Annotated in this window: 207 protein-coding genes and 1 pseudogene (2 of these 208 running past the window's edge); 124 read left to right on the top strand and 84 right to left on the bottom strand. The window is 60.1% G+C overall.

From position 1 onward, the window contains the following. Positions 1–14, bottom strand: partial view of a hypothetical protein gene (locus tag ACIN8IBEIGE_RS17245; protein WP_372239996.1) — the start only. 295 nt of this gene lie to the left of the window's left edge; only the first 14 of its 309 coding nucleotides appear in the window; the start codon lies at positions 12–14; its stop codon lies off the left edge, out of view. Between the two features lie 446 nt (positions 15–460). Here ACIN8IBEIGE_RS17245 and ACIN8IBEIGE_RS17240 point away from each other — a divergent pair, with 446 nt between their 5' ends. From ACIN8IBEIGE_RS17240 to ACIN8IBEIGE_RS17225, 4 genes are all read left to right on the top strand, one after another. Next, the gene (locus tag ACIN8IBEIGE_RS17240) at positions 461–1,702 is read left to right on the top strand and encodes a glutamine synthetase family protein (protein WP_178124400.1); all 1,242 of its coding nucleotides are present in this window, start codon (positions 461–463) and stop codon (positions 1,700–1,702) included. Between the two features lie 221 nt (positions 1,703–1,923). After that, complete coding sequence (locus ACIN8IBEIGE_RS17235) at positions 1,924–3,252, top strand: MFS transporter (RefSeq protein WP_160015733.1); 1,329 nt, start codon at positions 1,924–1,926, stop codon at positions 3,250–3,252. Next, positions 3,249–3,941 (top strand): TIGR04283 family arsenosugar biosynthesis glycosyltransferase, encoded by a 693-nt coding sequence (locus tag ACIN8IBEIGE_RS17230; protein ID WP_160015732.1) that lies wholly within the window; start codon positions 3,249–3,251, stop codon positions 3,939–3,941. Before ACIN8IBEIGE_RS17235 ends, ACIN8IBEIGE_RS17230 begins: the two co-directional genes overlap by 4 nt. After that, complete coding sequence (locus tag ACIN8IBEIGE_RS17225) at positions 3,938–4,549, top strand: TIGR04282 family arsenosugar biosynthesis glycosyltransferase (RefSeq protein ID WP_160015731.1); 612 nt, start codon at positions 3,938–3,940, stop codon at positions 4,547–4,549. The genes ACIN8IBEIGE_RS17230 and ACIN8IBEIGE_RS17225 overlap by 4 nt, the downstream gene beginning before the upstream one ends. On the opposite strand, the gene ACIN8IBEIGE_RS17220 is transcribed toward ACIN8IBEIGE_RS17225, so the two are convergent. From ACIN8IBEIGE_RS17220 to flgA, 4 genes are all read right to left on the bottom strand, one after another. Continuing rightward, positions 4,546–5,295, bottom strand: a complete 750-nt coding sequence (locus ACIN8IBEIGE_RS17220) for a flagellar brake protein (protein ID WP_160015730.1) — start codon at positions 5,293–5,295, stop codon at positions 4,546–4,548. The two genes, ACIN8IBEIGE_RS17225 and ACIN8IBEIGE_RS17220, sit on opposite strands and share 4 nt — an antisense overlap. Before the next feature lie 81 nt (positions 5,296–5,376). After that, complete coding sequence (locus ACIN8IBEIGE_RS17215; protein WP_160015729.1) at positions 5,377–5,844, bottom strand: flagella synthesis protein FlgN; 468 nt, start codon at positions 5,842–5,844, stop codon at positions 5,377–5,379. Positions 5,845–5,928: 84 nt separating this feature from the next. Further along, complete coding sequence (flgM, locus tag ACIN8IBEIGE_RS17210; RefSeq protein WP_090387969.1) at positions 5,929–6,273, bottom strand: flagellar biosynthesis anti-sigma factor FlgM; 345 nt, start codon at positions 6,271–6,273, stop codon at positions 5,929–5,931. Positions 6,274–6,430: 157 nt separating this feature from the next. After that, a complete protein-coding gene (gene flgA / locus ACIN8IBEIGE_RS17205) occupies positions 6,431–7,189 on the bottom strand; it encodes a flagellar basal body P-ring formation chaperone FlgA (RefSeq protein ID WP_160015728.1) in 759 nt (252 codons plus the stop codon). A 73-nt stretch (positions 7,190–7,262) separates the two neighbouring features. Here flgA and ACIN8IBEIGE_RS17200 point away from each other — a divergent pair, with 73 nt between their 5' ends. Together ACIN8IBEIGE_RS17200 and cheR are read left to right on the top strand one after the other, a co-directional pair. After that, a complete protein-coding gene (locus ACIN8IBEIGE_RS17200) occupies positions 7,263–8,195 on the top strand; it encodes a chemotaxis protein CheV (protein ID WP_160015727.1) in 933 nt (310 codons plus the stop codon). A gap of 44 nt (positions 8,196–8,239) precedes the next feature. Beyond that, positions 8,240–9,067 carry a protein-glutamate O-methyltransferase CheR gene (gene cheR, locus ACIN8IBEIGE_RS17195; RefSeq protein WP_160015726.1) on the top strand — a complete coding sequence of 276 codons (828 nt, stop codon included), beginning with the start codon at positions 8,240–8,242 and terminating at the stop codon, positions 9,065–9,067. A 56-nt stretch (positions 9,068–9,123) separates the two neighbouring features. Here cheR and ACIN8IBEIGE_RS17190 read toward each other — a convergent pair whose 3' ends face one another. Next, positions 9,124–12,207: a transglycosylase domain-containing protein gene (locus ACIN8IBEIGE_RS17190; RefSeq protein ID WP_160015725.1), complete on the bottom strand. Its 3,084-nt coding sequence runs from the start codon at positions 12,205–12,207 to the stop codon at positions 9,124–9,126. A 301-nt stretch (positions 12,208–12,508) separates the two neighbouring features. On the opposite strand from ACIN8IBEIGE_RS17190, the gene ACIN8IBEIGE_RS17185 reads away from it, so the two are divergent. Next, positions 12,509–13,195, top strand: coding sequence for a bifunctional 2-polyprenyl-6-hydroxyphenol methylase/3-demethylubiquinol 3-O-methyltransferase UbiG (locus tag ACIN8IBEIGE_RS17185; RefSeq protein ID WP_160015724.1), 687 nt, complete (start codon positions 12,509–12,511; stop codon positions 13,193–13,195). Positions 13,196–13,212: 17 nt separating this feature from the next. On the opposite strand, the gene ACIN8IBEIGE_RS17180 is transcribed toward ACIN8IBEIGE_RS17185, so the two are convergent. The 7 genes from ACIN8IBEIGE_RS17180 to metR form a co-directional block, all read right to left on the bottom strand. Continuing rightward, entirely contained in the window at positions 13,213–13,542 is a 330-nt protein-coding gene (locus tag ACIN8IBEIGE_RS17180) for a DHCW motif cupin fold protein (RefSeq protein ID WP_160015723.1), read from the bottom strand. Positions 13,543–13,565: 23 nt separating this feature from the next. Beyond that, a complete protein-coding gene (locus tag ACIN8IBEIGE_RS17175; protein WP_160015722.1) occupies positions 13,566–14,306 on the bottom strand; it encodes a glutathione S-transferase family protein in 741 nt (246 codons plus the stop codon). Positions 14,307–14,434: 128 nt separating this feature from the next. Then, entirely contained in the window at positions 14,435–17,581 is a 3,147-nt protein-coding gene (locus ACIN8IBEIGE_RS17170) for an efflux RND transporter permease subunit (RefSeq protein WP_160015721.1), read from the bottom strand. A gap of 1 nt (position 17,582) precedes the next feature. After that, complete coding sequence (locus ACIN8IBEIGE_RS17165) at positions 17,583–18,665, bottom strand: efflux RND transporter periplasmic adaptor subunit (protein WP_160015720.1); 1,083 nt, start codon at positions 18,663–18,665, stop codon at positions 17,583–17,585. A gap of 5 nt (positions 18,666–18,670) precedes the next feature. After that, entirely contained in the window at positions 18,671–19,327 is a 657-nt protein-coding gene (locus ACIN8IBEIGE_RS17160; protein WP_160015719.1) for a TetR/AcrR family transcriptional regulator, read from the bottom strand. A 108-nt stretch (positions 19,328–19,435) separates the two neighbouring features. Further along, on the bottom strand, positions 19,436–20,191 hold the full coding sequence (locus tag ACIN8IBEIGE_RS17155; RefSeq protein ID WP_160015718.1) for an ABC transporter substrate-binding protein: 756 nt from the start codon (positions 20,189–20,191) through the stop codon (positions 19,436–19,438). A gap of 36 nt (positions 20,192–20,227) precedes the next feature. After that, on the bottom strand, positions 20,228–21,148 hold the full coding sequence (gene metR / locus ACIN8IBEIGE_RS17150) for a transcriptional regulator MetR (protein ID WP_160015717.1): 921 nt from the start codon (positions 21,146–21,148) through the stop codon (positions 20,228–20,230). 199 nt (positions 21,149–21,347) lie between these two features. Here metR and metE point away from each other — a divergent pair, with 199 nt between their 5' ends. Continuing rightward, on the top strand, positions 21,348–23,651 hold the full coding sequence (gene metE / locus ACIN8IBEIGE_RS17145; RefSeq protein WP_160015716.1) for a 5-methyltetrahydropteroyltriglutamate--homocysteine S-methyltransferase: 2,304 nt from the start codon (positions 21,348–21,350) through the stop codon (positions 23,649–23,651). Positions 23,652–23,851: 200 nt separating this feature from the next. After that, positions 23,852–24,841, top strand: coding sequence for an alpha/beta fold hydrolase (locus tag ACIN8IBEIGE_RS17140; protein ID WP_160015715.1), 990 nt, complete (start codon positions 23,852–23,854; stop codon positions 24,839–24,841). Between the two features lie 15 nt (positions 24,842–24,856). Here the strand turns inward: ACIN8IBEIGE_RS17140 and ACIN8IBEIGE_RS17135 are convergent, their stop codons facing one another. The 8 genes from ACIN8IBEIGE_RS17135 to ACIN8IBEIGE_RS17100 all read right to left on the bottom strand — a co-directional run bounded on the left by ACIN8IBEIGE_RS17135 (position 24,857) and on the right by ACIN8IBEIGE_RS17100 (position 31,529). Continuing rightward, complete coding sequence (locus ACIN8IBEIGE_RS17135) at positions 24,857–25,942, bottom strand: ABC transporter permease (RefSeq protein WP_160015714.1); 1,086 nt, start codon at positions 25,940–25,942, stop codon at positions 24,857–24,859. Then, positions 25,939–26,904, bottom strand: coding sequence for an ABC transporter ATP-binding protein (locus tag ACIN8IBEIGE_RS17130; RefSeq protein ID WP_218579708.1), 966 nt, complete (start codon positions 26,902–26,904; stop codon positions 25,939–25,941). Before ACIN8IBEIGE_RS17130 ends, ACIN8IBEIGE_RS17135 begins: the two co-directional genes overlap by 4 nt. Then, positions 26,891–27,853 (bottom strand): HlyD family secretion protein, encoded by a 963-nt coding sequence (locus ACIN8IBEIGE_RS17125; protein ID WP_160015713.1) that lies wholly within the window; start codon positions 27,851–27,853, stop codon positions 26,891–26,893. Before ACIN8IBEIGE_RS17125 ends, ACIN8IBEIGE_RS17130 begins: the two co-directional genes overlap by 14 nt. Next, positions 27,843–28,514 carry a TetR/AcrR family transcriptional regulator gene (locus tag ACIN8IBEIGE_RS17120; protein ID WP_160015712.1) on the bottom strand — a complete coding sequence of 224 codons (672 nt, stop codon included), beginning with the start codon at positions 28,512–28,514 and terminating at the stop codon, positions 27,843–27,845. Before ACIN8IBEIGE_RS17120 ends, ACIN8IBEIGE_RS17125 begins: the two co-directional genes overlap by 11 nt. 121 nt (positions 28,515–28,635) lie before the next feature. Beyond that, positions 28,636–29,142: a DUF1993 family protein gene (locus ACIN8IBEIGE_RS17115; RefSeq protein ID WP_160015711.1), complete on the bottom strand. Its 507-nt coding sequence runs from the start codon at positions 29,140–29,142 to the stop codon at positions 28,636–28,638. Between the two features lie 156 nt (positions 29,143–29,298). Beyond that, positions 29,299–29,769 (bottom strand): MaoC family dehydratase, encoded by a 471-nt coding sequence (locus ACIN8IBEIGE_RS17110; protein ID WP_090248421.1) that lies wholly within the window; start codon positions 29,767–29,769, stop codon positions 29,299–29,301. Then, a complete protein-coding gene (locus ACIN8IBEIGE_RS17105) occupies positions 29,766–30,728 on the bottom strand; it encodes an alpha/beta hydrolase (protein WP_160015710.1) in 963 nt (320 codons plus the stop codon). Before ACIN8IBEIGE_RS17105 ends, ACIN8IBEIGE_RS17110 begins: the two co-directional genes overlap by 4 nt. A gap of 72 nt (positions 30,729–30,800) precedes the next feature. Next, complete coding sequence (locus tag ACIN8IBEIGE_RS17100; RefSeq protein WP_160015709.1) at positions 30,801–31,529, bottom strand: ABC transporter substrate-binding protein; 729 nt, start codon at positions 31,527–31,529, stop codon at positions 30,801–30,803. Positions 31,530–31,714: 185 nt separating this feature from the next. On the opposite strand from ACIN8IBEIGE_RS17100, the gene fadD2 reads away from it, so the two are divergent. Then, a complete protein-coding gene (fadD2, locus tag ACIN8IBEIGE_RS17095; protein ID WP_160015708.1) occupies positions 31,715–33,403 on the top strand; it encodes a long-chain-fatty-acid--CoA ligase FadD2 in 1,689 nt (562 codons plus the stop codon). Positions 33,404–33,786: 383 nt separating this feature from the next. Further along, the gene (gene fadD1, locus ACIN8IBEIGE_RS17090) at positions 33,787–35,475 is read left to right on the top strand and encodes a long-chain-fatty-acid--CoA ligase FadD1 (RefSeq protein WP_160015707.1); all 1,689 of its coding nucleotides are present in this window, start codon (positions 33,787–33,789) and stop codon (positions 35,473–35,475) included. Positions 35,476–35,538: 63 nt separating this feature from the next. Here the strand turns inward: fadD1 and ACIN8IBEIGE_RS17085 are convergent, their stop codons facing one another. From ACIN8IBEIGE_RS17085 to ACIN8IBEIGE_RS17070, 4 genes are all read right to left on the bottom strand, one after another. Then, on the bottom strand, positions 35,539–35,910 hold the full coding sequence (locus tag ACIN8IBEIGE_RS17085; RefSeq protein WP_160016414.1) for a hypothetical protein: 372 nt from the start codon (positions 35,908–35,910) through the stop codon (positions 35,539–35,541). Between the two features lie 2 nt (positions 35,911–35,912). Then, a complete protein-coding gene (locus ACIN8IBEIGE_RS17080; protein WP_160015706.1) occupies positions 35,913–36,719 on the bottom strand; it encodes a putative RNA methyltransferase in 807 nt (268 codons plus the stop codon). Next, positions 36,716–37,870, bottom strand: coding sequence for a succinyl-diaminopimelate desuccinylase (gene dapE, locus ACIN8IBEIGE_RS17075; RefSeq protein ID WP_160015705.1), 1,155 nt, complete (start codon positions 37,868–37,870; stop codon positions 36,716–36,718). Before dapE ends, ACIN8IBEIGE_RS17080 begins: the two co-directional genes overlap by 4 nt. A gap of 93 nt (positions 37,871–37,963) precedes the next feature. Then, on the bottom strand, positions 37,964–40,558 hold the full coding sequence (locus tag ACIN8IBEIGE_RS17070; protein WP_160015704.1) for a glycosyltransferase: 2,595 nt from the start codon (positions 40,556–40,558) through the stop codon (positions 37,964–37,966). 250 nt (positions 40,559–40,808) lie between these two features. Here ACIN8IBEIGE_RS17070 and tcdA point away from each other — a divergent pair, with 250 nt between their 5' ends. Together tcdA and ACIN8IBEIGE_RS17060 are read left to right on the top strand one after the other, a co-directional pair. After that, on the top strand, positions 40,809–41,630 hold the full coding sequence (gene tcdA / locus ACIN8IBEIGE_RS17065) for a tRNA cyclic N6-threonylcarbamoyladenosine(37) synthase TcdA (RefSeq protein WP_160015703.1): 822 nt from the start codon (positions 40,809–40,811) through the stop codon (positions 41,628–41,630). A gap of 74 nt (positions 41,631–41,704) precedes the next feature. Beyond that, positions 41,705–42,508, top strand: a complete 804-nt coding sequence (locus ACIN8IBEIGE_RS17060; protein WP_372239995.1) for a substrate-binding periplasmic protein — start codon at positions 41,705–41,707, stop codon at positions 42,506–42,508. Here the strand turns inward: ACIN8IBEIGE_RS17060 and ACIN8IBEIGE_RS17055 are convergent. The 5 genes from ACIN8IBEIGE_RS17055 to dapC form a co-directional block, all read right to left on the bottom strand. Then, positions 42,487–42,918, bottom strand: coding sequence for a SufE family protein (locus ACIN8IBEIGE_RS17055; RefSeq protein WP_160015702.1), 432 nt, complete (start codon positions 42,916–42,918; stop codon positions 42,487–42,489). The two genes, ACIN8IBEIGE_RS17060 and ACIN8IBEIGE_RS17055, sit on opposite strands and share 22 nt — an antisense overlap. Continuing rightward, positions 42,915–44,120, bottom strand: coding sequence for an aminotransferase class V-fold PLP-dependent enzyme (locus ACIN8IBEIGE_RS17050; RefSeq protein WP_160015701.1), 1,206 nt, complete (start codon positions 44,118–44,120; stop codon positions 42,915–42,917). The genes ACIN8IBEIGE_RS17055 and ACIN8IBEIGE_RS17050 overlap by 4 nt, the downstream gene beginning before the upstream one ends. Positions 44,121–44,286: 166 nt before the next feature. Further along, positions 44,287–45,321, bottom strand: a complete 1,035-nt coding sequence (gene dapD / locus ACIN8IBEIGE_RS17045; protein ID WP_160015700.1) for a 2,3,4,5-tetrahydropyridine-2,6-dicarboxylate N-succinyltransferase — start codon at positions 45,319–45,321, stop codon at positions 44,287–44,289. Positions 45,322–45,360: 39 nt separating this feature from the next. Then, positions 45,361–45,708 (bottom strand): ArsC family reductase, encoded by a 348-nt coding sequence (locus ACIN8IBEIGE_RS17040; RefSeq protein WP_160015699.1) that lies wholly within the window; start codon positions 45,706–45,708, stop codon positions 45,361–45,363. Then, positions 45,708–46,904, bottom strand: a complete 1,197-nt coding sequence (dapC, locus tag ACIN8IBEIGE_RS17035; protein ID WP_160015698.1) for a succinyldiaminopimelate transaminase — start codon at positions 46,902–46,904, stop codon at positions 45,708–45,710. Before dapC ends, ACIN8IBEIGE_RS17040 begins: the two co-directional genes overlap by 1 nt. Before the next feature lie 277 nt (positions 46,905–47,181). Here dapC and ACIN8IBEIGE_RS21260 point away from each other — a divergent pair. Next, positions 47,182–48,219, top strand: a pseudogene (locus ACIN8IBEIGE_RS21260) (cache domain-containing protein); the annotation flags it as partial. Between the two features lie 90 nt (positions 48,220–48,309). Next, the gene (locus tag ACIN8IBEIGE_RS21255; RefSeq protein WP_372240023.1) at positions 48,310–49,074 is read left to right on the top strand and encodes a methyl-accepting chemotaxis protein; all 765 of its coding nucleotides are present in this window, start codon (positions 48,310–48,312) and stop codon (positions 49,072–49,074) included. A gap of 51 nt (positions 49,075–49,125) precedes the next feature. Here the strand turns inward: ACIN8IBEIGE_RS21255 and ACIN8IBEIGE_RS17025 are convergent, their stop codons facing one another. Next, complete coding sequence (locus ACIN8IBEIGE_RS17025) at positions 49,126–51,828, bottom strand: [protein-PII] uridylyltransferase (protein WP_160015696.1); 2,703 nt, start codon at positions 51,826–51,828, stop codon at positions 49,126–49,128. A 42-nt stretch (positions 51,829–51,870) separates the two neighbouring features. Next, positions 51,871–52,653, bottom strand: a complete 783-nt coding sequence (map, locus tag ACIN8IBEIGE_RS17020; RefSeq protein WP_090383218.1) for a type I methionyl aminopeptidase — start codon at positions 52,651–52,653, stop codon at positions 51,871–51,873. Positions 52,654–52,937: 284 nt separating this feature from the next. On the opposite strand from map, the gene rpsB reads away from it, so the two are divergent. From rpsB to ispD, 23 genes are all read left to right on the top strand, one after another. After that, positions 52,938–53,681, top strand: coding sequence for a 30S ribosomal protein S2 (rpsB, locus tag ACIN8IBEIGE_RS17015; RefSeq protein WP_160015695.1), 744 nt, complete (start codon positions 52,938–52,940; stop codon positions 53,679–53,681). 182 nt (positions 53,682–53,863) lie between these two features. Further along, complete coding sequence (gene tsf, locus ACIN8IBEIGE_RS17010; RefSeq protein ID WP_160015694.1) at positions 53,864–54,730, top strand: translation elongation factor Ts; 867 nt, start codon at positions 53,864–53,866, stop codon at positions 54,728–54,730. A 190-nt stretch (positions 54,731–54,920) separates the two neighbouring features. After that, positions 54,921–55,670, top strand: coding sequence for a UMP kinase (gene pyrH / locus ACIN8IBEIGE_RS17005; protein ID WP_160015693.1), 750 nt, complete (start codon positions 54,921–54,923; stop codon positions 55,668–55,670). Further along, positions 55,660–56,217, top strand: a complete 558-nt coding sequence (gene frr, locus ACIN8IBEIGE_RS17000) for a ribosome recycling factor (protein WP_090383231.1) — start codon at positions 55,660–55,662, stop codon at positions 56,215–56,217. Before pyrH ends, frr begins: the two co-directional genes overlap by 11 nt. A gap of 16 nt (positions 56,218–56,233) precedes the next feature. Beyond that, complete coding sequence (gene uppS, locus ACIN8IBEIGE_RS16995; RefSeq protein WP_160015692.1) at positions 56,234–56,989, top strand: polyprenyl diphosphate synthase; 756 nt, start codon at positions 56,234–56,236, stop codon at positions 56,987–56,989. After that, positions 56,989–57,804 (top strand): phosphatidate cytidylyltransferase, encoded by an 816-nt coding sequence (locus ACIN8IBEIGE_RS16990; RefSeq protein WP_160015691.1) that lies wholly within the window; start codon positions 56,989–56,991, stop codon positions 57,802–57,804. The genes uppS and ACIN8IBEIGE_RS16990 overlap by 1 nt, the downstream gene beginning before the upstream one ends. Continuing rightward, on the top strand, positions 57,801–58,985 hold the full coding sequence (gene ispC, locus ACIN8IBEIGE_RS16985; protein WP_160015690.1) for a 1-deoxy-D-xylulose-5-phosphate reductoisomerase: 1,185 nt from the start codon (positions 57,801–57,803) through the stop codon (positions 58,983–58,985). The genes ACIN8IBEIGE_RS16990 and ispC overlap by 4 nt, the downstream gene beginning before the upstream one ends. Before the next feature lie 21 nt (positions 58,986–59,006). After that, positions 59,007–60,359, top strand: coding sequence for a sigma E protease regulator RseP (gene rseP / locus ACIN8IBEIGE_RS16980; RefSeq protein ID WP_160015689.1), 1,353 nt, complete (start codon positions 59,007–59,009; stop codon positions 60,357–60,359). Positions 60,360–60,448: 89 nt separating this feature from the next. Beyond that, on the top strand, positions 60,449–62,797 hold the full coding sequence (gene bamA, locus ACIN8IBEIGE_RS16975) for an outer membrane protein assembly factor BamA (protein WP_160015688.1): 2,349 nt from the start codon (positions 60,449–60,451) through the stop codon (positions 62,795–62,797). 43 nt (positions 62,798–62,840) lie between these two features. Then, complete coding sequence (locus ACIN8IBEIGE_RS16970) at positions 62,841–63,344, top strand: OmpH family outer membrane protein (RefSeq protein WP_090248384.1); 504 nt, start codon at positions 62,841–62,843, stop codon at positions 63,342–63,344. Next, positions 63,344–64,405: a UDP-3-O-(3-hydroxymyristoyl)glucosamine N-acyltransferase gene (gene lpxD / locus ACIN8IBEIGE_RS16965; RefSeq protein WP_160016412.1), complete on the top strand. Its 1,062-nt coding sequence runs from the start codon at positions 63,344–63,346 to the stop codon at positions 64,403–64,405. Before ACIN8IBEIGE_RS16970 ends, lpxD begins: the two co-directional genes overlap by 1 nt. 48 nt (positions 64,406–64,453) lie before the next feature. Beyond that, positions 64,454–64,894 (top strand): 3-hydroxyacyl-ACP dehydratase FabZ, encoded by a 441-nt coding sequence (gene fabZ, locus ACIN8IBEIGE_RS16960; protein WP_160015687.1) that lies wholly within the window; start codon positions 64,454–64,456, stop codon positions 64,892–64,894. Further along, positions 64,891–65,667 (top strand): acyl-ACP--UDP-N-acetylglucosamine O-acyltransferase, encoded by a 777-nt coding sequence (gene lpxA / locus ACIN8IBEIGE_RS16955; protein WP_160015686.1) that lies wholly within the window; start codon positions 64,891–64,893, stop codon positions 65,665–65,667. Before fabZ ends, lpxA begins: the two co-directional genes overlap by 4 nt. A 3-nt stretch (positions 65,668–65,670) precedes the next feature. Beyond that, positions 65,671–66,804, top strand: coding sequence for a lipid-A-disaccharide synthase (gene lpxB / locus ACIN8IBEIGE_RS16950; RefSeq protein WP_160015685.1), 1,134 nt, complete (start codon positions 65,671–65,673; stop codon positions 66,802–66,804). Further along, a complete protein-coding gene (rnhB, locus tag ACIN8IBEIGE_RS16945) occupies positions 66,804–67,400 on the top strand; it encodes a ribonuclease HII (RefSeq protein ID WP_160015684.1) in 597 nt (198 codons plus the stop codon). Before lpxB ends, rnhB begins: the two co-directional genes overlap by 1 nt. Before the next feature lie 111 nt (positions 67,401–67,511). Beyond that, entirely contained in the window at positions 67,512–71,042 is a 3,531-nt protein-coding gene (gene dnaE, locus ACIN8IBEIGE_RS16940; protein ID WP_160015683.1) for a DNA polymerase III subunit alpha, read from the top strand. 168 nt (positions 71,043–71,210) lie between these two features. Beyond that, positions 71,211–72,161, top strand: coding sequence for an acetyl-CoA carboxylase carboxyltransferase subunit alpha (locus ACIN8IBEIGE_RS16935; RefSeq protein ID WP_160015682.1), 951 nt, complete (start codon positions 71,211–71,213; stop codon positions 72,159–72,161). Between the two features lie 60 nt (positions 72,162–72,221). Then, complete coding sequence (tilS, locus tag ACIN8IBEIGE_RS16930; protein WP_160015681.1) at positions 72,222–73,538, top strand: tRNA lysidine(34) synthetase TilS; 1,317 nt, start codon at positions 72,222–72,224, stop codon at positions 73,536–73,538. A 168-nt stretch (positions 73,539–73,706) separates the two neighbouring features. Further along, entirely contained in the window at positions 73,707–75,338 is a 1,632-nt protein-coding gene (locus ACIN8IBEIGE_RS16925; protein WP_160015680.1) for a CTP synthase, read from the top strand. 4 nt (positions 75,339–75,342) lie between these two features. After that, entirely contained in the window at positions 75,343–76,188 is an 846-nt protein-coding gene (kdsA, locus tag ACIN8IBEIGE_RS16920; protein ID WP_160015679.1) for a 3-deoxy-8-phosphooctulonate synthase, read from the top strand. Between the two features lie 145 nt (positions 76,189–76,333). After that, on the top strand, positions 76,334–77,623 hold the full coding sequence (gene eno, locus ACIN8IBEIGE_RS16915; RefSeq protein WP_160015678.1) for a phosphopyruvate hydratase: 1,290 nt from the start codon (positions 76,334–76,336) through the stop codon (positions 77,621–77,623). Between the two features lie 190 nt (positions 77,624–77,813). Continuing rightward, the gene (gene ftsB, locus ACIN8IBEIGE_RS16910; RefSeq protein ID WP_090248365.1) at positions 77,814–78,095 is read left to right on the top strand and encodes a cell division protein FtsB; all 282 of its coding nucleotides are present in this window, start codon (positions 77,814–77,816) and stop codon (positions 78,093–78,095) included. Then, positions 78,092–78,802 (top strand): 2-C-methyl-D-erythritol 4-phosphate cytidylyltransferase, encoded by a 711-nt coding sequence (ispD, locus tag ACIN8IBEIGE_RS16905; RefSeq protein ID WP_160015677.1) that lies wholly within the window; start codon positions 78,092–78,094, stop codon positions 78,800–78,802. The genes ftsB and ispD overlap by 4 nt, the downstream gene beginning before the upstream one ends. A 52-nt stretch (positions 78,803–78,854) precedes the next feature. Here ispD and ACIN8IBEIGE_RS16900 read toward each other — a convergent pair whose 3' ends face one another. Then, entirely contained in the window at positions 78,855–79,742 is an 888-nt protein-coding gene (locus ACIN8IBEIGE_RS16900) for a LysR family transcriptional regulator (RefSeq protein ID WP_160015676.1), read from the bottom strand. Between the two features lie 123 nt (positions 79,743–79,865). Between ACIN8IBEIGE_RS16900 and ACIN8IBEIGE_RS16895 the strand changes: the two genes are divergently transcribed. From ACIN8IBEIGE_RS16895 to rpoS, 9 genes are all read left to right on the top strand, one after another. Beyond that, on the top strand, positions 79,866–80,978 hold the full coding sequence (locus ACIN8IBEIGE_RS16895) for an S-(hydroxymethyl)glutathione dehydrogenase/class III alcohol dehydrogenase (RefSeq protein ID WP_160015675.1): 1,113 nt from the start codon (positions 79,866–79,868) through the stop codon (positions 80,976–80,978). Positions 80,979–81,018: 40 nt separating this feature from the next. Further along, positions 81,019–81,864 carry an S-formylglutathione hydrolase gene (fghA, locus tag ACIN8IBEIGE_RS16890; RefSeq protein ID WP_160015674.1) on the top strand — a complete coding sequence of 282 codons (846 nt, stop codon included), beginning with the start codon at positions 81,019–81,021 and terminating at the stop codon, positions 81,862–81,864. A gap of 89 nt (positions 81,865–81,953) precedes the next feature. After that, positions 81,954–82,427 carry a 2-C-methyl-D-erythritol 2,4-cyclodiphosphate synthase gene (gene ispF, locus ACIN8IBEIGE_RS16885; protein WP_160015673.1) on the top strand — a complete coding sequence of 158 codons (474 nt, stop codon included), beginning with the start codon at positions 81,954–81,956 and terminating at the stop codon, positions 82,425–82,427. Next, positions 82,424–83,482, top strand: coding sequence for a tRNA pseudouridine(13) synthase TruD (truD, locus tag ACIN8IBEIGE_RS16880; RefSeq protein ID WP_160015672.1), 1,059 nt, complete (start codon positions 82,424–82,426; stop codon positions 83,480–83,482). Before ispF ends, truD begins: the two co-directional genes overlap by 4 nt. Next, positions 83,470–84,219, top strand: coding sequence for a 5'/3'-nucleotidase SurE (gene surE, locus ACIN8IBEIGE_RS16875; protein ID WP_090383334.1), 750 nt, complete (start codon positions 83,470–83,472; stop codon positions 84,217–84,219). The genes truD and surE overlap by 13 nt, the downstream gene beginning before the upstream one ends. A gap of 41 nt (positions 84,220–84,260) precedes the next feature. After that, positions 84,261–84,896, top strand: a complete 636-nt coding sequence (locus tag ACIN8IBEIGE_RS16870; RefSeq protein ID WP_177480005.1) for a protein-L-isoaspartate(D-aspartate) O-methyltransferase — start codon at positions 84,261–84,263, stop codon at positions 84,894–84,896. Between the two features lie 23 nt (positions 84,897–84,919). Continuing rightward, positions 84,920–85,858 (top strand): DUF368 domain-containing protein, encoded by a 939-nt coding sequence (locus tag ACIN8IBEIGE_RS16865; protein ID WP_160015671.1) that lies wholly within the window; start codon positions 84,920–84,922, stop codon positions 85,856–85,858. A gap of 56 nt (positions 85,859–85,914) precedes the next feature. After that, positions 85,915–86,772, top strand: coding sequence for a peptidoglycan DD-metalloendopeptidase family protein (locus ACIN8IBEIGE_RS16860; RefSeq protein ID WP_256665209.1), 858 nt, complete (start codon positions 85,915–85,917; stop codon positions 86,770–86,772). Between the two features lie 105 nt (positions 86,773–86,877). After that, positions 86,878–87,888 carry an RNA polymerase sigma factor RpoS gene (gene rpoS, locus ACIN8IBEIGE_RS16855; RefSeq protein WP_090383351.1) on the top strand — a complete coding sequence of 337 codons (1,011 nt, stop codon included), beginning with the start codon at positions 86,878–86,880 and terminating at the stop codon, positions 87,886–87,888. Between the two features lie 569 nt (positions 87,889–88,457). Here rpoS and fdxA read toward each other — a convergent pair. Together fdxA and mutS are read right to left on the bottom strand one after the other, a co-directional pair. Continuing rightward, positions 88,458–88,781, bottom strand: a complete 324-nt coding sequence (fdxA, locus tag ACIN8IBEIGE_RS16850; protein ID WP_090248347.1) for a ferredoxin FdxA — start codon at positions 88,779–88,781, stop codon at positions 88,458–88,460. A 138-nt stretch (positions 88,782–88,919) separates the two neighbouring features. Beyond that, positions 88,920–91,493 carry a DNA mismatch repair protein MutS gene (gene mutS, locus ACIN8IBEIGE_RS16845; RefSeq protein WP_160015669.1) on the bottom strand — a complete coding sequence of 858 codons (2,574 nt, stop codon included), beginning with the start codon at positions 91,491–91,493 and terminating at the stop codon, positions 88,920–88,922. 78 nt (positions 91,494–91,571) lie between these two features. Here mutS and ACIN8IBEIGE_RS16840 point away from each other — a divergent pair, with 78 nt between their 5' ends. From ACIN8IBEIGE_RS16840 to recX, 3 genes are all read left to right on the top strand, one after another. Next, positions 91,572–92,084, top strand: coding sequence for a CinA family protein (locus ACIN8IBEIGE_RS16840; protein ID WP_160015668.1), 513 nt, complete (start codon positions 91,572–91,574; stop codon positions 92,082–92,084). Positions 92,085–92,174: 90 nt separating this feature from the next. Further along, positions 92,175–93,218: a recombinase RecA gene (gene recA, locus ACIN8IBEIGE_RS16835; RefSeq protein WP_160015667.1), complete on the top strand. Its 1,044-nt coding sequence runs from the start codon at positions 92,175–92,177 to the stop codon at positions 93,216–93,218. 11 nt (positions 93,219–93,229) lie between these two features. Next, positions 93,230–93,694, top strand: coding sequence for a recombination regulator RecX (gene recX / locus ACIN8IBEIGE_RS16830; RefSeq protein ID WP_160015666.1), 465 nt, complete (start codon positions 93,230–93,232; stop codon positions 93,692–93,694). Positions 93,695–93,893: 199 nt separating this feature from the next. Here the strand turns inward: recX and ACIN8IBEIGE_RS16825 are convergent, their stop codons facing one another. Both ACIN8IBEIGE_RS16825 and ACIN8IBEIGE_RS16820 read right to left on the bottom strand, forming a co-directional pair. Beyond that, on the bottom strand, positions 93,894–94,973 hold the full coding sequence (locus ACIN8IBEIGE_RS16825) for an LOG family protein (RefSeq protein ID WP_160015665.1): 1,080 nt from the start codon (positions 94,971–94,973) through the stop codon (positions 93,894–93,896). Positions 94,974–95,105: 132 nt separating this feature from the next. After that, the gene (locus ACIN8IBEIGE_RS16820) at positions 95,106–96,509 is read right to left on the bottom strand and encodes an MBL fold metallo-hydrolase RNA specificity domain-containing protein (protein ID WP_160015664.1); all 1,404 of its coding nucleotides are present in this window, start codon (positions 96,507–96,509) and stop codon (positions 95,106–95,108) included. A 129-nt stretch (positions 96,510–96,638) separates the two neighbouring features. On the opposite strand from ACIN8IBEIGE_RS16820, the gene ACIN8IBEIGE_RS16815 reads away from it, so the two are divergent. Together ACIN8IBEIGE_RS16815 and ACIN8IBEIGE_RS16810 are read left to right on the top strand one after the other, a co-directional pair. Next, positions 96,639–99,041, top strand: a complete 2,403-nt coding sequence (locus tag ACIN8IBEIGE_RS16815) for a xylulose 5-phosphate 3-epimerase (protein WP_160015663.1) — start codon at positions 96,639–96,641, stop codon at positions 99,039–99,041. Positions 99,042–99,077: 36 nt separating this feature from the next. After that, on the top strand, positions 99,078–99,278 hold the full coding sequence (locus ACIN8IBEIGE_RS16810; RefSeq protein WP_160015662.1) for a hypothetical protein: 201 nt from the start codon (positions 99,078–99,080) through the stop codon (positions 99,276–99,278). A gap of 3 nt (positions 99,279–99,281) precedes the next feature. Here ACIN8IBEIGE_RS16810 and ACIN8IBEIGE_RS16805 read toward each other — a convergent pair whose 3' ends face one another. After that, the gene (locus ACIN8IBEIGE_RS16805; protein WP_160015661.1) at positions 99,282–99,680 is read right to left on the bottom strand and encodes a quorum-sensing-regulated virulence factor family protein; all 399 of its coding nucleotides are present in this window, start codon (positions 99,678–99,680) and stop codon (positions 99,282–99,284) included. Positions 99,681–99,898: 218 nt separating this feature from the next. On the opposite strand from ACIN8IBEIGE_RS16805, the gene ACIN8IBEIGE_RS16800 reads away from it, so the two are divergent. Continuing rightward, positions 99,899–100,609, top strand: a complete 711-nt coding sequence (locus ACIN8IBEIGE_RS16800) for a tRNA-uridine aminocarboxypropyltransferase (RefSeq protein WP_160015660.1) — start codon at positions 99,899–99,901, stop codon at positions 100,607–100,609. A 154-nt stretch (positions 100,610–100,763) separates the two neighbouring features. On the opposite strand, the gene ACIN8IBEIGE_RS16795 is transcribed toward ACIN8IBEIGE_RS16800, so the two are convergent. Further along, complete coding sequence (locus ACIN8IBEIGE_RS16795) at positions 100,764–101,663, bottom strand: DMT family transporter (protein ID WP_160015659.1); 900 nt, start codon at positions 101,661–101,663, stop codon at positions 100,764–100,766. A 198-nt stretch (positions 101,664–101,861) separates the two neighbouring features. On the opposite strand from ACIN8IBEIGE_RS16795, the gene erdR reads away from it, so the two are divergent. Further along, positions 101,862–102,512, top strand: a complete 651-nt coding sequence (gene erdR, locus ACIN8IBEIGE_RS16790; protein ID WP_160015658.1) for a response regulator transcription factor ErdR — start codon at positions 101,862–101,864, stop codon at positions 102,510–102,512. A 52-nt stretch (positions 102,513–102,564) separates the two neighbouring features. Next, entirely contained in the window at positions 102,565–102,936 is a 372-nt protein-coding gene (locus ACIN8IBEIGE_RS16785; protein ID WP_178124372.1) for a diacylglycerol kinase, read from the top strand. 11 nt (positions 102,937–102,947) lie between these two features. On the opposite strand, the gene ACIN8IBEIGE_RS16780 is transcribed toward ACIN8IBEIGE_RS16785, so the two are convergent. Continuing rightward, positions 102,948–103,874 carry a LysR family transcriptional regulator gene (locus ACIN8IBEIGE_RS16780; protein WP_160015657.1) on the bottom strand — a complete coding sequence of 309 codons (927 nt, stop codon included), beginning with the start codon at positions 103,872–103,874 and terminating at the stop codon, positions 102,948–102,950. 123 nt (positions 103,875–103,997) lie between these two features. Here ACIN8IBEIGE_RS16780 and fpr point away from each other — a divergent pair, with 123 nt between their 5' ends. Next, on the top strand, positions 103,998–104,777 hold the full coding sequence (fpr, locus tag ACIN8IBEIGE_RS16775; protein ID WP_160015656.1) for a ferredoxin-NADP reductase: 780 nt from the start codon (positions 103,998–104,000) through the stop codon (positions 104,775–104,777). 48 nt (positions 104,778–104,825) lie between these two features. Here the strand turns inward: fpr and ACIN8IBEIGE_RS16770 are convergent, their stop codons facing one another. From ACIN8IBEIGE_RS16770 to ACIN8IBEIGE_RS16720, 11 genes are all read right to left on the bottom strand, one after another. Then, positions 104,826–106,160, bottom strand: coding sequence for a GGDEF domain-containing protein (locus ACIN8IBEIGE_RS16770; RefSeq protein WP_160015655.1), 1,335 nt, complete (start codon positions 106,158–106,160; stop codon positions 104,826–104,828). 212 nt (positions 106,161–106,372) lie between these two features. Beyond that, on the bottom strand, positions 106,373–106,786 hold the full coding sequence (locus ACIN8IBEIGE_RS16765; protein ID WP_160015654.1) for a VOC family protein: 414 nt from the start codon (positions 106,784–106,786) through the stop codon (positions 106,373–106,375). An 83-nt stretch (positions 106,787–106,869) separates the two neighbouring features. Continuing rightward, the gene (tsaA, locus tag ACIN8IBEIGE_RS16760; protein ID WP_160015653.1) at positions 106,870–107,574 is read right to left on the bottom strand and encodes a tRNA (N6-threonylcarbamoyladenosine(37)-N6)-methyltransferase TrmO; all 705 of its coding nucleotides are present in this window, start codon (positions 107,572–107,574) and stop codon (positions 106,870–106,872) included. 39 nt (positions 107,575–107,613) lie between these two features. Then, positions 107,614–108,384 (bottom strand): SDR family oxidoreductase, encoded by a 771-nt coding sequence (locus ACIN8IBEIGE_RS16755; protein WP_160015652.1) that lies wholly within the window; start codon positions 108,382–108,384, stop codon positions 107,614–107,616. 120 nt (positions 108,385–108,504) lie between these two features. Then, positions 108,505–108,966 (bottom strand): DUF1456 family protein, encoded by a 462-nt coding sequence (locus ACIN8IBEIGE_RS16750; protein WP_160015651.1) that lies wholly within the window; start codon positions 108,964–108,966, stop codon positions 108,505–108,507. A gap of 51 nt (positions 108,967–109,017) precedes the next feature. After that, on the bottom strand, positions 109,018–109,728 hold the full coding sequence (locus tag ACIN8IBEIGE_RS16745) for an rRNA pseudouridine synthase (protein ID WP_160015650.1): 711 nt from the start codon (positions 109,726–109,728) through the stop codon (positions 109,018–109,020). 186 nt (positions 109,729–109,914) lie between these two features. Further along, positions 109,915–110,616, bottom strand: coding sequence for an ABC transporter ATP-binding protein (locus ACIN8IBEIGE_RS16740; protein ID WP_090375237.1), 702 nt, complete (start codon positions 110,614–110,616; stop codon positions 109,915–109,917). Next, positions 110,616–111,383, bottom strand: a complete 768-nt coding sequence (livG, locus tag ACIN8IBEIGE_RS16735; protein ID WP_160015649.1) for a high-affinity branched-chain amino acid ABC transporter ATP-binding protein LivG — start codon at positions 111,381–111,383, stop codon at positions 110,616–110,618. The genes ACIN8IBEIGE_RS16740 and livG overlap by 1 nt, the downstream gene beginning before the upstream one ends. Then, positions 111,380–112,648, bottom strand: a complete 1,269-nt coding sequence (locus tag ACIN8IBEIGE_RS16730) for a high-affinity branched-chain amino acid ABC transporter permease LivM (RefSeq protein WP_372239994.1) — start codon at positions 112,646–112,648, stop codon at positions 111,380–111,382. The genes livG and ACIN8IBEIGE_RS16730 overlap by 4 nt, the downstream gene beginning before the upstream one ends. After that, complete coding sequence (livH, locus tag ACIN8IBEIGE_RS16725; protein WP_090375233.1) at positions 112,645–113,568, bottom strand: high-affinity branched-chain amino acid ABC transporter permease LivH; 924 nt, start codon at positions 113,566–113,568, stop codon at positions 112,645–112,647. The genes ACIN8IBEIGE_RS16730 and livH overlap by 4 nt, the downstream gene beginning before the upstream one ends. Before the next feature lie 117 nt (positions 113,569–113,685). Continuing rightward, positions 113,686–114,807, bottom strand: a complete 1,122-nt coding sequence (locus ACIN8IBEIGE_RS16720) for a branched-chain amino acid ABC transporter substrate-binding protein (protein WP_160015648.1) — start codon at positions 114,805–114,807, stop codon at positions 113,686–113,688. Between the two features lie 309 nt (positions 114,808–115,116). Here ACIN8IBEIGE_RS16720 and ACIN8IBEIGE_RS16715 point away from each other — a divergent pair, with 309 nt between their 5' ends. The 4 genes from ACIN8IBEIGE_RS16715 to ACIN8IBEIGE_RS16700 all read left to right on the top strand — a co-directional run bounded on the left by ACIN8IBEIGE_RS16715 (position 115,117) and on the right by ACIN8IBEIGE_RS16700 (position 117,652). Further along, a complete protein-coding gene (locus ACIN8IBEIGE_RS16715; protein ID WP_160015647.1) occupies positions 115,117–115,434 on the top strand; it encodes a DUF2288 domain-containing protein in 318 nt (105 codons plus the stop codon). Positions 115,435–115,508: 74 nt separating this feature from the next. Beyond that, on the top strand, positions 115,509–115,877 hold the full coding sequence (locus ACIN8IBEIGE_RS16710; RefSeq protein ID WP_160015646.1) for a DUF5064 family protein: 369 nt from the start codon (positions 115,509–115,511) through the stop codon (positions 115,875–115,877). An 84-nt stretch (positions 115,878–115,961) separates the two neighbouring features. Then, complete coding sequence (locus ACIN8IBEIGE_RS16705) at positions 115,962–116,867, top strand: NAD(P)-dependent oxidoreductase (protein ID WP_160015645.1); 906 nt, start codon at positions 115,962–115,964, stop codon at positions 116,865–116,867. Beyond that, positions 116,864–117,652, top strand: coding sequence for a hydroxypyruvate isomerase family protein (locus tag ACIN8IBEIGE_RS16700; protein ID WP_160015644.1), 789 nt, complete (start codon positions 116,864–116,866; stop codon positions 117,650–117,652). Before ACIN8IBEIGE_RS16705 ends, ACIN8IBEIGE_RS16700 begins: the two co-directional genes overlap by 4 nt. Before the next feature lie 52 nt (positions 117,653–117,704). On the opposite strand, the gene ACIN8IBEIGE_RS16695 is transcribed toward ACIN8IBEIGE_RS16700, so the two are convergent. Further along, positions 117,705–119,882, bottom strand: a complete 2,178-nt coding sequence (locus tag ACIN8IBEIGE_RS16695; protein ID WP_372240022.1) for a hypothetical protein — start codon at positions 119,880–119,882, stop codon at positions 117,705–117,707. 331 nt (positions 119,883–120,213) lie between these two features. Between ACIN8IBEIGE_RS16695 and ACIN8IBEIGE_RS16690 the strand changes: the two genes are divergently transcribed. Both ACIN8IBEIGE_RS16690 and ACIN8IBEIGE_RS16685 read left to right on the top strand, forming a co-directional pair. After that, positions 120,214–121,542 carry an MFS transporter gene (locus ACIN8IBEIGE_RS16690; protein WP_160015642.1) on the top strand — a complete coding sequence of 443 codons (1,329 nt, stop codon included), beginning with the start codon at positions 120,214–120,216 and terminating at the stop codon, positions 121,540–121,542. 108 nt (positions 121,543–121,650) lie between these two features. Next, complete coding sequence (locus ACIN8IBEIGE_RS16685; RefSeq protein ID WP_160015641.1) at positions 121,651–123,609, top strand: HD domain-containing phosphohydrolase; 1,959 nt, start codon at positions 121,651–121,653, stop codon at positions 123,607–123,609. A 260-nt stretch (positions 123,610–123,869) separates the two neighbouring features. Here ACIN8IBEIGE_RS16685 and ACIN8IBEIGE_RS16680 read toward each other — a convergent pair whose 3' ends face one another. From ACIN8IBEIGE_RS16680 to rapA, 4 genes are all read right to left on the bottom strand, one after another. After that, complete coding sequence (locus tag ACIN8IBEIGE_RS16680) at positions 123,870–124,754, bottom strand: M48 family metalloprotease (protein ID WP_160015640.1); 885 nt, start codon at positions 124,752–124,754, stop codon at positions 123,870–123,872. A gap of 20 nt (positions 124,755–124,774) precedes the next feature. Next, positions 124,775–125,278 (bottom strand): SH3 domain-containing protein, encoded by a 504-nt coding sequence (locus tag ACIN8IBEIGE_RS16675; protein WP_160015639.1) that lies wholly within the window; start codon positions 125,276–125,278, stop codon positions 124,775–124,777. Continuing rightward, positions 125,271–127,118: an adenylate/guanylate cyclase domain-containing protein gene (locus tag ACIN8IBEIGE_RS16670; protein WP_160015638.1), complete on the bottom strand. Its 1,848-nt coding sequence runs from the start codon at positions 127,116–127,118 to the stop codon at positions 125,271–125,273. The genes ACIN8IBEIGE_RS16675 and ACIN8IBEIGE_RS16670 overlap by 8 nt, the downstream gene beginning before the upstream one ends. Before the next feature lie 211 nt (positions 127,119–127,329). Continuing rightward, entirely contained in the window at positions 127,330–130,173 is a 2,844-nt protein-coding gene (gene rapA / locus ACIN8IBEIGE_RS16665; RefSeq protein WP_160015637.1) for an RNA polymerase-associated protein RapA, read from the bottom strand. A gap of 174 nt (positions 130,174–130,347) precedes the next feature. Between rapA and ACIN8IBEIGE_RS16660 the strand changes: the two genes are divergently transcribed. The 4 genes from ACIN8IBEIGE_RS16660 to ccoM all read left to right on the top strand — a co-directional run bounded on the left by ACIN8IBEIGE_RS16660 (position 130,348) and on the right by ccoM (position 131,722). Next, the gene (locus tag ACIN8IBEIGE_RS16660; protein WP_090387573.1) at positions 130,348–130,647 is read left to right on the top strand and encodes an aspartate-semialdehyde dehydrogenase; all 300 of its coding nucleotides are present in this window, start codon (positions 130,348–130,350) and stop codon (positions 130,645–130,647) included. A 41-nt stretch (positions 130,648–130,688) separates the two neighbouring features. Next, a complete protein-coding gene (locus ACIN8IBEIGE_RS16655; RefSeq protein ID WP_160015636.1) occupies positions 130,689–131,291 on the top strand; it encodes an alpha-ketoglutarate-dependent dioxygenase AlkB in 603 nt (200 codons plus the stop codon). Further along, on the top strand, positions 131,288–131,449 hold the full coding sequence (locus ACIN8IBEIGE_RS16650) for a hypothetical protein (RefSeq protein ID WP_090248299.1): 162 nt from the start codon (positions 131,288–131,290) through the stop codon (positions 131,447–131,449). The genes ACIN8IBEIGE_RS16655 and ACIN8IBEIGE_RS16650 overlap by 4 nt, the downstream gene beginning before the upstream one ends. Positions 131,450–131,605: 156 nt before the next feature. Next, entirely contained in the window at positions 131,606–131,722 is a 117-nt protein-coding gene (gene ccoM, locus ACIN8IBEIGE_RS21070) for a cytochrome c oxidase subunit CcoM (RefSeq protein WP_275941110.1), read from the top strand. Positions 131,723–131,918: 196 nt separating this feature from the next. Here the strand turns inward: ccoM and glpD are convergent, their stop codons facing one another. Both glpD and ACIN8IBEIGE_RS16640 read right to left on the bottom strand, forming a co-directional pair. Next, positions 131,919–133,460 (bottom strand): glycerol-3-phosphate dehydrogenase, encoded by a 1,542-nt coding sequence (gene glpD, locus ACIN8IBEIGE_RS16645; protein WP_160015635.1) that lies wholly within the window; start codon positions 133,458–133,460, stop codon positions 131,919–131,921. A 165-nt stretch (positions 133,461–133,625) separates the two neighbouring features. Then, the gene (locus ACIN8IBEIGE_RS16640) at positions 133,626–134,384 is read right to left on the bottom strand and encodes a DeoR family transcriptional regulator (RefSeq protein ID WP_160015634.1); all 759 of its coding nucleotides are present in this window, start codon (positions 134,382–134,384) and stop codon (positions 133,626–133,628) included. A gap of 172 nt (positions 134,385–134,556) precedes the next feature. Between ACIN8IBEIGE_RS16640 and ybaK the strand changes: the two genes are divergently transcribed. Genes ybaK through ACIN8IBEIGE_RS16625 form a run of 3 tightly spaced genes read left to right on the top strand, consistent with a single transcriptional unit; the run spans position 134,557 to position 137,375 of the window. After that, a complete protein-coding gene (ybaK, locus tag ACIN8IBEIGE_RS16635; protein WP_160015633.1) occupies positions 134,557–135,027 on the top strand; it encodes a Cys-tRNA(Pro) deacylase in 471 nt (156 codons plus the stop codon). Positions 135,028–135,064: 37 nt separating this feature from the next. Then, the gene (glpK, locus tag ACIN8IBEIGE_RS16630) at positions 135,065–136,552 is read left to right on the top strand and encodes a glycerol kinase GlpK (protein WP_160015632.1); all 1,488 of its coding nucleotides are present in this window, start codon (positions 135,065–135,067) and stop codon (positions 136,550–136,552) included. 46 nt (positions 136,553–136,598) lie between these two features. Then, positions 136,599–137,375 (top strand): ABC transporter substrate-binding protein, encoded by a 777-nt coding sequence (locus tag ACIN8IBEIGE_RS16625; protein WP_160015631.1) that lies wholly within the window; start codon positions 136,599–136,601, stop codon positions 137,373–137,375. A gap of 34 nt (positions 137,376–137,409) precedes the next feature. On the opposite strand, the gene ACIN8IBEIGE_RS16620 is transcribed toward ACIN8IBEIGE_RS16625, so the two are convergent. Further along, positions 137,410–138,639 carry a hypothetical protein gene (locus ACIN8IBEIGE_RS16620; protein ID WP_160015630.1) on the bottom strand — a complete coding sequence of 410 codons (1,230 nt, stop codon included), beginning with the start codon at positions 138,637–138,639 and terminating at the stop codon, positions 137,410–137,412. Between the two features lie 341 nt (positions 138,640–138,980). Here ACIN8IBEIGE_RS16620 and ACIN8IBEIGE_RS16615 point away from each other — a divergent pair, with 341 nt between their 5' ends. After that, a complete protein-coding gene (locus tag ACIN8IBEIGE_RS16615; protein WP_160015629.1) occupies positions 138,981–139,781 on the top strand; it encodes a PhzF family phenazine biosynthesis protein in 801 nt (266 codons plus the stop codon). Between the two features lies 1 nt (position 139,782). On the opposite strand, the gene ACIN8IBEIGE_RS16610 is transcribed toward ACIN8IBEIGE_RS16615, so the two are convergent. Beyond that, complete coding sequence (locus ACIN8IBEIGE_RS16610) at positions 139,783–140,889, bottom strand: ABC transporter ATP-binding protein (protein WP_160015628.1); 1,107 nt, start codon at positions 140,887–140,889, stop codon at positions 139,783–139,785. Continuing rightward, positions 140,886–141,806, bottom strand: a complete 921-nt coding sequence (argF, locus tag ACIN8IBEIGE_RS16605; protein WP_160015627.1) for an ornithine carbamoyltransferase — start codon at positions 141,804–141,806, stop codon at positions 140,886–140,888. The genes ACIN8IBEIGE_RS16610 and argF overlap by 4 nt, the downstream gene beginning before the upstream one ends. A 308-nt stretch (positions 141,807–142,114) precedes the next feature. On the opposite strand from argF, the gene ACIN8IBEIGE_RS16600 reads away from it, so the two are divergent. After that, positions 142,115–144,223 carry a molybdopterin oxidoreductase family protein gene (locus ACIN8IBEIGE_RS16600; protein WP_160015626.1) on the top strand — a complete coding sequence of 703 codons (2,109 nt, stop codon included), beginning with the start codon at positions 142,115–142,117 and terminating at the stop codon, positions 144,221–144,223. Positions 144,224–144,343: 120 nt separating this feature from the next. Continuing rightward, on the top strand, positions 144,344–144,670 hold the full coding sequence (gene grxD, locus ACIN8IBEIGE_RS16595) for a Grx4 family monothiol glutaredoxin (RefSeq protein ID WP_160015625.1): 327 nt from the start codon (positions 144,344–144,346) through the stop codon (positions 144,668–144,670). A gap of 71 nt (positions 144,671–144,741) precedes the next feature. On the opposite strand, the gene bfr is transcribed toward grxD, so the two are convergent. Both bfr and ACIN8IBEIGE_RS16585 read right to left on the bottom strand, forming a co-directional pair. Then, positions 144,742–145,212 (bottom strand): bacterioferritin, encoded by a 471-nt coding sequence (bfr, locus tag ACIN8IBEIGE_RS16590; protein WP_090248283.1) that lies wholly within the window; start codon positions 145,210–145,212, stop codon positions 144,742–144,744. 197 nt (positions 145,213–145,409) lie between these two features. Next, positions 145,410–145,628 carry a bacterioferritin-associated ferredoxin gene (locus ACIN8IBEIGE_RS16585; RefSeq protein WP_090387562.1) on the bottom strand — a complete coding sequence of 73 codons (219 nt, stop codon included), beginning with the start codon at positions 145,626–145,628 and terminating at the stop codon, positions 145,410–145,412. 353 nt (positions 145,629–145,981) lie between these two features. Here ACIN8IBEIGE_RS16585 and flgB point away from each other — a divergent pair, with 353 nt between their 5' ends. The 28 genes from flgB (at position 145,982) to ACIN8IBEIGE_RS16445 (ending at position 176,153) form a co-directional block, all read left to right on the top strand. Next, positions 145,982–146,389, top strand: coding sequence for a flagellar basal body rod protein FlgB (flgB, locus tag ACIN8IBEIGE_RS16580; RefSeq protein WP_160015624.1), 408 nt, complete (start codon positions 145,982–145,984; stop codon positions 146,387–146,389). Between the two features lie 15 nt (positions 146,390–146,404). After that, entirely contained in the window at positions 146,405–146,848 is a 444-nt protein-coding gene (flgC, locus tag ACIN8IBEIGE_RS16575) for a flagellar basal body rod protein FlgC (RefSeq protein ID WP_160015623.1), read from the top strand. A gap of 25 nt (positions 146,849–146,873) precedes the next feature. Further along, positions 146,874–147,542 (top strand): flagellar hook assembly protein FlgD, encoded by a 669-nt coding sequence (gene flgD / locus ACIN8IBEIGE_RS16570; RefSeq protein WP_160015622.1) that lies wholly within the window; start codon positions 146,874–146,876, stop codon positions 147,540–147,542. Between the two features lie 43 nt (positions 147,543–147,585). Next, positions 147,586–148,962: a flagellar hook protein FlgE gene (gene flgE, locus ACIN8IBEIGE_RS16565; protein WP_160015621.1), complete on the top strand. Its 1,377-nt coding sequence runs from the start codon at positions 147,586–147,588 to the stop codon at positions 148,960–148,962. A gap of 208 nt (positions 148,963–149,170) precedes the next feature. After that, the gene (locus ACIN8IBEIGE_RS16560) at positions 149,171–149,911 is read left to right on the top strand and encodes a flagellar basal body rod protein FlgF (protein ID WP_160015620.1); all 741 of its coding nucleotides are present in this window, start codon (positions 149,171–149,173) and stop codon (positions 149,909–149,911) included. A 46-nt stretch (positions 149,912–149,957) separates the two neighbouring features. Beyond that, a complete protein-coding gene (gene flgG / locus ACIN8IBEIGE_RS16555) occupies positions 149,958–150,743 on the top strand; it encodes a flagellar basal-body rod protein FlgG (protein ID WP_090387555.1) in 786 nt (261 codons plus the stop codon). Between the two features lie 121 nt (positions 150,744–150,864). Next, positions 150,865–151,605: a flagellar basal body L-ring protein FlgH gene (gene flgH, locus ACIN8IBEIGE_RS16550; protein WP_160015619.1), complete on the top strand. Its 741-nt coding sequence runs from the start codon at positions 150,865–150,867 to the stop codon at positions 151,603–151,605. Positions 151,606–151,616: 11 nt separating this feature from the next. Beyond that, positions 151,617–152,720, top strand: coding sequence for a flagellar basal body P-ring protein FlgI (locus ACIN8IBEIGE_RS16545; RefSeq protein ID WP_160015618.1), 1,104 nt, complete (start codon positions 151,617–151,619; stop codon positions 152,718–152,720). Positions 152,721–152,733: 13 nt separating this feature from the next. Beyond that, positions 152,734–153,906 carry a flagellar assembly peptidoglycan hydrolase FlgJ gene (gene flgJ, locus ACIN8IBEIGE_RS16540; RefSeq protein WP_160015617.1) on the top strand — a complete coding sequence of 391 codons (1,173 nt, stop codon included), beginning with the start codon at positions 152,734–152,736 and terminating at the stop codon, positions 153,904–153,906. Between the two features lie 6 nt (positions 153,907–153,912). Beyond that, a complete protein-coding gene (gene flgK, locus ACIN8IBEIGE_RS16535) occupies positions 153,913–155,952 on the top strand; it encodes a flagellar hook-associated protein FlgK (protein ID WP_160015616.1) in 2,040 nt (679 codons plus the stop codon). A 30-nt stretch (positions 155,953–155,982) separates the two neighbouring features. Next, positions 155,983–157,662, top strand: coding sequence for a flagellar hook-associated protein 3 (locus tag ACIN8IBEIGE_RS16530; protein WP_160015615.1), 1,680 nt, complete (start codon positions 155,983–155,985; stop codon positions 157,660–157,662). A gap of 99 nt (positions 157,663–157,761) precedes the next feature. Beyond that, on the top strand, positions 157,762–160,623 hold the full coding sequence (locus tag ACIN8IBEIGE_RS16525; protein WP_160015614.1) for a tetratricopeptide repeat protein: 2,862 nt from the start codon (positions 157,762–157,764) through the stop codon (positions 160,621–160,623). Beyond that, a complete protein-coding gene (gene rfbF, locus ACIN8IBEIGE_RS16520) occupies positions 160,620–161,393 on the top strand; it encodes a glucose-1-phosphate cytidylyltransferase (protein ID WP_160015613.1) in 774 nt (257 codons plus the stop codon). The genes ACIN8IBEIGE_RS16525 and rfbF overlap by 4 nt, the downstream gene beginning before the upstream one ends. After that, positions 161,384–162,460, top strand: coding sequence for a CDP-glucose 4,6-dehydratase (gene rfbG / locus ACIN8IBEIGE_RS16515; RefSeq protein ID WP_372240021.1), 1,077 nt, complete (start codon positions 161,384–161,386; stop codon positions 162,458–162,460). Before rfbF ends, rfbG begins: the two co-directional genes overlap by 10 nt. Further along, positions 162,453–163,013 carry a dTDP-4-dehydrorhamnose 3,5-epimerase family protein gene (locus ACIN8IBEIGE_RS16510; protein WP_160015611.1) on the top strand — a complete coding sequence of 187 codons (561 nt, stop codon included), beginning with the start codon at positions 162,453–162,455 and terminating at the stop codon, positions 163,011–163,013. Before rfbG ends, ACIN8IBEIGE_RS16510 begins: the two co-directional genes overlap by 8 nt. Beyond that, entirely contained in the window at positions 163,010–164,233 is a 1,224-nt protein-coding gene (locus ACIN8IBEIGE_RS16505) for a class I SAM-dependent methyltransferase (RefSeq protein ID WP_160015610.1), read from the top strand. The genes ACIN8IBEIGE_RS16510 and ACIN8IBEIGE_RS16505 overlap by 4 nt, the downstream gene beginning before the upstream one ends. Before the next feature lies 1 nt (position 164,234). After that, positions 164,235–165,134, top strand: a complete 900-nt coding sequence (locus tag ACIN8IBEIGE_RS16500; protein ID WP_160015609.1) for an NAD(P)-dependent oxidoreductase — start codon at positions 164,235–164,237, stop codon at positions 165,132–165,134. A 20-nt stretch (positions 165,135–165,154) separates the two neighbouring features. Further along, positions 165,155–165,922, top strand: a complete 768-nt coding sequence (locus tag ACIN8IBEIGE_RS16495; protein ID WP_160015608.1) for a cephalosporin hydroxylase family protein — start codon at positions 165,155–165,157, stop codon at positions 165,920–165,922. Positions 165,923–165,935: 13 nt separating this feature from the next. After that, positions 165,936–166,685, top strand: a complete 750-nt coding sequence (locus ACIN8IBEIGE_RS16490; protein WP_160015607.1) for a TylF/MycF/NovP-related O-methyltransferase — start codon at positions 165,936–165,938, stop codon at positions 166,683–166,685. Between the two features lie 203 nt (positions 166,686–166,888). Further along, positions 166,889–168,457 (top strand): flagellin, encoded by a 1,569-nt coding sequence (locus ACIN8IBEIGE_RS21065; protein WP_160015606.1) that lies wholly within the window; start codon positions 166,889–166,891, stop codon positions 168,455–168,457. A 72-nt stretch (positions 168,458–168,529) separates the two neighbouring features. Further along, complete coding sequence (locus ACIN8IBEIGE_RS16480; protein WP_160015605.1) at positions 168,530–168,922, top strand: flagellar protein FlaG; 393 nt, start codon at positions 168,530–168,532, stop codon at positions 168,920–168,922. 76 nt (positions 168,923–168,998) lie between these two features. Beyond that, the gene (fliD, locus tag ACIN8IBEIGE_RS16475; RefSeq protein WP_160015604.1) at positions 168,999–170,462 is read left to right on the top strand and encodes a flagellar filament capping protein FliD; all 1,464 of its coding nucleotides are present in this window, start codon (positions 168,999–169,001) and stop codon (positions 170,460–170,462) included. After that, complete coding sequence (gene fliS / locus ACIN8IBEIGE_RS16470) at positions 170,462–170,854, top strand: flagellar export chaperone FliS (protein WP_160015603.1); 393 nt, start codon at positions 170,462–170,464, stop codon at positions 170,852–170,854. The genes fliD and fliS (ACIN8IBEIGE_RS16470) overlap by 1 nt, the downstream gene beginning before the upstream one ends. A 72-nt stretch (positions 170,855–170,926) precedes the next feature. Further along, positions 170,927–171,307 carry a flagellar export chaperone FliS gene (fliS, locus tag ACIN8IBEIGE_RS16465; RefSeq protein ID WP_160015602.1) on the top strand — a complete coding sequence of 127 codons (381 nt, stop codon included), beginning with the start codon at positions 170,927–170,929 and terminating at the stop codon, positions 171,305–171,307. Positions 171,308–171,334: 27 nt separating this feature from the next. Then, positions 171,335–171,631, top strand: coding sequence for a flagellar protein FliT (locus tag ACIN8IBEIGE_RS16460; protein WP_160015601.1), 297 nt, complete (start codon positions 171,335–171,337; stop codon positions 171,629–171,631). A gap of 242 nt (positions 171,632–171,873) precedes the next feature. Beyond that, on the top strand, positions 171,874–173,346 hold the full coding sequence (locus ACIN8IBEIGE_RS16455) for a sigma-54 dependent transcriptional regulator (protein WP_160015600.1): 1,473 nt from the start codon (positions 171,874–171,876) through the stop codon (positions 173,344–173,346). 185 nt (positions 173,347–173,531) lie between these two features. Further along, positions 173,532–174,740, top strand: coding sequence for a PAS domain-containing sensor histidine kinase (locus tag ACIN8IBEIGE_RS16450; protein WP_160015599.1), 1,209 nt, complete (start codon positions 173,532–173,534; stop codon positions 174,738–174,740). A gap of 6 nt (positions 174,741–174,746) precedes the next feature. Beyond that, positions 174,747–176,153: a sigma-54 dependent transcriptional regulator gene (locus ACIN8IBEIGE_RS16445; RefSeq protein WP_160015598.1), complete on the top strand. Its 1,407-nt coding sequence runs from the start codon at positions 174,747–174,749 to the stop codon at positions 176,151–176,153. Between the two features lie 79 nt (positions 176,154–176,232). On the opposite strand, the gene lapD is transcribed toward ACIN8IBEIGE_RS16445, so the two are convergent. The 4 genes from lapD to ACIN8IBEIGE_RS16425 form a co-directional block, all read right to left on the bottom strand. Next, the gene (gene lapD, locus ACIN8IBEIGE_RS16440) at positions 176,233–178,182 is read right to left on the bottom strand and encodes a cyclic di-GMP receptor LapD (RefSeq protein WP_160015597.1); all 1,950 of its coding nucleotides are present in this window, start codon (positions 178,180–178,182) and stop codon (positions 176,233–176,235) included. Between the two features lie 9 nt (positions 178,183–178,191). Further along, positions 178,192–178,884 (bottom strand): cysteine protease LapG, encoded by a 693-nt coding sequence (lapG, locus tag ACIN8IBEIGE_RS16435; RefSeq protein ID WP_160015596.1) that lies wholly within the window; start codon positions 178,882–178,884, stop codon positions 178,192–178,194. A gap of 91 nt (positions 178,885–178,975) precedes the next feature. Continuing rightward, on the bottom strand, positions 178,976–179,374 hold the full coding sequence (locus ACIN8IBEIGE_RS16430) for a YbaN family protein (RefSeq protein WP_160015595.1): 399 nt from the start codon (positions 179,372–179,374) through the stop codon (positions 178,976–178,978). A 9-nt stretch (positions 179,375–179,383) separates the two neighbouring features. Further along, positions 179,384–179,971, bottom strand: a complete 588-nt coding sequence (locus tag ACIN8IBEIGE_RS16425) for a YecA family protein (protein WP_160015594.1) — start codon at positions 179,969–179,971, stop codon at positions 179,384–179,386. 166 nt (positions 179,972–180,137) lie between these two features. Between ACIN8IBEIGE_RS16425 and recQ the strand changes: the two genes are divergently transcribed. The 7 genes from recQ (at position 180,138) to ACIN8IBEIGE_RS16390 (ending at position 189,368) form a co-directional block, all read left to right on the top strand. Continuing rightward, positions 180,138–182,264: a DNA helicase RecQ gene (recQ, locus tag ACIN8IBEIGE_RS16420; protein WP_160015593.1), complete on the top strand. Its 2,127-nt coding sequence runs from the start codon at positions 180,138–180,140 to the stop codon at positions 182,262–182,264. Between the two features lie 87 nt (positions 182,265–182,351). Then, entirely contained in the window at positions 182,352–183,515 is a 1,164-nt protein-coding gene (locus tag ACIN8IBEIGE_RS16415; protein ID WP_160015592.1) for a diguanylate cyclase, read from the top strand. Between the two features lie 211 nt (positions 183,516–183,726). Then, a complete protein-coding gene (locus ACIN8IBEIGE_RS16410) occupies positions 183,727–184,743 on the top strand; it encodes a DUF2804 domain-containing protein (protein ID WP_090387528.1) in 1,017 nt (338 codons plus the stop codon). Positions 184,744–184,835: 92 nt separating this feature from the next. Further along, positions 184,836–185,270 carry a MarR family transcriptional regulator gene (locus tag ACIN8IBEIGE_RS16405; protein WP_090248226.1) on the top strand — a complete coding sequence of 145 codons (435 nt, stop codon included), beginning with the start codon at positions 184,836–184,838 and terminating at the stop codon, positions 185,268–185,270. Then, positions 185,270–186,673 (top strand): DHA2 family efflux MFS transporter permease subunit, encoded by a 1,404-nt coding sequence (locus ACIN8IBEIGE_RS16400; RefSeq protein WP_160015591.1) that lies wholly within the window; start codon positions 185,270–185,272, stop codon positions 186,671–186,673. The genes ACIN8IBEIGE_RS16405 and ACIN8IBEIGE_RS16400 overlap by 1 nt, the downstream gene beginning before the upstream one ends. 260 nt (positions 186,674–186,933) lie before the next feature. Further along, positions 186,934–188,967, top strand: a complete 2,034-nt coding sequence (locus ACIN8IBEIGE_RS16395) for a FimV/HubP family polar landmark protein (protein ID WP_160015590.1) — start codon at positions 186,934–186,936, stop codon at positions 188,965–188,967. Between the two features lie 113 nt (positions 188,968–189,080). Then, entirely contained in the window at positions 189,081–189,368 is a 288-nt protein-coding gene (locus ACIN8IBEIGE_RS16390) for a SelT/SelW/SelH family protein (RefSeq protein WP_160015589.1), read from the top strand. On the opposite strand, the gene ACIN8IBEIGE_RS16385 is transcribed toward ACIN8IBEIGE_RS16390, so the two are convergent. The 3 genes from ACIN8IBEIGE_RS16385 to ACIN8IBEIGE_RS16375 form a co-directional block, all read right to left on the bottom strand. Further along, positions 189,369–190,220: a DMT family transporter gene (locus tag ACIN8IBEIGE_RS16385; protein ID WP_160015588.1), complete on the bottom strand. Its 852-nt coding sequence runs from the start codon at positions 190,218–190,220 to the stop codon at positions 189,369–189,371. Further along, positions 190,217–190,552: a tRNA-binding protein gene (locus tag ACIN8IBEIGE_RS16380; RefSeq protein ID WP_160015587.1), complete on the bottom strand. Its 336-nt coding sequence runs from the start codon at positions 190,550–190,552 to the stop codon at positions 190,217–190,219. Before ACIN8IBEIGE_RS16380 ends, ACIN8IBEIGE_RS16385 begins: the two co-directional genes overlap by 4 nt. Positions 190,553–190,650: 98 nt before the next feature. Next, complete coding sequence (locus tag ACIN8IBEIGE_RS16375; RefSeq protein ID WP_160015586.1) at positions 190,651–191,400, bottom strand: AraC family transcriptional regulator; 750 nt, start codon at positions 191,398–191,400, stop codon at positions 190,651–190,653. Positions 191,401–191,525: 125 nt separating this feature from the next. Here ACIN8IBEIGE_RS16375 and ACIN8IBEIGE_RS16370 point away from each other — a divergent pair, with 125 nt between their 5' ends. After that, entirely contained in the window at positions 191,526–192,344 is an 819-nt protein-coding gene (locus ACIN8IBEIGE_RS16370; protein ID WP_160015585.1) for a UDP-2,3-diacylglucosamine diphosphatase, read from the top strand. Beyond that, positions 192,341–193,399: a glycosyltransferase family 1 protein gene (locus ACIN8IBEIGE_RS16365; RefSeq protein ID WP_160015584.1), complete on the top strand. Its 1,059-nt coding sequence runs from the start codon at positions 192,341–192,343 to the stop codon at positions 193,397–193,399. Before ACIN8IBEIGE_RS16370 ends, ACIN8IBEIGE_RS16365 begins: the two co-directional genes overlap by 4 nt. Here ACIN8IBEIGE_RS16365 and ACIN8IBEIGE_RS16360 read toward each other — a convergent pair. Next, positions 193,392–194,780: an adenylate/guanylate cyclase domain-containing protein gene (locus ACIN8IBEIGE_RS16360; RefSeq protein ID WP_160015583.1), complete on the bottom strand. Its 1,389-nt coding sequence runs from the start codon at positions 194,778–194,780 to the stop codon at positions 193,392–193,394. The genes ACIN8IBEIGE_RS16365 and ACIN8IBEIGE_RS16360 overlap by 8 nt on opposite strands. Before the next feature lie 170 nt (positions 194,781–194,950). Beyond that, positions 194,951–195,268, bottom strand: a complete 318-nt coding sequence (locus tag ACIN8IBEIGE_RS16355) for an Mpo1-like protein (protein ID WP_160015582.1) — start codon at positions 195,266–195,268, stop codon at positions 194,951–194,953. A 157-nt stretch (positions 195,269–195,425) separates the two neighbouring features. Here ACIN8IBEIGE_RS16355 and ACIN8IBEIGE_RS16350 point away from each other — a divergent pair, with 157 nt between their 5' ends. Next, a complete protein-coding gene (locus ACIN8IBEIGE_RS16350; protein ID WP_160015581.1) occupies positions 195,426–196,427 on the top strand; it encodes an AraC family transcriptional regulator in 1,002 nt (333 codons plus the stop codon). Between the two features lie 8 nt (positions 196,428–196,435). Here ACIN8IBEIGE_RS16350 and ACIN8IBEIGE_RS16345 read toward each other — a convergent pair whose 3' ends face one another. Then, positions 196,436–197,890 carry a TrkH family potassium uptake protein gene (locus ACIN8IBEIGE_RS16345; protein WP_160015580.1) on the bottom strand — a complete coding sequence of 485 codons (1,455 nt, stop codon included), beginning with the start codon at positions 197,888–197,890 and terminating at the stop codon, positions 196,436–196,438. A gap of 82 nt (positions 197,891–197,972) precedes the next feature. After that, positions 197,973–199,427, bottom strand: a complete 1,455-nt coding sequence (locus tag ACIN8IBEIGE_RS16340) for a TrkH family potassium uptake protein (protein ID WP_090387515.1) — start codon at positions 199,425–199,427, stop codon at positions 197,973–197,975. 152 nt (positions 199,428–199,579) lie between these two features. Between ACIN8IBEIGE_RS16340 and ACIN8IBEIGE_RS16335 the strand changes: the two genes are divergently transcribed. Together ACIN8IBEIGE_RS16335 and ACIN8IBEIGE_RS16330 are read left to right on the top strand one after the other, a co-directional pair. Continuing rightward, positions 199,580–199,951: a YkgJ family cysteine cluster protein gene (locus ACIN8IBEIGE_RS16335; protein ID WP_160015579.1), complete on the top strand. Its 372-nt coding sequence runs from the start codon at positions 199,580–199,582 to the stop codon at positions 199,949–199,951. Between the two features lie 74 nt (positions 199,952–200,025). After that, positions 200,026–200,592 (top strand): nitroreductase family protein, encoded by a 567-nt coding sequence (locus ACIN8IBEIGE_RS16330; RefSeq protein WP_160015578.1) that lies wholly within the window; start codon positions 200,026–200,028, stop codon positions 200,590–200,592. Here the strand turns inward: ACIN8IBEIGE_RS16330 and ACIN8IBEIGE_RS16325 are convergent. The 5 genes from ACIN8IBEIGE_RS16325 to ACIN8IBEIGE_RS16305 form a co-directional block, all read right to left on the bottom strand. Further along, complete coding sequence (locus ACIN8IBEIGE_RS16325) at positions 200,558–201,901, bottom strand: HAMP domain-containing sensor histidine kinase (protein ID WP_160015577.1); 1,344 nt, start codon at positions 201,899–201,901, stop codon at positions 200,558–200,560. The genes ACIN8IBEIGE_RS16330 and ACIN8IBEIGE_RS16325 overlap by 35 nt on opposite strands. 84 nt (positions 201,902–201,985) lie before the next feature. Beyond that, the gene (locus ACIN8IBEIGE_RS16320) at positions 201,986–202,396 is read right to left on the bottom strand and encodes a Spy/CpxP family protein refolding chaperone (protein WP_090387512.1); all 411 of its coding nucleotides are present in this window, start codon (positions 202,394–202,396) and stop codon (positions 201,986–201,988) included. Between the two features lie 130 nt (positions 202,397–202,526). Continuing rightward, positions 202,527–203,204, bottom strand: coding sequence for a response regulator transcription factor (locus ACIN8IBEIGE_RS16315; protein ID WP_160015576.1), 678 nt, complete (start codon positions 203,202–203,204; stop codon positions 202,527–202,529). A 3-nt stretch (positions 203,205–203,207) separates the two neighbouring features. Next, entirely contained in the window at positions 203,208–203,609 is a 402-nt protein-coding gene (locus ACIN8IBEIGE_RS16310) for a translation initiation factor 2 (RefSeq protein ID WP_160015575.1), read from the bottom strand. A 54-nt stretch (positions 203,610–203,663) separates the two neighbouring features. Next, complete coding sequence (locus ACIN8IBEIGE_RS16305; protein WP_160015574.1) at positions 203,664–203,963, bottom strand: YciI family protein; 300 nt, start codon at positions 203,961–203,963, stop codon at positions 203,664–203,666. 151 nt (positions 203,964–204,114) lie between these two features. Between ACIN8IBEIGE_RS16305 and ACIN8IBEIGE_RS16300 the strand changes: the two genes are divergently transcribed. The 7 genes from ACIN8IBEIGE_RS16300 (at position 204,115) to rluB (ending at position 210,079) form a co-directional block, all read left to right on the top strand. Next, positions 204,115–204,978: a PHP domain-containing protein gene (locus ACIN8IBEIGE_RS16300; protein WP_160015573.1), complete on the top strand. Its 864-nt coding sequence runs from the start codon at positions 204,115–204,117 to the stop codon at positions 204,976–204,978. 13 nt (positions 204,979–204,991) lie between these two features. Next, positions 204,992–205,621 carry an L-threonylcarbamoyladenylate synthase gene (locus ACIN8IBEIGE_RS16295; RefSeq protein ID WP_160015572.1) on the top strand — a complete coding sequence of 210 codons (630 nt, stop codon included), beginning with the start codon at positions 204,992–204,994 and terminating at the stop codon, positions 205,619–205,621. Positions 205,622–205,669: 48 nt separating this feature from the next. Next, complete coding sequence (locus ACIN8IBEIGE_RS16290; RefSeq protein WP_090387507.1) at positions 205,670–206,884, top strand: tryptophan--tRNA ligase; 1,215 nt, start codon at positions 205,670–205,672, stop codon at positions 206,882–206,884. Positions 206,885–207,057: 173 nt separating this feature from the next. After that, entirely contained in the window at positions 207,058–207,756 is a 699-nt protein-coding gene (locus ACIN8IBEIGE_RS16285) for a ScpA family protein (RefSeq protein ID WP_178124398.1), read from the top strand. Positions 207,757–207,758: 2 nt separating this feature from the next. Next, positions 207,759–208,550 carry an SMC-Scp complex subunit ScpB gene (gene scpB / locus ACIN8IBEIGE_RS16280; protein ID WP_160015570.1) on the top strand — a complete coding sequence of 264 codons (792 nt, stop codon included), beginning with the start codon at positions 207,759–207,761 and terminating at the stop codon, positions 208,548–208,550. Positions 208,551–208,583: 33 nt separating this feature from the next. Next, positions 208,584–208,763: a DUF1289 domain-containing protein gene (locus ACIN8IBEIGE_RS16275; protein ID WP_160015569.1), complete on the top strand. Its 180-nt coding sequence runs from the start codon at positions 208,584–208,586 to the stop codon at positions 208,761–208,763. Between the two features lie 131 nt (positions 208,764–208,894). Next, positions 208,895–210,079, top strand: a complete 1,185-nt coding sequence (gene rluB / locus ACIN8IBEIGE_RS16270; protein ID WP_160015568.1) for a 23S rRNA pseudouridine(2605) synthase RluB — start codon at positions 208,895–208,897, stop codon at positions 210,077–210,079. A gap of 62 nt (positions 210,080–210,141) precedes the next feature. On the opposite strand, the gene ACIN8IBEIGE_RS16265 is transcribed toward rluB, so the two are convergent. From ACIN8IBEIGE_RS16265 to ACIN8IBEIGE_RS16245, 5 genes are all read right to left on the bottom strand, one after another. Continuing rightward, entirely contained in the window at positions 210,142–211,068 is a 927-nt protein-coding gene (locus tag ACIN8IBEIGE_RS16265) for a GGDEF domain-containing protein (RefSeq protein ID WP_160015567.1), read from the bottom strand. 216 nt (positions 211,069–211,284) lie between these two features. After that, positions 211,285–212,025 (bottom strand): YciK family oxidoreductase, encoded by a 741-nt coding sequence (locus ACIN8IBEIGE_RS16260; protein ID WP_160015566.1) that lies wholly within the window; start codon positions 212,023–212,025, stop codon positions 211,285–211,287. A gap of 59 nt (positions 212,026–212,084) precedes the next feature. After that, positions 212,085–212,756: an N-acetylmuramic acid 6-phosphate phosphatase MupP gene (mupP, locus tag ACIN8IBEIGE_RS16255; RefSeq protein ID WP_160015565.1), complete on the bottom strand. Its 672-nt coding sequence runs from the start codon at positions 212,754–212,756 to the stop codon at positions 212,085–212,087. Then, positions 212,756–213,454 (bottom strand): bifunctional 2-polyprenyl-6-hydroxyphenol methylase/3-demethylubiquinol 3-O-methyltransferase UbiG, encoded by a 699-nt coding sequence (ubiG, locus tag ACIN8IBEIGE_RS16250; RefSeq protein ID WP_160015564.1) that lies wholly within the window; start codon positions 213,452–213,454, stop codon positions 212,756–212,758. The genes mupP and ubiG overlap by 1 nt, the downstream gene beginning before the upstream one ends. A 125-nt stretch (positions 213,455–213,579) precedes the next feature. Continuing rightward, positions 213,580–214,899 (bottom strand): TRZ/ATZ family hydrolase, encoded by a 1,320-nt coding sequence (locus ACIN8IBEIGE_RS16245; protein ID WP_160015563.1) that lies wholly within the window; start codon positions 214,897–214,899, stop codon positions 213,580–213,582. Between the two features lie 145 nt (positions 214,900–215,044). Here ACIN8IBEIGE_RS16245 and mtnA point away from each other — a divergent pair, with 145 nt between their 5' ends. The 5 genes from mtnA to hisC all read left to right on the top strand — a co-directional run. After that, complete coding sequence (gene mtnA, locus ACIN8IBEIGE_RS16240) at positions 215,045–216,121, top strand: S-methyl-5-thioribose-1-phosphate isomerase (RefSeq protein WP_160015562.1); 1,077 nt, start codon at positions 215,045–215,047, stop codon at positions 216,119–216,121. A 244-nt stretch (positions 216,122–216,365) separates the two neighbouring features. Further along, positions 216,366–219,131 (top strand): DNA gyrase subunit A, encoded by a 2,766-nt coding sequence (gene gyrA / locus ACIN8IBEIGE_RS16235; RefSeq protein WP_160015561.1) that lies wholly within the window; start codon positions 216,366–216,368, stop codon positions 219,129–219,131. 93 nt (positions 219,132–219,224) lie between these two features. Continuing rightward, positions 219,225–220,310 carry a 3-phosphoserine/phosphohydroxythreonine transaminase gene (gene serC / locus ACIN8IBEIGE_RS16230; RefSeq protein WP_160015560.1) on the top strand — a complete coding sequence of 362 codons (1,086 nt, stop codon included), beginning with the start codon at positions 219,225–219,227 and terminating at the stop codon, positions 220,308–220,310. Further along, positions 220,310–221,416: a prephenate dehydratase gene (gene pheA / locus ACIN8IBEIGE_RS16225; RefSeq protein ID WP_178124371.1), complete on the top strand. Its 1,107-nt coding sequence runs from the start codon at positions 220,310–220,312 to the stop codon at positions 221,414–221,416. Before serC ends, pheA begins: the two co-directional genes overlap by 1 nt. Before the next feature lie 91 nt (positions 221,417–221,507). Further along, positions 221,508–222,577, top strand: partial view of a histidinol-phosphate transaminase gene (gene hisC / locus ACIN8IBEIGE_RS16220; RefSeq protein WP_160015559.1) — the 5' portion only. The gene runs 37 nt beyond the window's last position; only the first 1,070 of its 1,107 coding nucleotides appear in the window; the start codon lies at positions 221,508–221,510; its stop codon lies beyond the right edge, outside the window.

The following is a 222,577-nucleotide window of genomic DNA, read 5'->3' as shown; positions in this document are numbered from 1 at the left end:
ATTTGCTTTTTCATGTTCAGGCTCCTCGTAAGGGCGGGTGTAAGTGAGTACGGAGCCAATGATACGGATGAAAATTTGATGAAGAAGTGCAGGCTGGGCATGGTAATCATTGATGGTGTCGATAGTTGGTTTAATGCTTTATTTATCAATAATTTATGTTCATTTTTTGGCGTCTTAAGGATAATTGCTGGCGCGATTGTGCATGATCATTAGTATCTAATTAATCGATGTATTGTGTTTTCTAGTCTGCGCTTCAGGTGGCAGGCATGGCTTTGCTTGAAATATCGAACGGCTGGTGCGTATTTTGTACGCTTCGCCGTTCGACTACGGCCTCTTGCATCAATAAGGACAACAGCAAATGAGTACCCTCGACCGCACCGCCCTGGCTGAGTTGTTGCGTGGTGTTGATGAAGTTGAATGTGTGACGCCAGACCTCAATGGCGTGCCGCGTGGCAAGGTGATGACGGCTGAGGGTTTTCTGCAGGGGCGGCGCTTGCAGTTGGCGCGCGGGGTGTTGCTGCAATGCATCATGGGTGGCTACCCGGCGCCGTGTTATTACGGCAGTGATGATGGGGACCTGGCCTTGAATGCCGAGCCGACACAGATTTATCGGCTGCCCTGGAGCGATACACCACGGGCACTGACGATCTGCGATGCCGATGAACTGGATGGACGCAGTTCAGGGTTGTCGACCCGTGGGCTGCTCAAACAGGTCGTGGCGCGCTATGCCAGCCATGGCTGGCAGCCAGTTGTGGCGACCGAGCTGGAGTTTTTTGTATTTGCCCGCAATGTCGATCCGCTGCAGTCGTTTCAGCCGCCGCTGGGGCTCGATGGCCGGCGTGAAGACGGCGGCTCGGCCTTCAGCGTGAGCTCCAACAATGGCTTGCGCCCGTTCTTCCAGGAGGTCTACCAGTGCATGGCGGCTCTGGGCCTGCCGCGCGATACCTTTATGCATGAGATGGGCGTCAGCCAGTTCGAGATCAACCTGCTGCACGGCGATCCGCTGCTGCTTGCCGACCAGACTTTCCTGTTCAAACACTTGCTCAAGGAAGTCGCGCTCAAGCACGGGCTCACAGTGGTATGCATGGCCAAGCCGCTGGCGCACACGCCCGGCAGTTCCATGCATATTCATCAAAGCGTGGTGGAGCAGGGCAGTGGGCAGAATATCTTCAGTGCGGCCGATGGCCAGGCAACGCCGGCGTTTTACCAATTTATCGCCGGGCAGCAGGCGGCCATGGCCGATTTCACCCTGCTATTTGCCCCGCATGTGAATTCCTATCAGCGCCTTTGCCATCCTTATGCTTCGCCGAACAACGCCTGCTGGTCGGAGGATAATCGCGCCGCTGGCCTGCGCATTCCCGCTAGTGCACCTGTGGCGCGGCGGGTGGAGAACCGCTTGCCGGGCGCCGATGCCAATCCTTATCTGGCGCTGGCAGCGAGCCTTGCAGCGGGTCTGTATGGGGTTGAGCAGAAGCTGCAGCCCAGTGCGCCGATTCAGGGTGAGTTCGAAGTGCCGGACGAATTGGCGCTACCCTGTACCATGCATGCTGCGATTGAACGTCTCAAGCGCAGTGCGTTAGCGCTGGAACTGTTCGGCAAAGAGTTCATCGAAGGCTACATTGCCAGCAAGACATTGGAGCTCACCAGCTTCTTTGACGAAATTACCCCGTGGGAGCGCCGCGTACTGGCGGCCCACGCCTAAGAACCTGTCTACGATCTGTTGCGCGTCGGCCCTGCTGCGTTAAAAACCGGCTCGGATGTTTATGTACAACTCGTACACTCCGCTTCCTCGCCTGTTTTGATCAGCCGGAGGCTGTTCCTAACGTAGCGCCGTAGGGCTCTTGCTCGCGAGATCGTAGGCAGGCTCTAAAATCTGACCGCCGAGCATGATTTCGGCGGCCCTTCGGAGCCATGCGCCGCCCCATGTCTGTGATCCTCAAATCATTTAGTTCGCTGTATTTCGCCACCCTGTTGATGCTGTTGGGCTCGGGTTTGTTGAGTACTTACCTGGCGCTGCGATTGGCGGAAACGGCCGATGGTTTGTGGGTTGGTGCGCTGATGGCGGCCAACTATGTGGGCTTGGTGCTGGGCGGCAAGATTGGTCATCGGCTGATTGCCCGGGTTGGCCATATTCGCGCTTATGTCGCCTGCGCCGGCGTGGTCACCGCAGCAGTGCTTGGCCATGGCTTGAGCGACTGGCTACCCAGCTGGCTGCTGCTGCGCATGCTGGTCGGTCTGGGCATGATGTGCCAGTACATGGTGATCGAGAGCTGGCTCAATGAGCAGGCGGAAACCAGCCAGCGTGGCCAGGTGTTTGCCGGCTATATGGGGGCCTCTTACCTCGGACTGATCCTCGGTCAGTTGGTGCTGGTGGTGCATCCGACGCTGGGTCTTGAGCTGCTGATGCTGGTGGCGCTGTGTTTTGCCCTGTGCCTGGTGCCGGTGGCATTGACTCGTAAACTGCACCCGGCGCCCTTGCATCCAGCGCCGCTGGAAATGCGCTTCTTTATTGATCGTGTGCCGTTGTCGCTGACCACCATTGTGGTCTCGGGCCTGCTGATCGGCTCGTTCTACGGCCTGGCGCCGCTTTACGGCACGCGCATGGGCTTATCTACCGAGCAGATCGGCCTGTTTATGGGCTGCTGCATCATCGCTGGTCTGGTGGTGCAGTGGCCGTTGGGCTGGTTGTCTGATCGAAATGACCGCGTGCAACTGATTCGCGGCTGTGCCGCGTTGCTGGCGCTGGCTGCGTTGCCACTGGCGATTCTGCCGCAGGCCAGCTTGCTGCTGTTGTTTGCCGGCGGCTTTGCGGTGTGCGCCTTGCAATTCAGTCTCTATCCGCTGGCAGTGGCGTTGGCCAATGACCATGTCGAGGCCGAGCGACGGGTATCGCTAACGGCCATGCTGTTGGTGACCTTCGGTGTTGGCGCGAGTATCGGGCCGCTACTGGCGGGCGTGCTGATGCGCTTTCTTGGCGCCAACATGCTGTACGCCTTCGTCTGTGGCTGCGCCTTGATTCTGGTGCTGCGTATCCGGCCAGAGCGCGTCACTCACCTGCATCAGGTCGACGACGCACCGTTGCATCACATTCCCATGCCGGACAGCACCACCAGCTCGCCGCTGACGGCGGCACTCGACCCGCGTGTCGATGAGCAGGTGGTGCATGAACAGATGCACGACAACAACGCCGTGCAAGAATCGGACGCCGAACCAGCAGGGGAGTCGCCCACTCAGGCAGAGGCGCGCGGATGACGCCGCTGCTTAGCGTGGTGATCCCGGTGCGCAATGAGGCTCAGACGTTGCCGGCCCTGTTGGATGATCTGGCTGATCTGCGCGCTGGCGGTGTCGAGTTGATCCTGGTCGATGGCGGCAGCACTGATGGCACCTGCGAGCTGGCGCTGGGGCGGGTTGATCAGTTGCTCAGAACAGCACCGGGCCGCGCCTTGCAGATGAATGCTGGCTCGGCCCTGGCTCGCGGTGAGTACTTGTGGTTCGTACATGCCGATACGCGGGTCAGTGCTGAATCGCTGGACAGTCTGCAGCGCGCGCTCAGCGAGCGGCCGCTGTGGGGGCGTTTCGATGTGCGCTTGTCCGGCCCGGGCCTGGCGTTGCAACTGATTGGCGCGATGATCAGCCTGCGTTCGCGCTTTAGCGGGATTGCCTCGGGTGATCAGGGCATATTCGTTGCCCGGCAGCGCTTTGAGGCTTTGGGTGGTTATGCGCAGATTCCGCTGATGGAAGATTTGCAGCTATGCCGCCGTTTGAAGGCGTTTGCTCGCCCGCGTTGTCTGCGTCCACCGTTGTCGACCTCCAGTCGGCGCTGGGAGCAGAACGGAATCTGGCGTACCGTGATGCTGATGTGGTGTCTGCGGTTGGCCTATTACTGTGGCGCCAGCCCGGACAAACTGGCTCGTCAGTACCGTCGAGGGTCGCTGCTATGAACCTGTCGATCTCATTGCATATGCTCGCGCGAGCACCTGTTGCTGGGCGGGTAAAAACGCGCCTGATCCCAGCCTTGGGAGCTCAGGGCGCCTGCGATTTGCAGCAGTTGCTGTTGGAGCGTGCGTTGCAGTTACCGGCCCATGGTTTTAGTGAGCGTTTTCTGTGGTTGGACGATTTGCCAGGCGCGGATTTGCAGGCGTTTGCGCAACGTCTTGGCTGGACGCTGGTCGAGCAGCCGGCAGGCGATCTGGGTGAGCGCATGCGTCGTATCGCCACTCTGGGGCTGGCGGAAAGCGATGGGGTGATCCTGATTGGCAATGACTGTCCGGCACTTGACGGCGATTATCTGCAGGCGGCTTGCGGCGCGTTGCAGGAGCAGCCCGTGGTTATCGGTCCGGCAGAAGACGGCGGTTATGTGCTGCTGGGGCTGCGCCGCATAAACGCTGCCTTGTTCAGTGATATGCCATGGGGAACGGAGCGGATCTTCGACATGACGCTGCAGCGGCTGCAGCAGCTTGACTGGTGTCCGGCGCTGCTGCCTGCGTTGTGGGATGTGGATCGACCTGAGGATTTATCGCGCCTGGCGGCACTGAATATCTTGATCTAGAACAGTCCATCACTCTCGAAGCGCCGCGCTTCACGCTGCAGCTGGTAGACGAAGCGTTCGACCAGGCGCTGCTCCTGACCATTGATGCGGTGGAAGCGTGCGCCAACAAAAGTGGTGTCGATCTTCTCTTCATACTGCACATGACGCATTTCAATGGCGGTGGTCATGGCGCCGAAAGGAAAACGGGCGGTAAACCGCTCGTATACCTGGCCTGCTTGCAGGCTGCTGCTGATATTGCCGGGAAAGCGCAATTTGCAGCCGGTAGCAGAGATATCCAGCAAATGTCCGGGTATGGCTGTGCGTAGCTTGTCGCCGGCCAGCTCGATTTTGATCAGTTCGCTTTGCTTGAGCGGGGCACGGAAGGCGCTGCGCCGTTGGTGGTAGGTCACCTCAAGCGGCATCGGGCTGAAATAGCAGCGCGCACCTTCATGCTCGGTGATGCGCACGCTCTGTTCGCATTTCCAGGCTACGCGCACTCCTTCATGGAAGGCTTCGACATTGAACGCCTCGCCATTGGCCAGGTAGCGCTCGCCGTCATTTGGAACCAACTCATCGAGAATCAACAGATTTTTGTCGCGATCTACATTGATCACGTAGCTCTGGAAGCGTTGATTGCGTTCGTGGAAGGTGATGATCAGTGGGTCATGGTTTTGTTGCAGTTGGCGCAGGTTGGCAACTATTTCCACTGGTGCCTTGAGCACCTTGGGTGGCTGCGGGCCATCTTCCTGGCTAAAAGGACTGGACACGGTCCATAACTCTCCGAGCAAATGCTATGGCACTAGCATACTGGCAATGTGACAGTATGTCCCCTGTGCCTTTTATAGGTTTCAGGCCTGGCTGAGCGGGCGCTGCTGGCCGATTCTAGCGGCACTGCCGCGGCTGTCATAGAGGCTGGGCGTCTCGTTGCCACGCAGAATGCCGAGCATGCTGTGAGCCGAGGCCTGACTGGAGCGAATCAGTCGGCCATTGCGCAGGTTGGCCGCTTGGCAGCGCTCGAGCAGGGCGTTGAGTTGATCGCCACGCTCAAGCAACAGTTCGCCTTGGCTGGACTGTGTGGCAAGCGTTTGCAAGCCCGTGCGGTCGGGGCTGAGGTTGAGGCTGGCGAGTAGTTGACTGCGTTCCTTGCCGTGCTGGTCAAGCAGGCTCAGCAGCGGCAGCTTGTCAGCCAGAATGCTCTGCAGGCGGGGGAGGTCGCGGTCAGTGAGGGCTTGGAATTCGGTGTCGATCAATTCAAGCAACTGCTCGGCGGTGCCGATATCGTTGGTGAACAGTTCAAGCAGGCTGGTGTCGTGCATTGCGGGCTCTTCGGGGTAACAGACGCTGCAGGAGCTGCGTGCAGTGTCTATTGGGCGGCCAATTACCCCAGCGTAGCCCGGTGACTAGCGCTGGGATTCGAAATTAAGCAGTTTGCTGGCGACGCGCTGGCTATCGACTTGGTAGCTGCCATCTTCGATCGCCTGCTTGAGCTGAGCGACGCGTTCTTTATTGACGGTCGGCTGATCGCGCAGTTTTTCGCTGACTTTTTGCAACTGTTGGGCCTCGCGGCTCAGCTGTACCGACTCGCCGCTCTTGCCGGCTTGCTGCGCCTGCTCGACGGGGCTGGGTACGTTGCCGGGTTGTTTACCGCCGATGGCTTCGTTCTGGCCACCTGCCTGCGCACTGCCGGTCCGCCCCGAGTTGGCTGGCGATGCGGCATTGTTGAGCCGGTTGATGTCAATGACCATGATGCAAAACCTCGAACAGTGTTTGGACGCTTGCCTAGCTTGTCGGCATTGCCCTGAAAAACTTTAGGGCAAAAAAGTGTGCGTCAGGTAACAGTCTAAACACAGTGTGGATAATCGTCAGCTCACCGAGTGCACAAAGTTAAAACAAGAAGCATGCCTACATCGCGACTTCAACCTGTCCAGGCCCAACTACACGGGCTCTGATCACTCGATTGGAACGTTGATTGCGCACGCTGATCTGTTTGCCAATCGTGCCGTCCGACAAGGCTTCGCCGGGCATGCGTACGCTGATGCCAGCGCTGCGGGCGCTGATCACGACCTGATCACCTTTGCGTATGGCCTCGGCCGCTTGCACATGAATCGGCGCAAGCACCTGATCGGGCAACAATGGCCGCGTCAATTTTTTGCCGATTGCTTGCTTGAGAGCGGTCAGATAACCCTGGTTGAGCAGCCCGACATCTCGTTCGGCTAACACCACATCCATATCCGTCAGCAGATTGTTGCGTTTCAGCGGGCGACTGGCGATCACTACTTCGCGGAACAAGCGCACTTGTCCAGGTACAAACACTGTCCAGGGGGCCGCACCGTCACAGCGTACGCGTAAGGTCACGCGGCCAATAGGCTCAGCAGGGCTTTCCAGGGTAGTGGCCAATGGCTGTGGGCACAGCGGCAGGCGCAGGCGGGGGTCGAGTCGGCTGATTTGAATCTCATGGCGGCCAGCGATGTTGCTACGCTGTAAATAATCACTCACCGCTTGCTCAAGAAAAACTTCGCCAGCGCCGATAAGTTGTTCAGGTCGCGTGGCGTTGGCTGTTGCCAAGGCGCTATAGCCGAGTGCCAGCAAAGCGGGTACAACTGCCAGCCAGTAGCGGCATTTTGCCAGTGAGTGTCGGTTAGTTGTCGTTTCAGTGTTCATGTGGGTTGGATAGCAAGGCGCGTGCCGCCTGCTACGCTGACAGCAATCTGTTACTCAAATAAGGAGTTTGGGTATGGCCGGTGTGATGGATTCGGTTAACCAGCGAACTCAGTTGGTTGGACAGAATCGTTTGGAGTTGTTGCTGTTTCGTTTGAACAGCAACCAGCTGTATGGGATCAACGTGTTCAAGGTGAAAGAGGTGCTGCAATGCCCCAAACTCACCATCATGCCGAAATCCAGTCCAGTTGTTCGCGGCGTGGCCAATATTCGTGGCGGTACCATTCCGATTCTTGATTTGTCCATGGCCACGGGCAATACACCGTTGGCGAACATCGACAACAGTTTTGTGATCATTACCGAATACAACACCAAGGTTCAGGGCTTTCTGGTGCACTCGGTCGAGCGCATCGTCAACATGAACTGGGAGTCGATTCATCCGCCACCCAAGGGCACCGGGCGTGACCATTACCTGACTGCGGTCACTCACCTGGACGACAAGATGGTCGAGATCATCGATGTCGAGAAAATTCTGGCCGAGGTGGCGCCAACATCGGAAGTTATTTCTGAAGGCGTGTTGAATGCCGAGACCCAGGCGCGTGCGGTAAGCAAACGTGTGCTGACCTGCGACGACTCATCGGTGGCGCGTAAACAGGTAACCCGTTGCCTGGAGACTGTTGGCGTGGAGGTGGTGGCGCTGAATGACGGGCGTCAGGCGCTGGATTATCTGAAGGCGATGGTCGAAGAAGGCAAAAATCCAGCAGAGGAATTTTTGATGCTGATTTCCGACATCGAAATGCCTGAAATGGATGGTTATACGTTGACCGCCGAGATCCGCGCCGATCCGCGCATGCAAAAACTGCACATCATCCTGCATACTTCGTTATCTGGCGTGTTCAACCAGGCCATGGTGAAGAAGGTGGGCGCAGATGATTTTCTCGCCAAGTTTCGCCCGGATGACCTGGCGGCACGGGTAGCTGACCGCATCAATATCGCGGCAGGGGACTGAGGGCTTGGCCCTCAGTGAATCATATGTTTGTCGAGGCCTCGCGAGTGTCTACAGGTAATTTGGATTTCGAGCAGTTCCGGACTTTCCTGGAAAAAGCCTGCGGCATCCTGCTTGGCACCAACAAGCAGTATCTGGTTTCCAGTCGGCTCAACAAGTTGATGGAGCAGAACAGCATCAAGACCCTGGGTGAGCTGGTGCAGCGCATGCAGAGTCAGCCACGCAGCGGTTTGCGCGAACAGGTGGTTGATGCCATGACCACCAACGAAACCCTGTGGTTTCGCGATACCTATCCGTTCGAGGTGCTGAAGAACCGCGTGCTGCCGGAGATGATCAAGGCCAGCCCCGGTCAGCGCCTGCGCATCTGGTCGGCGGCTTGCTCCTCCGGTCAGGAACCTTATTCGCTGTCGATGACTATCGATGAGTTCGAGAAGACCAATATTGGTCAACTCAAGGGCGGCTTGCAGATTGTAGCCACCGACCTCTCGCCGACCATGTTGATCAACTGTAAATCCGGCGAGTACGACAGCCTGGCGATGGGGCGTGGGCTTTCTCAGGAGCGACTGCAGCGCTATTTCGACCCCAAGGGGCCGGGGCGTTGGGTGGTCAAGCCGGCGATTCGTAGCCGTATCGAGTTTCGTCCGCTGAACCTGCTGGACAGTTACGCCAGCCTGGGCAAGTTCGATGTGGTGTTCTGCCGTAACGTGCTGATCTATTTTTCGGCCGAGGTGAAGAAGGACATCCTCACGCGCATTCATGCCATGTTGAAACCCGGCGGTTATCTGTTCCTGGGGGCGTCTGAAGCGCTCAATGGTTTACCTAACCACTACCAGATGGTGCAATGCAGTCCTGGGATTATCTACAAAGCGAAGTAGTTATCGCAGGGTTCAAAAAACGGGAGGCCAGTGGCCTCCCGTTTTTTATTCCGACCTTACAAGCTGCTGGCCTTAACCGCAGGCGTAAATGGCAGGCATTTGCTGTGGGTATCCGGCTCAAGATAAGGCTGCAGAATCGGCGCCATGCCTTTGAGCACCTGTACCGGTAGTGCTGAGGTGAAGCGGAAGCTTTCTGCGGCGCGGCCAGGGACGAAGGCAGTAAGGGTGCCGTAGTGACGTGGGCCGAGGTAGAAGACAAAGGTTGCGGTGCGGTTCATCGCGCGTGAGCTGAGTACCCGGCCACCGGCGCCGACGGTTTCGATGCGGTTATCACCGGTGCCGGTTTTGCCGCCGACTTTCAGCGGTTGGCCGTCAGCCTGAGTAAAGCTGCCCAGCAAGCGTCGCGCAGTGCCTGCCTCAACCACATCGGCGAGGGCGCTGCGCAGCGCGGCCGCGACCTCAGAGGCCATGACTCGCTTGCCTTCGGTCTGGTCGCGTACCACCAGGGTGTCATAGGGTGTATCAGCGGCGAAGTGCAGGCTGTCGATGCGGGCAGTGGGTTGCCGAATGCCGTCGTTCTGAATAATCCCGACCAATTCGGCCAGCGCCGCCGGGCGATCACCGGAGCTGCCAATGGCGGTGGCCAGCGATGGCACCAGATGGGCGAAAGGGTAGCCGAGGTTTTGCCAGCGCCGGTGAATATCGAGGAAGGCCTCCACCTCGAGCATGATGCGGATGCGGCTATCGCGGGCGCTCTTGTGTCGGCTGCGGAACAGCCAGCCGTAGACCTCCTGGCGTTCGTCCTGGCTGGCGGCCACCGCATTGCTGAAAGTGGCTTGCGGTTGTTCGATCAGGTAGCCCAAGAGCCATAGTTCAAGTGGGTGGACGCGAGCGATATAGCCCTGATCCGGCAGGCTGTAGGTGCCAGGACCGTATCTCTTGTAGAGATCTGCGATGCGCTTATCGCTGAGCTTTTCCTGGGGGAGGTACTTGCGCAGGAAGGCGGCGAAGCCGGCTTCATCGCTATGTGGAATCAGGTAGCGGTGCACGGCGGCGAGGCGTACCGAGGTGTGGCGCAGGCCGTTGAGAAAGGTGTCCAGGCGCTGTTGTTCCGGCTGGCCCTGGTATTTACGCCAGAAACGCAGCAGGAAGGTGGTGCCCTCACGGTCGGCGAAGTCCTCTAGATAGGCCTGGCGGCGCGGATCCTTGTCGTCCTTGAGCAGCTCGGCGCTGTTGTTCGGGCCCTGATAGGTGCTGTAGCGCACCAGGTCGCGCATCAGGCGGATAAATGGCAGGTTCAGCGACTCGCGCAGGGCTTCACGCATGCTGGCGATGCGCTGGTTATCCTCACGGCGGAAGTTGGCGAAGGTGTGAATCCCGCCGCCAGTAAAGAAACGTTCTCCGGGGCTGGCCGAGTATTTGCGTTCCAGTGCCGCATCCAGCATGACTGGCAGGCTGGCGTTGGGAGTGCTTTGCAGATAACCGATGGCCCAGCGGGTGAGGTTGTCCTGGGCGTTGACTGCGCGCAACTCGCTGACGCTCTGGCCGGCATGGCGCTGGTGCAGCTCGGCGATGATTTCCAGGTAGGTAGCCAGCACCCTGAGTTTGGCGGTGGAGCCCAGTTCCAGCTTGCTGCCTTCGTTGATATCAAACGGCTGGTCTGTGCTGTCGGTCTGCACCCGTACCACGCTGCCGTTACTGGTGCGCTCGAACAGGGTGAAGCTGTAGCGCACGTCGGCGGTCTTTTCCGGGGATAGCAGGCGCTCGCCAAACAGACCGATCTGCCCGGCAAACTCTGGGTCGGCCAATTGCTGCAGGTAGTGGCTGGCGGCTTGCTGCAACTCGTTGTTCAGCGTGCTGCTGGCACTCAGGTCGAGGCGATCCAGGTCATACAGTGGCATGTTGAGCATGGCTGACAGCCGCGCTCGCGAGACGCTGATGCCCTTGTTGCTGTCCACAGGCTGCAGGTTGGGCTCCAGTGCCCAGTCACGGTAGGTGAGTGGCTGGTTCAGCGCCGCATCGCGTAGCGCTGCGTCGATCAGGCCGCCACCGGCCAGCAGGCGGATATGGCTGTCAGTCAGTTCGGCCAAGTCATTGCGCCCCTGCGCCAGGTAATAGGACGGGCGGCGCTGGGCAATCATCAGGGCCAGCACCTGGCGCAGGGCCAGACCGCGCTCAGCCAGGCTCGCATCTGGCGAGCGTGTGGGGTCGAGCAGCCGGTTGACCTGGGCGAAGTCCGCGCCGAACCAGATGCGCAGACCATCAGCCAGGCCATGCACCTCGCCATGCCCAGGGGCAGCAGACAACGGCACGCTGTTGAGGTAGTCGCGCACAATATTTTCTCGCGCAGCCAGTGTCTGCGGGCCGCTCTGGTAGGCACGCACGCTGGCGGAAAGCATCTGCCGCAGTTTTTCCGTGGCCGACAAGGTCAGGCCATCCGGGGAGTGGCGATATTTCTCCAGCTGGGTGGCCAGGGTGCTACCGCCTGCAGACTGGTCCTGCATATCCAGCAGTTTGCCGACCTGGGAGATGGCCGCCATGACGAAGCGTGGCCAGTCCACTGCCGGGTTGGCCAGCGGCTGCTCGGGGTCGAGCAGCTTGCGGTTCTCAATAAACAGCAGGCTGCCGGCTACCAGCGGCGGGATGGTGTTGAAGCTTGGGTAGCGTTGCTGCGGGTAGCGGAATTCATAGAAGGGCGTACCGCTGCAGTCACTGATGCGCAGGCCGCTCTGGATCTTCTCCGGGTAGGGTACAAACAGGCCGCGCTGGGCATAGTCGAGCAAGGCGGGGGAGAACTGCGCCTGTTGCTGCACGATAAAACTGCGCTGACCAAGCCGCTCCAGCATCAAGGGCAGGTAGGTGTAGCCCTGGCGCTTATCGAAAGGGCCTTCCTTGGGGTAGATGATCGATGGGCTGGGCCCCGGTTTGACCCGATAACTGAGGGTTTGCGCATAGCGGCTGAGTTCCTGAGCCTGAAAGCGCGAGGTGCGGGCTTCCTCGACAAGCAAAAAACCGCTAGCGATGCACAGCAGCAGAACAAGCAGCCAGAAGGTGACTTTCAGCTTGCTGGTGCGCTTGCGCCGGTTGGGTTGCTCGCTGGCCGGTAGGGTGGTGATGTCGAGTTGCCAAGGTGCGCCCATATTCATTTAGCCTGATGTACTCATCCATAGGTTTGACAGGTTGCTGAATAACATCAGCGGGCTTGAACACTGAGTTCCTCTCAGCGGGCCATTGCTTGCAGTTTAGTCGCTGGTGCAGCGGGCAGGCCGGGATGAGCTTGGCAGGCGGAGGGTTTTTCACTGTTTTTTATCTGCCGATAGGTGGATTAAGTGATCAGCGGCAACACAGATGCCCCGCAACTGGCGCAGGATTGCCCCTGGCGCTGCGTGAGCCCGCAGATTGCTAGAATTTTGCCGTGACGCAACAGGCGACGAGTGAGCTATGCAACGCGACCATCGGGAGCAACTCAACCTCAGTTGGCAGGCCAATGCCGATGCCTGGACGGCGGCCGTGCGCGAGCAGCGTATTGAAAGCCGCCGACTGGTGACTGATGCAGCCATCGTTCAGGCGATTCTCGCCCTGGCGCCCACGCGTGTGCTGGATCTGGGCTGCGGCGAGGGCTGGTTGTGCCGTGGGCTGGTCGAGCATGGTATTGAGGCGGTTGGCGTGGATGCTTCCGCCCCACTGATCGCCGTGGCTCAGCAGGCGGCGACAGGTGCGTCGCAGTACCGCGTATGTGGTTATGCCGAGCTGGAAAGCCAGGCAGGGCTGCTGGGCCGTTTCGATGTGCTGGTGGGCAACTTTGCCCTGCTGGAAGAGCCGCTGGCGCCGACCTTGAATGCTCTGCATGGCTTGCTGGCAGCAGATGGCAGGCTGCTGATTCAGACCCTGCATCCCTGGCGTGCCTGCAACGATGCGAGCTATCGCGACGGTTGGCGGGTGGAAACCTTTGCCGGCTTCGGTGAGGGCTTTGCCCAACCGATGCCCTGGTTCTTCCGCACACTTGAGTCCTGGTTGGCGTTGTTCAGCGATACCGGCTGGCGCCTGCAATGGTTGCAGGAGCCGTTGCACCCGGAGAGCGAACAGCCGGTTTCACTGTTGATGTTGCTGAGTTCCGAGCGCAACTGAACCTGCTGTGCCGCCTATCAGTCGACGATAAACAGCCGCGCTCCGTCGGTCGTGGATGAGCGGTGCGCTTCAGCCTGATCAGCCACCTGATAGCTCATGCCCGCCGTCATTACAAAGCGCCGGCCATCCTCCAGCTCGGTGTGCAGCTCGCCTTCCAGACACAGCAGAATATGGCCCTTCTGGCACCAGTGGTCGGCCAGGTAGCCGGCGCTGTACTCGACCATGCGTACGCGGATGCTGCCGAAAACCTGGGTGCGCCAGTAGGCCATACCGGTCTCGCCGGTATGTTCGCTACGCTCAATCTGGCTCCAGTCGGTAACCCCGAATGGGATATCGCTGATGTTCATGTGCTCATCCTTAATCGGGTCAATCAGTTGCGGCGCTGACGGTCTTCGGCATAGCGGCGCATCACCCACTGGCCGGCCGGATGGGCGTGCAGCTCATCGAGGAAAGCCTGTGTCTTGGCATCGTGCCCGGCGATGCCTTCCCATGGTGTACCGGCTGGCGTGAACAGCGGGGCGAACAGCGCTGCGGCGCTGATGTCGGCCAGGGTCAGTTGCTCACCGACCAGATAGCGTGATGGATCGCCGTGGATGCGCGACTCGATCAGTGCCAGGCCTTCAAGCAGTTCAGCCTGGGATTTCGCCACACGCGGCGGCGTTACCCCATACAGGCGCTGCACACCGTTGATCAGCACCGGTTTCATCAGGTCGCGTATGCCCAGCAGCGGGCGGTAGACCTTGAGCATGGCGTGCATCACCGAGTCCCACTGCTTGATCTGGCCATACAGCCAGCGGCGTACATGCACGCCCAGGCGGTCGAACTGTTCTTCCAGTTCCAGTACCTCGGCGCGTTGTGCTACGTCGGTCGGCAGCAGTGGGCGCTGCGGGTAGCGCTGTTCCAGATACAGGGCGATTTGCGTTGAGTCGCCGATCACCTGCTCGCCATCCTTGAGGATCGGCAGGGTGACGATATTGGCCAGGCGCTTGCTCTTCAGCCGATGCAGGCCGGGAAAGAGGTTGTCGACCTGAAAGTCGAGGCCCTTGTGATCCAGGTGCCAGCGGGTTTTCTCGCAGTAGTGGGAAATCGGGAATTGGTAAAGCGTGCGCATGGTCGGCCCTCGGCAATGGTGCGCCGAGTGTAAGGGCTGTTGTGCCGACTACCCAGTCGTAACCGGTAGTCCAGGCTTTCGTTGGGGGCGCGCGTGCGCCCAGGCCATTGCTGACCTGGGCGAACAGCTTAGGGCGTGCGTTGCAGCTCGCTCTTGCCGGTGGCACTGGCCAGTAGATGTTCCGGTAAATCGAGCAGGTCGTCGTCGAAGGTTTCCAGTGGCGGCGGACGGCGCTCGAAACGCGAACCGAGCACCAGCAGGCAGGGGGTTAGTAGCAGGGTCAACACGGTGGCGAAGGTCAGGCCGCCGGCAATCGCGCTGGACAGCTGGGTCCACCATTGGGTCGACGGCGCACCAACGCCCAGGCTCGGGGTGAGCAGGTCGACGTTGACCCCGATCACCATCGGCACTAGGCCGAGCACCGTGGTCACGGCGGTCAGCAGTACCGGACGCAGACGCAGGCTGCCGGTTTCCAGCGCCGCTTCACGCGGCTCCAGACCCTGGCGGCGCAGCTGGTTGTAAGTGTCGATGAGGATGATGTTGTTGTTCACCACGATGCCCGCCAGGGCGATCAGGCCCATACCGACCATGACGATGCCGAACGACTGGCCGTTGACCAGCAGGCCCATCAGCACTCCGGCGGTGGACAGGACGATGGCCGAGAGCACCAGCAGCGACTGATAGATGCTGTTGAACTGGGTCACCAGGATGATAAACATCAGGAAGATCGCCACCGCAAAGGCTGTGCTGAGGAAGGTCGCGGCTTCACGCTGGTCGGCGTCCTCACCGACGAACTTCACCTGTACATCGCTGGGTATCTCGCCCATGGCCTTGCGCAAGGCTTGCAGGCGTTCGTCCAGACGCGCGCCTTCGGCGATGTCGGCCTGCAGAGTGATGGTGCGGTTGCCGTCGACCCGACGCAGGGTACCGACCTTCGGCGCCTGTTGCAGCGAGACGAAGTTGCTCAGCGGAATCTGCCCGGCCTGGGTATTCAGGGTCAGCCGGCCGAGCTGGTCGAGGGAGCGCCAGTTGGCCGGCAGGCGCACGCGGATATCCACCTCGTCGGTGGCGTCTTCCGGGCGGTAGGTGGCCAGTTTCAGGCCGTTGGTGACCATCTGCACGGCATTGCCCACGCTCAGCACGTCCGCACCGAAACGCGCGGCCGCCTCGCGGTCGACCTTGACCCGCCATTCGATGCCCGGCAGGGCGCGGTCATCCTCGATGTCCTTGAAGCCGCCTAGGCGCTGCATATTGGCGCGCACCTGTTCGATCAGCTGATCGGACTTGGCCTGGTCCAGCGAACTGACCTGCAATTTCACCGGTTTGCCGCTGCTCGGGCCTTCCTCCTGCTTGCGAAACTCCAGAACGATGCCCGGGATGTCGGCAGTACGGCTGCTCATGTCGGCGAGGATCTTGCCAGCCGAACGCCGTTCATGCCATTCGACGAACTGGAACTGCAGGGTGCCGATCACGTCCGCACCGAGCTGACCGTCCGGTTGCGCCAGGGAGCGGGCGTACAGCGCCTTGACCTCGCTCATGCCGAGCAGACGCTTCTCCACCTGCTGCAGCAGGGCGTCTTTCTCCTGCACCGATAGATCGCCACGGGCGCGCAGCCAGATCTGCGCGTTCTCCGGTTCCACTTCGGGGAAGAACTCCACGCCATGGTTGAAGCGGCCATAAGCGGTGTAGATCAGCGCAATCAGCGCGAGCATGCCCAGCAAGGTCAGGCCAGGGCGTTTCAGCAAGGTGCCGAGCAGGCGGCGATAACCGACGGCGCCACGGCCAGGCTGAGTGGCCTGTGGCAGGGGTTGGCCGCCAGTGACGGCGCCGAGCACCGGCAGAAACACCAGGGCCATGGCCAGCGAAGCGAGCAGGCAGACGATCACCGTGGCCGGCAGGTACTTCATAAACTGGCCGACTACACCGGGCCAGAACAGCAGCGGCAGAAACACCACCAGGGTGGTGGCGGTGGAGGCAATTACCGGCCAGGCCATCCGCGTGGCGGCATTGGCCCAGGCCTGGCGTGGTGTTTGTCCTTGATGCAGATAACGGTCGGCCAGCTCAGACACTACGATGGCGCCGTCCACCAGCATGCCGGCCACCAGAATCAGGCTGAACAGTACGACGATATTCAGGGTGAAGCCGAGCATCCAGATCAGCAGGATGCCGGTGAGAAACGCCCCTGGAATGGTCAGTCCGACTAATAGCGCCGAGCGCATGCCCATGCTCGCCACCACCAGAATCAACACCAGGACGATGGCGGTCATCACGTTGTTGAGCAGGTCGCTGAGCATGCTCTGCACCTGCTGCGACTGATCCATGATGTAGCTGACCTTGAGGCCTTCGGGCAGCAGCGGCTGGGCCTGGACCATCAGCGCCTTGACCTGCTCAATGGTGTCGATGATGTTGGCGCCGCTGCGTTTGGACACCTCCAGCACCACCGCTGGCTGGCCATTGATCCGTGCGTAACCGGTGGGATCTTTGAAGGTGCGGTGAATGGTGGCAACGTCGCCAAAGGTCACCACGCTGTCGCCGACCACCTTGATCGGCATGGACAGCACGTCTTCGAGGTTTTCGATCACCCCAGGCACTTTCATGCTCATGCGCCCGGCACCAGTGTCCAGGCTGCCAGCGGCGACCAGGCGGTTGTTGCGGCTGACCAGGTTGAACAGCTCGTTGTAATCGATGCCGTAGCTGTCGAGTACTTGCGGATCGACGACGATTTCCAGCAGGTCTTCGCGGTCGCCGCCGATTTCCACTGAAAGCACTTCGGCGATGCCTTCGAGGTTTTCCTTCAGGCGGCGGGCGATGTACACCAATTCGGTTTCGGCAATCGGCCCGGACAGGCCAATCGACAGCACCGGAAACAGCGCCACGTTGACTTCATTGACCGTGGGTTCCTCGGCCTCCTCCGGCAGCTTGCTGCGGGCGGTATCGACCTTCTCGCGCACATCGGCGAGGGCCAGTTTGGCGTTGAAGCCGGCATCGAACTCCAGGGTTACCGAGGCATGGCCTTCGCTGGCCATGGAGCTCATTTCCTTGACCCCTTCCAGGCTGCGCAGCTCCTGCTCCAGCGGGCGCACCAGCAGGCGTTCGGCGTCTTCCGGGCTGATGCCCTCGAGGGTTACCGAAACATAGATGATCGGGATGCTGACATCCGGGTTGGCTTCCTTGGGGATGGCGAAATACGCCGTCAGGCCACCGAGCATCAGAAACAGCAGCAACAACAGGCTGGTGCGGCTGCGATCCAGCGCCGCAGCGATCAGGCCATGCATATCAGCTCCCCCCTTTGGCCAGCTGGCTGATCACCTGCTGGCCTGGTTCGACAAAGCCCTGGCCGAGGGTGATCAAGGCGACCTTGTTGGGCAGGCCGCTGACCCAGGCGCCCTGGTTGTCGACGCTGATCAGCTGCACCGGAGTGAACTCCACCTGCTGCTGCCCGTTGACCCACTTGACGCCATGCCGACCGGCTTTATCCAGGCTCAGCAGGGCAGGCGACAGGCGATGGGCCAGGGCTTCGCCGGTCTGTACATGCAGGGTCGCGCTAGCACCCGCCAGGCGCAGGGCCTGCGGGTTATCGACCTTGACCTCGATACGGAAACTACGTGAACCCGGGTCGGCGGCAGCGGCGATAAAGTGCAGCTCCCCCTGCAGTTCGCGGCCGTCGAGCAATTCGACCTTAACCGGCTGACCGAGCTTGAGCTGGGTGACTTCCTGTTGGGCGATCTGCGCGCTGACCTTGAGCTGGCTGATGTCCACCAGGGTCAGCAGGCTTTGCCCGGGCTGAACGAAATCACCTAGTTCGACCATGCGTTGGTCATACACCCCGGCAAACGGCGCACTGATCCGTGTGTTGCGCAGCTGCAGGCGAGCGCTGTCGAGCTCAGCGCGCGCCTTGGCCAGCTCGCTTTCCAGGCGCAGCAACTCGTTGGCCGAGATCAGGCTGCGTTCGCGCAGACGTTTGGCTGCACTCACGTCGCTTTCGCGCTGACGCACGTCGGCCTCGCTGCGCGCCACCTGGGCTGGGCGATCATCGGCTGACAGGCTCAGCAGCAGTTGCTCGGCGTCGACGCGGTTGCCCTTGTCCTGATCCAGACGCGTCACCGTGCCGCTGATCTGCGAACGCAATTCGACCCGGCGCCAGGCCTCAATCTGCCCCTGTACCACATGCTGGCGCTGCATCGGGCTGGCTTCCAGCCACTGCACTTCAACCTTGGTCAGACCCTTTTCCTCGGCAGGCGCATCGGCGGTGGCGGTTTCCTGGGCCTTGAACAGCGAGCCGCTGAACAGCCAGAGCACGAGCAGCAGACTGATGGCGACGGCGATCAACCAGGGGCGTTTGGACAACTGACTGAACATGGTGGTTACTCGTGGCGATAGGGTTGAGCAAGCAAGTCGGCTGCCTGGGTGCGCAGGCCGGCAATGATGAAATCGGTGACGCGGGCGAAATACTCCTCCAGGGCTATCGGCTCGGCCCAGTGGGCAAAACCACCGGAGGCGATACGCGCCATCACCCCGTTGACGCAGGCTTCAACGCCCCACAACAGGTTCTGGCAGTCGCTCTGGCTCAGCGCCTGGTTGTTCAGGGCCACGCCGAGCATGTCGCCGAAGAACAGCTGGTACTCGTGCTCCATATCGAGGAACTGCTGGCGGTACGGGGCTTCCAGGCGCTCCTGAAACTCCGGGCGGTCGCAGTGCAAGCACAGCTGCGCCTGAATCGGGTTGTTCAGCATCTGCTCGAAGGCGCGACGAATGACCCTGCGCATGGCGTCCTGTGCCGGGCTGGCGGCATGCAGTTCGCGCAGCTCCAGCAGGTTGGCGCGGCTGAGGTCGAGTACCAGGCGCGCATACAGCGCTTCCTTGCTGGGGAAATGCTTGTACACCGTGCCTTTGCCGATGCCAGCGGCGAGCGCCACTTCGGCAATGGTCACGCGGTCCCAGGGCTGCTCGGCAAATAGCTGGCGGGCGGCGTCGAGGAGGGCATTCTCGCGTTGTTCGAACAGCTGATCTTGGTAGCGCATGGGCAGTTATCGGAGGTTGTGACCAGTGGTCATGTTATGACTGTTGGTCACGATCAGGCAAGCCGGCAGTTGTAACAGGCTTTGCCGTGGCTTGATGCGAAAGGGCGATCAGGGGGCGTTGAACTGCTGCCAGAGTTGCGCGTAACGGCCGCTGTCCTTGAGTTCTTGCAGGCCCTGATCGAAGAGTTGCTGCAGGCGTTCGCTCTCAGGCAATTGGCGGGAGAAGATCAGGTGGTAGTCCCAGGTTTCATAGATTTGCGTAGTGGTCAGGCGCGCCCGCTCCTTGGCGCTGAGCTGGCTGAGCACATGGCTGCCCGAGCCTTTGACGATGTCCACCGCATCGATGCGCCCGGCGGCCAGCTTGCGCAGGTTGATCAGTTCATCACCGCTGGCTTCGTACTGCACCCAGCCGCGCTGTTCGGCTTGTTCCAGCACTGGCATCTTCGCCGAACCGAGCGGAATGCCAATGCGCAGGCCGTTGAGCTGCTCGGCCCCGGTCAGACTGCCGTCCCAGTTGATGGGGTTGTCGCGGCGGTAGAACAGCACCACTTCATCGCGATACACCACGGCGGAAAACAGGCAGTCGGCCTCGCGTTCTGGCGTGCGGCCCCAGATGGCTGAGGTTTGCCAGCGACCCTGCTTGACCTCGGTGTAGGCGCGCTTCCAAGGGAAGAAACCGTATTCCACGCTGACGCCCTGGGTGGCAAAGGCTTCATTGATCAGCTGCGGCACCACACCATAGTGCGGCAGCGCCTCACCGATAAAGGGCGGCCATTCGCCGATGGCGATGCGAATCTGTTCCTGGCTCTGTGCCGGCTGGCAGAGGCCGGCACAGAGCAGCAGAGCGGTGAGCCAACGGCGCATGCAGTGCTCGATATTCAGGCGGCGGATTACCCAAGCTTAGCTGCGTGCCACGCTAACGCCTTCCAGATTGGCGAAAGAGGTGTCCTTGGCGGTCAGCAGGAAGTCGCGCATAAACGGCGCGTCGAGCATATCGGTGCGGATGCCGGCATACAGGGTGGCGAACAGGCCTTTCTCGCCCAGGCGTTTGGCAGTCACGTAGCCGCGCGAGCTGTACTCATGCAGCGCCCAGTTGGGCAGGCCGCAGACGCCACGGCCGCTGGCCACCAGTTGCATCATCATTACCGTCAGCTCGGAGGTGCGCACCTGGGCGGGTTCGACATCAGCCGGTTCGAGAAAACGGGTGAAGATATCCAGTCGGTCGCGTTCCACCGGGTAGGTGATCAGGGTTTCCGTGGCCAGATCCTGCGGCTTGATGCACGGTTTGCTCGCCAGCGGATGCTGGTTGGCCACGGCGAGCATGGCTTCGTAGGTAAACAACGGCACATAGGTGATACCGGCCAGCTCCAATGGGTCGCTGGTCACCACCAGGTCCAGATCACCGCGCGCCAGCGCCGGCAGCGGGGCGAAGGAGAAGCCCGAGGCCAGGTCCAGTTCCACTTCCGGCCAGGCATCGCGGAATTGGTCGATGGTCGGCATCAGCCACTGGAAGCAGCTGTGGCACTCGATGGCCATGTGCAGGCGTCCAGCCGTGCCGCCGGCCAGGCGCGCCAGGTCGCGTTCGGCGCTGCGCAGCAGCGGCAATACCGTGTCGGACAGCTGCAGCAGGCGCAGACCGGCGCTGGTAAAGCGCACCGGCTTGGTTTTGCGCACGAACAGCGGCATGCCCAGGCGCTCCTCCAGCTCCTTGAACTGATGCGACAGCGCCGATTGCGTCAGGTGCAGGCGCTCGGCGGCATCCACCAGGCTTTCACTTTCGCGCAGGGCGTGCAGGGTTTTCAGGTGGCGCAATTCGAGCATGGCGGGCCTCGGCGGGAGGGTAGGGTGGATGACGCTGTTTTCATCCACCATTGGCAAGCACCGGTGGTGGTAGATGGATGAAGCGTCATCCACCCTACATGAATAAAATTATAGATCAAGACGAATAAATTGAGTTTGTCTCACGTAGGAGGCTTGTCGAGAATGGCGTCATCTTATTGATCTGCTGGAGCGTTTTGACATGGCCTTGTCTCATTCCCTGGGTTTTCCCCGTATCGGTCGCGACCGTGAACTGAAAAAAGCCCTGGAGGCCTACTGGAAAGGCGAGCTGGACGAGGCTGGCCTGCAAGCGGTGGGGCGCGAGTTGCGTGCGGCCCACTGGCAACTGCAGAAAGACGCAGGTATCGACCTGCTGCCGGTCGGCGACTTCGCCTGGTACGACCAGGTGCTCAGCCACTCGCTGACGTTCGGCGTGATCCCTGAGCGTTTCCGCCCGCATACCGGCAAGCCGACCCTGGATACCCTGTTTGCCATGGCGCGTGGTGCCGTTGCAGACAAGAGCAGCAACAGCTGTTGTGGCGGTGCTCACGCCCAAGAGATGACCAAGTGGTTCGACACCAACTACCACTACCTGGTCCCCGAATTTACCGCCGATCAGCAGTTCCAGCTGAGCTGGGAACAACTGTTCGAGGAAGTCGAAGAAGCCCACGCCCTGGGCCACCGGGTCAAACCGGTGCTGATCGGCCCGCTGACCTACTTGTGGCTGGGCAAATCCAAGGGCAGCGAGTTTGATCGTCTCGACTTGCTGGAGCGGCTGCTGCCGGTCTACGGTGAAATCCTCCAGCGCCTGGTTGCTCAAGGCGTGGAATGGGTGCAGATCGACGAGCCGATTCTGGTGCTGGATCTGCCGCAAGCCTGGAAGAATGCCTTCGAGCGTGCCTACAACCTGCTGCAGCGCGAGCCAGGCAAGAAGCTGATCGCCACCTATTTTGCCGGCCTGGAGGACAACCTCGGTCTGGCCGCCAGCCTGCCGGTGGATGGCCTGCATATCGACCTGGTGCGTGCGCCCGAGCAGTTCCCCACCATCCTCGACCGCCTGCCGGCCTATAAGGTGTTGTCGCTGGGTGTGGTCAACGGCCGCAACGTCTGGCGCACCGATCTGCAGCAGGCCCTGACGGTTCTGCAGCAGGCTCAGGAACGTTTGGGCGAACGTCTGTGGGTCGCGCCAAGCTGCTCGCTGCTGCACAGCCCGGTCGACCTGAACCGTGAGGACAAGCTGGATGATGAGCTGAAAAGCTGGCTGGCCTTTGCCGTACAGAAGTGTGAAGAAGTGGCGCTGCTGACCACGGCCCTGAATGCCCCGCAGGAGGCTCAGGTGCAGGCCGCGCTGGCGGTAAGCCGAGCCGTGCAGGCCAGCCGAGCGCAGTCACCACGTATCCACAAACCAGCGGTGCAGGCCCGTTTGGCGGCCATTACCGCTGCCGACAGCCAGCGCCAGTCGCCATTTGCCACGCGCATTGAGCAGCAGCGTGCACGGCTGCAGTTACCGGCCTTGCCGACCACGACCATCGGCTCGTTCCCGCAGACTGCGTCGATCCGCCTGGCGCGTCAGGCGTTCAAGGCTGGCAAGCTGTCGGCGGGGGAGTACACCGAGGTCATGCACAGCGAAATCCGTCATGCCGTAGAGGTGCAGGAAAACCTCGGTCTGGATGTGCTGGTGCACGGCGAGGCCGAGCGCAACGACATGGTCGAGTACTTCGCCGAGCAACTCGACGGCTATGCCTTCACCCGTTTCGGTTGGGTACAGAGCTATGGCTCACGTTGCGTCAAACCGGCGGTGATCTACGGCGACCTGAGTCGGCCCAAGGCCATGAGCGTGAGCTGGATCGGTTATGCGCAAACCCTCACCCGTAAGGTGATGAAGGGCATGCTGACCGGCCCGGTGACCATGCTGATGTGGTCCTTCCCGCGTGATGATATTCCCCGCGAGCAGCAGGCACGCCAGCTGGCGCTGGCCATTCGTGACGAGGTGGTGGATCTGGAAACAGCCGGGATCAAGATCATCCAGATCGACGAAGCTGCCTTCCGTGAAGGCCTGCCGCTGCGTCAGGCGCAGTGGCAGGGCTACCTGGACTGGGCCACCGAAGCGTTCCGCCTGTGCGCCTCGGGCGTGCGTGATGAAACGCAGATCCACACCCATATGTGCTACAGCGAGTTCAACGATGTGATCGAGTCCATCGCCGCCATGGATGCCGACGTGATCACCATCGAAACCTCGCGTTCGGGCATGGAACTGCTGGAAGCCTTCGAGCGCTTCGACTACCCCAACGACATCGGCCCCGGCGTGTATGACATCCACTCGCCACGGGTGCCGGGCAGCAGCGAGATGGTCAAGTTGCTGCGCAAGGCCGCGCAGCGTATTCCCGCCGAGCGGCTGTGGGTCAACCCGGACTGCGGCCTGAAAACCCGCGCCTGGCCGGAGACCGAAGCGGCGTTGATCAATATGGTGGCGGCGGCTCGTCAGCTGCGTAGCGAACTGGCCTGATCCGCGGCCAGTTGCGGCTAAAGCCCCTGCCATGGCCCTGATCGGCTGTGGTGGGGGCTTGGTTTTGCTGGCAGCAAAAATACCGCTCGTCCTCCTTCATCAAATTGTCACGCTTGTGTGGCAGCGCGCTCGTACAAACATCATCACACTCGCGTCTTAATGGGGGGCTGCGTTCTGCTGTCCCATGGCTGGGTGACGCCATGCGTAATTTGATTGTTCTCGTCGCACTGCTGTGCGGCCTGCCGGCTTTTGCCGCACAACCTTGCAGTGTTCAGGTGCCAACGCTTACCGCGGAGGTCGGCGATGTGCGCCTGGCTTACCAGAGTATCGGGCGTGACACGGACCCGGCGTTGCTGCTGGTGATGGGCCTGGGTGGCCAGTTGATCCACTGGCCGGATGAGGTGGTCGAGCGCCTGTGCCAGCAGGGTTTTCGGGTGATCCGCTTCGATAACCGCGATGTCGGCTTGAGCAATTGGGTCGCTACGGCACCGGCAATCAACCTGACCTATGAAGCGCTGCGCTATCGCCTGGGACTGTCGGTAGCGGCGCCTTACGGCCTGCGCGGCATGGCTCGCGATGCTCTGGGGTTGCTGGATAGCCTAAAGATCGAGCGCGCGCATGTGCTGGGCGCCAGCATGGGCGGAATGATTGCCCAGCATATGGCCGACCTTGCACCTGAACGGGTGCAGAGTCTGACTTTGATCATGACCAGCTCCGGTGCCCAGGGGCTGCCGGCCCCGAGCAGCGAACTGCTGAGCCTGCTGGCCAAACGTGAAGCGCCCAACCGCGCGATAGCCCTGGAGCAGCAGGCCGACCTGCTGGCCGCGTTGGGCAGCCCGACGGTCAGTGATGACCGGCAGCTACTGCTGCAACAGGCGCAGGTTGCCTACGACCGGGCGTTCAACCCGGAAGGCGTGCAGCGTCAGTTGCTGGCCATTCTCGCCGAACCGAGCCGGGTCGAACTGCTCAACCGCTTGCAGGTGCCGACGCTGGTGGTGCACGGCACGGCGGACCCATTGCTGCCGGTGATGCACGGTGTGCATGTGGCGGCGCATATCAAAGGCAGTGAGCTGCGCCTGATTCCGGGGCTGGCCCATCGCTTTCAGGATGCGTTCAAGGAACCGTTGCTAGCCGCAGTGCTGCCGCACCTGCAGGCCCATCGTGCGGATGGGCAGTGGGCGCGTCTGTAGTGATACGGCAGGTATTCAGTCAAGGCGTTTGCGCACGCGGGTCACGGCGAGACTGAGGGTCAGCAGGGTAAACAACAGCAACGCTGCCAGCGCCGGCCACAGCTCGTTCAGACTGGCACCGCGCAGCATGATGCCGCGCACCAGACGCAGAAAGTGCGTCAACGGCAATAGCTCCGCCAGCCATTGAGCGAGCTTCGGCATGCCGGCAAACGGGAACATAAAACCGGACAGCAATATCTGCGGCAGAAACGTGAAGAAGGCCATCTGCATGGCCTGAAACTGACTGCGGGCCAGGGTCGATACCAGCACGCCGAGCGCCAGGCTGGCGCAGATAAACACCAGTATCGCCATATACAACTCACCCAGTGAACCGCGCAGGGGAACGGCAAACAGCAGTTTTCCCAGAAGCAGCACCAGGCTGGCCTGCAGCAAGCCGATAGCGACAAATGGCAATACCTTGCCCAGGGTCAGCTCCCAGGGCGACATGGGCGTGGTGATGAGCATTTCCATGTTGCCACGCTCACGCTCGCGTACCAGAGCAATGGCCGTGAACATCACCATGGTCATGGTCAGAATCACGCCGATCAGCCCCGGCACCGTATTGATTGGTGCAAGGCGTTGCGGGTTATACAGGTTGAGCACTTCGATGCTGTTCACGTCATTACGTACGCGGCCGGGAAGCGGGAAGGCTGCCAGCTGGCGCGCCGCTGATTGCACCACCTGATCGGAACCATCCACCACGATCTGCAGGGCCGGGCGATCGGCCTGCTCCAGACGCCTCTCGAAATCCCTCGGCAGCACCAGCGCGAGGTTGATCTTGCCTTGGCGCAGCAGTTCTTGCAGCTGCGCTGGGGAGCTTAATGAATAACGCAGGTTGAGCACCTGGCTGGCGCCCATTGCGGCCACCAGTTCGCGCGAGCGGGCGGTGTTCGACTGATCCAGAACTGCGGCATCGAGGTTGCGCACATCCATGTTGATGGCATAACCGAAGAGCACCAACTGCAGGGTGGGGATGCCGATAATCATGGCAAAGGTCAGGCGGTCGCGACGCAGCTGACGCAGTTCCTTGAGGACGATGGCGGCCAGGCGGCGCAGGTTCATACTGGGTGGTCTGCTGTAGGTTGAATGGCGTGAAGAGGGCGCTGAGTGACACTGACAAACACGTCCTCAAGGTTCGCCGCTGCCGCTGCGATCCTGGCCGGGATACCGGCAGTCTTGAGGTGGGCAGCTATCTGTTCGGCGGGTTCGCCGGCAGTGCTGGCCATCAGCACGCGCAGGGTGTTGCCAACCTGAGTCAGGGCCAGCACCCCAGATAGGCTGTGCAGGGCTTGCTGTGCCAGGCGTGGCTGAGGGCATTCAACCAACAGGGGATGGCCGGGCAGGTTGGCCATCAGCTCACTGGGGCTGCCGTCGGCAACCAGGCGACCGCGATCGAGAATACCCAGGCGGGTGCAGCGCTCGGCCTCGTCCATGTAGTGAGTGGACACCAGCAGGGTGGTGCCAGCATCGGCCAGCTCGAACAGCGAGTCCCAGAACTCGCGGCGTGACTGCGGGTCGACCGCACTGGTCGGTTCATCCAACAACAGCAAGTCGGGTTTGTGCAGCACCGCCCCTGCCAGCGCCAAACGCTGTTTCTGCCCGCCACTCAGGGTGCCGGCGAGTTGCTTGCGCCGGTCGCCGAGCCAGTAGCGCTGCAACAGTTCGTCGATCCGCTGGCGGGCCTGACGCCGGTTAAGGCCCTGAATAGCGGCAAGGAACTCCAGGTTTTCGCTGATGCTCAGGTCTTCATACAGTGAGAACTTCTGCGTCATATAGCCAATACGTCGTTTCAGCGCTTCGGCATCACGGGGAATCTGGCTGCCCAGTACCTCGATACGGCCCGCGCTGGGCAGCAGCAGGCCACAGAGCATGCGAATGGTGGTGGATTTGCCGCAGCCATTCGGGCCGAGAAAACCGAAGACTTCGGCACGACGCACGCTGAGGTTGAGCTGATCGACGGCCAGCAGCTCACCGAAGCGTTTGCTCAGGCCTTCGGCGCGAATGACCAGATCATTCCCCTGCATGGTCAATACGCTCGGCGTGCAGTGGCAGTCCGGCGGGCAGCTGCCGCGCCGCATCGCCTTCGAGGACGGCCTCGGCGCGGTAGCTGAGGCGACTGGCATCATCACCGACCAGGGCATAGTAGGGGGTGAAGCTGGCCTCACTGGCAATGCTGCGGATGCGCGCGACGAAGGGGTCGGCGATGCCTTCGACCTGCACCCGCAGCCGATCACCAATGGCCAGCCCGGCCCGTTGTGACGCCGGTATAAACAAGCGCGCATAGGGCGCTTGACCGCCCAGCAGGCTGACCAATGTGGCGCCGACCGGCGGCTGGTCACCCGGTTTGAAGGGCAGAGCATCGACGCGACCGGCATGCGGAGCATGCAGGCTCAGGCGTTCAAGGTTGAGCTGCTGCTGTTGCAGTACCGCGCGGGCGGCGGCCAGTGCGGCGCTGGCCTGTTCCAGTTGTTCCACACGGGCACCGGCAGTCAGTTCATCCAATTGTGCGCGGGCGTTGTTCAGTTCGGCTCGGGCACTATCCCGGTTGGCGCGGGCCTGATCCAGCTCGGCATTGGCGGCCATGCCACGCCTTTGCAGGGCGGCGATGCGCTGAAAGCTGCGTTCGCTCTCGATCAGTTGTGCTTGGTTACGCGCCATCACGGCCTGCGCGGCTTCGATGTTTTCCAGGCGAGCACCGTTGCTTAGTTCACGCCAGCGTGCGTTGGCCTGTTCGACCTCTGCCTGCGCCTGCGCCACACGGGCCTGTTGCCGGTGTGGGTCGAGCTCGAGCAGCAGATCCCCTGTTGCGACCTGATCCCCTTCAGCCACTGCCCAGCGCAGAACCGGTTCTGAGGCTTCGGCCGGCAAGGCAATGCGATCCCATTCCAGGGTACCTGGCAGGCTGTCGAGCGTTTGCGGGCCGCAACCTGAGCACAGCAGGGCAACTGCCAGTAGCAGGTGTCTAGCGTTCATAGGGGTTCTCCAGGCCGTGTTCGAGCAGGGCGATGGTGTGACGGGCCAAGGCGTCATCATCCAGCTCGGCAGCGGGGAAAAAGCCGCGCCAGATCGGTGCGGCTGCATAGGGGAATAGGGTCAGGCCGATCAGCGAAACCACCAGCAAACGCGGATCGAGGTCAGGGTTGAGGGCCCCACGTTGCTGGGCCGCCGTGAAGCGCGCGGCAAGCATGTGCGGGAGCATGGGGGCAAGGCGGCTCATCAGCAAATCACGTAAACCGCCGCCTTCGCACAGCACCTCGCGCACCCACAGGGGAGGGAGCCAGGGGTGCTGCGCGACGATTCCGCGCATGCCCTGGATAAATCCGCGGACAAGTTCGATGGGCTCATCGCCGGTCTGCCGCAGGTTTTGTCCCAACCCCATCAGTAATGGCAACAGCCGTTCTTCAACCACCGCTACGAGCAGTTTCTCCTTGTTACCGAAGTAGTAATTCACCAGTGCTGGGGTTACGCCGGCGGCACTGGCAATGGCCCGCAGGCTGCTGTTGGCGATGCCCTGGTGGGAAAACGCGTGGAGTGCAGCATCCAGCAGGCATTCGCGCTGGGCGATGGACTCGCCGGCTGGGCGGCCGGGGGCGCGGGGTGTGGTCTGTGAGAGAGAGCGGTCTGAGTTCGTCATAAATTGAATTTAAATTTAAATTTAATTAAATGACAAAAGCGATTTTGTAACGGCCTTCGGTGTGTGTGGAGGGGGGATAGCAAGCCCAGCGGACAATTCATGTGTCCGCTGGGCTAACGGGCTAGCGCGTGCCGAGGAAGTCGCGCTTGCCGAGGTTGACACCGTTGTGGCGCAGGATGGCGTAGGCGGTGGTGTAGTGGAAATAGAAGTTCGGCATGACGTGGTCGAGCAGGAAGGCCTGGCCCTGGAACTGGGTCTCCTTGTCGCGACGCTTGAGGACTACGGTGCGCGCTTCGCTGCCGTCGATCTGCGCAGCGTCGAGGCTGTGCAGGAATTCCAGGGTCTTGCTGATACGTGCCTGCAGCTCGGCAAAGCTGGTTTCATCGTCGGCATGGCTCGGTGCGTCGACACCCGCCAGCAGAGCCGCGCCGGCCTTGGCGCCGTCACAGGCGATCTGCACCTGGCGGCTCAGTGGGAACATATCGGGGGCCAGGCGCGCGTTGAGAAATACGCTCTGCTCGATCTTCTTCTCTTCGGCGTGGGTGGCGGCGAGGCCGAGGATGGTCGAGAGGTTGTTCAGCTGGCGGGTGAAGACCGGGATGGATGCTTGGTACATGGACAGGGACATGGATATCTCCAGAAACGCCGATGCAGAGTGCCTTGGGCGCGGATAAGTAGAAGGGCTGAGCACCGTCTCAGCTGTGGCGGTGCTCGTGGGCTTACAGCTTAGAAGCGGATCAGGTTGTTGCTGCGCCGTCTCGCGCAGCCGATCCGCAGCAGGTTGTTAGCCGATGGTGATAGGCGGCAGCTGAGTCAGCTCAACAGTCTGCGCCTTGCGTGGGGCGAGAATTTCCGCTTCGCCATCGACCACCAGCTCATCGTTCTGGTTGAACACGCGGGTGGCTACACGCACGCGGAATTTTGGCAGTTTCTCCAGGATTTCCAGGCGCACGGTGAGGGTGTCACCGAGTTTCACCGGCGCGGTGAAGCGCATGCTCTGGCCGATGTAGATGGTGCCTGGGCCAGGCAGTTCGCAGGCCACGGCGGCGCTGATCAATGCACCGCTGAACATGCCGTGGGCGATACGCTCCTTGAACATGGTGGTGGCGGCGTATTCGGCATCCAGGTGCACCGGGTTGTGGTCGCCGGAGACTTCGGCAAACAGCTGGATATCGCGTTCGCTGACGGTCTTGCTGTAGCTGGCGGTCTGGCCGACTTCGAGGGCGTCGTAGGGCGTGTTGCTGCTCTGGGTCATGGGTGACTCTCTTGGCTCTGTTGGTGGCACTGGCGCGGTTGGCTGAGGGCCTGTTGCAACCAGTCGATGATGTAGGCGGTGACTTCGTCGCGGTTGCTCTCGTTGAGCAGCTCATGACGCGCGTCGGGATAGAGTTTGACCTGTACGTGCTGGTTGCCGGCGGCGCTCAGAGCATTGCCCAGGTCCTGCTGACGACGGCCGTCGCTGACCGGGTCACAGGCGCCGCCAATCACCAGCAGCGGCAGGCTGCTGTCGATCTGTGCAAGATTTTCCAGCGGGGTGATCTGTTGCAGCCCGCCGAGCAGGTCGACCCACAGCTGATTGCTGCAGCGGAAGCCGCACAGTGGATCGTTGATGTACTTGTCGACTTCCTGTGGGTCGCGGCTCAGCCAGTCGAAAGCGGTGCGGTTGGGCTTGAAGGCTTTGTTAAATGAGCCGAATGAAGCGAATTCGAGCAGGGCGCTGTAAGCCTGCGGGCCTTGCCGCCAGCGTTCGAAACGCGCTAGCAACTGGCCGGCGCGGTACAGCGCCACGGGCTGATAGTTGGAACCGGAAAGAATTGCGCCCTGCAGACTGCAGCTGTGTTGCATCAGGTAGGCCTGGCCGATGTAGCTGCCCATGCTGTGGCCGAGCAGGAAAATCGGCGTTTGCGGGTGAGTCTGGCGCATATGGTGGTTGAGGTTGGCCAGGTCATTGACCACCAGCTCCCAGCCCTTGCTGTCGGCATAGTGGCCGAGCAGGCCGTGCTCGGCGGTTTTGCCATGCCCGCGTTGGTCGTGCGCGTAGACCTCGAAACCCTCCGCCACCAGTGCTTCGGCCAGGCGTGCATAACGCCCGCTGTGTTCGGCCATACCGTGGGCGACCATCAGCAGCGCTTTTGGCGGCTGCTCGGCATACCAGCGGTTGACAAATAGGGGCGCTGCATCGGTGCTGTTAAGCCAGAACGCTTGGTGGAGCATGGCGAATCCCTTAAGCCTGCAGAAGCTGCGCATTGTGCACCCCGCGCGGCGCGGCGCAAAGTCCGTGCGAGGTCAAGGGTTATGGCTGCGCAATATCTGCATATATTCGCCGCTGCTGTGCAGATCGCGCAGGCCCTGTTCAAACACGACACTCCAGTCCAGCTCGCCGGGCTTTGCGGGAACAAAGCCAACCAGCAGCGGGATGCGCTCCAGCACATTGCCGTGCCAGCTGAGCTTGCCGCGCAGCTGCTCATCGTTGGCGATCAGGTGATTACCGACGATACGCTCCAGTAGCACCATGTCGAAACGCCGGGCATTGAGCTTGCGCAGGTTGCTGATGTCGTCCACGGCGTCTTCGAGGGTCAGCCCGGCATCGAGAATATGCTGCGGGTAGCCGTAGCCACGCACGATGCCCAGAGTGCGCCCGCGTAACTCCTGCAGCTGGCTGAACTGCAGCGGATAGCCGTTGCGAATAAACAGGCCCAGTTCGCTATAAAACAGCGGGCGCGAGGGCTGCAGGCCTTCTTCTTTCACTTCCTTGGGCCACAGCGCCAGGGCGCCCTGGTAGTTGCCATTACTCAGCTCCATGCGTACCCGCGCCCAGGGCAGAAAATCAATCTGCACCGGGTAGCCGCGCACGGCAAAGGCGCGGCGGGTCAGGGCGACGATGCTGCCGCCATTGGGCAGCTGTTCAGAGCTGTAAGGAGGGTATTCCAGGGTGGCCATACGCAGTTGCGGCTGGGCCTGCGCGAATTGCGCAAAGAGAAACAGCAGGATTACAGCGAACAGAATGATAGGCATGGTGAGTCGCAAGTGCAGGGGGCAGATTGGTTATAGGTGGCGCGGCAGGATAGTTCCACACGGAGCAGCAAGATTCAGTGCGTCAATGACGCTGCCCGGCTATTTGCCTGTATGGCGTTAGCTGTTAACGTCCAGCCAACTCCGCAGCGCGGATCAGACCATCTCAGGGCAAGAGGATAAAAATAATGCAGCCTGATTTCTGGAGCGACAAACGCCCGGCCGGCGTACCCACTGACATCGACCTGGGGGCTTACAAGTCGGTTATCGAGGTGTTCGAGCGCTCGTGCAAGAAGTTCGCAGACCGGCCCGCTTTCAGTAACCTGGGTGTAACCCTGACCTATGCCGAGCTTGATCGGCTCTCGGCGGCCTTTGCCGCCTACCTGCAAAAGCACACCGATCTACAGCCGGGCGAGCGCATCGCCGTGCAGATGCCCAACGTGCTGCAGTACCCGATTGCCGTGTTCGGCGCGATGCGTGCCGGGCTGATTGTGGTCAACACCAACCCGTTGTACACCGCCCGCGAGATGCGTCACCAGTTCAAGGATGCCGGCGTGCGTGCGCTGGTGTACCTGAACATGTTCGGCAAGCTGGTGCAGGATGTACTGCCGGATACCGAGATCGATTATCTGATCGAGGCCAAGATGGGTGACCTGCTGCCAAGCCTCAAGGGCTGGTTGGTCAACACTGTGGTGAAGAAGGTCAAGAAGATGGTTCCTGACTACCACCTGCCGCAGGCGGTGGGCTTCAAGGATGCACTCAAGCAGGGCCAGGGCCATGCGCTGAAGCCGGTCAAGGTCGGCCAGGAAGACATCGCCGTGCTGCAATACACCGGCGGCACCACCGGTGTGGCCAAGGGCGCGATGCTTACCCACGGCAACCTGGTGGCCAATATGCTGCAAGTCGATGCCTGTCTGTCGCAGCTGGGCAACGATGGCACCCCGCTGATGAAGCAGGGCCAGGAAATCATGATTGCGCCGCTGCCGCTCTACCATATCTATGCCTTCACCGCGAACTGCATGTGCATGATGGTTAACGGCAACCACAACGTGCTGATCACCAACCCGCGTGACATCCCAGGCTTCGTCAAGGAGCTGGGCAAGTGGCAGTTCTCTGCCTTGCTGGGCCTCAATACCCTGTTCGTCGCGCTGATGGATAACCCCGAGTTCAAAAACCTCGACTTCTCCAAACTCAAGGTCACCAACTCCGGCGGCACCGCTTTGGTCAAGGCCACCGCCGAGCGCTGGCAGGCGATGACCGGTTGCACCGTAGTCGAAGGTTATGGCCTGACCGAAACCTCGCCAGTGGCCAGTACCAACCCTTATGGCGATAAAGCGCGTCTGGGCACGGTGGGCATTCCGGTGCCGGGTACGGCGTTCAAGGTCATTGATGATGATGGTGTTGAACAACCGCTGGGCGAGCGTGGCGAGCTGTGCATCAAGGGCCCGCAGGTAATGAAGGGCTATTGGAACCGTGAAGAGGCTACCGCCGAGGTGCTGGACGCCGAGGGCTGGTTCAAGAGTGGTGATGTGGCGGTGATCGATCCGGATGGCTTCGTGCGCATCGTCGATCGCAAGAAGGACATGATCATCGTCTCGGGCTTCAACGTGTACCCCAACGAAATCGAAGATGTGGTCATGGCTCACCCGAAAGTCGCCAGTTGCGCGGCCATCGGTGTGCCGGACGAGAAGTCTGGGGAAGTGGTCAAACTGTTTGTGGTGGCTCGCGACAGCAGCCTCAATGCCGATGAACTGAAGGCCTACTGCAAGGAAAACTTCACCGGCTACAAGGTGCCCAAGCAGATCGTTTTCCGTGATTCGCTGCCGATGACCCCGGTCGGCAAGATTCTCCGTCGCGAGCTGCGCGATATCGCTTGATCGTTTCAAGGCCGTGACTGTTTCAGCGCATACCGCAGTGGCAATGGCGGGTGCGCTGAAATCCCTTCCGTCACTGCGCAACGGCTATAGTCCGCCGGTTTCAGCGAAATTATGAAAGTGACTGATTGTTAAGTCGTGGTCACTTTTGTGACTGCTGAGGCGCTTATTGGTGCTAGTCGCTGTTTGGCAAAGCTGCTACTCTCGGGCGGCTTTTTTGTGATCCACCATCCATAGTGATCCGCCTTTTGGGCCGTCGCTGTATGACGTCAAAAATTGCTCACGGCAATTTTTTTGCCGTTCAAGTCGCAGAAAACACGTAAATCTACAATAAACAACCGTCTACGCGCGGTGAAGATCAAGCTGTTGCTGAGGAGTGGGCTTCCATGACCGAAAACTTTTGGAAGGATAAGTATCCCGTTGGGATTGCTGCCGAAATCAATCCTGACCAGTACCCGAACATCCAGGCGGTACTGAAAGAGTCCTGCCAACGCTTCGCCGACAAGCCAGCTTTCAGCAATATGGGTAAAACCATTACCTACGGTGAGCTGTACGAGTTGTCCGGCATCTTTGCCGCCTACTTGCAGCAGAACACCGATCTGCAGCCCGGCGACCGTATCGCCGTGCAACTGCCCAACGTGCTGCAGTACCCGATTGTGGTCTTCGGTGCTCTGCGCGCCGGTCTGGTGGTGGTAAACACCAACCCGCTGTATACCGCGCGGGAAATGGAACACCAATTCAACGATTCCGGTGCCAAGGCCCTGGTCAGCCTGGCCAACATGGCCCATCTGGCCGAGCAGGTACTGCCGAAAACCGGGATCAAGACGGTCATCATCACCGAAGTCGGTGACATGCTTTCGCCGCTCAAGCGCCTGCTGGTCAACAGCGTGGTCAAGCATGTGAAGAAGATGGTGCCGGCTTACAACTTGCCGCAAGCCGTTAAATTCACTGCGGCCATGGCCAAAGGCCGTGGCCAGGCACCCAAGGATGCCGCGCCGAGCAATGGCGATATCGCCGTGCTGCAATACACCGGCGGCACCACCGGCGTGGCCAAGGGCGCGATGCTCACCCATCGCAACCTGATCGCCAACATGCTGCAGGTCAAGGCACTGATGGGCTCGGAAATGAGCGAAGGCAGCGAAGTGCTGATCGCGCCATTGCCGCTGTACCACATCTACGCCTTCACCTTTCATTGCATGGCGATGATGCTGATTGGTGGGCACAACGTGCTGATCACCAATCCGCGTGATCTGCCAGCTATGACCAAGGACCTGGCCAAGTACAAGTTCACTGGTTTTGTCGGCCTCAACACCCTGTTCGTTGCCCTGTGCAACAACGAAGATTTCCGCAAGCTGGACTTCTCCACCCTGAAGGCCACCTTCTCCGGCGGCATGGCGCTGCAACTGGCGACCGCCGAGCGTTGGAAGCAGGTGACTGGTTGCTCGATCTGCGAAGGCTTCGGCATGACCGAAACCAGCCCGGTGGCTTCGGTCAACCCGTTCAGCAATATCCAGATCGGCACCATCGGTATTCCGGTGCCGTCGACCGTTTGTAAGGTAATCGACGACGAAGGCGTCGAGCAGCCACTGGGTTCGATTGGCGAGCTGTGCGTAAAAGGCCCGCAGGTGATGAAGGGCTACTGGCAGCGCCAGGAAGCCACCGACGAAATCCTCGACGCCGAGGGCTGGTTGAAGACCGGCGATATCGCGGTGATTCAGGAAGACGGTTACATGCGTATCGTCGACCGCAAGAAGGACATGATTCTGGTGTCCGGTTTCAACGTCTACCCGAACGAGCTGGAAGATGTGCTGGCCACGCTGCCAGGCGTGCTGCAGTGCGCGGCCATCGGTGTGCCGGACGAGAAATCGGGCGAAGCGATCAAGATCTTCGTGGTGGTCAAACCGGGTGAAACCCTGACCAAAGAGCAGGTCATGGAGCACATGCGCGCCAACGTCACCGGTTACAAGGTGCCGAAAGCCGTAGAGTTCCGCGATGTACTGCCGACCACCAACGTCGGCAAGATCCTGCGCCGCGAACTGCGTGACGAAGAGCTGAAGAAACTGGGCAAGAAGTAAACGTCCGGTTAAACAAAACCCCGCCTAGGCGGGGTTTTTTGTGCTTGTTTGAAAACCGCTCGGTCAGCCGGTGCGCCAGGTGATTTCTTCGACGCCATCGGCGCTGATGCGCATCCAACGGTCGGCTTGTTCGTCGCTTTCTTCTTCCTGCCAGCCGCCCGGCGCGCAGCGCACTTCGACATTCAGTGCGGCGAAGGCGGCCTGGGCGCAGGCCATGTCGTCGGCCCAGGGCGTGGCGTCACTTTCCAGGAACAGGCTGTGCCATTTGCCGACTGCCTTGGGCAGCCAGGTGACGGGCACATCACCGGCCATGCACTTGAAGGTCTGGCCTTTCTGCTGCCAGGGCGTGCAGCTGCCCAGCGCGTTGCTCAGCCACTCGCCGATGGCGGCGTGGTCGGCATCTTTCAGGTAAATCTCGATATCCGGTTGGCGCATGGTCATAGTCTCTCGATCCAGTCGTAGCGGATGGCGACAGTCACGTCGCAGGGTTCGACGATCACCGCCGCGCGGCGTTCGGCACTGGCACGCCAGCCGTGTGGGGTCATGGCCAGCAGGTCGGCACGGGCTTCGCTGCTGGACAGATGCAGATTGAACGTGAGGGTTTCGCTGTGGGCCAGGCGCATGCCCTCGGGGATCAGCTCCAGATGCTTCTGATCATCGTAGTCACGCACTTCGTCATACAGCTTCTGCCGTAACTCCATTAGATGCTCACGGGTCGGGCCCATGCGCAGCAGGCCGCCACCGGGGGCGAGCAGGCGCTTGGCTTCCTGCCAGTCGAGTGGGCTGAAGACGCTGGCCAGCAGTTGGCAGCTGGCGTCACTCAGCGGCACGCGAGCCATGCTCGCCACCAGCCAGTTGAGCTGGGGCGCACGTTTGCAGGCGCGTTTGACTGCTTCACGTGAGATGTCCAGGGCGTAGCCGTCGGCCTGCGGCAGGGCGTCGGCGATCTGCGCAGTGTAGTAACCCTCACCGCAACCAATATCCAGCCAGCGCGCCGGGCTATAACCGGCTGCCAGTTCGGCCAGGCGTTTGGCCAGCGGCGCGTAATGGCCGCCTTCGAGAAAGCGTCGCCGGGCTTCGACCATGGCGGCGTTGTCGCCCGGGTCGCGGCTGTTCTTGTGTTGCACCGGCAACAGGTTCAGGTAACCCTGGCGCGCACGGTCGAAGCGGTGGTTGGCCGGGCAGGCGACGCCGTTGTCGAGCGTCTGCAGTGGCGCCTGGCAGATCGGGCAGATCAGACTCATGCGAGCAGATTGACCAGGGTTTGATAGTAGATCTCAGTCAACACATCTAGATCACTGGCCAGTACACGCTCGTCGACCTGGTGGATGGTGGCGTTGACCGGGCCGAGTTCGACCACCTGGGTGCCAAGAGTGGCGATAAAGCGCCCGTCGGAGGTGCCGCCGCTGGTCGATGGCTTGGTGTCGCGGCCGGTGACCGCCTTGATGCTGGCCGCTACGGCGTCGAGCAATGCACCCGGCTCGGTGAGGAAGGGCAGGCCGGAGAGCGCCCAGTCCAGCTCGAAATCCAGGCCGTGCTTGTTGAGGATGGCCTCAACACGCTGCTGCAGCCCCTCGACCGTCGATTCGGTAGAGAAGCGGAAGTTGAAGATGGCCTTCAGTTCACCCGGAATCACGTTGGTCGCGCCGGTGCCGGCGTTGAGGTTAGAGATCTGGAAGCTGGTGGGCGGGAAGAAGGCGTTGCCGTCATCCCAGTGCTCGGCGGCCAGTTCGGCCAGGGCCGGTGCGGCCAGGTGAATCGGGTTGCGAGCCAGGTGCGGGTAGGCCACGTGGCCTTGCTTGCCGCGTACGGTGAGGGTGCAGCCAAGCGAGCCGCGGCGGCCGTTTTTCACCACGTCGCCGACCAGGGTGGTGCTCGATGGTTCGCCGACGATGCACCAGTCCAGGCGCTCGTTACGTTCGCGCAGGCGTTCAACCACAGCCTTGGTACCGTGGTGCGCCGGGCCTTCTTCATCACTGGTGATCAGAAAGGCGATACGGCCTTTGTGGTCCGGGTATTCGGCGACAAAGCGTTCAACGGCGATGATCATCGACGCCAAGCTGCCTTTCATGTCCGCCGCGCCACGGCCACAGAGCATGCCGTTTTCATCAATCAGTGCATCGAACGGTTGGTGCTGCCAGTTCTGCACTGGGCCGGTGGGCACCACATCGGTGTGCCCGGCAAAGCACAGTACGGGGCCCTCTTGGCTGCCGTGGCTGGCCCAGAAGTTGTCCACTTCCTCGATCCGCATCGGCTCGATGGTGAAACCGCAGGCGGCAAGGCGGCGCGTCATCTGTTCCTGGCAGCCTTCATCGAGCGGCGTAACGGACGGGCGACGAATCAGCTCGCAGGCAAGCTCCAGCGTCGGAGAGAGGGGCGTGGCGTTGGCGGTCATTGCGGCTCCAAGGCGGGATCAAGCGGAAAGGCCGCCATCTTAAAGCAAAACGGCGGCCATTGGCCGCCGTCTGGCATTCAAGCCCGCCTCTAATCAGCCGGCAGCGACAGTTTCCTGCGGGCTTGCCTGCGGCGCCGGCAACGACGACAGCAGAGCCATGATCAGCGCTGCCAGGTAGGGCAACGACTGCACCAGGAGCATGGCCACCCAGAACTTTACGTCGGCGCTGGGCAGGCCCTGAACGACGCTGATGCCGATGGCCGAACCCCACAGCAGCAGCATGATAAAGACTTCTTCACGCGCCTCTGCCAGGGCCACCAAGATGCCGTGGTTGCTGGCCATCTTCGGTGTGCGGAAGAACGGAATGGTCTTGGTAAAGGTGCCGTAGAGCACCGCCTTGGCAATCGTGTGCGACAGCGCAAGGCCTGCCAGAGCCGCTTGGAATGAACGCACCAGATCGACGCCCATGGCCTTGCGGTAGAGGAACAGGATCTTGCCCAGCTTGAAGAAGAACAGCGCCAGTGGCGGGATGGCGAAGATCATCAGTGGCGGGTCGACCCGTTGCGGTACGATGATCATCGCCGCCGACCAGAGCAGCGCGCCGACGGTGAAGAAGATATTCAGGCCATCGGCGATCCATGGCAGCCAACCTGCGACGAAGTGGTAGCGCTGGCCGGTTTTTAGTTCGGAGTTCTTGCCGAGGAACAGGCTGCGCGCGTGGCCCTTCATGATCTGAATGGCGCCGTAGGCCCAGCGGAAGCGCTGCTTCTTGTAGTCGATAAAGGTGTCCGGCATCAGCCCCTGGCCGAAGCTCTGGTTGGCATAGGCGGCGGAGTAGCCTTTCTCGAACACCCGCAGGCCCAGCTCGGCATCTTCACAGATGGTCCAGTCGGCCCACTTTAACTCGTCCATCACGGTGCGGCGGATCATGGTCATGGTGCCATGCTGGATGATCGCGTTGCGGTCGTTGCGGGTGACCATGCCGATATGGAAGAAACCTTTATATTCGGCGTAGCAGAGCTTCTTGAAGATGTTTTCGTTGCCGTCGCGGTAATCCTGCGGCGACTGCACCACAGCGATCTGCGGGTCACTGAAGTGCGGCACCATGTACTTGAGCCAGTTCTTGTCGACGCAGTAGTCGGCGTCGATTACCGCTACCACTTCGGCGTCTGGCGCGGTGTGCGGCAGGATGTAGTTCAGCGCGCCGCCCTTGAAGCCGGCAATCGGCGAAACGTGGAAGAAGCGGAAGCGTGGGCCGAGAACCTTGCAGTAGGCTTCTACCGGCTCCCACACGGCCGGGTCCTTGGTGTTGTTGTCGATGATCAGGACTTCGTAGTCCGGGTAGTCCAGCGCTGCGAGGGCATCGAGGGTCTGCTTGACCATTTCTGGCGGCTCGTTGTAGCAGGGCACGTGGACTGACACCTTGGGCCGGTAGGCCGTATCGGCGACGACGGGTTGGAATGGTCGGCGGCGCGCGCGGGTCCAGGCGGTTTCGGCCAGTTCGTGGGCTTCGGTGAGCAGCACGATAAATACGCCGAAAGCGCCGATACCCAGTAACAGACCGACCAGGGTGCTGAACCAGGTGCTGTATTGCTGGCTGTAGTCGTAACCGATCCACACCAGGGCCGAGCCGCCGGCGAACGCGACAATGGTCAGGAAGGTGCGGCCGCGCTGGCGCAGGGCGCTGCCGTCGATCAGCATCAGCGCCAGGCTGAGCAGAGCCAGCACCACCGAGCCGATGGCCAGCAAACGCCACTGGGGAATCGCAACCACAGGGCCTTCGAAAGCGAACTTGGCCTGGCGCTCGAGGTTGTACACGCCCCAATAGGCGCCCACTGAGCCTTCATCGCTGGCCTTCCACGGCTGGTCGAAGGCTTCGATGACGAAGTAGTTGTAGCCCTTGGCGTTCAGCGCATTGACCAGGGTGCGCAGGTAGATGGCCTGGTCCGCCTGGGAGGCATCGGCGCCGCCGCGCATGCGCCCGTTGCTCGGCCAGCCGACTTCGGAGAGCAGCAGGGGTTTTTTCGGGAAGAGTCTTTTCAGGTCCTTGGCGCGCTCGAGGACGAACTTGGTGGCGTCCTCCATCGGCACGAACTCCCAGTACGGCAGCACGTGGGCGGCGATCAGGTCGGTGTGCTGCGCCAGCTCTGGATGATCCTGCCAGATGTGCCACTGTTCGGAGGTGGTTACAGGCACCTTGACCGCCGCGCGTACACGATCGATGTAGGCAATCAGGTTCTCTGGCGTCACTTCAGTGCGGAACAGGGCTTCGTTACCAACCACCACGCGCACCACGCTGCGAGAGTTGTTGGCAATTTCGATGGCCTTGGCGATTTCCCGCTCGTTGCGCGCAAGGTCCGGACTGATCCAGATGCCCAGGGTCACGCGCAGGCCGAACTCTTCAGCCAGCTCGGGGATATTGCCCAGTGGGCCGTCTACCGAGTAGGTGCGAATGTTGTCGGTCTGGGTGCTCAGCAGTTCCAGGTCGGCGCGCATCTGTTCATCGCTGGGGTAGCTGTCCTGCTGCGGGTTTTGCCCGGCGCGGAAGGGCGAAAATGAATACCCGGAGATCTGTTCAGGCCAATCTGGTGCGGTTATCGGGCGGTTATACAGTGCCCAGATACCGGTAAACACAGCGGCAATTGCCAGGAACATGACCAGGTTCAGTCCAAACTTACGCGAAGGCATAGTGTGCAGGTCCAGCGAAGGGGCAATAAAGAGCGACGAGCGTCGGGTGGCGCATGCTACGCCGCCGCCATTGGGCTGTATAGCTGGCTGGCCGGCATATTGATGGGACGATTGTCGGCCTTGAAGGTTCCGCTGATGGCGATGTGCTATGACTGTTCATCGGTTAGGTAGGGCTAGACCAAGACAATGCTTGGGTGCAGCTCGTCGGCTACCTATAATGCGCGCCGCTTGTGGCTTGCGAGAGAGAAGAATGCCTGTGGATGAACAACGTTTTGCCGGGATCGCTCGTCTGTATGGTCGCCAGGGAGCCGAGCGGCTGGCGGCTGCGCATGTGGCGGTGGTCGGTATTGGCGGAGTGGGTTCCTGGGCAGCCGAAGCACTGGCGCGCTCCGGTGTGGGCGAGATTTCCTTGTTTGATCTGGATGATGTCTGCGTCAGCAACAGCAACCGCCAACTGCATGCGCTCGACAGCACGGTCGGTCAGCCCAAGGTCGAGGTGATGGCGGCGCGTATTCGGGCGATCAACCCGGCCTGTGTGGTGCATGCGGTGGCGGATTTCGTGACGCGTGAGACCATGGCCGAGTACATCACTGAGCACCTGGATGCAGTGATCGACTGCATCGACAGCGTCAATGCCAAGGCTGCGCTGATTTCCTGGTGCAAGCGGCGCAAGATCCAGGTGATTACTACCGGCGGCGCCGGCGGGCAGATCGACCCGACGCAGATCCAGGTCGGCGACCTGAACAAGACCTGGAACGATCCACTGGCTTCCAAGGTGCGTTCCACCCTGCGTCGCGATTACGGCTTCTCACGCACACCAGGGCGCAACTACAGCGTGCCGTGCGTCTACTCCAGCGAGCAGCTGCGCTACCCAAAACCCGATGGCACGGTATGTCAGTACAAGGGTTTTGTCGGTGATGGGGTCAAGCTCGACTGCGCCGGTGGTTTTGGCGCAGTGATGATGGTGACTGCGACTTTTGGCATGGTCGCCGCTGCGCGCATCGTCGATAAATTGGTCGCCGGTACGCGGCGGCCGGCAGAGCGACGGCCCGCAGATGATGATGTTGGCTAATATGTAAAGAATGACCGGTTGCGGTCGAGGTTCAGCAGGGATGTGCTGGTAGTTCTCTTTTGAGGTGTGCTGTGTTGTCCCTGCTGCGTCATGTATTACGTCATGTACCGCGATCTGCGCTGTTGTTTGCTGCGCTTTCTGCTTTCCTGAGTGCCCATGCCCAACCGGTTGTGCGAGTCGGTACCGGTGATTGGGTGCCCTATGTCGATCAGCAGCGCGAAGATGGCGGCGCCTTGTCGCGGCTGGTGCGCGATATTTTCAAGGTGGCCGGTTATCAGGTCGAATTCGTTTATTACCCCTGGGACCGCAACCTGCTGATGCTCGAACAGGGCGGTCTGGATGCGGTGATGCCGTACTCTTGCTCAGCCCCGCGGCGGCGCATCAGTGAGTGCAGTGATCCCGTGGTGCAAGGCGAAATTGTGTTGTTCCAGCGCACCGGTCAACAGCTGAACTGGAGGGGTATCGAAGACCTAAAGGCTTTCAGCATTGCCACCACTCTGGGCTATTCCTATGGCCCGCAGTTTGATGCGGCGGTGCAGAGTGGGGCGTTAAAGGTTCAGCAAAGCGGCAAGGAAGACACCGGTTTTCGCCTGCTTGAGCTGGGGCGGGTGGATTTTCATCCGCAGGACCGGGCGGTGGGCTACGCCATGCTGCGGCGGATGTTTAACCCTGAAGCGCGAGCGCTTATCACCCACCATCCACGCGTATTGAATACCGAACCGCTGCACCTGCTGTTTCGCAAAGGCGATGCCAAGGCCGATCAGTTGCGCGAGACATTCAATGCCGGCCTGCGCCGCCTGGCGCAGAGTGGTGAGTTGCAGCGTTTGCAAAAGGCCCTGTATTCCGGCAATGCCGATCAGTGGCGCGCCGCGCCCTGATCATTGGCATCAAGCAAGTGCTGCATTCGCGCCAGTACGGCCTGCAGGCCATTGCTGCGTGAAGGTGACAGGTGGCGGGCGAGGCCAAGCTGGCTAAACCAGTCCGGCAGATCCAGCTGCGCCAGTTCGGATGCCGGCAGGCCATTTACTCTGGCCAGCAGCAGCGCGAGCAGGCCACGCAACAGTCGAGCATCACTGCTGGCGCGAAATTGCCAGTGCACGCCGTCGTGCTCGGCCAGCAGCCATACCTGACTTTCACAGCCGTGCACCTGGTTGGCTTCACAGCGTTCGGCATCGCTGAGCGGAGTGAGCTGGTCGCCCCATTGCATCAGCAGCCGTGCGCGCTGCTCCCAGCCTGGGCAGGTGCTAAAGGCTTGCAGCGCAGTCTGAGCGCTGGCGGGCAGGTTCATTGCAATAACTCCAGGGCCTGATCCAGGGCGTCGAAAAAGCGCTGCAGGTCGTTGCCGTCGTTATACAAACCCAGCGACACACGAATCGCCCCGCTTAGGCCGAGGCCTTGCAACAGCGGCATGGCGCAGTGATGGCCGGCGCGTACGGCGATGCCCTGTTCGGTCAGCAGGTGGGCCAGGTCGGCATGGTGCACGCCGTCGACCACAAAGCTGGCCAAGGCGACGGTGGGCGTACCAAGCAGGCGCACGCCTTGACGCTGTTGCAGTCCGGCGATCAGCTCGGCATGCAGGGCCGCCTCGTGGGCGCTGACGGCACTGACATCGAGACTGCTCAGGTAATCCAGGCTGGCGCCCAGGGCGATTACCGAGGCAATCGGTGGCGTACCGGCCTCAAAGCCCAGTGGCGTGGGGCGAAAGCTGGCGCTGTGGTAATCGGTGTGCAGCAGCATCTCGCCGCCAAGCTGCCAATGCGTCAGTTGCGCTAGTGCCTGCGGGCGACCATAGAGCAGGCCGACGCCGTCCGGGCCGTAGAGTTTGTGGCTGGAGCAGACATAGAAATCGCAACCCAGCGCTTGAACGTCCTGGCGGCCATGTACTACGCCCTGAGTGCCATCGACCAAGGTCAGCGCGCCTTGCGCCTGTGCCAGCGCGAGCAGTGGCTCAAGCGGCTGCCAGCAACCGAGCACGTTGGACAGCTGGCTGACCGCCAACAAGCGGGTGCGCGGCCCGATCAGCTGCGCCGCTTGGGTTAGATCGATCAACCCATGCTGATCCAGCGGCAGTACCACCAGCTTGAGCTGACGGCGCAGCGCCAGTTGTTGCCAGGGCAGCAGGTTGGCGTGGTGTTCCAGTGCGCTGATAACGATCTCATCACCTGGTTCAAAGCGTTGTTCCAAGCCATAGGCCAGCAGGTTGAACGCTTCGGTGGCACTACGGGTAAAGACGATCTGCTGCGCGTTGGGCGCATTTAGCCAGCGTGCAGACTTTTCCCGGGAGGTTTCGAAGAGGCGGGTGGCGCGCTCGCCCGGCAGGTGCTGGGCGCGATGCACATTGGCTGCGCCGCCGGTGTAATAGCCAAGCAAGGCATCGAGCATGGCCTTGGGCTTTTGCGCGGTGGCGGCGCTGTCCAGATAGCTCTGGCCTTCGGCCGCAAGGGCCAGAATGCCGGGGAAGTCAGTACGCCAGGGGGAGATCAGTGACATGGTTTTCCAGCGTCTATCTGGCGACTAAAAGTTGGGTTTAACGCGTTGCGAGCGAAGCCCAGACAAGGCGCACTAAGGCGAGGACGCGGAGTTTACTGGTGTAAATGAGCGTCCGAGCCTTAGTGCAACGCAGTATGGGCGAGCGCAGCCGCGCTAAACCAACTTTTTAGTTGTGCGCGTGCAGGGCTTCGTTCAGTTCAATGGCCGACTTGTGGGTTTTGCACTCCACGGCGCCGGTTTGCGAGTTGCGGCGGAACAGCAGGTCTGGCTGGCCAGCCAAATCGCGGGCCTTGAGTACCTTGACCAGCTGGTTGTCAGCATCAAGCAGCGCCACCTTGGTACCGGCGGTGATGTACAGGCCGGACTCCACAGTGTTGCGGTCGCCCAGCGGAATGCCGATACCGGCGTTGGCGCCGATCAGGCAGCCTTCGCCGACCGAGATCACGATATTGCCGCCACCGGACAGGGTGCCCATGGTCGAGCAGCCGCCGCCCAGGTCCGAGCCCTTGCCGACGAATACGCCCGCCGACACGCGGCCTTCGATCATGCCTGGGCCAGCGGTGCCGGCGTTGAAGTTGACGAAGCCTTCGTGCATCACGGTGGTGCCTTCGCCCACGTAGGCGCCCAGGCGGATACGTGCGCTATCAGCGATACGCACGCCAGCCGGCACCACGTAGTCGGTCATTTTCGGGAACTTGTCCACCGAGAAGACTTCCAGCAGGTCGCCTTTGAGGCGCGCTTCCAGCTGACGCTCAGCCAGTTCGCCAAGGTCGACGGCGCCCTGGCTGGTCCAGGCCACGTTCGGCAGCAGTGGGAAGATCCCGGTGAGGTTCAGACCGTGCGGCTTGACCAGACGGTGCGACAGCAGGTGCAGCTTGAGGTAGGCCTCAGGCGTGCTGGTCAGCGCGGCGTCTTCGGCGAGTAGAGTGACCACCAGCGGCTTCTGGCTTTCGGCCAGGCGGGTGAGCAGGGCCGATTGCGCGGCATCGACATTTTTCAGCGCTTCGGCCAGGTCACCGGCCTGGTTGTTGCTGATGGCGATGGCCTGGTTACCACCCTGGTAGCCGAGTTTTTCCACCACTTTGGCGACCAGCTCGCTGCTCGGGTTGAGCAGTGGCTGGGCGTAGAAAACTTCCAGCCAGGTGCCCTGACGGTTCTGGGTGCCTACGCCGAAAGCCAGGCTGAAGAGAGTTGTGCTCATGCTGTTTTCCTTACCGCAAATTCGTGTGAGCCGACTGGTTCAAACCAGTTCGGCGGTATAACGGTCGGCTTTGAAGCCAACCAGGGTCTTGTTGCCGAGATCCAGCACCGGGCGTTTGATCATCGACGGTTGGGCGAGCATCAGTTCGATCGCCTTGTGCTGGTCGAGGTCGTTTTTCTGCGCCTCGTCCAGCTTGCGGAAGGTGGTGCCTACACGGTTCAGGATGGTTTCCCAGCCATGCTCATTGCACCACTTCTCCAGGTTGCCACGGTCTATGCCGCAGGCTTTGTAATCATGAAAGGCGTAGCTTACCCCGTGCTCGTCGAGCCAGGTGCGGGCTTTTTTCATGGTGTCACAGGCTTTTATGCCAAACAGGGTCTTGCTCATCAGAGGCTCTTCACAAAGTCGCGGATACGTTCGGCAGCGGTCACGCATTCAGCCAGTGGCGCGACCAGGGCCATGCGCACACGGCCGGCACCGGGGTTGTCGCCGTCCACTGCGCGCGACAGGTAGGAACCGGGCACTACGGTGACATGCTCGCGGGCAAACAGCTCGCGGGTAAATGTTTCATCGTCTATCGGGGTTTTCGCCCACAGGTAGAAACCGCCATCCGGGCGCTGTACATCCAGTACGCCATCCAGAATCGCCAGGACCGCATCGAACTTCTCGCGATACAGGTCGCGATTGGCCTTGACGTGGACTTCGTCGTTCCAGGCAGCGACGCTGGCCAGCTGGGTTTGCACCGGCATGGCGCAGCCGTGGTAGGTACGGTACAGCAGGAAAGATTTCAGAATGTCGGCGTCGCCGGCGACGAAGCCCGAGCGCAGGCCTGGCAGGTTGGAGCGCTTGGACAGGCTGTGGAACACCACGCAGCGTTTGAAATCATGCCGACCCAGTTCGGCGCAGGCGGTCAGCAGGCCGGCCGGCGGGGTGGTTTCATCGAAATACAACTCGCTGTAGCACTCGTCGGCGGCGATGACGAAGTCGAACTTGTCGGCCAGGGCGATCAGCTTCTTCAGCGTTGGCAGCGGAATCAGCGCGCCGGTGGGGTTGCCGGGCGAGCAGAGGAAGAGGATCTGGCAGCGTTGCCAGATCTCGTCACTGACCGCGTCGAAATCCGGGTTGAAACCATGCTCTTCCAGACACGGCAGATAGTGCGGCTGCGCGCCGGCAAGAAAAGCGGCGCCTTCATAGATCTGATAGAAGGGGTTGGGGCTGACCACCAAACCGTTCGCGTCACGCTTGACGACGGCCTGGGTAAAGGCGAATAGCGCCTCACGGGTACCGTTGACCGGCAGCACATGGCGCGCCGGTTCAAGTACACCGGCCGGCAGGCCGAAACGGCGACCACACCAGTTGGCGATCGCTTCACGCAGCGCCGGAATGCCCAGGGTGGTCGGGTAGACCGCAAGCTGGTCGAGATTGGTGCGCAATGCCTCAGCGACAAACTCCGGCGAGCGGTGTTTCGGCTCGCCGATCGACAGGGCAATCGGGCTCTTGTCGGTTGGAGCCTGCACGCTGCCCAGCAGGGCGCGCAACTTCTCAAAGGGGTAGGGTTGGAGGTGGGCGAGGGCGTGGTTCATGACGGACCGCTACTGGAATGCTTAAAAGGTCGCGACACTAGCACGTTAAGGCGCATTTAGAGAATTCTGTGGGGTTGATTTCCGGCCTAATCTCCCGCCGCATGGGGCCAGCTGAGGCTCCTGCCTAATCGAACCAATGGCCTGGCGCTTTGCCATACCTTGTCTGGGGCAAGTGGTGCCTGCTTTTTTAACTAAAGCCCCTGTGGTTTGGGCCGATAGTCGGCTTGCCGGACAAAGAACCGGACGCCTGTTGCTGACCTGCTAAACGAGAGTATTAATGCGCAACCTAAAATTCAGCCACAAGATCATGCTGGCTGCGTCGTTGGTGGTGATTGCGGCCTTTGCCTCATTCGCCTTGTACAACGACTACATGCAACGTAACGCCATCCGCGAAAACCTTGAGAACTACCTGCGTGACATGGGCAATGTCTCGGCAGGCAATATTCAGCACTGGCTCAATGGCCGCGTCCTGCTGCTCGACTCGCTTGGCGAGGCGGTGGAGGACAGCGGCGATGCTATCGCGCTCAACAAGAGTCTTCAGCATCGCAGCATTGCTTCATCCTTTTTATATGCCTATCTCGGTGAAGCAGACGGCACCTATACCCAATACCCAGCCAGTGACTTGCCCGCCGATTATGATCCACGTCAGCGCCCTTGGTACAAAATGGCCCAGGCAGGTTCTGGCGTCGGCCTTACCGCGCCTTATCTGGCGGCTGATCCGCGTGATGGCTTGTTGATTACCATTACCCGTGCAGTACGCCGGAATGGTGCGCTGGCGGGGGTGGTGGGTGGCGACCTGAAGCTGGAAACCATCGACAATATTCTCAACTCACTGGATCTCGGCGGGCTGGGCTATGCTTTCCTGGTCGATGACAGCGGCACTGTGCTGGTTCACTCGGACCGCGAGCAGGTGCTTAAAGGCTTAGGCGACCTCTTTCCTGGCGGCAGGCCCATGCTCAGCACTGCCCTGCAAGACGTGCAGGCGGCCGATGGTGCGGCGCGTATGGTCACCTTTATTCCTGTGCAGGGCCTGCAAGGGGTGCGCTGGTATGTCGGCCTATCGGTCGACAAGAGCAAGGCCTACGCGGCGTTGCAGGAGTTCCGTTTATCTGCATTGATGGTGATGGTGATTGGCGTCGCGGCGATTTTGCTGCTGCTTGGGCTGTTGATTCGCTTTCTGTTGCAGCCACTGCATCTGATGAGTCGCGCCATGGGCGACATCGCGCAAGGTGAAGGCGATTTGACCCAACGTTTGCAGGTTAATTCGCTGGATGAATTCGGAGAGCTGGCGGTGGCATTCAACCGTTTTGTTGAGCGGATTCACGAGTCGATCCGCGAAGTGGCGTCCACTACCAGCGCTGTGCATGAGCGTGTGCGCACCGTGGTGGCGGCCTCCAATGCTTCGATGAGTAACTCCAGCGAGCAGGCTGTGCGTACCGACAGTGTGGCGGCGGCGATCAACGAACTGGGCGCTGCCGCGCAGGAGATCGCGCGCAACGCTGCCGATGCCTCCACTCAGGCCAGCGGTGCACGCCAAGGTGCCGAGAATAGTCAGCAAATGGTCGAGAAAACCCTGGGCGCGATGAGTGATCTGTCGAGAAAGATTGAGGTGGCCGGTTCGCACATCGAAACCCTGAGCCAGAAGAGCAATGACATCGGCCAGATCCTTGATGTGATCAAGGGTATTTCCGAGCAGACCAACCTGTTGGCCCTTAACGCCGCCATTGAAGCCGCTCGTGCCGGTGAGGCTGGGCGTGGCTTTGCGGTGGTGGCGGACGAGGTGCGTAACTTGGCGCAGCGCACTCAGAGTTCGGCGCAGGAAATCCAGCAGATGATCGAACAGCTGCAAGCGGGTGCTCAGGAGGCAGTCAATACCATGCTCGAAAGTCGCCGTTTCAGTGATGACAGCGTGCGCATTGGCAAGCAAGCTGGGGAAAACCTGCAAAGCGTGACACGGCGTATCGGTGAAATTGACGGCATGAACCAGTCGGTGGCCACTGCTACCGAGGAGCAAACTTCGGTGGTCGAAAACCTTAATATGGACATCACCGAAATCAACGTGCTGAACCAAGACGGCGTGCGCAATCTGGAGGCCAGTCTGCGGGCGTGTACTGAGCTGGATCAGCAGGCCGGTCGACTCAAGCAACTGGTGGACAGCTTCCGCATCTAAGCGGTTGGGTGCGTGAGGCGGAGCAGCTCTCAGCCTCGCGCGCTTGGTGTGTCAGATGGTGTGCTGTGCCGGCTGGCTTTCGCTGGCACTGGGTGCCGATAACTTGCGCACGATAGTGGCTTGTAGGTTGGCGCACAGCTCGGGGTCGGACAACGGCTGGTTGTGCGCATCGGTGACGAAGAACACGTCTTCCACTCGCTCGCCCAGGGTGGCGATCTTGGCGTTCTGCAGTGATAGGTCGAAATCGAGGAAGATTCGCCCGATCCGCGCCAGCAGGCCTGGGCGATCCGGTGCGGTGACTTCGAGGATGGTCACCGGTCGGTGTGCATCGTTGTGAATGGTCACCTGCGGCGCGAAGGCAAAGTGCTTGAGTTGGCGCGGCACGCGGCGCTGGATGATGTTCGGGTAATCGTCCGGGTTCTTCAGCGCGTCGATCAGGCCCTGGCGAATTTCCTTGATTCGCGCTGGATTTTCGCCAATCGAGCCGCCTTCACCTTCGAGCACGATATAGGTGTCGAGAGTGAACTGGCTGGTGGAGGTGAGAATCCGTGCGTCATGGATGTTCAGGTTGAGCTGGGCCATGGCCGCCACCGTCACGGCGAAGAAGTCGTGTTGGTCCTGGGCGTAGATAAAGATCTGCGTGCCGCCTTCGAACTCGCGCTGGGTGGTTTCCTTGATCAGCACCAGTGGGTTGCCATCGTTGGGGTGTTGGAGAATCGCTTCGGTATGCCAAGCCACATCGTTGGCGGTATGGCGCAGGAAGTAGTCGTCACCCAGTTGCGACCAGAGCTGCTCGGCGTCGTCCGGGTCGGTGCCGCCGTGCACCAGGATGTCCAAGGCGGCGATCTGCGTCAGGCGAATCTGTTCTTCGCGGTCCAGCGGATTTTCCAGGCCGCGGCGCAAGGCGCGCTTGGTCTCGGTGTAGAGCTGGCGCAGCAGGCTGGCACGCCAGGAGTTCCAGAGGCTGGGGTTGGTGGCGTTGATGTCGGCCACGGTCAGTACGTAGAGGTAATCCAGGCGGGTCTGGTCGCCAACTAGGCGGGCGAAGTCGAAGATCACCTGCGGGTCGGAGAGGTCCTTGCGCTGCGCGGTGGTGGACATCACCAGGTGGTGTTGGACCAGCCAGACAATCAGTTTGGAGTCCCAGTTCGGCAGCTGGTGGCGCACACAGAAGGCCTCGGCATCCACTGCGCCGAGCTCCGAATGGTCGCCGCCACGACCTTTGCCGATGTCGTGGTAAAGCCCGGCCATGTAGATCAGTTCGGGCTTGGGTAGTTTGTCGATCAGCTTGCTGGCCAGCGGGAATTTTTCCGCCAGCTCGGTCCACTTGAATTTACGCAGGTGCTTGATCAGGTTCAGCGTGTGCGCATCGACCGTATAGATGTGGAACAGGTCGTGCTGCATCTGCCCGACGATATGGCCGAACTCCGGCAGGTACAGGCCGAGGATGCCGTAACGGTTCATTCGCCGCAGGTTGCGGTGAATGCCTTGCGGGCTTTTGAACAGTTCAACGAACAGACTGGTGTTGCGGATATCACGGCGGAAATCATCGTCGATCAGATGACGGTGCTCGCGCAGCAGGCGGATGCTGTTGGCGCACACGCCTTTGATGTCGGGGTGCTGGGCCATCAGCACGAAGATTTCCATGATGGCAAACGGCGTACGCTTGAACACATTGGGGTGCGCGACTTCGATATAGCCATCACGCAGCAGGAAGCGGCTGTTAAGCGGCGTGGCCTGGCCAATTTCGCCAGCGTGCAGAATCTGCTCTTCGAAGTGCTGGACAATCAGGTCGCTCAGTTCGGCGATCGCCATCACCACGCGGTAGTACTTCTGCATAAAGCGCTCGATAGCGCGCTTGCTGTCGCTGTCTTCATAGCCCAGTAGGGCCGCCACCTTGCTCTGATGGTCAAACAGCAGGCGGTCTTCGGCGCGGCCGGCAAGCATGTGCAGGGCATAGCGCACCTTCCAGAGGAACTCCTGGCTGGAGGCGAGCAGGGCATATTCGCTTTCCAGCAAAAAGCCCTGGCCGACCATGGCGTGCAGGTTCAGCGTGCCGAAATGCCGGCGCGCGACCCAGAGGATGGTCTGGATATCGCGCAGGCCGCCGGGCGAGCCTTTGACGTTGGGCTCCAGGTTGTACTCGGTGTCGTTGTATTTGCCGTGACGGGCGCGCTGCTCTTTATGCTTGGCCAGGAAGAACTGCTTGCTCGGCCACATCTGCTCGGTGCTGGCAACTGCTTGCATGCGCTGGCGCAGGCGTTCGGGGCCAGCGATGGTGCGGCTTTCCATCAGGTTGGTGATCACCGTCAGGTCGGCGCGGGCTTCCTCGGCGCATTCGTCCACGCTGCGCACGCTTTGTCCAACTTCCAGGCCGATGTCCCACAGTAGGGTGAGGAAGCGCTCGATGGGCTCGCGGAAGGTTTCGTGGTCGGCGTTGTCGAGCAGAATCAGCAGGTCGATATCGGAGAAGGGGTGCAGCTCGCCACGGCCATAGCCGCCGACGGCCAGCAGGGCGATATCGGCATCTTCACTCCAGGACAGGCGGTCCCAGGCTTCGCGCAGGATCTGGTCGACAAACCAGGCACGGTCCTCGACTAGGCGGCGTACATCACGGCCGCTGGTGAAGCGCCCGTCGAGCACTTCGCGGGCGTGGCGGATAGCCTTCTTGAACGCCGCAATAGGGCTGGCCTTGAGGGCCAGTTCCGCCTGGAACTGGCCGCGGTCGAACAGCTCGGGATCTACCTGCGGCATTGCGGCCTTCCTTCTATCTATACAGCAGACTCAGCGATAGGCTCAGGCCGATGTGCGGGCGATGGTATCGTCACTGCGCAGGGTGAAGATCTCGTAACCATCAGCGGTCACCAGAATGGTGTGTTCCCACTGGGCCGAAAGCTTGCGGTCCTTGGTGATTGCGGTCCAGCCATCACCCAGCATGCGGGTCTCCGGGCGGCCCTGGTTGATCATTGGCTCAATGGTGAAGGTCATGCCTTCCTTCAGCTCCATGCCGGTGCCGGCGCGGCCGTAGTGCAGTACTTGCGGCTCTTCATGGAACACCGCGCCAATGCCGTGTCCGCAGTATTCGCGTACCACGGAGAAGCCATTCTTCTCGGCATGCTTCTGGATCACTTCGCCGATATCGCCCAGGCGCGTGCCGGGTTTGACCAGCTCGATACCTTTATACATGCATTCCTGGGTGATCTTGGCCAGGCGCTCGGCCCACTCCGGCACCTTGCCGACCATGAACATCTTGCTAGTATCGCCGTGGTAGCCATCCTTGATCACGGTGATGTCGATGTTGATCACATCGCCTTCTTTCAGTGGCTTGTCATTCGGGATGCCATGGCAGACCACATGGTTGACCGAGGTGCAGATCGACTTGGGGAAACCTTTGTAATTGAGCGGCGCGGGGATGGCCTGCTGCACGTTGACAATATAATCATGGCAGATGCGATCAAGCTCTTCGGTGGTGACGCCGGGCTTGACGTGTTCGCCAATCATTTCCAGAACTTCGGCAGCCAAGCGACCGGCTACGCGCATTTTCTCGATTTCGTCGGGCGTTTTGATGGTGACGGTCATGTGCGGCTCTCGAACGCGAACAGAAAGGTCGCATCTTAACAGCTACAAGCCGCCAGCCATAAGCGCCACGTTAAACCTGCCGCTAACTTGGCTGCATATGTTGCTGTCTGCGAGTAGCTTGCCCCTGACTTTTATGATATAAAACGCGCCGCTTTACGGGCTGTGTGCCCGAAAGCTTAAACCCACACACGTATCGACACGGTTTCCTGGGTGCCTTGCGACAAGTTCGCCGGGTTGGAGATCGGGATACGTGGAGGCCTAACCCGACTTATCAAGGAACTATCATGTCCCAAGTCAATATGCGCGATATGCTGAAGGCCGGTGTGCACTTCGGCCACCAGACCCGTTACTGGAACCCGAAAATGGGTAAGTACATTTTCGGCGCGCGCAACAAGATTCACATCATCAACCTTGAAAAAACCCTGCCAATGTTCAACGAAGCGCTGTCTTTCGTTGAGAAGCTGGCTTCGGGCAAAAATAAGATTCTGTTCGTAGGCACCAAGCGTTCCGCTGGCAAGATCGTTGCTGAAGAAGCAGCACGTTGCGGTTCGCCGTACGTCGATCATCGCTGGTTGGGCGGCATGCTGACCAACTACAAAACCATCCGCGCCTCGATCAAGCGTCTGCGTGATCTGGAAGTTCAGTCCCAGGACGGTACTTTCGCCAAGCTGACCAAGAAAGAAGCCCTGATGCGCACCCGTGATCTGGAGAAACTGGATCGCAGCCTGGGTGGTATCAAGGACATGGGCGGTCTGCCAGACGCTCTGTTTGTGATCGACGTTGATCACGAGCGCATTGCTATCACCGAAGCCAACAAGCTGGGCATCCCAGTTATCGGCGTCGTTGATACCAACAGCAGCCCGGAAGGCGTTGACTACATCATCCCAGGTAACGATGACGCCATTCGCGCCATCCAGCTGTACATGGGTGCTATGGCTGACTCGGTAATCCGTGGTCGCACCAACGCTAACGGCGGCGCCGACGAGTTCGTTGAGCAAGCCCCGGCTGCAGAAGCTGCTGAAGGCTAAGTAAAACGCGCTTAGCGTTTGCTTAGTTCGCAAAAAGGGGGCTTTGCCCCCTTTTTGCCACCTTGAAAACCATCGTCGACGTGCAGTTGCAATCGTTTCTGGTCATTGTCGGCAATGCGTTACGAATTGAGCGCCCGTTTTCGCGGGTGGAATGGTTAACAACCTATCCAGAGGATTTTGAAATGGCAGAAATTACTGCAGCGTTGGTTAAAGAACTGCGTGAGCGTACTGGCGAAGGCATGATGGATTGCAAGAAGGCCTTGACCAAGGCTGGCGGCGACATCGAAAAAGCCATCGACGACATGCGTGCTTCCGGCGCGATCAAGGCTGCCAAGAAAGCTGGCAACGTGGCTGCTGAAGGCGCCATCAGCATCAAGGAAGATGGCAAGACTGCCGTCATTCTCGAAGTCAACTCGCAGACCGACTTCCTGGCTCTGCAGGACGACTTCAAGAACTTCGTGGCTGCCAGTGTCGAGAAAGCCTTTGCTGACAAACTGACCGAAGTTGAGCCGCTGATCGCTGCTCAGGAAGAAGCCCGTCTGGCCCTGGTTGCCAAAACTGGCGAGAACGTCAATATCCGTCGTCTGGCGCGTATTGAAGGTGACGTTCTGGGCTCTTACCTGCACGGCAACAAGATCGGTGTTGTGGTTGTGCTCAAGGGTGGCAACGTCGAGCTGGCTAAAGACATCGCCATGCACGTAGCAGCCAGCAACCCTGAATTCCTGCTGCCTTCGGAAGTGTCCGCTGAAGCCATCGAGCGCGAGAAAGCCGTGTTCGTCAGCCTCAACGAAGACAAGATCAAGGGCAAGCCAGCCGAAATCGTCGAGAAGATGGTTGCTGGTCGTATCCAGAAGTTCCTGGCTGAAGCCAGCCTGGTTGAGCAAGCCTTCGTTAAGGATCCGGAAGTCAAGGTCGGTGCTCTGGCCAAGAAAGCCGGTGCTGAAATCGTTTCCTTCACCTACTTCAAGGTTGGCGAAGGCATCGAGAAACCGGTCGACAACTTTGCTGAAGAAGTTGCTGCTCAGGTAGCTGCTGCCAGCAAGCAGTAAGACGGCTAACCGCTGTTGCCCCGAAGAGGCTGCCCGCTAACGCGCGCGGCCTCTTTGTCAAATTGAGGGCGCAGCTAAGCTGTGGAGTGGTTGGGGCCTTGGCACCAATGGCTCGGGGTGCTGTCGAAGCGCTCGATAAAAGCGAACCTAAGGTTTGCACAGAATTCAAACGCCGCAGGAGAGACTCGCAATGGCTCAGCAGATGAGTGGTCGTCAACCGCGTTACAAGCGCATTCTGCTCAAACTTAGCGGCGAGGCCCTGATGGGGTCGGAAGATTTTGGCATCGATCCAAAGGTGCTTGATCGCATGGCGCTGGAAGTCGGCCAGTTGGTCGGTATCGGTGTGCAGGTGGGTCTGGTCATCGGTGGTGGCAACCTGTTCCGTGGCGCGGCGCTGAGTGCAGCGGGCATGGATCGGGTCACTGGCGATCATATGGGCATGCTGGCTACGGTGATGAATGCTCTGGCCATGCGCGACGCGCTGGAGCGTTCGAATATCCCGGCCATCGTCATGTCGGCGATCTCCATGGTGGGCGTCACCGATCACTACGACCGACGCAAGGCCATGCGTCATCTGAAAACCGGTGAGGTGGTGATTTTCGCCGCTGGCACTGGTAATCCGTTCTTTACAACCGACTCGGCTGCCTGCCTGCGCGCCATCGAAATCGATGCCGACGTGGTGCTCAAGGCGACCAAGGTGGATGGTGTGTACACTGCCGATCCATTCAAAGACCCGCATGCTGAGAAGTTTGATCGCCTGACCTACGATGAGGTGCTCGACCGCAAGCTGGGTGTAATGGACCTGACGGCCATCTGCCTGTGCCGCGACCATAATATGCCGCTGCGTGTTTTCAATATGAACAAGCCTGGTGCTCTGCTGAACGTTGTAGTTGGTGGCGCTGAAGGCACTCTGATTGAGGAAGATAAACATGATCAATGAGATCAAAAAAGACGCCCAGGTACGCATGCAGAAGAGCCTGGAATCGCTGGTTCACGCCTTCAGCCGAATCCGTACTGGTCAGGCTCACCCAAGTATCCTCGGTGGCGTGATGGTGCCTTACTACGGCTCCGACACCCCGTTGAATCAGGTGGCCAACGTCACCGTCAAGGACGCCCGTACCCTGCAGGTCGTAGCCTTCGAGCGCAACATGCTGTCTGCTGTCGACAAGGCGATCCAGAGCTCCGGTCTGGGCTTCAACCCGACCAACCTGGGTGAGCTGCTGCTGATCTCCATGCCAGCGCTGACCGAGGAAACCCGTAAGGGCTTCACCAAGCAGGCCCGTGATGCGGCTGAAGATGGTCGTGTAGCGGTGCGCAATATTCGTCGTGATGCTCTGAGCCAGTTGAAAGACCTGGTCAAGGAGAAGGAAATCAGTGAAGACGAAGAGCGCCGTGCGGCCGACGAAATCCAGAAGCTGACCGATAAGTTTGTCGCGGAAATCGAAGTGGCAGTGAAGCAGAAAGAAGCGGATCTGATGGCCGTTTAGCGGTCAGTATATCGTCATGGAAAAGACCAAAGACGGTAGTCCGTTCGCCGTGCCACGGCATGTGGCGATCATCATGGACGGTAACAATCGCTGGGCGAAGAAGCGTCTGCTGCCCGGCGTGGCCGGTCATAAAGCCGGTGTCGATGCGGTGCGTGCGGTGATTGAGGTGTGCGCAGAGGCTGGGGTCGAGGTGTTGACGCTGTTCGCCTTCTCCAGTGAAAACTGGCAGCGCCCGGCCGAGGAGGTCAGTGCGCTGATGGAGTTGTTCCTCGGTGCATTGCGCCGCGAGGCGAAGAAGCTCGATGCCAATGACATCAGCCTGCGCATTATCGGTGATCGTTCGCGCTTTCACCCTGAGCTGCAGGCTGCGATGCGTGAGGCTGAGGCGCAGACTGCAGGTGACAAACGCTTTGTCCTGCAGGTTGCAGCCAACTACGGTGGCCAATGGGATATCGCTCAGGCAGCGCAGCGTTTGGCTCGTGAAGTTCAAGGTGGTCATTTACGCGCCGAGGACATTACCCCTGAGTTGCTGCAGAGTTGCCTGGTAACCGGTGATTTGCCGTTGCCGGATCTGTGTATCCGCACGGGTGGGGAGCATCGCATCAGTAATTTCCTGCTCTGGCAGCTGGCTTACACCGAGCTGTATTTCTCCGACCTGTTTTGGCCGGATTTCAAACACGACGCCATGCGCAAAGCCTTGGCCGATTTTGCTAGCCGCCAGCGCCGCTTTGGGAAAACCAGCGATCAGGTGGCAGCTGAGGCTCGTAGCTGATGCTCAAACAACGAATTATCACGGCGCTGGTGCTGTTGCCATTCGCCCTGGGTGGCTTCTTTCTGCTCAATGGCGCGCTCTTTGCGCTGTTTATCGGCGCAGTGGTCGGTCTGGGCGCCTGGGAGTGGGCGCGTCTGGCAGGATTTACTGCCCAGCTCCAGCGCGTGGCCTACGCCGCGCTGGTGGTTGTATTGTTGTTTGGCTTGTATCTGTTGCCCGCCTTGGCGCCTTGGGTTCTGTTGCTTGGGGTTGTCTGGTGGGGGGTTGCGACCTTTCTGGTCTTGGGTTACCCCGCCAGCAGTCGTTACTGGGCGCAGGCTCCGGTCAGATTGCTGATCGGCTTGCTGATTCTGCTGCCTGCCTGGCAGGGCCTGGTACTGTTCAAGCAGTGGCCTGAAGCAAACTGGCTGATTCTCGCGGTGATGGTGTTGGTGTGGGGCGCGGATATCGGCGCCTATTTCGCCGGCCGCCGCTTCGGCAAGCGCAAGCTGGCGCCGCAGGTCAGTCCCGGTAAGAGTTGGGAAGGGGTGTTTGGTGGCCTGCTGGCGACCCTGCTGATCTGTGTGGGCGTGGCGATTTACCGTGACTGGTCGTTTGCCTGTCTGTTGCTGGGCTTGATCGGCACCGCCGTGGTGGTGTTGATCTCGGTTGTCGGCGACCTGACCGAAAGCATGTTCAAGCGCCAATCGGGGGTCAAGGACAGCAGCAATCTGCTGCCTGGCCATGGCGGTGTGCTGGATCGTATCGACAGTCTGACGGCGGCGATCCCGGTGTTTGCTGCGTTGCTGTGGTTGGCGGGCTGGGGCGCGCTGTGAGTCATCCTCAGCAGATTACCGTGCTGGGGGCGACCGGTTCGATCGGTCTGAGTACCCTCGATGTCATTGCGCGCCATCCAGAGCGCTATCAAGTGTTTGCGCTATCCGGTTTCAGTCGTCTGGCTGAGCTGGAAGCGTTGTGCATGATCTACCGCCCACGCTTTGCTGTGGTGCCGCAGGCTCTGGATGCTCGCCGCCTGCAGGAAGGTCTGCGTGTAGCTGGTCTGGCTACTCAGGTGCTGCATGGTCCCGAGGGCTTGTGTGAGGTGGCCGCGCATCCTGAAGTGGATACGGTGATGGCTGCTATCGTTGGTGCGGCAGGCTTGCCGCCGACCCTGGCAGCAGTTGAGGCTGGCAAGAAGGTGCTGCTGGCCAATAAAGAAGCCCTGGTGATGTCGGGTGCGCTATTTATGCAGGCAGTGCGTAAAAGTGGCGCTGTGCTGTTGCCGATCGACAGTGAGCATAATGCGATTTTCCAGTGCCTGCCGGGCGACTACGCCCGCGGCCTGCAGCAGGTCGGCGTGCGGCGTATTTTGCTCACCGCCTCGGGTGGGCCATTTCGCGAAATGCCGCTGGAACAGTTGCATGCTGTCACGCCTGAGCAGGCGTGCGCACACCCGAACTGGTCGATGGGGCGCAAGATCTCGGTCGATTCGGCGAGCATGATGAACAAGGGGCTGGAGCTGATTGAGGCTTGCTGGTTGTTTGATGCCAGCCCTGATCAGGTTGAGGTGGTGGTGCATCCGCAGAGCGTGATCCACTCGCTGGTCGATTATGTCGACGGTTCGGTACTGGCCCAGTTGGGTAATCCGGATATGCGCACGCCCATCAGCCATGCCCTGGCCTGGCCGGAGAGAATCGACTCCGGCGTCGCGCCGCTGGATCTGTTTGCCATTGCGCGGTTGGACTTCCAGGCTCCGGACCAGCAGCGTTTTCCTTGTCTGCGTCTGGCGCGTGAGGCGGCGCAGGCTGGCGGTACCGTGCCGGCTATGCTCAATGCGGCCAATGAAGTGGCCGTTGCGGCGTTTCTTGAGCGACGCATCCGCTTTCCCGAGATCGCGAGTATCATCGAAGACGTTCTGCATGCTGAGCCCGCCCTGGCGGTTGAGAGCCTGGATACAGTACTGGCCGCTGATGGCCGAGCCCGTCATCTGGCTGAACAATGGCTGAGTCGGCGCTGATCGCCGACGCGGAGAAGTCTGATGAGTGCGCTTTATATGCTGGTTGGCACCCTGGTCGCTTTGGGTGTGCTGGTAACCATTCACGAATATGGGCACTTCTGGGTCGCCCGTCGCTGTGGCGTCAAGGTGCTGCGGTTCTCTGTCGGTTTTGGTAGCCCGTTGCTGCGTTGGCATGACCGCCAAGGTACTGAATTTGTTGTGGCCGCCATCCCTCTGGGTGGCTATGTGAAAATGCTCGATGAGCGCGAAGGTGATGTGCCGCCGGAGCTGCTCAATCAGTCGTTCAATCGCAAGTCGGTCCAGCAGCGTATTGCCATTGTCGCGGCCGGTCCGGTGGCGAATTTCCTCCTCGCTCTTCTATTTTTCTGGGTTGTCGCGATGCTGGGCAGTCAGCAGGTGCGCCCGGTTATTGGTGCGGTCGAGGCGGGCAGTCTGGCTGAGATTGCGGGTTTGCAGGCTGGGCAGGAGATTGTCGCGATTGATGGCGAGCCCACCACCGGCTGGGCTGCAGTGAATCTGCAGCTGGTCAGCCGGTTGGGTGAAAGTGGTCGGCTGGATCTCGCGGTGCGCGAGCCGGGTTCCTCGGTCGACAGTCCTCGGCAGGTCGTGCTGGATAACTGGCTGCGCGGTGCCGATGAGCCGGACCCTATCGCCTCATTAGGAATTCGTCCTTGGCGCCCTGCACTGCCGCCGATCCTGGCGCAGCTAGATCCTGAAGGCCCGGCGTTTGCTGCGGGGTTACAAGTCGGCGATCGTCTGCTTGCGCTTGATGGTCAGCCTCTGGCTGATTGGCAGCAGTTGGTGGATCAGATCCGTGGCTTGCCGGGTAAAAAGATCAGCTTGCAAGTGGAGCGCCAAGGTCAGCAGCTGGGTGTGCCGCTGACCCTCGCAGCGCGTGGTGAGGGCAAGACCCTTAGCGGTTATCTAGGTGCTGGCGTGGCGGGCGGCGAATGGCCGCCTGAGATGCTGCGTGAAGTCAGCTATGGCCCGTTAGAAGCCATTGCAGAAGGTGCCAAAAACACCTGGACAATGAGCGTTCTGACCCTTAATTCCCTGAAGAAAATGCTGTTTGGTGAGCTCTCGGTAAAAAACTTGAGCGGGCCGATAACCATTGCTAAAGTGGCGGGCGCTTCTGCTGAGTCAGGTTTGAGTGATTTTCTTAAATTTCTCGCCTACTTGAGCATTAGTCTGGGGGTTCTTAATTTGTTGCCTATCCCCGTGCTGGATGGGGGGCATCTGCTTTTTTATCTGGTCGAGTGGGTGCGTGGTCGCCCGCTGTCGGAACGGATACAGGGTTGGGGGATGCAGATCGGCATCAGTTTGGTCATCGGGGTGATGTTGCTGGCCCTGGTAAACGACTTGGGTCGCCTGTAGCCACTGTTGAATTACGCTCTCGGTACGAACAAGACGTGTCGCGCTAAGCGGCAGATTTTTTATTGTCAGTTGGAATAAGAAAGGACTTCATGAAACGTCTGCTGCTACCTGCGGTGCTTGCCGCACTGATGATCACCGAAGTTCACGCCGAGTCCTTCACCATCTCCGATATCCGGGTCACCGGTCTGCAGCGTGTTTCCGCTGGCAGTGTATTCGGTGCCTTGCCCCTTAATGTGGGGGCGCAAGCCGATGACCGGTCACTGGTTGAGGCTACTCGCGAATTGTTCAAAACCGGTTTCTTTCAGGATATCCAGCTCGGTCGCGATGGCGATGTGCTGGTTGTTACTGTGGTTGAACGTCCTTCGATTTCCAGTATCGAGATTGAGGGTAACAAGGCCATCAGCAGCGAAGATCTGCTAAAGGGCCTGAATCAATCCGGTCTGGCCGAAGGCGAGATATTCCAGCGCGCCACCCTTGAAGGTGTGCGTAACGAGTTGCAGCGCCAGTACGTTGCCCAAGGGCGTTACTCCGCCGAAATCGAAGCCGAAGTGATCCCGCAGCCACGTAACCGTGTGGCGCTGAAAATCAATATCAACGAGGGCTCGGTAGCAGCGATTCAGCACATCAACGTGGTAGGTAACTCGGTCTTTGCTGATGAGGACCTGATTGACCTGTTTGAGCTGAAGACCACTAATTGGCTGTCCTTCTTCAAGAATGATGACAAGTACGCTCGTGAAAAGCTCTCCGGTGACTTGGAACGTCTGCGTTCTTATTACCTTGATCGCGGCTATATCAATATGGATATCAGCTCCACTCAGGTATCCATTACCCCGGACAAGAAGCACGTCTATGTCACGGTCAACGTCGACGAAGGCGAGAAGTACACCGTGCGTGAGGTCAAACTCAGCGGTGAGCTGAAGGTGCCGGAAGAAGAAGTCCGTGCCCTGCTGCTGGTTCAGGAAGGTCAGGTGTTCTCGCGTAAGGTGATGACCACCACGTCCGAGCTGATCACCCGTCGTCTGGGTAACGAAGGTTATACCTTCGCCAACGTCAACGGCGTGCCAGAAGCCCATGATGACGGCACCGTGTCGATTACCTTTGTAATCGATCCAGGCAAGCGTGCATACGTTAATCGCATCAACTTCCGTGGCAACACCAAGTCGGAAGACGAAGTGCTGCGCCGTGAAATGCGACAGATGGAAGGTGGCTGGGCTTCGACTTACCTGATTGACCAGTCCAAGACCCGTCTGGAGCGTCTGGGCTACTTCAAGGAAGTCAACGTCGAAACCCCGCAGGTGCCGGGCACCGATGACCAGGTTGACGTCAACTACAGCGTTGAAGAGCAGGCTTCCGGTTCCATCACAGCCAGCGTCGGTTTTGCCCAGAATGCCGGCCTGATTCTCGGTGGCTCGATTACCCAGAATAACTTCCTCGGTACCGGTAACAAGGTCAGCGTCGGCTTGACCCGTAGTGAGTACCAGAGCAACTACAACTTCGGTTTTGTTGACCCCTACTGGACGCCAGACGGCGTCAGCCTGGGCTACAACGCCTTCTTCCGTGAAACCGATTACGACGAACTGAATACCGATGTGTCCAGCTATTCGGTGGACAGCTACGGTGCAGGTGCCAGCATTGGTTATCCAATTAGTGATACTTCGCGTCTGACTTATGGCCTGACCATCCAGAACGACAGCATCGGCACTGGCGTGTATACCGTTGACGAGATTTTTAACTTTATCGAGGAAGAGGGTGACAGCTACCTGAACCTCAAAGCATCCATTGGCTGGTCTGAGTCGACTCTAAACCGTGGCGTGCTGGCTAATCGCGGTCACTCGCAAAGCCTGGTATTCGAAACCACAGTGCCGGGTAGTGATCTGTCGTTCTTCAAGGTGGATTACCGTGGTCAGGTCTTCAAGCCACTGAGTGACACCTATACCCTGCGTTTGCACACCCAGCTGGGTTACGGCGAGAGCTATGGCTCTACTTCCGACCTGCCGTTCTACGAGCACTACTACGCGGGTGGTTTCAATTCGGTACGTGGTTTCAAAGACAGCAGCCTCGGGCCGCGTAGTACGCCGAGCCGTGGCACTAACCCAGGCACAGCCTTCGATCCGGATCAAGACCCGCTGCCATTTGGCGGTAACGTCCTGATTCAAGGTGGCGCTGAGTTGCTGTTCCCCATGCCGTTCGTCAAGGATCAGCGTTCCCTGCGTACTGCGCTGTTCTGGGATGTGGGTAATGTATTCGACACCAATTGCGGCAAGTCGCAGGAAGAGTGCGGCAGTATCGATCCAGGCAACTTGGCCAGCTCCGTGGGTGTCGGCCTGACCTGGATTACTGCTCTGGGTCCGTTGAGCTTCAGCTTGGCCATGCCAATCCTCAAACCGGATGATGCCGATACGCAGATTTTCCAGTTCTCTCTCGGTCAGACGTTCTAAGCGTCGGATTTTTGAATACCAACAGTTTTGCAGGAGTTGCATCGTGCGTAAGTTGACTCAACTGGTTTTGTTAAGCGTTGCCTTGCTGGCGACCCCGGCTTTTGCCGAGATGAAAGTAGCGGTACTGAACTACCAAATGGCGCTGCTGGAATCTGACGCTGCCAAGCGTTACGCCGTGGATGCCGAGAAGAAATTCGGCCCGCAGCTGAACAAGCTGAAAACCTTGGAAAGCGACGCCAAACGCATTCAGGACCGCCTGGTCAAGGACGGTGAGAAAATGCAGACCGCTGAGCGTGAGCGCCTGGAGCTTGAATTCAAGCAAAAGGCCCGTGATTTCCAGTTCCAGTCCAAGGAGCTGAATGAGTCCAAGGCTGTAGCGGATCGTGAAATGCTGAAGAAGCTCAAGCCCAATCTGGACAAGGCCGTGGAAGAGGTAATCAAGACCGGTAACTTCGACCTGGTGCTGGAGCGCGGCGCGGTGATTGATGTCAAACCTCAGTTCGACATCACCCGCCAGGTTATCGAGCGCATGAATCAGCTGCGCTGATCATGAGTGCAACGGTTTATACCCTTGGCCAGTTGGCCGAGCGTCTGGGCGCCACCTTGCGTGGTGCCTCGGATAAGCCGATCAGCGGCTTGGCTACCTTGCAGGAAGCCGGCGCTGATCAGCTGAGCTTTCTCGCCAATGCGCAGTACCGCAAGTTTCTCTCGGGCTGCCAGGCTGGCGCGGTGCTGTTGACCGCTGCTGATGCCGAAGGTTATGCCGGCAATGCCTTGGTCGTTGCTAATCCTTACCTGGCGTATGCCGAACTCTCCCATCTGTTTGACCGCAAACCCCGGGCACTGCCTGGTGTGCACCCTACTGCTGTGGTGGCTGCGGATGCTCACGTTGATGCGAGTGCCAGTATCGGCGCCTATGCGGTGATCGAAAGTGGCGCACAAATCGCTGCTGGTGTAACCGTCGGCGCACAGTGTGTTGTCGGTGCGCGTTCGGTGATTGGTGAGGGCGGTTGGTTGGCTCCGCGCGTGACGCTGTATCACGACGTGCGGATCGGCAAGCGCGTAGTGATTCAGTCTGGCGCGGTGATCGGTGGTGAGGGCTTCGGCTTTGCCAACGAGAAAGGCGTCTGGCAGAAGATCGCGCAGATCGGTGGGGTGACTATCGGTGATGACGTCGAGATCGGCGCCAATACCACTGTCGACCGTGGTGCGCTGTCGGACACGTTGATTGGCAATGGGGTCAAGCTGGATAACCAGATCATGATCGCGCACAACGTGCAGATCGGCGACAACACGGCCATGGCCGGTTGTGCAGGTATTTCCGGTAGCACCAAGATTGGCAAGAACTGCATGATCGCCGGTGGTGTGGGCATGGTTGGGCACATCGAGGTGTGCGACAACGTGTTCGTCACCGGTATGACCATGGTTACTCGCTCGATTACTGAGCCGGGCTCCTATTCTTCGGGCACCGCCATGCAGCCAGCGGCTGAGTGGCGCAAGAGCGCGGCACGGATTCGTCAGTTGGATGACATGGCGCGCCGCCTGCAACAGTTGGAAAAGCTGCTGGCCACCGTGACCCCAGCTGCCGACACTTCATCTGATGCCTGAGCCGGTGTTTGCCGGCTTCTCTTTTTTCTCTTACAGGCTTCTCTGCACATGATGGACATCAACCAGATTCGCGAATACTTGCCGCACCGCTATCCGTTCCTTTTGGTGGACCGGGTGGCTGAGCTGGATATTGAAGGCAAGCGAATTCGCGCCTACAAGAATGTCAGCATCAATGAGCCGTTCTTCAACGGGCATTTTCCTGAGCACCCGATCATGCCGGGCGTGCTGATCATCGAGGCCATGGCTCAGGCCGCCGGCATTCTTGGCTTCAAGATGATGGATCTGAAGCCCTCCGATGGCACCCTGTATTACTTTGTCGGCTCCGACAAGCTACGCTTTCGCCAACCAGTGGTGCCGGGTGATCAACTGATCCTCGAAGCCCGCTACCTGAGCAGCAAGCGCAGCATCTGGAAGTTCGAGTGCAAGGCCAGCGTCGACGGCAAGGAAGTCTGCTCGGCAGAAATCATCTGTGCGGAACGCAAACTATGAGTTTGATTGACCCTCGCGCCATCATTGATCCCAGTGCCAAGTTGGCTGACGACGTCGTCGTCGGCCCTTGGTCGATAGTTGGGGCCGATGTCGAAATTGGCGAGGGTACAGTGATCGGCCCCCATGTGATTCTCAAAGGGCCGACGCGGATCGGTAAACACAACCGCATCTATCAGTTTTCCTCGGTGGGTGAAGACACCCCTGATCTCAAGTACCAGGGCGAGGCGACTCGGCTGGTCATTGGCGATCACAACGTGATCCGCGAGGGCGTCACCATCCACCGCGGCACCGTGCAGGATCGCAGTGAAACCACCCTGGGTGATCACAACCTGATCATGGCCTATGCCCACATCGGCCATGACAGCGTGATCGGCAACCATTGCATCTTGGTCAACAACACCGCGTTGGCCGGACATGTGTGGGTCGATGACTGGGCGATTCTCTCTGGTTACACCCTGGTCCATCAGTTCTGCCGTATCGGTGCGCACAGTTTCTCCGGCATGGGCACGGCGATTGGCAAAGATGTACCTGCGTTCGTCACCGTGTTCGGCAACCCGGCCGAAGCGCGCAGCATGAACTTTGAAGGCATGCGCCGTCGTGGTTTCAGTGCTGAGGCGATCGCCGCCTTGCGTCGTGCCTACAAGGTTGTCTATCGCCAGGGCCTTACGGTTGAGCAGGCGATGGCTGAGCTGGCTGAGTCGTCCGCAGAGTTCCCCGAAGTCGCGATCTTCCGCGATTCCATTCAGGCTTCAAGCCGCGGCATTACCCGATAATTTATGACTGACCTGATGCGTGTCGCGCTGGTCGCTGGCGAGGCGTCTGGCGATATTCTTGGTGCGGGCCTGATGCAGGCCCTCAAAGCCCAATACCCACAGATCGAATTTATCGGTATCGGTGGCCCGCTGATGCAGGCCCAGGGGCTGAATTCCTATTTTCCGATGGAGCGTCTGTCGGTAATGGGGCTGGTCGAGGTGCTTGGCCGTCTGCCTGAGTTGCTGTCACGGCGCAAGCGACTGATCAATACCCTGATAGCGGCCAAACCGGACGTGTTTATCGGTATCGATGCGCCGGATTTCAACCTTACCCTGGAGCTCAAGCTGCGTCAGGCTGGGATCAAGACTGTGCATTACGTCAGCCCTTCGGTTTGGGCCTGGCGGCAGAAGCGCGTGCTGAAGATTCGCGAAGCCTGCGACCTGATGTTGACCCTGTTCCCGTTCGAGGCGCAGTTTTATCAGGATCATCAAGTGCCGGTGCGTTTTGTCGGCCATCCGTTGGCCGATACCATTCCGCAGCAGGCGGATCGTGCTGCGGCCCGTGATGCGCTGCACTTATCGCATGATCAGTCGGTAGTGGCCCTGTTGCCGGGCAGTCGTGGTGGCGAGGTCTCGCGCCTGGGCAGCTTGTTTCTCGATGCGGCGGTGCGCTTGCGTACTTTGCGCCCCGGTATCCAGTTTGTTCTGCCGTGCTCCAGCCCGGAGCGTCGTGCGCAGATTGAGCAGATGCTGGTGGGTCGCGATCTGCCGCTGACCTTGCTCAATGGCCGCTCCCATGAGGCGCTGGCAGCGTGCGATGCCGTCTTGATTGCATCCGGCACGGCGACCCTTGAGGCCCTGTTGTACAAGCGGCCGATGGTGGTGGCCTACAAGGTTGCGCCATTGACCTATCGCATTCTCAAGCGCCTGGTCACCAGTGCTTATATTTCCCTGCCGAATCTGCTGGCCGAGCGTTTGCTGGTGCCGGAAATGATTCAGGATGCCGCCACACCGGATGCCTTGGCCCAATTGCTGGCACCATTGCTGGACGGCGGCGAGGTGCAGACCGAGGGCTTTGATGTGATTCACCGCGCACTGCGCCGTGACGCGTCGGCGCAGGCTGCCAAGGCCGTGCTGCAACTGACAGGGCGCGGCTGATGCAGTTAGGGCTGGATTTCACCCTGGTGCAGGAGTTGGTGGCTGGCGTTGATGAAGTCGGCCGTGGCCCGCTCTGCGGCGCCGTTGTTACGGCGGCGGTGATTCTCGATCCGGCACGGCCGATTCTCGGTCTAAACGATTCGAAAAAACTGACCGAAACGCGTCGTGAAAAACTCTTCGACGAAATTCGCGAAAAAGCCCTGGCCTGGTGCATTGCTCGCGCCGAGGTCGAGGAAATCGACCAGCTGAATATTCTCCAGGCCACCATGTTGGCCATGCAGCGCGCGGTCGAGGGCTTGAGCGTCACGCCCAAGCTGGCGCTGATTGATGGCAATCGCTGCCCGAAACTGCAGGTGCCCAGCGCAGCTGTGGTCAAGGGTGACAGTCAGGTGCCGGCGATTGCTGCGGCGTCGATCCTGGCCAAGGTCAGTCGTGATCGCGAAATGCAGCTACTGGATCAGCAATACCCCGGTTACGGCATCGCCGGCCATAAAGGCTATCCGACGCCGGTACACCTTGAAGCGCTGCGGCGACTGGGGCCGACCCCTATTCACCGGCGCTCGTTTGGCCCGGTACGTGCGTTGTTGGACGACTGATACAACGCTTCTGGAGTTCCCTCGTTATCCTGTGCCCGGTAGCGCTTGTCGCGCGCTGCTGCGGTTGTACAATCCCTGCCTTGTCGTTTTTGCGTTTTGTATAGGACTGCCATGACCGCTTCGTTCGTCCACCTGCGTTTGCACACCGAGTTTTCCCTGGTCGACGGGCTGGTGCGGGTCAAGCCACTGATCAAGTCGGTGGCGGCAGCCGGAATGCCGGCGGTAGCGGTTACCGATATGAGCAATATGTGCTCGCTGGTGAAGTTCTATAAGGCGGCCATGGGCGGCGGCATCAAGCCGATTTGCGGTGCCGACATCTGGCTGGCCAGTGCCGATGAAGATGGCCCGCTGAGCCGCATGACTTTGCTGGCAATGAACGCCAAGGGCTACCGCAATCTCACTGAACTGGTTTCGCGCGGCTGGAGCGAAGGGCAGAGTAATGACCTGGTGATCATCCAGCGTGATTGGGTCAAGGAAGCGTCCGAGGGCCTGATTGCGCTCTCTGGTGCAAAGGAAGGTGAAGTCGGCCATGCCTTGCTCGATGGCGAGCCTGAGGCGGCCGAAGTTGTATTGCGCGAGTGGATGGCGGTGTTCCCCGAGCGTTTCTACCTGGAAGTGCAGCGTACCAACCGGGTTAACGATGAAGAGTATCTGCACGCTGCGGTGGCCTTGGCTGACAAGGTTGGCGCGCCACTGGTAGCAACCAACGATGTGCGCTTTATCAAGCAGGACGATTTCGCCGCACACGAAACCCGCGTGTGTATCGGCGAAGGCCGCAGTCTGGATGACCCGCGCCGCCTGCGCACTTATTCCGATCAGCAGTACCTGAAGACGCCGGAGGAAATGGCCGAGCTGTTCAGTGATCTGCCGGAAGCGCTGGAAAACACCATCGAGATTGCCAAACGCTGCAATATCGAAGTGCAGCTGGGCAAATACTTCCTGCCGGACTTCCCCGTGCCGGCGGGCATGACCATGGACGAATACTTTCGGCAGGTCTCCTTCGAGGGGCTGGAGGAGCGCCTGGCAGTGCTCTGGCCGAAGGAGACCACACCGAATTACGAAGAGAAGCGCCAGGTCTATATCGATCGGCTGAATTTCGAGCTGGATATCATCATCCAGATGGGCTTCCCCGGTTATTTCCTGATCGTAATGGACTTTATCAAGTGGGCGAAGAACAACGGCGTGCCGGTAGGTCCTGGTCGTGGGTCGGGCGCCGGTTCGCTGGTGGCCTACGTGCAGAAGATTACCGACCTCGATCCGCTGGCCTATGACCTACTGTTCGAACGCTTCCTCAACCCGGAGCGGGTCTCCATGCCCGACTTCGACGTCGACTTCTGCATGGACGGCCGTGACCGGGTGATCGATTACGTGGCCGAGAAATACGGCCGCAATGCGGTGAGTCAGATCATCACCTTCGGCACCATGGCGGCCAAGGCGGTGGTGCGCGACGTGGCGCGGGCCCAGGGCAAGTCCTACGGCCTGGCCGACCGGCTGTCGAAGATGATTCCCTTCGAAGTCGGCATGACCCTGGAAAAAGCCTACGAGATGGAGGAGCCGCTGCGCGATTTCCTCAAGGTCGACGAGGATGCCCGGGAAATCTGGGAAATGTCGCTCAAGCTCGAAGGCATCTGCCGCGGTACCGGCAAGCATGCCGGTGGCGTGGTGATCGCGCCGACCAAGCTCACCGATTTCTCGCCAATTGCCTGCGATGACGAGGGCGGCGGTCTGGTCACCCAGTTCGACAAGGACGATGTGGAGCAGGCCGGTCTGGTCAAGTTCGACTTCCTCGGTCTGCGTACCCTGACCATCATCAAGTGGGCGATGGAAACCATCCACCGCGATCAGCGGCGTCAGGGGGTGGCCGAGCAGGATCTGGTCAATATCGACTTTATCCCGCTGGACGATAAACCGACCTACGCCATGCTGCAGAAGGCCGAAACCACCGCGGTGTTCCAGCTCGAATCGCGTGGCATGAAGGAGCTGATCAAGAAGCTCAAGCCGGACTGCCTGGAAGACATGATCGCTCTGGTGGCGCTGTTCCGGCCGGGGCCGTTGCAGTCGGGCATGGTGGACGACTTTATCAACCGTAAGCACGGTCGCGAGCCGATTTCCTATCCGCATCAGGACTATCAGTACGCGGGTCTGGAACCGGTGCTCAAACCCACCTACGGCATCATCCTGTATCAGGAGCAGGTGATGCAGATCGCCCAGGTGATGGCCGGCTACACCCTCGGTGGTGCGGACATGCTGCGTCGCGCCATGGGTAAGAAAAAGCCCGAGGAGATGGCCAAGCAGCGCGGCGGCTTTATCGAAGGGTGCGCCAATAACGGTATCGATGCCGATCTCGCGGGTAACATCTTTGACCTGGTGGAGAAGTTCGCCGGTTACGGCTTCAACAAATCGCACTCCGCCGCCTACGGCCTGGTTTCCTACCAGACCGCCTGGCTCAAGGCCCACTATCCGGCGCCCTTTATGGCCGCGGTGCTCTCGGCGGATATGCACAACACCGACAAGGTTGTGACCCTGATCGAGGAGTGCCGCAGCATGAAGCTGCGCCTCGATGCGCCTGATGTGAATATCTCCGAATTCAAGTTCACGGTTAACCACGAAGGCTGGATCGTCTACGGCCTGGGCGCGATCAAAGGCGTCGGTGAGGGGCCGGTGGAGGCTATCGTCGAAGCGCGTCAAGAAGGAGCGTTCAAAGATCTGTTCGACTTCTGCTCGCGCGTCGACCTCAAACGCATCAACAAGCGAACTTTGGAAGCGCTGATACGCAGCGGTGCACTGGATCGTCTCGGGCCGCATTTCCATGAAGAGCTGAAAGCCTATAAAGCCAATATCGACCGCAACCGCGCGGTGCTGCTGGCTGCCATGGAAGAGGCGGTGCAAGCGGCTGAACAGACTGCACGTAGCCATGACAGTGGCCATATGGACCTGTTCGGTGGGGTGTTTGCCGATGCTGAGGCAGATGTCTACCTCAATCACCTGCGTGCTCGCGAACTGACGCTGAAAGAGCGCCTCAAGGGTGAAAAAGACACCCTGGGTCTGTACCTGACCGGTCACCCTATTGATGAGTACGAAGGCGAAGTGCGGCGCTTTGCCCGTCAGCGCATCGTCGACCTGAAAGCCGCACGCGGCGATCAGACGATTGCCGGCCTGGTGGTCAATCTGCGGGTGATGAAGAACAAGAAGGGCGACAAGATGGGCTTTATCACCCTGGACGACCGTTCCGGGCGGATCGAGGCCTCCTTGTTCGCCGAGGCGTTCAACAGTGCTCAAGCTCTGCTGCAGACCGACGCCCTGGTGGTGGTCGAAGGCGAGGTGAGCAATGACGATTTCTCCGGTGGCCTGCGTTTGCGTGCCAAGCGGGTGATGAGCCTGGAAGAGGCGCGTACCGGCCTGGCTGATAGCCTGCGTTTGAAAGTTGCCAGCAGTGCCCTGCAGGGCGACCGTCTGCGCTGGTTGGCCGAGCTGTGTGGCCGCCATCGTGGCGCTTGCCCGATCACCGTCGACTACAGCGGCAGCGATGCCAAGGCGCAATTGCAGTTTGGCGAGGGCTGGCGCATTGAGCCGGCCGATAGCCTGATTCAGGCATTGCGTGACCAGTTCGGCCGCGACAACGTCTTTTTGCACTACCGCTGATTTGCGAGGCTCAGGCTTCGCCGGTTGGTTGTGATACCCAGCGGGTTCTGTATTGAAGGCTTTCGTACAGAACCGGGTGTCGACCTGAATGCGCCTGCTGCTATAAGGTAGGGCGCGATAACGGATACAGCTCCCGGCCACTTGGCCGTCGACGCAAGACGGATGACTATGAACCCGAATTTTCTCGATTTCGAACAGCCGATCGCCGACCTGCAAGCCAAGATCGAAGAGCTTCGCCTGGTCGGTAACGACAACTCGTTGAACATCAACGATGAAATCGCCCGCCTGCAGGACAAGAGCAGCTCGCTGACCGAAACTATTTTCGGCAATTTGAGCAGCTGGCAGATCGCCCAGCTGGCGCGCCACCCACGCCGTCCTTACACCCTAGATTACCTGCAGCACATCTTTACCGAGTTCGATGAGCTGCATGGCGATCGCCACTTCTCTGACGACGCGGCCCTGGTGGGCGGAGTTGCCCGTCTGGACGGCGAGCCGGTGATGGTTATCGGTCACCAGAAAGGCCGTGAGATTCGCGAAAAGGTGCGCCGCAACTTCGGTATGCCGCGTCCGGAGGGCTACCGCAAGGCGTGCCGCCTGATGGAGATGGCTGAGCGCTTCAAGATGCCGATCCTGACCTTTATCGACACCCCGGGTGCCTACCCAGGTATCGATGCCGAAGAGCGCAATCAGAGTGAAGCCATCGCCTGGAACCTGCGCGTTATGGCGCGCCTGAAAACCCCGATCATTGCCACCGTAATCGGTGAGGGTGGTTCCGGCGGCGCTTTGGCGATTGGCGTGTGCGATCAGCTGAACATGCTGCAGTACTCCACCTATTCGGTGATCTCGCCAGAAGGCTGCGCCTCGATTCTGTGGAAAACCGCAGAAAAGGCTCCGGATGCCGCCGAGGCGATGGGTATCACTGCCGAGCGCCTGAAAGGCCTGGGCATTGTTGACCAGGTGATCGCTGAGCCGCTCGGTGGCGCGCACAGCGACCCGGCTGCAGCGGCTGAGTCGATCCGTCAGGCGCTGTTGACGCAGTTGGAAATGCTCAAGACCTTCGATACCGACGCGCTGCTCAAGCGTCGTTATGAGCGTCTGATGAGCTACGGGATTGCCTGATTACTTGGTAGTCGCGCATACAACGGGCCTTCGGGCCCGTTGTTGTTTTAAGCTTGGCCGATGACTCCTGTGCATATTCGTTTGCGTGATGCCTTGCAGCCCTGGCTCGGTGCCCCTGGCTGGTGTGTGGCCCTGTCTGGCGGGCTGGATTCCACGGTGCTGTTGCACCTGCTGGCCAGTCTTGCACAACGTGAGGCATTGCCGCCTCTTTCCGCTATTCATATCCACCATGGTCTGCAGGCTGCTGCCGACGCCTGGCCGGCGCATTGCCGTGAACTCTGTGAAATCTTGTCCGTGCCGTTGCAGGTTGATTATGTCCAGATTGCTGCTGGCGCCAGCCTTGAGCAGGCGGCTCGCGCTGCTCGCTACGCGGCTTTTGCGGCGCGTCTGGGGGCTGGTGAGGTGCTGCTAACTGCGCAGCATCGCGATGATCAGGCGGAAACGTTGTTGTTTCGCCTGTTGCGCGGTGCCGGCGTGCAGGGTTTGTCGGCTATGCCGGTGAGTCGGATGTTGGGCGTGGGGCAGCTGGTTCGGCCGCTACTCGACTGCTCGCGCGATGAGCTGTTGGCTTATGCCTGTGAGCACAAGCTGACTTGGATCGAAGATCCGTCAAATGCCGATGAGCGCTTCTCGCGCAATTACCTGCGTCGTCAGGTGATGCCTGCGCTGCTTGGTCGCTGGCCGCAGGCTGCCATCAATATGTCCCGCAGCGCTGCGCACTTGAGTGAGGCTGCGCAATTGCTCGATGAATTGGCGCAGCAGGATATGGCTACTGCGCAGGTGTCAGCCGAGTTTGCCTGGCTGCCATTACCCAGTTTGGCGCTGCCTACGCTGCGCAGTTTGAGTGAGCCGCGCCAGCGCAATGCTCTGCGTTACTGGCTGCGTCCGTTGACGGCGATGCCCGATAGCGAGCACTGGGCCGGCTGGCTGGCGCTGCGTGATGCAGCGTCGGATGCTGCGCCAATCTGGAAGCTGGCAGCGGGGGAGATGCGTCGCAGTGATGAGCGGCTGTGGTGGTTGGCGGGTGATTGGTTGTGTTCGCCGGCTTCGCTTCATGTTGCGATTCAAGGTAATCAGCAACTGACATTACCCGGGAATGGCCAGGTGCGAATTGATGGCCAGTTACCGGCGGGTAACTGGCAGTTGGGCTATCGCCAGCCCGGCGAGCAGATGTTGTTACCGGGGCGCGGGCACCGCGACCTAAAGCGTCTGTTTAATGAGCTGCGCGTTCCTGCTTTTGTTCGTGACCGCCTGCCACTGCTGCGCCTGGATAAGCAGGTGGTGGCAGTCGCCAACCTGCCAGGTCTACAGGGTGCCGCTGATGGCAGCTGGCAATTGCATTGGCAGCCACCGACGAATGATCAAGGTTTGAGCTGATAAGCCCTTTCCGGTAGACTACGCTCCCGTCTTACTACAGCTTTTGTTGACTCCCCTTGGGAGTCGACAGGGCTAGCTCATTGCAGTGCATCGCAGAGAGCCGCTTCGGTATTCCTTCGCTTTCCCTGGCGGCATTGACCGCTTAAACGCAGACTTCTAGGGTTTTTCATGACGCGCTACATATTCGTCACGGGTGGTGTTGTTTCTTCATTGGGGAAAGGCATCGCCTCGGCTTCATTGGCGGCTATCCTGGAGGCGCGGGGCCTGAAGGTCACCATGCTCAAGCTGGATCCCTATATCAACGTCGATCCGGGCACCATGAGCCCGTTCCAGCACGGTGAGGTGTTCGTCACCCACGATGGCGCTGAGACCGACCTTGACCTGGGCCACTATGAGCGGTTTATCCGCACCACCATGACCCAGAACAACAACTTCACCACTGGCCGCGTCTACGAAGACGTGCTGCGCCGCGAGCGCCGTGGTGATTACCTGGGTGCGACCATTCAGGTCATCCCGCATATCACCGACGAAATCAAGCGCCGCATCATCAAGGGTGCCGGCGATGCTGACGTGGCCATGGTTGAAATTGGCGGCACGGTGGGCGACATCGAGTCGCAACCGTTCCTCGAAGCCATCCGCCAGTTGCGTGTGGAAGTAGGCGCCAAGCGCGCCATGCTGATGCACCTGACCCTAGTGCCGTACATCGCCACTGCTGGCGAAACCAAGACCAAGCCGACTCAGCACTCGGTGAAAGAGCTGCGCTCCATCGGCCTGCAGCCGGACGTGCTGATCTGCCGTTCCGACCATCCGGTGGATATATCCTCGCGTCGCAAGATCGCGCTGTTCACCAACGTTGAAGAGCGTGCGGTGATTTCCCTGGAAGACGTCGACACCATCTACAAGATTCCGGGTGTGCTGCATGCCCAGGGCCTGGATGATTTCGTCGTCGAGCGCTTTGGTCTGGAGTGCAACGGTGCCGACCTGTCCGAGTGGGACCGCGTGGTCGATGCCAAGCTCAATCCTGAGCACGAAGTCACCATCGCCATGGTCGGCAAGTACATGGAACTGCTGGATGCCTACAAATCGCTGATCGAAGCGATGAGCCATGCCGGTATTCAGAACCGCACCAAGGTTAACCTGCGTTATATCGACTCCGAAGACATCGAGAACAAAGGTACCAGCCTGCTCGAAGGTGTCGATGCCATTCTGGTGCCGGGTGGTTTCGGTCTGCGCGGTGTGGAAGGCAAGATCAAGACCGTGCAGTACGCCCGTGAGAACAAGATTCCTTACCTCGGTATCTGCCTCGGCATGCAGGTCGCGGTTATTGAGTTCGCCCGCAACGTGCTGGGCTGGACTGATGCCAATTCCACCGAATTCGACACCGTCAGCACTCATCCTGTAGTCGGTCTGATTACCGAATGGCAAGATGCCACCGGCGTGACCGAGCAGCGTACTGATGCTTCCGACCTGGGCGGCACCATGCGCCTGGGCGCGCAGGACTGCCAACTGCAGGCCGGTTCGCAAGTGCATGCCTGCTACGGCAAGGATGTAATTGTCGAGCGTCATCGTCATCGCTACGAAGTGAACAACAACCTGTTGCCGCAGCTGATCGAAGCTGGGCTCAAGATTACCGGCCGCTCGGGTGACGGTGCGCTGGTTGAAGTGGTTGAGGCACCAGATCATCCTTGGTTCGTAGCTTGTCAGTTCCACCCTGAGTTCACCTCGACTCCGCGTGATGGCCACCCGCTGTTCAGTGGTTTTGTCAATGCCGCGTTGGCGCAGAAAGCTAAGAAGGCGTAGGGATATGACGCAGAAAATCATCAGGGTTGGCGGTATTGAGATCGCCAATGACAAGCCATTCGTGCTGTTCGGCGGGATCAATGTCATCGAATCGCGCGATCTGGCCATGCGTGCGTGCGAAGAGTACGTGCGGGTTACCGAAAAGCTCGGTATCCCTTACGTGTTCAAGGCCAGCTTCGACAAGGCCAACCGCTCGTCCGTGACCTCGTTCCGTGGCCCTGGCCTGGAAGAAGGTATGAAGGTCTTCGAGGAAATCAAGAAGACCTTCGGCGTGCCGGTGATTACCGATGTGCATGAGCCTGAACAGGCAGCTCCAGTGGCTGCGGTCTGCGACATTATTCAGTTGCCGGCGTTTCTTTCACGGCAGACCGATCTGGTCGTGGCCATGGCCAAGACCGGTGCGGTGATCAATATCAAGAAGGCTCAGTTTCTCGCGCCCCAGGAAATGAAGCACATCCTGGCCAAGTGTGAAGAGGCCGGTAATGATCAACTGATTCTCTGTGAGCGCGGTTCCAGCTTTGGCTACAACAACCTGGTAGTGGATATGCTCGGCTTTGGCATCATGAAGCAGACGAACTACCCAGTGTTTTTCGACGTGACCCACGCCCTGCAAATGCCAGGTGGTCGTGCCGATTCTGCCGGCGGCCGCCGTGCTCAGGTGACTGATCTGGCCAAGGCGGGCATGAGCCAGGGCTTGGCTGGTCTGTTCCTCGAAGCCCATCCGGATCCGGACAACGCCAAGTGCGACGGCCCTTGCGCTTTGCGCCTGGACAGGCTGGAGCCGTTCCTCACCCAGCTCAAGCAGCTGGATGATTTGATCAAGAGTTTTGCGCCGATTGAGACTGCCTGAAACGGCAAATCTCCGGTAAAGTTCCATTTGTATACAATCTGACTAAATAGTCAGTACATATTGTGCGTTGGAGTAACTGCCAGTGCGCAATGAGTGTGCAACTCGGTACTACCCTTTTCGTCAATTTTTTGGAGTGCTACACGCAATGGCAAAGATCGTCGACATCAAAGGCCGTGAGGTTCTCGATTCCCGTGGTAACCCGACAGTGGAAGCCGATGTAATTCTCGACAGCGGCATCATCGGCAGCGCCTGTGCGCCATCCGGTGCCTCTACCGGTTCGCGTGAAGCGCTGGAATTGCGTGATGGCGACAAGAGCCGTTACCTGGGCAAGGGCGTGCTCAAGGCCGTGGCCAATATCAATGGCCCGATTCGCGACCTGTTGCTGGGTAAGGATGCCATCGATCAGCAAGCACTGGACCGCGCGATGATCGCCCTCGACGGTACCGAGAACAAAGCCACTCTGGGTGCCAACGCCATCCTCGCCGTGTCCCTGGCTGCGGCCAAGGCTGCTGCGCAGGCCAAGGGCGTGCCGCTGTACGCACACATTGCCGACCTGAACGGCACTCCTGGCGTTTACTCGATGCCAGTACCGATGATGAACATCATCAACGGCGGCGAGCACGCTGATAACAACGTCGACATTCAAGAATTTATGGTGCAGCCGGTTGGCGCCAAGACCTTCGCCGACGCGCTGCGCATGGGTACCGAAATTTTCCACCACCTCAAAGCCGTGCTAAAGGCCCGTGGCCTGAGCACCTCCGTGGGTGATGAAGGCGGCTTCGCGCCGAACCTGGCTTCCAACGAAGACGCGCTGGCGGCTATCGCCGAAGCCGTGGCCAATGCCGGCTACAAACTGGGTGATGACGTGACCCTGGCACTGGACTGCGCTTCCAGCGAGTTCTTCAAGGACGGTCAGTACGACCTGGCTGGCGAAGGCAAGGTATTCAGCGCCGAAGGTTTTGCTGACTACCTGGCTGGTCTGTCCGAGCGGTATCCGATCATCTCCATCGAAGACGGCATGGACGAGTCCGACTGGGCTGGCTGGAAAGTGCTGACCGACAAGATCGGCAAGAAGGTGCAGTTGGTTGGCGACGATCTGTTTGTGACCAATACCAAGATACTCAAGCGCGGCATCGATGAGTCGATCGGCAACTCGATCCTGATCAAGTTCAACCAGATCGGTACCCTGACCGAGACGCTGGAAGCCATCCAGATGGCCAAGGCTGCCGGTTACACCGCCGTGATCTCGCACCGTTCGGGTGAAACCGAAGACAGCACCATCGCTGACCTCGCGGTCGGTACGGCTGCTGGCCAGATCAAGACTGGCTCGCTGTGCCGCTCGGACCGCGTGTCCAAGTACAACCAACTGCTGCGCATCGAAGAGCAGCTGGCGGGTAAAGCACCGTACAAAGGCCGCGCCGAGTTCCGTGGCTGAAAACCGCTGCGCTCGACTATGCGGCGTTAAAATCAGGCTCGGCATGCTCATTTACTGCAGTAAACTCCGCTGCCTCGCCTGATTTTGCCTTGCCTAGTCTTCGCTCGTGATGTTTTCAGTGACCACTCAATGCGTGGTAAAAGAGGGGCGGCGTGAGTCGCCCCTTTTTCGTTCGGAGGCTTTTTACGCTATGCGCAATAATTTTTACTGGGTATTTATCGTGCTGATTGCCGTGTTGGCAGGCCTGCAGTATCGACTATGGGTCGGCGATGGCAGCCTGGCGCAGGTCGCCCAGTTGCAGCAGCAGATCGCCGATCAACAGGGCGAAAACCAGCAGCTGCAAGAGCGTAACCGGATTCTCGAAGCCGAGGTTCTGGAGTTGAAAAGCGGGATGGAAACCGTCGAAGAGCGTGCGCGGCATGAGCTGGGCATGCTTAAAGAGGGTGAAACCCTCTATCAGTTGGCTGAATGAATACCTCTGCATTACCCCCTTTCTGGGCATTGCTTCCTGCTGCCGGCATTGGCAGCAGGATGCGCGCCGACCGGCCTAAGCAGTACCTGCAGCTGGCCGGCAAAAGCATTATCGAACACACCCTGGCGTGCTTTCTTGAGCATCCGCAGCTGCGGGCCGTGGTGGTCAGCCTGGCGGCGGATGATCCCTACTGGCCGGCCCTGAGCTGCGCACATGATCCACGCATCCATCGCGCAGATGGCGGTTCCGAGCGCGCTGATTCGGTGCTCAATGGTCTGCTGCGCTTGAGCGAACTTGGCGCCCAGGAGCAGGATTGGGTGCTGGTGCACGATGCGGCGCGGCCTAACCTGGCACGCAGCGATCTCGACCTGCTGCTCAGCGAGCTGGCCGATGACCCGGTCGGCGGCCTGTTGGCCGTACCGGCGCGCGATACGCTCAAGCGTGCTGGCGCCGATGGTCGGGTGCAGGTGACGGTGGATCGTTCGACCATCTGGCAGGCCTTTACCCCGCAGATGTTCCGTCTTGGCGAGTTGCAGCGGGCGCTGGCCGATGCGCTGATTGCCGGTGTGGCGATTACCGACGAAGCCTCAGCCATCGAGTGGGCCGGACAGGCGCCACGCCTGATCGAAGGACGCTCCGACAACGTCAAGGTCACTCGTCCTGAAGATCTACGCAGCCTGGCCAGCCTTTGGCACCTCAAGAACTAAGAGCCTGTTTTTAACGCAGCAGGGCCGACGCGTAGCAGGTCGTAAACAGGTTCTAGCGATACTCGCTGCGCTGCGCTAACCCCTGTTTAAGAAACTCCACCAGCTGCCGCACCTTTGGTGACAGGTGGCGTTGCTGTGGGTAGAGCGCCCACACCGCAGTGTCCGGTGGCTGCTGGTTATCCAGCAACGAGACCAACGCGCCGCTGCGCAAATGCTCCAGCACGTAATAGTCCGGCAGTTGGCACAGACCCAGGCCGCGCAGCGCGGCTTCCAGCACCGCCTGGCCACTGTTGCAACGCCAGTTGCCCTGTACCCGCAGGCTGGAGTCGCGGCCGCTGGCCTGAAAGCTCCAGAGATCCGAGCTGCCGATTAGGCAGTTGTGCCGCGCCAGTTCCGACAGCGAATGCGGGCGCCCGTAGCGTTGCAGGTACGCCGGGGCGGCGCACAGGTACATCTGTCGTGGCGCCAAGCGTGTGGCCACCAGGCGCGAGTCCTGTAGGCGGCCCAGGCGAATGGCCAGGTCGAGGCCGTCATGCAAAAGGTCGAGGGTGCGGTTGCTTAGTTCGATGTCCACCCGCAATTGCGAATGTTGCAGCATAAAGTCGGTGACCAGCGGCACGATAAAACGCTCGCCATAGGCCACCGCGCAGGTCATGCGCAGCAGGCCTTTGGGCTCGCTGCCCAGGTCGCCGACGGCGCGCAGGGCTTCTTCGCGAGCGTCCTGCAGGCGCTGACAGTGCTGCAGAAAGGTTTGCCCGGCTTCGGTCAGCGCCACGCGGCGGGTGCTGCGGTAGAACAGGCGGGTCTGCAGACGCTCTTCCAGCCGGGCGATCTGCCGACTGACCTGGGAGGACGACAGGCTCAGGCGTTCGGCGGCGGCGGTGAACTGGCCGCATTCGGCGACTGCGACAAATTCATCGAGACCTTCCCAGCGGTTCATGCAGATGTCCTGTTATGAGTCGATTATCCCTATATAGCAAGAATGTTTTGTTTTTTGTTGGATTATCTATCTGGATCACTGATCTACACTCTGCGCCACCGTCGAATCCGCTGGAGAGCGATCATGATCAAGTCCCGTGCTGCCGTAGCCTTTGCCCCCAATCAGCCGCTGCAAATCGTCGAAGTCGACGTGGCGCCGCCCAAGGCTGGGGAAGTGCTGGTGCGCATTGTCGCCACCGGCGTGTGTCACACCGATGCTTACACCCTATCGGGCGAAGACTCCGAAGGGGTCTTTCCGGCGATTCTCGGCCATGAAGGTGGCGGCATCGTTGAGGCGATCGGTGAGGGCGTTACCTCGGTCAAGGTGGGTGATCACGTGATTCCGCTGTACACCGCCGAATGCCGCGCCTGCAAATTCTGCAAATCCGGCAAAACCAATCTGTGTAGCTCGGTACGCGCCACTCAGGGCAAGGGTCTGATGCCCGATGGCACCAGCCGCTTCAGCTACAACGGTGAGCCGATCTACCACTACATGGGCTGCTCGACGTTCTCCGAGTACACCGTGCTGCCGGAAGTCTCCCTGGCGGTGATTCCCAAGGAGGCGCCTCTGGAAAAGGTCTGCCTGCTCGGTTGCGGCGTGACCACCGGCATCGGCGCCGTGCTCAACACCGCCAAGGTGGAAGAGGGCGCTACCGTTGCGATCTTCGGCCTCGGCGGTATCGGCCTGGCGGCGATTATCGGCGCGAAGATGGCCAAGGCTTCGCGCATCATTGCCATCGATATCAATCCGGCCAAGTTCGAGGTGGCCCGTGAGCTGGGTGCGACTGATTTCGTTAACCCCAAGGATTTCGCCAAGCCAATTCAGGAAGTTATCGTCGAGATGACCGATGGCGGTGTGGATTATTCCTTTGAATGCGTGGGCAATGTGCAGCTGATGCGCGCGGCGCTGGAGTGCGCGCACAAGGGCTGGGGTGAGTCGGTGATTATCGGCGTGGCTGGTGCCGGTCAGGAAATCAGTACTCGTCCGTTCCAACTGGTGACCGGCCGTGTCTGGCGCGGTTCGGCCTTCGGCGGCGTCAAGGGGCGTACCGAGCTGCCGAGCTATGTGGAAAAGGCGCAGAAGGGCGAAATTCCGCTGGATACCTTTATCACCCACAACATGCCGCTGGATGACATCAACAGGGCCTTCGACCTGATGCATGAAGGCAAGAGCATCCGCACCGTTATCCACTTCTGATCACGCTGGGCGGCTGTCATGGCCGCCCACTGGAGGCCTTATGACCTTGGAAAATATTTCCTGCCAGAAGAGTGCCGGCGGCTGGCACAAGCGTTATCGCCACCGTTCGGCGGTGCTGGGCTGCGATATGGTATTTGCCGTGTACCTGCCGCCGCAGGCCGAGCAGGGCGGAAAACTGCCGGTGCTGTATTGGCTGAGCGGGCTGACCTGCACCGATGAGAACTTTATGCAGAAGGCCGGCGCGCACAAGTTGGCGGCCGAGCTGGGGATGATCATCGTCGCGCCGGATACCAGTCCGCGCGGCGCGGATGTGCCGGATGATCCGGACAAGGCCTGGGATTTCGGCCTGGGCGCCGGCTTCTACCTGAACGCCACCCAGGAGCCCTGGGCGCGGCATTACCGCATGTATGACTACGTGGTGCAGGAGCTGCCGACGCTGATCGAGGCGAACTTCCCGGTATCCGACAAGCGCGGTATCAGCGGCCACTCCATGGGTGGGCATGGTGCGTTGGTTTGTGCGCTGCGCAACCCGGGGCGCTATCAGTCGCTGTCGGCGTTTGCGCCGATCAGCAACCCGAGCAACTGCCCCTGGGGTGAGAAGGCATTCTCGCGCTACCTGGGCGACGAGCGCTCGCGCTGGCGCGAATGGGATGCCTGCGCCTTGCTCGCCGAGGCAACAGAAAAGCTACCGATACTGGTCGACCAGGGTGATCGTGATGATTTCCTGGAAAACCAGCTCAAGCCGGATGCGCTCAAGGCAGCGGCCCAGGCCGCTGGTCATCCACTGATCTTGCGCCTGCAGGCGGGCTATGACCACAGCTACTACTTTATCGCCAGCTTTATTGATGACCACTTGCGTCATCACGCCAAGGCGTTGTTGAGCTGAACCGCTACTGACCGACGGCCAGCTAGCCGGGTTGATCCTGTAGCTTTCAGTTAGAATCACGCCCTGACTTTTTCAGGGCGTTGTTTCTTATGCGTATTGGCTACGGCTACGATGTGCACCGCTTCGGTGAGGGCGATTTCATCACCCTGGGCGGCGTGCAGATTCCCCATAAATTCGGCCTGCTGGCCCATTCCGATGGCGACGTGCTGCTGCATGCCCTGAGCGATGCCCTGCTCGGCGCGGCCGCGTTGGGTGATATCGGCAAACACTTCCCCGATACCGACCCGACCTTCAAGGGCGCCGACAGTCGCGTGCTGCTGCGCCATGTGCTCGGCCTGATTCATGGCAAAGGCTGGCAGGTCGGCAACGTCGACGCCACCATCGTCGCCCAGGCGCCGAAGATGGCCCCGCATATCGAGACCATGCGCGCGCGGATTGCCGAGGACCTGCAGGTGAGCCTGGATCAGGTCAACGTCAAAGCCACTACTACCGAGAAGCTCGGCTTTACTGGGCGTGAAGAAGGCATTGCCGTGCATGCCGTTGCGCTGTTGGTCGCCCGATGAACGAGCTTGAATTGCTCGGCCCGCGCGCCTATGGCGAACCCTGTGGCACGGCGGTGCTCAAGGCCGTGGCGGAGGACTTTCAGGTCGATGAAGTGCTGGATATTCCTCTGGCTGGTGAGGGCGAGCACCTCTGGCTGTGGGTGGAAAAACGCGAGCTGAATACCGAGGAAGCGGCCAAACGTATTGCCCGCGCGGCCGGCGTGCCGTTGAAGTTGATCAGCTACGCCGGCCTCAAAGACCGTCAGGCCCTGACCCGTCAGTGGTTTAGCCTGCACCTGCCGGGCAAGGTCGATCCCGACCTGAGTGCCGCCGAAAATGCCAGCCTGCGAATCCTCAAGCAGGTGCGACATAGCCGCAAACTGCAGCGCGGCGCCCATGCAGCCAACGGCTTTACCCTGCGCCTGACCCAACTGGCTGCGGATCGCGACGCGTTGGATCAGCGCCTCAAACAGATCGCCGCCGAGGGCATTCCCAACTATTACGGCTTGCAGCGTTTTGGCTTCGAGGGCGGCAATGTCGCTCATGCCCGCCACTTTGCGGCAAACAAGAGCCTGCCGGAGAAACGCAATGTGCGTTCGCGGGTGCTTTCGGCGGCGCGCAGTTACCTGTTCAATCAGGTGCTGGCTGAGCGGGTCGCCGCCGGCAACTGGAATCAGGCGTTGCTCGGTGATCTGCTGGCCTTTACCGACAGCCGCAGCTTCTTTGCGGCCGGCGAGGCGGAGTGCAACGATCCGCGCCTGACGATTCTCGATCTGCATCCAACGGGACCGTTATGGGGCGCAGGCGTCTCTGGCGCTGCGGGTGTCGCGCAAGCGCTGGAACAACAGGTTGGCGTGCGCGAAAGTGCCTTGGTCGACTGGTTGGCAGAAGCAGACATGACGCACGAACGGCGTATCCTGCGCCTCCCCATTGGCGGCCTGTCGTGGCATTATCCGGAACCTGACATTCTGCAACTGGAATTCGTCCTGCCGGCTGGATGCTTTGCCACCGTCTTGGTGCGTGAGCTCGTCGATCTGTTGCCTGCAGGGCAGACGGACAACCCATGCGTATTCTGATTTCCAATGATGACGGCGTTGCTGCGCCAGGCCTGGCGGCGCTGCATGCGGCGCTGGCCGACTATGCCGAGTGCACGGTGATTGCCCCCGATCAGGACAAGAGCGGTGCGAGCAGCTCGCTGACCCTTGATCGTCCGCTGCACCCGACCACGCTGCCCAATGGCTATATCAGCCTTAACGGTACGCCGACCGATTGCGTGCACCTGGGCCTCAACGGCCTGCTGCCGCAGGTAGCGGATCTGGTGGTGTCCGGTATCAACCTGGGTGCCAACCTGGGTGATGACGTGCTGTATTCCGGCACCGTGGCGGCGGCCTTGGAAGGGCGCTTTCTGGCGCGTCCGGCGTTTGCTTTCTCCTTGCTTTCGCGCCTGCCGGACAATCTGCCAACCGCGGCCTATTTCGCCCGCAAGCTGGTCGAGGCGCATGAGCAACTCGATCTGCCACCGCGCACCGTACTCAATGTGAATATCCCCAATCTGCCGCTGGAGCATATCCGTGGCATCCAGCTGACCCGCCTGGGCCACCGGGCCCGTGCTGCGGCGCCGGTCAAAGTAGTTAATCCGCGCGGCAAAGAGGGTTACTGGATCTCGGTAGCCGGTGATGCCGAAGATGGTGGCCCTGGTACGGATTTTCACGCAGTGATGCAGGGTTATGTCTCGGTCACGCCGCTGCAGCTGGACCGCACCTTTGCTGATGGCTTCAACAGCCTGCAGCCCTGGCTGGAGGGGCTGCTGTGATCCGTCGGGAACAGGACGAGCTGCACCATCGCGGCATCGGCATGACTTCGCAGCGAACCCGTGAGCGGCTGATTCAAAGGCTGTACGAGGAAGGTCTATCCAACGCCCATGTGCTGGAAACCATTCGCCGCACGCCGCGTCATCTGTTTGTCGATGAGGCCCTGGCCCATCGCGCCTACGAAGACACCGCCCTGCCAATCGGCAACAACCAGACCATCTCGCAGCCCTATATGGTCGCGCGCATGAGCGAGCTGCTGCTGGCAGCAGGTCCCTTGGACAAGGTACTGGAGATCGGTACCGGCTCGGGCTATCAGACCGCGATTCTGGCGCAGCTGGTGGAGCGGGTGTTCAGTGTCGAGCGCATCCAGAGCCTGCAAGACAAGGCCAAGGAGCGTCTGGCTCAGCTTAATCTGCGCAATGTGGTGTTTCGCTGGGGGGACGGCTGGGAAGGTTGGAATGCCCTGGGGCCATACAACGGCATCATCGTCACTGCAGCGGCGGCCAATGTGCCGCAGGCCCTGCTCGATCAGCTGGCTCCGGGTGGGCGCCTGGTAATTCCGGTCGGCGCAGGCGATGTGCAGGAGCTACTGCTGATCGTCCGTGAAGACGATGGCTTCTCCCGGCATGTGCTGGATGCAGTGCGCTTTGTGCCCTTGCTCAACGGGCCCCTGGCCTGACTCGATTGTTTACGGATGAACCTATGAAGAAGTATTTCCTGCTTTACGCCAAAGGCATCGCCATGGGCGCGGCCGATGTGGTGCCCGGCGTATCTGGCGGCACCGTCGCCTTTATTACCGGCATCTACGATGAGCTGCTGCGTTCTATCGCCAGTATTCCGGCCGCCGCCATAATGTTGTTGCGCGGGCGTGTGCGCGATGCTTGGCAGGCAGCCAATGCCACCTTTCTGCTGATTCTACTGCTGGGCATTATGACCAGCGTGCTGAGCCTGGCGCGACTGATTACCTACCTGCTGGCCGAGCACCCCATACCGGTGTGGTCGTTCTTCTTCGGTTTGATTCTGGTCTCTGCGCATCTGGTGGCACGGGAGATCCAGCGCTGGAACTGGAGTCGGGGCTTGAGCTTCGCCCTCGGCGGCGGCTTTGCCTACTGGATTACCGTGGCCTCGCCGGTGCAGTTGGACAGCGACCCGTTCAGTCTGTTTATCGCCGGGGCCATCGCCATCTGCGCGATGATCCTGCCGGGTATCTCCGGCAGCTTTATTCTGGTGCTGCTGGGCCTTTACTCGGTAGTGCTGGGGGCGGTGACGAGCTTCGATCTAGCCCTGCTGGCGGTGTTTGCCGCGGGCTGCCTGGTCGGCCTGGTCAGCTTCGCCAGTCTGTTGCGCTGGCTGCTGGTGCGCTGGCGCGACCTCAGTCTGGCCTTTCTTACCGGCCTGATGCTGGGCTCGTTGAACAAGATCTGGCCCTGGAAGGAAACCCTGACCTGGCGTACCGATAGCCACGGCGAACAGGTACCGCTGCTGCAAGCCAATCTGCTGCCTGCGCAATTCGCCGAAATCAGCGGCCAGAACCCGCAGTTGCTGCTGGCCATTGTCCTGGCGATTACTGGCATCCTGCTGGTGCTGGGCTTGGAGTGGCTGGCCGGGCGTAACCCGCAAAGCGCTGGTGATAACCCATAATTGCGGCACAATGCACGCCAGTTAGATGTAAGCAGTTTTGCCCGAGGGAGATGCAGGTGAGTTTCACAGCCATTCAATTGCCGATTCGCGCCAGCAGTGCTCGTACTCTGTTGAGTGGTCTTGTCCTCGGTGCGTTACTCAGCGCCTGTGCAAGCCCGCCTCCGGGTGGCGTCAAGGTGGTTGACCGTACTCAGGGCGGCGCGACTCAGGCGCCGCAGCGCCAGCCGGTCAGCAGTGGCCAGTACCAGGTGCAACGTGGCGATACGCTGTATTCGATTGCGTTCCGTTTCGGCTGGGACTGGAAGGCGCTGGCTGCACGCAATGGCATTGCACCGCCTTACCTGATCCGGGTTGGTCAGATCATTCGCTTTGATGGTCAGCCTGCCGCCCGTCCGCCCGTGGTCGCCAAGGCGCCTGTGGTCGTTACACCGCCGCCTGGCCGGCCTAGTACCCCCATCCAGACTCGGCCCACCCAAACCCAACCACCAGCGCAAGTGAAAACCACTCCAAGCGTTACCGCGTTACCCCCGACCCAGCGCTCTGCATCGGGTTGGTTATGGCCTTCCAGTGGGCCGGTTATCGGGCGTTTTTCCTCAAACGGCAGTTTGAATAAAGGCATTGATATCGCCGGGGAATTGGGCCAGCCTGTTTTAGCTGCGTCTGATGGTTCAGTGGTCTACGCCGGGAGTGGTTTACGGGGCTACGGCGAATTAGTGATCATCAAACATAGCGATACCTACGTAAGCGCTTACGGTCACAACCGCAGGCTGTTGGTGCAGGAGGGGCAAAAGGTCAAAGCCGGGCAGAAAATTGCCGAAATGGGTTCCACAGGAACCGACCGGGTGAAACTTCATTTTGAAGTACGCCGCCAAGGTAAACCTGTCGACCCGCTGCAATACCTGCCGCGACGTTGATCTAGCGCTAGCCTGTCTCCATCACGTGGGAGGGACAGGCTTTGGTGTAACCAGGGATTCGGTCGCGCTAGGGCTTGCTGTCGAACTCAGCAAGGAATAACAAAAATGGCTCTTAATAAAAAAGAAGCGCCGGAGTTTGACGTCGATGATGAAGTGCTCCTGATGGAGCCCGCTATCGTCCTTGACGATGATTCAGACGAAGAAGCGCAACCGCCACTTTCCCGCAGCAAAGTAAAAGCTTCCACCGCTAGCAGCAAGCAGCATAAATACATCGATTACACCCGCGCGCTCGACGCTACCCAGCTGTATCTCAACGAAATCGGCTTTTCTCCTCTACTAACCCCTGAAGAAGAAGTGTTCTTTGCGCGCCTGGCGCAGAAGGGCGACCCTGCTGGCCGCAAGCGCATGATCGAAAGCAATCTGCGTCTGGTCGTGAAAATCGCTCGTCGTTATGTCAATCGCGGCTTGTCCCTGTTGGATCTGATTGAAGAGGGCAACCTCGGTCTGATCCGCGCGGTGGAGAAATTCGACCCTGAGCGTGGTTTCCGTTTTTCGACCTATGCCACCTGGTGGATCCGCCAGACCATCGAACGGGCGATCATGAATCAGACCCGTACTATTCGTTTACCTATTCATGTGGTCAAAGAGCTCAACGTCTACCTACGTGCTGCTCGCGAATTGACCCAGAAGCTCGACCACGAGCCTTCGGCAGAAGAAATTGCCAACCTGCTGGAAAAACCGGTGGGTGAAGTCAAACGCATGCTCGGTCTGAATGAGCGTGTTTCCTCGGTGGACGTTTCACTGGGCCAGGACTCGGACAAAACCCTGCTCGATACCCTGACCGATGACCGCCCGACCGATCCTTGCGAGTTGCTGCAGGATGATGATCTATCGCAGAGCATCGATCAGTGGCTGTCTGAACTGACTGACAAGCAGCGTGAGGTGGTGATTCGCCGCTTTGGCTTGCGCGGCCATGAAAGCTGCACATTGGAAGAAGTTGGCCAGGAAATCGGCCTGACCCGTGAGCGTGTGCGGCAGATTCAGGTTGAAGCCCTCAAGCGTTTGCGGGAAATTCTGGAAAAGAATGGCCTGTCGAGCGACTCACTGTTCCAGTGAGCTTGATGCGTTAATACTCAACCCGGCCTTGGCCGGGTTTTTTGTGCCCGAGTTCCATGCCAGCCACTCTCTGGTGGGCGTCACGCATTGTGCTCAACGTTATTCCTGGCGAGTTTTGTGAGTGCTTATGTAAGCCATTGCTTACGGGGGGCGTAAGCCATTAGTACACAAGGTGACAGGTTAAGTGCTAAAAATTTTACTAAGTTGCTGTTTTTAAACAGTATTTATTGTTATTGAAAAGGGCTGAATGCCATCCGTGTGGAATTTTCAGCGCTTGTTCAGAGGGCGGAAATCGCTAGTATTACATCTGTGCTCAGGGACAAGCACAGGTTGTCAGGATGACAATCAGGACATCGTAGGACGCGATTCATCAGGATGATGAGCTGGGAAATACAGGGACTAGGGACAAAAGAGTGGGCGACGTGAGTCGCCCCTTTTTTTGCTCGCGTTTTATGTGCTTGGTATTTTTCGGTGGTTCTGCCGGCCTCTTGCTCCAGAGAGTTATGGTCCCGCAGAAAAGTAAAAACCCGCGCGAGGCGGGTTTTCTGTGTAGCCAGCGGAGCTCAGTACTAGCGCTCCAGATACTGCAGCTTGTCCTTTACGCCATCCCACTCTTCAGCGTCCGGCAGGGACTCTTTCTTCTCGGTGATATTCGGCCAGACTTCGGCCAGGTCGGCGTTCAGTTCAATGTATTCCTGCTGATCTTCCGGCACCTCATCTTCGGAGAAGATGGCTTGTGCAGGGCACTCAGGCTCGCAGAGTGCGCAATCGATGCACTCGTCCGGGTGGATCACCAGGAAGTTCGGGCCTTCGTAGAAGCAGTCCACCGGGCAGACTTCTACGCAGTCGGTGTATTTGCATTTGACGCAGTTGTCGGTAACGACGAAGGTCATTTCTGATTCTCTCCTCGGGCGCCAGCCTGCCCCGTTCTATGCGGGTTTCAGCAGGCTAGGGGTAATGGCCACGGCTCAGGCTTTAAGTCGGGCAGTCATAAAAATGCGCGCGATTCTAACAGTTCGCGCGCAATAGCGTTAGAAGCGTGTCTTCCATGTATATAACAGTTCCAGCGCTTTGCGCGGAGTCAGATCATCCGGGTTGATCTTGCGTAATTCGTCCTGCAGCGGGTGCGGCAGGCTGGCGAACATATCGCTCTGCATCGGTGCGGCTATCTGGCCGGACTGCGTAGTTGGCAGCTCATGGGGCAGGCTGGTGGTTTCCAGGCGCGCCAGGTGCTCGCGGGCGCGCAGGATAACCTCATTCGGCACGCCTGCCAGCTGTGCTACCGCCAAACCATAGCTCTGACTGGCAGGGCCAGGCAGCACATGGTGGAGGAAGACGATGCGCTCATTGTGCTCGGTGGCATTCAAGTGCACGTTGGCCACGATGGGCTGACTTTCCGGCAGCACGGTCAGCTCGAAGTAATGCGTGGCGAACAGGGTGTAGGCGCGCAGCTTGGCCAGCTGTTCGGCGGCTGCCCAGGCCAGCGACAGGCCGTCGAAGGTGCTGGTGCCGCGGCCGACTTCGTCCATCAGCACCAGGCTGCGCTCGCTGGCGTTGTGCAGAATGTTGGCGGTCTCGCTCATCTCCACCATAAAGGTCGAGCGGCCGCCGGCCAGGTCATCGCTTGAGCCGATACGGGTAAAGATGCGGTCGACCAGCGACAGCTCGCAGCTTTTCGCCGGCACGAAGCTGCCGATATGCGCGAGCAGCACGATCAATGCGGTCTGGCGCATGTAGGTGGATTTACCACCCATGTTCGGCCCGGTGATGATCAGCATGCGCGTGTCATCGTCCAGGCTTAGGTCGTTGGCCACAAAGGGGGTGGTCAGTACCTGCTCGACCACCGGATGCCGGCCCTGGTCGATGCGCATGCACGGCTCGTCGACAAAGCGCGGGCGATTGAGATCCAGATTCAGCGCGCGTTCAGCTAGGTTGCTCAATACGTCCAGCTCGGCCAGGGCTGCGGCGCTGTCCTGCAATGGGCCGAGATGGCTGATCAGGCGCTCCAGCAGCTCGTCATAGAGCATTTTCTCGCGGGCCAAGGCGCGGCTCTTGGCTGACAGCGCCTTGTCTTCGAACTCTTTCAGCTCAGGCGTGATAAAGCGCTCGGCGCCTTTCAGGGTCTGGCGGCGGATATAGTCGGCAGGAGCCGATTCGGCTTGCTTGCTCGGCAGCTCGATAAAGTAGCCGTGCACCCGGTTGTAGCCGACCTTGAGGTTGGCCAGGCCGGTGCGGGCTTTCTCGCGCACTTCCAGGTCCATCAGGTACTGGCCGGCGTTCTCGCTGAGCGACTGCAATTCGTCCAGCTCAGCGTCGTAGCCGGTCTTGAGCACGCCTCCGTCGCGGATCACTGCCGGCGGGTTGTCGATAATCGCCCGGGCCAGCAGCTCGGCCAGTTCTGGGTAGGTGCTGACTATGCCGGCCAGCTCGCTCAGGTGTGGCGCTTCCAGATTGGTCATGGCCATCTGCAGCGTGGGTAGGGCGGCGAGGGCGTCGCGCAGGCGCGCCAGGTCTCGCGGCCGGGCATTGCGCAGGCCGATACGTGCAAGGATGCGCTCCAGATCGCCGATTTCCTTGAGCTGCGGCTGCAGGGTTTCGAAGCGGTAGCGCTCTAGCAGGCAGGCAATCGATTCCTGGCGCGCTTCGAGAATGCTGCGATCGCGTAATGGGCGATTCAGCCAGCGACTGAGCAGGCGGCTACCCATGGCGGTTTGGCAGCGATCGACCACCGATTGCAGGGTGTTGTCGCGCCCGCCGGCCAGGTTGATATCCAGCTCCAGATTGCGTCGGCTGGCACCATCGAGAATCACCGTGTCATCCAGGCGTTCGTGACGCAGGCTGCGTAAGTGCGGCAGGGCGGTGCGCTGGGTTTCCTTGGCATACGCCAGCAGGCAGCCGGCAGCGCCGATGGCCAGGGTCAGGTTCTCGCAGCCAAAGCCCTTGAGATCCTGGGTGCCAAACTGTTGGCACAGGCTTTTGTGTGCGGTGTCGCGTTCGAAGTCCCACGGCGCGCGACGGCGTGAGCCCCGGCGTTTCTCTGCGGGAAGGTCCTGCGGCCAGTCATCGGGGATCAGCAGTTCAACCGGGTTCAGGCGCTCAAGTTCGGCCAGCAGGTTTTCCCAGCCCTTGATCTCCAGCACGCTGAAGCGGCCGCTGGTGATGTCCAGCACGGCCAGGCCGAACAGGCGTTCGTCTCCTAGTACTGCTGCCAGCAGGTTGTCGCGACGCTCATCGAGCAGTGCTTCGTCGCTGACCGTGCCCGGGGTGATGATGCGCACCACCTGACGCTCCACCGGGCCCTTGCTGGTGGCTGGGTCGCCGATCTGCTCGCAGATCACCACAGACTCGCCGAGCTTGACCAGTTTGGCTAGGTAGCCTTCCAGCGAGTGGTAGGGAATCCCGCACATGGGGATGGCCTGTCCGGCCGACTGGCCACGGGCGGTCAGGGTGATATCCAGTAGTTTGGCGGCCTTTTTCGCGTCCTCGTAGAAGATCTCGTAGAAGTCGCCCATGCGGTAAAACATCAGCTGTTCCGGGTGCTGATTTTTCAGCTTCCAGTACTGCTGCATCATCGGCGTGTGAGAACTGAGGTCGCTTTGGCTCATCGTTTTAACTGTCCGGCTGAATCGCAAAAGCGCCTAGTGTACGGTATCGGCCTGGCTGGCTTTAACCCCGGAGTGCAGATGACTGCTAATGAATATGCCTTGACCCAACTGGCTGCTGAGCTGGGCACACAATTGCTTGCCGCCAAGGCCCAGGTGACCACCGCTGAATCCTGCACTGGCGGCGGCATTGCCGAGGCGATTACCCGGATTCCCGGCAGCTCGGCCTGGTTTGAAGCGGGTTATGTCACTTACTCAAACGTGCAAAAGACTAAACAGTTGAATGTTCCCGAGGCGCTGTTTGTCACGGTTGGCGCGGTTAGTCAGGAAGTGGTCGAGGCCATGGTGCGGGGGGCGCAGGCCAATAGTGGCGCGCGCTTTGCAGTGGCAGTCAGCGGTGTTGCCGGGCCGGATGGTGGTTCGCAGGAGAAGCCGGTAGGTACGGTTTGGTTGGCTTGGGGTGATGGTGCGCAGTTATTTAGTGTGCGCCGGCAGTTTGCCGGGGATCGCAGCGAAGTTCGCCGACAAACGGTCGAGGCCGCACTGGCTGGGCTGTTGCGCCTGCTTGCGCAAGAAAATCCAAACGCGGGGTAGGCGGGCGACTTGCCCTGTGGAATAATACTGTCTACTTATACAGTTGTTGGTGGCCGCTAGCTGGCCCTTCTTGATTACGTGAGGACTTAAATGGACGAGAATAAGAAGCGCGCCTTGGCGGCAGCCCTAGGCCAGATTGAAAAGCAATTCGGCAAGGGCGCGGTGATGCGCATGGGCGATCATGATCGTCAGGCGATCCCAGCCATCTCCACCGGCTCGCTGGGGCTGGACATCGCCCTGGGCATTGGCGGTCTGCCGAAAGGCCGTATCGTTGAAATCTACGGCCCTGAGTCCTCCGGTAAAACCACCCTGACCCTGTCGGTAATTGCCGAAGCGCAGAAGCTCGGTGCCACCTGTGCCTTCGTCGATGCCGAACACGCTCTCGACCCGGATTACGCCGGCAAGCTTGGTGTCAACGTCGATGACCTGCTGGTGTCGCAGCCGGATACCGGCGAGCAGGCCCTGGAAATTACCGACATGCTGGTGCGCTCCAATGCCATCGACGTGATCATTGTCGACTCGGTTGCTGCCCTGGTGCCGAAAGCGGAAATTGAAGGCGAGATGGGCGATATGCACGTCGGCCTGCAGGCCCGCCTGATGAGCCAGGCGCTGCGCAAGATTACCGGCAATATCAAGAACGCCAACTGTCTTGTGATCTTTATCAACCAGATCCGCATGAAGATCGGCGTGATGTTCGGCAGTCCGGAAACCACCACCGGTGGTAACGCGCTGAAGTTCTACGCCTCGGTACGTCTGGATATCCGCCGCACCGGCGCAGTGAAGGAAGGCGACGAAGTGGTGGGTAGCGAAACCCGCGTCAAGGTAGTGAAGAACAAGGTAGCGCCGCCGTTCCGTCAGGCTGAATTCCAGATTCTTTACGGTAAAGGCATCTACCGCAACGGTGAGATCATCGACCTCGGTGTGCAGCTCGGTCTGCTGGAGAAGTCCGGCGCCTGGTACAGCTACCAGGGCAACAAGATCGGTCAGGGTAAGGCCAACTCGGCCAAGTACCTGGAAGACAACCCGGAAGTGGCACGCACCGTCGAAGGGCTGATTCGCGAAAAACTGCTGGTAGTAAGCCCGACGGTCAAGGCCAACTCCACGGCCGATGACCTGGCTGACGCCGACGCCTGATCTGCCTGCCTATGTACATTGCTCTGGATAACCCCGTCGCTGTGCGGCGGGCGGCCATGGATTTGCTGGCACGGCGTGAGCATGGCCGCGTCGAGTTGACCCGCAAGCTACGCAGTCGCGGGGCGGCTGATGAGTTAATCGAAGCCGCTCTCGATCGCTTGGCTGAAGAAGGTTTGCTGTCTGAAACGCGTTATCTGGAGGCCTTTGTCAGCTACCGCGCGCGTGCCGGCTATGGTCCGTTGCGCATTCGTGAAGAGCTGACCCAGCGCGGCCTGGCCCGCAGCGATGTCGAGCAGGCCCTGCGCGACAGTGGTATTGACTGGCGTGAGCATCTGCAGGAAACCTGGCAACGCAAGTTTGCCGGTGAGCTGCCCCGTGATGCGCGCGAGCGTGCCCAGCAGGCGCGTTTTCTCAGTTATCGGGGTTATCCGCCTGAGCTAATCGGGCGCTTGCTACGCGGCGCGTTGGACGATTAAGCCGAAGCCCGCTGTTCGCCGACCAGCTTGCATCAACGCTCTCTGTTTCCCTCTTACCTACTCCTACACGCTGATGATGTCGCAGTACTGGAGGCAAATGCTTTCTGGACTGAAATGCGTGTGGTTTTTCTTGTCTTGCTTAGCTAGCTGAAGTGCGATTGCCGATAGCCCGCAGGCAGGCTATCGGCTGGGCGGCAGGTCAGGCGTTTTCTGCCCAGTTGTGCGGCTGATTGACCAAGTCGAGTAGTTCGCGCAAGCGGCCGTGGTTGCGGCCGTTAAAGGCGAAAGCCAAGCGCGTCATATGGCACAGCTCCGGTTCATCCTGCTCGGAGTCGCAGTGAGCTTGTTGCTGGAAGTCGCTGTGCGTGCACAGGTCGCGGAACTCATTGTTCAGCTGCTGCATGGCTGCCTCGTTCAGCGCATGGTTGAGGCGGATCACGTAGTGTTCCTTGAGCCAGCGACTTGAGTGGTAGTTGCGGTAGAACTGAGCGATTTCCTCGGCTGCTTCTTCAGCGCTGTGCACCAGGCGCATCAGGCGCATATCGCTGGGCAGGATATAGCCGTTGTCTTGCAGTTGTTCCTGCAGAAAGCTCAGGGCGCTGGTCCAGAAGGTGCCACCAGGCTGGTCGAGCAGCACTACGGGTACCAGTGGGCTTTTGCCGGTCTGGATCAGGGTCAGTACTTCCAGCGCTTCGTCCAGGGTGCCAAAACCACCTGGGCAGAGCACCAGGCCGTCGGCTTCCTTGACGAAGAACAGCTTGCGCAGAAAGAAGAAGTGAAATGACAGCAGGTTGTTGCTGCCTTGTACGGTGGCATTGGCACCCTGCTCGAAGGGCAGGGTGATATTGAACCCCAGGCTGTTTTCCAGGCCGGCTCCTTCGTGAGCAGCCGCCATGATGCCGCCACCGGCGCCGGTAATGACCATCAGGTTATGTTTGGCCAGGGTCGCGCCGAGGTCGCGAGCCAGGTGGTAAACCGGATGGTCGGGCGGGGTGCGTGCCGAGCCGAAGACGGTGACCTTGCGCCGCCGTTTGAACTGTTCCAGCGCACTGAAGGCATGCTCCATTTCGCGCAGGGTCTGCAGCATGATCTTCGCGTCCCAGCGGTTGCGGTCGGCCTGTGCCATGCGCACAACTGTGCCGAGCATGGCCTGGTAGAGCTTGGTATTGGGACTATCGGGTGGCGCGGCAAGGATGCCCAATTCTTCCACCCTGGTGGTCAGGTCGACGCCGCTGGTTTGAAAATGCCGAGACAGAAAATCGTCCGATTCATCGGGCATACAACTTCTCCTTCTGCTGACTGGCCGAGCAGGCTATTGCCGCGCCGGCCTTGTCCTGAGTATGGCTGCTGGCTGATGGATTGTGCGGCGCATGCCTATGCGTGACAACCGGCAGCCCATGCCAGGACTGCATCAGAGGGCGATTTGCTCGCCGGGTTCAGGGATGTTGGCGATCCAGTTCAGGCGTTCGCGCAAAGCCAGTTGCAGGGCCTGCATCTTCTCCAGCTCACCATGTACCAGGTACAGCTCGGGCTGGTGCTCGAAGTGGCTGACCCAGTCGAGCAGCTGTGATTGCCCGGCATGCGCGGAGAAGCCGCCGAGGGTATGTACCTTGGCTTTAACCGCGATGCGCTGGTGGAGGATTTTTACGTTTTCCGCACCATCCACCAGCGCGCGGCCGAGGGTACCCTTGGCCTGAAAGCCGGGGAAGATCAGATGGCAGTCGTCGCGCCAGAGGTTGTGCTTGAAGTGATGGACGATACGTCCGCCGGTACACATACCGCTGCCGGCGATGATGATTGCACCGCTCTTGATCCGGTTGATGGCCATCGACTCTTCCACGCTGGGTGTGCAGCGCAGGATGGGTAGCCAGTCTTCGATGCGCTTGACCTTTTTGGCCGCCAACGCCGCGCGATCCTCGGCGGCGAACTGGTCCTGAAAGCGTGAGTAGATGGCGTTGGCCCTTATGGCCATCGGACTGTCGAGAAACACCGCCTGTTGCGGCAAGCGGCCTTGCTGATAGAAGCGCCCGAGGTAGTAGATCAGGTCCTGGGTGCGGCCTACGGCGAAGGCAGGGATCAGCACGTTGCCGCCGTCGTGATGAGCCTGCTGCAGAATCTCCACCAGTTCCTCCAGGGTGTCCTCACTGCAGCGGTGGTCGCGGTCGCCGTAGGTCGACTCCAGCAACACCACATCGGCTTTGCTTAGCGTGCTGGGGTCTTGCATCAAGGGTGAACAGGTATTGCCCAGGTCGCCGGAGAACACCAGGCGGCGGGTCAGGTGATGGTCTTGCACTTCGAGTTCTACAATCGCCGAGCCGAGGATATGCCCGGCGTCGTGAAAGGTGACTTGCACGCCCTTGGCCACTTCGCGGCTTTCGCCATACAGCAGCGGCCGGCGTTGGCTCAGCGCCTGCTCGGCATCGGCGGTGGTGTACAGCGGGCTGATTGGCGCTTTGCCTATCCGTGCACGCCATTTGTTTTCCCACTCGGCGTCTTTCTCCTGAATAAACGCGGCGTCGAGCAGCATCAATTCCATCAGTTCACAGGTCGCATCGGTGGCAAATATTGGTCCGCGATAGCCGGCAGCTGTGAGTTTCGGTAGCAGGCCTGTGTGGTCGATGTGCGCGTGGGAAATCACCACGGCATCCAGACTTTGCGGGTCAAAGGCAAACGGTGCGCGGTTGCCGTCTTCCTCTTCGCGGCGGCCCTGGCGCATACCGCAGTCGAGCAGCACCCGTGCGCCGTCACGGCTTTCGATCAAGTAACAGGAGCCGGTGACTTGTTGAATTGCGCCGAGGAAGTTGAGCAGGGCCATGGCTAATCCTTGAACTCGTTGAGTGGGTGGCGTTTAAGGCTGTCCCATCAGGTAACCGGGGGTTTTGATACAGGTCAGCATCTGCCTGTATCTCGCGTTCTAAGCTGACTAAAACTATCGGAGCCGCGTATGACCCAGCTATTTCCCAGCGCCAGCGAGTTGGCCGAGCATGCCCGCCTTGAGCCTGCCTTTGCCGCCTGGCAGCGTGGTTATGGCCCTTTGCAGCATAGTCCGCAGACCTGCGCTGCGGTCTACCGTATGGCCCACCAGCTGGTGCAGGCGGGAGTGCAGACGGATCTGCCGAGTGTCTACCGCCACTTCCACGCGCTGGATCGGCTGACAGCTGCCGGGATGTGGCTGGTGGTGCATATGACCTATGCCCAGCGCGTGCGCCTCGATGGCGTGGCGTTGGTCGCAGAGGACTTCAAGGTCTCGCCCGAAGGGCACACCGGCGGCGCCCTGAATATGGTGCCGGCCTATGCCGGCTACCTGGCGCTGAATAACCTGAGCAGAGAAACCCGCGGTTGGTTGATGGGCCAGGGCCACTGCGTGGCGGCCATCGAGGCGCTCAACCTGCTGACAGCCAATCAGCATCCGGAGCAGGCCGAGCGTTACCCCTGTGACGAGGCGGGGATGAGCCAGCTGGTGGCGGACTTCTACAGCTATGTGCAGAACGCGGCCGGCCAGGTCAGCGCGCCGCTGGGCAGCCATGTTAATCCGCACACGGCTGGCGGGATTGCCGAGGGCGGATACCTAGGCTTTGCCGAGCTGCAGTACGCCCATCTGCCGTTACCTGGCGAGAAGCTGGTGGCGTTTCTCTCCGATGGCGCGGCCGAAGAGCAGCGCGGCAGTGACTGGATGCCGCGTTGGTGGCGCGCCGAGGACTGCGGCGTGGCGTTGCCGCTGATGATCGCCAACGGTCGGCGCATCGAGCAGCGTACCGAACTGGCGACGCCCGCCGGACTGGACAACTTCCGCGAGCACCTACGCCATTGTGGCTTTGATCCGGTGAGTTTCGATGGCCGCGACCCGGCTGCTTTTGTCTGCGCGCTGTGGGACATGGAGCAGCGCCTGGGTCGGCGCGTGCAGGAGTTGCACGGTGGCGTGTTGAACTATCCGCTGCCGATGCCCTATGGCATTGCTGAAACGCTCAAGGGCTTCGGCTTCTATGGCGCTGGCAGCAATGCGGCGCACAACCTGCCATTACCGGCCAATCCGCATACCGATAGCGGCGCCCGTGAACTGTTCAATCAGCATGCGGCGCAGCTCTGGGTTGCACCGGATGAGCTGCGCGCAGCCTGCACGCTGTTTGCGGCTAGAGGTTCCCGTGCGCTGGAGCGCGATAACCCGTTAGCGCTGCGTCACCCAGCGCTGCCGCAATTGCCCGCGTTGCAGTACCAGGACGGCGCGTGCTCGCCGATGCTGGCTCTGGACCGGTTCTTTGTTGATCTGGTGCAGGCTAATCCGCAGTTGCGTCCGCGTGTCGGTAACCCCGATGAGCTGGCCAGCAATCGTCTGGGCGGCGTGCTCAAGGCGCTCAAGCATCGGGTGACCGCGCCGGAGAGCGAGCTGGAAGCGCTGGATGGCGCCATTATCACTGCGCTCAATGAGGAGGCCGTGGTGTCAGCCTGCCTGGCCAACCAGGGTGGCCTGAATCTGGTGGCGAGCTACGAGGCCTTCTGCGTGAAGATGCTCGGCGCGGTGCGCCAACGGATCATCTTTGCCCGCCAGCAGAAAGAGTCCGGGCGACCGGCAGGCTGGCTTGGCTGGCCGCTGGTGGCTACATCGCACACCTGGGAAAACGGCAAGAATCAGCAATCGCACCAGGACACCACCTTCTGTGAGGCTTTGCTCGGTGAGATGAGCGACATGGTGCGGGTGGTGTTTCCAGTCGATCACAATTCGGTATTGGCGTTGTTGCCAGGTATCTACCAGGCGCGCGGCCAGATCGCTTGCATGGTGATTGCCAAACGCGAGCGGCCTTGTGTATTCACCCGCGAACAGGCCGAGCAACTGGCGCAGGATGGCGCCGTTGTGGTGGCTGAGCAGCAAGGCGAGCAGCCCTTGCTGCTGATCGCCACCGGCAGTTATCAGTTGGCAGAAATGCAGCGCGTGGCCGTTCGTCTGAGCGCGGCCGGATGTGCCTGGCGTCTGGTTTACTTGCAAGAGCCGGGGCGTTTTCGTGCGGCCCGCGATATCTGGGAACAGGCGGTGATTGTCGATGCCGAGCGGGTTGAACGGTTATTCCCGGCTGCCAGCATAAAGCGTGTGCTGCTGACCCATATGCGTCCGGAAGTCGCCCGTGGGCATCTGTGGCCGCTGCTCGGTGATGCTCGACACAGTCGGGTGCTGGGCTACCGTAATCGAGGTGGCACCCTGGATGAAGCCGGCATGCTGTTCGCCAATCAGGCGAGCTGGGCGCATGTACTGGAGGCCGCTGCCGAATTGCTGGAAAAACCGCTTGGCGATTTGCTCAGTGCCGAGGAGCAGGCTGCCGTGCAAGGGCGGGGAGAACCACGCTGTCTGCGTTAGCGCAGGCCAGTGGGTGCGGGAAAAGGAGGGGCAGGTATGCCTAAGTTGACCTTGGACCTTGATGTGGATTTGTACCGCCTGTTGCAGCAGGCCGCGCGCAATAACCAGATAAGCCTGGAAGAAGAGTGTTTGCAGCGGCTTGAAGGTGCGGCGAGGCGTTCGCGTTACATGCACGCGTTGCTCGCAGATCTGCGCGCCGATGATGAGCAACGGCGTGCGCAACAGGGTGGTGGTTGAGCCTTACAGGCCGCAATCGGCTTTGCTGAAACGCTCGGTGGTCACCGGGCGGTTGCTCTTGTATTCGCTGAATTCATAACGCAGCGCCGCGCCGCGTGCCAGCAACTGACGATAACCGGCATTGCGGCACACGCTGTTGGCCAGTTGTGCGCGGACCACGTCCGGGTTGCCGCGCATCTGCGCTGCATGCTCGCTGCGTACGCTGAGGTGGTTGACCAGCTCGCTGCCGTCAACGGTGTAGCCCTGATCGAGAATGTCTTCATTGATCGCCCGTGGCGTGCCCACGCTGCTTTCGCGCGCGACTTTTTCCAGGGTCTTGCTCAGTTCAAAGTCTTTCAGGGTGGCGGCATGGGCAAGCAGGGGCAGGCTCAAGGCCAGGGTCAGGCTGGTCAAACGCAGCATGGGGTTCTCCAAAGTCGAGTCGCACCTTCTGACCGGCAGTGCCGGGTAGAGGTTCAGTGCCGGTTATCTTACTCGCCTGCCGACACTTGCGCAGTTGCCACGGCAGGTGGAGCAAGACGCACGGTCGAATAAGCTGTAGCGGGCTTTGCTAGACTGCCGCGCTTGCTGACCCCTGGATGACTCATGCCGTTTCTTCTCTTCTGTCAGGTACTCGCCTGATGAGCCACGCCGTCGCTCGTTTGCGGGCTGCGCGGATTGCCCGCAGTGCCAAACCATTTCTTGCCCGTGGCAGTCGCTCGGTGCGTTGTGATGCTTGCCGTCTGGCGATGACTCACTGCTTGTGTGCCTGGCGCCCGCGTATTGCCGCAACGTCTGCGGTGTGTCTGCTGATGCACGATGTCGAGGCGCTCAAGCCGAGCAATACCGGCTGGCTGATTGCCGATGTGCTGGCCGATACCTCGGCGTTTGGCTGGTCACGGGTTGCCGTGGATGCCGAGTTGCCGGCGTTACTGCGCGATCCGCAGTGGCAACCTTATCTGGTGTTTCCGGGCGAATATGTCGCCGCGGAGCGGGTGGTCAGCGAAGTGCAGCCAGCGCCTGGCAAGCGGCCGTTGTTCGTGCTGCTGGATGCTACCTGGAGCGAGGCGCGCAAGATGTTTCGCAAAAGCCCCTACCTCGACAGCCTGCCGGTGCTCAGCCTGCAGGCCGAGCAGCTGTCACGCTACAAACTGCGCCGCTCCAAGCGCGACGATCATTTCTGCACCGCTGAAGTCGCCGCCCTGTGCCTGGAACTGGCCGGCGACCAGCGTGCTGCAGACGGTTTGAATGCCTATCTGGATGTCTTCAGTCAGCACTACCTGGCCGCCAAGGCGCCGCGTGCGGTGCCGTTGGATGATCCAATGCATGATCGTCTGCGCGAGTTTCTTTAGCAGGTCGTTGAAAAACTACCTGCGTTGCCGATACGGCGTTGAAAGCAGGCTCGGAATGCTCATTTACAGCTCGCAAACTCCGCTTCCTCGCCTGTTTGACCAGCCATCGGCTGTTACTTCGTAGCGCCTTGTCTCGGCTGCCTCGCCTACGTTTTTAAACGACCTGGTTTGGGGCCAATTTCTTTGGCCACAACTGCGCCAGCAGCATGCCGGCAAACATCAGTGCGCAGCCGAAGTAGCCGCGCAGTTCCAGCGATTCACCCAGTAGCCAGGCCCCGGCGATGGCGGCGAAAACCGCTTCCAGCGAGAGGATGATCGCAGCGTGGGAAGCGATGGCGTCTTTCTGCGCCACCACCTGCAGGGTAAAACCGACGGCCACACCGAAGATGCCGCCAAAGAGAATCGCCGGGCCGGCGGCGATGATCGATTGCAGCTGGATTTCCTCGAAGATCACCGCCAGCACCAGGCTGATCATCGCGCAGGTGATGAACTGCACCAGGGCCAGGCGCAGCGGGTCATGGCGGCCGGCAAAGAAACCTACCAGCAGCACATGCACACCCCAGACGAAGGCCCCGGCCAGTTGCAGCCAGTCACCAGAGGCCACGGTAAAGCCCTCGCCAACGCTGAGCAGGAACATGCCGACCACCGCCAGGCAGGCCCCCAACCAGATGCCCAGGCCGGTCTTATGGCCGATAAACAGCCCCAGCAGCGGCACGATGATCACGTACAGCCCGGTGATAAAGCCGGAGTTGGTGACGCTGGTAAACAGCAGGCCAACTTGCTGCAGGTTGATCCCCAGGGCCAGCGCCAGGCCCATCAGCACACCGCCACGCAGCAGTTGGCTGTTCAGTGGCGCGACCGCGGCGCTGCTGCTGCGACCTTCCAGTAGACGCAGCACGGGTAGCAGAATCAGCGCCGCCAAGGCAAAGCGCAGGCCGCTGTAGAGGAATGGGCCGATGGAATCCATGCCCAGGCGCTGGGCGACAAACGAGGAGCCCCAGATCATCGCGGTCAGCAGCATTAACAGGTCGGCGCGCAGGGCGTGGCTTCGCATTTCAGGCTCTCGTCGGCAAAGTTGCGAACTGTGCCGCAAAGCGTCGTGCTTGACCACCCCGTCAGTGCTGGGCATGCTTGGTCGCTTTTCTGCGTTTTCAGGTCTGGTTGCCTGCAACCCTGCGACCTGTGCGCACTGTTCACCGTGCCCTGGACAGTACCCCTGGCGGGTATCCACATAACAAAAACAGGATTCACCATGGCCGCTTTTGAAATCCTTATTGCTGATGATCACCCCTTGTTTCGCAGTGCCTTGCAACAGGCGCTGACACTGGGGCTAGGGCCGGATGTACGGCTGGTTGAAGCGGCCAGTATTGCTGAGCTGGAAGCCTGCCTGGCGCAGAAGACCGATTGGGATCTGGTGCTGCTTGACCTCAATATGCCCGGTGCCTATGGCTTCTCTGGCCTGGTGCTGCTGCGCGGGCAATACCCGCATATTCCGGTGGTGATGATCTCCGCTCAGGAAGAGCCGTCCATCATCGCGCGCTCGCGGGAGTTCGGTGCCAGCGGCTTTATCCCCAAATCCAGCCCATTGGAAACCATTCAGCAGGCCGTGCGTCTGGTGCTTGATGGCGAAGTCTGGTGGCCGCAGCAGACTCAGGAGGCGATTGCCCTGTCGGCTGAGGCCAAGGCCGCCAGTGCCGGCCTGGCCAGCCTGACGCCGCAGCAATTCCGTGTGCTGACCATGGTCTGTGACGGCTTGCTGAACAAGCAGATTGCCTATGAGCTGAGCGTCTCCGAGGCCACGGTAAAGGCCCATGTCACGGCGATTTTCCGCAAGCTCGGGGTTCGTACTCGCACACAGGCGGCGTTGCTGTTGCAGCAGCTGGAATCGATTCCATCTGACTGAAGTGCTTTTCTCCCGGGCTTGGCGTAGCCTGCCGGGCTTTCTCGAGATGGTTGTGATGATGTCGCCATTCAAAGGCCAGACCGGCCTTAAACGTGTTCTCAATGCCACCGGTTATTCCCTGGCCGGCCTGCGCGCCGCCTTTACCGGTGAAGCCGCCTTTCGACAGCTGCTGCTGATCAACCTGATTCTGGTGCCTTTGGCGTTCTATCTGGATGTCAGCCGCGTCGAGCGCGCCTTGATGGTTGCGGTGTGTCTGCTGGCGCTGATCGTCGAACTGCTCAACTCGGCGGTGGAGGCGGCCATTGACCGCATCTCGCTGGAGCTGCACCCGCTGTCAAAGAATGCCAAGGACATGGGCAGCGCCGCCCAGTTCACCGCTCTCAGCCTGATTGCCCTGGTGTGGGCGATTATCCTGCTTGGCTAACTCCGCCGTCCTCAGGCGATAGTAGGCAGCACAATCTGATCGCTGCGCGTCACGCCGGCGGTCAGTGCGCGGCACAGTTCGATAAATTCACGCATGGCGGCGGTCTGGTACTTCTGTTTGTGCCAGATAAAGTAGAACTGCCGGCGTAGATCCAGCTCGGGAGTTTCCACCGCCACCAGGCTGCCGCGGCGAAACGCATCGCGCAATGCCAGGCGGGAAATACAGCCAATCCCCAGGCCTGATTCCACGGCACGTTTGATCGCCTCGGTGTGTTCCAGCTCCAGGCGGATATTCAGGCTGCTGGGGTGATGGCGCATGGCCTGGTCGAAGGTCAAACGCGTGCCGGAGCCTTGTTCACGCAGAATCCAGGCCTCGCGGGTAAGCTCTTCCAAGCCCGCCTCACCACGCTGCGCCAGGGCATGCTGCGGCGCGCAGAACACCACCAGCTCATCTTCAACCCACGGCTGCACCTCGATATCCGGGTGCTGGCAGTCACCTTCGATCATGCCCATATCCAGCTCGTAATGGGCGATCTGCTGTACCACGTAGGCGGTGTTGTGTACCTGCAGCTTGACCCGGCATTCCGGGTGGCGCTGCATAAAACTGCCGATCAGCAGGGTCGCCAGGTAGTTGCCGACTGTCAGGGTGGCGCCGACATTCAGCGAGCCATAGCCACTCTTGCCGCCCAGTAGGCGCTCGATTTCCTTCGCCTGGTCGAGCAGCGCCACCGCTTGCGGCAACAGCTGCAGGCCGAGAGCGTTAAGGCACAGGCGTTTACCGGCGCGGTCGAACAGCTGGCAGTCGGACTGCCGCTCCAGTTCGCTGAGCGAAGTACTGGTGGCCGATTGCGACAGGGCCAGGGAATCGGCCGCGCGCGACACGCTTTCATGCTGGGCCACGGCGACGAAGACTTGCAGCTGTCTGAGAGTAAATCGCATATCTATATAACCGATAACCTATATCTTGATAATCAAGTTAACAGATATTCTGCCGCTCATTACAATGCCGTGCAATTGCGCACAGGCGCGCAGGCATCATCTATTCTTCGGAGCCCCCGGCACATGAGCAACCTTAACTCCGAGCGCATTCTCAGCGTTCATCACTGGAACGACACGCTGTTCAGCTTCAAGTGCACCCGTGATCCAGGTTTGCGCTTCGAGAATGGCCAGTTTGTGATGATCGGCTTGCAGCAGGATAACGGCCGCCCACTGATGCGTGCCTACTCAATCGCCAGCCCGAACTGGGAAGAGCATCTGGAGTTCTTCAGCATCAAGGTGCCGGATGGTCCGCTGACCTCGCAGCTGCAGCACCTCAAGGAAGGCGACGAGGTGATCATCAGCAAGAAGCCCACCGGCACCCTGGTGCTCGATGACCTCAAACCCGGCAAGCATCTGTACCTGCTCAGCACCGGCACTGGCCTGGCGCCGTTTATGAGCGTGATTCAGGACCCGGAAACCTACGAGCGCTTTGAGAAGGTGATTCTGGTTCACGGCGTGCGTTATGTGAACGAAGTGGCCTACCGCGAATTCATCACCGAGCACCTGCCGCAGAACGAGTTCTTTGGCGATGCGCTGAAGGACAAACTGATCTACTACCCGACAGTGACCCGCGAGCCGTTCGAGAATCAGGGGCGCCTGACTGACCTGATGCGCAGCGGCAAGTTGTTCCAGGACATCGGCCTGCCGCCGATCAATCCGCAGGACGACCGTGCAATGATCTGCGGTAGCCCGAGCATGCTTGATGAAACCAGCGAGGTGCTCAACGAGTTCGGCCTGCAGGTCTCGCCGCGCATGCGCGAGCCGGGTGATTACCTGATCGAGCGCGCCTTCGTCGAGAAGTAAGCCTGCCGTCATTAAAAGCCCGCCAATTGGCGGGCTTTTTTTGCGCGCCTATTTCAGCTCAAGGGCGCTGTGCGCACGGTTACCGCCTTTCTGCTTGGCCCGATACATGGCGTTGTCAGCGTGTTGCAGCAGTTGCTGTTCATCCTGGGCGTGTTGCGGATACAGGGCGATGCCAATGCTCGGCAGAATGGTCTGGCTGCGTCCGCACAGCTCAAAGGGTTGATTAAGGCTCTGACGTATTTTCTCCGCCACCACGTTGGCGTGATCGGCTGAGTGGAAGTCTTCCAGCAGTACGACGAATTCATCTCCGGCAAAGCGCGCCACGGTATCGACCTCACGTAGACACAGCTGGATACGCTGTGCGACGCCTTGCAGCAACTGATCGCCAGCAGCATGGCCGAGGCTGTCGTTGACCTGCTTGAACTTGTCCAGATCGAGAAACAGCAGCGCTACTTGCGACTGCTCGCGGCGCGCGCGGGCCAGGGCCGTATGCAAACGGTCGCGCAGCAGTGCGCGGTTGGGCAGTTGGGTGAGCTGGTCGTACTGCGCCATAAACTGCAGATGGCTGAGCATCTGCTGGCGCTCGATGGCTGTGGCCACCTGGGTCGAGACAAATTGCAGCAGTTCCTGATCACGTTCGCTGTAGCGCGTAGAAGCACTGCTCTGCACCAGCAGTGCGCCGATAATTCCACGGTGTGAGCGCAGCGGAACGCCGAGCCAGCTGTGTGAAACATCGGTCAGTGTCTGACAGGCGTTGGGCAGCAGCAGGGTGTTGCCGCTGCGAATTACCTGGGCGCTCAGCGTGGCAGCATTCAGCGGCGTATCGGCGGCCGTTGCTGGCGGTTGTTCGGCAGGGTAGGGGAAGCTCAGCTCGTCGTTCTGTTCATCGTACAGCGCCACGGAAAAACTGATGGTTGGCAGCAGTTCGCCAACGATCTGGTGCACCTGCTGAAACAGCCCGAGCAGGTCCTTGGCCGAATGGGCCGCTTCGGATATGCCGTACAGCGCGGTCTGCAGGGCTTCGCTGCGCTTACGTTCGGTGATGTCATGGGCGACAGCGATGCGTACCTGATCGTCTTCTGACCAGCGTGCAGACCAGAGGATGTAGACGGTGCTGCCATCCTTGCGCAGGTAACGGTTCTCGAAGTTCGGTTTATGCGCGCCGGCCATTATTTCCTTGGCGGCCTGCAGGGTTTTTGCGCGGTCTTCGGGATGCACCATATCGATCATCACCTGGCCGATCATCTCGTCTGCGCTGTAGCCGAAAATCCGCTGGCAGGCGGCGCTGACAAAAACGAAGCGACCGCGTCTGTCGACCACGCAGATGGCGTCGAGCAGCAGATCGACAAGGTTTTCAGTCGGCATGTAGGTGCTGGCTTTCATGCGCTCACATTATGTCGATAGGTGATTGACGGTTTGTCGGGTCGGTTACTGGCCAATTGGCAGTATGACCCTTGTGTTCACCATACCCGCAAGGCGGCGAACAGTGAACGCCTGTTTGCCGCCTGCGGGTTTTGCCAAGTGCTGATGCGATTGTCTCTGCGCCTGGCATCTGCTCAGTGTAGATGCCCAGTGTCGGTCGGGCGCTCCGCAGGCTATTGCACGTGGCTGAAGCGCTGCCCGGAGAAGGCCGGATGGTAGATCGGCTGCACCTTGTTACCGGCGGGGTCGAGCAAGTGGAAGCTATGCGCGCCGTCGCCATGGGCAAAGGGGCGGTCGAGCAGGGTCACGCCTTGTGCCTTGAAGTAGGCGTACCAGGCGTGCAGCTCGTCAATGCTATCGACGATAAAACCGTAGTGATCCACCGCCTGCTCGCCGTTGCTGGGCACAGAAGCGCGACCCAGGGACAGATTGTCGTTACCGCAGGTCAGGTAGACCAGGTCTGGATTGGCGCGGTGCAGCACCTGCATGCCGAGAATATCCACGTAGAAGCGTTCGCAGGCTTCTAAGTCAGGGACCAGCAGGGCGATATGGCGCAAGCCATTGAGGCGACCGGGACGTTGGAGCATGGCGAGGATCCTATTTTGTATACATTTGCATGGTAAATATAAGACAAAATGACTGCTCAGCCTATGTGTGCGTATGTGGGGCGCTAACTTGGTTCGCCGGCGGGCACGACTTCCAGTACGCAGATGCTGCCAGGCTGCGGGTAGTGCCAATGCACATCGACATCCCAGAAGCACGCGCCATAGCGGCGCTCCGGGCTGGGTTGCTGGTAGGCCGGGCGCGGGTCCTGGGCCAGGCATTGCTCAATCAACTCGACCAGCGGTTCATTCAGGCGTTGCCCGTGTTGGTTTGCCTGGATCAGCGCGCTGTCCTGCCAGCTGACGTCGATCAACGCCGGCGCGCTGTCGGCGATGCGGTTGTAGGCCCCGGCGACGCTGTCGGCATAGGGTACGTAGGGCTTGATGTCCAGCACCGGGGTGTCGTCGAGTAGGTCGATGCCTGACAGCCACAGTTTGCCGGGCTCAACCTTGTCCAGCTTGACCACCGATTGGCCGATGCCATTGGGTCGGTGGGTGGCGCGGGTGCTGAATACACCGACCGACTGATTGCCACCCAGGCGCGGCGGGCGCACCTTGAGGCGCGGCTTGTCTTCCAGCGCCTGGTGAAACAGAAACAGCAGCCAGACATGGCTGACCTGCTCCAGCCCCTGCACGGCATCGCCGTTATCGAACGGGGCAACCAGCTCCAGTACGCCACGGGCCGCTGGGGCCAGTTGCGGCTGACGGGGAATGGCGAACTTCTCCTTGAAGCAGGAGCGGACAAAGCCGATGGGAGAAACCGAGTAGGACATGGCGACATGATCGAGTGAAAACGCCGCCATAGTACCTGACTAGAGGTGAAAACCGCCGTCGATCGGGATGATCGCGCCGGTCATATAGGCCCCGGCGGTGCTCGCCAGACTGATGGCCAGGGCGGCCATTTCTTCCTCGCGGCCCCAGCGCTGCATCGGGATCAGCGCGCAGTCCTCGGCCATGGCTGCCTCATCCTGGGCAATAAACTGGGTCATCTTGCTCGGGAAGCGCCCTGGGGCGATCACGTTGACGTTGATATGTTGGCCAACAAGTTCGCGGGCAAGCATGCGCGACAGCTGATGCAGCGCCGCTTTACTCGGGCCATAGGCATAGGCGTCTTCACCATGCGAGGTGATGCCGGCGACCGAGCCGATATTGATCACCCGCGCCGGATTCGCCGCACTGCCGGCCTTGCGCAGCAGCGGCAGCAATTGCTGGATGCAGCTGAACACCGAGGTCACATTGAGCTGCATGACCTTCTCCCAGCCCTTGGCCGGGTAGCTTTCCAGTGGTGCACCCCAGGTGGTGCCGGCGTTGTTCACCAGAATATCCAGGCTGACAATCTGCCCGGTCAGCTGTTCGGCCAGTACTTGCACACCTTCTTCGCTGGCCAGGTTGGCGGCAATTCCGTGGCAGGTGCCGAAGGCTGACAGCTCGGCCGCAGTTTGCGCGCAGGCTTCGCCATCACGGGCGCAAACGTAGACCGTGGCGCCAGCTTCGACAAAGGCTTTGGCGATCATCTTGCCGATACCGCGGGTGCCGCCGGTAACCAGGGCGGTGCGGCCTTGCAGGGAGAAGTAAGGGTGCATGGCGAATCCTTTTAACGGATGAGTGCCACTACCCTAATCATCTGGCTGCGCCATGGCAGTCATCATTGCCCGTGGAAATACGCTGCCATGCGGGCAGGCATGGCAGCGCGGCGCTGGGGGTTAGCTGCGTACGCGCAGGGTCAGGCCCTTGAGGAAGTTACGCAGGAATTGATCGCCGCAGGTGCGGTAGTTGCTGTGGCCGAACTTGCGAAACAACGCACTCATCTCCGGTTTGGACACCGGGCAATCGACGCTCTGCATGATGGCGTGCATATCGTCTTCCTTCAGTTCGAAGGCCACACGCAGTTTCTTCAGCACTATGTTGTTGGTGATCGGCAGCTCGAACGGCTGAGCCGGGCGGCTGTCGTCCTTGCCGCGTTTGAAGTACACCAGGCCGTCGAGAAAATGCGCCATCAGCTCATCGTCACAGGGCATGAAGCCTTCTTCGTCGTCCTTCTTGAGCATGGCTGCGAGGTCGTCGAGGGCGACCTGTTTGCCGCTGAGTTGGATGATTTCGGCCAGCTGCGTATCAGTCACGTCGAGGCTGTAGCGCAGGCTGCGCAGTACGTCGTTGTTAAGCATTGATAGATCCTGAAGAGGGCGGATGCCTGAGAGCAGCCGCTGAAAAAATAGTTAGAAGCGTTCTTTGCCTGCTAGATAGCGCCACTGGCCCGCAGGGACCTTGGCCATCGGCACGCCACCGATGCGGATGCGCTTCATGCCCAGCACCTTGAGGTCGACGCTGTTGCACATAAACACGATCTGCCCGGGCAGCGGGTTCTTCAGGGCGAAGCGCAGGCGGGTTTCGTTCTGCCAGCTGACCTTGCAGGGTGGCAATGCCACGCCGTTGAAGGTCAGGCCGTGCGCCAGGCGTTTGAGTTGGCTGGCGCTCAAGGTGCCGACGACTTCGACCACATATTCCTGCTCCAGTTTGCTCAGGTCTTCCTTGAGCTTGCGCTCAATGCGCCAGTCCTGGGTCAGTACATGCAGGCCGTCGGCGCCGGCTTGCAGCGGTGCACAGCTGACCAGGCGGGCGAAATGGCTTTTCAGCGGGCGGATGCCAGCAGCGTCATCGGTCCAGTGGCTGGCTGCGCCGATGCCTTCCACTGCGCGTTCCGGGTTATGCCCATTGGGCACATTCAGGAGCAACGTGACCGGCTCGATCGGCGCCAGGACGGCATTGGGCTGCAGCTCCACGCACTGTTCGGCGACTTTGAACTGGGGCTCTTCTACGACCACACCATCCACCGTGACCCAGCCGCCCTCGATATAGAGTTCGGCCTCGCGGCGCGAACAGCCAATCACTTCGATCAGGCGTTTGGACAGGCGAATGGGATCGGTCATAAAAACGGTCATCGGCAAAAAAAGGGCCGCCATTGTAACCGGACAGGCCCTCTGTGCACGGAACATTGGGCGAACGGCGGCGGTAAAAGCTGTTATCAGCAGCGACGCGCAGAAGGCGGTTAGGTGAGTCTTTTTCTTCGGCAATAAAAAACCGCTCCGAAGAGCGGTTTTTCTTACCTTGAGTGCTTAGCCGCCCAGGTAGGCGTCGCGCACCTTCGGATCGTTCAGCAGGTCGTGGCCGCTGCCTTGCATGACGATCCGACCGTTCTCCAGTACATAACCGCGGTCAGCCAGCTTGAGTGCCTGGTTGGCGTTCTGCTCGACCAGGAACACCGTTACACCGTCCTTGCGCAGTTGTTCGATGATGTCGAAGATCTGCTGGATGATGATCGGCGCCAGGCCCAGCGACGGCTCGTCGAGCAGCAGTAGCTTGGGTTTGCTCATCAGCGCACGGCCGATGGCAAGCATCTGCTGCTCACCGCCGGACATGGTGCCGGCGCGCTGGGCAAAGCGTTCCTTCAGGCGCGGGAACAGGTGCAGGACCTTGTCCAGCTGCTCCTGATTGTCAGCCTTGCTGCCGAAGAAACCGCCCATCACCAGGTTTTCTTCTACGGTCAGACGGGAGAACACCCGGCGACCTTCCGGCACCACGGCAATGCTCTTGCGCATGATGCTCGGGGTGTCCTGGCCGATCAGCTCTTCACCCTGGTAGCGGATGCTGCCGCTGCTCGCCTGGGGCGAACCGCAGAGGGTCATCAGCAGCGTCGACTTGCCGGCACCGTTGGCACCGATCAGGGTGACGATCTCACCCTGACGGACTTCGACGTTGACGTCATGCAGCGCCTGGATCTTGCCGTAGAAGGTGGAAACGTTCTCGAAATACAGCATCACGCTTCCCCCAGGTAGGCTTTGATCACGTCCGGGTTGGCGCGGATCTGCTCCGGCGTGCCGTCCGCCAGGGGCGTGCCCTGGTTGATCACATAGATATGGTCGGAAATGCTCATGACCAGCTTCATGTCGTGCTCAATCAGCAGCACGGTGACATTGTGCTGGTCGCTGAGCACGCGGATCAGTGCCTTGAGGTCATCGGTTTCGCGCGGGTTGAGGCCGGCGGCTGGCTCGTCGAGCATCAGGATACTCGGGCGGGTCATCATGCAGCGGGCGATTTCCAGGCGGCGTTGCTGACCGTATGCCAAGGTGCCGGCCGTGCGGTTGGCAAACTCGGTCAGGTTGACCTGATCCAGCCAGTGCGCGGCGAACTCCATGGCTTCGCGTTCGCTCTTGCGAAACGCCGGAGTCTTCAGCAGGCCCGCTAGGTAGTTGGTGTTGAGGTGGCGGTGCTGAGCGACTAGCAGGTTTTCCACCGCCGTCATGTCCTTGAACAGGCGCACGTTCTGGAACGTGCGCACCACGCCTTTGCGTGCAATCTTGTGGCCAGGCAGGCCTTCGATCTGCTCGCCATTGAGGCGGATACTGCCGCTGGTAGGCTGATAGAAGCCAGTTAGGCAGTTGAACACGGTGGTCTTGCCGGCACCGTTCGGGCCGATCATCGATACAACCTGTTTTTCTTTGACCTGCAGGTTCACCCCGTTGACGGCCAGCAGGCCGCCGAAGCGCATGGACAGGCCGCTTACTTCCAGGATCGGGCGGCTCATTGCTTCAGCTCCAGGTGCGGACGTTGCATGGGCAGCAGGCCCTGCGGACGCCAGATCATCATCAATACCATCAGGGCGCCGAACATCAGCATGCGGTATTCGTTGAATTCACGTGCCAGCTCGGGCAGCAGGATCATCACGATGGCCGCGAGGATGATGCCGAGCTGCGAGCCCATGCCGCCCAAGACGACGATGGCGAGGATGATCGCCGACTCGATAAAGGTGAACGACTGCGGGCTGACCAGGCCTTGGCGCGCGGCAAAGAAGCTTCCGGCGAACCCGGCGAAGCAGGCACCAATGGTGAAGGCCGAGAGCTTGATCGCAGTGGGGTTCATACCCAGTGCGCGGCAGGCGATTTCGTCTTCGCGCAGGGCTTCCCATGCACGGCCGATCGGCATGCGCAGCAGGCGGTTGATCACGAACAGGGTCAACAACACCAGCAGCAGGGCGATCAGGTAGAGGAAGATCACCTTGTTGATCGAGTTGTAAGCCACCCCGAAGTACTCGTGGAAGGTCTGCATGCCTTCGGCGGCCTTACGGTCGAACGACAGGCCGAACAGCGTTGGCTTGGGGATCGAACCAATGCCGTTGGGGCCACCGGTCAGCCAGGTCATGTTGTTCAGCAGGATGCGGATGATCTCGCCAAAACCCAGGGTGACGATGGCCAGGTAGTCGCCGCGCAGGCGCAGCACCGGGAAGCCCAGAATAAAGCCGAAGAATGCCGCCATCAGGCCGGCAATCGGCAGGCAGATCCAGAAGCTCAGGCCGAAGTAGAACGACAGCAGCGCGTAGCTGTAGGCGCCTACGGCGTAGAAGGCGACGTAGCCGAGGTCGAGCAGACCCGCCAGACCGACCACGATGTTCAGGCCAAGGCCGAGCATCACGTAGATCAGTATCAGCGTGGCGATATCCACCGCGCCGCGCGAACCGAAGAACGGCCAGGCCAGAGCCACTACGATCAGGCCGAGCACAATCCAGCGCTGGGTCGAGGGCAGGGTGAGGAACTCGCTGGCTTTGCCCGGCATGCTCGGCAGCTTGGGCGCGTGGCTCCAGGCGGCGCTCAGGTGGTTGCGGAACAGTTGCCAGAAGAACATGGCAATCGAGCAGCCGAAGATGGTCCACAGTACGGCTGGGCTGGCGCCTTGTACTTCGAGCTTGATGCCGACGGTGGAGAGCTTCAGGCCGATAACCGGATAGGCCACGGCCAACACCAGTAGGGCACTGAAGATCGCGGTTCTGAGATTCTTGGTAATGGAGGTACTCATACTTTTTCAACCTCCGGACGGCCGAGAATACCGGTTGGACGGAACAGCAGCACCAATACGAGCAGGCTGAACGCCACCACGTCCTTGTACTGGTCGCCGAAGATATCGGCGCCAAAGGCTTCGGCCACCCCCAGCAGCAGGCCACCGAGTACCGCTCCGGGAATGCTGCCGATACCGCCGAGTACCGCAGCGGTGAAGGCCTTGATGCCGGCGAGGAAGCCCAGGTGCGGGTTGATCACGCCGTATTGCATGCCCAGCAGCACGGCGGCCACCGCGGCCAGCGCGGCACCGATGACGAAGGTCAGGGCGATGATGTTGTTGGTGTTGATGCCCAGCAGGTTGGCCATCTTCAGGTCTTCAGCACAGGCGCGGCAGGCGCGGCCCAGGCGTGAACGGGAGATAAACAGCGTCAGCCCGACCATGACAAAGAAGGTGACGACGAAAATCAGTACCTGCATATAGGAAATCACCACGCCATTCATGGCGCTCTCGCCGAAGACGAAGTTGCCCGGTAGCAGGTTGGGGATCGATTTGTCCTTGGAGTCCTGCGCCAGAAGCACCTGGTTCTGCAGGAAGATCGACATGCCGATGGCGGAAATCAGCGGAATCAGACGGTTGCCGCCGCGCAGAGGGCGGTAGGCGACCCGTTCGATGCTGTAGCCATAGGCGCTGGCGACAATGATGCTGGCGGCGAAGGCCGCAATCATCACGATGGGTAAACTGTCCAGGCCATACATGGCCAGGCCGGCGACCACAATGAAGGCTACGTACGAGCCAATCATGTAAACCTCGCCATGGGCGAAGTTGATCATGCCGATAATGCCGTAAACCATGGTGTAGCCGATGGCGATCAAGGCATAGGTGCTGCCAACGGTCAGACCGTTAACCAGCTGTTGCAGGTAGTGATAAAGATCAGGCATTGCCTAACTCCTGGGTTGTCACGCAAGGCAGCGCTTTTGGCGCAGCATGCAACCGGAATTCTTCTAATAAACAAAACCCACTGCCGGAGCAGTGGGTTTTGGGTTCAGGCTAAGAGCTTACTTGGCTTCGGACTTGGTGCCGTCCTGGTGCCATTCGTAGACGACGAAGCTGAAGTCTTTCAGATCGCCCTTCTCGTCGAAGGCCAGGGTGCCAGTTGGGGTGTCGAAGCTGTTGGCGCGCAGGGCTGCGGCCACTTTAGCGGTGTCGGTATCGCCAGCCTTGGTGATGCCTTCGGCGATCACTTGTACTGCGGCGTAAGCCGGGAACACGAATGGGCCGCTGGAGTCTTCATTTTTGGCTTTGAACGCATCAACCAGCGCCTGGTTGCGTGGGTCCTGGTCGAACGACTTCGGCAGGGTAACCAGCAGGCCTTCGGAAGCTGGGCCGGCGATGGCCGAGATTTCCTTGTTGCCTACGCCTTCTGGGCCCATGAACTTGGCGCTCAGACCTTTTTCAGCCGACTGACGCAGCAGCAGGCCCAGTTCTGGGTGGTAGCCACCGTAGTAGATGAAGTCCACGCCGGCTTGCTTGAGCTTGGCGATCATTGCGGAGAAGTCCTTGTCGCCGGCGTTGATGCCTTCGAACAGAACAACCTTGGTGCCTTTGCTTTCCAGGGTCTGCTTGACCGCGGTGGCAATGCCTTCACCGTACTGCTGTTTGTCGTGGATTACTGCAACGGCTTTTGGCTTGATGTGGTCAGCGATGAAGTTGCCAGCGGTTGGGCCTTGCAGGCTGTCCAGGCCGATGGTGCGGAACACCAGCTCATAGCCGCGCGAGGTAATGTCCGGGCTGGTGGACGCGGCGGTGACCATCAGGATGCCTTCGTCTTCGTAGATGTCGGACGCTGGCTGAGTGGAGCTGGAGCAGAGGTGGCCAACCACGAATTTAACTTCGTCGTTGACGATCTTGTTGGCTACGGCAACGGCTTGCTTCGGATCGCAGGCGTCGTCATAGACCACGCCTTCGAGCATTGCGCCGTTCACCCCGCCGGCCTTGTTGATCTGCTCGATGGCCATCTTGGCACCGATGAACTGCATTTCACCGTATTGCGCGACGGCGCCGGTGACTGGGCCTGCCAGGCCAATTTTGATGGTGTCAGCCGCTACCGAGTAGCTGGCAACGCCAGCCATGGCCATGGCGGCAAACAGTTTGGAAATCTGCTTAGTAGCCTTGTTCATAGTGCTCCACTCTTATTGGTTTTGATTGTTGTAGTTCTGGCGGCCAAAGCTGCAGAACCGGGTTGTTTCCCCGGTCATCCCCCCGGCAACTGTACCGGTGCAGTGTAGAGCGCGGCTTTGCGGCTTGAAAAGCGGCTTGCTGGGGGCAAAACCCTGGGGTGTCGCTTTAACGTAATAAACGTATAGAAAAACGGCGTGTCTTGATCGCCGTTGGCAACGTCGCGAACAGCGTTGCGAATTTGCCAGCGGGCAGGTCGACGTTATCATGGCGGCCGATTAAAAAAGCGCTCACCAATGACAGGGCAATCCATGACAGAACAACCTAGCACCCTCTATGCCAAGCTGCTTGGTGAAACTGCAGCTATTACCTGGCAGGAGCTGCAACCTTTCTTCGCCCGTGGCGCCTTGCTGCTGGTCGACGGCACTCAGGATCTGATCGAAGTGGCGCAGGCTGTGGCGCAGAACGACCAGGAAAAAGTCGCCGCCTGGCTGGCTGCCGGGATCTTGAGCAAGGCTGACGACAGTCGCGCCGAAGACCTGCTAAACCGTGATCCAGAGCTGTGGGCGGTGGTTGTAGCACCCTGGGTGTTGGCTCAGGAACGCACTCCGCGCACGCCGCTGCACTGATCTGGCGCGTGCACCTCGGTCATCTTGAGCAACTATGCTGGCAGCACCATGGACTGATTGCAGGAGCTGCCAGCATGTTTGAACCCGGACATTTGCATCGCGCCAATACCTTGGCCTCCGCCGAGACGCCGCTGTTTAGCGTCGACCTTCATTACGAAGTCCGCCAGGACCCGGCCGAAGGCCCGATGTTGCATATGCGCATGCACGGCCAGGTGAACGGCAAGGCGTTTGAAGAGGTCTTCGAACTGCACCGCGATACTGCCTACAACTTCGCCAGTGTGGCCACGCGGCTGGCACACAAGCATGGCCTACCGACCAACAGCAGCCTGATCATGCGCAGCCACGCCGAGTACGACCTGATGTTCGAAGACATTCGCGCCAAGCTTGGTGCGCACAGCGGCGAACCGGTCAATCTCGATCATCTGGAGAAAGACGGTCTGTAAGGGGTTGTACGGGCGTTGACTGGCGGGACAGGTTCTGGCGCCGCTGGGTTAAGATGGCGACCATCAATGAGTCGGAGTCTGCCTATGTCCACCTCCCTTCCTGCTTTGGCATTTGCTGGTATTGGTCTGATGGGCCTGCCCATGAGCCAGCGCCTGTTGGCCGCTGGCTATCCGCTGAGCGTGTGGAGTCGCTCCCCTAATAAGTGCACGCCGTTGCAGGCGTTGGGCGCGCAAACGGTGGCCAGCCCGGCGCAGCTCTGTGCTCAGGCCGATGTCGTCATGCTTTGCCTGGCCAACACCGATGTAGTGCGCGAGGTGGTATTCGGCCCCGGCGGCATTGTGGAAATGGGCAAGCCAGGGCAGGTACTGGTGGATTTCTCCAGCCTGGAACCAGCCGCCACCCGTGAAATGGCTGCTGAACTGCATGCTCGCTGTGGCATGCGCTGGGTCGATGCGCCGGTTTCCGGCGGTACACCGGGCGCGGCCAACGGTACATTGGCGATCATGGCCGGTGGCCGGGTTGAGGATATCGAACGGGTTAGGCCGATCCTTGCACATCTGGGGCAACGCCTGACGCGCATGGGTGACGTTGGCGCAGGCCAGGTGACCAAGGTGTGCAACCAGATGATCGTCGCCTGTAACGCTTTGGTGATCGCTGAGGTGGTGGCGTTGGCCGAGCAGGCCGGGGTCGATGCCAGCCTGATTGCACCCGCGCTGGCCGGCGGTTTTGCCGATTCCAAGCCGCTGCAGATTCTCGCGCCACAGATGGCCGAGAGTCAGTTCGAGCCGGTCAAATGGCATGTGCGCACCTTGCTCAAGGATCTCGATACGGCGGTCAAGCTGTCGCAGCAGACCGGCTCGGCCACGCCGGTCAGCGGCCTGGCGGCGCAGCTGATGCGCCAGCACGGCAGCCAGGGCAATCTGGAGCGTGACCCGGCGACCCTGGTGCAACTGTACCGAGTGCCACAGCCTCAAGAGTCACAGCCATGAAGATCGCGGCCAATCTGTCGTTGTTGTTTACCGAGTTACCACTGCGTGAGCGGGTAGTGGCTGCCGCCGCTGCCAGCTTTGATGGTGTGGAAATCCAGTTTCCCTACGAGCTGCCGGCCATTGCCCTGAAAGAGGCACTGGAGGCTGCGGGTATGCCGCTGCGCCTGATCAACCTGCCGGCTGGTGATCTGATGAATGGTGGTGCTGGTTTGGCTGCGGTCCCCGCACGTCAGTCAGAGTTTGCTGCGGCGTTGCAGCAGGCCTTGAGCTACGCCGCCATGGTGCGGCCAGCGCTGGTCAATGTGCTGCCGGGTCGCCTGGCCGAGGGTGTTGAGCCTAAACAGGCGTTGGTCTGCCTGGTCGACAACCTGCGCAAGACTGCCGAGGCCTTTCAGTTGTTGGGTATTGGTGTGGTGGTGGAGGCGATCAACCCACTGGATATGCCAGGGTTTATGATCAATACCCCGGAGCAGCTGAATGAGTTGCTCAAGGCAGTGGCCCATCCCAATCTGACTGCGCAGTACGACCTCTACCATATGGCGCGGCAGGGTCTGGATATACAGGCGGGTATCACTTTGCTGGCCGGGAGTATTGGTCATGTGCAGTTTGCCGATTACCCCGGTCGCGGCGCGCCGGGCAGTGGCGAATTGCAGTTCGCGCCGTTGCTCAAGGCTTTGCGTGATAGTGGGTATCAGGGCTGGGTAGCGGCCGAATATCGACCGGGAGAGGCGGGCACCTTGGCCAGTTTGAGCTGGTTGAGTGAGTGGCGAGCAATGCTCGCCTGAAGGATGCGCCTGTTTTTCGCAGCGACTGCAGCGGAAAACAGGCGCTACGGCCTTATTCTTGCGGGCTTTCGTGGTACTTGTTGAGCGAGATAACCCGGGTCTTACCGATACGGTGGCGGTAGATCTCGCGCAGATACTTGATCGCCTTTTTCACGCTTTCACGGGATAGACGGATATCGTTGATCGAGACGAATTTGTCCTGATCGTGGATCAGCTCGCGGTACTTCTTCTCGTACATCGGCTTAATCGCGTACCAGTTGGTATCGAGGATCTTCGCCGGGTTCTCAAACTCGTTGAGCATGGCGTCGACCCGCACTTCGTCAAACTCATCACTCATGATGAAATCGAGAATGGCGTTGTCCAGGCTTTCGTCGAAGCGGTGCGGGTCGCGGGCAAAGCAGCGCTTGATAAAGGCCACGATCAGGGTCAGGAAGTCATCCGACAGGCACGGGCTCTTGGCGATCAGAGTGGTCAGTGACAGGTTGGCCGAGGCGCCAATCACCAGTGCATAGCGCTTCAGCGTGGTGTTGGGGAACAGGCTGTTGAGGTGAGTCTTGAGCCGGTTCAGATCCATATAGGACAGCTTGTAGTCTTTCGGCAGCGAGACGATCGATACCACCGAGGAGCAGTTCTTGAAGAAGTGCAGGTCGCTGAGTTTGGCGGCGTTGTAGTCGGACTTCTTGTACTCATCCAGCGCTTCGCGGTAACGCTTGGACTCAATCGGCAGCAGGCTGATGCCTTCGATGGCCTGGGTGACCTTGTTGAAGTGCGGCAGGTCGATGGAGCGGAAGAACAGGTCGTCGATATTCAGCCGCGACGGCTCCTTGTCCAGCACGCGGAACTTGTCCAGTGCTGCGGCGCTTTGCTCGGGCACCACCGATTCGGCATACGCCACGGCCACAGGGCCGGCCAGGCTCATAAACAGGTCGTTGGCGTCCAGGCGGATGGTTTCACCGATGTCGATGCCGGCGCGGCGGAAGTAGTTCTGGTCGTAGTCGGTGGTCACTGCCTGGGCGGTGAGAATGTTGAAGATCTGCTGCGAGATGTACTGGTTGGCGTGACGCTCCATGGCGTTGACGTCGATGTTCTGGATATTGCCGTCATCGCTTTCTTCGGCGTAGCGCATGATGTCGTTGGAGATCAGCATCATGGCGTTCCATGGACGGATGCGGCGCATCACGCTTTCTTCGCTGTTCTCTTCATTGTCGAAGTTGTAGGAGAAGTCCCACTCCTCGGCGAGGTACTTGCACAGCAGGCGGCCGGCGTTGATATGCAGGGCCTCTGACATCTCGCTGCGCTGGTCGGAGATGTTCGGCAGGATGCAGATGCCGCTGGTGAAGATTGGCTCGAAGACGAAGCTGTGGTCGCGGTTCTCCGGGCTTTCCTCGAAGTTCTTGGTGTCGAAGGTCTTGCTCATGTAGGCGAACTGCTGCGCCAGGCCGAACTCTGAAGCCATGCCCGAGCCAGTGCCGCCACCGGCGCTGAAGATGTAGAAGTACAGGCGCGACTGGTTGGCCTTGATGCCGCACGAATCGATCAGGTAGCTGTGAATGAATTTCCAGTCTTCGTTGGTGAAGCGCTGGGTGTCCTTGTTGAGGATGATCTTGGCAAGATATTGGCCGAGGATCGGCGCGTTACCGGCGCCGCCGGCATGCACCTCGGAGAGGTCCATGATTTTCATCTTGCTGTAGTCGCTGAGGAAACCGCTGGTTTCGCCCTTGCGCGAGAAGCGGATGCGTCCCTCGATGTCCTTGTCCAGGTCGCCGAGCATCACCAGTGGCTCGATCAGAAATACCGGTTTGCTGTCCTTGCTCGGAGCACGCAGCAGGTTGCTGCGAATCCAGCGGGTGGGGCGGAAATCCTGTTCGGCAACGGTTTTTTCTTCGTTGTTGAATTCGCTCAGGTAGAACTGCCGGGCGTTGTAGACCAGCGATGCAACATCCAATGCGATGTTCGAGCCGCAGCGTCCAAGGCCGATCAGGCAAACAGATGGAAAGTGCTGCACCCGCCGTTCGTTGTCGTCATCCTGCGGGACAGGGGGAAACACCAGGCTGCGCAGGCCGTCGAGGTTATCGAGGATGCGATCGATGTCGCGCTCGGTGAAATACATGTACTGCTCGCCGCTGCTATCCAAGCGCATTGGCGGCGGTAGAGGGGCCAGTCGCTCGATTGGAGCGAGCAGGGTATCAGCCAGGTCAGCCAGTGTGGCTTCGGTCGCGGGGGAGGTCACAGCGTCTTTTTTTGTTTTCATTTAGAGACATTCCGGCTGCTAACGAGGGTGGAGCGGCAAATGGCCATGTTTCGCTCAACAGGCTTGTTTGTAGCATGAAAAATAGAAAATCTCGCTGTTTCACCCGGTTTTACTGAGGCATATCCGCAGTTTTTCCGGTGCGCTTTGTGACCTGGGTGCTTGCTCGGACGCCCATTACCCGGCATACACACAACAAATAGTCACAGACAGCATAGACGCAAGGCTCTAGATTGCGCCTGCACATGCTGGATACGGCGGTTGGCCATGCGCCTCCGACCCGCTTCGATAACAACAAATAGAGATGGATTCCATGCAGCAGTCCCTACAAGCGGCGAATGCCTGGCGCATTCTGTTCCTGCTTTTTCTCGCCAACCTGTTCAACTTCTTCGACCGCACCATTCCGGCGATCATCATCGAGCCGATCCGCATGGAATGGGATCTCAGTGACCTGCAGCTGGGCTTGATCGGTACCGCCTTTACCATTGTCTATGCGATTGCCGGCATTCCACTGGGGCGCATGGCTGATACCGGCGCGCGGCGCAAGATCATGGGATGGGGTTTGGCAGTCTGGAGCGGGCTGACGGCGGTCAACGGCCTGGCCTGGAACTTCTGGAGCTTCCTGCTGATTCGCATGGGCGTCGGTATTGGCGAGGCCAGCTACGCGCCCGCGGCCAACTCGCTGATCGGCGATCTGTTCCCAGCGCACAAGCGTGCGCGGGCCATGGGCATCTTTATGCTTGGCCTGCCGATCGGCCTGCTGTTGGCATTCTTCACCATCGGTGCAATGGTCAAAGCGTTCGACAGCTGGCGCGCTCCGTTCTTTATTGCGGCGGTGCCAGGGCTGATCCTGGCGCTGTTTATGTTCTTTATCAAAGAACCCAAGCGCGGTGCGGCCGAGCTGGTGCAATCGCGCACCACGCCAGTGGATAAACCGCTGCGCAAGGTGCTGGCGATTCGCACCTTCTGGTGGCTGGTGATGGCCGGCCTGGCCTTCAACTTTGCCACCTATGCCTGCAACTCATTCATGGTGCCGATGCTGCAACGCTACTTTCTGATGCCGCTGGAACAGGCGGCTATGGCCACCGGGGTGATCGTCGGCTTGACCGGTCTGGTCGGCCTGACTCTTGGTGGTTGGCTGGCGGACAGGATCCACCAACGCTGGCAGACTGGTCGCTTGCTGTTTGCTGCCCTGAGCATGTTGATTGCCTCTGTCGCCACGGGCTACGCCCTGATGGCTGGCCGGGTCGAAATCGCGGTGTTCGTGGCGCTGTTCAGCATCGGCTGGCTGTTCGCCTACAACTTCTACACCTGCGTCTATACCGCGATTCAGGACGTGATCGAGCCGCGTCTGCGCGCTACCGCCATGGCGCTGTTCTTCGCCGGCCTGTACCTGCTCGGCGGCGGACTTGGCCCATTGGCGGTGGGCATGCTGTCGGATCACTATTCCCACGCGGCGATGCTCGCCGCCGGGGCCAGTGAAATGAACGAGACCTTCAAGGCCGTCGGCCTGCACAACGCCATGTACCTGATTCCCGTAGCCTTGATGCTGACCATGCTGGCGCTGTTGCAGGCATCGCGCTGCTTCGTCGCCGACGCCGCAACAATGCAGCAGGGCATGCAGCTACAGCCCGCTAGCTAAGCCGTTTTACCCGGCCGTTCGGCATGCGCCGGATGGCCGGGCAACGGCTGGATCCTGTGCAATACTCAGTCGCACTGCTGTCCGCAATTGCGACTGAGGACAACCACCATGGGCATTTCCCGCCTTGTGCTGGGCCACAGTAATGCGCTTGGCGCGCATCCCCTGTGCAACCTATTGGCTCAGTGTCCGCTGACTTTGCAGGCGATCGACGCGCCTGACGGGTTGCCGGATGACGTGGCGCTGGTGCTGCTTGACGAACGGCTGCTGGCGCTGCGGCCGTTGGCCGACTGGCTGGGGTGTGGCGCTATTCTGGTGGGCTGCATGGATCAGCCCGGTGTGTTGCCTTTGCCGCCGCACGCCAGTGTCGAGGAGCTGTCGGCGCTGCTGCGTTTTGCCGGTGAGCAATACAGCCTGCGTCATCAAACCGAGCAATTGGCTGCCGCCCTGGCGGGCAAGCATGATGACCTGAGCAAGCTGGTGGACGTGGGCCTGGCGCTATCGGCCGAGCGTGATCTGGACCGCTTGCTGGAAAAAATTCTTATCGAAGGGCGGCGCTTGTCCAATAGCGACGCAGCCTCGCTGTTTCTGGTCAGCCGCCGTCCGGATGCACCGGCGCAGCTGATTTTCAAACTGACGCAGAACGGCACGCTCAGCCAGAACAGCTTTCAGGACCAGCGCATGCCGTTGAGCAAGGCCTCGATTGCCGGCTACGTCGCGCTGACCAGCACCGAGCTGAATATCGAAGACGTGTATGCGATTGCCGCCGATGCGCCGTATCGCTTCAACCGCTCTTTCGACCTGCAGATGGGCTACCGCACCATGTCGATCCTGGCGATCCCCATGCGCAACCATCGTCATGAAGTGGTTGGCGTGCTGGAATTTATCAACCGCCAGCGCAAGGGCAGCGAGCAGCTCGAGCCTGAGCTGATTGCCTTCGATGAAGAAACCGCCGTGTCTTTGCGTGCATTGGCCAGCCAGGCGGCGGTGGCGATCGAGAATCGTCAGTTGCTGGATGACATCAGCCGGCTGTTCGACGGTTTCGTGCAGGCCTCGGTGTTTGCCATCGAACAGCGCGATCCGACCACCAGCGGCCATTCCTTCCGGGTTGCCGAACTGTGCCTGACCCTGGCCAACCAGTTGCCCCACGCTCCAGATTTGCGCTTGCGCGAGCAGGCGCTGAGCAGCAACGGCTTGCGTGAGCTGCGCTACGCCGCTTTGCTGCATGATTTCGGCAAGGTTGGGGTGCGCGAGCATGTGTTGGTAAAAGCCAAGAAACTTCCAGAGCAGGTGCTGGAAAACCTGCGTTATCGCGTCGCCCTTGCCCAGGAAAATCTGCATAACCAGACCCTGCGCAAGATGCTGCACGCCTACCGTCATCAGGGTGGCCTGAGTGATGAAAGGCGCCTGCAACTGGAAGCCGAACTGGCCTATGAGTGCGAGCGGCTGGAGCGTTACCTGAACAACATTATTCAGGCCAACGAGCCGAGCATGCTCAGTGAGGGGGATTTTCAGCATCTGCAGGAAGTGCAAGGCGAGCTGGTCAAGGCACCCGGCAATTGCCTAGTCAGCCTGCTCAGCGAGGGCGAGTTCAGCGCTCTGGCCGTGCGCAAAGGCAGCCTGACCACGGCCGAGCGCGAAGAAATCGAGCGGCATGTGGTGCACACCCAGCAGTTTCTCAGCCTGATCCCCTGGACTCCGGACTTGCAGGGCGTACCGCATATAGCCGGGGCACACCACGAAAAACTCGATGGCAGCGGTTACCCCAAAGGCCTGATTGGCGATGCGATTCCCTGCGCCTCACGGATCATGACCATTTGTGATATCTACGATGCTTTGACCGCGGCCGATCGCCCCTACAAACCGGCAATGCCGCTGGAACGGGCGCTGGATATTCTCAAGAGTGAGGCGCAGAGCGGTTTGCTCGACGCCGAGTTGGTGCAGCTGTTTATCGCCAGCCGCTGCTTCCAGGTGACGGGTGCACCGGGTTCGTACACCACCTCACCGTTCAGTCATCACGTGTGTGATTACGAGCCGTCCTGTGCCCGCGAACATCCCCACACCCACTGAGAACCTGCCTTGGATCTGCTGCGCGTCGGCGATACTGCGTTAAAAACAGGCTCAGCAAGCCACTTGTGGCTAAGGCGCTTTAGCGCGGCCCGAAGGGCGAGTGAAACGAGTAATGCTCGTTCACAACAGTAAACTCGCGTGCGAGCTCAGTCCGCTTCCTCGCCTGCCTTGACCAGCCGAAGGCTGTTACTAACGTAGCGCCTTGTCTCGCTTTAGCTCGCGAGATCTAAAACAGGTTCTGAAATGGTTGTCTGTCTCTATCACTTGCTTCTAAGCGCCTGCTGATAGCGGGCATCTAGGCTTTGGGTCTGGCCGCTGGCGTTCTTATCGATATACAGATAGACCGGCTGCAGGCGCTGCAGGCGGTCGTCGATACCTGGGTGCACCTTGAGAAAGCTGGTGAGCGCCGCGTCGTTCTGCCGGGTGGTGCCGAGGGTCTGTAGTACACCGGCCAGGCCGTAGGCGTCGTAGCCGGAGCGGGTGGCGATTACCGCACCCATGGCGTCGGCTTCGTACTCATCGCCACGGTCCAGGCCGCGGCTGTAGAGGTCGCTGACGCTGCGGGTAAAGCGGTCGGTCAGCTGGCCTGCTTGACTACCGCCCTTGTCGGCGGCGCCAGCTTGCACGGCGAGAGTGGCGAGATCAGTGAGCAGGCCGGTTTGCGCTTGTTGCTGAATAGCCTTGAGGTGATGCTGCTGCACCACATGAGCCACTTCATGGGCCAATACGCCTGCCAGTTCGGCCTCGCTGTTCATTCGCGTCAGCATGCCGCTGGTGATAAATACGTAACCGCCCGGGGCGGCATAGGCAGCCACTTGCGGGCTGTCGAGCACGACGAAACGCCAGGGCAGGTCGGGGCGCTCACTGTGCTGGGCGACCCATAGGCCGACGCGGTTGATGTAGGCCTGCAGCGGCGGGTTGTTCAGTACCGCCGCTTTGCTCAGCAGGATAGAGGCGGTGTTCTGCCCGATCACCCGCTCTTCATCGACGCTTTTCTGGCCCATATTGGTCAGGTGCTGGCCGGCGCTGGCCAGTTTGCCCAGATCGACGCCCTGAATCTGCATGCCTTCCAAGCCCTGGCAGGCGCTGAGGCTGACAACCAGGCCAAGCAGGCTGGCGCATTTGAGTAATACGGCTGTTTGCATGTCGCTCTCCTCGCGGCCTGTTAGCGGGGGTAGGGCAGGTTCTGGCTGCGCAGGCCGCCTTGCTGGGCAAAACTGCGCGCCTCGCTCGGGCTGGCAGCGAAGGCGTCCAGGCTCTGTACGCTAGCCGAGGTGTTGGCACTGCCGCTGCGCAGTTCTTCATCGCTGATGCCGCGAATCCCGGTGGCTACGCCGCTGGCGGGGGAGGACTGGTTGCCGAGCTTGAGCAGGCTACCCAGGTCATTGCTGCGGCTGGCTTGTGCATCCTTGGCAAAGCGCAGGCTGAGCAGTGGCAGCCAGCCGCGCTGGCCGCCGGAGGTTTCCACCTGATACCAACCGCCCTGGCGTTCCAGTACCAGCACCTGCGCCTGTTTGCCGACCTGACCGACACTGGCGGCCGAAGCACTGGGTTCGGCGCGCAGGGCACTGTCCTGCAGGGTCTGCGCCTGGCGTACTTCGGCCAGCGCCGAGAAGCAGTAGAAGCTGAATATCAGCGCCGCAAGGGCACTGCAGAGGCCTTTATTCATCATGTCTCCTTCGCGGTTCGTAGAGCATTACGGCTTCGGCGCGACCTTTTACTTGGTGTTCGCCTTGGGGCACGAAGTCCAGATCGAGCGTGCAGGCCTCACGGGTGGCGGCAGAAATCAGCAGATGGGCGCGGCCTTTGGTCAGCCCTTCGATGCGGCTGGCAAGGTTCACCGTGTCGCCTATTGCAGTGTAGTCATAGCGCTGCTTTGCGCCGACCAGGCCGACGACCGCTGGTCCCGTGTGCAGGCCGATGCCGATGTCGAAATCCGGGCAGTTGTAGTCGCGGCGAAAGGCGTCGAGGTTTTCCAGCATTTCCATCGCGGCCAGAATGGCTTGGTTGGCCTGTTGTGGGTTGTCCAACGGCGCGCCCCAGAAGGCCATGATGGCGTCGCCGATAAACTTGTCGAGGGTCGCCTGGTGTTTGAACAGCACCTCCACCTGGCTGCTGAAATAGCCTTCGAGCAGGTGCACGATTTCGCTTGGCGTGTGCTGCTCAGAGAGGGTGGTAAAGCTGCGGATATCGGAAAACAGCACGGTTAGCTGACACTCCTTGCTCGCCAGCAAGGCTTCCGGGTCGTCGCGCGATACCAGTTGGTTGACCACCACCGGGTCCATAAAGCGGCTGAACAGGCGAATGGTGTCCTGCAATTGCTGGCGTCGGCGTAGATAGAACAGTGCCAGTGCCGCCGCCAGCAGCAGCCACAGGCAGATCAGCCCCGGCAGCACGCCAAGCAGCGTGCCTTGCAAGGCCAGCCAGTAGCTACCGGCAAACAGTGCCAGGCTGCCGAGCAGGCACAGGGCAAAAGCCGCCGGCAGCTGTTCACGCAGCAGCAATCCACTTAAACCGAGCAATAACAGCAGTGGGCCGAGCAGCTCCAGCCAGCTCTCTGCTTCGTGCAACTGGTTGTTGTTGAGCAGGTTGTCGATGGCCGTCATCAGGATAAACGGCGCTGGATAGAGGGTATCCAGCGGGGTGGGGCGCAGGTCGTGCAGGCCGGCGGCGGTGGTGCCGATCACGATGATGCGGTCCTTGAACAGCTCGGCTGCCAGCGGCTCGCCCTGATTGCGCGCCGCCGCCAGTACGGCGGCGTAGGGTAGGCGCGGGTAGGGCAAGCGGCTGGTGCCGGGCCAGTCCAGCAGCAGACTCTGCTGCTGCGGCAAGTTGCCGGTCAGGTCATGCACGATGCGCGCAGGCATGCTGGGCAGGCGCCAGTCGGCAAAGCTGCGGTACAGCTCATAGCGCCGACCGATGCCGTCGGCATCGGGGCGAAAGTTGATGCTGCCCAAGCGCCACAGCTCGCTGGGGAAGGCGTTGGGCAGCAGAAGTAGCCCGCGTTGATCGTCCGCGCCGCGTTGCCCGGGCGCTTGCCAGGTTGCCGCAGGATAGTCGCGCAGCAGTGGCGGCTGGCTGCCTTCGTCGGCTTGCTGGACCAGGGCTGCGAGGTAGGTGTTGGCGCTGCGTTGCAGCACTTCGGCAAAGTAGCTGTCGGCGTCCGGGTTGAACTGGTCGGGTTCGCTGAACAGGATGTCGAAGGCCACGGCCTTGGGGTGTTGGCTGAGCAGGTATTCCAGCAGTTCGCCATGCAGCGAGCGCGGCCAAGGCCATTTTCCGGCTTCACTGGCCAGCACTTGCAGGCTCAGGTCGTCGATATCGATGAGCAGCAGGCGTGGATCGGGCGCCTGTTCTGCGGCGCGCTGGCGGATCAGCCAGTCGAGGTGGGCGTTGTTCAACCCGTTCAGTGCGGGCCACAGATGCAACAGAGGAAGCAGGAGCAGCGCCAGCAGGCAAAGCCCGCCGAGGCTGTGGCGAAACCGACGCGAGGCGGCGCGTGCTGGCACTGTGAGCTCCTGTGGGCTGGAGTGACAGAAGTAATGCTTCTGACTCTAGCAGCCCGCAGGCAGTTACTCAGGTAGACGCGGCAGAGCCTGTTCAAAGGCTTGCGAGCTAGAGTCCTGCAAGGCAAAAACAGGCGAGGAAGCGGAGTGTACTGTTGTACATGAGCATTCCGAGCCTGTTTTTAACGCCGCAGGGCCGACGCGCAGCAGCCTTTTAGCCAGCAACCAGTACGCGAATAGCCTCTAGTCGCAACGCCGCCTTGTCGAGCATGGCCAGGCCTTGCTCGCGCAGCTGGCGCAGGGCGTTGAGTTCGCTGTCACGCACGCTGGGGTTGACCGCTTGCAGGGCGATCAGGCGGGCCAGCTCTTCATCGGTTTCAGCGGCCAGGCGGCGCTTGGCTTCGTCGACGCGCGCCGTGTGGCGTTCGGCGACCTTGCCTTCGCCGGCGTTGATCAGCGGGTTGAGGCTGTCGCGCTGGGCCTGGACGAACTTGTTGGCGCTGGCCCGTGGCACAGGCTCCAACTGTTCGTTGAGCTTCTCGAACGAGACCTTGCTGGCCAGGTCGTTGCCGTTGGCATCCAGCAGGCAGCGCAGGGCGATCGGCGGCAGGTAGCGGCCCAGCTGCAGAGTGCGTGGCGCCACCACTTCGCTGACATACAGCAGTTCCAGCAGCACGGTGCCGGGTTTCAGCGCCTTGTTCTTGATCAGCGCCACCCCGGTGTTGCCCATCGAGCCTGAGCGCACCAAGTCCATGCCGCCTTGCACCATGGGGTGTTCCCAGGTGAGGAACTGCATGTCCTCGCGGGCTAGGGCCAGGTCGCGGTCATAGGTGATGGTCACGCCTTCGTCGTCGCCCAGGGGGAAGCTGGCATCCAGCATCTTTTCGCTGGGACGCAGGATCAGGGCGTTGTCGGAATGGTCTTCGCTGTCGATGCCGAAGGCGTCGAACAGTTGCTCCATATAGATCGGCAGGGCGAACTGGTCATCCTGCTCGAGAATCGCCTCAACCAATGCCTCGCCTTCGCCAGCACCGCCGGAGTTGAGCTCCAGCAGGCGGTCGCGCCCGGCGTGCAGCTCGCCTTCCAGGCGAATACGTTCGGCTTTGGCTTCGTCAACCAGGGCTTGCCACTCACCGTCGTCGCCGCTTTCCAGTAGCGGTAGCAGGCGGCTGCCGAACTGGTGCTGTAGGGCGTTGCCGGTTGGGCAGGTGGCGAGGAAGGCATTCAGCGCCTGGTGATACCACTGGAACAGGCGCTCTTGCGGGCTGTTTTCCAGATACGGTACGTGCAGTTGAATGCGGTGCTTCTGACCGATACGGTCGAGGCGGCCGATGCGCTGCTCAAGCAGATCCGGGTGAGCCGGCAGGTCGAACAGCACCAGATGGTGGGCGAACTGGAAGTTGCGACCTTCCGAGCCGATTTCCGAGCAGATCAGCACCTGCGCGCCGAACTCTTCATCAGCGAAGTAGGCGGCGGCGCGGTCGCGTTCCAGGATGCTCATGCCTTCATGGAACACCGTAGCCGGGATGCCTTTGCGTACGCGCAAGGCGTCTTCCAGGTCCATGGCGGTCTCGGCATGGGCGCAGATCACCAGCACCTTGAACTTCTTGAGCATCTTCAGGGTGTCGATCAGCCACTCGACGCGCGGGTCGAATTTCCACCAGCGCTGTTCTTCATCGACATCCGGCTGCGCCTGGTAGCTGACTTCCGGGTAGAGGTCGGCGTGCTCGCCAATCGGCAGCTCCATGTATTCGTCAGGGCTGGCCAGCGGATAGGGGTGTACTTCACGGTCCGGAAAGCCCTGCACGGCGGCGCGGGTGTTACGGAACAGCAGGCGGCCGGTGCCATGACGATCCAGCAGCTCGCGCACCAGGCGCGCCGAGGCTTCGCTGTCACCGGCATTGACGGCGCTCAGCAGCTCTTCACCGCCAGCACCGAGGAAATCGTGAATGGTTTTGTGCGCCGCATCTGACAGGCGACCTTGGTCGAGCAGCTCCTGCACGGCTTCGGCAATCGGCTTGTAGTGTTCGCTTTCGGCGCGGAAGGCGGCCAGGTCATGGAAACGGTTCGGGTCGAGCAGGCGCAGACGGGCGAAGTGGCTGTCCTGGCCAAGCTGTTCCGGGGTGGCGGTGAGCAGCAGCACACCAGGGATGACCTGGGCCAGTTGTTCAACCAGCGCGTACTCGGGGCTGGCGTGCTCGGGGTGCCAGACCAGGTGGTGCGCTTCGTCGACCACCATCAGATCCCAGCCGGCAGCAAACAGCGCGTCCTGGGCCTTTTCGTCCTCGCACAGCCATTCCAGAGCGACCAGCGCCAGTTGGCAGTCTTCGAACGGGTTGCTGGCGTCACTTTCGATAAAGCGTTCTTCATCGAACAGGGCAACATCCAGGTTGAAGCGTCGGCGCATTTCCACCAGCCACTGGTGCTGGAGGTTTTCCGGCACCAGGATCAGCACCCGGCTGGCACGCCCGGAGAGCAGTTGACGGTGGATTACCAGGCCGGCTTCGATGGTTTTGCCCAGGCCCACTTCGTCGGCGAGCAATACACGCGGGGCGATGCGGTCGGCGACTTCGCGGGCAATATGCAGCTGGTGCGCAATTGGTTGCGCACGCACACCGCCCAGGCCCCAGAGGCTGGATTGCAATTGGCGGCTGGTGTAATCCAGGGTGTGGTAACGCAGGGCGAACCAGGGCAGCGGGTCGATCTGCCCGGCAAACAGGCGATCACTGGCCAGGCGGAACTGGATAAAGTTCGACAGCTGGGTTTCCGGCAGGGTGACACTTTCGTGCTGGGCATTGAGGCCGTGATAGACCAGCAGGCCGTCGATATCGTCGACTTCCTGTACGGTCAGTTTCCAGCCATCGAAATGGGTGATTTCATCGCCCGGTGAGAAGCGTACGCGGGTCAATGGCGCATTGCGCAGGGCGTACTGGCGAGTTTCGCCGGTGGCCGGGTAGAGCACGGTGAGCATGCGGCCGTCCTGCATCAGAACGGTTCCCAGCCCCAGCTCCGCTTCGCTGTCACTGATCCAGCGTTGCCCCGGTTCATACTGCGCCATGCTTGTCTCCCGCGTGAAAAAGCCGACTATGTTAACGCAGCGTCGGGCCGTGGCCAAAGGCGCATTGCTACGCATCGGGCACTTTGTGTAATTAGGTAGATCGAAAGTGTAGCGAGGCGAGGCTCAAGTCGCGGCTTGGCTGGCCGACAGTCTGACCAAAGGAGGGCTAATTAGATGCTGCCGCCGATCCCCCACAGTCTGGTTCCCGTAACCGTCCAGCAGGACGTGGTCAAGCCGCGCCCGGAAATCCCGCCGGTTACAGCATCTGCGGAAAGCGCCAAGGAAAGTGGCGTGAGCCTCGATAAACGCCACCCGCAGGAAGCGGAGATGCTGTTGCGCGAAGAGCAGCGCCGTCGCCAGCGCCGTCATGGCTACACACCGGAAGAACTGGCCGAAGGCGAAGTGGCCGAGGCCGACGAGGCGGTGGTCAGTGAGCTGCCACGGCAGGGCTTGTGGGTGGATGTGGAGGTCTGAGCTGGGCACACTAGGTGCTCCGCCTGTTCGAGTCTTGTTTCGTGGATCTATTTGCCGACAGCCCCCTGCAGTTGCCCAATGCCGAGTTGCAGTTGCATGCGCAGTGGCTGGATGCTGCAACGGCTGACCGCTGGTTGGCTGAACTGACGGCGCAGACACCCTGGCAGCAGCCGCAGGTGCAGATTTATGGTCGGCAATTGCCGGTGCCTCGTCTGGTGGCCTGGTATGGCGATGCCGAGGCCAGTTATCGCTATTCCGGGTTGACCCATCAACCGTTGCCCTGGACGCCGCTGCTGGCGCTGATTCGTGCGCAGGTGGAACAGGCGGTGGGGCAGTCACTGAATGGCGTGTTGCTCAACTATTACCGCAATGGCCGGGACTCGATGGGTTGGCACAGTGATGACGAGGCGGAGCTGGGCGCTAATCCGCTGATCGCCTCGCTGAATCTGGGCGGCACGCGGCGCTTCGATCTGCGCCGCAAAGGGCAGAGCCGCATCGAGCATTCGTTGCCGCTGCAACATGGTTCGCTGCTGGTCATGCGCGGGCCAACCCAGCATCATTGGCAGCATCAAGTGGCGAAGACGCGCAGCCCCTGCGCGCCACGTCTGAATCTGACCTTTCGTTTGATCAAGTCGAGACCATGAGCAAAGACGACAAGCTGATTGATTTCGCCGCCGAGCGCGACAAGCGCATCCATGACCTGCGCGACAAGAAACTCAATGAAATGCGCGATGCCTTCGAGCAGGCACTGCCGCTGCCCAAGGGCAAGAAAAAGCCCAAGGGCAAACCGAAAAAGCCTTGAGGCTGTTCTGACATAGGCTGATTTGTTGATCTGGATCAGCTAATCAAAACCTCATCCCGCGAGCGCCCGCCGCTTGTTGATCTGGATCAATGGCGCCCCTGCAGCCCCTGTTAATTTGAAGCCATACCCACACAGGCTTCATAGCAGGAGGCAACCATGTTTATCGATGTCGTAGTTCTCGCCGGTATCGGCACCGTCGGTCTGATGGTCGCCTTCTTCGCCGGTGTCGGTTATTTCATCTGGCAGGATTCGCACAAGCGCAAGCAGGGCTGATTCTGCTGGGAAGGATCGATTCAAGGCCCGTGCAGCAGGCTTTGAATCGGTTCGAAGGGGCACGCAAGGCAATTTGGGCGACTTAGGTCGCCCTTTTTTATGCCTGCCATCCATGGCAGCTTCCCTGCGGGCTGTCGCTACGCGACGTTAAAAGTGATTCCCGACCATTTTTATGGTCTGGATTTGTGAAGGGGATTTACGCCGCGTGCGCATCTTCCGGGCTGCGCGGTGATTCGATGCGCAGGTAACTGTCGAGTTTGGCCTGCTGCGCCGGAGTAGTGAACAGACCGAGTTTGCTGCGCCGCCAGAGAATGTCATCTGCCTGCATGGCCCATTCTTCCTGGCACAGGTAGTCAACTTCACGGCTGTAGAGGCCGCCGCCCAGGTGTTCGCCAAGGTCGCTAAGGTTGCTGACGCCTTTGAGCATCACCCAGCTGCGGCTGCCATAGCTGCTGGCCCAGCGCCGCGCGAGAGAGGTGGGCAGCCAGCCGAAGCGGGCGCACAGTGCTTCCACCAAGGCGCTCTGGCTGTCCAGTTGCTCCGCGCCAGGTAGCAGGCTGCTGGCGGTCCAGCTTGGCCCCATCTTGGGAAAGAACGGCGCCAGTTGTGCCAGCGCCGACTCAGCGAGCTTGCGGTAGGTGGTGAGCTTGCCGCCGAACACCGAGAGCAGCGGTGCTTCGCCGGGGTGGCCAGATAGTGACAGGGTGTAGTCGCGGGTGACCGCCGATGGGTCGTCCGACTCGTCGTCGCACAGCGGGCGTACGCCAGAGTAGGTGTGCAGGATATCGCTGCGCTGCAGTTGCTGCTTGAAGTGGGCGTTGACCACGTTCAGCAAGTAGTCGGTTTCTTCATCGGTGATCGCCACGTTGGCCGGGTCGCCCTGGTATTCGCGGTCCGTGGTACCGATCAGGGTGAAGCGCTCCTGATAGGGAATGGCGAAGACAATGCGGCGGTCTTCGTTCTGCAGAATGTAGGCCTGCTCGCCATCAAACAGGCGCGGCACGACGATATGGCTGCCCTGAATCAGGCGAATGCCATAGGGCGATTCCTGTTTCAGGTCTTCGCGAATAAACCGCGCGACCCAAGGGCCGGCGGCATTGACCAGCGCGCGGGCACGAATCGAGAACAGGCTGCCGTCGCTGCGCTCCAGATGGATATGCCACAAGCCTTTGCTGCGCCGGGCGCTGACGCAGCGGGTGCGGCTGTGCACGTGAGCGCCTTGCTCGCGGGCAGCCATGGCGTTGAGTACCACCAGGCGGGCGTCATCGACCCAGCAATCGGAATATTCGAAACCGCGGGTGATCTCGGCCTGCAGCGGGCTGCCGGCACCGAAACGCAGGCTGCGCGAGCCTGCCAGCTTCTCGCGCTTGCCCAGGTGGTCATAGAGGAACAGTCCGGCACGGATCATCCAGGCCGGCCGCAGGTGCGGGCGGTGCGGCAGGATAAAACGCATGGGTTTGACGATATGCGGGGCCTTATTCAGCAGCACTTCACGCTCGGCCAGGGCTTCGCGCACCAGACGGAATTCGTAGTGCTCCAGATAGCGCAGGCCACCGTGGATCAACTTGCTGCTGGCCGACGAGGTGTGTTGCGCCAGGTCGTCCTTTTCGCAAAGGAACACGGACAGGCCACGTCCCGCGGCATCGGCGGCAATCCCGACACCATTGATGCCGCCGCCGATCACGGCAAGGTCATAGACTTCAGCGAGTGGGGTGTTGCTGGCGGGACGAGTAGACATGGCGGCACCGAAAGTCAGTATTGAACTTAAAATGTTCACTTTCGAAAATATGCTAGTCGAATATGTACGGCTTCGCCACCCCGAAGTGCGCTTTCGCGCCCAGCGGTTGTGAGGAATTGGTGGTGGGATATCGGTTAAGTCAGTGCTAGTCCTGCACGGATGGGCTTACACCAGGTCGAGGTGTACTTTGTGTTCGGCGAGTAGGCGGTTGATCGCAGTGGACGGCGCAGCATCGGTAAATACTCGATCGACCAGGGCGACTGAGCCCAGGCGCACCACAGCGTTGCGGCCGAACTTGCTGGAGTCGACGGCCAGAAATACCTGGCGCGCATTGTTGATAATCGCCTGGGAGACCCGTACTTCCTGGTAGTCGAAGTCGAGCAGGCTGCCGTCTTCATCGATGCCGCTGATGCCGACCAGGGCGAGGTCGACCTTGAACTGCTGGATAAAATCCACCGCCGCCTGGCCGACGATACCGCCATCGCTACGTACCGTACCGCCGGCCAGCAGTACTTCGAAGTCGGCTTTGGCGCTGAGCTGGGCCGCCACATGCAGGTTGTTGGTGATGATCTTCAGGCCCTTGTGGCCGAGCAACTCACGGGCAATGGCTTCGGTGGTGGTGCCAATGTTGATGAAGAGCGAGGCGTGGTTGGGAATCTGTGCGGCAATGGCGGCAGCGATGCGCTGTTTTTCATCGCGCATCTGCCCGGCGCGCATGCTGTAGGCGGTGTTCTGCGTACTGGAGCTTTCACTGGCTGCACCGCCATGGGTGCGGCGCAGCAGGCCTTGCTCGGCGAGCTGATTAATGTCGCGGCGGATGGTTTGCGGGGTGACGGTAAACGCCTGGGCCAATTCGTCGATGCTGACATAGCCGCGTTCGCGGGCGAGTTCGAGAATGTCGTGCTGGCGGGGCGGCAGGGTCATGAAAACTCCTCGGAAGTGCGCGCCATTATAGGCTGCTGGTTTATAACATTTATGGCCTGCTATCCATGGCGGCCACCCTGTGGGCCGTCGCTTCGCGACGTTAAAAACTGCTCCCGGCAGTTTTTTTCGGCTAAGGTACGCCAACTTTGTCAGATTGTTTTCACATTCGAACATGACGCCTGCTATCGATCTGCTGAAAAAATTCAAGGCTGCGCACCAGGTGCACAGTTATCACCACGATCCCAAGGCGGCTTCCTATGGCCTGGAAGCGGCGGAAAAGCTCAGTCTTGAGCCTGCCCAGGTATTCAAGACACTGCTGGCCGCCAGTGAAAAGGGCGAGTTGCTGGTGGCGGTGGTGCCAGTAGCCGGTACGCTTGATCTGAAAGCCTTGGCGCATGCCGCCGGGGTGAAGAAAGCCGATATGGCGGACCCAGCTGCTGCGCAGCGCGCTACCGGTTACCTGCTTGGCGGCATCAGCCCGCTGGGGCAGAAGAAGCGCCTGCGTACCTTTATCGATGAATCGGCGCAGCACTTCCCGAATATCTACGTCAGCGCCGGGCGGCGCGGCCTGGAGGTACAGCTGGAGGCCGGCGTGCTGGCGCAGCTGACTCAGGCGTTGTTTGCACCTATTGGTCGCGGCTAGTCGCCGCTCTACAACTTATAAAAACAAGGATATCTGCATGTCTCATTACCTGCTTGCCATCGACCAGGGCACCACCAGCAGCCGGGCGATTGTCTTCAGTGCCCAAGGGCTGCCCGTGGCGCGTGCGCAGCAGGAGTTCAAACAGTATTTCCCGCAGGATGGCTGGGTTGAACATGATGGTGAAGAGCTGTGGCTGAGCACCCTCAAGGTCTGCCGTGAGGCGCTCAAGCAGAGCGGCCTGAGTGCCAGTGATGTGGCGGCCATCGGCATCACCAATCAGCGTGAAACCACCCTGGTGTGGGATGCGCAGACCGGTACACCGATCCATCCGGCGATTGTCTGGCAGGACCGGCGCACCGCCGACTATTGCGCCGAACTGAAAGACGCCGGGCATGAGGCAGCCGTGGCGGCCAAAACCGGGCTGCTGATTGACCCGTATTTCTCGGCCACCAAGCTGCGCTGGATTCTGCATAAAGTGCCCGGCGCCCTTGAGCGTGCCGAGCGTGGTGAATTGCGCTTTGGCACCGTGGATTCCTTCCTGCTGTGGCGCCTGACCGGTGGCAAGTCGCACAAGACTGACGCTAGCAACGCCTCGCGCACCTTGCTGTTCAACATCCACACCCAGCAGTGGGATGAAGAGTTGCTCAAGCTGTTTGAGATTCCCGCCAGCCTGCTCCCGGAGGTGCTCGATTGCGCCGCTGATTTCGGTATTACCGAAGCTAATTTGCTCGGCGCCGCCATTCCGGTGTTGGGCATGGCCGGTGATCAGCAGGCGGCACTGATCGGTCAGGCGTGTTTCGAGCCCGGCATGGTCAAAAGCACCTATGGCACCGGCTGTTTCATGATTCAGAACACCGGCGGCACGCCGGTGATCTCGAAAAATCGCCTGCTGACCACGGTTGGCTATCGGCTGAATGGCCAGGTCACCTATGCGGTGGAAGGCAGCATCTTTGTCGCTGGCGCCGCCGTGCAGTGGCTGCGCGACGGCATCAAGCTGATCAGCCATGCCCGCGATACCGAGGCGATGGCCGAGCAGACCGGTGATGCCTGCGGCGTGTATCTGGTGCCGGCCTTTACCGGTCTGGGCGCGCCGTACTGGGACCCGAAAGCCCGTGGTGCAATCTTCGGCCTGACCCGCGATACCGGGATCAAGGAAATCGTCACCGCCGGCTTGCAGTCGGTGTGTTATCAGACCCGTGATCTGCTCGAAGCCATGCGCCAGGACGGCGCGGCCGAACCGAGTGCGCTGCGGGTCGATGGCGGCATGGTGGAAAACAACTGGGTCATGCAGTTTCTTGCCGACATTCTTGGTGTCCCGGTAGAGCGCCCGGAAGTTACGGAAACCACGGCGCTTGGCGTGGCCTATCTAGCCGGTCTGCAAGCCGGGCTTTATAAGGATTTGGCGAGTATTGCCCGGCATTGGCACCGTCAGCAGCGGTTCGATCCGCGCATGGCTGACAGTCACCGCAGCAAGCTCTACGACGGTTGGCTGGATGCGGTGAAAAGGGTGCGCAGCGAAGGCTGAGGGGTGGTAAAACTCGCTGCAAGATTATTGGTCTTTGGAGCCCTGCATGTCGATATGCCGCCAGCTGGTTGCTCGTGGATTGTTGCTGATGCTGCTTGGCTTTGCCGGCTGGGCGCGGGCAGAGACGCTGGTGATTGCCGGGGATATCTGGTGTCCGGTTAATTGTCAGCCAGGCTCCGAGCGGCCAGGCATCTTTGTTGAGCTGGCGCGGGAGATCTTCGCCGAGTCCGGGATCGAGGTGCAGTATCAGGCGCTGAACTGGGCGCGAACCCTGCAACAGGTGCGCCGTGGGCAGTTGAATGCGGCGATCGGCGCGGGCGTCGAGGATGCCCCGGACTTTCTCTTTGGCGCCACGCCCGTGGCGTCGTCACGCAACTGCTTTTTTACCTTGCCGGATTCCACCTGGCGCTTTACCGGCATCGCATCGCTCGCCGAGCAACGCCTTGGGGTCATCAATGACTACAGCTACGGCGATGAGCTGAACACCTATATCGCCCTGCATCACGGCGACAGCGAACGCATTCAGATTGCCGCCGGTGACACGGCGTTGGCCTTGAATATCGGCAAGCTGAGCCATGGCCGTGTGGATGTGGTGCTGGAAAACGCCTGGGTGATGCAAGCCATGCTGGCCAGCCAGGGGCGGGAGGGGGCGCTGCGTGAGGCTGGCTGCCGCAGCCCGGATGTGCCGATCTACCTGGCGTTCTCCCCTGCGCTGGAGTCCAGCCCACGCTATCTCGCGTTGTTCGAGCAGGGCGTGCAGCGCTATCGGGCCAATGGCCGTTTACAGCAGCTGCTGCAAGCCTATGGAGTGGGCACGCCCTGAGTAGAAAACGGCCCCGTTGCCGGGGCCGCGACCATCAGTAGCTGTATTGCACTTGCAGCCAGGCTTTGTCGGTATCCACGGCAAAGTCGTCGGCGTCGTAGCTGGCGTATTTAACCAATCCAACCAGGCCCTTCACGCCGGGAATCGGGTGGGCGTAGGACAGGTTGATCTCCTCACCGTACTGGCTGCTGCCTTGTTCCGCGCGAAAGTCGTGGTACCAGGCCTGCAGGCTGCCGCCCAGCAACGGCGCGGTGACGCCGGCGTAGGCATCCTTGACGCCGCCAGCGGGCGTCATCAGGAAGATATCAGACCAACCCTGAAACGCATGCTTGGTCGCCAGCGGGGTCTGGAAGGCGCGGTTGCCTGGGCCTTCATCGCCGCCAAGCACTTCATAACCGGCTTTCAGCGCCACGCCCTTGAGGCTGTAACCGAGTTCAGCCAGGTAATAGTCGCTATCCAGATCCAGCGGGTTGTCGGCATATTCGCTCTGCTGCGCGTATTCCAGCACATAGCTGAGGCCTTTGACCGCACCGTTGAGGCGCAGGCCAGTGGTCTTGCTCGACTGGCTGCCCGCCGTCAGGTTGTCCAGGCCCAGGCGGTACTGGTAGGCGGTGGCGGTCAGTTCCGGCATCAGGATGTACTGGGCGTTGAGCAGGTGGCTGTGGCCTTCGATATTGGCCGGGTTGGCGGCGCTGTCGTAGCGACCGTTGCCGGGGCCGAAGATGCTGTTGATGTTGTCGATATAGGCGTAGGTCAGGGTCAGCCCGTCCAGCGGCTTGAGCTGGGCCAGGGCGCCGTCGTAGGTCTGCTCGTTCTGCCGCCAGGCCACGCCGCCCACGAAGCGCTGATTGTCCAGGTTGATCCGTTGGCGGCCGAGTACCGCGCTGCCGTACTGGTGGTCGTAGCGCAGCAAGGCCTGGTTGATCTCGCTGCCGTCGGGGTCGGCGACCACCGAGTATTCGCTCTGGCCATTGCGGGTTTCGTTGTAGCTGGCGTCGCCGATGCGGCTGACGTTGTCTGCCTCGATCAGCGCCGACAGGCCGTACCACTTACCGCTCTGTACGCCTACGCGGGTGCGCAGGGTTTGCGCGTTGGCGTGCTTGAGGGCGTTGTCCTGGTCGACATGCTCATAGCGGTAGCGTGCGTCGAGAATCGGCTTGGCCTCGCTGAACAGCTTGCTGAAGTCTTCTTCGGCGAGGGCGGCGTGGCTGAGGGTGGTGCCGGCAATGGCCAGCGACAGCAGAGACAGTTTCATCATGTGCATAGCGGTCTTCCTGTAAGCCAAAAAACGCAAAAAAAAACGCCACAGCGCCCATGTCTCGAAAGGAGAGGGTGCTATGACGTCGTTGTCGGTTGAGTGGCAGACACGCCGTTGTGCTGACCGGGGTGGCTCATAGCAGGCGGCGTGCCAGGATTTATAAGCTGCTGATTTTTGAAGAATTAGTGAATTTTTAAGAATCTTTGGCGATTAGCCTGTGCACTGTCGCTGCACGCCGCGCATTCGGACAGTGCAGCTGTACCGGCGCAATCGTCGGCCGCTGTAGTGGGAATGCGTTGGTGTGCTGCGGCATGCTCTGCGCCATCACCGATAAGGAGCGTCGCCCCATGCAGCTTGAATTTCACCAGATCGATGCCTTTGCCACGCAGCCATTTACCGGTAATCCAGCGATGGTCTATCGCCTGGAGCGCTGGCTTGACGACGCGCTGATGCAGCAGATTGCCGCCGAGCACAACCTGGCGGAAACCGCTTTTGTGGTGAAGGAGGGGGTGGCCTGGCATATCCGCTGGTTTACCCCAACGGCGGAAGTGCCGTTGTGCGGCCATGCCACCCTGGCCAGTGCCCATGTGCTGTTCAAGGTTTACGGCGAGCCGGGTGATGTGCTTGATTTCACCTGTTTGTCCGGCGCGCTGCGGGTCAGCCGCGTAGGTACCAAGCTGGTACTGGATTTCCCTGTGCGCCGTGCGCAATCGTGCGACTTACACGCAGAAGTTGAGCAGGCCCTGGGCTTGCCGGTAGAGCGCGTGCTGGCGTTGCATGGGGGGCAGGGGATTCAGGAACTGCTGGCGATTTTGCCTAGCGAGGCGGCGGTTCGGGCTTATCAGCCGGACCTGGCCGCTGTTGCCTCGTTGCCGGGGTTGGGCTTGCTGATCAGCGCCCCCGGTGAGCAGCATGACTTCGTCTCGCGTTATTTCGCCCCCTCCATCGGCGTTAATGAAGACCCGGTAACTGGTTCGACCCACTGCATCCTTACCCCCTACTGGGCGCAGCGTCTGGACAAGACCCGGCTCCGCTCCTTCCAGTGTTCTGCGCGCGGCGGCGAGTTGCATTGTGAGCTGGTCGGTGAGCGTGTACAGATCGCCGGCCAGGCGTTGTTGATCGCCAGTGGCCGGTTGCTGTTGGAGTAGGTCAGCTGTCGCTGCTGTAGCGACGCACGCCGGATTCACCCAGGTTGACCTGGGCGGCGATGCTGCCGGGTGCGGGGAATACTACTAGATGGTCGGCAGCGACACGGATACCGACTTGCTGGCCGGGCAGGTGATCGGCATGGCTGGGGAAGATCGATTCCAGCTGGCTGCCAGTAGCAAGCTGCAGGCGATAGAGGGTCGCTGCACCGAGGAAGGTCTTGCCGACGATTAGCGCCTTTTGCGTGCTGTCCGGGTCGTACACGATATCGTCCGGGCGCAGCAGCACGTCCACCGCGCTGCCGGTTGGCCAGGTGTAGGCGCGGTTGCCGCGAATCAGGCCCAGTTCGGTTTGCACCGAGTCCGGGCTGAGCAGCTGGCCGCGAATAAAGTAGCCCTGACCGATAAAACTCGCGACAAACGGCGTTAGCGGTTCGTGGTAGAGGTTGAATGGGGTGTCCCACTGCTCCAGCTTGCCTTCCTTGAATACGCCGACGTGATCGCTGACGGCGAAGGCTTCTTCCTGGTCATGGGTCACCAGAATCGCGCTGGTGCCCCGGGCTTTGAGAATGTCGCGCACCTCATGGCTCAAGCGCCGACGCAGCTCGCCATCCAGATTGGAAAACGGCTCATCAAGCAGCAGCAGTTGTGGTTCCGGCGCGAGAGCACGGGCCAGGGCTACGCGTTGCTGTTGGCCGCCGGACAGCTCGTGCGGGTAGCGTTTGCCGAGGTGGCCAAGTTTGACCAGTTCCATCAGCTCCTGGGTAACCCGCTCGCAATTGGCTTGCTTGCGGATGCCGAAGCCGATGTTCTCGGCCACGCTCAGGTGCGGGAACAGCGCGTAATCCTGGAATACCATGCCGATTCGGCGTTTCTCGGGGGCCAGGGTAAAACCGGCCTTGGAGATAACCTGATCGGCCAGCTGGACCTCGCCCTCCAGCACCGGCTCAAAACCGGCGATGGCTCGCAGTGTGGTGGTCTTGCCGCAACCCGATGGGCCGAGCAGGCAGCCGATATCGCCGGCATTCAGATGCAGATTGAGGTTCTGTACCACCTTGTGTCCGGGGTAGCCGCAGCTCAGGTCACGCAGGTTCAGCAGCGGCTGGTTCATGCGTGGTGATACGCCGGCTCAACCAGAAATTCGAGCAGCGCCTTCTGTACATGCAGGCGGTTTTCGGCTTGATCCCAGGCGGCCGAGCGCGGGTCATCGAGCAGATCTTCGCTGATTTCCTCGCCACGGTGAGCCGGTAGGCAGTGCAGGAACAGTACGTCGTCGGCGGCGGCATCCAGCAGTGCACGGTTGACCTGGTAAGGCTGGAACAGCTTGAGGCGTTCGGCGGCTTCGTCTTCCTGACCCATCGAGGCCCACACGTCGGTGCTTACCAGGTGTGCGCCGGCAACGGCGGCAAGCGGGTCACGCGTTATCTGCACACGGTCGTCTGCGGCGGCGAGGAATTTGGCGTTTGGCTCATAGCCCTCGGGGCAGGCGACGCGCAGTTGGAAGTCGAACTGCATGGCCGCTTCTATATAGGAATTGCACATATTGTTGCCGTCGCCGATCCAGGCCACTGTCTTGCCCTTTATGCTGCCGCGATGCTCCTGATAGGTCTGCATGTCTGCCAGCAGTTGGCAGGGGTGCAGATCGTCGGACAGGCCGTTGATCACCGGTACGCGGGAGTTGGCGGCAAATTCGGTCAGGGTACTGTGGGCGAAGGTGCGGATCATCACCGCATCGAGCATGCGCGACATGACGATGGCCGCGTCGCCGATCGGCTCGCCACGGCCCAGCTGAGTGTCGCGCGGCGAGAGGAAGATGGCCTGGCCGCCAAGCTGGATCATGCCGGCTTCGAACGACAAGCGGGTGCGGGTCGAGGCCTTCTCGAAGATCATGCCTAGTACGCGATTCTTCAGCGGCTCGAAGAGTACGCCGCGGTTGCGCAAGTCCTTCAGCTCCATGCCGCGGCGGATCAGGCTCACCAGTTCGTCCGGTGTGCAATCCATCAGCGAGAGAAAGTGTCTTGCGCTCATCGTTAACTACCTTTTGACAGCTGGGCGCAGGTTCAATGGCCTAATTAAATAGAAGAAACGGCAGAACCTGCGGCTGGGGGGCCGCACTATGCGACGAAACGGGGAAGTCGCGATCTTATAAGCAAACGCCGATCAGGCGCAAATTGCCTGCTGCTTTCAGGCGCGTGGTGTTGGCGCGGGAACCATTTATCTGCTGACCTGATGCCGGGCAATTCACGTAACGAACCCTGCTGGTGCAGAGTGCAGGCAGCCGCCATAGTCATGGTTTGCGGTGCTGCGTGCATCGAATCAAAACAAGAGGCTCGGCCATGACCAAAACCCTCCACCACCGTGCATGCCATCTCTGTGAAGCCATTTGTGGTCTGACCATTGAAACCGAAGTGCAGGACGACGGCTCCACGCAGATCCGTTCGATCAAAGGCGATGCCCAGGACAGTTTCAGCCGTGGTCATATCTGCCCCAAGGCCGTAGCGCTGCAGGATATCCAGAGCGACCCCGACCGCCTGCGTCAGCCCATGCGCCGGGTGGGCAATGAATGGCAGGCCATTGACTGGGATGAAGCTTTTGAGCTGGTGGCCGAGCGCCTGAGCACGATCCAGGCGCGGCATGGGCAGAACGCCGTGGCGGTCTATCAGGGCAATCCGAGCGTGCACAACTACGGCCTGATGACCCACAGCAACTACTTCCTTGGCCAACTGAAAACCCGCAACCGTTATTCCGCCACCTCGGTCGATCAGCTGCCGCATCACTTGACCAGCCACCTGATGTACGGCCATGGCCTGCTGATTCCGGTTCCGGATATCGACCACACCGACTTTATGTTGATTCTCGGTGGCAACCCGCTGGCTTCCAACGGCAGCATAATGACCGTACCGGACGTGGAAAAGCGCCTGAAGGCTATCCAGAAACGCGGCGGCAAGCTGGTGGTGGTCGACCCGCGGCGCAGCGAAACCGCTGCGATTGCCGACCAGCATGTGTTTGTCCGTCCCGGTCAGGATGCTGCGCTGCTGTTCGGCCTGCTCAATACCCTGTTTGAAGAAAACCTTGGCCGCGTCAGTCATCTGACCGTCGATGGGTTGGAGGAGGTGCGTCAGGCGATTGCCGGCTTTGCCGCCGAAGCTATGAGCGCCCGCTGTGGCGTGCCAGCGCAAACGATTCGCCAGTTGGCGCGAGACTTTGCCGCTGCCGATTCGGCTGTTTGTTATGGCCGGATGGGGGTATCTACCCAGGCCTTCGGCACCTTGTGTCAGTGGCTGGTGCAGTTGATCAATCTGGTCACCGGCAATCTTGATCGAGTGGGCGGAGTGCTCTGCACCGAGCCGGCCGTGGACCTGGTGGCCTCGACGTCTGGCGGGCACTTCAATCGTTGGCAGAGTCGCGTGTCCGGCTTGCCGGAGTACGGCGGCGAGTTACCGGTGTCGGCCCTGGCCGAGGAAATGCTCAGCGAGGGTGAAGGGCAGGTGCGCGCGCTGGTCACGGTGGCGGGCAACCCGGTGCTGTCCACCCCCAACGGTCGGCAGCTGGAGCAGGCGCTGGATGGTCTGGAGTTTATGCTCAGCATCGACTTCTACATCAACGAAACCACGCGCTATGCCGACCTGATCCTGCCGCCGACCGGGCCGCTGGAACACGACCACTACGACACCACCTTTAATATGTTCGCGGTACGTAATGTCACTCGCTTCAATGAGGCGGTGCTGGCCAAGCCTGTCGGCGCGCTGCATGACTGGGAAATTTTCGTCGGCCTGGCCAAGGCCTTTGCCGCCAAGACTGGCGTGGAACTCAAACCGACCATGGCACCTGAGCAGATGATCGACATGGGCCTGCGCTTTGGCAGCTACGGCGACAAGTCGGAGCGTAAGCTGTCATTGGCTACGCTGCGTGAGCACCCGCATGGGCTCGATCTGGGGGCGCTCAAGCCCAACCTGGCGGGTCGTCTTAAAACCGCCAACAAGCAGGTTCAGGCGGCACCCGCGGTGATCATGGCCGACTTGCAGCGCTTTGCGGAGCTGCCGACGGCCAAGGCGGATGAGCTGCTGCTGATCGGTCGACGCCATGTGCGCAGCAATAACTCCTGGATGCACAACTACCACCGCCTGGTTAAAGGCAAGCCGCGTCATCAGCTGCTGATGCACCCAGCGGATCTGAGCCAGCGCGGACTGACCGATGGCCAGTTGGTGCGCGTGCGTTCGCGGGTCGGGGTGATTGAGGTGGAAGTGGCCGCCAGTGAAGACATGATGGCCGGCGTGGTCAGCCTGCCGCATGGCTGGGGGCATGCGCGGCCCGGTGTGCAGATGAGCATCGCCAGTGAACAGCCAGGTGCCAGTGCCAATGATCTGACTGATGAGCGGCAACTTGATGTCCTGTCCGGCAATGCGGCGTTGAACGGGGTGCCGGTACAGGTTGAGGCTGCTTGAGCAGGTCTTATCTGGCTTGAGGAAAGTGCCTGGGAAGGCCGAGCATTGCGCTCGGCTTTTCGCTACAATGCCGCCACCGTGCCGACCCGTGAGTCGGGAAGTTAAGTCCTGAGGTGCCCAATGGATATCATCGAAACCATCAAAGAGCAGATCGCCAAAAACACCGTTCTGCTGTACATGAAAGGCTCGCCGAACGCTCCGCAGTGCGGCTTTTCCTCCAAGGCTGCGCAGGTTGTGATGGCCTGTGGCGAGAAATTCGCCTACGTCGACATCCTGCAAAACCCGGAAATCCGCGCCAATCTGCCGAAGTACGCCAACTGGCCAACCTTCCCACAGCTGTGGGTGGGTGGTGAGCTGGTCGGTGGCAGCGACATCCTTGCTGAAATGTTCGAAAAGGGTGAGCTGCAGACCCTGATCAAGGACGCTGTGCAGAAAGCTGACGCCTGAGTTAAGCCGACTGCATAAACAACAAACCCCGCCAAGTGCGGGGTTTGTTGTTTATGGCGTAAGCGTTTGGCTTATTCGTCCATCTGCGATTGCAGATAATTCTGCAGGCCCACGGCTTCGATCAGGCTGAGTTGGGTTTCCAGCCAGTCGATGTGGTCTTCCTCGGAGCAGAGGATTTCTTCCAGTAGTTCGCGGCTGGCGTAGTCGCCGATGCTTTCACAATAGGCAATCGCCGCTTTCAGATCAATGTGCGCCTTGTGTTCGATCTTCAGGTCGCATTCGAGCATTTCCTTGGTGTTTTCACCGATCAGGATCTTGCCGAGGTCTTGCAGGTTAGGCAGGCCTTCGAGGAAGAGGATGCGTTTGATCAGCTTGTCCGCATGCTTCATCTCGTCGATGGACTCGTGGTACTCGTGCTCGCCGAGTTTCTTCAGGCCCCAGTCTTCGTACATGCGTGCGTGCAGGAAGTACTGGTTAATCGCGACCAGCTCGTTACCGAGGATCTTGTTCAGATGCTGGATGACCTTCTTGTCGCCTTTCATGTCTGCGTCTGCCTTGCAGGGGAGTTAGCGCTAAATTCTGGGCCGATGGTTTTCGGCTGTCAAACCTAAGTGTTTGAATTTAAAGTTAAAATTAATATGAATACGAATGCTTAAGTTCTGCGCTTGGGCGTTAAGGTATTGAATTTCAGGCATAAAAAAACCGGACACTAGGTCCGGTTCTTTTATATCGCTAAATATTAGGCGGCAACAAAGTTTGCTGGGTAGGCCATAGCCGCTTGGCTGCTCTGCACTTCACTCAGGGTGTCACGTACCACTTGCTTGGCCAGACAGGCGCATTTGCCGCATTGGCTGGCAACGCCGAGGGTGGCGCGCACGTCACGATAGCTGCAGCAGCCTTCGTAGATGGCTTCGCGGATCTGGCCGTCAGTAACACCTTCACAGAGACACACGTACATATTAAGGCTCGTGGCAGGGCAGTGGTTCGTGCGACGGATACTAATGTTAATGAGAATGCTTGTCAAAGCTGTGTGTGGATGATTGCGGATTGCCTGACGGGCGGTTGCGGGCAGGAGCTGGCTCCGTGGTGATCATATAGCTTGCCGTTGTGGTCTTCCGTGTGAGCGGCAATTAGGCCAGACCCGCTTGCCGCTTGCTTGCCCAAAGGCGGAAAGCGCTTGCCGCTTTGCCGCTCCTGTCGTGATATTTATCGGTCAAGCTATTGATAAATAAAGAGAAAATATTTTGGCACAGGCATTGCTTATGGTCTTGCACGGAAAGTAGCAACACCAACCGGCAAAGGTTTCTGACCATGAGCATCAGTTTCGATCGGGCACTCGGCATCCATGAACAGGCACTGGGCTTTCGCGCTCAGCGTGCCGAGGTGTTGGCTAACAACATCGCCAACGCCGACACGCCGCACTACAAGGCGCGCGATCTGCAGTTCGCCACCGTGCTGGCTGAGCAAAGCGCGAAGAACCAGCGCGGCCAGGTGAGCCTGAATCGGACTGACAGCCAGCATATTCCTGCGGATGGCGTGATCGTCGGGGATGCCAGCTTGGCGTATCGCACCCCGTTCCATCCCTCGATTGATCAGAACACCGTCGACCTGCAGATCGAGCAGTCCAATTACGCCGAGAACTCGGTGCAATTCCAGGCCAGCTTTACCTTTCTCAACAGCAAATTCAAAGGGCTGGTCAACGCCCTGCGCGGCGAATAACAGGAGCCTGATGCCATGTCACTTGCCAGTGTTTTCAATATCGCCGGAATGGGGATGAGCGCGCAGAGCACTCGTCTGAACACCATCTCCAGCAACATTGCCAACGCCGAGACGGTTTCCTCGAGCATTGATCAGACTTACCGCGCGCGTCATCCGGTGTTTGCCACCGTGTACCAGTCGGCGCAGGACGGTGATCGTGGTTCGCTGTTTGCCGATCAGGACAACGCTGGTGTGGGCGTGCAGGTGCTCGGTGTGGTCGAGGATCAAAGCAGCCTGATGCCGCGTTATGAGCCCAATCATCCAGCAGCTGATGCGGGCGGCTACGTGTATTACCCCAATGTCAATGTGGTGGAAGAAATGGCCGACATGATTTCTGCCAGTCGGGCTTTTCAGACCAACACGGAAATGATGAACACAGCCAAGCAGATGATGCAGCGCGTATTGACTCTGGGTCAGTAAGCCAACGGAAAAGGAGTGTAATCCCATGAGTACTGTTGGCGATGTCAGTGGTTCGGCACTGGATCAATACCAGATCAAGAACGAGACCAAGACAAACAAGGACCTGGGCAAGAATGAGTTCCTCAACTTGCTGGTGGCCCAGTTGAATAACCAGAACCCGCTGGAGCCGCAAGGCAATGGTGAGTTTATCGCCCAGCTGGCGCAGTTCAGCCAGGTAGAGGGCATCGAGAAGCTGAACACCAGCATGGGTTCGCTGCTTACCGGCTATCAGTCGTCCCAGGCGCTGCAGGCGTCCTCGCTGGTCGGGCGCAAGGTGATTGTCCCGAGCGACAAGGCGGTGGTTGATACCAGCGAGAGCTTCAAGGCCAGCCTGGTATTGCCGGTCAGCAGCAGCAACGTCTACGTCAATATCTATGACAAGGCTGGCGCTGCGGTAGGGCGCGTCAATCTGGGTGAGCAGGCGGCCGGCAATGTCAGCTTTATCTGGGATGGCAAGGATTCCGGCGGCAATCTGTTGCCGCCCGGCACTTACAAGTTCGAGGCGCAGGCCACCTACGCCGATGGCACCAAGGGCCTCTACACCATGCTGCCGGCCAACGTAGACAGCGTGACCCTGGGTGGCAAGGAGTTGATGTTGAACCTGGCTGGGCTTGGCAGCGTGCCAATGTCGCAAGTCCAGGTAATCGGTCAGTAACTAGCAGGTTTTAGCCGCCGGCTTTCCGGCAAAGGAGTCTTCCATGGGTTTCAATATCGGTCTTAGCGGTCTACGTGCGGCGACCAGTGACCTTAACGTGACCGGTAACAACATCGCCAACGCCGGGACTGCCGGTTTCAAGCAGTCGCGTGCCGAGTTTGCCGATGTTTATGCCGCCTCCGTGCTGGGTTCTGGCTCGAACCCGCAGGGCAGTGGCGTGCTGTTGGCGGATGTGTCGCAGCTGTTCAATCAGGGCAATATCAATTACACGCAAAACGCCCTGGACCTGGCCATCAATGGTAATGGCTTCTTCGTCACCAGCAACAATGGCGAGGTCAGCTACACCCGCGCCGGTTACTTCGGCACTGACCGTGAAGGCTTTATGGTCAACAACTTCGGCTACCGGCTGCAGGGCTATGCGGTTGATGCCAACGGCAACCTGCAGAACGGCGTGGTCGATGACCTGCAGATCCAGACTGCCAGCCAGGAGCCACGTGCAACCGAGAGCATCCTGCAGACATTCAACGTCAACTCGACCAATGTGCGGCCGACCAACGCCGGCACCATGGCCGCTCCGACCTTTGATCCTACCGACCCGCTGTCCTATAACTCCTCGACCTCGCTGAATATCTATGACAGTCAGGGTAACTCCCATGTCATGACGCAGTATTTCGTCAAGGATGCGGCGCCGGCCAACAACAGCTGGACCATGCATGTGCTGATCGACGGGGTAAACCCGCGTGACCCCACCAGCACGCGACCTTTCAGTTATGACTTGAACTATGATGCGGCGGGGCAGCTGGCGACGCCGGCATTTACCCCGCTGGCAGGCATCCCGCCCAACGCCGCCCTGGATGCGCCGGCCATCCCGGTGGGTACGGTGAATGGCGTGATTCCCTATGCCCAGGCTGACTGGATTCCGGCCGAGCGTGACCCGGTCACCGGCAACCTGGTGCCCAACGGGGCCGACAGCGCCACCGCCGGCTTTACCTTCGACATGCGCGGCTCCACGCAGTTTGCCAGTGCCTTTGCCGTCAGTAGCGTCAGCCAGGACGGCTACACCACCGGCCAGCTGTCGGGGCTGGAGATCGACGATACCGGGGTAATCTTTGCCCGTTACACCAACGGTCAATCGCGGGTGCAAGGGCAGGTGGTGCTGGCCAACTTCGCCAACGTGCAGGGGTTGACGCCGGTCGGCAAGACCGCCTGGGTGCAGTCGTTCCAGTCGGGTGAGCCGGTGGTCGGTACGCCGCGTAGTGGCACCCTGGGTGCCCTGCAGTCGGGGGCGTTGGAGGATTCCAACGTCGAGTTGTCGGATCAGCTGGTTAACCTGATCGTGGCGCAGCGCAACTATCAGGCCAACGCCAAGACCATCGAGACCGAGAGTGCGGTGACCCAGACCATTATCAACCTGCGTTGATAAGTGGCGTTGCCTGCGGCAGGCAAGCCGTCTGCCGCAGGCGGCAAGACTACGCCGTTCAGGTTGTACAGAGGCTCCTTCGGGAGCCTTTTGTTTTTTAAAAATTCATAAATATCAGTTGCTTATAGTTATTTTTCGAGTGTGGCATAGCTATTGCTTTGTGGTCTGCATAGAGCAGCGGGCGGCAAGCCCAACTCGGAGAATGACTATGGACAAGATGCTGTACGTTTCCATGACTGGTGCCCACAACAACACCCTGGCCCAGCGTGCCCACGCCAACAACCTGGCGAATATCTCGACCAGCGGCTTTCGTCGCGATTACGAGCAGGCGCGCTCTATGCCGATCTTCGGTGACAGTTATCCGTCGCGGGTCTATGCGATGAGTGAACGCCCGGGTACCGATTTCACGCCTGGCTCGCTGCAGGAAACCGGTCGCGATCTGGATGTGGCGGTTGGCGGCAAGGGTTGGCTGGCCGTACAGGCACCCGATGGCACTGAAGCCTACGTGCGTACCGCTAGCCTGAACGTTGACGCCCTGGGCGTGCTGCGTACCGGCAATGGCTTGCCGGTGATGGGCAACGCCGGGCCGATTGCCGTGCCGCCAGAACAGAAGATCGAGATCGGCAAGGACGGCACCATCAGCATTCGCGCTCTGGGCGAGGATCCCAACGTGCTGGCCGAGGTTGACCGTTTGAAGCTGGTCAACCCCGATCCCAAACAGATGGAGAAGGGTGTCGACGGGATGATCCGCTTCAAGGGGCAGGGCCCGGTGTTGGCGGATGCCAATATGGAGGTCACCTCGGGCTTTCTCGAGTCGAGCAACGTCAATGCTGTGGAAGAGATGACCGCAATTCTCTCCCTGTCCCGCCAATTCGAACTGCAAGTGAAGATGATGCGCACTGCCGAGGACAACTCGGCGGCGATGGCTCGCGTCTTGCAGATGACCTAATTATCAGCACGCGGCGTCGTTAAACCGACGCCCGAGGAGAATCGATATGCTTCCTTCACTGTGGGTCAGCAAGACCGGTCTGTCCGCTCAGGACATGAACCTGACCACCATTTCCAACAACCTGGCCAACGTCTCGACCACCGGCTTCAAGCGTGATCGCGCCGAGTTCGAAGACTTGCTGTACCAGATCCGCCGTCAACCAGGTGGCCAGTCCAGTCAGGACAGCCAGCTGCCTACCGGCCTGCAACTGGGTACCGGGGTGCGGATTGTCGGTACGCAGAAGATTCATACCCAGGGCAGCCTGCAGACCACCGAGCAGCCGCTGGACATGGCGATCAACGGTCGCGGTTTCTTCCAGGTGCTGCTGCCTGACGGTACGGTTTCCTATACCCGTGATGGCAGTTTTCACCTCAACTCCGATGGCCAGGTGGTGACGTCCAATGGCTATGCCCTGGAGCCGGCCATCGTGCTGCCTAACGAGGTACGCACCTTTATCGTGGGCGAGGATGGCACTGCATCGGTGACCACCGCCGGCAACCCGCAGCCGCAGATCGTGGGCAACCTGCAAACCGCCGACTTTATCAATCCGGCGGGCCTGGAAGCGATCGGCAACAACCTGTTCCTCGAGACCGCCGCCAGCGGTGCGCCGCAGGTCGGTACGCCTGGTTTGAATGGCCTGGGCGTGATGCTGCAGAACACCCTGGAAAACTCCAACGTCAGCGTGGTCGAGGAGCTGGTGAACATGATCACCACCCAGCGCGCCTATGAAATGAACTCCAAGGTCATTTCCACTGCTGACCAGATGCTCGGTTTTCTTTCGCAGAATCTTTGATAGGTAGGGCCGGTTAGTCGCGCTGCGGCTGGCCTGGCTTTGGATACAGCAAGGAATCGCTTGAACGGGTACTGGTGGCTCAAGTTACGCACCATCCCAGACAACGCATGAGGTAGTAGATATGAACCGGCTGATAATCATTAGTGCACTGCTTGGCCCCCTGGCTTTGAGCGGCTGCATGGCTCCCGCGCCTAAGCCGGATGATCCCTATTACGCTCCGGTGATGCCGCGTACTCCGCTGCCGGCGGCGCAGAACAATGGTTCGATCTATCAGGCCGGTTTCGAGAATAGTCTGTTCGGTGATCGCAAGGCTTATCGGGTGGGTGACATCATCACCATCACCCTGAATGAGCGCACCCAGGCCAGCAAGAACACCAACAGCCAGATCAGCAAAGACAGTTCGGCCAACCTTGGCGTGCCTAACCTGTTTGGTATGACTGTTTCTCCGCAGAACCCATTGACTGCTATTGGTGCTCTAGGGCGCGTGGCCGAAGGGCTTGGCATGACTGCTGAGAACCTGAGTTTGGGCTCAAGTTTTGACGCCACTCGTTCGGCTGATGGCTCCGGCGCAGCCGGGCAGAGTAATAGCCTGACCGGTTCGATTACCGTTTCGGTGGCTGAAGTGATGCCCAACGGCATCCTGTTGGTGCGCGGGGAGAAGTGGATGACCCTTAACACCGGCGATGAGCTGGTGCGGATTGCCGGGCTGGTGCGGGCGGATGACATCGCCACCGACAATACCGTGTCTTCGACTCGGATTGCCGATGCACGCATCACCTACTCGGGTACCGGCGCCTTTGCCGATGCCAGTCAGCCGGGCTGGATGAGTCGTTTCTTTCTTAGCCCAATGTGGCCGTTCTGAGGATGGCCACTATGACGTTTCCCAAATACCTAGTGGTTGTAGCCGCCTTGCTGATGGCGTCGCTGGCTCAGGCCGAGCGGCTCAAGGACCTGGCCAGCATTCAGGGCGTGCGCACCAACCAGTTGATCGGTTACGGCCTGGTGGTTGGTCTGAACGGCAGTGGTGACCAGACCACGCAGACGCCGTTCACCGTGCAAACCTTCAACAACATGATGGCGCAGTTCGGCATCAAGGTGCCGCAGGGCGGCAACGTGCAGCTGAAGAACGTTGCCGCAGTGTCGATCCATGCTGACCTCCCGGCGTTCGCCAAGCCTGGGCAGACCATCGACATCACCGTGTCCTCCATCGGTAATGCCAAGAGCCTGCGCGGTGGCAGTCTGCTGATGACGCCGCTCAAGGGTATCGACGGCAACGTCTACGCAATTGCCCAGGGCAATCTGGTGGTCGGCGGTTTTGACGCCGAAGGCGGCGACGGTTCGCGGATTACCGTCAACGTACCGTCGGCGGGGCGCATTCCTGGCGGCGCGACGGTCGAGCGGCCAGTGCCAAGCGGTTTCGATCAGGGCAATACCCTGACCCTCAACCTTAATCGTCCGGATTTCACCACCGCTAAGAATATCGTCGACCATATCAACGAGCTGCTTGGCCCTGGCGTGGCCCAGGCCGTCGATGGCGGCTCGATTCGGGTTAGCGCGCCGCTCGATCCAGGTCAGCGGGTGGACTACCTGTCGATTCTGGAAAATCTCGAAGTCGAAATCGGACAGGCCGTGGCCAAGGTCATTATCAACTCGCGCACCGGCACCATCGTGATTGGTCAGAACGTGCGCGTGCAGCCTGCCGCAGTGACCCACGGCAGCCTGACCGTAACCATTACCGAAGACCCGATTGTCAGCCAGCCGGAAGCACTGTCTGGCGGTCAGACCGCCGTGGTGCCACGTTCGCGGGTGAATGCTGATGAAGAAGCCAAGCCGATGTTCAAGTTCGGCCCGGGGACCACGCTGGATGAAATCGTCCGCGCGGTGAATCAGGTAGGCGCTTCGCCTTCCGACCTTATGGCCATCCTGGAGGCGCTTAAGCAAGCCGGCGCTCTGCAGGCTGATCTGATCGTGATTTAAGGGAGCACACGCCATGGACTCTCGCCTTTCAGCCGGTTTGCTCGGCGGCACCAGCACTGTCGACAGTGGTGCCTATAACGATCTCAATCGCCTCAACCAGTTCAAGGTCGGCGGCGACAGCGAAAAGAACATCAAGAAGGTGGCTCAGGAGTTTGAGTCGCTGTTTCTCAATGAAATGCTCAAGGCCATGCGCTCGGCCAACGAAGTGTTCGGTGAAGGCAACTTCATGAACAGCAACGAGAGCAAGACCTATCAGGACATGCACGACCAGCAGTTGTCCGTGACCCTGTCCAACCACCAGAACGGCATCGGCCTGGCCGATGTGCTGGTGCGGCAGATGTCGAAGATCAAGAATGCGGACAGTCGTCCCAATCCGTTTGCCCAGGTGAATGAGCCGGTGCCGAATGCGCCGAGCAAGCCACTGGCCAAGGTCGACAGCACGCGTGACGATACGTTATTGATCAACCAGCGGCGTTTGGCTCTGCCGGGCAAGCTGACTGATCGTCTGCTGGCCGGCATCGTGCCATCGGCCACTGCCGCCGACGGCCAGCCCCTGGCGCAGAACGACTGGATTCCCGCCAAAGCTTTTGCCGCACCCGCCGATACCGCGTTGGGCTTGAGCGGCATGGACGCGATCACCGGCCGGCGGATTGCCCAGCCGCCACTGGCTCCGGGCAAAGCTGCGTTCGGCTCGAAGGATGAATTTATTGCTGCCATGTTGCCGATGGCGGAGAAGGCTGCCGAGAAGATTGGTGTTGATCCGCGTTATCTGGTGGCCCAGGCCGCGCTGGAAACCGGTTGGGGCAAATCGATCATTCGTCAGCAGGACGGCACCAGCAGCCACAACCTGTTTGGCATCAAGACCCACAACACCTGGGAAGGTGACTCGGCGCGGGTGCTGACCACTGAGTTCAAGGGGGGCAAGGCAGTCAAAGAGGCGGCCTCGTTCCGCGCTTATGAGTCTTTTGCCCACAGCTTTGAAGACTACGTGAGCTTCCTGCAGGGCAATGGCCGCTACGAGAAGGCCCTGGCCAATACCGACAAGCCTGAGCAGTTCGCCCGTGAGTTGCAGAAAGCCGGCTACGCCACCGACCCGCAGTATGCCCGCAAGATTGCTCAGATAGCGCGGCAGATGCAGACCTATCAGACGGTTGCGGCCGTCACTACGCCGTCCACCAACGGATGATGAAAGATGGCTGACCTACTCAATATTGGCCTGTCCGGACTCGCGGCGAACAAGACTTCGCTGGCAGTCACTGGCCACAACATCACCAACGTCAATACACCGGGCTTCTCGCGCCAGGAGACGGTGCAGGCCACGCGTATTCCGCAGTTCAGTGGCGCGGGCTATATCGGCTCGGGCACCACGCTGGTTGATGTGCGACGCATCTATAACGAGTTTCTCAACACCCAGGTGCGTAGCAGCACGGCGTTGAACAGCGATGTGCAGTCCTACCTGGGGCAGATCAATCAGCTCGACTCGTTGTTGGCCGGTAGCACCACCGGGGTCAACCCCGGCCTGCAGAAGGTATTTGCCGCGCTGCAAACCGCCGCCGAGGATCCGGCCAATATCCCGGCACGGCAGCTGGTGCTGTCCGAAGCCGAGGGCTTGGCCAAGCGCTTCAATACGGTGTACGACCGCCTGTACGAGCAGAACGCCTTTATCAACAAGCAGCTGTCGGCAGTGACTGATCAGGTCAACCAGTTGGCCACCTCGATTGCCGGTTACAACGATGCCATCGCCATTGCCGCATCCAATGGACAGCAGCCCAATGATCTGCTCGACGCCCGCGAGGAAGCGGTGCGCAAGCTGTCGACCTTTATTGGCGTGACGGTGGTGGCTCAGGATGACAGCAGCTACAACCTGTTTGTCGGCTCCGGCCAACCGCTGGTGGTGGGTAGCACGGCGGCGCGCCTGGAAGTGACTCCGGGGTTGTCCGACCCGCTGCGCAGCGAGGTGCAGTTTGTCAGCGGCAGTGCCCGCCAGGGCATCACTTCGCTGATTAGCGGGGGCGAGATGGGTGGGCTGATCCGCTACCGCGAAGATGTGCTGGACACCACGATGAATTCGGTCGGGCGTCTGGCCTTGTCCATAACCGATCAAGTCAACCGTCAGCTGGGTCAGGGCCTGGACCTCAATGGCCAGTTCGGTAACGGTCTGTTTCGTGAACTCAATGACCCCATTCTGATTGGGCAGCGCAGCCTGGCGAGGGTTGGCAACAGCGACCCCCTAGCCAACCTGAATGTGCTAATCGAAGATACCACTCAGCTGACCACCAGCGATTACGAAGTCGAATTCACCAACGCCACGGATTACACCGTGCGGCGGGTCAGTGATGGCACCAGCTTTGGCCCCTTTGACATCACCGTGGTACCAGCGGCGGAGTTCGACGGCATCTCGCTGAACGTCGCCAGTGGCACCTTTGCCGCCGGGGATCGCTTTCGGGTAATGCCGACGCGCAATGCGGGTGAGTCCATCCGCGCGGATATGAAGCGGCCGGAAGAGCTGGCTTTTGCTGCGCCACTGAAATCACAAACCAGCCCGGCGAATATCGGTACCGGTGTGATCAGTCAGCCAACCCTGCTGACTGAGATCGATATCTATGACCCGGTAGCTCAAACCGATCTGGAAACCAGTCTGCGCAATGCGCCGCCGCTGCGCATCGTCATGGGTGCCGGTGGTGGGGCAACTCAGGGCTATGACGTGGTGGATATCAATGGCAACGTCATTGATACCGGGGTAATCGTGCCGGGGCAGAACAATACCCTGACCATCACTGTTCCGGCGACAGCCGGCCCACCTGCGGTGCCAGTGCCCTTCGATTACGAGGTGACCATCAGCGGTCGGCCGCAAGCCGGCGATAATTTTTCGGTTTCCTTTAACACCAATGGGGTGTCTGATAACCGTAACGCCTTGAAGCTGATCGACCTGCAGAATCGCGCGACGATCGGCATCAACCCGTTGGCCCCGGCTACCACAGGTTCAAGCTTTACCGATGCATATGGTGATCTGGTGGAGCGGGTGGGTACCCTGACCAGCCAGGCGCGGGTCGATGGCGAGGCTACTGGCGCCATTCTCAAGCAGGCCACCGACAACCGTGATTCGATTTCAGCGGTCAATCTGGATGAAGAGGCGGCCAAATTGATTCAGTTCGAACAGTACTACCAGGCCTCGGCGCAGATCATTCAAGTTGCCCGCAGCCTGTTCGATACACTGATTAACACGTTCTGACGCGCCGTCTAGAACTTCGAGGTTAGTTTTATGGTTATGCGCATCTCTTCGATCCAGGCCTTCAATAACGGTGTCAGTGGCCTTGGGCGTAACTATTCCAACCTGATCCGCACCCAGGAGCAGATCAGCAGCGGTAACCGTATTCTTACTCCGGCCGATGACCCGGTAGCATCGGTGCGTCTGCTCCAGCTCGAACAGCAACAGGCGATACTGGGGCAGTACAAGGAAAACCTCACCGCGGCGAAAAACAGCCTGACCCAGGAAGAAACCACCATCACCTCGGTGGTTAACGTGTTGCAGCGTATCCGCGAGTTGGCGGTGCAAGCCGGCGGAGGGGCACTATCAGCCGATGACCGTAAATCGATTGCCAAGGAGCTGGGTGAGCGTGAGGGCGAGCTGCTTAACCTGATGAACAGCCGCAACGCCCGTGGCGAGTACCTGTTCAGCGGCTTTCTCGGCAAGACTGAACCCTTTCTGCGTAACCCTGATGGCACCTATTCCTATCAGGGTGATGAAGGCCAGCGCAGCTTACAGGTAGCCGGTTCAAGTAACGTGGCGATCAACGATAACGGCAAGCGCCTGTTCGAAGATGTGAGCAATGCCAATCGGATTATCAATGCTCTTGGTGTCAATAACCCCGCTTTGCCGACACCGCCATTACCGGCTACAAACATTCCGGCGCTACCGACGGCAGATCAGCGGGTATTTATGTCGCCTGGTCTGGTGCAGGACAATCAGACCTTCAACAGTGATTTCCGCGCTGGCGAGCCTTATTCTCTGGCGTTTATCAGTGGCACTGAGTTCCGTATTTATGACAGCGCCGGTGCTGACGTTACGTCCGAGGTGCCGGGTGGCGGTTTGATTGACCCCTTGGTTAGTGGCGGCAATACCATCAATTTCCGCGGCATGCGCTTCCAGTTGGATGTGGTATTGCAGCCTGGCGACAACGAGCTGGATTTAGACAACCTGCTGGCTAATACCGCCACGCCGGGAACGCCGGGTATCAATACTCATAGTTTCACGTTGCAGTCGGCACCGACGGACTTTGCCGTCAATCGCTCATCAACCAATAACTCTGCTGCGATCGTCGCTCCAGCAGGCATCAGCAACCAGGCAACTTTCGATAGTCAGTTCCCGACGTCCGGTATCGTGCTGCGCTTTACCGATGACACCAACTACGAGGTCTACTCCCAGCCTGTAGGACCGGGTAGCCCGGTACTTGCTACTGGCACGGTGGTTGGTCCCTATCCGGCAACATTCAGCGTATTTGGTGCTGACTTCACCCTGTCTGCCCCAGCAGCGGTTGCCGGCGGCGACGAGTTCGGCGTACAGCCGCAGTTCCAGGAGCAGCGTAGTATTCTCAACACCATCAGCCGTTTGCGTCAGGCGCTGGAATCATCTCCTACATCACCCGCCGGTAATCTTGGTGTGCGTGATGAAGTAGCGATTGCCCTGACCAATCTTGATAACGGTATGGGTAAAGTTCTCGAAGTGCAGACGGAAATCGGTGCTCGGCTGAACCTGATCGACACCACTGAAATTGATAACGAAGATGTCACCCTGGTCAACAAGGCCGTACAAGCGGATCTGCGTGAGCTGGATTACGCCGAAGCGCTATCACGTTTGTCATTCCAGACCATCATTCTTGAAGCCGCGCAGCAGAGCTACGTGAAGATTGCCGGATTGAATCTGTTTAATCAGCTGCGTTAAATCCCCCGCCTAAAGACGCGCTACGCTTGAACGTTAAGCGTCGGCGCGGCCTATCTATGCTCTGGCTTGAATATTGCTTTTTTCCTGTAAAAGCACTCTATGCAGCGGATTTTTGACGGGGACGGCATGGATTCAAATGCGCAATGGTTAGCCAACTTCTTCCGGGCCCAAGCCAAGTTGGGGTTTGAAGAGGGCGATTACACCCGCACACGTAACAGTTGTGAAATTGTGCTGGGACAAGCCAATGACGATATCTCAACCTGGCGTCTGTTGGGGGATGCTGCCCTGGCATCAAAAGACAGTGCTACGGCTCGCCGCAGTTATGAGCGACTACATGAGTTGTGCCCTAAGGATGCTGAAGTTGCAGTCAACCTAGGCAAAGCCTATGTGCAGCTAAGTGCCTGGGACGCTGCCGCATTGGCTTTTCGTCAGGCACTCAAGCTGGAGCCGCAAAACTCTGTGGCGGAGCAGATGCTGACAATGGTTGAGCATATGCGCCAGGCGCTCACAGTATTGGGTGAGAGTGATAATCAAGCTGTGCCCGGCCGCAACGATGAGTGCCCATGTGGTAGTGGTCGTAAGTACAAGAAGTGCTGCCTTGCCAAGTCAACCGGCGCGGCATTGTTGGAGGCATTACGCCAGGCCATGGCTGCTGAAGAATGGCAGCGGGCGCTAAGCCTGATTCGCGATATCAGTCTGCAAACCCTAGAGGTTCGCCGCGCCGAAGCCATTGCTAGTTATCGCCTTGGTCAGCGCATCCATTCCAGGCCGTTACTAGCTGCCTTGTTCAATGAGTTGCCAGATGACGCTGAGGTTATCGCGGCATTGGCGGATGTTGAGTTAGATGGCAAAGACTTGCCCAAGGTTGAGCAGCTAGCTATGCGGGCATTAGCGCTGGAGCCGCATAACCGCATTGCATGGCTGGTGTTATGTGCGTTTCACGCGCGGATGGGGCATGACCAAGATGCCGAGCAGGGGTTGCGTACTGTTGTAGAGTTTGCGCCAGACTGTCGCATGGCTTGGGAGCGCCTGGGCAGCTTCTTGCGCAAGCTGGGGCGCCCGAATGATGAGCTTCAGGTGATGCTTGATTGGGTCGAGCGTTGCCCTGAAAACCATGAAGCCTGGTTTCAAGTTGGTTTTGTGCTGATGACTCTTGGACGAGATAGTCAGGAGGCTCGTCCGTATTTCGTGCGCGCCTTGCAGCTCAAAACAGATTTTCATGAGGCCTATTGCTGGCTGGCTCAGTGTTATGTTGACGCGAGTGATAGCGCCCAAGCTTTGCAGTATTTCCTACATGGGCTAAAGATAAAGCCCGATTATGACCTGGGTTGGATCCTGCTTGGTGGTGTGTATCAGAAAGTTGGGCGGCAGCGAGAATCAGAAGGTTGTCTGATGCGTGCGATTGCGATCAATCCGCACAATGGTTTTGCCTGGAACAACCTAGCTACGACCTATCTGGAAGCCCATGTTCTGGGTGAAGCTGAGCAGGTAATTCGTGTGGCTTTGCAGTTGATCCCTGACCATGCCGCATTGTGGAATAACTTGGGCATCATTTTGGCTGGTGCCCAGCGCCTTGAAGAGGCAAGAGTCTGCTTCGATAAAGTGCAGGAGCTTGATCCAACCTTTTTGGAAGTTCGCATCAATTTGGCGGGGACTGAAGCCAGTTATGGCAATTTGGATCTGGCGATTGAGCATCTGCAGGGCTTGCTTGAGCAGTCGGAATTGGCGCGCTCCAACCTACTTTTCTTTGCCAACTATCATCCCGACTGGAGTATTGAACGGATATTCGAGACCTACCAGAACATGGGGCGGCGTTTCTATCCGGCGCGACGCTACTTCAATTACGATAATCCGCTAACTACGCCACGCCGTCTGCGTATCGGTTATGTATCGCCTGACTTTCGCCAGCATGTCTGCAGTCTGTTTATTGAACCGTTGTTGAAGAACCACAATCACGCAGACTTCGAGATTTTCGCCTATTCAGCTGTACGCAGCGAGGATGACGTAACCGAACGCTACAAAGGCTATGTTGATCACTGGCGACCCTGCGTTGGGGTAGATGACATAAAAGTAGCGGAAATGATCCGGCGGGATGGAATCGATATTTTGGTCGACCTTGCGGGGCATACGGCTAATAACCGGTTGGCCATTTTTGCGCTGAAGCCTGCACCCGTGCAGGTCACTTGGTGGATGGGCTTTGCCTATACCTCAGGGCTTGATGCTGTCGATTATTTTCTTAGTGACGAGGAAATGGTGCCCAAGGGTTACGAGCATGTGTTCTCGGAAGAACCATGGCGTATGCCATGCCCTGCAGTGGCTTATCAACCCCCGGCCAACTTACCCGAAATAAGTGAGCTGCCAGCGTTACGTAATGGCTACATCACTTTTGGCACTCTTACCCGACCTGTAAGGTTGAATCACAAAGTAATTCGCTGCTGGTCCGAGCTATTGCATCGTGTCCCAGGCTCCAAGCTAATGCTTAATGCCCCCGCCTTTATTGATCTTGGGTTATCTGACTACTTTGCAGGTCTTTTTGCTGAACATGGCATTAGCCGCGAGCGCTTGGATATTGGCTGCACCTCGCCACCATGGCCTGTGCTGGCGAGCATGGATATTGCCCTTGACTGCTTCCCACATAACTCCGGCACTACACTTTATGAAAGCCTGTGGATGGGGCTGCCCTATGTAACTTTGCGTGACCGTCCCTCCATGGGACGGGTCGGGTCATTGATTCTGCGTGGCTTGGGGCGCAGTGAGTGGATTGCCGATACTGAGGCTGAGTACATTAATAAGTTGGTCGATCTGGCCAGTGATATTGAGCGCCTCAGGGTGACCCGCGCAGGATTGCGCGATGAGATGCGCGCATCTCCTCTCTGTGACGGCGTGTCTTTTGCTGGCCGAGTTGAGGCTGCCTATCAGGGGATGTGGCAACGTTACTGCAAAGAAGGAGAACAAAAATGAAAGCAGTAATTCTGGCTGGTGGCCTGGGAACGCGGATCAGCGAGGAGTCGCACCTCAAGCCCAAACCGATGATCGAGATCGGCGGTAAACCGATTCTCTGGCACATCATGAAGCAGTATTCGGCTCATGGTATCCACGACTTCGTTATCTGCCTGGGCTACAAGGGCTATGCGATCAAGGATTTCTTTGCCAACTACTTCCTGCATACCTCCGATGTCACTTTCGACATGCGCAACAACAAGATGGACGTGCACCAGAACTATAGCGAGCCCTGGCGTGTGACCCTAGTGGACACCGGTGAAGACACCATGACCGGCGGCCGTTTGAAGAGCGCCGGACGCTATCTGAATGCAGAAGAGGAATTTTGTTTCACCTACGGCGATGGTGTTTCCGACTTGGATATCAGTGCCTTGGTGGCTTTTCATAAGGCCCACGGCAAATATGCCACGGTGACTGCGGTACAGCCGCCGGGCCGCTACGGCGCGCTTGAGCGCGATGGAGATCAGGTCAAAGGCTTTATCGAGAAACCGCGTGGCGACGGTGGCTGGATCAACGGCGGTTTCTTTGTGTTGTCGCCCAAAGTCTTGCCTTACATCGATAACGTGGATACGTCTTGGGAAGCTGAGCCGCTGACCCAACTGGCCGCTGACGGTCAGCTGATGGCCTTCCAGCACCAGGGCTTCTGGCACCCCATGGATACCCTGCGCGACAAGAATTATCTGGAGCAGCTGTGGTTAAGTGGGGAGGCCCCTTGGAAACAGTGGAGCTGAGCTGCGCCTTCTGGCGCGGCAAGCGGGTACTGCTGACCGGGCATACCGGCTTCAAGGGTGGCTGGTTGACGCTGTGGCTGCAGAGCTGGGGCGCTCAGGTCAGTGGTTTTGCGTTGCAGCCCTCCACCTCGCCCAGCCTGTTTGAGCTGGCGCGAATCGGGGAGGGTATCGACAGTCATATCGGTGACTTGCGCGATCTGCCCGCGCTGCAGCAGGTGATGGACCAGATCAAACCGGAAATTGTGCTGCACCTGGCCGCTCAGCCGCTGGTGCGTGAGGGTTATCGGGACCCGCTGGGCACCTACGCCAGCAATGTCATGGGCACGTTGCACCTGCTCGAGGCAATGCGCCAGACGGGCGGGGTCAAGGCATGCGTGGTGGTCACCACCGACAAGGTTTACGCCAACAACGAATGGGCATGGCCATATCGCGAGAACGAAGCACTCGGTGGACATGATCCTTACAGCAGCAGCAAGGCCTGTTGCGAGCTGCTGGCGCAGTCATTTGCTTCTTCTTATTTCCCTGCTGCGCGCTATGCCGAACACGGCTTGGCCATGGCCACGGCGCGCGCCGGCAATGTGCTGGGCGGTGGCGACTTCGTCCCCGAGCGTCTGGTACCCGATATTCTGGCGGCCTGGACGCGTGGTGAACCGGTGACCTTGCGTTACCCGCAGGCCGTGCGCCCCTGGCAGCATGCCCTGGAGCCGCTGGCCGGTTACCTGCAATTGGCCCAGGGGTTGTACGAGCAGGGCTGCGCGTTTGCCGGAGCCTGGAATTTTGGCCCGAGCGATAACGATATGTGCACGGTCGGCGAAGTGGTTGAGCGCTTGGCGCAGCGTTGGCCGCAAGCGCCTGGCCTGCTGATCGAGCCCAGTGAATTGCATGAGGCGGGCTTGTTGCGCCTGGACAGCAGCCGTGCCCGTCAACTGCTGGGCTGGACGCCACGCTGGTCGCTGGATAACTGCCTGCAGCAGACCCTGAATTGGCACCAAGCTTGGCAGCGTGGTGAGGATATGCGCGCCTTGACCCTGGCGCAGCTAGCTGCCTACAGGGGGCCGGATGAGTGAGCTGAGTCTGCGGGAACTGCCGCTGGCGGGTCTATTCAGCCTGCAGCACAAGGTACATGAAGACGAACGTGGCCGTTTTGCTCGGCTGTTCTGTCAGGGCAGTCTGGCTGCATTCGGGCAGCCCTTGCAGATTCGCCAGATCAACCATTCGCGTACCGCGCAGCGTGGCAGCGTGCGTGGCCTGCACTTCCAGTATCCGCCGCATGCCGAAACCAAGCTGATTACCTGCCTGCGCGGCGCAGTGTGGGATGTCGCGGTGGATCTTCGCCGCGATTCTGCGACCTTTCTGCACTGGCATGCCGAACGCCTGGAGGCCGGTGATGGCCGTAGCTTGTTGCTGCCACCGGGGTTTGCCCATGGTTTTCAGGCGCTGAGTGACGATGCCGAGCTGCTCTATCTGCACAGTGCGGATTACAGCCCCGAACATGAGGGCGGTTTATTCCCCTGTGATGAGCGTCTGGCGATCACCTGGCCATTGCCAGTCAGCAATCTTTCCGTCCGAGACGCGGCGCATCCGCCGTTGGCCACTGATTTTCAGGGAGTCGAGTTATGAAGTGCCGAGGTTGTGGTGCCGGCCTGCATGTGCCGCTGATAGACCTGGGTACTGCGCCGCCTTCCAATGCCTACCTGCGCGCCGATCAGCTCGATCAGGCCGAGCAGTGGGTGCCGCTGCGGGTGCTGGTGTGCGACAGCTGCTGGCTGGTACAGACCGAGGATTACCGTTCTGCCGAGAGTCTGTTCGATGCCGACTATGCCTATTTCAGCTCCTACTCCAGCAACTGGCTGGAGCACGCCCAGCGCTACGTCACGCAGATGGTCGAGCGTTTTGGCCTGAATGCCCAGAGCCGGGTGGTGGAAATTGCCGCCAATGACGGCTACCTGCTGCAGTACGTGGCGCAGCGCGGCATTCCCTGCCTGGGCGTCGAACCGACTGCCAGCACCGCGCGTGCGGCGCGGGAGAAGGGCTTACAGATTCGCGAGCTGTTCTTTGGCGAGGCTACGGCTGCAGCCCTGGCAGCAGAGGGTTGGCGTGCCGACCTGATGGCGGCCAACAACGTGCTGGCTCATGTGCCGGATATCAATGATTTCCTCAAGGGCTTTGCCACGTTGTTGCAGCCGAGCGGTGTGGCCACCTTCGAGTTTCCCCATCTGCTGCGGTTGATGGCCGAGCAGCAGTTCGACACCCTGTACCACGAGCATTACTCCTACCTGTCGCTTACGGCCGTACAGAGCCTGTGTGCGCGCAATGGTCTGCATATTTTCGATGTCGAGGAGTTGCCAACCCATGGCGGCTCGCTGCGGGTCTATGCGCAGCGAGTTGGCGGCGGGCGTGACATCTCTGCAGCCGTGGCCGAGTTGCTGGCGCGCGAAGAGCAGGCCGGCATTAGAACCTCCGCCTTCTATTCGACACTGGCCCCTGCCGCCGAGCGCATCAAACATGAGCTGCTGCGCTTCCTGCTCAAGGCCAAAGCCGAAGGCAAGACAGTTGCTGCTTACGGTGCGGCAGCCAAGGGCAATACCTTGCTCAACTATGCCGGCGTACGTAGCGATCTGCTGGCCTGGGTGGCAGATGCTAACCCGCACAAGCAGGGCAAGTTTCTCCCTGGTAGCCGCATACCTGTAGTTGATCCGGCACGTATTGCTGTCGAGAAGCCCGACTACCTATTGGTACTGCCGTGGAATTTGCTGCATGAAGTACGGCAGCAGCAGGCGCAGATCAAAAGCTGGGGTGGCCAGTTTGTAGTGGCCGTGCCGCAAATAGGGTTCAGCTGATATGGCGCGTGTGCTGGTGACCGGGGCCAGCGGTTTTATTGGCCAGCATGCCGTGCAGCAGTTGCAGCTCAGTGGGTTTGAGGTGCATGCCGTTTATGCGCACACGTGCATCGCAACACAGGCATCGGTTGTTGCCCATCGGACTAATCTGCTTGAGCCTGGATCAGTTGAAAAGCTGATCGCCGTCGTACGCCCGGAGCAACTGCTGCACTTGGCCTGGTGCGCCAAGCCAGGTGTCTACTGGACATCGCCGGAAAACCTACTGTGGGTGCAGGCGACGCTTAGGCTGCTAGAGGCGTTTCAAGATCAGGGTGGTCAGCATGCGGTGCTGGTCGGCAGCTGCGCCGAGTATGACTGGCGCTACGGCTATTGTCGTGAAGAGGTGACGCCTTTAGTCCCTGCGAGTGTTTATGGGCGCTGCAAGAATGCAACCCGTGAACTGGCGGATGTGTTCAGCCAGGTGCATGGCCTGCCGATCGCCTGGGCGCGTATTTTTCACGCCTATGGCCCGTTTGAGGCGCCTGGGCGTTTGGTTCCGGCCGTGATTAATGCGTTGCTTAACGGTCAGACTGCACTCTGTTCGCATGGCGAGCAACTGCGTGACCTGCTGCATGCGGCGGATATCGGCAGCGCCCTGGTGACCTTGTTGCAGCACCAAGCGCAGGGAGCATTCAACCTTGGCAGCGGCGAGCCGGTGCGCCTACGTGAGGTGGTTGAATATCTGGCTACACAGTTAGATGCAATGCACCTTTTGCGCATGGGTGCCATTGCGGTGGCTGCCGATGAACCACCGTTGCTAGTGGCGGATAACCAGCGCTTGGCGCAGCTGGGGTGGAGTGCACAGTTTGATCTACAACACGGTTTGGATGACGTTCTGGCCTGGTGGCGTGGGCGTGTTTAATTCTGGCAAAGGAGCAGGGCATGAAACTGACAGTCGATACTGATAACAAAAAGCTGACTCTGAATGACAAGGGTTCCGTGCGAGAGCTGGATTTGTATACCGATGAGGCGTTCGAGCTGCTCTCTAAACAGTGGGTGACCTTGGGTTGGAACCAGAAGTACCCCTATACCTTCTCCTGGATGGGCCGCCCGGTAATTCAGTTGCCGGAAGATATGCTCCGCATTCAGGAAGTGATCTACAGCGTCAAGCCGGACGTGATCATTGAAACCGGCATCGCTCACGGTGGTTCGCTGATTTACTACGCCAGCCTGTTCAAGGCCATGGGCAAGGGGCGTGTGATTGGTGTGGATATCGAAATTCGCCCGCACAACCGCAAAGCCATCGAAGAACACGAACTGTTTGAGTACCTGACCCTGATCGAAGGCAGCTCGGTGGCCGATGATGTCGTCGCTCAAGTTAAGTCACTGGTCAAACCCGGTGAAACGGTGCTGGTAATTCTTGACTCCAACCATACCTACGCTCACGTTACCGAAGAGCTGCGCCAGTATTCACCGTTGGTCACTCCGGGCTCCTACATCGTTTCCACCGATGGCGTGATGCGCGACCTGACTGACGTGCCGCGAGGCAACCCGAGCTGGGGCAAGGACAATCCTTCGCAAGCCGCGCTCGATTTCGCCCAAAGCAACCCGCAGTTCGTTATTGAGCAGCCAGCCTGGCCGTTCAATGAAAGCAGCCTGAGCAAGAACATCACCCACTGGCCGAATGCCTGGTTGAAACGCATCGGGTGAGGAGGTGCTGCTCATGCTTACGAATTTTGTGAATGAAACCTGTTATGGCGTTACAGACGGTGAGCGCTTTAGTCAGGGCGTTAGCGATGTTCTGGCGTCGGTCCTTCCGCATGGCATTTTCATTTCCGACAACCTGATGACGTGGAATAAAAGCCTGACCTTTTTAAGGGATAAGGCGTTTATGAATACTGTTCTGGCTAATGAGCCGACCGCTGTCGAATTATCACTGGTTTGGCGCCAGCATGTGCTGTGTTGGGCGGCGCGCCAATGTGCGAGGTTGCCTGGGGATTATGTTGAGGCAGGTTGTTACAAGGGTTTTAGCGCGAAAATTATTTGTGACTATCTCGGTTTCGCCGAGCATACCGATAAAAATTACTACCTTTATGATGCATTCGAGCACGCTGCTGATATGGCTCACCATGCCATGCCAGAGCACGGCGAGGACTTGTATAGTCGGGTGTGCGCTCGGTTTTCTGATTACCCCAATGTCCGGGTAATTAAGGGATTGGTCCCGGAGTCTTTTGCGCAGGGCATGCCGGAAAAAGTCGCATTCATGCATGTCGACATGAATAACGCTTTCGCTGAGGTAGCGGTGCTCGACGCCCTGTTCGATAGATTGCTGCCTGGTGGCATGATTGTTTTCGATGACTACGGCTGGCTCGGGTACAGCCCTCAGCAAGAAGCAGAGGATGCGTGGCTAGCTGGGCGTCCTGAGCGAGTTCTCGAACTGCCCACCGGTCAGGGACTGTTGGTGAAAACCTGATAAATGGGATCATAAAAAAATGATGGTTTAAGGCAACTCATTGTTTTTTCAGAAAAATAAAAAATAGTGTTTTGCCTAAAGGTTCTACTGGGTGCGCCGATACAAAGTACGAATGCGAACTTAATGGGGCGTCTGAGCAAAGCAGGCCCGAAGCTCGCAGGCTCAGACAATCTCAGTAGCACGGTCCTTTGGAGGCAATCACCATGGCCCTTACAGTCAACACAAACGTAGCGTCACTCAATACTCAGCGTAACCTGGGCTCTTCATCCAAAGGCCTGGACACTTCGTTGCAACGCTTGTCCACCGGTTTCCGTATCAACAGCGCCAAAGACGACGCTGCTGGTCTGCAGATTTCCAACCGTCTGACCAGTCAGATCAACGGTCTGAACGTTGCGACCCGTAACTCCAACGATGGTATTTCGCTGTCGCAGACCGCTGAAGGTGCATTGCAACAGTCCACCGGCATTCTGCAGCGCATGCGTGACCTGGCTCTGCAATCGGCTAACGGCTCCAACGGAGCCAGCGAGCGTGCCGCTCTGCAGTCAGAAGTATCCCAGCTGCAACAAGAGCTGAATCGTATTGCTGAAACCACTAGCTTTGGTGGTCGCAAAATCCTTGATGGCTCTTTCGGTTCGCAGACCTTCCAGGTAGGCGCCAACGCATTTGAAACCATCAGCGTTTCCATTGGTGCAGCTGATGCTTCGCGTATTGGTATTAACCGTTACAACACTGCTAGCAGTACAGGTACTACTACTTCGACAGGTCTCGCAGCGACTAACGTTGCTGATTATGCAGCTGCAACTGCAACCGGCCTCGGTTTCCAGCAGTCGGGTACCGGCACAAACGCTTTGAGCATCACTGGCAAACTTGGTAGTTCCACTATCGATTTCGTCAACGGTGCAAGCGCTCGTGATGTAGCTGCAGCAGTTAACGCGAAGTCTGATGTAACAGGTGTAACGGCTAACGCTCGTACAGTCGCTAACCTTGATACTTTCTCCAGCTTGACTGGCACTCAGACAGGTACAGTATCGTTCACGCTTTATGGTGCAAACAAAGGCGCGGGTAACGGCGTCTCGATCTCGGCTAACATCACCAATGCGGCTGACTTCAGCGCTCTGGCTGATGCAGTCAACAAAGAGTCTGGTGCTACCGGTATTTCCGCGAAGGTCACCGGCACCGGTACCGGCATTGAGTTGACCAGCGAACGGGGAGATTCAATCGTTCTTGATGATCTGTCTGCGAATGGTGGCACTGCGGCGCTGACCAGCTTCGTCTTCAATGGCAATGATGGCCTGGCGACAGATAACAGTGACATCGTCGGTGCAACTACTGGTGTCACGATTGCCAACGGTGCGGCAGGTGTGGCAACAGGCCAAGTGCGCATTGAGTCGCCAGATGCCTTCAACGTGACCAATGCTCTTGCAGCATCCTTCGGTGGTGGCGGTTTCAGTGAACTGAACGCTGTAGATCAGATCGATATTAGTACTTCGATTGGTGCGCAGAACGCTCTGGGTATTGTTAGTGGTGCGATTTCCAACATTGACAGCCAGCGTGCTCAGCTCGGTGCCGTGCAGAACCGTTTCGAGAACACTATCTCGAACCTGCAGAACATCGCAGAAAACGCTTCTGCTGCTCGTAGCCGGATTCGTGATACTGACTTCGCTGCCGAAACTTCGGAACTGACCAAAAATCAGATCCTGCAGCAAGCTGGTACTGCAATCTTGGCTCAGGCTAACCAGTTGCCACAGGCTGTGCTCAGCCTGCTCGGCTAAGGTTAGACGCGCTAGACTACGGGGGGAAGGGCTTGGCTCTTCTCCCCGTTCCCTCATTCTGAGGAGAAAGTTATGGACATTGGTTCTATTCAAGGTTCGTCTGCATCCACCGCTATTGCTTCTAAAGCAGAGCGTGCGCCAAATGCCTCTGCCAAAGTTGTGGCTGATGCTGTTGAGCGTAAGCCTTCTGAAGATGCTGCAGCCGTTAGTGCCACAAAGGTTGAAAATGGCTCCGCGGCCTCTCGCGAAGAGGTCGAAGCTGCAGTCGCGACGATTCAGGACTTTGTCCAAACTGTTCGCCGTAGCCTGAACTTTTCCCTCGAAGAGGGCAGTGGGCGTGTAGTGGTTAAGGTAACCGATGCAGGGTCGGGTGATGTGATCCGACAAATCCCTTCCGAAGAAGCGCTGCAGTTGGCAGAGAATCTTTCGGAGGTTCGCAGTTTGTTATTCAAAGCTGAGGCCTAGCTAACAAGGTTGGCACAGCTTTTGACTGTTAACGCTTATCTAGTGCGTTGCAGTCATTATTTTGGCGAGGTGAAGCATGGTCGGGATTACGGGCATTGGCTCAGGAATCAAAATCGACGAAATCGTTACAGCATTGGTCAATGCCGAAAGGGCGCCTAAGACCAATCAGCTGGACAATCTCGAGAAGACCACTGTTGCGCGCATCTCGGCCGTGGGCTCGCTGACCAGCGCGTTGAATAGCTTCAAAACCGCTGTCGACTCGTTGAATAAGGCCTCCTTGTTCGAGTCGCGAACGGCGAGCTCATCCAACACCAGTGCTCTTAAGGTTACTGCCGACACTACCGCGCCGGCAGGTAACTACAACGTCCAGGTTAAACAGTTGGCAACCAGCAGCAAGGTGGCGTTGCAATCGGTCGCTGGCGGTAACACTGCTACGTTTAATAGTGGTTCTCTGACTATTTCTACCGGTAGCTCGAATTTCGACGTTGATATCACTGCAGCTAATAACACTCTGGTCGGTATTCGTGATGCAATCAATGAGGCCGGTAAAAGCAGCGGTGTGAGTGCGACGATCATTACCGACGATTCTGGTTCGCGATTGGTTCTGAGTTCTACCAAGAGTGGTGGCGGTAATGATATTCAGGTCGTGGCCAGCGAGGATAATGTGACGATAGGGGCTAATACGCTGACGTCTCAGTCGTTCGCACCGACTGTCGATCCCGGTAATGCCGATGCCTTCCTTAAACCCGACTCCACTACGGGCGCTGGCGGTGTTATCACCAAGGCTCAATCATCCAAGATATCGATTGATGGTCTGGAGTTGGTTCGCGACACCAATCGCATTGAGGACGCTCTAGAGGGCGTCACGCTTGATCTCGTTGCGGCGCAGAACTCGACAGATTTGGCCGATGGTAAAACCATTAGCGTCACTGTGGGGGTCGACAAGGGCAGCGTGAAGAGCAACCTTCAGAAGTTTGTTGAAGCATACAACGCGTTGATTAGTACAACTTCGCAGTTGACTGCTGTTGTACCAGTCGATGGTGGCAAACCGGTAACTGGCCCTTTGCTCGGTGATTCCTCTATACGTAATGTATTGTCCAGTTTGCGAAACGAAATGGTGGAGTTGACCGGTGAGGGTGGGATCCGCGCGCTGGCAGATTTGGGTATTACCTCTGATTGGAAAACTGGTCAGCTCAAGATTGATGACACGAAACTGACTAAAGCGTTGGATGGCAATTTCGATCAGGTTGCCGGTTACCTCGCAGGCGATAATGGCTTGATGGGGCGTCTGTCCAAATTAGTTGGTGCATATGTAGGAGATACTGGTGTGCTTAAGCAGCGTACTGATGCGTTGCAAGCCACCAAGGCAGGCGTTGATGAGCAACGCAAAGCATTGGCCGTCCGGGTAGAGAGTTTGCAAACGCGTCTTTATGCCCAGTACAACGCTATGGACTCCCTGGTCGGTCGGCTGAAACAAACCAGCGACAGTCTGGCTAACCAGCTTGCCAGCCTGCCGGGCTTCGTTAAGAAGGATGCGTAATGAGCAAGAAGCCGATCGATACCTACAAGCAAGTCAACACCAGCCACGAGGTTTCGCCTTACCGTACCGTGCAATTGCTTCTTGAAGGCGCTGTGCAGCGGGTGATGTTGGCCAAGCATGCGCTGACTGAAGGAGATGCCGAAATTCGGGGCATGGCCGTTGGCAGCACCATCACTATCCTTGGTGTATTGCAGGCCAGTCTGGATAAGCAGCAAGGCGGTGAAATTGCCGAGAATCTTGACTCGCTCTACGACTATATGACTCGCCGCTTGGCAGGCGTGGCTCTCGACAGCACCCCGCGTACTCTTGATGAAGTGCAGACACTGCTTGAACAGATCAAGAGCGCCTGGGATGCGATTGGTCCAGAGGTTGAGCCGGCTGCGGGAAACTGATTTCGTTGCTAAAGCTTTGCTCTGTAGCGCCGATACCCAAGGTATCCAGCAAACAGAACAGCGAGAACAACGATGAACGCGATGGCGGCCCTCAAGCAGTATCAAACCGTCAACACTCAGGCGCAGGCTATTGAAGCCAGCCCGCATCGGCTGATCCAGATGTTGATGGAGGGTGGGCTCACCCGTTTAGCCCAAGCGCGTGGGGCTGTGGAGCGCAATCAAGTCGCTCTCAAGGGCGAGCTGATCAGTAAAGCCATCGGCATAATTGGCGGCTTGCGTGAAGGCCTTAACCTGGAGAAGGGCGGTGAAGTAGCTGCCAATCTTGATAGCCTGTATGAGTACATGACCTCGCGTTTGATTGATGCCAATGTGCAGAATGAAATAGCGCCGCTGGATGAGGTTGCAGGCCTGCTTCGCAATGTAAAAGCCGGCTGGGATGCCATCGCGGAGTGATGCTGTTTCCCGCCTGAGGAATTGTTTATGAGTTCATCCGTGCAGCGTCTAGAAGAAACCGGCAGCGCTTTGCGTACTGCGCTGGCTACTCAGGATTGGGCCGCTATTGGCGAGCTGGATCTGCAGTGCCGCCAGGCTGTTGACGAGGCCATGGTCGAGTCCGCCAGTGATGAAGAAACCCTGCGTGCGCGTATGCAGGAGTTGCTGGATCTTTATCGCGAGCTGGTTAACGTTTGCCAAGCCGAACAGCAGCGCTTGGCTCATGAGCTTGTTCAGCTCAATCAGTCGCAACAAGGCGCCAAGGTGTATCAGCTGTTCGGTTGATTAGCTGTTTTCGGTCGATGCTATTCAGTGTCGACCTTCTGGTGTTGGCCTGTGCTCTGCCACGATCTTTTCCCTTCTTTATTAAACAGCTGCTTAGTCTGCTTGGCGGACATAATAAAAAGCACGCCATAAAATTGACTATTAACAAAAAATTGACTTAACTAGTGGCCAATTGCCGGCGCTAGTTCGAGTGGTGTTTGGGCGGCGGGCGCGTTTTTCACTCCAGGATCAGTAAATAAATTATGTGGCGTGAAACCAAAATTCTCCTGATTGACGATAACAGCGAGCGCCGTCGTGACCTGACGGTAATTTTGAATTTTCTCGGTGAAGATCATCTGGCCTGCGATAGCCAGAATTGGCGTCAATACGTTGCAGAGTTGGCGTCCAGTCGTGAAGTGCTCAGCGTGTTGCTTGGCGAGGTGAAAGCCAAAGGTGGCGTGCTGGAAATGCTTAAACAGCTTGCCGTCTGGGATGAGTTTCTGCCGACGCTGCTGATCAACGATCAGGTTGCGGCTGAGTGGCCGGAAGAACAGCGCCGTGGTGTGCTGGCGACGCTGGAAATGCCGATGAGCTACAACAAGCTGCTCGATTCTCTGCATCGTGCCCAGGTTTACCGCGAGATGTACGATCAGGCCCGCGAACGTGGCCGTCAGCGTGAGACCAATTTGTTCCGTAGTCTGGTCGGCACCAGTCGAGCCATTCAGCAAGTGCGGCAGATGATGCAGCAGGTGGCTGATACCGAGGCCAGCGTATTGATCCTTGGTGAGTCGGGTACGGGCAAGGAAGTGGTCGCGCGCAATCTGCATTACCACTCCAAGCGTCGTGAGGCGCCGTTCGTGCCGGTCAACTGCGGCGCGATTCCTGCCGAGTTGCTTGAGAGCGAACTGTTCGGCCACGAGAAGGGTGCATTTACCGGTGCGATCACCAGCCGGGCTGGGCGTTTTGAGCTGGCCAATGGCGGCACTCTGTTTCTCGATGAAATCGGCGACATGCCACTGCCGATGCAGGTAAAGCTGCTACGCGTATTGCAGGAGCGCACCTTCGAGCGCGTGGGCAGTAACAAGACCCAGAGCGCCGATGTACGAATCATTGCGGCTACCCACAAAAACCTCGAAAAAATGATTGAGGACGGCAGCTTCCGTGAGGATCTGTATTACCGCCTCAACGTCTTCCCGATCGAGATGGCCCCGTTGCGTGAGCGCATCGAGGATATTCCGCTGCTGATGAATGAGCTGATCTCGCGCATGGAGTTCGAGAAGCGGGGTTCTATCCGTTTCAACTCGGCGGCGATCATGTCGCTGTGCCGGCATGACTGGGCGGGTAACGTGCGCGAGCTGGCGAACCTGGTCGAGCGCATGGCGATCATGCATCCCTATGGCGTGATTGGTGTTGGTGAGCTGCCGAAGAAATTCCGCCATGTTGATGATGAAGACGAGAGCATGGTGGCGAGTCTGCGTGATGAGCTGGATGAGCGTGCCACGATCCTGGCCGGCCTGCCGGGTGTGGATTCGATGGCCATGCTGCCGCCGGAAGGCTTGGACCTGAAGGACTATCTGGGCAACCTTGAGCAGGGTCTGATTCAGCAAGCCCTGGATGATGCAAGCGGTGTGGTCGCGCGTGCCGCCGAGCGCTTGCGCATTCGCCGCACCACCCTGGTTGAGAAAATGCGCAAGTACGGTATGAGTCGGCGTGATGATGAGGGACTGGACGACTGACCTTTCTGTGTCAGGCAATCGTCAGTGACTTGGCGCTTGCCCCTCCAATAAAGCCGAAGGTTTGACGAAACCTTCGGCTTTGTTTTTTATGGCGTTGATTTAAAAGGATATTTTTTCAGGCACGGGTATTGCTATCTCTCTTGTAACTGACTGTCTTATGACGGCTCGCTGCGCGAGAGAGAACCATGAACGCTAACGCCCAACGCCCTGAAGAATCCGAAACGCCCGCTCCTGTGGAGCAGGCCAGCCGTGCCGGGCTCGAACAGGCTTTTGCCTTGTTCAACCAGATGTCGACTCAGCTCAGCACCAGCTACAGCATGCTGGAGGCGCGGGTAACTGAGCTCAAGGGCCAGTTGGCGCTGGTCAGTGCTCAGCGCATGCAGGAGCTGGCCGAGAAAGAGCGTCTGGCTCACCGCCTGCAGAGTCTGCTGGATCTGCTGCCCGGTGGGGTGATCGTGATCGACGGGCAGGGTGTGGTGCGTGAGGCCAATCCGGTGGCGCGTAATCTGCTTGGCCAGCCGCTGGTGGGCATGCTCTGGCGCCAGGTGATCGCGCGCAACTTTGCCCCGCGTGAGGATGACGGCCACGAAATCTCGCTGAAAGATGGCCGGCGCTTGTCGATTGCCACCCGTTCATTGCACGCCGAACCTGGCCAGCTGGTGCTGCTGACTGATCTGACAGAAACCCGGCGCTTGCAGGATCAACTGTCTCGCCACGAGCGTTTGTCGGCCCTCGGTCGTATGGTCGCTTCTCTGGCTCACCAGATTCGTACGCCGCTCTCTGCCGCTTTGCTCTACGCCAGTCATCTGACTGAACAGGTGCTGCCGGTTGAGCAGCAGCAGCGCTTTGCCGGTCGCTTGAAAGAGCGTCTGCACGAGTTGGAGCATCAGGTGCGCGACATGTTGATCTTCGCCCGGGGTGAGCTGCCGCTGCCGGATCGTCTGGCACCCAAGGCGCTGTTTGACGCGCTACGCTGCGCCGCCGAGCCCCATGTGCTGGATATGCAGGTGCGCTGGCAATGCGACAGCCGCGCGGGCGAGTTGCTGTGCAACCGCGACACCCTGGTGGGCACCGTGCTCAATCTGATCGAAAACGCGATTCAGGCCGGCGGCCGTGAGGCGCGCTTGAAAATTCATCTCTACCAGCGCGGTGAAACGCTGCGTCTGTGTATCAGCGACAACGGTCCAGGCATCGATAGCGCGACGCTGGCGCGGCTTGGCGAACCCTTCTTTACCACCAAAACCACCGGTACCGGGCTTGGCCTGGCCGTGGTCAAGGCAGTGGCGCGCGCCCATCAGGGCGATGTGCAGCTGCGTTCGCGGCCGGGACGTGGCACGTGCGCCATTCTCACCTTGCCGCTGCTTGGTGCTACGCACCCTTTGATTCAGGAGTAACCATCCATGGCGAGCAAAATTCTATTGGTCGAAGATGACCGTGCATTGCGCGAGGCACTGGCTGATACCCTGGTGTTGGGTGGGCATGACTACCGAGCGGTGGATTGTGCCGAAGCGGCGCTGCTGGCGATTGCCGAAGAGCCGTTTGGCCTGGTGGTCAGTGATGTAAATATGCCCGGCATGGATGGTCACCAGTTGTTGGCGCAGATTCGCCAGAGCCAGCCACAATTGCCGGTGCTGCTGATGACGGCTTTCGGCGCGGTGGAGCGGGCAGTGGATGCCATGCGCCAGGGTGCAGCGGATTACCTGGTCAAGCCATTCGAGCCGAAAGCTTTACTGACGCTGGTTGATCGGCATGCGTTGGGCCGGGTTTCTGTCAGCGAGCAGGACGGTCCGGTTGCTGAGGAACCGGCCAGCGTGCAGCTGCTGGCCCTGGCCACACGGGTGGCGCAAAGTGATTCGACGGTATTGATTACCGGCGAGTCCGGCACCGGTAAAGAGGTGCTGGCGCGTTTTATCCATCAGCAGTCGCCACGTGGCAGCAAACCCTTCATTGCTATTAACTGCGCGGCGATTCCGGACAACATGCTCGAAGCCACACTGTTTGGCCACGAGAAAGGTGCATTTACCGGGGCAATCGCCAGCGCGCCGGGCAAGTTCGAACTGGCCGAAGGTGGCACCATTCTGCTCGACGAAATTTCTGAAATGCCACTGGGCTTGCAGGCCAAGCTGTTGCGCGTGCTGCAGGAGCGCGAGGTGGAGCGGGTGGGGGCGCGCAAGCCAATTACCCTGGATATCCGTGTGCTGGCCACCAGTAACCGCGATCTGGCCGCTGAAGTGGCGGAGGGGCGTTTCCGGGAGGACCTCTACTATCGCCTGTCGGTTTTTCCGCTGGCTTGGCGGCCACTGCGTGAGCGTCCGGCGGACATCGTGCCGTTGGCCGAACGCTTGCTGGCCAAGTATGTGAAGAAAATGAACCACGCGCCGATTCGGCTTTCCCCGCAGGCGCAGATGAGCCTGATGAGCCATAGCTGGCCAGGCAATGTGCGCGAACTGGATAACGCCATTCAGCGTGCGCTGATTCTGCAGCAGGGCGGGCTGATTCAGCCGCAGGATCTCTGTCTGTTGGCACCTATTGGTTCGGCCGTTACGCCGCCCGCACAACCGTTGTTGGCAGTGGTAGTCAATAGTGCGCCTGCACAGCAGGACGCCTCACCGGCAGAAGCTGGCGCCTTGGGCGATGATCTGCGTCGGCATGAGTTTCAGATGATTATCGATACCCTGCGTGCCGAGCGTGGCCGTCGCAAGGAAGCCGCCGAGCGCCTGGGCATCAGCCCACGCACCTTGCGCTACAAACTGGCGCAGATGCGTGATGCAGGCATGGATGTGGAAGGTTATCTGTTTGCCAGCTGAGCCGCTGTTTGCCGGGCTCTAAGCGCTGTACTTGATCGGGGTAGGCTGTAAATCGGACTACCCCGTTTGCGTTGGCGTATCAGTCTTTCCACGGTTCCGGCGCGCCCAGTAGGCGGCCCATTGCGCCGTACAGCCCCAGCTCCTTGAGCACTGCCAGCTCGCCCTCGGTCTCCACCATCTCGGCAATCAATGGCAGGTCGATGCTGTTGGTGGCGCGGAACACCGCCTCGATAAACATGCGTTTGTCGCTTTCCTGATCGATAGCGCGGATATAGGTGCCGTCGAGTTTCAGGTAGGCGAGGCCCAGGTGGGTCAGGTTGCCGATCAGGCTGAAACGCCCGCCGAAGTGCTGCAGACCCAGGCTGAAGCCGGTGTCACGGACGCCCTGGCTAAGCGCTTCCAGCTCGGCCGCCGGCGGCAGATGGCGTTCGTCCACTTCCAGAGTCAGCAGGCTGGCCTGCTGTGGGTGCTGGCGGAGGATGTCGAACATGCGCTTGAGGGTTTCGCTATCGCGCAGGGTCGCGGCCGAGAGGCTGAGGGCCAGTGGCGCCGCATGCTGGCTGAGGTGCGCCAGGCTGTGTTCGAGCATGGCCAGGTCAAAGCGCGCGGTCCAGCCCAGGCGTTCGATCCAGGGCAGGAAGCGGCCGGCGGCAATCGCTTCGCCTTGTGGGTCAAGCAGACGCGCCAGTACCTTGTGGTGCAGCAGCCGATTGCGATCAGCACACTGCGTGACGGGTTGGAAATACAGCTGCAGCTTGCGCTTGTTCAGCGCGTCGTCGATCCAGGTGCGCCATTCGTGCAAGCCCTGAGTCGGTTGTGCGTTGTAATCATCCAGACGTACCCAGTCGCGACTCGGGTCGTTCTGCGCTTGCGCCAGGGCCTGGTCGGCTCGGCCAATGACCTGGCCGGGTTCCTCGCCTGGCCGGAAGGCGGCAATGCCCATATGGGCCACCGGCGTGCAGTCGCTGGCGCCGGTCTGGCGTAGGCTTTCCAGGCCAGTGTGCAGCTCGCCGGCGAGCAGATCGGCTTCTTCACTGCCGATTCCCGGGGCCAGCAGGCTGAATTCGCCGCCGCGGCTGCGTGAGGCCAGCCAGTCCGAGCGGTTGGTCTGGTTGAGCAGGCGTTTGAGCAGTTCGCCGATGGCGGCAATCAGGGCGTCGGTCTGCTGGCCGCCGAGGCGCTGGTTGAGCCCGCCGAGGTCGTTGACCCGCAACAGCAGCAGATAGCCTTCGGCATTCTGCTCACTGACCACCAGTTGGTGGGCCAGACGGATATCGAACAGGCGGCGGTTGGCCAGGCCGGTGATGCTGTCCTGATAGGCCTCTTCACGCAGTTTTTCGCTGCGCGCGGCTTCTTCGGCGAACAGGGTTTTCAGCTTTTCCACCATCTGGTTCATGGCGGTGACGACGCGTTTAAGCTCCGGGGTGCGCGGCACCTTGGGCAGGGTGAGGAATTCGCGGCGGGTGATGGCCTGGGCCTGTTGCACCATGTTGTCCAGTGGGCGCAGTTGGGTGCGCAGCAGCCAGCCGCCGAGAATGGCGCTGACCAGGCCGCAGAGCAGTAGCCAGATCAGGCTGCCAATGGCGCTGTCCCAGAGTTTGGCCAGGGCGAATTGCGGGTGGCTGAGCACCTCGACCCGCGCGGCCTGTTCCCAGCCGCGCATGATCAGCGCATCGCCGCCCTGGGGCTGCAGGTCGACCAACTCGCTAAACCAGACCGGGACGGTTTCGGCGCTGGCATCGTCGCTGCGCCGTTCGACTATCACTTCGTCATTGGGGATGCGCACCACACGGATGCTGGTGAAGTAGCCGCTGTCGAAAATCGAGCTGACCATCAGTTCGATCATTGCCGGATCATCCACGTGTGGCGTCATCGACAGGCCCAGTGCGGTTGCGGCGTCCTGGGCGTGGGAGCGCAGCTGGCTGAGCAGTTGCTCGCGGGAGCTTTCCACTCCGGCGATAAAACTCCCAGTAAAGGCCACGACCAGGAACAGGCAGATGGCGAGAAATAGCTGCTTGAGTAGAGACATAGGTTCCTCCTAGCCTTCGCCGATGGCGAAGCCCTCCGTGCGCATTTTTTTCAAGATGTCCTGCCAGCGCGAGAGCTTCTTGGAGTCGCTCTTTTTGCTATTGGAGCCTGCGAGATAGAGCCCTTCGGCGTTGAATGCGTAGACCGGCAGCAGGTCTTTGCGCTGCGAGGCGGGTTTTATTTCATTGATCAGGTTGTCCAGCACCAATGGCTCGGCGCCGGGGCTGGCGTAATAGGTCAGCACCATGTGCGCCTGGTTGTAGTTGAGTGCCTTGACGTAAGTGATGCGCAGCTTGTCGCTGGGAATGCCGAGGCGGCGCAGGGTGAAGTATTTGGCGATGGAATAGTCTTCACAGTCGCCAGAGCCCTTGACCAGCATCTCGATGGGCGTGGCCCAGTAATCGTTCTGTTTCCACAGGCGGATATCATCGGTGAAGCGGATCTGCCGGTTGAAGAAGCGATTGACCTCAGTGAGCTTGTCTCTTTCGCTGCTGCTGCCACTGGCCTTGATTTGTGCTTCCCAGGCCTGGATGCGCTGTTTGGCGGCGCCGAGGTTGCCGTAGCGGTTTTCGGCATTTTTCAGGATCACGCCGAAGTCCCAGTTGGCCAGGGCGCTGGCCAGGCCGATCAGCAGGATGCAGCCGCCCAGCAACGCTCGGTTGAGGCGCTTGAACCATCCATGAGTGAGCTGACGGGGTGGCATGTACCGCGCCTCGACCGAAGATTGGGAAAGTCTAGGTGTTGCTGCTGATTTTTGCCGCGCTGAATATACCGAATGTCGGCTGGCGTGGTGCTTAGACGTTGTTCCGGGTTTTCTGGCTGAGGATATACAGGCTGACCAGTACCGCGCTGGTCAGCATAAAGGCCCTGGCCCAGAACAGTGGCACCAGGTAGCACGACAGGCCGATGCTCAGCCACATTAGGCCGATGGCGTAGACCTTGCCCTTGAGTGGAATACCCTGACCTTCGAGGTAGTCGACGATCCACGGGCCAAGCTGGCGGTGATTGACCAGCCACAGGTAGAAACGCTTCGAGCTGCGCATAAAACAGGCGGCCGCCAGCAGCAGAAAAGGCGTGGTAGGCAGGACTGGGAGAAAAATGCCAACCACGCCCAGCGCTACGCTCAGCCAGCCGATGGCCAGCAGAATATAGCGAAGGGCAGGGTTGCGCTGCTCCTGAATCTCACGCGCCATGGCGCGTGCTTAGTGGTGGCGAGGTTTCAGAAGGGCAGGCTTTTCTTCCGGCGCATTGCACAGCAGGAACAGTGCGGTCAGCAGCTCGGGGATCTGCTCGACCATGCTGTCAACCAGGTCGCGATCACGGGCGATCTCGGCAAACTCAGGCTGTTCGTCGAACAGGCCGGAGCCGACCATGATCGGCAACAGCAGTTCGCTGACTTCATCTTCAGCGTCGTCGAACCACACGGCTTCACGCAGGAACACCCCTTCCATAAAGCCGATGCACCAGCCGCGCAGATCGGAATCGTCCGGCTCTTCGCCCAGGTCGAGCTCGCACGGCACTTCCGGATCATCATCGCTGGCCAGTTGGCGGGCGATATGACTTTGCAGCTGGATCAGGGTCGCTTCGATCTCTTCACGCTCGGCATCACTGCGGTAATGCGGCGCTTCGGAGAACAGCGCGTCGATCCACTCGCGTTCTGGCACCTTTTCCGGGCAGATCGACAGGGCGGTCAGGTAGCCGTGGGCGGCGATGTAGTCCAGTGCCTCCTCATGCAGCTCATCGGCATCGAGGAAGGCTTGCAGGCGGGAGAGTTGCTCGGCGAAGGACATCGGGGGCTACCTTGAGGGAGTAAACGAGGCTGAATTCTAGTCTAGAGCGGTCACAGCGGCCATAGCCGCAGGCCATGGCTGGTGAAATTCGGATCAAACTCCAGCATGCCTGCGCGTGCCCAAGCGGCACTTGCGTATAATGCGCGGCTTGTTTCGGAGACCTTTCATGCTCGAACACGCGCAGCGCATCCTCAAAGACGTATTCGGCTACGACAGCTTTCGTGGCCGTCAGGGTGCAATTATCGAGCGCGTGGCCAGTGGCGGTGATGCTCTGGTATTGATGCCCACTGGTGGCGGCAAGTCGTTGTGCTTCCAGGTGCCGGCCCTGCTGCGTCAAGGCCTGGCGGTGGTGGTATCGCCGCTGATCGCGCTGATGGACGATCAGGTCGCCACCCTGGATGAGCTGGGTGTGGCGGCGGTGGCGCTGAATTCCACCTTGAGCGCCGATGAGCAGCGTGGGATCGCCGAGCGAATCAAACGCGGCGAAATCAAGATGCTCTACCTGGCCCCCGAGCGGCTGGTGCAGCCGCGCATGCTGAGCTTTCTGCAGAACCTCGAGATTGCCCTGTTCGCCATCGACGAGGCGCATTGCGTATCGCAGTGGGGGCATGACTTCCGCCCGGAATACCTGCAGCTGGGCCAGCTCGCCGAGCTGTTCCCCAATGTGCCACGCATCGCCCTGACCGCCACGGCGGATATGCGCACCCGCGAGGAAATCGTTCAGCGTCTGCATCTGCAGAATGCCGAGCGTTTTCTGTCGAGCTTCGACCGGCCGAATATCTTCTACCGCATCGTGCCCAAGGAGCAGCCGCGCAAGCAGTTGCTGAACTTCCTCGCGGCGCGCAAGGGCGATGCTGGCATCGTGTATTGCCTGTCGCGCAAGAAGGTCGAGGAGGTCGCCTCATTTCTTTCTGAGCAGGGTTTCCCCGCGTTGCCGTACCACGCTGGCCTGGCCAATGAGTTGCGCGCTTATCACCAGAAGCGCTTTCTCAACGAGGAAGGGCTGATCATGGTCGCGACCATCGCCTTCGGCATGGGCATCGATAAGCCGAACGTGCGCTTTGTCGCTCACCTTGATCTGCCGAAATCCCTGGAAGCCTATTACCAGGAAACCGGACGCGCCGGCCGTGACGGTTTGCCGGCGGATGCCTGGATGGCCTACGGCCTGCAGGATGTGATTTTCCTCAAGCAGATGCTCAACAACTCCGAAGGCGACGAGCGCCACAAGCGCGTCGAGCAGCACAAGCTCGATGCCATGTTGGCGTTGTGCGAGGAAACTCGCTGTCGGCGTCAGGCGCTGCTGGCCTATTTCGATGAGGACATGCCGCAGCCCTGCGGCCATTGCGACAACTGTATGGACGGTGTGCAGACCTGGGATGCCACCGAGCCGGCGCGCCAGGCGCTGTCGGCGATCTATCGCACCGGCCAGCGTTATGGCGTCGGCCATCTGGTTGACGTGTTGCTTGGTCGCGACAACGAGAAGATCCGTGGCGTGGGGCATCAGCACCTGGCGGTGTTCGGCATCGGCAAGGCGCTGGCCGAAGGTGAGTGGCGTTCGCTGTTCCGCCAGTTGGTGGCGCGCGGTCTGGCTGATGTCGATCTCGAAGGTTTTGGTGGGCTGCGCCTTTCTGACAGTTGCCGGCCTTTGCTCAAGGGCGAGGTCAGCTTGCAGCTGCGCCGCGATCTGAAACCGCAGCAGAGCGCCAAGGCTTCCAGCAGCGCGGCCAGCCAACTGGTGCGTGGCGAGGAGCGCGGCCAGTGGGAAGCGCTGCGCGCCTTGCGCCGCAAGCTGGCGGAAGAGCATGGCGTGCCGCCTTATGTAATTTTCCCGGATGCCACCTTGCTGGAGATGCTGCGCAGCAAGCCCAGTACCCTGGCCGAGATGGCGCGGGTCAGTGGCGTTGGCGCGCGCAAACTGGAGCGCTATGGCGAGGCTTTTCTGGCCGTGCTTGGCGCGGAGGATGAGGCGCCGCGTGCGGTGGTCGATTTGCGCCATGAGCTGGTCAGCCTGGCTCGTGCCGGTATGACCCCGGCGCAGATCGCCAGCCAGCTCAGCTGCAGCGAGAAGAATGTCTACGGCCTGCTGGCCGAAGCCATTGGCCGTCAGCAATTGTCCCTGGAGCAGGCGCTGGATGTGCCCGAGGCATTGCTCGGCGAGATTCAGGATGCCTTCCTCGATGGTGAGGGTGAGCTGCCGCCGGTAGCGGCGGTCAGCGAGCAGTTTGCCGGACGGGTTGAGCTGGGCATCCTGCACTGCGTGCGAGCGGCCTTGCAGGCGGAATTCGAGGCCTGAGTGGCCTGCCTCTGTCTGCCGGTTCATCTTGTGGCACTGAGTACGAGCGACTAAGGTGTTTTCAGCCACCCAGCTGCAGAGGTTCCGGTGCCGCTTTCCCATGCCTGGCTAGACGATGTTCGCCCCAGCCCCTACGCGGATCAGCTCGCCTTGGGCTTTCGTCTATTGCGTTTCTCCCGGCCGTTGGAGCAGGAGTATCGCAACTATGTGCGTGACGACACTTTCGACCTCAAACGCATTGCCTTGATCGTGGGCATTCTGGTGTGGCTGGCCTTTGCCGCGTTCGATTTCGTCCTGATCAAGGCGCCCGAGGTGTGGTGGATGTTGGCCATCCGCCTTGCCGTTTTAGTCTTGCTCTGCCTGTTCGGCGGGCTGCTGATTCAGCGCAAACACACTTACCTATTACAGCCGTTGAGTCTGGTCTGTCTGTTGGCCCTCGGAGCGTCGGCGTCCTTTGTAGTTGGCATTGCCCATCGGGTTGATCCCAGCTACCCCTATGAGGGGTTGTTGCTGGTCTGCATGGCCGCTTATTTTCTGGCGGGGCTACGCCTGATCGAAGCGTTGTGCTGCTCTTTGCTGGTGCTGCTGGTTTACGTCTGCGTCGAACTGCTGGTGGCTGATTTGCCGGTGCCTCGGCTGATCAATAACACCCTGTTTCTGCTGTTCGGTAATCTGATGGGCGCGGTGGGTTGTTATCTACTGGAGTTCAAGTCGCGCGAGCATTTTCTGATCAGCCGCCTGATGCGTGTATTGGCCGATCACGACAGCCTGACCGGCTTGCACAACCGGCGCAGCTTCAACCGCCAATTCGAGCGCCTGTGGCGTCAGGCGCAGCGTGAGCATCGCAGCCTGGCGCTGCTGCTCTGCGATGTTGATCACTTCAAGGCTTACAACGATCACTACGGCCACCAGGCCGGCGATAACGTGTTGCAACGCATTGGCAGCCTGCTGCAGGACGCCGCGCGACGCCCACTGGACATGGCTGTGCGCCTGGGCGGCGAAGAGTTTGCCGTGCTGCTCTATGACATCGGCGAAGTCGAAGCACGGCACCACGCTGAAGCACTGCGCCAGACCCTGCAAACCCTGGATATCGAACATGCCGGCTCGGATACGGCGAGCATGCTGACCATGTCGATTGGCATTTCCTGCATCCAGCCAGCTGCAGGTGGGGCGTTGGCGCAGCTCTACGAGCATGCGGATCGCGCGCTATATGAGGCCAAGGCGTTTGGTCGCAATCAGGTTGTGGCGTAGGTTGGGTTGAGGCGTGCAGCGACGAAGCCCAACGGGCAATGCTGGGCGTTACGCCGAGGCTAGGCCGGACACCGCTGCTGGGCTTCGCGCAGCTCAACCCAACCTACACCGTTGTGGCCGATTTTGCCGCTGCGCTTGGCGCGTGTGGTGAATGTCGGCAGATGAACCCCGGTGCTAGCATCCCTGGCAGTTTCCTTGAGTGAATTGCCCCATGGACCGACTGATTCAGGCCAACGGCCAGCCGCATTACGGCATCTTTCCCGCCGCGCCGGGGCTGATCAATTACCGCGATTTTGATTTCCGCTCGCCCATGGGGCGCAAGTTGGGTGCCCTGGCCAAGTGGCGGCGCTTTCACCAATTCCAGTATTTCGGCCTGATCAGTGATGAGCTGATTGGCGGCTGCGCGCTGGCCAACCTCAGCCTGCTGGGCGTGGGATTTGTCTATCTGTTCCATCCGGCCAGCGGGCGCATGATCGAGCGCCAGTTCAAGCTGCCGCTGGGCTTTGGCAGCCAGTTCTCGCAGACCCCGGATCAGGGCGTATGCGAGGTGCGCAGTGGCGGCAATCTGCTGCGCCTAGAGAACAACGCCTCGCCTCGGGAAAAGCGCCTGCTGGTGGAGCTGGATGACGGCACCCGTATCGACGCCTGCTTTTCTGAAGAGCAGCCGGCTTTTCAGCCGATGTGCATCAACACGCCGACTGCGGTCAATGGCTGGGTCTATGCGCAGAAGGTAGCGGGGGTACGTTGCACGGGGCAGGTGCGCAGTGCGCTGGGGGATTTCGACCTGGCGCAGATCGGCGCATTTGCCCACCACGACTGGTCGGCCGGTTATATGCGCCCGGAAACTCACTGGAACTGGGCATGTCTGTCCGGTCAGGCGGGCGAGCAGCGGGTCGGGCTGAACCTGTCCTGCGGGGTCAATGAAAGCAGTTTTACCGAAAACTGCTTCTGGCTGGATGGCAAGTTGCTCAAGGTCGATACGGTGCGCTTTGCCTTTGATCGCGATCAGCCACTGCAGCCCTGGTTGATCAACTCCTATGACGGTCAGGTGGAGCTGCGCTTCGAAGGGCGTGGCCTGCATAAGGAACGGCTGAACGTGGGACTGCTGGCGAGTAACTTCAAACAGATATTCGGCCAGTTCACTGGCGTGCTGCGCCCGACTGGTAGACCCGAAGTGCGTATCGACAACCTCTGGGGCTTTGTCGAAGATCAGTATGTAAAGTGGTGAAACGGTTGTAGACCTTCTACAGGCTTGCCTCGTTAAAAGGGTTATGGTTAGCTGGCTAATAATTAGTTTTTTATAGTTAAGAGCCGTTGTCCATGTCGCATACCGATCAACACCGCTTTGCCATGCAAGTTGCCCAACTTTCCCGTGCCTGGCGCGCCGAACTGGATCGCCGCCTAGTCGGCCTGGGGCTGTCGCAAGCCCGCTGGCTGGTGCTGCTGCACCTGGGGCGCTTTGCCGAATTACCGACCCAGCGTGAATTGGCGCAGAGCGTCGGCGTTGAAGGGCCGACTCTGGCGCGCCTGCTCGACAGCCTGGAAGCCCAGGGCCTGGTCAGTCGTCAGGCGGTACCGGAAGACCGCCGCGCGAAGAAGATTGCCCTCAGCCCACAAGCCCGCCCGCTGATTGAAAAGATCGAAGCGATCTCTGCACAACTGCGCCAGGAAGTCTTTGCCGGTATTGATGAAGACGAATTGCGTCGCTGCCAGAAGGTCCACGCCCAGGTGTTGAGTAACCTGGAAAAACGCTGATGCGTGACGACCTGCAGAGCCTGCAGCAACGCTTCGGTCCGCGTTACCCGCAGTGGCTGCTGGCACTGCTGATGGTCGGCAGCATGGCCATGGTCTTGGCCTCCACCAGTATCAATGTTGCCTTGCCAGCGATCATGGCGGATTTCGCCATCGGCCGGCCGCTGGCGCAGTGGCTGTCCACCGGCTTTCTCGCCGCCATGACTGCCGGTCTTCTCTTGGCCGCTTGGGCCCAGGCGCGTTTCGGCGCGCGGCGTACGGCGCAATTCGGCCTGCTGCTGTTTATCCTCAGTTCATTGGTGGCGCTGGTGACGCACGCCGCCTGGCAGTTGATTGCCCTGCGCATCGTGCAGGGGCTGTGTGCGGGAATCGTACAGCCGCTGGCCATGGTGCTGATCTTTCGTGTATTCGCCGATGGCGGGCGTGGCATGGCACTGGGTATCTACGGCCTAGGGGTGATGCTGGCGCCGTCGCTGGGGCCGGGGATTGGCGGGTATCTGGTCGACCATTTCGGCTGGCCGTCGATCTTCTGGATGCCGCTACCTATGTGTCTGCTGGCCATGCTCGCTGGGCAGTGGTTGCTGCCCAGCGAGCGTGAGCGCAATACGCTGCGTCTGGATATTCAGGCCTTTGCCTGGCTGTGTGTGGCGATATTTGCCGCGCTGGGTTTTCTGGCCGAGGCGCAGCGTTTTGCCTGGACGGCGCCCCGGGTCTGGTTACCAGGCTGCGTGGCGCTGTTGGCAGGCGTGACCTTTATCCTGCGCAGCCGGCGCGCTGCTCAGCCACTGCTGCCCTTGGCACTGTGGCGGCATGCTGGGTTTCGCAGCGCCAGCTGGGTCGCGTTGACATTGGGGCTGGGGCTCTATGGTTCGACCTACCTGATTCCGCTGTATCTGCAGACCGTTGAAGGCTTCAGCGCCGGACGTTCGGGGCTGCTGCTGTTACCGGCGGGGATCTTGATGGGCATGGCGTCCTTTCTCGGCGGCTGGCTCAGTGATCGGCTGTCTGCGGCCGTGCTGCTGAGTGGCGGGTTGCTGATCTTTGCGCTGTCGGCAGCAGGATTGGCCTGGGTCGAGCAGGGCGCTTCGTTTATCCAGCTGTGTTTCTGGGCCTGCGTCGGGCGCATTGGTCTGGGCGTGTTACTGCCGGCCTTGAGTACCGGCTCGCTGGATATTCTCAGCCCCGAGGAGCTGGGCCAGGGCGCCGGTGCCATCACCTTCGTGCGCCAGCTAGGCGGGGCGTTCGGGGTCAATCTGTTGACCTTCTTTCTGGAGTGGCGGCACAGCGCCGAGGGTGGTGATCACCTCGCGGAGATGCTCGCCTTCAAACAGAGTTTCTGGCTGGTGGCCGGGGTATTCGCGATCACGGTTTTGGCGGCCTGGAGCGTCAAATCGACAAGGCGCTGACAGCTAAACGGTAGTGTGACGGAGTTGTCATTTTCTTGACTGCGGGCCTATGCTTGCACCTGGGGTGGCTTTTTGCCAAGCGGCGATTGGCATTTGTCTATTCAGTGCACCGTAATTATTGCCATGCACCAGCCGGGTTAAACACGGAACGTAGTCCCAAGGCGCATTTGCCGTCTTCTATACTTTCGCAAGCGCTGGAAGCGCACGCCTTGGACGTGAAGTGGCGAGGGTGCAGGAGCGGATTCAACGGGAGCGTTTTTATGGCAAAGGTTCGTCAGTTACTGATCGGCTTGGCATCCAGCTCGGCCCTGTATTCTGGGCTTGTTCCAGCACTTGGCCTGGGCGAAATCACTTTGCATTCGGCGCTCAGTCAGCCGTTGGATGCCGAAATCGAATTGTTTGATGTGGGCGACCTGACCGCTGAAGACATGCGCGTGCGCCTGGCGCCTGCCGAAGTGTTCAGCCGCTCCGGCGTTGATCGCCTGTATTTCTTCAATGACCTGCGCTTTACCCCGTTGCTGCGGGGCGGCAAGAGTGTGATTCGCGTGGTGTCGACGCAGCCGGTGCGTGAGCCTTACCTCAACTTTATCGTCGAAGTGGTGCGGCCTAATGGCCAGTTGTACCGCGAGTACACCGTGCTGCTCGACCCGCCCAGCTCTGCCGCCTACCGCAGCCTGGCTGCGCCTGCAGCATCCAGCGCGCCTGTTGTCACCCCCGCACCCCGCGTAACCACTGCTGCGCCTGTGCGTCCGCCGGTTGCGCAGCAGGGTAATCGCTACAGCGTGGTCAGCGGTGACAGCCTGTGGAAGATAGCCGCCCGTCTGGCCGACGATACCGGACAGGTGGCGGCCCAGGCGCTGATGAGTGACATCCATGCGCTTAATCCGCAGGCCTTTATCAATGGCGATATCAATCGCCTGCGTGCCGGTGCGCAATTGCTGTTGCCCGATAGTGTTGCGAGTGTGCCGTCTGTCGTGGTCGAGCCTGCAGTCGCGGTAACTGCTATGCCCGAGACTGTGGCTGTGCCTAGTGCTCAGCTGCCGGCTGAGCAACTGCTTCAGGAACAGGCCCGCGTCGAGCAGGAGCTGGCCAGTCAGATCAGTGAGACGCTGCAATTGCAACAGAGCCTGGCGCAGCTGGGCCTGCAGGTGCAGCAGTTGCAGGAACAGATGGCGGCGCGGGATCAGCAGATTGCTGGCCTGCAGGCCGAGTTGGCCGCGCGCCGTGCGGGCGCCGCAGCAAGTGCCGCGGCTGTGCCTGCTCCGGTCGCGGTAACCGCACCGGTTGCGGCTGAGACAGGTAGCAACTGGCTGGCGATCATCGCCGGTCTGCTGGTGCTGTTACTGGCCGGTGTGGCTGGCCTGTTCTGGCGTAGCAGAAAACCCGTTGAGCCAGCACCTGTTGCGGTTGCAGCTTCACTGACGCCAGTCATGCCCAAGGCACCAAGTGTTGCGCCAGCTGTAGCGGTCGCGCCGGCAGCCGCAGTGGCTCTCAATGTGCGCGAGGTGCCGCGTGGTGGGCCGGTATGGCCGACAGCGGGTGACGATGCCCTGCAAAGTGCCAACGTGTATATCGCCTATGGCCGCCTGAATGAAGCCGCCAGTACGTTGCGCAAGGCCTGGGAGGCGCAGCCGCAGCGCAGTGATATCGGTTTCCGTCTGCTGGAAGTGCTGGCGTTGTTGGGTGATACCCAGGGCTTTATCGCCCACGAGGCCTTGGTACGGGCATCCGGCTTTACTCCGGCACGGATCGACGAGTTAAAGGCGCGGCATGCCGAGCTGTTCAGCGCGCCGCCGGCCAGTCTGCTGGACGATGTGGTGCTGGAGCTGGATGAGGTTGAGGCGCAGCCGTTGGTGGATGCTGCCAATGATGGCCAGCTCAATCTGGACGACATGTCGCTGGATGCCGACTGGGATCTGGTCAGCCCCTTTGCCCCAGCTGCGCCGAAAAAGGAGGCGGACAAGGCCGAGAGCAGTATTGCGGCCAAGCGCAAGACTTCGGATATCTTCGAACTGTCCGGCAGCCGTGATGCCCGCAGTCCGTTTGCCGAGTCGATGCTGGTGGAGGAAACCTCAAGCGATGGCTGGGGCGGTGACGTGCTTGATGTGGAGCTGCTGGACGATTTTGATGAACTGGCCAGCAACCGCGAAAACCTGTCCAAGCTGAATATGGCCCTGGCCTATATCGAACAGGGCAGTCTGGACAGCGCCTGCCAGATCCTCAATGAAGTGATCAACGAAGGCGATGAACAGCAGAAGCAGGAGGCGCGTCAGCTGCTGGCAAAAATCGCCTGATGCAAGACCCTGTTGCTCAACGCCTGCCTACCTCTGGTACGCGGGCGTTTTTCTTGTGCTGAGGCCAGGCTGCTGCGCGTTATCATCGACCTTTCATTTGCGCGAGCCTGCCAATGTCCAGCCCCAAAGCTGAAGTAGTCATCACCTATTGCACTCAATGCCAGTGGCTGCTGCGTGCTGCCTGGCTAGCGCAAGAGCTGCTGTCGACGTTTACCGATGATTTGTCCAGGGTTTGTCTGGAGCCCGGTACGGGTGGGGTGTTTCGCATCACCTGTGATGGTGTGCAGATCTGGGAGCGCAAGGGCGATGGCGGTTTTCCCGAGGCCAAGGTGCTCAAGCAGCGCGTGCGCGATCAGATCGATCCGGCGCGGGATCTGGGCCACAATGACCGCAGCCATTGATCACTTGGCCATCCGCGCCGATAGAAAGATCGCGCTGATAATCAGCAGCCCGCCGGCGAGCATGCGCAGGGTTGGCACTTCGCTGAACAGCAGCCAGGCGAAGGCAATTCCGTAGATCGGCTCCAGGGCGAAAATCACCGCCGTAGTGCGTGCCTTGAGTACTCGCAGGCTGGCGACGAACAGGCTGTGTGCCAGGCCCGTGCAGAAGATCCCAAGCATGGCCATCCACAACCAGTCCTGAGCCTGCACGCTGGGCAGCGTCGGCCAGGCCAGCGGCAGGAATACCAGCAGCACGGTGAGATTCTGGTACAGCGCCGCCTGGACGGGCTCAATACCATGGGTGCTGGCGCGGTTGAGCAGCGACAACAGGGCGAATAGCAGGCCGGACAATATCGCCCAGAGCAAGCCGCTGGTGGCTTGGCTGCTCAGGTCGAAATCCGGGGTGACCAGTACCAGGCCCAGGCATACCAGCGCCACCATGGCGTATTCGACCGGCCGCGTGCGTTCTTTGAACAGCAGTCCCTCCAGCAGCACGGTAAAGGCCGGGAAGCTGGCAAAGCCGAGGGTGGCGATGGCCACGCCAGAGATATGCACAGACTCGAAAAAACTCCACCAGTGACCGCCAAGCAGCAAGCCGCCGAGGACCAGCAGGCCGGTCTGGCGCAGGCCAAGGCGGACCAGACGCGCGTTGCTGATCAGCTTGGCGAACAGCAACAAGGCCGCCACGGCGAAGATGGCGCGGCCGGCGGAGATCATCTGCGGCGTGGTATTCGCCAGTTTGCCGAAGATGCCCGATAGTCCAAACAGCAGGGCGCCAAGATGGATCGCCCACAGTGCATTACGTTGATTCATGCCAGGCGCGCACCGTTTGGTAGCGGTTTGTCGAAGCCGGCCAGCACTACGTTGTTATCAGCGTCATACACGCCGGTCACCAGTATTTCTGAGCGCACGCCGGCGATGCGCTTGGCGGCGAAATTGCACACGCACAACACCTGGAGACCGACGAGCTGCTCGCAACTGTAGTGGGCAGTGAGCTGGGCGCTGGAGGTCTTGATGCCCAGCTCGCCGAGATCCACTTCCAGCACGTAGGCGGGTTTTATGGCTTGTTCATTGGGGCGGGCTGCACGAATGGTGCCTACGCGCAGCTCCACTTTTTCGAAATCCTGCCATTCGATGCTTTGCATAGGCGACTCCTCGATTCTGCCGGGCAGTCTAGGTGCCTATCTGCGCCCTTGTCTGTCTTAGGAGTCGCGGGTTTTGTCGCCAGGCTCTCGTCGGTGAATCAATCAGTGCGGCGTAGTTGTCGAGGTGTAACGCCGAGATGCCGCAACAGGGCGGCGCTAAAGGCACTTTGTGAGCTGTAGCCAACCCGTGCGGCGATCTCGCCAATTGCCAGGTTGCTGCCTTGCAGTAGCTGACGCGCCAGCTGCAGACGACGGCTGCGTACGTAATCCATTGGCGTTTGCCCGGTTTCAGCGAGAAAGCGTGCGTGAAAATGCGCAGCCGAGAGGCCGGCCAGGCGCGCCAGGTCGGCCACCTGCAGCGGGTGTGCGGCATGTTGATCAATGTATGCATCCAGCGCCGTTAGCGGTAGGCGACTGGTTACATGAGCGGGTAGTTCGCCATTGGCCAGGCTGGCCAACAGCAGAGCGGCGCCTTGCTGGGCAATCACCGGATCATTGATCGGGCTGGCGGCCAGCCAGCTGACCAGTTGGCTCTGCGCGGGATTCAGGTTGACCGCGGCAGGTTTTTCCAGCAGACGGCGGGTGGCATCCAGATGCCGGCCCAGCTGTTGTTGCAGCCAGCCTTCACAGGGTACGTCGAGCACCAGGCAGTGACTGCCGTTCTTGCTGCCACAGGCGTGCTGCGCATCGCTAGGCACCACGGCCAGGGTCTGACGCTTTACCTGGCTGCCTTGGCCGGCCACTTCGAACTCCAGCAGGCCGCTCAGGCCAAACACCAGCTGCGCATGGTCATGGCTGTGGCTGAGCAGTTCATGGCTGTAGTGACGCAGCGAGAGCAGCGAGGACATGGTGGGCTCCTTGTTCGGCCAGCCAGTCTATACCCTTTAAAGGCTGTCACCGAATTGCCACGGCGCTGTCATGCGCCTTTCACCGCGTCTGCGCAGACTCGAGCAAACCCAGCCGGAGGTCGTCCATGACCAGCGCTCAGCTCGCCAAGCCCAGCCGCAAGCAACGTGTCCGTACCCTGTGGATTTCCGATGTGCACCTGGGCACCCGGGATTGTCAGGCCGAACACCTGGCAGCGTTTCTCAAGCGCTACCAGACCGACAAGATTTACCTGGTCGGTGACATCATCGATGGCTGGAAGCTGCGCAGCGGGGTGTACTGGCCGCAGTCGCACAGCAACGTGATCCGCCGCCTGCTGACCATGAGCAAGCGCGGCACCGAGGTGATCTACGTCACCGGCAACCATGATGAATTTCTGCGCCGCTACTCCAGCCTGATGCTCGGCAATATCCAGTTGGTTGACGAGGCCGAGCACTTCACTGCCGATGGTCGCCGGCTGCTGGTAATTCACGGTGACCAGTTCGACGTGATTACCCGCTATCACCGCTGGCTGGCCTTTCTCGGCGACTCGGCCTACGAGTTCACCCTGACCCTCAATCGCTGGCTGAATTACTGGCGTAGCCGCTATGGCTATGGCTATTGGTCGCTGTCGGCGTACCTCAAGCACAAGGTCAAGACGGCGGTGAACTTTATCAGCGACTTTGAAGAAGCCATCGTCCACGAGTGTGCCAAGCGCGGCTTCAACGGCGTGGTCTGCGGGCATATCCATCACGCCGAGATTCGCCCGATGGGGGATGTCGAGTACATGAACTGCGGCGACTGGGTGGAATCCTGTACGGCGTTGATCGAACATCTGGATGGCAGTATCGAACTGTATCGCCTGGCTGATGATCAGGCGCGCCAGCTGCAAGCAGCTCCAGTTGCGGCTGCCGAGCCTGCCTTGTGAGGATTCTGATCGTCACCGACGCCTGGTCGCCGCAGGTCAATGGTGTGGTCACCAGCCTGCAGGCGCTGATCAGTGAACTGCGCGGCCTCGGTCATCAGGTCAAGTTGTTGTCGCCGGCGGACTTTCGCGCGCGGCCATGCCCCAGTTATCCTGAAATACCCCTGGTATGGAACCTCTGGCGGGTTGGCCCGGCGATCCGTGCATTTCAGCCGGATTGTGTGCACCTGGCTACTGAAGGGCCATTGGGCTGGGCAGCACGGCGCTGGCTGAGCAAGCGCGGCCTGGCGTTTTCCAGCGCGATCCATACGCGTTTCCCCGAATATGTGCACACCCGCTGGCCCTGGATTCCATTGCGTTGGGGCTATGCCTTTCTGCGCGCATTTCACCGACCGAGCCAGGCGGTGCTGGTGACCACCGAGCGCATGCGTGAGGAGTTTGCCGGCTGGGACTTCAAACGTCTGGTGCTGTGGCGTAAGGGTGTCGATACGCGGCTGTTCTGTCCGCCGCTGGCGCCGACAAACCTGGCTGAGCCGGTGTTTCTGTATGTCGGGCGGATTGCGCCGGAGAAGAATATCGAGGCGTTTCTTGCCCTCGATCTGCCGGGGCAGAAACTGGTGGTCGGCGATGGCCCGCAGCGCGAGGCATTGCAGGCGGCTTATCCACAGGTGGGCTTTCTTGGCTATCAGCATGGCCAGGCGCTGGCCAAGGCGTTTCAGAACGCCAGCGTGCTGGTCTTCCCCTCGCGCACCGATACCTATGGATTGGTGATGCTCGAGGCCCTGGCCTGCGGTACGCCAGTGGCGGCATTTCCGGTAGCCGGGCCGCTGGATGTGTTGCGGGCGGGCGTCAGCGGGGTCATGCATGAGGACTTGCGGGCGGCCTGTGTGGCGGCCTTGAGCCTGGATCGCGGGCGTTGCGCCGAGTTGGCCGCGCGGCAATCCTGGCGAGCGTCGGCGCTGGAATTTCTGGCGCAGCAGCCGTTGCTCGATGGTGAGTTGTGCATGCCGGTTGTGCCGGACTTACACGCAGTAGGGCGTGATCAGGCGCTTACATGATCACCTTGTCACGCAGCTTATCGGCTGCCTGACTGAGGGCCTGAATAACCTTTTCCTTGTCGAAGTTCTGGATACCGTTGGTGTCCAGGTACATGGAGAAGCCGGGTAGTTCGTGTTCGACGTAACTGGATGTGGCGCCCAGATCGCGGCGGAAGTCCACCACCTGGTAGATCTGCACGGGGCGGGTAAAGCCCTTGACGTTGATCTGGCCCTTGTCGCGGCACATGATCACGTCCTTGATCAGCGAATAGGTCTCGTGAGAGATCAGAATCTCACCGGATTCAGCAGCGCTTTCCAGGCGGCTGGCGAGGTTCACGTCGCGGCCGATGATGGTGTAGTCCATGCGCGTATCGGCGCCGAAGTTGCCCACGGTGCAATAACCGGTGTTCAGCCCCATGCGGATTTCCAGTGGCTTGGTGATGCCCTGGGCACGCCATTGCTGGCGCAGTACCTTCATATGCTTGCGCATGGCGATGGCCATGGACACTGCATTGACCGCATCCTTCTTGGCGCCCTTGCTGCTGGGGTCGCCGAAGAACACCATCACGCAGTCACCGACAAATTTGTCGATGGTGCCGCCGTATTTCAGGCAGATCTTCGACATTTCATTGAGGTAGGTGTTGAGCAGGTCGGTCAGAGCTTCGGCTTCTAGTTCTTCGGCCAGCTCGGTAAAGCCCTTGATGTCTGAGAAAAACACCGTGAGCTTCTTGCGCTGGGTTTCCAGGCGCACGCTTTTCTTGCCGGTGAAGATCGATTCCCACACCTGTGGTGACAGGTACTTGGCCAGATTGCGCGCCAGACGTGCGGCTTTTTCCTGCTCGCGGGTGATCTCGTTGCGTACCTGACTCAGGCGCAGGCCCTGCTGGTGCACAAAGTAAGCGGTGATACAGATGTACAGGGTGGTGAAAAAGATGCTGACCAACGCCACCAAAGGTGGGGTGTTGATGTTCAGCTTGACCTGGAGCAGCGCTGCACAGAATACCGTGCCACTCAGCGCAATCAACGATGCAAGGGCGAGATGACGTAGGCCACCGATGACCAAGGAGCTGAACAGCAGAATCAGCAATGACATCAGGCTGGGAACCACCGAGAAACCAAGCAGGGCCAGTGCGCCCCCGGCATGCAGAGCGTCAATAAACAGCAGGCTGAGGGTGGTGCGTTGCGGATGCTCGCGTTTGAAACGCAGGCTCAGATGGTGTGCCAGGTGCGGGTAGAGCAGTGCGTAGGGCACCATCCAGAGAATGTCGTAACCGAAATGCTGGGTGTAAGTACCGGCGGCAATACTGGCAGCGATGGCGATATAGGCCAGGACGCGAGAGTAGTACTCACGCAGCGGCGGTGCCGGCAGTGCGGAAATTCGGGGGGCGCTTTTGACATTCATCCGATGGGACTATCCCTGCTGCTCGTCTGGCACCTCTACTGGGCGCCTGGGGGCGCACCGTACTGGCTGCGCAAAATAAGCGAGGGATCATAACCAAGCCCACCACAACCGCCAAGCGCGGCAGCCGAACGGCAGCGCCACCTGAGCCAGCGGTCGTTCGATGCGGGCTATTAAACCTTGATGCGTCCGGTAAAGGCATCCTTCAGCATCACCCAGTCGCCCATTAGCGAATAAAGTGGGTAGTCAAAGGTGGCGGGGCGGTTTTTCTCGAAAACAAAGTGACCGATCCAGGCGAAGCCATAACCGATCAGCGGTATCGCCAGCAGCCATAGCCACTGCTGAGTGGCCAGTACATAGCCCAGTACACAGAGCACCAGCAAACTGCCGACATAGTGCAGGCGGCGGCAGGTGGCGTTGCTGTGCTCCTGCAGGTAATAGGGGTAGAACTCGGCGAAGCTGCTGTAGCGTTCGCGGGTTTCAGTGCTCATCTGGGCCTCCTCTTATTCTTTTGACCACCACCAGACTTGCGGCTATGGCGGCTTACTTGCAGTCTAGGTCGAGTGACGCGCTGGGCCACTGACATTAGGTGCCAGTTTAGTATCCTTCTGTCGCCCTTCAGACTCCCTAATAAGAACAGAACACGTCATGAGCGAACGTACCACTTCATCCAGTTGGGCCTCGGGCATTGTTGCGGCCCTGGAACTGGGCGGTGTTGATTGCCGCAGCCTGTTTGCCCAGCTGGGGCTCGACTATGCTGCCTTGAGCGACTCCGATGCGCGCTTTGCTCAGGACGCCATGACCCGGCTCTGGCATCTGGCCGTGGAGGCTTCGGGCAATCCGGCCATTGGCCTGAACATGGCGAAGATTCTGCGGCCATCATCGTTCAACGTGGTGGGCTATGCGGTGATGAGCAGCCGTAACCTGCAGGAAGGCTTTGCCCGGCTGGTGCGTTATCAGCGGATTATCGGCGAGGGTGCCGATCTCAGTTTTCACCCCACCCCGGAAGGCTATGAAATGCTGCTGGCGATCCATGGCGATCGGCTACCCTCGGCGCGGCAAAGCGCCGAAGCCTCGCTGGCGCACTCCCTGGCCTTCTGCCGTTGGCTGACTGGCAAACCGCTGCGCCCGCGGCTGGTCAGTCTGATGGGGCCGGCTCCGGAGGACCTTGCGCCTTATGACGAAGTATTCCAGTGCCCGCTGAAATTCAACGCCGAGCACTATGCCTTGCTGTTCGAACGGGCTGATCTGGATGCGCCATTACCGTCGGCCAATGAGGCGTTGGCGCAGCTGCATGACCGTTTTGCCGGCGATTACCTGGCCCGCTTTTCCGGTACGCGGGTGACTCATCAGGTGCGCCAGGTGTTGTGCCGGTTACTGCCCCAGGGCGAGCCCAAGCGTGAAACCGTGGCGCAGGCACTGCTGCTGTCCGAGCGTACTTTGCAACGGCGTTTGCAGGATGAAGGCACCAGCTACCAGCACCTGCTGGATGACACGCGCCGTGAGCTGGCTGGCCAGTACCTGGGTCAGGCCAATCTGACCTTGCTGGAAATTTCCTATCTGCTGGGGTTCTCCGACCCGAGCAACTTCTTTCGCGCCTTTCGTCGCTGGTTCGACACCACGCCGGGCGAGTACCGCGCGCGGATGTAAAAACGTATTTAATGTCGCCAGAAGGCCGGCAACATCAGCACCAGTACGGTGAGGATTTCCAGGCGGCCGAGCAGCATGCCGAAGGTCAGCAGCCATTTGGCGGTGTCCGGCAGGCTGGAAAAATTGCCCGCCGGCCCGATGATCGGGCCCATGCCGGGGCCTACGCCGGAAACGGTGCTGGCCGCGCCGCTGAGTGCGGTGATCCAGTCCAGGCCGCATAGGGTCAGGCCCAGGGCCAGCACGGCGATGGTGATGGTGAAGAAGAACGAGAAGGTCAGGATCGAACGGACGATGTCTTCATCCAGGTGATGGCGGTTGTACTGCTGCTTGATCACCGCGCGCGGGTGGATCAGTTGCATCAGGTTGGCCCTGAGCAGCACGTAGGCGACCTGGAAACGGAAAATCTTCAGACCGCCTGCGGTTGAGCCCGAACAGCCGCCGATAAATCCCAGGTAGAAGAACAGCATGCCGGCAAAGCCGCCCCACAGCGTGTAATCGCCGAGGGCAAAGCCGGTGGTGGTCATGATCGAGGTGGTGTTGAACGCCACGTGGCGAATGGCTTCAAGCCAGTGCAGTTCGGTGCTCAGGTAATACCAGGTGCCAAGCAGCAGCCAGGTACTTAGCAAAATACCGAGAAAGCCACGTACCTGCTGGTCGCGGATCAATGCCTTGTAGTTGCCACGCAACATTGAGGCATACAGCACGAACGGTACGCTGCCGAGAATCATCAGCACGATAGTGACCCAGTGCACCGCCGGCTCGGTCCATTTGCCCACCGATTGGTCCGAGGTGGAAAACCCGCCAGTGGCGATGGCCGACATGGTGTGGTTGATCGCGTCGAATACGCCCATGCCCGCCGTCCACAGGGCCAGGCAGCCAAGCAGGCTGATCCCCAGGTAGGCCGCGATCATGTACTTGGCGACCATGTGCGAGCGCGGCATGATCTTTTCGGAGCGGTCCGAGGATTCGGTCTGGAACAGGCGCATACCACCGATCCGCAGCATCGGCAGAATCGCCACGGCCATGGCGATAAAACCGATCCCGCCGAGCCAGTGCAGCAGCGAACGCCAGATCAGAATGCCCGGCGACATGCTGTCCAGCCCGGTCAGTACCGTGGCCCCGGTGGCGGTGATGCCTGACATGCTTTCAAACACCGCATCGGTCACGCCCAGGTGTTGGGAAAACATAAAGGGCAGGGCGGCGAACAGCCCCACCAGTATCCAGCTGGACACTGTCAGCAAGTACATGTCGCGTGGACGCAGCTGCACATCCTTGGGGCGGCCCTGGGCAATCATCGCGATGCCCGCGATAAAGGTGATCAGGCTGGACCAGAGGAAGGCGTTGAGTTCGTCAGGCCGTGCAAACAGCATCAGGGTCAGCATGGGGACGGCCATGCTGATCGCCAGGGTCAGAAGAAAGATGCCATTGATAAACGCGATGATCCGTAAGGTCGGCCAAGCCATCTAAGCGGGTTCCGTTCCAGTAATAGCAAGAGTCTAGGGTGTCGGACCGGGCTTGCGTGCTAATCGCCCGGCCGATAGGTTCTTAATGTCGCCAGAATGCCCGAGTTACCAACACCAGTACGGTGAGAATTTCCAGGCGACCAAGCAGCATGCCGATGGTCAGCAGCCATTTGGCCGCATCCGGCAGGCTGGAGAAGTTGCCCGCCGGGCCGATGATCGGGCCCAAACCGGGACCGACGTTACACACCGCTGTCGCTGCGCCGGTCAGCGCGGTTATCCAGTCCAGCCCAAGCAGGGTCAAACCGAGAGCGATCACGCCGATGGTGATGGTGAAGAAAAACGAAAAGGTGATCAGCGAGCGGACAATCTCTTCATCGAGGTTGTGATTGTTGTACTGCTGCTTGATCACTGCGCGCGGGTGCACCAGTTGTTGCAGGTTGGCCCGCAACAGCACATAGGCCACCTGAAAGCGAAAAATCTTCAAGCCGCCGGAGGTGGAGCCCGAACAGCCGCCGACAAATGTCAGGTAGAAGAACAGCAGTACGGCGAAACTGCCCCAGGTACTGTAATCGCCCAAGGCATAGCCGGTGGTGGTGACCACCGAGGTGACATTCACCGCGACAATGCGAAACGCATCCAACCAGCTGTTATCCGAGTGCAGCCACAGCCAGGTTCCAAACACCAGCCAGGTGGCCAGCAGAAAGCCGAGGAAGCCGCGTACCTGATGATCCTTGAACAGCGCTTTGCGGTTACCGCGCAGGGTCGCGACATACAGGGTGAAGGGCAGACCGCCGAAAATCATCAGCACCACTGCCACCCAGTGCACGGCCGGTTGGTTCCAGTTGGCCAGCGATGAATCCGAGGTCGAGTAGCCGCCAGTGGAGATAGAAGTCATTGCATGATTGATGGCATCGAAGGGCGTCATGCCAGCCAGCCAGAAGCCGAGAAAGCCGCTCAGGGTCAGGCTCAGGTAAATAAACAGGATGTATTTGGCCGCCATGTGCGAGCGCGGCATGACCTTCTCGCCCCAGTCGGAGGATTCGGTCTGGAACAGGCGCATGCCACCGACCCGTAGCAGCGGCAGAATCGCCACCGCCATGCCGATAAAGCCGATACCGCCCAGCCACTGCAGCATCGAACGCCAGATCAGCAGGCCGGGTGAGGCGTGATCCAGACCGGCCAGCACGGTTGAGCCCGTGGTGGTAACACCGGACATGGTCTCGAAAAAGGCATCGGTGTAGCTGATGTGGTGAATCAGCACCATCGGCAGGGCGGCGAAGATGCACACCACCAGCCAACTACCGGTGGTCAACAGGTACATGTCACGCGGGCGCAGTTGCGCGTCCTTGGGGCGCCCGGGGATGACCATGGCGATGCCCGCAGCGGCGGTCACCAGGCTGGACCAGAGAAAGGCGTTGAGGTCGTCGGTGCGTGAATACAGCAGCAGCGTCAGCATGGGGATCAGCATGCTGACGGCCAGAGTGATCAGGAATATGCCGAGAATAAAAGCAATGATGCGCAGTGTCGGCAATGACATGGAGTCGGCTCGGGCTCTGTAGGGCAAAGGGGCGTTATTCTACGCGCGCTGTAGCCGCTGTACAGCGGCCACATTGCGTGCTTTACAAGCGCTTGGCGCTGCATAGAATAGCCGCCAGGTGCCGGCCCTTGCCGGTTTCTGAGTCTTCCATCATGTCCGATAGCAATCCTTGTCTGAGTTGTGGCGCCTGCTGCGCGCATTTTCGTGTGTCTTTCTTCTGGGGTGAGTGCCAATCGGCCGGTGGTTTGATGCCGGACGATCAGGTTGTGCTGATCACCCCGCACCGTGTTGCCATGCGTGGCACGGAAAGCAAACCCACGCGTTGTAACGCCCTTTTGGGGGAAGTTGGCCAGGGGGTGCGCTGTACGTTGTATGAACAGCGCTCCAGCACCTGTCGCGAATTCGAGGCCTCCTGGGTCAATGGCGAGCACAATCCGCATTGCGATGCAGCCCGCAGTGCACACGGCTTGCCGCCGCTGATGCCGCCGGTGTTGCCGAGCGTTTCTCCCGAGCGGGTAGCCTGAGAAACTGTGTGGATTGCCCCTCAGCTGCGCGCAGGCACTAGAATGGCCACCTGTTTCAATTACCGAGGTGGCTGATGGACGCTCTTGATGCGTTGCTAAACCGTGTTTCCGCGCCGCGCCTGGTTGCGCCGGCCCCCGATGCTGCGCAGCGTGAGCTGTTGTTTCGCGCCGCTCTGCGTGCGCCTGACCATGGCCAGCTGCGGCCCTGGCGTTTTCTTACTGTTGAAGGTGAAGCGCTGAAGCAACTGGGCGAGCTGTTTGCCAGTGCATTACCTGCCGATGCCAGCTCTGAAGCCTTGGCCAAAGCGCGTGCCATGCCGTTGCGTGCGCCGTTGCTGGTGGTGGTTATTGCTCGTGTGCAGGCCAGCCCGAAAGTACCGGTGCAGGAGCAGGTGCTGGCGGCTGGCTGCGCCGCCCACGGGATTCTGCTGGCGGCTCATGCGCAAGGCATCGGTGCGGTCTGGCGTACCGGTGATATGGCTTACAACCCTCAGGTTGGTGCCGGCCTGGGGCTAAGCGCAGATGAGCAGGTTATTGCTTATCTCTATCTCGGCACCCCGGAGCGCGAGTTGCGTGCGGTGCCGCAGGTTCAGGTCGATGATTTTGTCAGGGCCTGGTCGGCGCCTGATTCGGCTGACTAAGCGGCAGGCGCAGGGTGGCGATAAAGCCACCTTGCGCATGGTTGCTCAGTTCCAGTTGCCCGCCATGCCGCTCTGCCGCGCGGCGGGCGATGGCCAGGCCCAGGCCATGACCACTGCTGGTCTGGCCAGGCGCGCGGAAGAAGGGTTCGCCAAGCCGCGTCAGCAGCTCAGGCGCAGCCCCAGGGCCGTGGTCACGCACGCTCAGGCATAGCTGCTCGGCGCTTCTGCTGGCTGTCAATTCGATGGGCCGACCAAGCGGGTTGAAGCGCAGGGCGTTGCGCAACAGGTTGTCCATCGCGCGTAGCAACATGTCTGGCCAGCCGTTGAGCTGCAGGCCGCTTTCCAGCTGAATTTCAATTTGTTGTTCTGGGGCGTCAAGGCGCGCGTCGTCCTGCAATTTCTGCAGCAGTTCGTCGAGGTTGATCGGCTGCGCTGCGCCTGGCTCGGCGTCGAGGCGGGCGAGGGCGAGGATTTCACTGATCAGTGCTTCCAGGCGGTCGCACTCCTGACTCAGGCGCGGCCAGTATTGTTCCCGTGCGGCAGCATCCGCGCGCTCGGTCAGCGCCAAAGCGATGCGCAGGCGCGCCAGTGGTGAACGCAGCTCATGGGACACGTCGCGCAATAGCTGACGTTGACTGCTGATCAAACCTTGTACGCGTTCGCCCATGCGGTTGAAGTCGGCCGCCAGTACGCCGAGCTCATCACGCCGCTCGGCCAGTTGTGCCAGGCTGTTCTGCTGGTAAGCGGTTTGCCCCAGGTCGTGCACGGCGCCGCGCAGGCGATTCAGCGGGCGGGTGATGGAGAGCGTCAGCCAGAGGCTGAACAGGGTCAGCACCAGCATCGCGATACCCAGCGCGCTCAGCGGCCAGAGCAGGCTTTCGCGCTGCCACGCGGCGACTTCGGGGATCGGGATGCGGTAGATAAACAGATAGGTTTCGCCGCTGTGCGGGCTGGTGTAGTCGACACTCAGGCGGCGCCAGGGCAGGCGTTTCTCATTGCGATGGCGGGCCTCGAAGGCTGCCGCGCGGGGCGGGAAGGTGCCTTTGACCACGGCTTGGCCGCTGTCGTCGAGTACCTGCACATCAATGCGGAACTTGCGTTTACGTTGCTCAAGCAGGGCTTGGGCGGAGCGTGGACCGTTCTTCTCATAACGCTGCGTCCACTTCTCGGCGAGGTCATCCATGCCAGGGTGCTGGCTGAGCAACCAGGCGTCCTGATTGAGCATGCGTCCGAGCAGCATGGACAACCCCGCTACCAGGGCAATAGCCAGCCAGAAGCTGGCAAAGATGCGCCAGAACAGTGACCGCACGGTGGCTCCTTAGTCGTTGTGGTGGAAATGCATACGCCCATCAGGCTTTGCAGCCTGATGGGCGTAAAGGCAACAGTGCCCGGGTTAGTTCTTTTTCGCCTGTTCGGCCTGCCAGGCTTTGAACGCCTGGTGCTCGGCGCGGCGCTCTTCCATCTTCTTCTGGTGCTCGTCGAAGGCCTTCTGCTGCTCGGGCTTGAGCAGGGCGCGGATGGCGCTGTGCTGTTTGTCCTTGGCGGCCTGCAATTCGTCCTGCATGGCTTTCTGTTCTGCCGCCGGCAGCTTGTCCAGGTAGCGTTTGGTGATCTCATGGCGGCCTTTCATCTGCTCGCCCATCAGCTTACGGATTTCGCGCTGCTGCTCTTTGCTCAGATCGAGCTCTTTGAACATGCGGGAGCCGTGCTCGCCGCCGCCGTGCCGCGGGCCGCCTTCAGGCATGGCCATGGCCAGGGTCGGCAGGGTCAGGGCGAGCAGTACTGCGGTAAGGGTCTTGCGCATGGTGTGTCTCCTTGTCTGAAACCGGTAAACACCGGATGAGCCCAGTCTAGGGCGGTCAAGGTCAAGGGCCGTCAGGGCAAGGTAAAGCTTAGGTAAAGAGCTTAATGTGGCTGATATACACAACCACGGCTCAGACGCTGTAGTAGTAGCCGCGGCTACGCAGCGCGAGAATACGCTGGCGGCCATCGGTGTGCGGGCCGAGCTTTTTGCGCAGGTTACTGACATGCATATCCAGGCTGCGGTCATACAGGGTCAGTTTGCGGCCGAGGGCCAGTTGCGCCAGCTCCTGTTTATCCACCGGTTCGCCCGGATGTTGCAGCAAGGCTTCGAGGATGCGGCTTTCCGAGAGAGTCAGCAGCACTTCCTGTTCGCCCAGGGTCACGGTGCCGCGAGCCTGGCTGTAATGCAGGTCGCCGAGATCGAGCGGGCTGCTTGGACTGGCCGGCAGGCTGCGGCGCAAGACCGCGCGCAAGCGCGCGGTCAGCTCGCGAGGATCGCAAGGTTTGGCCAGGTAATCGTCGGCACCCAGCTCCAGGCCGAGAATCCGATCCAGTGGTTCGCCGCGCGCTGAGAGCATCAGCACGGGCAGCTCCGGGTGGTCGCTGCGCAACTGTTTGAGCAGTTCCAGGCCGCTACCATCGGGCAGCATCACGTCCAGCACCACGGCGTCCGGGCCGTGCTTGGCGAGGGCGCTGCGGGCGCTGTGGCCGTCATGGCAGGCGCTGACCTGAAAACCTTCCTGGGTCAGCCAGCAGGTCAGCAGTTCGCAGAGTTCGACGTCGTCGTCGATTAACAGCAGGTCACTCATGGGTCAGTTGAGCCACTCGCTGCGTGAACGGCGACCACGGCGCAGGAACGCGCCGATAATTACCCCGAGCAGGCCGGCTCCGGCGCCCGTGGCAAACCACATCTGCTGTTCGCTGATCAGTGGCTGAGGGGGGCTGGCCTGGGCTTTTTTCAGCTGCAGTTTGAGGCGTTGGTTTTCCTGGCGCAGGCGCTGCAACTGTACGGTGTCACGTTCGTTGCTGCTGTTCTGCAGCTCGGCGCTGAGGGCTGCGCGCTGTTCTTCGCTGAGCGCCAGTCGCTGCTCGAGTTCATCGATCTGCGTCTGCGCCGAAGTGGCTTCTGCCAATGGTTGCGGCGGGCTTTCCTCGGACTGGGTGACGGCCGGCAAGCACAGGGTCAAGAGCAGAAACAGCGGGCCTGGACGCATCGGAACTCCTATCTTTGTAATTGTTGTTATGGGTTATTCAGCGAAGGGATTGGCTCAAGGCAAGACCAGTTTGAAAGGTTTTACCAGTACCGAGGCATATACCCCGGCGGCGCGGTAGGGGTCGGTATCGGCCCACTGTTGCGCGGCTAGCAGCGATTCGAATTCCGCGACGATCAGGCTGCCGGAAAACCCCGCTGGGCCTGGATCATTGCTGTCGACGGCCGGGTGCGGGCCGGCGAGGATCAAGCGGCCTTCGCTTTTCAGCTGCTCCAGACGCGCCAGATGCGTCGGGCGGGCATTCAGGCGGTTTTCCAGGGAGTTCTGCACATCGGTGGCAATGATCGCGTAGAGCATCTCAATCCTTAATTCGGTGGTTGGCGCGGACCAGCGCCAGGGGAGAAAAGCAGCCTGCTCAGGCAAAGTCGAGGAAATATCGGCGCAAGCCAGCAAGAATCCACATCTGGCGGCATAATAACAAACATAAATGACTCGGAAAGCGCCCCTTATGGATGTTGATTTGCATTGCCACAGCACCGCTTCAGATGGCGCCCTTGCGCCAGCTGTGGTGGTGGCGCGGGCGTTTGAGCGCGGTGTGCGTTTGCTGGCGTTGACCGATCACGACACCCTTGATGGCCTTGACGAAGCGGGCGCTGCAGCGCAAGCGCTGGGTATGCAGTTGGTCAACGGTATCGAACTGTCCTGCACCTGGGGCGGCGCGACCATTCACGTGCTGGGCTACGCCTTCAATCGCGATGCGCCGGCCCTGCAGCAGGCCATTGCCGAGCTGCACGAGGGACGCTGGTTGCGCGCTGCGGAAATCGCCAAGCGTCTGGAGGCCAAAGGCATGCCGGGCGCGCTCGAAGGCGCGCGGGCCATGCAGCAGGAACTGGGCGACAGCGGCAATGCTCCGGCGCGCCCGCATTTCGCTGACTTTCTGGTGCGCAGCGGATATGTAAAGGATCGCGCCGAAGCGTTCCGCAAGTGGCTGGGCTCGGGCAAGCTGGGCGATGTCAAACAGCACTGGCCGGAGCTGGCTCAAGCAGTCGATACCCTGCGTCGCGCCAATGCCTGGGTCAGTCTGGCGCATCCCTGGCAGTACGACTTTACTCGGAGTAAACGACGCAAGTTGATCGCCGATTTTGTCGGTGCCGGCGGGCATTCGCTGGAAGTGGTCAACGGTATGCAGCCGGCCGAACAGGTTGGCAGTTTGGCGATTCTGGCGAGGGAATTCGGCATGCTCGTCACCGCAGGCAGTGATTTCCACGCGCCAGGCCAGTGGTCTGAGCTGGGCGTCTATCGCCCGGTGCCCGAGGATCTACCGCCCCTGTGGGCACGGTTTCAACATGTCCAGCAGCCTACTGCAATTTGACCAGGGACCAAGCGTGAGCCAATTCTTCCAGATTCATCCGGAAAACCCGCAAGCGCGCCTGATCAAGCAGGCCGTGGAGATCATCCGCAGCGGCGGCGTGGTGATCTATCCGACTGACTCCTCCTATGCCGTGGGCTGCCACATCGGCGACAAGAGCGCGGTAGAGCGTATTCGCCGCCTGCGCCAACTGGAAGACAAACACAATTTCACCTTGGTATGCCGCGACTTGTCACAGCTCAGCACCTTTGCCAAGGTCGATACCGCCGCCTTCCGGCTGCTCAAGAGTCACACGCCGGGACCTTACACCTTTATCCTCAACGCCACTCGTGAGGTGCCGCGCATGCTGCTGCATGCCAAGCGTCGCACCATTGGCCTGCGCGTGCCCAGTCATCCGATCGCCATGGCCTTGCTGGCCGAGCTGGATGAGCCGTTGATGAGCGTGACCTTGATTCTGCCGGGTGACACGCTGCCGATGAGCGACCCTTACGAGATGCGTCAGATCCTTGAACATCAGGTCGATCTGATCATCGATGGCGGTTTCGGCGGGCTGGAGGCTTCCACCGTGGTCAGCCTGACCGACGATGAGCCCGAGGTGATTCGGGTGGGTTGCGGTGATCCGTCGCCTTTTACGGATGACCTTTGAGTCTGGCTATATATAATCGGGCTCTTTCGATTATTCAGGTAATCCGTTTTGAGTCTTGTTGACGCTGAACGCCGCGTGCTGTCTGGCATGCGCCCGAGTGGTCTGCTGCACCTGGGGCACTATCAGGGCGTGCTGAAGAACTGGGTGAAGCTGCAACACACCTATGAATGCTTCTTCTGCATCGTTGATTTACATGCACTGACCACTGATTACGACGATGTCGGCCCGCTGTCCCAGCGCGTCATGGACATGGCGGTGGACTGGCTGGCTGCCGGGGTCAGCCCCAGCTCGGCGACGCTGTTTATTCAGTCGCAAGTCCCTGAACACGCTGAATTGCACCTGCTGCTGTCGATGATCTGTCCGCTCAGCTGGCTGGAGCGCGTCCCGTCTTATAAAGAACAGCAGGAGCAGCTGCACGGCAAGGATCTGAGCACCTTCGGTTTTCTTGGTTATCCCTTGCTGCAGGCGGCGGACATTCTGCTGTACCGCGCCGGTGTGGTGCCGGTCGGCAGCGACCAGCTGGCGCATATCGAGTTTGCCCGGGATGTGGCGCGGCGCTTCAACCACTTGTATGGCCGTGAGCCAGGCTTTGAGGAAAAGGCCGAGGCGGCGATCATCAAGCTGGGCAAGAAAACCGCGACGCTCTACAACAACCTGCGCAGGGCCTATCAGGAGCAGGGTGACGCTGAAGCGCTGGAAACCGCGCGGGCACTGCTCAAGGACCAGCAGAGCATTACCCTGGGGGACAAGGAACGCCTCTACGGTTATCTGGAAGGCGGCGGCAAGATTCTGCTGATCGAGCCGCAGGCCATGCTCGGCGAGTCGCCCAAACTGCTCGGGCTCGACGGCGGCAAGATGTCCAAATCAAATAACAATGCGATTTTCCTGCGTGACAGCGGTTCGGCGATCGAGGAGAAGATCCGCCGCATGCCGACTGATCCGGCGCGGGTGCATCGTGATGATCCGGGCAGCCCGGGGAATTGCCCGGTATGGTCGTTGCATCAGCTGTATTCCAGCAATGCAACCTGCGACTGGGCACAGCAAGGCTGTCGCAGCGCCGGCATCGGCTGTCTGGAGTGCAAGGCACCCTTGGTCGAGGCGCTGCAGCAGGAACTGCAACCGCTGCAGGCGCGTGCTGCGGATTATCAGGACAATCCTGATCTGGTCCGGCAGATTCTCGCCGATGGCGCCGAGCGCGCGCGCTCTGAAGCGCGGGAAACCTTGAGTGAAGTGCGCCTGGCCCTCGGCCTGAATTACCGCTGAACCTAACGCTGAATCTAATTTCGAGAGTGACCATGTCCAGCGTGCCAGCCCAGGAACACCCCGATAGCCATCCCCAGGATCAGGCTAATGCACAGCAGGAGCTGCCATTTGCGCTGGTGTATGGCCAGGCTGTCACCGAAATGCCGCTGGATCTGTATATCCCGCCGGATGCCCTGGAAGTGTTTCTCGAAGCCTTCGAAGGCCCCCTGGACCTGCTGCTGTACCTGATTCGCAAGCAGAACATCGACGTGCTGGACATCCCGGTGGCGGAAATCACCCGCCAGTACATGGGCTATGTCGAACTGATGCAGTCGGTGCGTCTGGAGCTGGCGGCCGAGTACCTGGTGATGGCGGCCATGCTCGCCGAAATCAAGTCACGCATGCTGCTGCCACGCTCCAGTGAAGCAGAAGCCGAGGAAGACGACCCGCGTGCCGAGCTGATCCGCCGCTTGCAGGAGTACGAGCGTTACAAGGCTGCAGCGGAAGGAATCGATGGCCTTAGCCGGGTTGGCCGTGATGTCACGGTGCCGCGTCTGGACGCACCCGAAGCGCGGGCACGCAAGCTGCTGCCGGATGTCAGTCTGGAAGAAGTGCTGCTGTCGATGGCTGAGGTTCTGCGCCGCGCCGATATGTTTGAAAGCCACCAGGTCACCCGTGAGGCGCTGTCGACCCGTGAGCGCATGAGCGAAGTGCTCGAACGCCTCAAGGGTGGCGCGTTTGTGCCATTTGTCAGCCTGTTCAGTCCTGAAGAAGGCAAACTCGGCGTGGTGGTGACCTTTATGGCGGTGCTGGAGTTGATCAAGGAATCCCTGGTTGAACTGGTGCAGAATGAGGCCTTTGGGCCAATCCATGTGCGTGCGCGGGCTGAATAAGCATGAACCTTAACGAACCTCGTGAGCTGGCCAGCCTGCTCGAAGCTTTTCTGCTGGCCTCCGGCAAGCCGCAATCGCTGGAGCGTCTGTTCGAGCTATTTGAAGAGGCCGAGCGGCCGGAGCCGGTGGTGTTCAAGAAGGCGTTGGCGCACCTGGGCAAGTCCTGTGAAGGGCGCGCCTTCGAGCTTATCGAGGTGGCGTCCGGTTACCGCCTGCAAGTGCGCGAGAAATTTGCGCCTTGGGTGGGTCGCCTATGGGAGGAGCGCCCGCAACGCTATTCGCGCGCCATGCTGGAAACCCTGGCGCTGATTGCCTATCGCCAGCCGATTACCCGTGGCGAGATCGAAGATGTGCGCGGTGTGGCGGTCAACAGTCATATCGTCAAAACCCTGCTGGAGCGCGAGTGGATTCGTGTGGTCGGTTATCGCGATGTGCCGGGCAAGCCGGCGATGTTCGCCACCACCAAGGCTTTTCTCGATCATTTCAACCTGAAAAGCCTCGACGAATTACCGCCGCTGGCCGCCCTGCGCGAGCTGGAACCTGAGCCGGCCTTGGCGTTTGAAGAGGATCTGGAGGCGCCGCAGAGCCTGCAAGCACGTGCCGATCTGGCCCTGGCCGATGAGCTCGCTGTGGAAACGAGCGAAGAAACCAGCTTCAGCAGCCTGCTGGCTGAACTCGATTCGATGGAGCAGGGTCTGAAGACCGACTTCGACGATTTGCCCGAACAGGACGATGAGCGTGGCGATGCCGATGAGCCTCACGCAACCCTGGATAAAGAACAACTGCCTGACTAAAGAGCAGGTCGCATCAGTTAAGGCGCCAGTGCAGTGAAAGATCCCTGCATCAAACTGTGCAAGTTCGAGCGCGATATCTGCCTGGGTTGTGGGCGTAGCAAGATCGAGATCAAGGGCTGGAAGAAGCTCGACAAGGCTGCGCGGCGTGCCGTGCTGGCTGAAGCCGATATGCGTTTGCTGAGTTTGGCGACCATCGGTCGGCGCAAAGGCTGACGGCCACCGATCAGGCGGCTAGCCTCAACCCGTGCGTCTGCGCCGCGTTTCGCGTATGCTCCGCGCCCCTTTGACGAATAGGCTTGGCCTGATCGTCCTAATCACTAAAGAAAACACCGGGAGGTGCCCAGATGAGTGAAATCGAAGAATACAGCCCAGCAGGCGAAAAACTGCAGAAAGTCATGGCACGCATGGGCCTGGCTTCACGCCGTGAAATCGAAGCCTGGATTACCGCCGGCCGCGTCAAGGTCAATGGCGCAGTCGCCAGTCTCGGCGTACGCGTTGACCTGCACGATGCGATTGCCGTCGATGGCAAGGTGATCCGCCGCGAAGAAGCCGCCGAAAGCGTGCGCCGCGTGATCATCTACAACAAACCCGAAGGCGAGATCTGCACCCGTGACGACCCGGAAGGCCGTCCGACTGTGTTCGACCGTCTGCCACGGCCGAAAGATGGCCGCTGGATCAATATCGGCCGCCTCGACATCAACACCACCGGTTTGCTGATGTTCACCACCGACGGTGAGCTGGCCAACCGCCTGATGCACCCGTCCTACCAGATGGACCGTGAGTACGCGGTGCGTGTGCGTGGCGAAGTCGACGAAGAGATGATCGAACGCCTGAAAGCCGGCGTGATGCTTGAGGACGGTCCGGCCAAGTTCACCGACATCAAGGAAGCACCGGGTGGCGAAGGCTTCAACCACTGGTATCACTGTGTGGTAATGGAAGGCCGTAACCGCGAAGTGCGCCGGTTATGGGAATCCCAGGGCCTGGTGGTCAGCCGTCTGAAGCGCGTGCGTTTCGGCCCGGTGTTTATCACCTCGGACCTGACCATGGGCCGCTGGCGCGAAATGAGCCAACGTGAAGTGGATATCCTCAGCGAAGAAGTCGGTCTCAAGCCGGTGGCCTTGCCGGATATGAAAGAGAAGACTCGCGACAAGCTCGACCGCCTGCAACGCAAGTCGGCCAAACCGGTGGGTCGTGCGGCGCGTCCGGAACGTACCTTGCGTCCAGCGCACGGTGCTCCGGCAACCGCGGGTGATCAGGGCCGTTCGCGCCCGGCCCGGGGTGAGGGTGCTGAGCGTCCGGTACGTACTCCACGTGCGCCGCGTGCCGACCAAGGCAAAGGCACGCCGGTCGCCGAACGCCCGAGTGACGTCAACAAGAAGCGTCCGGCCAAGCCGGGTGCGCAGCGTCCAAGTGTTGAGCTGACTGAGCGTCCGTCGCGCAAGCCGGCCGGTGCGCCAGTCAAGCGCCGCAGCCAGCCGACCCGCGACGGTCAGCGTCCAGGTTTCGGTCACGGTCCTAAGCCGGAGTAATCCACTGCAGTGGATATGAAAAAGGCGACCCTCGGGTCGCCTTTTTATTGTCTGCGTTGGCGTTAGCCAGCCATCGACAGGCGGTTGCGGCCATCGCGCTTGGACACGTACAGCGCGTTGTCGGCGCGGCGCAGCAGGCTTTCCATCGACTCGCCCGGCAGCAGGCTGGCGCAGCCGAGGCTGACCGACAGCTCGATGGCACGGTTTTCCACCAGGTACTGGATGCCGAGAACTGCCATGCGCAGACGCTCGCCAACCATTGAGGCTGATTCGCGGCTGGTGTTGGAGAGCAACACCATAAATTCTTCACCGCCGAAGCGAAATACCATGTCGACATTGCGCAGGCTGTCTTTCAGCGCGCTGGCGACGGCTTTGAGCGCCTGATCGCCGATCAGGTGACCGTGGGTGTCGTTGATGCGTTTGAAGTGATCGATGTCGACCATCAGCACTGACAATGGCTGCAGGGTGCGCCGAGCGATGTCCACTTCGCGCTTGAGCGTTTGCTGCATGGCGATACGGTTACCGGTCTCGGTCAGCGGGTCGCGCAATGCGCTTTGCACGGCTGCGCGGTAGAGCAGGGCGTTGCGCAGAGGGAACAGCAGGCTGGCGAGCAGCGATTCGAGCTGGCCCAGCTCATCCTCACTGAAGCGCTGGTTGCGGCGGAACGTCAGCTCACCGAGGAATTCACCATCGTGATTCAAGCGGTAGCCGGCCGAGTGATTGCCGCGCTCGCCCAGCTCCAGGCGCAGGTCGCAGGAGGCCAGTTGGTAGCTCAGGGCACTGAGTGGCACCAGACGCTGCACTTCGCTGTAGAACAGCTCAAGAATGCGTTCGGCTTCCAGCGAGGTCTGCAGGCGCAGGTTCAGTTGTTGACGCAGTTGCGCCAGGCTGACCGGCTTGAGATTTTTCTGCAGACGACCGGCATAGCCGAGACGCTGCAATTTGGCAGCGTCGAAATCGATGGTGTTGGACTGGTTGTGCGGGGCCATGAAGCTCTACCTCTAGCGCTATACGCGACGATAGCTGGGCTAGAGCGAATTCCGTGCCAATCTTAAAATCACTAGAAAAGTGCTTTTAATTCATTGGCTTACTGTTTCTCTTGGGCTGCTTGCGGCAAAGTTTTGCCGGTTAACTGGCGGGGTTGCTGGCAATCTGATGCCAGCTGATTCGGCTGCCGCCGGAAAACCGGCGGTAGCTGTGTTGGCTTACTGTGCGTCAAATGCCTGACCGTTGACGCCCTTACTGTCTGGGCCCATCAGGTACAAGTAGGCCGGCATGATCGCTTCAGGCAGCGGGTTGTTCTGCGGGTTTTCCCCCGGGTAGGCCTGGGCGCGCATATCGGTGCGGGTGGCGCCCGGGTTGACACTGTTGGCGCGTACGCTGGCGATACCATCGATTTCATCGGCGAGCACCTGCATCAGGCCTTCGGTGGCGAACTTCGATACCGCATAGGCGCCCCAGTACGCGCGGCCCTTGCGGCCGACGCTGCTGGATGTGAATACCACCGAGGCGTCCGCCGAGAGTTTGAGCAGCGGCAGCAGGGTGCTGGTGAGCATAAACATGGCGTTGACGTTGACCTGCATCACGCGCATGAAATTATCGCCGGACAGCTGTTCCAGCGGTGTGCGTGGGCCGATGATCGAAGCGTTGTGCAGCAGGCCGTCGAGTTTGCCGAACTCAGTTTCGATCATCGCTGCCAGTTCGTCGTACTGATGCGGCAGGGCGGTTTCCAGGTTGAACGGGATGACTGCGGCCTGCGGATGGCCGGCGGCTTCGATGGCGTCGTACACCCGGCTGAGATTTTCTTCGGTCTTGCCCAGCAGCAGTACTGTGGCGCCGTGGGCGGCGAAGGTCTTGGCGGCGGTTGCGCCAATGCCACGGCCGGCACCGGTCACCAGAATCACGCGGCCCTTGAGCAGGTCGGGGCGGGCGGAATAGTCATGCATGGGTAAAGCCTCATTAATTCAAAAACGGATGGCGTCAGTGCGCGTCTGGCGAGCAGGCTTCAGCAGCTACACAGGGCTCGTTCGAGTACGGTGCGCAGTTCCAGCGGATGGTCCGCCACCACATCGGCGCCCCAGTTGCGTGGGTTGTCCTGCGGGTGGATATAGCCGTAGGTGACGGCGGCGGTCTTGCAGCCGGCGGCGCGGCCGGCTTCGATATCGCGCTCGTCATCGCCGATAAACAGGGTTGCGGCGGGCTCCACGCCCATCTTCGCGCAGGCCAGCAGGATCATTTCCGGGTCGGGCTTGCTGCGGCTGACGTGATCCGGGCAGACCAACACCGCCGAGCGCTGCGCCAGGCCAAGTTGCTGCATGATCGGCTCGGCATAGCGTACTGGCTTGTTGGTTGCTACGCCCCAGATCAGCTTGGCTTGTTCAATATCTTCGAGCAGCTCATGCATGCCATCGAATGGTCGGGTCAGCACCGCGCAGTGGCTTTGATAGCGTTCGAGAAACTCCAGGCGCAGGGCTTCGAAGTCTGCGGACTCGGGGTCCATGGCGAAGTTGGCGGCGACCATGGCGCGCGCACCGCCGGAAACCTGATCACGGATCAGCTTGTCGGCAATAGGCGGCAGGCCGCGCTCGGCGCGCATGGCCTGGCTGATGGCGATAAAGTCCGGCGCGCTGTCGAGCAGGGTGCCGTCCATATCGAATAAAACCGCGCGCAAGCGCATCAGGCCTCCTTGAGGGTCTGGATCATGTAGTTGACGTCGACATCGGCTTCCAGCTTGTAGCGTTTGCTCAGCGGGTTGTAGGTCAGGCCGATGATGTCCTTGACCTGCAGGCCCGCCTCGCGGCTCCAGGCGCCCAGCTCGGACGGACGGATGAACTTCTTGAAGTCATGGGTGCCGCGCGGCAGTAGTCGCATCAGGTATTCGGCGCCGATGATGGCGAACAGGTAGGCCTTGGGGTTGCGGTTGATGGTGGAGAAGAACACCTGGCCGCCAGGCTTGACCATGCGGTAGCAAGCGCGGATCACCGAGGCTGGATCGGGAACGTGTTCGAGCATTTCCAGGCAGGTGACCACGTCGAACTGGCCGGGCATTTCCTCGGCCAGGGCTTCGGCAGTGATCTGCCGGTACTCGACGCTGACACCCGACTCCAGCTGGTGCAGCTGGGCTACCGCCAGCGGCGCTTCACCCATGTCGATGCCGGTCACGCTGGCGCCGCGCTGGGCCATGGATTCGCTGAGAATGCCGCCGCCGCAGCCAACGTCGAGCACCTTCTTGCCGGCCAGGCCAGCGCGTTCGTCGATCCAGTTGACGCGCAGCGGGTTGATGTCATGCAGCGGCTTGAATTCGCTTTCTCGGTCCCACCAGCGATGGGCGAGGGCTTCGAATTTGGCGATTTCGGCGTGGTCGACGTTGCTCATATAAATCCCTGGATTAGGCTGCGGCGAGAGGCTCATGTTGCCAGTTTCGCCGGGTGGGTTGGACGCCTGTTGTGCGTCCAATGTATGTCAGTTTGTCGCAGTGCCCGGATTCTCTGGGCTGGCAGTCATTTGTCGGCAATCTTCGCGCCCCAGGCGCGGGCGTTGGCGATGATCCGTTGTTCGTCTAGGCGCGTCAGTTGACCACCGTCGAGCAATTGTTTGCCGCCAACCCACAGGTGTTCCACGCAGGTGCGACCGCCGGCGTAGATCAGCTGCGAAACTGGGTCATAAACCGGTTGCTGGGCCAGGCCGGAGAGGTTAAATACGGCGATATCCGCCGCTTTACCCAGTTCCAGCGAGCCGATCTGCTCATCCAGGCCCAGAGCGCGGGCACCGTTCAGAGTGGCCATGCGCAGTGAGCGGTGGGCATCCAGGGCGGTAGCTGAGCCGGCAACAGCCTTGGCCAGCAGGGCGGCGGTGCGGGTTTCGCCGAGCAGGTCGAGATCATTGTTGCTCGCCGCGCCATCGGTGCCGATGGCGACGTTGACTCCGGCCTGCCAGAGCTTCTCCACTGGGCAGAAGCCGCTGGCCAGCTTGAGGTTGGATTCCGGGCAATGGATCACGCTGCTGTTGCTTTCCACCAGCAGGGCCAGGTCTTCATCACTGATTTGGGTCATGTGCACGGCCTGGAAGCGCGGGCCGAGCAGATCGAGGCGCGCTAGGCGGGCCAGTGGCCGTTCACCGTGCTGTTCCAGGCTCTGCTGCACTTCAAAAGCGGTTTCGTGTACATGCATATGAATGCCGGCGTCCAGCTCCTCGGCGAGCATGCGGATGTTCTCCAGCTTGTCGTCGCTCACCGTGTAAGGTGCGTGCGGGCCGAAGGCGACGCTCAGGCGCGGGTGGTGCTTGAGGTCGTCGAACAGCGCCAGGCCCTTGCGCAACGATTCGTCTGCGTCGCGCGCCCCGGGAATCGGGAAATCCAGTACGGGAATGGTGATCTGCGCGCGGATACCGCTGCTGTGCACCCGCTGGCTGGCGGTTTCTGGGAAGAAATACATGTCGGAGAAACAGGTGATGCCGCCCTTGAGCTGTTCGGCGATGGCCAGCTCGGTGCCATCCTGGACAAACTGCTCGTCGACCCACTTGGCCTCGGCCGGCCAGATGTGCTTCTCCAGCCAGGTCATCAGTGGCAGATCATCGGCCAGGCCGCGGAACAGGGTCATTGCCGCATGCCCGTGGGCGTTGACCAGACCCGGCGTGAGCAACCGGCCAGGTAGTTCAAGCACTTGCAGGGCCGCGTGGTTGAGCGCTTCGGTGCGCGGCGCGATCAGAGCGATGCGTCCGTCACGAATGCCCAGGCCGTGCTCCTGCAGCACCACGCCAGCCGGTTCGACCGGGACCAGCCAGGTGGGCAGGAGCAGGAGGTCGAGCGGGGCATGGGACATGGGGTGTGCTTCCGGCAGTCAGTAAAGTGGCGAGTTTATAGGGGAACGCCCTAGGCTTGAAGCTGCATGCAGCTGATCTGGCGCGATGTGCGATGTGCGATGTGCTGTGCGTATAATGGCCGGCTTTTTCCGGCGGAGGTGTGTCATGCGCGAGCAATTGCTAGCGGCAGAGAAGGTCAGGGCCATCGAGTGGCGTGACGGCGCTCTGCACCTGCTCGATCAGCGCGCGCTGCCTTTCGAGGAAACCTGGCTGAGCTACCACTCGGCGGCGGATGTCGCCGAGGCGATCCGTAGCATGGTGGTGCGCGGCGCGCCGGCCATCGGCATCAGCGCTGCCTATGCAGTTGTCCTGGCTGCGCGTGCTCGTCTGCAGGAAGGCGGCGACTGGCGTGTGGCACTGCAGGCGGATTTCGACCTGCTGGCGGCGTCGCGGCCGACGGCGGTCAATCTGTTCTGGGCGCTTGATCGCATGCGTGATCGGCTCGCACGGCTGAAAGGTCATGGTGATCCGCTGGCGCTTCTTGAAGCCGAAGCCATCGGCATCCATCAGAGTGACCGCGAAGCCAACCTGACCATGGCCCAGCTGGGCGTCGATCTGATCCGCAAGCACCAAGGCAATCAGCAAAACCTGCTGACCCATTGCAATGCCGGCGCTCTGGCCACGGGCGGCTTCGGTACGGCGCTGGGGGTGATTCGCGCGGCCTTCCATGATGGTTTGCTTGAGCGGGTCTATGCGGACGAAACCCGCCCCTGGCTGCAGGGCTCGCGTCTGACGGCCTGGGAGTTGGCAGCTGACGGCATTCCGGTGACTGTAAATGTCGATTCGGCGGCCGCGCACTTGATGAAGACCCGTGGCATCACCTGGGTCATAGTCGGGGCGGATCGTATTGCCGCCAATGGCGATGTGGCGAACAAGGTCGGCACCTATCAGTTGGCGGTGAATGCCATGCACCACGGTGTGCGCTTTATGGTGGTGGCGCCCAGCTCGACCATCGATATGGCCATGGAGCACGGTGACGACATCGTGCTGGAGGAGCGTGACCCCAGTGAGCTGCTCGAGCTGGGCGGCCAGCGCATTGCTGGCGCGATCGAGGCGCTCAATCCGGTATTCGATGTGACCCCGGCGGACCTGATCGACTTTATCGTCACCGAGAAGGGCGTGGTTGATCGCCCGGATGCGGAAAAAATGGCGCAATTGATGTGCCGCAAGCGTCTGCATTGAGTTTTTCAGCGAGTACGCCTCCCTGGTCGGCCGACTGCGGCTGGGGATAGGTGCGCCGCGGTGATTGTGGTAAGCTCCGGCGGTTTTCGGGGGTGCCCGTTATGGGCCTCTTACCTGCGCAGATACATGGCATAACTTATTGATTTGTCGTGAGTCGCTATGAGCCTCAAGGCACGGCGACAGACTCCACACCACTCAGGACGAGCGGCGCGGAGTTTCACCAGAAAAAGGAACAAGGCTACTCATGGGCGAACTGGCCAAAGAAATCCTCCCGGTCAATATTGAAGACGAACTCAAGCAGTCCTACCTCGATTATGCGATGAGCGTAATTGTTGGGCGTGCGCTGCCGGATGCACGTGATGGCTTGAAGCCCGTGCACCGCCGTGTGCTGTTTGCCATGAGTGAGCTGGGCAACGACTGGAACAAGGCATACAAGAAGTCCGCCCGTGTGGTCGGTGACGTCATCGGTAAGTACCACCCACACGGTGATACCGCGGTGTACGACACCATCGTCCGCATGGCGCAGCCATTCTCCCTGCGTTACCTGCTGGTCGACGGTCAAGGTAACTTCGGTTCGGTGGACGGCGATAACGCCGCCGCCATGCGATACACCGAAGTGCGCATGACCAAGCTGGCCCATGAGCTGCTGGCTGACCTGCACAAAGAAACCGTGGATTGGGTGCCGAACTACGACGGCACCGAAATGATCCCGGCAGTTATGCCGACCAAGATCCCCAACCTGTTGGTCAACGGCTCCAGCGGTATCGCCGTGGGCATGGCCACCAATATTCCGCCGCACAACCTCACCGAAGTGATCAACGGTTGTCTGGCGCTGATCGACAACGGCGAGCTGACTGTCGATGAGCTGATGCAATACATCCCCGGTCCGGACTTCCCGACTGCGGCGATCATCAACGGTCGCGCTGGCATCATCGAGGCCTACCGCACTGGCCGTGGGCGCATCTATATGCGTGCTCGCGCCATCATTGAAGACATCGACAAGGTCGGTGGCCGTCAGCAGATCATCGTCAGCGAGCTTCCGTACCAACTGAACAAGGCGCGTCTGATCGAAAAGATCGCCGAACTGGTTAAAGAGAAGAAGCTCGAAGGCATCACCGAGCTGCGCGATGAGTCCGACAAGGACGGTATGCGCATCGTTATCGAGCTGCGCCGTGGTGAAGTGCCGGAAGTGGTGCTCAACAACCTCTACGCCCAGACCCAGATGCAGAGCGTGTTTGGCATCAACGTGGTGGCACTGATCGACGGCCAGCCGAAGGTCCTTAACCTCAAGGACATGCTCGAAGCCTTTATCCTGCACCGCCGTGAAGTGGTTACCCGGCGCACGGTGTTCGAGCTGCGCAAGGCCCGTGAGCGTGGCCATATCCTTGAAGGCCAGGCGGTTGCCCTGTCCAATATCGACCCGGTAATCGCCCTGATCAAGGCCTCGCCGACCCCGGCTGAAGCCAAGCAGGCGCTGATCTCGACTGCCTGGGAATCGACTGCCGTGGAGGCGATGGTCGAACGCGCCGGTGCCGACTCCTGCCGCCCTGAAGATCTGGAGCCGCAATACGGCCTGCGTGACGGTAAATACTACCTGTCGCCGGAGCAGGCCCAGGCCATCCTCGAGCTGCGTCTGCACCGCTTGACTGGTCTTGAGCATGAAAAATTGCTGGCCGAATACCAGGAAATTCTCACCCAAATCGGCGAGCTGATCCGCATCCTCACCAGCGCCACGCGCCTGATGGAAGTGATCCGTGAGGAGCTGGAAGCGGTCAAGGCCGAGTTCGGCGATGCACGCCGCACCGAGATTCTCGACAACCGTCTGGACCTCAGCCTGGCTGACCTGATCACCGAAGAAGAACGTGTAGTCACCATCTCCCACAGTGGTTATGCCAAGAGCCAGCCGCTGCATGCCTACCAGGCGCAGCGTCGTGGCGGCAAGGGCAAGTCGGCTAGTGGCGTGAAGGACGAGGACTACATCGAGCATCTGCTGGTCGCCAACAGCCACGCTACGCTGTTGCTGTTCTCCAGCAAGGGCAAGGTGTACTGGCTGAAGACCTACGAAATTCCGGAAGCCTCGCGCGCCGCCCGTGGTCGTCCACTGGTCAACCTGTTGCCGCTGGACGAAGGCGAACGTATTACCGCCATGCTGCAGGTTGATCTGGAAGCCCTGCGTCAGCAGGCGCCAGAAGGCGACGAGCCTGACGATATCGAAGGCGTAGTGGTCGAGGCAGAGGAAGTTGAAGATCTGGCCGAAGGCGATGACGCCGACGACGAAACTCCGGATGAGCCGACCGGTGCCTACATCTTTATGGCCACGGCCAAAGGCACCGTGAAGAAAACCCCGCTGGTGCAGTTCAGCCGTCCACGCAGCTCGGGCCTGATCGCCCTCAAGCTGGACGAAGATGACACCCTGATCTCGGCGGCCATCACTAATGGTGCGTGCGAAGTGATGATGTTCTCCGACGGCGGCAAGGTGATCCGCTTCAAGGAAAGCAAGGTCCGCACCATGGGCCGTACGGCTCGCGGTGTACGTGGCATGCGTCTACCGGAAGGTCAGGAAATCATTTCCATGCTGATTCCTGAAACCGACGCACAGATTCTCACCGCTTCCGAGCGTGGCTACGGCAAGCGCACCGCGATGGCCGAATTCCCGCGTCGCGGTCGTGGCGGCCAGGGCGTGATTGCCATGGTCAGCAACGAGCGTAACGGCAAGCTGGTCGGTGCGGTGCAGGTGCTTGAAGGCGAGGAAATCATGCTGATTTCCGACCAGGGCACATTGGTGCGTACCCGCGTCAGCGAAGTCTCCAGCCTCGGTCGTAACACCCAGGGCGTGACCCTGATCAAGCTGGCCAAGGATGAAACCCTGGTTGGCCTTGAGCGTGTGCAGGAGCCTTCGGCGGAAGACGACGAAGAGCTGCTGGAAGGCGAAGAAGGCTTTGACGGCGCAGTTGCGGATGCAGACGATGCACCTGAGGTTGCTGACGAAAGCCCGATCAGCGAAGAGTGATCTGTCGGGGCGAGTGCGCTCGCCCCTGACGGCGTAGGATTTGGCGGCTGGCAGTGATGGTCAGCCACCCAGCATTTTTGAGCGAGAGTGGATGTGAGCAAGCGAGCCTTTAACTTCTGCGCCGGCCCGGCCGCGCTTCCTGAAGCTGTTCTGCAACGCGCCCAGGCGGAACTCCTCGATTGGCAGGGTAAAGGCCTGTCGGTGATGGAGATGAGCCATCGCAGCGATGAGTACACCGCCATCGCACAAAAGGCCGAGCAGGATCTGCGCGACCTGATGGAAATTCCGTCCGACTATAAGGTGCTGTTCCTGCAGGGCGGGGCCAGCCAGCAGTTCGCTGAAATCCCGCTCAACCTGCTCCCCGAAGACGGTGTTGCCGACTATATCGACACCGGTATCTGGTCGAAGAAAAGCATCGAAGAAGCCAGTCGCTACGGCAATATCAATATCGCCGCCAGCGCCAAGGCATATGACTACTTCGCCATCCCGGGTCAGAACGAGTGGCAGCTGTCGAAAGATGCCGCCTACCTGCACTACGCCAGCAACGAAACCATTGGCGGCCTGCAGTTCGACTGGATTCCCGAAGTCGGTGACGTGCCGCTGGTGGCGGATATGTCTTCCGACATCCTTTCGCGCTCGATCGATGTGTCGAAGTTCGGCCTGATCTACGCCGGTGCGCAGAAGAACATCGGCCCCAGCGGGCTGGTGGTGACTATCGTCCGTGAAGACTTGCTCGGCCGTGCCCGCAGCGTTTGTCCGACCATGCTCAACTACAAGATCGCGGCTGATAACGGCTCGATGTACAACACTCCCGCGACCTTCTCCTGGTACCTGTCCGGCCTGGTGTTCGAGTGGCTGAAAGAGCAGGGCGGGGTGGCCGCCATGGAGCGGATCAACCGCGCCAAGAAAGAGCTGTTGTACAAGGCAATCGATACCAGCGACTTCTACAGCAACCCGATTGCCCATAACGCCCGCTCCTGGATGAACGTGCCGTTCCGCCTGGCTGACGAGAAGCTGGACAAGCCGTTCCTCGCCGGCGCCGATGCGCGCGGCCTGCTCAACCTCAAGGGTCATCGTTCGGTCGGCGGCATGCGTGCCTCCATCTATAACGCCGTGGGCCTGGATGCGGTTGAAGCGCTGGTGGCTTATATGGCCGAGTTCGAGAAGGAGCACGGCTGATGACCGATAAAATTTCCGAGCAGGAACTGCAAGCGCTGCGCCTGCGCATCGACAACCTCGATGAGAAGATTCTCGCGCTGATCAGTGATCGCGCCAGCTGCGCCGAAGAAGTCGCGCGGGTGAAGATGAAGGCGCTGCCGGAAGGCGAGAAGCCGGTTTTTTATCGCCCAGAGCGCGAAGCCCAGGTGCTGAAACGCATCATGGAGCGCAATCAGGGGCCGTTGGGCAACGAGGAAATGGCGCGGTTGTTCCGTGAAATCATGTCCTCCTGCCTGGCCCTGGAAAACCCGCTCAAGGTTGCTTACCTCGGCCCGGAAGGCACGTTCTCCCAGGCTGCGGCAATGAAGCATTTTGGCCACGCGGTGATTAGCGTGCCGATGGCGGCGATCGATGAAGTATTCCGCGAAGTGGCCGCCGGTGCGGTGAACTTCGGTGTGGTGCCGGTGGAGAACTCCACCGAAGGTGCGATCAACCACACCCTCGACAGCTTCCTCGAACACGACATGGTTATCTGTGGCGAAGTCGAACTGCGTATTCACCATCACCTGCTGGTCGGTGAAACCACCAAGACCGACAAAATCACCCGCATCTATTCTCACGCCCAGTCTCTGGCCCAGTGCCGCAAGTGGCTGGATGCGCATTACCCGAATGTTGAGCGCGTGGCGGTATCGAGTAATGCCGACGCGGCCAAGCGGGTGAAAAGCGAGTGGAACAGTGCGGCGATTGCTGGTGATATGGCGGCCAATCTGTACGGCCTGACCAAGCTGGCGGAGAAGATCGAAGACCGTCCGGACAACTCCACGCGCTTTTTGATCATCGGTAGCCAGGAAGTGCCGCCAACCGGCGACGACAAGACCTCCGTCATCATCTCCATGCGCAACAAGCCGGGTGCGCTGCACGAGTTGCTGGTGCCGTTCCACAACAACGGTATCGACCTGACCCGTATCGAAACCCGCCCGTCGCGCAGCGGCAAGTGGACCTACGTGTTCTTTATCGACTTCGTCGGTCACCATCGCGATCCGCTGATCAAGGACGTGCTGGAAAAAATCAATCAGGAAGCTGTGGCGCTCAAGGTGCTGGGCTCCTATCCCAAAGCGGTACTTTAAAACTGCTGCGGCACGCCTCAGGTCTCAAGCTACACGCGCATCGACGCCGGGCTGTACTTGGGGCTTGCGGCTTTAAGCGTGAGGCATTGCTATGACCGATTTCCTCGTCCTGGCTCAGCCAGGTGTACAGCAGCTGTCGCCCTATGTGCCGGGAAAGCCGGTGGATGAGCTGGCCCGTGAGCTGGATCTGGATCCGGCCAGCATCGTCAAGCTGGCCAGCAACGAGAATCCGCTGGGCCCCAGTCCCAGGGCGCTGGAAGCGATTCGCAGCGAGCTCTCGGAGCTGACCCGTTACCCTGATGGCAATGGCTTCGAGTTGAAAAGCCGCCTGGCTGCGCGCTGTGGCGTGCAGATCAATCAGGTCACCCTGGGTAACGGCTCCAACGACATTCTCGATCTGGTTGCTCGCGCCTATCTGGCCCCTGGCCTGAATGCGGTGTTCAGTCAGTACGCCTTTGCTGTTTACCCTATCTCGACCCAGGCCGTAGGTGCTCAAGGCAAGGTGGTGCCGGCCAAGGACTATGGCCACGACCTGGAAGCGATGCTGGCGGCCATCGATGAAAATACCCGTGTGGTGTTTATCGCCAACCCGAACAATCCGACTGGCACCTGGTTTGGCCCCGATGCGCTGGAGCGCTTTCTCGCGCGTGTGCCGCAGAACGTGCTGGTGGTGCTGGATGAGGCTTATATCGAGTACGCCGAGGGTGATGAGCTGCCGGATGGCCTCGAGTACCTGGCGCGCTACGACAACCTGCTGGTCTCGCGCACCTTCTCCAAGGCGTATGGTCTGGCGGCGCTGCGCGTGGGGTATGCACTCAGCTCGGCGCAGATCGCAGATGTGCTGAACCGTGTACGCCAGCCATTCAACGTCAACAGCCTGGCCCTGGCGGCGGCGTGTGCGGCGCTGGATGATGCCGATTACCTGGCGCAAAGCCGACAGCTCAATGATGCCGGCATGGCGCAGCTGGAAACTGGTCTGCGCGAGTTGGGCCTGAGTTGGATACCGTCGAAAGGCAACTTTATTGCCGTGGATTTTGGTCGCGATACCGCGGCGATCAACCAGGCGCTGCTGCGCGCCGGAGTGATCGTGCGTCCGGTGGTCGGTTATGGCATGCCGAACTTCTTGCGCGTATCGATTGGTCTTCCGGCTGAGAACGCGCG

The organism is Pseudomonas sp. 8BK (genome assembly GCF_902506475.1).
GTDB classification, from domain to species: domain Bacteria; phylum Pseudomonadota; class Gammaproteobacteria; order Pseudomonadales; family Pseudomonadaceae; genus Aquipseudomonas; species Aquipseudomonas anguilliseptica.
This window is presented reverse-complemented; position numbering and strand designations above follow the sequence as displayed.

What these genes read in the sequence shown, in the direction of transcription:
- ACIN8IBEIGE_RS17240 (WP_178124400.1), top strand. Translation starts at nt 461, where the DNA reads ATGACGGCTGAGGGTTTTCTGCAGGGGCGGCGCTTGCAGTTGGCGCGC.
- ACIN8IBEIGE_RS17235 (WP_160015733.1), top strand. Translation starts at nt 1,924, where the DNA reads ATGTCTGTGATCCTCAAATCATTTAGTTCGCTGTATTTCGCCACCCTG.
- ACIN8IBEIGE_RS17230 (WP_160015732.1), top strand. Translation starts at nt 3,249, where the DNA reads ATGACGCCGCTGCTTAGCGTGGTGATCCCGGTGCGCAATGAGGCTCAG.
- ACIN8IBEIGE_RS17225 (WP_160015731.1), top strand. Translation starts at nt 3,938, where the DNA reads ATGAACCTGTCGATCTCATTGCATATGCTCGCGCGAGCACCTGTTGCT.
- ACIN8IBEIGE_RS17215 (WP_160015729.1), bottom strand. Translation starts at nt 5,844, where the DNA reads ATGCACGACACCAGCCTGCTTGAACTGTTCACCAACGATATCGGCACC.
- flgM (WP_090387969.1), bottom strand. Translation starts at nt 6,273, where the DNA reads ATGGTCATTGACATCAACCGGCTCAACAATGCCGCATCGCCAGCCAAC.
- flgA (WP_160015728.1), bottom strand. Translation starts at nt 7,189, where the DNA reads ATGAACACTGAAACGACAACTAACCGACACTCACTGGCAAAATGCCGC.
- ACIN8IBEIGE_RS17200 (WP_160015727.1), top strand. Translation starts at nt 7,263, where the DNA reads ATGGCCGGTGTGATGGATTCGGTTAACCAGCGAACTCAGTTGGTTGGA.
- ACIN8IBEIGE_RS17190 (WP_160015725.1), bottom strand. Translation starts at nt 12,207, where the DNA reads ATGGGCGCACCTTGGCAACTCGACATCACCACCCTACCGGCCAGCGAG.
- ACIN8IBEIGE_RS17185 (WP_160015724.1), top strand. Translation starts at nt 12,509, where the DNA reads ATGCAACGCGACCATCGGGAGCAACTCAACCTCAGTTGGCAGGCCAAT.
- ACIN8IBEIGE_RS17180 (WP_160015723.1), bottom strand. Translation starts at nt 13,542, where the DNA reads ATGAACATCAGCGATATCCCATTCGGGGTTACCGACTGGAGCCAGATT.
- ACIN8IBEIGE_RS17175 (WP_160015722.1), bottom strand. Translation starts at nt 14,306, where the DNA reads ATGCGCACGCTTTACCAATTCCCGATTTCCCACTACTGCGAGAAAACC.
- ACIN8IBEIGE_RS17170 (WP_160015721.1), bottom strand. Translation starts at nt 17,581, where the DNA reads ATGCATGGCCTGATCGCTGCGGCGCTGGATCGCAGCCGCACCAGCCTG.
- ACIN8IBEIGE_RS17165 (WP_160015720.1), bottom strand. Translation starts at nt 18,665, where the DNA reads ATGTTCAGTCAGTTGTCCAAACGCCCCTGGTTGATCGCCGTCGCCATC.
- ACIN8IBEIGE_RS17160 (WP_160015719.1), bottom strand. Translation starts at nt 19,327, where the DNA reads ATGCGCTACCAAGATCAGCTGTTCGAACAACGCGAGAATGCCCTCCTC.
- ACIN8IBEIGE_RS17155 (WP_160015718.1), bottom strand. Translation starts at nt 20,191, where the DNA reads ATGCGCCGTTGGCTCACCGCTCTGCTGCTCTGTGCCGGCCTCTGCCAG.
- metR (WP_160015717.1), bottom strand. Translation starts at nt 21,148, where the DNA reads ATGCTCGAATTGCGCCACCTGAAAACCCTGCACGCCCTGCGCGAAAGT.
- metE (WP_160015716.1), top strand. Translation starts at nt 21,348, where the DNA reads ATGGCCTTGTCTCATTCCCTGGGTTTTCCCCGTATCGGTCGCGACCGT.
- ACIN8IBEIGE_RS17140 (WP_160015715.1), top strand. Translation starts at nt 23,852, where the DNA reads ATGCGTAATTTGATTGTTCTCGTCGCACTGCTGTGCGGCCTGCCGGCT.
- ACIN8IBEIGE_RS17135 (WP_160015714.1), bottom strand. Translation starts at nt 25,942, where the DNA reads ATGAACCTGCGCCGCCTGGCCGCCATCGTCCTCAAGGAACTGCGTCAG.
- ACIN8IBEIGE_RS17130 (WP_218579708.1), bottom strand. Translation starts at nt 26,904, where the DNA reads ATGCAGGGGAATGATCTGGTCATTCGCGCCGAAGGCCTGAGCAAACGC.
- ACIN8IBEIGE_RS17125 (WP_160015713.1), bottom strand. Translation starts at nt 27,853, where the DNA reads ATGAACGCTAGACACCTGCTACTGGCAGTTGCCCTGCTGTGCTCAGGT.
- ACIN8IBEIGE_RS17120 (WP_160015712.1), bottom strand. Translation starts at nt 28,514, where the DNA reads ATGACGAACTCAGACCGCTCTCTCTCACAGACCACACCCCGCGCCCCC.
- ACIN8IBEIGE_RS17115 (WP_160015711.1), bottom strand. Translation starts at nt 29,142, where the DNA reads ATGTCCCTGTCCATGTACCAAGCATCCATCCCGGTCTTCACCCGCCAG.
- ACIN8IBEIGE_RS17110 (WP_090248421.1), bottom strand. Translation starts at nt 29,769, where the DNA reads ATGACCCAGAGCAGCAACACGCCCTACGACGCCCTCGAAGTCGGCCAG.
- ACIN8IBEIGE_RS17105 (WP_160015710.1), bottom strand. Translation starts at nt 30,728, where the DNA reads ATGCTCCACCAAGCGTTCTGGCTTAACAGCACCGATGCAGCGCCCCTA.
- ACIN8IBEIGE_RS17100 (WP_160015709.1), bottom strand. Translation starts at nt 31,529, where the DNA reads ATGCCTATCATTCTGTTCGCTGTAATCCTGCTGTTTCTCTTTGCGCAA.
- fadD2 (WP_160015708.1), top strand. Translation starts at nt 31,715, where the DNA reads ATGCAGCCTGATTTCTGGAGCGACAAACGCCCGGCCGGCGTACCCACT.
- fadD1 (WP_160015707.1), top strand. Translation starts at nt 33,787, where the DNA reads ATGACCGAAAACTTTTGGAAGGATAAGTATCCCGTTGGGATTGCTGCC.
- ACIN8IBEIGE_RS17085 (WP_160016414.1), bottom strand. Translation starts at nt 35,910, where the DNA reads ATGCGCCAACCGGATATCGAGATTTACCTGAAAGATGCCGACCACGCC.
- ACIN8IBEIGE_RS17080 (WP_160015706.1), bottom strand. Translation starts at nt 36,719, where the DNA reads ATGAGTCTGATCTGCCCGATCTGCCAGGCGCCACTGCAGACGCTCGAC.
- dapE (WP_160015705.1), bottom strand. Translation starts at nt 37,870, where the DNA reads ATGACCGCCAACGCCACGCCCCTCTCTCCGACGCTGGAGCTTGCCTGC.
- ACIN8IBEIGE_RS17070 (WP_160015704.1), bottom strand. Translation starts at nt 40,558, where the DNA reads ATGCCTTCGCGTAAGTTTGGACTGAACCTGGTCATGTTCCTGGCAATT.
- tcdA (WP_160015703.1), top strand. Translation starts at nt 40,809, where the DNA reads ATGCCTGTGGATGAACAACGTTTTGCCGGGATCGCTCGTCTGTATGGT.
- ACIN8IBEIGE_RS17055 (WP_160015702.1), bottom strand. Translation starts at nt 42,918, where the DNA reads ATGAACCTGCCCGCCAGCGCTCAGACTGCGCTGCAAGCCTTTAGCACC.
- ACIN8IBEIGE_RS17050 (WP_160015701.1), bottom strand. Translation starts at nt 44,120, where the DNA reads ATGTCACTGATCTCCCCCTGGCGTACTGACTTCCCCGGCATTCTGGCC.
- dapD (WP_160015700.1), bottom strand. Translation starts at nt 45,321, where the DNA reads ATGAGCACAACTCTCTTCAGCCTGGCTTTCGGCGTAGGCACCCAGAAC.
- ACIN8IBEIGE_RS17040 (WP_160015699.1), bottom strand. Translation starts at nt 45,708, where the DNA reads ATGAGCAAGACCCTGTTTGGCATAAAAGCCTGTGACACCATGAAAAAA.
- dapC (WP_160015698.1), bottom strand. Translation starts at nt 46,904, where the DNA reads ATGAACCACGCCCTCGCCCACCTCCAACCCTACCCCTTTGAGAAGTTG.
- ACIN8IBEIGE_RS21255 (WP_372240023.1), top strand. Translation starts at nt 48,310, where the DNA reads ATGAGTAACTCCAGCGAGCAGGCTGTGCGTACCGACAGTGTGGCGGCG.
- ACIN8IBEIGE_RS17025 (WP_160015696.1), bottom strand. Translation starts at nt 51,828, where the DNA reads ATGCCGCAGGTAGATCCCGAGCTGTTCGACCGCGGCCAGTTCCAGGCG.
- map (WP_090383218.1), bottom strand. Translation starts at nt 52,653, where the DNA reads ATGACCGTCACCATCAAAACGCCCGACGAAATCGAGAAAATGCGCGTA.
- rpsB (WP_160015695.1), top strand. Translation starts at nt 52,938, where the DNA reads ATGTCCCAAGTCAATATGCGCGATATGCTGAAGGCCGGTGTGCACTTC.
- tsf (WP_160015694.1), top strand. Translation starts at nt 53,864, where the DNA reads ATGGCAGAAATTACTGCAGCGTTGGTTAAAGAACTGCGTGAGCGTACT.
- pyrH (WP_160015693.1), top strand. Translation starts at nt 54,921, where the DNA reads ATGGCTCAGCAGATGAGTGGTCGTCAACCGCGTTACAAGCGCATTCTG.
- frr (WP_090383231.1), top strand. Translation starts at nt 55,660, where the DNA reads ATGATCAATGAGATCAAAAAAGACGCCCAGGTACGCATGCAGAAGAGC.
- uppS (WP_160015692.1), top strand. Translation starts at nt 56,234, where the DNA reads ATGGAAAAGACCAAAGACGGTAGTCCGTTCGCCGTGCCACGGCATGTG.
- ACIN8IBEIGE_RS16990 (WP_160015691.1), top strand. Translation starts at nt 56,989, where the DNA reads ATGCTCAAACAACGAATTATCACGGCGCTGGTGCTGTTGCCATTCGCC.
- rseP (WP_160015689.1), top strand. Translation starts at nt 59,007, where the DNA reads ATGAGTGCGCTTTATATGCTGGTTGGCACCCTGGTCGCTTTGGGTGTG.
- bamA (WP_160015688.1), top strand. Translation starts at nt 60,449, where the DNA reads ATGAAACGTCTGCTGCTACCTGCGGTGCTTGCCGCACTGATGATCACC.
- fabZ (WP_160015687.1), top strand. Translation starts at nt 64,454, where the DNA reads ATGATGGACATCAACCAGATTCGCGAATACTTGCCGCACCGCTATCCG.
- lpxA (WP_160015686.1), top strand. Translation starts at nt 64,891, where the DNA reads ATGAGTTTGATTGACCCTCGCGCCATCATTGATCCCAGTGCCAAGTTG.
- lpxB (WP_160015685.1), top strand. Translation starts at nt 65,671, where the DNA reads ATGACTGACCTGATGCGTGTCGCGCTGGTCGCTGGCGAGGCGTCTGGC.
- rnhB (WP_160015684.1), top strand. Translation starts at nt 66,804, where the DNA reads ATGCAGTTAGGGCTGGATTTCACCCTGGTGCAGGAGTTGGTGGCTGGC.
- dnaE (WP_160015683.1), top strand. Translation starts at nt 67,512, where the DNA reads ATGACCGCTTCGTTCGTCCACCTGCGTTTGCACACCGAGTTTTCCCTG.
- ACIN8IBEIGE_RS16935 (WP_160015682.1), top strand. Translation starts at nt 71,211, where the DNA reads ATGAACCCGAATTTTCTCGATTTCGAACAGCCGATCGCCGACCTGCAA.
- tilS (WP_160015681.1), top strand. Translation starts at nt 72,222, where the DNA reads ATGACTCCTGTGCATATTCGTTTGCGTGATGCCTTGCAGCCCTGGCTC.
- ACIN8IBEIGE_RS16925 (WP_160015680.1), top strand. Translation starts at nt 73,707, where the DNA reads ATGACGCGCTACATATTCGTCACGGGTGGTGTTGTTTCTTCATTGGGG.
- kdsA (WP_160015679.1), top strand. Translation starts at nt 75,343, where the DNA reads ATGACGCAGAAAATCATCAGGGTTGGCGGTATTGAGATCGCCAATGAC.
- eno (WP_160015678.1), top strand. Translation starts at nt 76,334, where the DNA reads ATGGCAAAGATCGTCGACATCAAAGGCCGTGAGGTTCTCGATTCCCGT.
- ftsB (WP_090248365.1), top strand. Translation starts at nt 77,814, where the DNA reads ATGCGCAATAATTTTTACTGGGTATTTATCGTGCTGATTGCCGTGTTG.
- ispD (WP_160015677.1), top strand. Translation starts at nt 78,092, where the DNA reads ATGAATACCTCTGCATTACCCCCTTTCTGGGCATTGCTTCCTGCTGCC.
- ACIN8IBEIGE_RS16900 (WP_160015676.1), bottom strand. Translation starts at nt 79,742, where the DNA reads ATGAACCGCTGGGAAGGTCTCGATGAATTTGTCGCAGTCGCCGAATGC.
- ACIN8IBEIGE_RS16895 (WP_160015675.1), top strand. Translation starts at nt 79,866, where the DNA reads ATGATCAAGTCCCGTGCTGCCGTAGCCTTTGCCCCCAATCAGCCGCTG.
- fghA (WP_160015674.1), top strand. Translation starts at nt 81,019, where the DNA reads ATGACCTTGGAAAATATTTCCTGCCAGAAGAGTGCCGGCGGCTGGCAC.
- ispF (WP_160015673.1), top strand. Translation starts at nt 81,954, where the DNA reads ATGCGTATTGGCTACGGCTACGATGTGCACCGCTTCGGTGAGGGCGAT.
- truD (WP_160015672.1), top strand. Translation starts at nt 82,424, where the DNA reads ATGAACGAGCTTGAATTGCTCGGCCCGCGCGCCTATGGCGAACCCTGT.
- surE (WP_090383334.1), top strand. Translation starts at nt 83,470, where the DNA reads ATGCGTATTCTGATTTCCAATGATGACGGCGTTGCTGCGCCAGGCCTG.
- ACIN8IBEIGE_RS16870 (WP_177480005.1), top strand. Translation starts at nt 84,261, where the DNA reads ATGACTTCGCAGCGAACCCGTGAGCGGCTGATTCAAAGGCTGTACGAG.
- ACIN8IBEIGE_RS16865 (WP_160015671.1), top strand. Translation starts at nt 84,920, where the DNA reads ATGAAGAAGTATTTCCTGCTTTACGCCAAAGGCATCGCCATGGGCGCG.
- rpoS (WP_090383351.1), top strand. Translation starts at nt 86,878, where the DNA reads ATGGCTCTTAATAAAAAAGAAGCGCCGGAGTTTGACGTCGATGATGAA.
- fdxA (WP_090248347.1), bottom strand. Translation starts at nt 88,781, where the DNA reads ATGACCTTCGTCGTTACCGACAACTGCGTCAAATGCAAATACACCGAC.
- mutS (WP_160015669.1), bottom strand. Translation starts at nt 91,493, where the DNA reads ATGAGCCAAAGCGACCTCAGTTCTCACACGCCGATGATGCAGCAGTAC.
- ACIN8IBEIGE_RS16840 (WP_160015668.1), top strand. Translation starts at nt 91,572, where the DNA reads ATGACTGCTAATGAATATGCCTTGACCCAACTGGCTGCTGAGCTGGGC.
- recA (WP_160015667.1), top strand. Translation starts at nt 92,175, where the DNA reads ATGGACGAGAATAAGAAGCGCGCCTTGGCGGCAGCCCTAGGCCAGATT.
- recX (WP_160015666.1), top strand. Translation starts at nt 93,230, where the DNA reads ATGTACATTGCTCTGGATAACCCCGTCGCTGTGCGGCGGGCGGCCATG.
- ACIN8IBEIGE_RS16825 (WP_160015665.1), bottom strand. Translation starts at nt 94,973, where the DNA reads ATGCCCGATGAATCGGACGATTTTCTGTCTCGGCATTTTCAAACCAGC.
- ACIN8IBEIGE_RS16820 (WP_160015664.1), bottom strand. Translation starts at nt 96,509, where the DNA reads ATGGCCCTGCTCAACTTCCTCGGCGCAATTCAACAAGTCACCGGCTCC.
- ACIN8IBEIGE_RS16815 (WP_160015663.1), top strand. Translation starts at nt 96,639, where the DNA reads ATGACCCAGCTATTTCCCAGCGCCAGCGAGTTGGCCGAGCATGCCCGC.
- ACIN8IBEIGE_RS16810 (WP_160015662.1), top strand. Translation starts at nt 99,078, where the DNA reads ATGCCTAAGTTGACCTTGGACCTTGATGTGGATTTGTACCGCCTGTTG.
- ACIN8IBEIGE_RS16805 (WP_160015661.1), bottom strand. Translation starts at nt 99,680, where the DNA reads ATGCTGCGTTTGACCAGCCTGACCCTGGCCTTGAGCCTGCCCCTGCTT.
- ACIN8IBEIGE_RS16800 (WP_160015660.1), top strand. Translation starts at nt 99,899, where the DNA reads ATGAGCCACGCCGTCGCTCGTTTGCGGGCTGCGCGGATTGCCCGCAGT.
- ACIN8IBEIGE_RS16795 (WP_160015659.1), bottom strand. Translation starts at nt 101,663, where the DNA reads ATGCGAAGCCACGCCCTGCGCGCCGACCTGTTAATGCTGCTGACCGCG.
- erdR (WP_160015658.1), top strand. Translation starts at nt 101,862, where the DNA reads ATGGCCGCTTTTGAAATCCTTATTGCTGATGATCACCCCTTGTTTCGC.
- ACIN8IBEIGE_RS16780 (WP_160015657.1), bottom strand. Translation starts at nt 103,874, where the DNA reads ATGCGATTTACTCTCAGACAGCTGCAAGTCTTCGTCGCCGTGGCCCAG.
- fpr (WP_160015656.1), top strand. Translation starts at nt 103,998, where the DNA reads ATGAGCAACCTTAACTCCGAGCGCATTCTCAGCGTTCATCACTGGAAC.
- ACIN8IBEIGE_RS16770 (WP_160015655.1), bottom strand. Translation starts at nt 106,160, where the DNA reads ATGAAAGCCAGCACCTACATGCCGACTGAAAACCTTGTCGATCTGCTG.
- ACIN8IBEIGE_RS16765 (WP_160015654.1), bottom strand. Translation starts at nt 106,786, where the DNA reads ATGCTCCAACGTCCCGGTCGCCTCAATGGCTTGCGCCATATCGCCCTG.
- tsaA (WP_160015653.1), bottom strand. Translation starts at nt 107,574, where the DNA reads ATGTCCTACTCGGTTTCTCCCATCGGCTTTGTCCGCTCCTGCTTCAAG.
- ACIN8IBEIGE_RS16755 (WP_160015652.1), bottom strand. Translation starts at nt 108,384, where the DNA reads ATGCACCCTTACTTCTCCCTGCAAGGCCGCACCGCCCTGGTTACCGGC.
- ACIN8IBEIGE_RS16750 (WP_160015651.1), bottom strand. Translation starts at nt 108,966, where the DNA reads ATGCTTAACAACGACGTACTGCGCAGCCTGCGCTACAGCCTCGACGTG.
- ACIN8IBEIGE_RS16745 (WP_160015650.1), bottom strand. Translation starts at nt 109,728, where the DNA reads ATGACCGATCCCATTCGCCTGTCCAAACGCCTGATCGAAGTGATTGGC.
- ACIN8IBEIGE_RS16740 (WP_090375237.1), bottom strand. Translation starts at nt 110,616, where the DNA reads ATGCTGTATTTCGAGAACGTTTCCACCTTCTACGGCAAGATCCAGGCG.
- livG (WP_160015649.1), bottom strand. Translation starts at nt 111,383, where the DNA reads ATGAGCCGCCCGATCCTGGAAGTAAGCGGCCTGTCCATGCGCTTCGGC.
- ACIN8IBEIGE_RS16730 (WP_372239994.1), bottom strand. Translation starts at nt 112,648, where the DNA reads ATGAGTACCTCCATTACCAAGAATCTCAGAACCGCGATCTTCAGTGCC.
- livH (WP_090375233.1), bottom strand. Translation starts at nt 113,568, where the DNA reads ATGCCTGATCTTTATCACTACCTGCAACAGCTGGTTAACGGTCTGACC.
- ACIN8IBEIGE_RS16720 (WP_160015648.1), bottom strand. Translation starts at nt 114,807, where the DNA reads ATGAACAAGGCTACTAAGCAGATTTCCAAACTGTTTGCCGCCATGGCC.
- ACIN8IBEIGE_RS16715 (WP_160015647.1), top strand. Translation starts at nt 115,117, where the DNA reads ATGACAGAACAACCTAGCACCCTCTATGCCAAGCTGCTTGGTGAAACT.
- ACIN8IBEIGE_RS16710 (WP_160015646.1), top strand. Translation starts at nt 115,509, where the DNA reads ATGTTTGAACCCGGACATTTGCATCGCGCCAATACCTTGGCCTCCGCC.
- ACIN8IBEIGE_RS16705 (WP_160015645.1), top strand. Translation starts at nt 115,962, where the DNA reads ATGTCCACCTCCCTTCCTGCTTTGGCATTTGCTGGTATTGGTCTGATG.
- ACIN8IBEIGE_RS16700 (WP_160015644.1), top strand. Translation starts at nt 116,864, where the DNA reads ATGAAGATCGCGGCCAATCTGTCGTTGTTGTTTACCGAGTTACCACTG.
- ACIN8IBEIGE_RS16690 (WP_160015642.1), top strand. Translation starts at nt 120,214, where the DNA reads ATGCAGCAGTCCCTACAAGCGGCGAATGCCTGGCGCATTCTGTTCCTG.
- ACIN8IBEIGE_RS16685 (WP_160015641.1), top strand. Translation starts at nt 121,651, where the DNA reads ATGGGCATTTCCCGCCTTGTGCTGGGCCACAGTAATGCGCTTGGCGCG.
- ACIN8IBEIGE_RS16680 (WP_160015640.1), bottom strand. Translation starts at nt 124,754, where the DNA reads ATGCAAACAGCCGTATTACTCAAATGCGCCAGCCTGCTTGGCCTGGTT.
- ACIN8IBEIGE_RS16675 (WP_160015639.1), bottom strand. Translation starts at nt 125,278, where the DNA reads ATGAATAAAGGCCTCTGCAGTGCCCTTGCGGCGCTGATATTCAGCTTC.
- rapA (WP_160015637.1), bottom strand. Translation starts at nt 130,173, where the DNA reads ATGGCGCAGTATGAACCGGGGCAACGCTGGATCAGTGACAGCGAAGCG.
- ACIN8IBEIGE_RS16660 (WP_090387573.1), top strand. Translation starts at nt 130,348, where the DNA reads ATGCTGCCGCCGATCCCCCACAGTCTGGTTCCCGTAACCGTCCAGCAG.
- ACIN8IBEIGE_RS16650 (WP_090248299.1), top strand. Translation starts at nt 131,288, where the DNA reads ATGAGCAAAGACGACAAGCTGATTGATTTCGCCGCCGAGCGCGACAAG.
- ccoM (WP_275941110.1), top strand. Translation starts at nt 131,606, where the DNA reads ATGTTTATCGATGTCGTAGTTCTCGCCGGTATCGGCACCGTCGGTCTG.
- glpD (WP_160015635.1), bottom strand. Translation starts at nt 133,460, where the DNA reads ATGTCTACTCGTCCCGCCAGCAACACCCCACTCGCTGAAGTCTATGAC.
- ACIN8IBEIGE_RS16640 (WP_160015634.1), bottom strand. Translation starts at nt 134,384, where the DNA reads ATGACCCTGCCGCCCCGCCAGCACGACATTCTCGAACTCGCCCGCGAA.
- ybaK (WP_160015633.1), top strand. Translation starts at nt 134,557, where the DNA reads ATGACGCCTGCTATCGATCTGCTGAAAAAATTCAAGGCTGCGCACCAG.
- glpK (WP_160015632.1), top strand. Translation starts at nt 135,065, where the DNA reads ATGTCTCATTACCTGCTTGCCATCGACCAGGGCACCACCAGCAGCCGG.
- ACIN8IBEIGE_RS16625 (WP_160015631.1), top strand. Translation starts at nt 136,599, where the DNA reads ATGTCGATATGCCGCCAGCTGGTTGCTCGTGGATTGTTGCTGATGCTG.
- ACIN8IBEIGE_RS16620 (WP_160015630.1), bottom strand. Translation starts at nt 138,639, where the DNA reads ATGCACATGATGAAACTGTCTCTGCTGTCGCTGGCCATTGCCGGCACC.
- ACIN8IBEIGE_RS16615 (WP_160015629.1), top strand. Translation starts at nt 138,981, where the DNA reads ATGCAGCTTGAATTTCACCAGATCGATGCCTTTGCCACGCAGCCATTT.
- ACIN8IBEIGE_RS16610 (WP_160015628.1), bottom strand. Translation starts at nt 140,889, where the DNA reads ATGAACCAGCCGCTGCTGAACCTGCGTGACCTGAGCTGCGGCTACCCC.
- argF (WP_160015627.1), bottom strand. Translation starts at nt 141,806, where the DNA reads ATGAGCGCAAGACACTTTCTCTCGCTGATGGATTGCACACCGGACGAA.
- ACIN8IBEIGE_RS16600 (WP_160015626.1), top strand. Translation starts at nt 142,115, where the DNA reads ATGACCAAAACCCTCCACCACCGTGCATGCCATCTCTGTGAAGCCATT.
- grxD (WP_160015625.1), top strand. Translation starts at nt 144,344, where the DNA reads ATGGATATCATCGAAACCATCAAAGAGCAGATCGCCAAAAACACCGTT.
- bfr (WP_090248283.1), bottom strand. Translation starts at nt 145,212, where the DNA reads ATGAAAGGCGACAAGAAGGTCATCCAGCATCTGAACAAGATCCTCGGT.
- ACIN8IBEIGE_RS16585 (WP_090387562.1), bottom strand. Translation starts at nt 145,628, where the DNA reads ATGTACGTGTGTCTCTGTGAAGGTGTTACTGACGGCCAGATCCGCGAA.
- flgB (WP_160015624.1), top strand. Translation starts at nt 145,982, where the DNA reads ATGAGCATCAGTTTCGATCGGGCACTCGGCATCCATGAACAGGCACTG.
- flgC (WP_160015623.1), top strand. Translation starts at nt 146,405, where the DNA reads ATGTCACTTGCCAGTGTTTTCAATATCGCCGGAATGGGGATGAGCGCG.
- flgD (WP_160015622.1), top strand. Translation starts at nt 146,874, where the DNA reads ATGAGTACTGTTGGCGATGTCAGTGGTTCGGCACTGGATCAATACCAG.
- flgE (WP_160015621.1), top strand. Translation starts at nt 147,586, where the DNA reads ATGGGTTTCAATATCGGTCTTAGCGGTCTACGTGCGGCGACCAGTGAC.
- ACIN8IBEIGE_RS16560 (WP_160015620.1), top strand. Translation starts at nt 149,171, where the DNA reads ATGGACAAGATGCTGTACGTTTCCATGACTGGTGCCCACAACAACACC.
- flgG (WP_090387555.1), top strand. Translation starts at nt 149,958, where the DNA reads ATGCTTCCTTCACTGTGGGTCAGCAAGACCGGTCTGTCCGCTCAGGAC.
- flgH (WP_160015619.1), top strand. Translation starts at nt 150,865, where the DNA reads ATGAACCGGCTGATAATCATTAGTGCACTGCTTGGCCCCCTGGCTTTG.
- ACIN8IBEIGE_RS16545 (WP_160015618.1), top strand. Translation starts at nt 151,617, where the DNA reads ATGACGTTTCCCAAATACCTAGTGGTTGTAGCCGCCTTGCTGATGGCG.
- flgJ (WP_160015617.1), top strand. Translation starts at nt 152,734, where the DNA reads ATGGACTCTCGCCTTTCAGCCGGTTTGCTCGGCGGCACCAGCACTGTC.
- flgK (WP_160015616.1), top strand. Translation starts at nt 153,913, where the DNA reads ATGGCTGACCTACTCAATATTGGCCTGTCCGGACTCGCGGCGAACAAG.
- ACIN8IBEIGE_RS16530 (WP_160015615.1), top strand. Translation starts at nt 155,983, where the DNA reads ATGGTTATGCGCATCTCTTCGATCCAGGCCTTCAATAACGGTGTCAGT.
- ACIN8IBEIGE_RS16525 (WP_160015614.1), top strand. Translation starts at nt 157,762, where the DNA reads ATGCAGCGGATTTTTGACGGGGACGGCATGGATTCAAATGCGCAATGG.
- rfbF (WP_160015613.1), top strand. Translation starts at nt 160,620, where the DNA reads ATGAAAGCAGTAATTCTGGCTGGTGGCCTGGGAACGCGGATCAGCGAG.
- ACIN8IBEIGE_RS16510 (WP_160015611.1), top strand. Translation starts at nt 162,453, where the DNA reads ATGAGTGAGCTGAGTCTGCGGGAACTGCCGCTGGCGGGTCTATTCAGC.
- ACIN8IBEIGE_RS16505 (WP_160015610.1), top strand. Translation starts at nt 163,010, where the DNA reads ATGAAGTGCCGAGGTTGTGGTGCCGGCCTGCATGTGCCGCTGATAGAC.
- ACIN8IBEIGE_RS16500 (WP_160015609.1), top strand. Translation starts at nt 164,235, where the DNA reads ATGGCGCGTGTGCTGGTGACCGGGGCCAGCGGTTTTATTGGCCAGCAT.
- ACIN8IBEIGE_RS16495 (WP_160015608.1), top strand. Translation starts at nt 165,155, where the DNA reads ATGAAACTGACAGTCGATACTGATAACAAAAAGCTGACTCTGAATGAC.
- ACIN8IBEIGE_RS16490 (WP_160015607.1), top strand. Translation starts at nt 165,936, where the DNA reads ATGCTTACGAATTTTGTGAATGAAACCTGTTATGGCGTTACAGACGGT.
- ACIN8IBEIGE_RS21065 (WP_160015606.1), top strand. Translation starts at nt 166,889, where the DNA reads ATGGCCCTTACAGTCAACACAAACGTAGCGTCACTCAATACTCAGCGT.
- ACIN8IBEIGE_RS16480 (WP_160015605.1), top strand. Translation starts at nt 168,530, where the DNA reads ATGGACATTGGTTCTATTCAAGGTTCGTCTGCATCCACCGCTATTGCT.
- fliD (WP_160015604.1), top strand. Translation starts at nt 168,999, where the DNA reads ATGGTCGGGATTACGGGCATTGGCTCAGGAATCAAAATCGACGAAATC.
- fliS (WP_160015603.1), top strand. Translation starts at nt 170,462, where the DNA reads ATGAGCAAGAAGCCGATCGATACCTACAAGCAAGTCAACACCAGCCAC.
- fliS (WP_160015602.1), top strand. Translation starts at nt 170,927, where the DNA reads ATGAACGCGATGGCGGCCCTCAAGCAGTATCAAACCGTCAACACTCAG.
- ACIN8IBEIGE_RS16460 (WP_160015601.1), top strand. Translation starts at nt 171,335, where the DNA reads ATGAGTTCATCCGTGCAGCGTCTAGAAGAAACCGGCAGCGCTTTGCGT.
- ACIN8IBEIGE_RS16455 (WP_160015600.1), top strand. Translation starts at nt 171,874, where the DNA reads ATGTGGCGTGAAACCAAAATTCTCCTGATTGACGATAACAGCGAGCGC.
- ACIN8IBEIGE_RS16450 (WP_160015599.1), top strand. Translation starts at nt 173,532, where the DNA reads ATGAACGCTAACGCCCAACGCCCTGAAGAATCCGAAACGCCCGCTCCT.
- ACIN8IBEIGE_RS16445 (WP_160015598.1), top strand. Translation starts at nt 174,747, where the DNA reads ATGGCGAGCAAAATTCTATTGGTCGAAGATGACCGTGCATTGCGCGAG.
- lapD (WP_160015597.1), bottom strand. Translation starts at nt 178,182, where the DNA reads ATGTCTCTACTCAAGCAGCTATTTCTCGCCATCTGCCTGTTCCTGGTC.
- lapG (WP_160015596.1), bottom strand. Translation starts at nt 178,884, where the DNA reads ATGCCACCCCGTCAGCTCACTCATGGATGGTTCAAGCGCCTCAACCGA.
- ACIN8IBEIGE_RS16430 (WP_160015595.1), bottom strand. Translation starts at nt 179,374, where the DNA reads ATGGCGCGTGAGATTCAGGAGCAGCGCAACCCTGCCCTTCGCTATATT.
- ACIN8IBEIGE_RS16425 (WP_160015594.1), bottom strand. Translation starts at nt 179,971, where the DNA reads ATGTCCTTCGCCGAGCAACTCTCCCGCCTGCAAGCCTTCCTCGATGCC.
- recQ (WP_160015593.1), top strand. Translation starts at nt 180,138, where the DNA reads ATGCTCGAACACGCGCAGCGCATCCTCAAAGACGTATTCGGCTACGAC.
- ACIN8IBEIGE_RS16410 (WP_090387528.1), top strand. Translation starts at nt 183,727, where the DNA reads ATGGACCGACTGATTCAGGCCAACGGCCAGCCGCATTACGGCATCTTT.
- ACIN8IBEIGE_RS16405 (WP_090248226.1), top strand. Translation starts at nt 184,836, where the DNA reads ATGTCGCATACCGATCAACACCGCTTTGCCATGCAAGTTGCCCAACTT.
- ACIN8IBEIGE_RS16400 (WP_160015591.1), top strand. Translation starts at nt 185,270, where the DNA reads ATGCGTGACGACCTGCAGAGCCTGCAGCAACGCTTCGGTCCGCGTTAC.
- ACIN8IBEIGE_RS16395 (WP_160015590.1), top strand. Translation starts at nt 186,934, where the DNA reads ATGGCAAAGGTTCGTCAGTTACTGATCGGCTTGGCATCCAGCTCGGCC.
- ACIN8IBEIGE_RS16390 (WP_160015589.1), top strand. Translation starts at nt 189,081, where the DNA reads ATGTCCAGCCCCAAAGCTGAAGTAGTCATCACCTATTGCACTCAATGC.
- ACIN8IBEIGE_RS16385 (WP_160015588.1), bottom strand. Translation starts at nt 190,220, where the DNA reads ATGAATCAACGTAATGCACTGTGGGCGATCCATCTTGGCGCCCTGCTG.
- ACIN8IBEIGE_RS16380 (WP_160015587.1), bottom strand. Translation starts at nt 190,552, where the DNA reads ATGCAAAGCATCGAATGGCAGGATTTCGAAAAAGTGGAGCTGCGCGTA.
- ACIN8IBEIGE_RS16375 (WP_160015586.1), bottom strand. Translation starts at nt 191,400, where the DNA reads ATGTCCTCGCTGCTCTCGCTGCGTCACTACAGCCATGAACTGCTCAGC.
- ACIN8IBEIGE_RS16370 (WP_160015585.1), top strand. Translation starts at nt 191,526, where the DNA reads ATGACCAGCGCTCAGCTCGCCAAGCCCAGCCGCAAGCAACGTGTCCGT.
- ACIN8IBEIGE_RS16360 (WP_160015583.1), bottom strand. Translation starts at nt 194,780, where the DNA reads ATGAATGTCAAAAGCGCCCCCCGAATTTCCGCACTGCCGGCACCGCCG.
- ACIN8IBEIGE_RS16355 (WP_160015582.1), bottom strand. Translation starts at nt 195,268, where the DNA reads ATGAGCACTGAAACCCGCGAACGCTACAGCAGCTTCGCCGAGTTCTAC.
- ACIN8IBEIGE_RS16350 (WP_160015581.1), top strand. Translation starts at nt 195,426, where the DNA reads ATGAGCGAACGTACCACTTCATCCAGTTGGGCCTCGGGCATTGTTGCG.
- ACIN8IBEIGE_RS16345 (WP_160015580.1), bottom strand. Translation starts at nt 197,890, where the DNA reads ATGGCTTGGCCGACCTTACGGATCATCGCGTTTATCAATGGCATCTTT.
- ACIN8IBEIGE_RS16340 (WP_090387515.1), bottom strand. Translation starts at nt 199,427, where the DNA reads ATGTCATTGCCGACACTGCGCATCATTGCTTTTATTCTCGGCATATTC.
- ACIN8IBEIGE_RS16335 (WP_160015579.1), top strand. Translation starts at nt 199,580, where the DNA reads ATGTCCGATAGCAATCCTTGTCTGAGTTGTGGCGCCTGCTGCGCGCAT.
- ACIN8IBEIGE_RS16330 (WP_160015578.1), top strand. Translation starts at nt 200,026, where the DNA reads ATGGACGCTCTTGATGCGTTGCTAAACCGTGTTTCCGCGCCGCGCCTG.
- ACIN8IBEIGE_RS16320 (WP_090387512.1), bottom strand. Translation starts at nt 202,396, where the DNA reads ATGCGCAAGACCCTTACCGCAGTACTGCTCGCCCTGACCCTGCCGACC.
- ACIN8IBEIGE_RS16315 (WP_160015576.1), bottom strand. Translation starts at nt 203,204, where the DNA reads ATGAGTGACCTGCTGTTAATCGACGACGACGTCGAACTCTGCGAACTG.
- ACIN8IBEIGE_RS16310 (WP_160015575.1), bottom strand. Translation starts at nt 203,609, where the DNA reads ATGCGTCCAGGCCCGCTGTTTCTGCTCTTGACCCTGTGCTTGCCGGCC.
- ACIN8IBEIGE_RS16305 (WP_160015574.1), bottom strand. Translation starts at nt 203,963, where the DNA reads ATGCTCTACGCGATCATTGCCACCGATGTGCAGAACTCCCTGGAAAAC.
- ACIN8IBEIGE_RS16300 (WP_160015573.1), top strand. Translation starts at nt 204,115, where the DNA reads ATGGATGTTGATTTGCATTGCCACAGCACCGCTTCAGATGGCGCCCTT.
- scpB (WP_160015570.1), top strand. Translation starts at nt 207,759, where the DNA reads ATGAACCTTAACGAACCTCGTGAGCTGGCCAGCCTGCTCGAAGCTTTT.
- rluB (WP_160015568.1), top strand. Translation starts at nt 208,895, where the DNA reads ATGAGTGAAATCGAAGAATACAGCCCAGCAGGCGAAAAACTGCAGAAA.
- ACIN8IBEIGE_RS16265 (WP_160015567.1), bottom strand. Translation starts at nt 211,068, where the DNA reads ATGGCCCCGCACAACCAGTCCAACACCATCGATTTCGACGCTGCCAAA.
- ACIN8IBEIGE_RS16260 (WP_160015566.1), bottom strand. Translation starts at nt 212,025, where the DNA reads ATGCATGACTATTCCGCCCGCCCCGACCTGCTCAAGGGCCGCGTGATT.
- mupP (WP_160015565.1), bottom strand. Translation starts at nt 212,756, where the DNA reads ATGCGCTTGCGCGCGGTTTTATTCGATATGGACGGCACCCTGCTCGAC.
- ubiG (WP_160015564.1), bottom strand. Translation starts at nt 213,454, where the DNA reads ATGAGCAACGTCGACCACGCCGAAATCGCCAAATTCGAAGCCCTCGCC.
- ACIN8IBEIGE_RS16245 (WP_160015563.1), bottom strand. Translation starts at nt 214,899, where the DNA reads ATGTCCCATGCCCCGCTCGACCTCCTGCTCCTGCCCACCTGGCTGGTC.
- mtnA (WP_160015562.1), top strand. Translation starts at nt 215,045, where the DNA reads ATGCGCGAGCAATTGCTAGCGGCAGAGAAGGTCAGGGCCATCGAGTGG.
- gyrA (WP_160015561.1), top strand. Translation starts at nt 216,366, where the DNA reads ATGGGCGAACTGGCCAAAGAAATCCTCCCGGTCAATATTGAAGACGAA.
- pheA (WP_178124371.1), top strand. Translation starts at nt 220,310, where the DNA reads ATGACCGATAAAATTTCCGAGCAGGAACTGCAAGCGCTGCGCCTGCGC.